The sequence below is a fragment of the Mesotoga sp. H07pep.5.4 genome (assembly GCF_003664935.1).
Classification (GTDB): Bacteria; Thermotogota; Thermotogae; order Petrotogales; family Kosmotogaceae; genus Mesotoga; species Mesotoga prima.
In genome coordinates this window covers 1-230,686 of sequence record NZ_JFHM01000031.1, presented here as the reverse complement: position 1 = coordinate 230,686, position 230,686 = coordinate 1, and the positions used below count along the sequence as shown (strand labels likewise).

The 230,686-nt window shown below is 44.7% G+C and carries 199 protein-coding genes, 8 tRNA genes and 4 pseudogenes (1 of these 211 cut by a window edge); 91 read left to right on the top strand and 120 right to left on the bottom strand.

Annotated features, from left to right (window positions below; genetic code table 11):
* The 7 genes from Y696_RS13595 to glpX all read right to left on the bottom strand — a co-directional run.
* On the bottom strand, positions 1-1,202 hold the 5' portion of the coding sequence (locus Y696_RS13595; RefSeq protein WP_121510777.1) for a metallopeptidase TldD-related protein. It extends 34 nt beyond the left edge of the window; 1,202 of the gene's 1,236 nt are visible here — the first part of the coding sequence; it begins with the start codon at positions 1,200-1,202; its stop codon lies off the left edge, out of view.
* A gap of 12 nt (positions 1,203-1,214) precedes the next feature.
* Complete coding sequence (locus Y696_RS13590; RefSeq protein WP_006487478.1) at positions 1,215-2,555, bottom strand: TldD/PmbA family protein; 1,341 nt, start codon at positions 2,553-2,555, stop codon at positions 1,215-1,217.
* Positions 2,556-2,788: 233 nt separating this feature from the next.
* Positions 2,789-3,850 (bottom strand): glutamate 5-kinase, encoded by a 1,062-nt coding sequence (proB, locus tag Y696_RS13585; RefSeq protein ID WP_006487477.1) that lies wholly within the window; start codon positions 3,848-3,850, stop codon positions 2,789-2,791.
* Positions 3,850-5,091, bottom strand: coding sequence for a glutamate-5-semialdehyde dehydrogenase (locus Y696_RS13580; protein WP_006487476.1), 1,242 nt, complete (start codon positions 5,089-5,091; stop codon positions 3,850-3,852). Before Y696_RS13580 ends, proB begins: the two co-directional genes overlap by 1 nt.
* Positions 5,075-5,905 carry a pyrroline-5-carboxylate reductase gene (proC, locus tag Y696_RS13575; protein ID WP_014729967.1) on the bottom strand — a complete coding sequence of 277 codons (831 nt, stop codon included), beginning with the start codon at positions 5,903-5,905 and terminating at the stop codon, positions 5,075-5,077. Before proC ends, Y696_RS13580 begins: the two co-directional genes overlap by 17 nt.
* A 14-nt stretch (positions 5,906-5,919) precedes the next feature.
* A complete protein-coding gene (locus Y696_RS13570) occupies positions 5,920-6,513 on the bottom strand; it encodes a type 1 glutamine amidotransferase (RefSeq protein WP_121510776.1) in 594 nt (197 codons plus the stop codon).
* Between the two features lie 462 nt (positions 6,514-6,975).
* Complete coding sequence (gene glpX, locus Y696_RS13565; protein ID WP_006487473.1) at positions 6,976-7,989, bottom strand: class II fructose-bisphosphatase; 1,014 nt, start codon at positions 7,987-7,989, stop codon at positions 6,976-6,978.
* Positions 7,990-8,284: 295 nt separating this feature from the next.
* On the opposite strand from glpX, the gene Y696_RS13560 reads away from it, so the two are divergent.
* The 4 genes from Y696_RS13560 (at position 8,285) to Y696_RS13545 (ending at position 11,276) form a co-directional block, all read left to right on the top strand.
* The gene (locus Y696_RS13560) at positions 8,285-8,986 is read left to right on the top strand and encodes a DUF3298 and DUF4163 domain-containing protein (RefSeq protein ID WP_006487472.1); all 702 of its coding nucleotides are present in this window, start codon (positions 8,285-8,287) and stop codon (positions 8,984-8,986) included.
* Positions 8,987-9,088: 102 nt separating this feature from the next.
* A tRNA-Leu gene (locus tag Y696_RS13555) sits at positions 9,089-9,178 on the top strand.
* 74 nt (positions 9,179-9,252) lie between these two features.
* Positions 9,253-9,993, top strand: coding sequence for a WecB/TagA/CpsF family glycosyltransferase (locus Y696_RS13550; RefSeq protein ID WP_006487470.1), 741 nt, complete (start codon positions 9,253-9,255; stop codon positions 9,991-9,993).
* Positions 9,990-11,276, top strand: coding sequence for a hypothetical protein (locus Y696_RS13545; protein ID WP_006487469.1), 1,287 nt, complete (start codon positions 9,990-9,992; stop codon positions 11,274-11,276). Before Y696_RS13550 ends, Y696_RS13545 begins: the two co-directional genes overlap by 4 nt.
* Here the strand turns inward: Y696_RS13545 and disA are convergent.
* From disA to Y696_RS13515, 6 genes are all read right to left on the bottom strand, one after another.
* On the bottom strand, positions 11,257-12,336 hold the full coding sequence (disA, locus tag Y696_RS13540) for a DNA integrity scanning diadenylate cyclase DisA (protein ID WP_006487468.1): 1,080 nt from the start codon (positions 12,334-12,336) through the stop codon (positions 11,257-11,259). The two genes, Y696_RS13545 and disA, sit on opposite strands and share 20 nt — an antisense overlap.
* Positions 12,323-13,648 carry a DNA repair protein RadA gene (radA, locus tag Y696_RS13535; protein WP_121510775.1) on the bottom strand — a complete coding sequence of 442 codons (1,326 nt, stop codon included), beginning with the start codon at positions 13,646-13,648 and terminating at the stop codon, positions 12,323-12,325. The genes disA and radA overlap by 14 nt, the downstream gene beginning before the upstream one ends.
* Positions 13,649-13,743: 95 nt before the next feature.
* On the bottom strand, positions 13,744-16,233 hold the full coding sequence (locus Y696_RS13530) for an ATP-dependent Clp protease ATP-binding subunit (RefSeq protein ID WP_014729962.1): 2,490 nt from the start codon (positions 16,231-16,233) through the stop codon (positions 13,744-13,746).
* A 5-nt stretch (positions 16,234-16,238) separates the two neighbouring features.
* Positions 16,239-16,868 carry a dTMP kinase gene (gene tmk / locus Y696_RS13525; protein ID WP_006487464.1) on the bottom strand — a complete coding sequence of 210 codons (630 nt, stop codon included), beginning with the start codon at positions 16,866-16,868 and terminating at the stop codon, positions 16,239-16,241.
* A gap of 4 nt (positions 16,869-16,872) precedes the next feature.
* Positions 16,873-17,550: a tRNA1(Val) (adenine(37)-N6)-methyltransferase gene (locus Y696_RS13520; protein ID WP_006487463.1), complete on the bottom strand. Its 678-nt coding sequence runs from the start codon at positions 17,548-17,550 to the stop codon at positions 16,873-16,875.
* 1 nt (position 17,551) lies between these two features.
* Positions 17,552-19,522 (bottom strand): hypothetical protein, encoded by a 1,971-nt coding sequence (locus Y696_RS13515; RefSeq protein ID WP_121510774.1) that lies wholly within the window; start codon positions 19,520-19,522, stop codon positions 17,552-17,554.
* Between the two features lie 82 nt (positions 19,523-19,604).
* On the opposite strand from Y696_RS13515, the gene Y696_RS13510 reads away from it, so the two are divergent.
* Positions 19,605-20,105, top strand: coding sequence for a dihydrofolate reductase family protein (locus Y696_RS13510; protein ID WP_121510773.1), 501 nt, complete (start codon positions 19,605-19,607; stop codon positions 20,103-20,105).
* Between the two features lies 1 nt (position 20,106).
* Here Y696_RS13510 and Y696_RS13505 read toward each other — a convergent pair.
* The 20 genes from Y696_RS13505 to Y696_RS13410 all read right to left on the bottom strand — a co-directional run bounded on the left by Y696_RS13505 (position 20,107) and on the right by Y696_RS13410 (position 42,163).
* A tRNA-Gly gene (locus Y696_RS13505) sits at positions 20,107-20,182 on the bottom strand.
* A gap of 88 nt (positions 20,183-20,270) precedes the next feature.
* Entirely contained in the window at positions 20,271-21,641 is a 1,371-nt protein-coding gene (locus Y696_RS13500) for a GlmL-related ornithine degradation protein (protein WP_006487460.1), read from the bottom strand.
* Positions 21,638-22,099, bottom strand: a complete 462-nt coding sequence (locus Y696_RS13495) for a GatB/YqeY domain-containing protein (protein WP_014729958.1) — start codon at positions 22,097-22,099, stop codon at positions 21,638-21,640. The genes Y696_RS13500 and Y696_RS13495 overlap by 4 nt, the downstream gene beginning before the upstream one ends.
* Before the next feature lie 10 nt (positions 22,100-22,109).
* Positions 22,110-23,615 (bottom strand): lysine--tRNA ligase, encoded by a 1,506-nt coding sequence (lysS, locus tag Y696_RS13490; protein ID WP_121510772.1) that lies wholly within the window; start codon positions 23,613-23,615, stop codon positions 22,110-22,112.
* A 12-nt stretch (positions 23,616-23,627) separates the two neighbouring features.
* Complete coding sequence (gene greA, locus Y696_RS13485; protein WP_014729956.1) at positions 23,628-24,101, bottom strand: transcription elongation factor GreA; 474 nt, start codon at positions 24,099-24,101, stop codon at positions 23,628-23,630.
* A 17-nt stretch (positions 24,102-24,118) separates the two neighbouring features.
* A complete protein-coding gene (gene nrdR, locus Y696_RS13480; RefSeq protein ID WP_014729955.1) occupies positions 24,119-24,580 on the bottom strand; it encodes a transcriptional regulator NrdR in 462 nt (153 codons plus the stop codon).
* Positions 24,581-25,507, bottom strand: a complete 927-nt coding sequence (whiA, locus tag Y696_RS13475; protein WP_006487455.1) for a DNA-binding protein WhiA — start codon at positions 25,505-25,507, stop codon at positions 24,581-24,583.
* Positions 25,504-26,466, bottom strand: a complete 963-nt coding sequence (gene yvcK, locus Y696_RS13470; RefSeq protein WP_121510771.1) for a gluconeogenesis factor YvcK family protein — start codon at positions 26,464-26,466, stop codon at positions 25,504-25,506. Before yvcK ends, whiA begins: the two co-directional genes overlap by 4 nt.
* Before the next feature lies 1 nt (position 26,467).
* Entirely contained in the window at positions 26,468-27,298 is an 831-nt protein-coding gene (murI, locus tag Y696_RS13465) for a glutamate racemase (protein WP_259459966.1), read from the bottom strand.
* A complete protein-coding gene (gene zapA / locus Y696_RS13460; RefSeq protein ID WP_006487448.1) occupies positions 27,279-27,560 on the bottom strand; it encodes a cell division protein ZapA in 282 nt (93 codons plus the stop codon). The genes murI and zapA overlap by 20 nt, the downstream gene beginning before the upstream one ends.
* Before the next feature lie 11 nt (positions 27,561-27,571).
* Positions 27,572-27,808 (bottom strand): hypothetical protein, encoded by a 237-nt coding sequence (locus tag Y696_RS13455; protein WP_006487445.1) that lies wholly within the window; start codon positions 27,806-27,808, stop codon positions 27,572-27,574.
* A gap of 91 nt (positions 27,809-27,899) precedes the next feature.
* Complete coding sequence (gene tpiA, locus Y696_RS13450; RefSeq protein WP_006487443.1) at positions 27,900-29,867, bottom strand: triose-phosphate isomerase; 1,968 nt, start codon at positions 29,865-29,867, stop codon at positions 27,900-27,902.
* A gap of 61 nt (positions 29,868-29,928) precedes the next feature.
* Positions 29,929-30,924: a type I glyceraldehyde-3-phosphate dehydrogenase gene (gene gap / locus Y696_RS13445; protein ID WP_121510770.1), complete on the bottom strand. Its 996-nt coding sequence runs from the start codon at positions 30,922-30,924 to the stop codon at positions 29,929-29,931.
* Positions 30,925-30,936: 12 nt separating this feature from the next.
* A complete protein-coding gene (locus tag Y696_RS13440; RefSeq protein ID WP_006487438.1) occupies positions 30,937-31,302 on the bottom strand; it encodes a YbaB/EbfC family nucleoid-associated protein in 366 nt (121 codons plus the stop codon).
* 2 nt (positions 31,303-31,304) lie between these two features.
* On the bottom strand, positions 31,305-32,762 hold the full coding sequence (gene dnaX / locus Y696_RS13435; RefSeq protein WP_121510769.1) for a DNA polymerase III subunit gamma/tau: 1,458 nt from the start codon (positions 32,760-32,762) through the stop codon (positions 31,305-31,307).
* A gap of 131 nt (positions 32,763-32,893) precedes the next feature.
* Positions 32,894-34,258, bottom strand: coding sequence for an MATE family efflux transporter (locus Y696_RS13430; protein WP_183084240.1), 1,365 nt, complete (start codon positions 34,256-34,258; stop codon positions 32,894-32,896).
* 87 nt (positions 34,259-34,345) lie between these two features.
* Positions 34,346-36,142, bottom strand: coding sequence for a M3 family oligoendopeptidase (locus tag Y696_RS13425; RefSeq protein WP_121510768.1), 1,797 nt, complete (start codon positions 36,140-36,142; stop codon positions 34,346-34,348).
* Positions 36,126-36,683: a hypothetical protein gene (locus tag Y696_RS13420; RefSeq protein WP_006487428.1), complete on the bottom strand. Its 558-nt coding sequence runs from the start codon at positions 36,681-36,683 to the stop codon at positions 36,126-36,128. The genes Y696_RS13425 and Y696_RS13420 overlap by 17 nt, the downstream gene beginning before the upstream one ends.
* Entirely contained in the window at positions 36,680-41,161 is a 4,482-nt protein-coding gene (locus Y696_RS13415; protein WP_121510767.1) for an MG2 domain-containing protein, read from the bottom strand. Before Y696_RS13415 ends, Y696_RS13420 begins: the two co-directional genes overlap by 4 nt.
* 15 nt (positions 41,162-41,176) lie before the next feature.
* Positions 41,177-42,163, bottom strand: coding sequence for a DUF1175 domain-containing protein (locus Y696_RS13410; RefSeq protein ID WP_006487423.1), 987 nt, complete (start codon positions 42,161-42,163; stop codon positions 41,177-41,179).
* Positions 42,164-42,351: 188 nt separating this feature from the next.
* On the opposite strand from Y696_RS13410, the gene Y696_RS13405 reads away from it, so the two are divergent.
* Positions 42,352-42,831, top strand: a complete 480-nt coding sequence (locus tag Y696_RS13405; RefSeq protein ID WP_006487421.1) for a hypothetical protein — start codon at positions 42,352-42,354, stop codon at positions 42,829-42,831.
* A 110-nt stretch (positions 42,832-42,941) separates the two neighbouring features.
* On the opposite strand, the pseudogene Y696_RS14550 reads toward Y696_RS13405, so the two are convergent.
* The 6 genes and pseudogenes from Y696_RS14550 to Y696_RS13375 form a co-directional block, all read right to left on the bottom strand.
* Positions 42,942-43,046, bottom strand: a pseudogene (locus tag Y696_RS14550) (FMN-binding protein); the annotation flags it as partial.
* A gap of 80 nt (positions 43,047-43,126) precedes the next feature.
* Entirely contained in the window at positions 43,127-43,324 is a 198-nt protein-coding gene (locus Y696_RS13395; protein WP_006487419.1) for a hypothetical protein, read from the bottom strand.
* Positions 43,325-43,477: 153 nt separating this feature from the next.
* Positions 43,478-44,821: a chromosomal replication initiator protein DnaA gene (gene dnaA, locus Y696_RS13390; RefSeq protein WP_006487417.1), complete on the bottom strand. Its 1,344-nt coding sequence runs from the start codon at positions 44,819-44,821 to the stop codon at positions 43,478-43,480.
* A gap of 193 nt (positions 44,822-45,014) precedes the next feature.
* Positions 45,015-45,194, bottom strand: coding sequence for a ferredoxin (locus Y696_RS13385; RefSeq protein ID WP_006487411.1), 180 nt, complete (start codon positions 45,192-45,194; stop codon positions 45,015-45,017).
* 32 nt (positions 45,195-45,226) lie between these two features.
* Positions 45,227-46,150, bottom strand: coding sequence for a hydroxyacid dehydrogenase (locus Y696_RS13380; protein ID WP_121510765.1), 924 nt, complete (start codon positions 46,148-46,150; stop codon positions 45,227-45,229).
* Positions 46,150-47,292, bottom strand: coding sequence for an alanine--glyoxylate aminotransferase family protein (locus Y696_RS13375; RefSeq protein WP_006487407.1), 1,143 nt, complete (start codon positions 47,290-47,292; stop codon positions 46,150-46,152). The genes Y696_RS13380 and Y696_RS13375 overlap by 1 nt, the downstream gene beginning before the upstream one ends.
* A gap of 346 nt (positions 47,293-47,638) precedes the next feature.
* Here Y696_RS13375 and Y696_RS13370 point away from each other — a divergent pair, with 346 nt between their 5' ends.
* Positions 47,639-48,562 (top strand): NHL repeat-containing protein, encoded by a 924-nt coding sequence (locus Y696_RS13370; RefSeq protein ID WP_006487403.1) that lies wholly within the window; start codon positions 47,639-47,641, stop codon positions 48,560-48,562.
* Positions 48,563-48,625: 63 nt separating this feature from the next.
* On the top strand, positions 48,626-49,612 hold the full coding sequence (locus tag Y696_RS13365; protein WP_121510764.1) for a hypothetical protein: 987 nt from the start codon (positions 48,626-48,628) through the stop codon (positions 49,610-49,612).
* 1,464 nt (positions 49,613-51,076) lie between these two features.
* Here the strand turns inward: Y696_RS13365 and Y696_RS13350 are convergent.
* From Y696_RS13350 to Y696_RS13330, 5 genes and pseudogenes are all read right to left on the bottom strand, one after another.
* A complete protein-coding gene (locus tag Y696_RS13350; protein ID WP_121510762.1) occupies positions 51,077-52,960 on the bottom strand; it encodes a beta-galactosidase in 1,884 nt (627 codons plus the stop codon).
* Complete coding sequence (locus tag Y696_RS13345; RefSeq protein ID WP_006487393.1) at positions 52,957-53,775, bottom strand: carbohydrate ABC transporter permease; 819 nt, start codon at positions 53,773-53,775, stop codon at positions 52,957-52,959. The genes Y696_RS13350 and Y696_RS13345 overlap by 4 nt, the downstream gene beginning before the upstream one ends.
* Positions 53,772-54,644, bottom strand: a complete 873-nt coding sequence (locus Y696_RS13340; protein WP_006487391.1) for a carbohydrate ABC transporter permease — start codon at positions 54,642-54,644, stop codon at positions 53,772-53,774. Before Y696_RS13340 ends, Y696_RS13345 begins: the two co-directional genes overlap by 4 nt.
* Before the next feature lie 53 nt (positions 54,645-54,697).
* A pseudogene (locus Y696_RS14545) lies at positions 54,698-55,916 on the bottom strand (ABC transporter substrate-binding protein).
* 16 nt (positions 55,917-55,932) lie between these two features.
* On the bottom strand, positions 55,933-56,883 hold the full coding sequence (locus Y696_RS13330; protein WP_121510761.1) for a LacI family DNA-binding transcriptional regulator: 951 nt from the start codon (positions 56,881-56,883) through the stop codon (positions 55,933-55,935).
* Positions 56,884-57,617: 734 nt separating this feature from the next.
* On the opposite strand from Y696_RS13330, the gene Y696_RS13325 reads away from it, so the two are divergent.
* From Y696_RS13325 to Y696_RS13305, 4 genes are all read left to right on the top strand, one after another.
* Positions 57,618-57,869, top strand: coding sequence for a hypothetical protein (locus tag Y696_RS13325; RefSeq protein WP_121510760.1), 252 nt, complete (start codon positions 57,618-57,620; stop codon positions 57,867-57,869).
* Positions 57,870-58,846: 977 nt separating this feature from the next.
* Positions 58,847-59,452 (top strand): DUF937 domain-containing protein, encoded by a 606-nt coding sequence (locus Y696_RS13315; protein WP_006487372.1) that lies wholly within the window; start codon positions 58,847-58,849, stop codon positions 59,450-59,452.
* Between the two features lie 79 nt (positions 59,453-59,531).
* Positions 59,532-59,936 carry a DUF4332 domain-containing protein gene (locus Y696_RS13310; protein ID WP_006487370.1) on the top strand — a complete coding sequence of 135 codons (405 nt, stop codon included), beginning with the start codon at positions 59,532-59,534 and terminating at the stop codon, positions 59,934-59,936.
* Between the two features lie 169 nt (positions 59,937-60,105).
* Positions 60,106-61,089, top strand: a complete 984-nt coding sequence (locus Y696_RS13305) for a GNAT family N-acetyltransferase (protein ID WP_006487368.1) — start codon at positions 60,106-60,108, stop codon at positions 61,087-61,089.
* Between the two features lie 342 nt (positions 61,090-61,431).
* On the opposite strand, the gene Y696_RS13300 is transcribed toward Y696_RS13305, so the two are convergent.
* Both Y696_RS13300 and Y696_RS13295 read right to left on the bottom strand, forming a co-directional pair.
* Positions 61,432-62,259 (bottom strand): alpha/beta fold hydrolase, encoded by an 828-nt coding sequence (locus Y696_RS13300; protein ID WP_006487366.1) that lies wholly within the window; start codon positions 62,257-62,259, stop codon positions 61,432-61,434.
* A gap of 68 nt (positions 62,260-62,327) precedes the next feature.
* Positions 62,328-62,951, bottom strand: a complete 624-nt coding sequence (locus Y696_RS13295) for a non-canonical purine NTP pyrophosphatase (RefSeq protein WP_006487364.1) — start codon at positions 62,949-62,951, stop codon at positions 62,328-62,330.
* A gap of 208 nt (positions 62,952-63,159) precedes the next feature.
* Between Y696_RS13295 and Y696_RS13290 the strand changes: the two genes are divergently transcribed.
* The gene (locus Y696_RS13290) at positions 63,160-63,753 is read left to right on the top strand and encodes a manganese efflux pump MntP family protein (RefSeq protein WP_006487363.1); all 594 of its coding nucleotides are present in this window, start codon (positions 63,160-63,162) and stop codon (positions 63,751-63,753) included.
* Here the strand turns inward: Y696_RS13290 and Y696_RS13285 are convergent.
* Genes Y696_RS13285 through Y696_RS13275 form a run of 3 tightly spaced genes read right to left on the bottom strand, consistent with a single transcriptional unit; the run spans position 63,750 to position 66,612 of the window.
* Positions 63,750-64,247: an NAD(P)H-dependent oxidoreductase gene (locus tag Y696_RS13285; protein ID WP_006487361.1), complete on the bottom strand. Its 498-nt coding sequence runs from the start codon at positions 64,245-64,247 to the stop codon at positions 63,750-63,752. The genes Y696_RS13290 and Y696_RS13285 overlap by 4 nt on opposite strands.
* Positions 64,248-64,263: 16 nt before the next feature.
* Positions 64,264-65,382, bottom strand: coding sequence for a beta-aspartyl-peptidase (iadA, locus tag Y696_RS13280; RefSeq protein ID WP_006487359.1), 1,119 nt, complete (start codon positions 65,380-65,382; stop codon positions 64,264-64,266).
* Positions 65,383-66,612 (bottom strand): S41 family peptidase, encoded by a 1,230-nt coding sequence (locus Y696_RS13275; RefSeq protein ID WP_006487357.1) that lies wholly within the window; start codon positions 66,610-66,612, stop codon positions 65,383-65,385.
* A gap of 207 nt (positions 66,613-66,819) precedes the next feature.
* Here Y696_RS13275 and Y696_RS13270 point away from each other — a divergent pair, with 207 nt between their 5' ends.
* The 4 genes from Y696_RS13270 (at position 66,820) to Y696_RS13255 (ending at position 70,480) form a co-directional block, all read left to right on the top strand.
* Positions 66,820-67,407 carry a glycerol-3-phosphate acyltransferase gene (locus tag Y696_RS13270; RefSeq protein WP_006487355.1) on the top strand — a complete coding sequence of 196 codons (588 nt, stop codon included), beginning with the start codon at positions 66,820-66,822 and terminating at the stop codon, positions 67,405-67,407.
* Between the two features lies 1 nt (position 67,408).
* A complete protein-coding gene (locus Y696_RS13265) occupies positions 67,409-68,566 on the top strand; it encodes a glycosyltransferase (protein WP_006487353.1) in 1,158 nt (385 codons plus the stop codon).
* Positions 68,567-68,640: 74 nt separating this feature from the next.
* Positions 68,641-69,408, top strand: a complete 768-nt coding sequence (locus Y696_RS13260; protein ID WP_259459963.1) for a metallophosphoesterase — start codon at positions 68,641-68,643, stop codon at positions 69,406-69,408.
* A 136-nt stretch (positions 69,409-69,544) separates the two neighbouring features.
* Positions 69,545-70,480 (top strand): inorganic phosphate transporter, encoded by a 936-nt coding sequence (locus tag Y696_RS13255; RefSeq protein WP_006487351.1) that lies wholly within the window; start codon positions 69,545-69,547, stop codon positions 70,478-70,480.
* Here the strand turns inward: Y696_RS13255 and Y696_RS13250 are convergent, their stop codons facing one another.
* Positions 70,481-71,122, bottom strand: a complete 642-nt coding sequence (locus Y696_RS13250) for a TIGR00153 family protein (protein ID WP_039882260.1) — start codon at positions 71,120-71,122, stop codon at positions 70,481-70,483.
* 267 nt (positions 71,123-71,389) lie between these two features.
* On the opposite strand from Y696_RS13250, the gene Y696_RS13245 reads away from it, so the two are divergent.
* From Y696_RS13245 to Y696_RS13225, 6 genes are all read left to right on the top strand, one after another.
* Complete coding sequence (locus Y696_RS13245) at positions 71,390-72,313, top strand: GNAT family N-acetyltransferase (RefSeq protein WP_006487349.1); 924 nt, start codon at positions 71,390-71,392, stop codon at positions 72,311-72,313.
* Positions 72,314-72,579: 266 nt separating this feature from the next.
* On the top strand, positions 72,580-72,780 hold the full coding sequence (locus Y696_RS13240) for a hypothetical protein (protein ID WP_147431790.1): 201 nt from the start codon (positions 72,580-72,582) through the stop codon (positions 72,778-72,780).
* Between the two features lie 32 nt (positions 72,781-72,812).
* Positions 72,813-72,959 carry a hypothetical protein gene (locus tag Y696_RS14130; protein WP_006487347.1) on the top strand — a complete coding sequence of 49 codons (147 nt, stop codon included), beginning with the start codon at positions 72,813-72,815 and terminating at the stop codon, positions 72,957-72,959.
* Between the two features lie 425 nt (positions 72,960-73,384).
* Positions 73,385-73,855: a GNAT family N-acetyltransferase gene (locus tag Y696_RS13235; protein WP_006487346.1), complete on the top strand. Its 471-nt coding sequence runs from the start codon at positions 73,385-73,387 to the stop codon at positions 73,853-73,855.
* 93 nt (positions 73,856-73,948) lie between these two features.
* Complete coding sequence (locus tag Y696_RS13230; protein ID WP_006487345.1) at positions 73,949-74,452, top strand: flavodoxin; 504 nt, start codon at positions 73,949-73,951, stop codon at positions 74,450-74,452.
* Positions 74,453-74,694: 242 nt separating this feature from the next.
* Positions 74,695-75,123, top strand: coding sequence for a hypothetical protein (locus Y696_RS13225; RefSeq protein ID WP_006487343.1), 429 nt, complete (start codon positions 74,695-74,697; stop codon positions 75,121-75,123).
* On the opposite strand, the pseudogene Y696_RS14540 reads toward Y696_RS13225, so the two are convergent.
* The 3 genes and pseudogenes from Y696_RS14540 to Y696_RS13200 form a co-directional block, all read right to left on the bottom strand.
* Positions 75,116-75,400 (bottom strand): annotated as a pseudogene (locus tag Y696_RS14540) (GGDEF domain-containing protein); the annotation flags it as partial. The gene Y696_RS13225 and the pseudogene Y696_RS14540 sit on opposite strands and share 8 nt — an antisense overlap.
* A 92-nt stretch (positions 75,401-75,492) precedes the next feature.
* Positions 75,493-75,918 carry a hypothetical protein gene (locus Y696_RS14125; protein ID WP_006487341.1) on the bottom strand — a complete coding sequence of 142 codons (426 nt, stop codon included), beginning with the start codon at positions 75,916-75,918 and terminating at the stop codon, positions 75,493-75,495.
* A gap of 185 nt (positions 75,919-76,103) precedes the next feature.
* The gene (locus Y696_RS13200; protein ID WP_259459690.1) at positions 76,104-76,391 is read right to left on the bottom strand and encodes a hypothetical protein; all 288 of its coding nucleotides are present in this window, start codon (positions 76,389-76,391) and stop codon (positions 76,104-76,106) included.
* 500 nt (positions 76,392-76,891) lie between these two features.
* Between Y696_RS13200 and Y696_RS13195 the strand changes: the two genes are divergently transcribed.
* Positions 76,892-78,730: an LTA synthase family protein gene (locus Y696_RS13195; RefSeq protein ID WP_121510755.1), complete on the top strand. Its 1,839-nt coding sequence runs from the start codon at positions 76,892-76,894 to the stop codon at positions 78,728-78,730.
* 155 nt (positions 78,731-78,885) lie between these two features.
* Here Y696_RS13195 and Y696_RS13190 read toward each other — a convergent pair whose 3' ends face one another.
* The 8 genes from Y696_RS13190 to Y696_RS13155 all read right to left on the bottom strand — a co-directional run bounded on the left by Y696_RS13190 (position 78,886) and on the right by Y696_RS13155 (position 89,999).
* Entirely contained in the window at positions 78,886-79,725 is an 840-nt protein-coding gene (locus tag Y696_RS13190) for a carbohydrate ABC transporter permease (RefSeq protein WP_006487334.1), read from the bottom strand.
* Positions 79,726-79,734: 9 nt separating this feature from the next.
* A complete protein-coding gene (locus tag Y696_RS13185) occupies positions 79,735-80,601 on the bottom strand; it encodes a carbohydrate ABC transporter permease (protein WP_006487333.1) in 867 nt (288 codons plus the stop codon).
* Positions 80,602-80,661: 60 nt separating this feature from the next.
* Positions 80,662-81,972, bottom strand: a complete 1,311-nt coding sequence (locus Y696_RS13180) for an ABC transporter substrate-binding protein (protein ID WP_121510754.1) — start codon at positions 81,970-81,972, stop codon at positions 80,662-80,664.
* A 167-nt stretch (positions 81,973-82,139) separates the two neighbouring features.
* Positions 82,140-83,525, bottom strand: a complete 1,386-nt coding sequence (locus Y696_RS13175) for a PLP-dependent cysteine synthase family protein (RefSeq protein WP_006487330.1) — start codon at positions 83,523-83,525, stop codon at positions 82,140-82,142.
* Between the two features lie 25 nt (positions 83,526-83,550).
* Positions 83,551-85,857, bottom strand: a complete 2,307-nt coding sequence (locus Y696_RS13170; RefSeq protein WP_121510753.1) for a xanthine dehydrogenase family protein molybdopterin-binding subunit — start codon at positions 85,855-85,857, stop codon at positions 83,551-83,553.
* Positions 85,850-87,598 (bottom strand): adenine deaminase, encoded by a 1,749-nt coding sequence (gene ade / locus Y696_RS13165; protein ID WP_039882259.1) that lies wholly within the window; start codon positions 87,596-87,598, stop codon positions 85,850-85,852. The genes Y696_RS13170 and ade overlap by 8 nt, the downstream gene beginning before the upstream one ends.
* A 63-nt stretch (positions 87,599-87,661) precedes the next feature.
* Positions 87,662-89,608, bottom strand: coding sequence for a threonine--tRNA ligase (gene thrS / locus Y696_RS13160; protein ID WP_006487327.1), 1,947 nt, complete (start codon positions 89,606-89,608; stop codon positions 87,662-87,664).
* Between the two features lie 13 nt (positions 89,609-89,621).
* Positions 89,622-89,999: a RidA family protein gene (locus Y696_RS13155; RefSeq protein ID WP_006487325.1), complete on the bottom strand. Its 378-nt coding sequence runs from the start codon at positions 89,997-89,999 to the stop codon at positions 89,622-89,624.
* Positions 90,000-90,113: 114 nt separating this feature from the next.
* On the opposite strand from Y696_RS13155, the gene Y696_RS13150 reads away from it, so the two are divergent.
* Positions 90,114-90,845 carry a radical SAM protein gene (locus Y696_RS13150; RefSeq protein WP_006487323.1) on the top strand — a complete coding sequence of 244 codons (732 nt, stop codon included), beginning with the start codon at positions 90,114-90,116 and terminating at the stop codon, positions 90,843-90,845.
* On the opposite strand, the gene Y696_RS13145 is transcribed toward Y696_RS13150, so the two are convergent.
* Positions 90,846-91,331 (bottom strand): hypothetical protein, encoded by a 486-nt coding sequence (locus Y696_RS13145; protein ID WP_006487321.1) that lies wholly within the window; start codon positions 91,329-91,331, stop codon positions 90,846-90,848. It abuts the gene before it with no gap.
* 411 nt (positions 91,332-91,742) lie between these two features.
* On the opposite strand from Y696_RS13145, the gene Y696_RS13140 reads away from it, so the two are divergent.
* The 15 genes from Y696_RS13140 (at position 91,743) to Y696_RS13070 (ending at position 105,965) form a co-directional block, all read left to right on the top strand.
* On the top strand, positions 91,743-92,861 hold the full coding sequence (locus Y696_RS13140; RefSeq protein ID WP_006487319.1) for an ABC transporter substrate-binding protein: 1,119 nt from the start codon (positions 91,743-91,745) through the stop codon (positions 92,859-92,861).
* Between the two features lie 64 nt (positions 92,862-92,925).
* Positions 92,926-93,816 (top strand): branched-chain amino acid ABC transporter permease, encoded by an 891-nt coding sequence (locus Y696_RS13135; RefSeq protein WP_006487317.1) that lies wholly within the window; start codon positions 92,926-92,928, stop codon positions 93,814-93,816.
* Between the two features lie 10 nt (positions 93,817-93,826).
* On the top strand, positions 93,827-94,789 hold the full coding sequence (locus Y696_RS13130) for a branched-chain amino acid ABC transporter permease (protein ID WP_006487315.1): 963 nt from the start codon (positions 93,827-93,829) through the stop codon (positions 94,787-94,789).
* A gap of 12 nt (positions 94,790-94,801) precedes the next feature.
* A complete protein-coding gene (locus tag Y696_RS13125; RefSeq protein WP_006487312.1) occupies positions 94,802-95,560 on the top strand; it encodes an ABC transporter ATP-binding protein in 759 nt (252 codons plus the stop codon).
* Between the two features lie 2 nt (positions 95,561-95,562).
* Positions 95,563-96,279, top strand: coding sequence for an ABC transporter ATP-binding protein (locus tag Y696_RS13120; RefSeq protein WP_039882258.1), 717 nt, complete (start codon positions 95,563-95,565; stop codon positions 96,277-96,279).
* Position 96,280: 1 nt separating this feature from the next.
* Complete coding sequence (locus Y696_RS13115) at positions 96,281-97,525, top strand: lactate racemase domain-containing protein (RefSeq protein WP_006487305.1); 1,245 nt, start codon at positions 96,281-96,283, stop codon at positions 97,523-97,525.
* A gap of 1 nt (position 97,526) precedes the next feature.
* On the top strand, positions 97,527-98,780 hold the full coding sequence (locus tag Y696_RS13110) for a LeuA family protein (protein WP_006487303.1): 1,254 nt from the start codon (positions 97,527-97,529) through the stop codon (positions 98,778-98,780).
* On the top strand, positions 98,777-99,817 hold the full coding sequence (buk, locus tag Y696_RS13105; RefSeq protein WP_006487301.1) for a butyrate kinase: 1,041 nt from the start codon (positions 98,777-98,779) through the stop codon (positions 99,815-99,817). Before Y696_RS13110 ends, buk begins: the two co-directional genes overlap by 4 nt.
* A gap of 10 nt (positions 99,818-99,827) precedes the next feature.
* Positions 99,828-100,730 carry a phosphate acyltransferase gene (locus Y696_RS13100; protein ID WP_039882257.1) on the top strand — a complete coding sequence of 301 codons (903 nt, stop codon included), beginning with the start codon at positions 99,828-99,830 and terminating at the stop codon, positions 100,728-100,730.
* Between the two features lie 10 nt (positions 100,731-100,740).
* The gene (locus Y696_RS13095) at positions 100,741-101,571 is read left to right on the top strand and encodes a sugar phosphate isomerase/epimerase family protein (protein WP_006487297.1); all 831 of its coding nucleotides are present in this window, start codon (positions 100,741-100,743) and stop codon (positions 101,569-101,571) included.
* Positions 101,568-102,293, top strand: a complete 726-nt coding sequence (locus Y696_RS13090) for a GntR family transcriptional regulator (RefSeq protein ID WP_006487295.1) — start codon at positions 101,568-101,570, stop codon at positions 102,291-102,293. The genes Y696_RS13095 and Y696_RS13090 overlap by 4 nt, the downstream gene beginning before the upstream one ends.
* A 2-nt stretch (positions 102,294-102,295) precedes the next feature.
* Positions 102,296-102,595, top strand: coding sequence for a UxaA family hydrolase (locus tag Y696_RS13085; protein WP_014731974.1), 300 nt, complete (start codon positions 102,296-102,298; stop codon positions 102,593-102,595).
* Between the two features lie 9 nt (positions 102,596-102,604).
* A complete protein-coding gene (locus tag Y696_RS13080) occupies positions 102,605-103,780 on the top strand; it encodes a UxaA family hydrolase (RefSeq protein WP_039882256.1) in 1,176 nt (391 codons plus the stop codon).
* Positions 103,777-104,880 carry a M20 family metallopeptidase gene (locus tag Y696_RS13075; protein ID WP_006487292.1) on the top strand — a complete coding sequence of 368 codons (1,104 nt, stop codon included), beginning with the start codon at positions 103,777-103,779 and terminating at the stop codon, positions 104,878-104,880. Before Y696_RS13080 ends, Y696_RS13075 begins: the two co-directional genes overlap by 4 nt.
* 2 nt (positions 104,881-104,882) lie before the next feature.
* Positions 104,883-105,965 carry an Ldh family oxidoreductase gene (locus Y696_RS13070; protein WP_121510752.1) on the top strand — a complete coding sequence of 361 codons (1,083 nt, stop codon included), beginning with the start codon at positions 104,883-104,885 and terminating at the stop codon, positions 105,963-105,965.
* 26 nt (positions 105,966-105,991) lie between these two features.
* On the opposite strand, the gene Y696_RS13065 is transcribed toward Y696_RS13070, so the two are convergent.
* The 9 genes from Y696_RS13065 to Y696_RS13025 all read right to left on the bottom strand — a co-directional run bounded on the left by Y696_RS13065 (position 105,992) and on the right by Y696_RS13025 (position 114,958).
* Entirely contained in the window at positions 105,992-106,294 is a 303-nt protein-coding gene (locus tag Y696_RS13065) for a hypothetical protein (RefSeq protein WP_014731970.1), read from the bottom strand.
* Positions 106,295-106,330: 36 nt separating this feature from the next.
* Complete coding sequence (locus Y696_RS13060) at positions 106,331-106,894, bottom strand: hypothetical protein (RefSeq protein ID WP_006487289.1); 564 nt, start codon at positions 106,892-106,894, stop codon at positions 106,331-106,333.
* Between the two features lie 145 nt (positions 106,895-107,039).
* Complete coding sequence (smpB, locus tag Y696_RS13055) at positions 107,040-107,483, bottom strand: SsrA-binding protein SmpB (protein ID WP_006487288.1); 444 nt, start codon at positions 107,481-107,483, stop codon at positions 107,040-107,042.
* A gap of 202 nt (positions 107,484-107,685) precedes the next feature.
* Positions 107,686-108,798, bottom strand: a complete 1,113-nt coding sequence (locus Y696_RS13050) for a Xaa-Pro peptidase family protein (protein WP_006487287.1) — start codon at positions 108,796-108,798, stop codon at positions 107,686-107,688.
* Between the two features lie 36 nt (positions 108,799-108,834).
* A complete protein-coding gene (locus Y696_RS14535) occupies positions 108,835-109,092 on the bottom strand; it encodes an antibiotic biosynthesis monooxygenase (RefSeq protein ID WP_213919006.1) in 258 nt (85 codons plus the stop codon).
* 53 nt (positions 109,093-109,145) lie between these two features.
* Positions 109,146-110,504, bottom strand: coding sequence for an 8-oxoguanine deaminase (locus tag Y696_RS13040; protein WP_006487284.1), 1,359 nt, complete (start codon positions 110,502-110,504; stop codon positions 109,146-109,148).
* Between the two features lie 32 nt (positions 110,505-110,536).
* Positions 110,537-113,359, bottom strand: a complete 2,823-nt coding sequence (locus tag Y696_RS13035; RefSeq protein WP_121510751.1) for an AAA family ATPase — start codon at positions 113,357-113,359, stop codon at positions 110,537-110,539.
* On the bottom strand, positions 113,356-114,573 hold the full coding sequence (locus Y696_RS13030) for an exonuclease SbcCD subunit D (protein WP_259459961.1): 1,218 nt from the start codon (positions 114,571-114,573) through the stop codon (positions 113,356-113,358). The genes Y696_RS13035 and Y696_RS13030 overlap by 4 nt, the downstream gene beginning before the upstream one ends.
* Positions 114,533-114,958: a PPC domain-containing DNA-binding protein gene (locus tag Y696_RS13025; protein WP_006487280.1), complete on the bottom strand. Its 426-nt coding sequence runs from the start codon at positions 114,956-114,958 to the stop codon at positions 114,533-114,535. Before Y696_RS13025 ends, Y696_RS13030 begins: the two co-directional genes overlap by 41 nt.
* A gap of 163 nt (positions 114,959-115,121) precedes the next feature.
* On the opposite strand from Y696_RS13025, the gene Y696_RS13020 reads away from it, so the two are divergent.
* From Y696_RS13020 to Y696_RS12970, 12 genes and pseudogenes are all read left to right on the top strand, one after another.
* On the top strand, positions 115,122-115,688 hold the full coding sequence (locus Y696_RS13020) for an isoprenylcysteine carboxylmethyltransferase family protein (RefSeq protein WP_006487279.1): 567 nt from the start codon (positions 115,122-115,124) through the stop codon (positions 115,686-115,688).
* Between the two features lie 21 nt (positions 115,689-115,709).
* Positions 115,710-116,126, top strand: coding sequence for a secondary thiamine-phosphate synthase enzyme YjbQ (locus tag Y696_RS13015; protein WP_006487278.1), 417 nt, complete (start codon positions 115,710-115,712; stop codon positions 116,124-116,126).
* 145 nt (positions 116,127-116,271) lie between these two features.
* Positions 116,272-116,646, top strand: a complete 375-nt coding sequence (locus Y696_RS13010) for a hypothetical protein (RefSeq protein WP_006487277.1) — start codon at positions 116,272-116,274, stop codon at positions 116,644-116,646.
* Between the two features lie 248 nt (positions 116,647-116,894).
* Positions 116,895-117,674, top strand: coding sequence for a MetQ/NlpA family ABC transporter substrate-binding protein (locus Y696_RS13005; protein WP_006487276.1), 780 nt, complete (start codon positions 116,895-116,897; stop codon positions 117,672-117,674).
* 11 nt (positions 117,675-117,685) lie between these two features.
* On the top strand, positions 117,686-118,675 hold the full coding sequence (locus tag Y696_RS13000) for a methionine ABC transporter ATP-binding protein (protein WP_006487275.1): 990 nt from the start codon (positions 117,686-117,688) through the stop codon (positions 118,673-118,675).
* Positions 118,675-119,307 (top strand): methionine ABC transporter permease, encoded by a 633-nt coding sequence (locus Y696_RS12995; protein WP_121510750.1) that lies wholly within the window; start codon positions 118,675-118,677, stop codon positions 119,305-119,307. Before Y696_RS13000 ends, Y696_RS12995 begins: the two co-directional genes overlap by 1 nt.
* Before the next feature lie 190 nt (positions 119,308-119,497).
* Positions 119,498-119,662 (top strand): hypothetical protein, encoded by a 165-nt coding sequence (locus tag Y696_RS14120; RefSeq protein ID WP_006487273.1) that lies wholly within the window; start codon positions 119,498-119,500, stop codon positions 119,660-119,662.
* 31 nt (positions 119,663-119,693) lie between these two features.
* A pseudogene (locus Y696_RS14530) lies at positions 119,694-120,092 on the top strand (UPF0158 family protein); the annotation flags it as partial.
* Entirely contained in the window at positions 120,058-121,680 is a 1,623-nt protein-coding gene (locus tag Y696_RS12985) for an OPT/YSL family transporter (RefSeq protein WP_121510748.1), read from the top strand. The pseudogene Y696_RS14530 and the gene Y696_RS12985, both read left to right, overlap by 35 nt.
* Before the next feature lie 30 nt (positions 121,681-121,710).
* Positions 121,711-122,814, top strand: coding sequence for a poly-gamma-glutamate system protein (gene pgsW, locus Y696_RS12980; RefSeq protein ID WP_121510747.1), 1,104 nt, complete (start codon positions 121,711-121,713; stop codon positions 122,812-122,814).
* A complete protein-coding gene (gene pgsB, locus Y696_RS12975) occupies positions 122,811-123,914 on the top strand; it encodes a poly-gamma-glutamate synthase PgsB (RefSeq protein ID WP_121510746.1) in 1,104 nt (367 codons plus the stop codon). Before pgsW ends, pgsB begins: the two co-directional genes overlap by 4 nt.
* Positions 123,914-124,357 carry a poly-gamma-glutamate biosynthesis protein PgsC/CapC gene (locus Y696_RS12970; RefSeq protein WP_006487263.1) on the top strand — a complete coding sequence of 148 codons (444 nt, stop codon included), beginning with the start codon at positions 123,914-123,916 and terminating at the stop codon, positions 124,355-124,357. Before pgsB ends, Y696_RS12970 begins: the two co-directional genes overlap by 1 nt.
* A 9-nt stretch (positions 124,358-124,366) precedes the next feature.
* On the opposite strand, the gene Y696_RS12965 is transcribed toward Y696_RS12970, so the two are convergent.
* Positions 124,367-125,656, bottom strand: a complete 1,290-nt coding sequence (locus Y696_RS12965) for an SLC13 family permease (protein ID WP_006487262.1) — start codon at positions 125,654-125,656, stop codon at positions 124,367-124,369.
* A 439-nt stretch (positions 125,657-126,095) separates the two neighbouring features.
* Between Y696_RS12965 and Y696_RS14115 the strand changes: the two genes are divergently transcribed.
* From Y696_RS14115 to Y696_RS12950, 3 genes are all read left to right on the top strand, one after another.
* Positions 126,096-126,251 carry a hypothetical protein gene (locus Y696_RS14115; protein ID WP_183084238.1) on the top strand — a complete coding sequence of 52 codons (156 nt, stop codon included), beginning with the start codon at positions 126,096-126,098 and terminating at the stop codon, positions 126,249-126,251.
* Complete coding sequence (locus tag Y696_RS12960) at positions 126,251-126,616, top strand: PQQ-binding-like beta-propeller repeat protein (protein WP_121510745.1); 366 nt, start codon at positions 126,251-126,253, stop codon at positions 126,614-126,616. The genes Y696_RS14115 and Y696_RS12960 overlap by 1 nt, the downstream gene beginning before the upstream one ends.
* Positions 126,617-127,142: 526 nt before the next feature.
* On the top strand, positions 127,143-128,237 hold the full coding sequence (locus tag Y696_RS12950) for a lysophospholipid acyltransferase family protein (RefSeq protein WP_121510743.1): 1,095 nt from the start codon (positions 127,143-127,145) through the stop codon (positions 128,235-128,237).
* A gap of 10 nt (positions 128,238-128,247) precedes the next feature.
* Here the strand turns inward: Y696_RS12950 and Y696_RS12945 are convergent, their stop codons facing one another.
* The 3 genes from Y696_RS12945 to Y696_RS12935 all read right to left on the bottom strand — a co-directional run bounded on the left by Y696_RS12945 (position 128,248) and on the right by Y696_RS12935 (position 132,394).
* Positions 128,248-129,747, bottom strand: coding sequence for a PLP-dependent aminotransferase family protein (locus Y696_RS12945; protein ID WP_121510742.1), 1,500 nt, complete (start codon positions 129,745-129,747; stop codon positions 128,248-128,250).
* A gap of 356 nt (positions 129,748-130,103) precedes the next feature.
* Positions 130,104-131,060 (bottom strand): phosphotransferase enzyme family protein, encoded by a 957-nt coding sequence (locus Y696_RS12940; RefSeq protein WP_259459960.1) that lies wholly within the window; start codon positions 131,058-131,060, stop codon positions 130,104-130,106.
* Between the two features lie 53 nt (positions 131,061-131,113).
* Positions 131,114-132,394, bottom strand: a complete 1,281-nt coding sequence (locus Y696_RS12935) for an MFS transporter (protein WP_259459959.1) — start codon at positions 132,392-132,394, stop codon at positions 131,114-131,116.
* 163 nt (positions 132,395-132,557) lie between these two features.
* On the opposite strand from Y696_RS12935, the gene Y696_RS12930 reads away from it, so the two are divergent.
* Together Y696_RS12930 and Y696_RS12925 are read left to right on the top strand one after the other, a co-directional pair.
* Complete coding sequence (locus Y696_RS12930; protein WP_006487251.1) at positions 132,558-133,751, top strand: hypothetical protein; 1,194 nt, start codon at positions 132,558-132,560, stop codon at positions 133,749-133,751.
* Positions 133,752-133,775: 24 nt separating this feature from the next.
* On the top strand, positions 133,776-134,321 hold the full coding sequence (locus Y696_RS12925; RefSeq protein ID WP_006487250.1) for a hypothetical protein: 546 nt from the start codon (positions 133,776-133,778) through the stop codon (positions 134,319-134,321).
* 421 nt (positions 134,322-134,742) lie between these two features.
* Here the strand turns inward: Y696_RS12925 and Y696_RS12920 are convergent, their stop codons facing one another.
* The 12 genes from Y696_RS12920 to Y696_RS12870 form a co-directional block, all read right to left on the bottom strand.
* Positions 134,743-136,467, bottom strand: a complete 1,725-nt coding sequence (locus Y696_RS12920) for an ABC transporter ATP-binding protein (protein ID WP_121510739.1) — start codon at positions 136,465-136,467, stop codon at positions 134,743-134,745.
* Positions 136,457-136,591: a hypothetical protein gene (locus tag Y696_RS14395; RefSeq protein ID WP_259459958.1), complete on the bottom strand. Its 135-nt coding sequence runs from the start codon at positions 136,589-136,591 to the stop codon at positions 136,457-136,459. Before Y696_RS14395 ends, Y696_RS12920 begins: the two co-directional genes overlap by 11 nt.
* Before the next feature lie 1,474 nt (positions 136,592-138,065).
* Positions 138,066-139,184 (bottom strand): aminotransferase class I/II-fold pyridoxal phosphate-dependent enzyme, encoded by a 1,119-nt coding sequence (locus tag Y696_RS12915; protein WP_121510738.1) that lies wholly within the window; start codon positions 139,182-139,184, stop codon positions 138,066-138,068.
* Between the two features lie 103 nt (positions 139,185-139,287).
* Positions 139,288-140,562, bottom strand: coding sequence for a histidine kinase dimerization/phospho-acceptor domain-containing protein (locus tag Y696_RS12910; RefSeq protein WP_006487242.1), 1,275 nt, complete (start codon positions 140,560-140,562; stop codon positions 139,288-139,290).
* Positions 140,552-141,238, bottom strand: a complete 687-nt coding sequence (locus tag Y696_RS12905; protein ID WP_006487241.1) for a response regulator transcription factor — start codon at positions 141,236-141,238, stop codon at positions 140,552-140,554. The genes Y696_RS12910 and Y696_RS12905 overlap by 11 nt, the downstream gene beginning before the upstream one ends.
* 6 nt (positions 141,239-141,244) lie before the next feature.
* Entirely contained in the window at positions 141,245-141,901 is a 657-nt protein-coding gene (locus tag Y696_RS12900) for a hypothetical protein (protein WP_006487240.1), read from the bottom strand.
* A 108-nt stretch (positions 141,902-142,009) separates the two neighbouring features.
* The gene (locus Y696_RS12895; RefSeq protein ID WP_006487239.1) at positions 142,010-142,873 is read right to left on the bottom strand and encodes a DUF4382 domain-containing protein; all 864 of its coding nucleotides are present in this window, start codon (positions 142,871-142,873) and stop codon (positions 142,010-142,012) included.
* A 608-nt stretch (positions 142,874-143,481) separates the two neighbouring features.
* Positions 143,482-144,675 carry an FprA family A-type flavoprotein gene (locus tag Y696_RS12890; protein WP_006487238.1) on the bottom strand — a complete coding sequence of 398 codons (1,194 nt, stop codon included), beginning with the start codon at positions 144,673-144,675 and terminating at the stop codon, positions 143,482-143,484.
* A gap of 86 nt (positions 144,676-144,761) precedes the next feature.
* On the bottom strand, positions 144,762-145,826 hold the full coding sequence (locus Y696_RS12885) for an ABC transporter permease (protein ID WP_006487237.1): 1,065 nt from the start codon (positions 145,824-145,826) through the stop codon (positions 144,762-144,764).
* On the bottom strand, positions 145,819-146,982 hold the full coding sequence (locus tag Y696_RS12880; RefSeq protein ID WP_006487236.1) for an ABC transporter permease: 1,164 nt from the start codon (positions 146,980-146,982) through the stop codon (positions 145,819-145,821). The genes Y696_RS12885 and Y696_RS12880 overlap by 8 nt, the downstream gene beginning before the upstream one ends.
* Positions 146,983-146,991: 9 nt before the next feature.
* Entirely contained in the window at positions 146,992-147,909 is a 918-nt protein-coding gene (locus Y696_RS12875) for an ABC transporter ATP-binding protein (RefSeq protein ID WP_006487234.1), read from the bottom strand.
* 66 nt (positions 147,910-147,975) lie between these two features.
* A complete protein-coding gene (locus tag Y696_RS12870; RefSeq protein WP_006487233.1) occupies positions 147,976-149,742 on the bottom strand; it encodes a hypothetical protein in 1,767 nt (588 codons plus the stop codon).
* Between the two features lie 528 nt (positions 149,743-150,270).
* On the opposite strand from Y696_RS12870, the gene Y696_RS12865 reads away from it, so the two are divergent.
* The 10 genes from Y696_RS12865 (at position 150,271) to Y696_RS12820 (ending at position 167,355) form a co-directional block, all read left to right on the top strand.
* A complete protein-coding gene (locus Y696_RS12865; protein WP_121510737.1) occupies positions 150,271-151,542 on the top strand; it encodes a fasciclin domain-containing protein in 1,272 nt (423 codons plus the stop codon).
* Between the two features lie 908 nt (positions 151,543-152,450).
* Positions 152,451-153,581 carry a succinylglutamate desuccinylase/aspartoacylase family protein gene (locus Y696_RS12860; protein WP_121510736.1) on the top strand — a complete coding sequence of 377 codons (1,131 nt, stop codon included), beginning with the start codon at positions 152,451-152,453 and terminating at the stop codon, positions 153,579-153,581.
* A 32-nt stretch (positions 153,582-153,613) separates the two neighbouring features.
* On the top strand, positions 153,614-155,353 hold the full coding sequence (gene ggt / locus Y696_RS12855) for a gamma-glutamyltransferase (protein WP_006487222.1): 1,740 nt from the start codon (positions 153,614-153,616) through the stop codon (positions 155,351-155,353).
* Between the two features lie 23 nt (positions 155,354-155,376).
* On the top strand, positions 155,377-155,943 hold the full coding sequence (locus Y696_RS12850; protein ID WP_006487221.1) for a DUF6305 family protein: 567 nt from the start codon (positions 155,377-155,379) through the stop codon (positions 155,941-155,943).
* A 56-nt stretch (positions 155,944-155,999) separates the two neighbouring features.
* Positions 156,000-157,067, top strand: coding sequence for a succinylglutamate desuccinylase/aspartoacylase family protein (locus Y696_RS12845; protein WP_006487220.1), 1,068 nt, complete (start codon positions 156,000-156,002; stop codon positions 157,065-157,067).
* A 10-nt stretch (positions 157,068-157,077) separates the two neighbouring features.
* On the top strand, positions 157,078-158,442 hold the full coding sequence (locus Y696_RS12840) for a TRAP transporter large permease subunit (protein ID WP_014731161.1): 1,365 nt from the start codon (positions 157,078-157,080) through the stop codon (positions 158,440-158,442).
* Positions 158,443-158,650: 208 nt separating this feature from the next.
* Complete coding sequence (locus tag Y696_RS12835; RefSeq protein WP_006487217.1) at positions 158,651-159,910, top strand: MFS transporter; 1,260 nt, start codon at positions 158,651-158,653, stop codon at positions 159,908-159,910.
* Between the two features lie 753 nt (positions 159,911-160,663).
* Complete coding sequence (locus Y696_RS12830; RefSeq protein ID WP_006487216.1) at positions 160,664-163,741, top strand: PD-(D/E)XK nuclease family protein; 3,078 nt, start codon at positions 160,664-160,666, stop codon at positions 163,739-163,741.
* Positions 163,734-166,643, top strand: a complete 2,910-nt coding sequence (locus Y696_RS12825; protein ID WP_121510735.1) for an exodeoxyribonuclease V subunit beta — start codon at positions 163,734-163,736, stop codon at positions 166,641-166,643. The genes Y696_RS12830 and Y696_RS12825 overlap by 8 nt, the downstream gene beginning before the upstream one ends.
* Positions 166,633-167,355: a PH domain-containing protein gene (locus tag Y696_RS12820; protein ID WP_099773002.1), complete on the top strand. Its 723-nt coding sequence runs from the start codon at positions 166,633-166,635 to the stop codon at positions 167,353-167,355. Before Y696_RS12825 ends, Y696_RS12820 begins: the two co-directional genes overlap by 11 nt.
* A gap of 11 nt (positions 167,356-167,366) precedes the next feature.
* Here Y696_RS12820 and Y696_RS12815 read toward each other — a convergent pair.
* Positions 167,367-167,443: transfer RNA gene (locus tag Y696_RS12815), tRNA-Arg, on the bottom strand.
* A gap of 15 nt (positions 167,444-167,458) precedes the next feature.
* A tRNA-Ser gene (locus Y696_RS12810) sits at positions 167,459-167,548 on the bottom strand.
* Between the two features lie 428 nt (positions 167,549-167,976).
* On the opposite strand from Y696_RS12810, the gene Y696_RS12805 reads away from it, so the two are divergent.
* From Y696_RS12805 to Y696_RS12790, 4 genes are all read left to right on the top strand, one after another.
* On the top strand, positions 167,977-168,435 hold the full coding sequence (locus Y696_RS12805; RefSeq protein WP_099773003.1) for a GNAT family N-acetyltransferase: 459 nt from the start codon (positions 167,977-167,979) through the stop codon (positions 168,433-168,435).
* 284 nt (positions 168,436-168,719) lie between these two features.
* Positions 168,720-168,959, top strand: coding sequence for a DUF2905 domain-containing protein (locus tag Y696_RS12800; RefSeq protein WP_006487207.1), 240 nt, complete (start codon positions 168,720-168,722; stop codon positions 168,957-168,959).
* 14 nt (positions 168,960-168,973) lie between these two features.
* The gene (locus Y696_RS12795; protein ID WP_006487187.1) at positions 168,974-170,011 is read left to right on the top strand and encodes an L-threonylcarbamoyladenylate synthase; all 1,038 of its coding nucleotides are present in this window, start codon (positions 168,974-168,976) and stop codon (positions 170,009-170,011) included.
* A 26-nt stretch (positions 170,012-170,037) separates the two neighbouring features.
* Entirely contained in the window at positions 170,038-170,394 is a 357-nt protein-coding gene (locus Y696_RS12790; RefSeq protein ID WP_006487186.1) for a hypothetical protein, read from the top strand.
* Between the two features lie 4 nt (positions 170,395-170,398).
* Here Y696_RS12790 and Y696_RS12785 read toward each other — a convergent pair whose 3' ends face one another.
* From Y696_RS12785 to Y696_RS12770, 4 genes are all read right to left on the bottom strand, one after another.
* Entirely contained in the window at positions 170,399-171,667 is a 1,269-nt protein-coding gene (locus tag Y696_RS12785; protein ID WP_259459956.1) for an HD domain-containing phosphohydrolase, read from the bottom strand.
* Positions 171,668-171,908: 241 nt separating this feature from the next.
* Entirely contained in the window at positions 171,909-172,853 is a 945-nt protein-coding gene (locus tag Y696_RS12780) for a P1 family peptidase (RefSeq protein WP_259459955.1), read from the bottom strand.
* Between the two features lie 59 nt (positions 172,854-172,912).
* Positions 172,913-175,087, bottom strand: a complete 2,175-nt coding sequence (locus Y696_RS12775) for an ABC transporter permease (protein ID WP_121510732.1) — start codon at positions 175,085-175,087, stop codon at positions 172,913-172,915.
* A complete protein-coding gene (locus Y696_RS12770) occupies positions 175,080-175,748 on the bottom strand; it encodes an ABC transporter ATP-binding protein (protein ID WP_099773007.1) in 669 nt (222 codons plus the stop codon). Before Y696_RS12770 ends, Y696_RS12775 begins: the two co-directional genes overlap by 8 nt.
* Before the next feature lie 204 nt (positions 175,749-175,952).
* On the opposite strand from Y696_RS12770, the gene Y696_RS12765 reads away from it, so the two are divergent.
* The 6 genes from Y696_RS12765 to Y696_RS12740 all read left to right on the top strand — a co-directional run bounded on the left by Y696_RS12765 (position 175,953) and on the right by Y696_RS12740 (position 184,151).
* Positions 175,953-176,522 carry a 5' nucleotidase, NT5C type gene (locus Y696_RS12765; protein WP_099773008.1) on the top strand — a complete coding sequence of 190 codons (570 nt, stop codon included), beginning with the start codon at positions 175,953-175,955 and terminating at the stop codon, positions 176,520-176,522.
* Positions 176,523-176,541: 19 nt separating this feature from the next.
* A complete protein-coding gene (locus Y696_RS12760; protein ID WP_121510731.1) occupies positions 176,542-179,052 on the top strand; it encodes an alpha-amylase family glycosyl hydrolase in 2,511 nt (836 codons plus the stop codon).
* A gap of 38 nt (positions 179,053-179,090) precedes the next feature.
* Entirely contained in the window at positions 179,091-179,426 is a 336-nt protein-coding gene (locus Y696_RS12755) for a DUF4258 domain-containing protein (protein WP_099773010.1), read from the top strand.
* Between the two features lie 100 nt (positions 179,427-179,526).
* Positions 179,527-181,107: a tetratricopeptide repeat-containing diguanylate cyclase gene (locus Y696_RS12750; protein WP_259459954.1), complete on the top strand. Its 1,581-nt coding sequence runs from the start codon at positions 179,527-179,529 to the stop codon at positions 181,105-181,107.
* A 14-nt stretch (positions 181,108-181,121) separates the two neighbouring features.
* On the top strand, positions 181,122-182,687 hold the full coding sequence (locus Y696_RS12745; protein WP_099773011.1) for a GGDEF domain-containing protein: 1,566 nt from the start codon (positions 181,122-181,124) through the stop codon (positions 182,685-182,687).
* A 627-nt stretch (positions 182,688-183,314) separates the two neighbouring features.
* Complete coding sequence (locus tag Y696_RS12740) at positions 183,315-184,151, top strand: MBL fold metallo-hydrolase (RefSeq protein WP_099773012.1); 837 nt, start codon at positions 183,315-183,317, stop codon at positions 184,149-184,151.
* Positions 184,152-184,697: 546 nt separating this feature from the next.
* Here Y696_RS12740 and Y696_RS12735 read toward each other — a convergent pair.
* Positions 184,698-185,894 carry a hypothetical protein gene (locus Y696_RS12735; RefSeq protein WP_259459953.1) on the bottom strand — a complete coding sequence of 399 codons (1,197 nt, stop codon included), beginning with the start codon at positions 185,892-185,894 and terminating at the stop codon, positions 184,698-184,700.
* 158 nt (positions 185,895-186,052) lie between these two features.
* On the opposite strand from Y696_RS12735, the gene Y696_RS12730 reads away from it, so the two are divergent.
* Positions 186,053-188,881, top strand: a complete 2,829-nt coding sequence (locus Y696_RS12730; protein WP_121510728.1) for an HD domain-containing phosphohydrolase — start codon at positions 186,053-186,055, stop codon at positions 188,879-188,881.
* Positions 188,882-189,122: 241 nt separating this feature from the next.
* Here the strand turns inward: Y696_RS12730 and Y696_RS12725 are convergent, their stop codons facing one another.
* From Y696_RS12725 to Y696_RS12700, 6 genes are all read right to left on the bottom strand, one after another.
* Positions 189,123-190,127, bottom strand: coding sequence for an alpha/beta hydrolase (locus Y696_RS12725; protein ID WP_099773015.1), 1,005 nt, complete (start codon positions 190,125-190,127; stop codon positions 189,123-189,125).
* Positions 190,118-191,464: an ATP-binding cassette domain-containing protein gene (locus Y696_RS12720; protein WP_121510727.1), complete on the bottom strand. Its 1,347-nt coding sequence runs from the start codon at positions 191,462-191,464 to the stop codon at positions 190,118-190,120. Before Y696_RS12720 ends, Y696_RS12725 begins: the two co-directional genes overlap by 10 nt.
* Positions 191,465-191,559: 95 nt before the next feature.
* Positions 191,560-192,606 carry a hypothetical protein gene (locus Y696_RS12715; RefSeq protein WP_121510726.1) on the bottom strand — a complete coding sequence of 349 codons (1,047 nt, stop codon included), beginning with the start codon at positions 192,604-192,606 and terminating at the stop codon, positions 191,560-191,562.
* Positions 192,607-192,614: 8 nt separating this feature from the next.
* Positions 192,615-196,853 (bottom strand): PolC-type DNA polymerase III, encoded by a 4,239-nt coding sequence (locus Y696_RS12710; protein WP_121510725.1) that lies wholly within the window; start codon positions 196,851-196,853, stop codon positions 192,615-192,617.
* Entirely contained in the window at positions 196,850-197,356 is a 507-nt protein-coding gene (gene ruvC / locus Y696_RS12705; RefSeq protein WP_006487163.1) for a crossover junction endodeoxyribonuclease RuvC, read from the bottom strand. The genes Y696_RS12710 and ruvC overlap by 4 nt, the downstream gene beginning before the upstream one ends.
* Positions 197,357-197,679: 323 nt before the next feature.
* Positions 197,680-197,757: transfer RNA gene (locus Y696_RS12700), tRNA-Asp, on the bottom strand.
* Between the two features lie 453 nt (positions 197,758-198,210).
* Here Y696_RS12700 and Y696_RS12695 point away from each other — a divergent pair.
* The 3 genes from Y696_RS12695 (at position 198,211) to Y696_RS12685 (ending at position 200,404) form a co-directional block, all read left to right on the top strand.
* Positions 198,211-198,627 (top strand): hypothetical protein, encoded by a 417-nt coding sequence (locus Y696_RS12695; protein ID WP_006487160.1) that lies wholly within the window; start codon positions 198,211-198,213, stop codon positions 198,625-198,627.
* 54 nt (positions 198,628-198,681) lie between these two features.
* Entirely contained in the window at positions 198,682-199,968 is a 1,287-nt protein-coding gene (locus Y696_RS12690; protein WP_006487158.1) for a hypothetical protein, read from the top strand.
* 359 nt (positions 199,969-200,327) lie between these two features.
* Positions 200,328-200,404 (top strand) — tRNA-Cys (locus Y696_RS12685).
* Here the strand turns inward: Y696_RS12685 and Y696_RS12680 are convergent.
* The gene (locus tag Y696_RS12680) at positions 200,383-200,901 is read right to left on the bottom strand and encodes a nucleoside-triphosphatase (protein ID WP_006487156.1); all 519 of its coding nucleotides are present in this window, start codon (positions 200,899-200,901) and stop codon (positions 200,383-200,385) included. The genes Y696_RS12685 and Y696_RS12680 overlap by 22 nt on opposite strands.
* Before the next feature lie 483 nt (positions 200,902-201,384).
* Between Y696_RS12680 and Y696_RS12675 the strand changes: the two genes are divergently transcribed.
* Positions 201,385-202,392 carry a glycosyltransferase gene (locus tag Y696_RS12675; RefSeq protein ID WP_006487154.1) on the top strand — a complete coding sequence of 336 codons (1,008 nt, stop codon included), beginning with the start codon at positions 201,385-201,387 and terminating at the stop codon, positions 202,390-202,392.
* Positions 202,389-203,399, top strand: a complete 1,011-nt coding sequence (locus tag Y696_RS12670) for a lysylphosphatidylglycerol synthase transmembrane domain-containing protein (RefSeq protein ID WP_006487152.1) — start codon at positions 202,389-202,391, stop codon at positions 203,397-203,399. The genes Y696_RS12675 and Y696_RS12670 overlap by 4 nt, the downstream gene beginning before the upstream one ends.
* Here Y696_RS12670 and Y696_RS12665 read toward each other — a convergent pair.
* Positions 203,383-204,540, bottom strand: coding sequence for a glycosyltransferase family 4 protein (locus Y696_RS12665; RefSeq protein ID WP_006487151.1), 1,158 nt, complete (start codon positions 204,538-204,540; stop codon positions 203,383-203,385). The genes Y696_RS12670 and Y696_RS12665 overlap by 17 nt on opposite strands.
* Positions 204,541-204,598: 58 nt before the next feature.
* On the opposite strand from Y696_RS12665, the gene Y696_RS12660 reads away from it, so the two are divergent.
* Positions 204,599-204,673: transfer RNA gene (locus Y696_RS12660), tRNA-Gln, on the top strand.
* Positions 204,674-204,688: 15 nt separating this feature from the next.
* Here the strand turns inward: Y696_RS12660 and Y696_RS12655 are convergent.
* The 7 genes from Y696_RS12655 to surE form a co-directional block, all read right to left on the bottom strand.
* Positions 204,689-205,318, bottom strand: coding sequence for a ComF family protein (locus Y696_RS12655; protein WP_006487150.1), 630 nt, complete (start codon positions 205,316-205,318; stop codon positions 204,689-204,691).
* Positions 205,318-207,870: an ATP-dependent DNA helicase gene (locus tag Y696_RS12650; RefSeq protein ID WP_121510724.1), complete on the bottom strand. Its 2,553-nt coding sequence runs from the start codon at positions 207,868-207,870 to the stop codon at positions 205,318-205,320. The genes Y696_RS12655 and Y696_RS12650 overlap by 1 nt, the downstream gene beginning before the upstream one ends.
* A 42-nt stretch (positions 207,871-207,912) precedes the next feature.
* Positions 207,913-208,001, bottom strand: a tRNA-Leu gene (locus Y696_RS12645).
* Positions 208,002-208,068: 67 nt separating this feature from the next.
* The gene (locus Y696_RS12640) at positions 208,069-208,284 is read right to left on the bottom strand and encodes a heavy-metal-associated domain-containing protein (protein WP_006487148.1); all 216 of its coding nucleotides are present in this window, start codon (positions 208,282-208,284) and stop codon (positions 208,069-208,071) included.
* A 2-nt stretch (positions 208,285-208,286) separates the two neighbouring features.
* Positions 208,287-209,219 carry a methionyl-tRNA formyltransferase gene (gene fmt / locus Y696_RS12635; protein WP_006487147.1) on the bottom strand — a complete coding sequence of 311 codons (933 nt, stop codon included), beginning with the start codon at positions 209,217-209,219 and terminating at the stop codon, positions 208,287-208,289.
* Positions 209,220-209,711, bottom strand: coding sequence for a peptide deformylase (gene def / locus Y696_RS12630; RefSeq protein ID WP_014731129.1), 492 nt, complete (start codon positions 209,709-209,711; stop codon positions 209,220-209,222).
* A gap of 2 nt (positions 209,712-209,713) precedes the next feature.
* The gene (gene surE, locus Y696_RS12625; protein WP_006487144.1) at positions 209,714-210,472 is read right to left on the bottom strand and encodes a 5'/3'-nucleotidase SurE; all 759 of its coding nucleotides are present in this window, start codon (positions 210,470-210,472) and stop codon (positions 209,714-209,716) included.
* A 96-nt stretch (positions 210,473-210,568) separates the two neighbouring features.
* Here surE and Y696_RS12620 point away from each other — a divergent pair, with 96 nt between their 5' ends.
* Positions 210,569-211,228, top strand: a complete 660-nt coding sequence (locus Y696_RS12620) for an HD domain-containing protein (protein ID WP_006487142.1) — start codon at positions 210,569-210,571, stop codon at positions 211,226-211,228.
* 6 nt (positions 211,229-211,234) lie between these two features.
* Here Y696_RS12620 and Y696_RS12615 read toward each other — a convergent pair whose 3' ends face one another.
* The 4 genes from Y696_RS12615 to Y696_RS12600 all read right to left on the bottom strand — a co-directional run bounded on the left by Y696_RS12615 (position 211,235) and on the right by Y696_RS12600 (position 212,883).
* Positions 211,235-211,501 carry an acylphosphatase gene (locus Y696_RS12615; protein ID WP_006487135.1) on the bottom strand — a complete coding sequence of 89 codons (267 nt, stop codon included), beginning with the start codon at positions 211,499-211,501 and terminating at the stop codon, positions 211,235-211,237.
* On the bottom strand, positions 211,498-212,139 hold the full coding sequence (locus tag Y696_RS12610; RefSeq protein WP_006487134.1) for a lactate utilization protein: 642 nt from the start codon (positions 212,137-212,139) through the stop codon (positions 211,498-211,500). Before Y696_RS12610 ends, Y696_RS12615 begins: the two co-directional genes overlap by 4 nt.
* Before the next feature lie 78 nt (positions 212,140-212,217).
* The gene (locus tag Y696_RS12605) at positions 212,218-212,568 is read right to left on the bottom strand and encodes a hypothetical protein (RefSeq protein WP_006487133.1); all 351 of its coding nucleotides are present in this window, start codon (positions 212,566-212,568) and stop codon (positions 212,218-212,220) included.
* On the bottom strand, positions 212,569-212,883 hold the full coding sequence (locus Y696_RS12600; RefSeq protein ID WP_006487132.1) for an SCP2 sterol-binding domain-containing protein: 315 nt from the start codon (positions 212,881-212,883) through the stop codon (positions 212,569-212,571). It lies immediately after the preceding gene.
* A 90-nt stretch (positions 212,884-212,973) separates the two neighbouring features.
* Here Y696_RS12600 and Y696_RS12595 point away from each other — a divergent pair, with 90 nt between their 5' ends.
* Complete coding sequence (locus Y696_RS12595) at positions 212,974-215,223, top strand: TIM-barrel domain-containing protein (RefSeq protein WP_006487131.1); 2,250 nt, start codon at positions 212,974-212,976, stop codon at positions 215,221-215,223.
* On the opposite strand, the gene Y696_RS12590 is transcribed toward Y696_RS12595, so the two are convergent.
* On the bottom strand, positions 215,212-217,680 hold the full coding sequence (locus tag Y696_RS12590; RefSeq protein ID WP_006487130.1) for a hypothetical protein: 2,469 nt from the start codon (positions 217,678-217,680) through the stop codon (positions 215,212-215,214). The genes Y696_RS12595 and Y696_RS12590 overlap by 12 nt on opposite strands.
* Before the next feature lie 121 nt (positions 217,681-217,801).
* Here Y696_RS12590 and Y696_RS12585 point away from each other — a divergent pair, with 121 nt between their 5' ends.
* Together Y696_RS12585 and Y696_RS12580 are read left to right on the top strand one after the other, a co-directional pair.
* A complete protein-coding gene (locus tag Y696_RS12585) occupies positions 217,802-218,731 on the top strand; it encodes a DMT family transporter (RefSeq protein WP_121510723.1) in 930 nt (309 codons plus the stop codon).
* On the top strand, positions 218,728-220,752 hold the full coding sequence (locus tag Y696_RS12580) for a glycoside hydrolase family 13 protein (protein WP_006487125.1): 2,025 nt from the start codon (positions 218,728-218,730) through the stop codon (positions 220,750-220,752). Before Y696_RS12585 ends, Y696_RS12580 begins: the two co-directional genes overlap by 4 nt.
* A 53-nt stretch (positions 220,753-220,805) precedes the next feature.
* On the opposite strand, the gene Y696_RS12575 is transcribed toward Y696_RS12580, so the two are convergent.
* From Y696_RS12575 to Y696_RS12550, 6 genes are all read right to left on the bottom strand, one after another.
* A complete protein-coding gene (locus Y696_RS12575) occupies positions 220,806-222,578 on the bottom strand; it encodes a glycoside hydrolase family 36 protein (protein WP_006487124.1) in 1,773 nt (590 codons plus the stop codon).
* A gap of 197 nt (positions 222,579-222,775) precedes the next feature.
* On the bottom strand, positions 222,776-223,918 hold the full coding sequence (locus Y696_RS12570; protein WP_006487122.1) for a PLP-dependent aspartate aminotransferase family protein: 1,143 nt from the start codon (positions 223,916-223,918) through the stop codon (positions 222,776-222,778).
* Positions 223,919-223,925: 7 nt separating this feature from the next.
* Entirely contained in the window at positions 223,926-224,927 is a 1,002-nt protein-coding gene (locus tag Y696_RS12565) for a Gfo/Idh/MocA family protein (RefSeq protein ID WP_006487120.1), read from the bottom strand.
* A 73-nt stretch (positions 224,928-225,000) separates the two neighbouring features.
* Complete coding sequence (galK, locus tag Y696_RS12560) at positions 225,001-226,104, bottom strand: galactokinase (protein WP_259459951.1); 1,104 nt, start codon at positions 226,102-226,104, stop codon at positions 225,001-225,003.
* Positions 226,105-226,215: 111 nt separating this feature from the next.
* Positions 226,216-226,455 carry a glutaredoxin family protein gene (locus Y696_RS12555; RefSeq protein ID WP_006487118.1) on the bottom strand — a complete coding sequence of 80 codons (240 nt, stop codon included), beginning with the start codon at positions 226,453-226,455 and terminating at the stop codon, positions 226,216-226,218.
* A gap of 117 nt (positions 226,456-226,572) precedes the next feature.
* A complete protein-coding gene (locus Y696_RS12550) occupies positions 226,573-228,174 on the bottom strand; it encodes a DUF2207 family protein (RefSeq protein ID WP_006487117.1) in 1,602 nt (533 codons plus the stop codon).
* Positions 228,175-228,235: 61 nt separating this feature from the next.
* Between Y696_RS12550 and Y696_RS12545 the strand changes: the two genes are divergently transcribed.
* From Y696_RS12545 to Y696_RS12535, 3 genes are read left to right on the top strand one after another with little or no spacing between them, the layout of a single operon-like run.
* A complete protein-coding gene (locus Y696_RS12545; protein WP_006487116.1) occupies positions 228,236-229,024 on the top strand; it encodes an HAD-IIA family hydrolase in 789 nt (262 codons plus the stop codon).
* Between the two features lie 24 nt (positions 229,025-229,048).
* On the top strand, positions 229,049-229,612 hold the full coding sequence (locus Y696_RS12540) for a LemA family protein (protein ID WP_006487112.1): 564 nt from the start codon (positions 229,049-229,051) through the stop codon (positions 229,610-229,612).
* 5 nt (positions 229,613-229,617) lie between these two features.
* Complete coding sequence (locus tag Y696_RS12535; protein WP_006487109.1) at positions 229,618-230,625, top strand: M48 family metalloprotease; 1,008 nt, start codon at positions 229,618-229,620, stop codon at positions 230,623-230,625.
* The last annotated feature ends 61 nt before the right edge of the window (positions 230,626-230,686 follow it).

Here is a 230,686-nt window from a genome sequence, read left to right as displayed (position 1 = left end):
AGTTTCGCGTTCTCAATTCCAAGAAAGTCTTCACTTGAAACGCCACGGAAGTCCTTGCCCAGCATGTCGAAGATGTGTGAACTTAAGCTCAGTTCCGGAAGCCTTCCAATGAATCTGTCTCCATCAAAGAGAAAGGCCAATTGTGCTGGGGTCGCGAATCGACCGTCCTGAGTGAAGTCACCTCCGCTCGCGATTAAAATGAATATGGCCTTCTGACCGTCAAGAAGTTGCTTTGCGGTTTTGTGCGATTCTGCGAATTTGAGCATCGGCATCCCTAACTCAGGCAGGCCATCGTACTCCCCTCCTGCAGAACCGGTATGGGTAAGATTGAAGGTGGCAGCAGTCTTTTTGTCCGTATATGGAGAGATTACTACTCCGTCCTCTATCAACGCAAATCTATCGGAGTCGTTCACGGTTCCTTCCTTGTCAAAAAAGGGTTCAAAGAAACCATCTTCCACATTGCGCGTCTGGAAAAGAGTGACTTTGTCGGAGAAGACTTTTTTGCCGATCTTCCCCGAAAGAAGGGATCCACCCGAGCCGAAAAGCATACCGTTTAGAGACTCGTAGAGTTTCTTGTAGTAAGTCATATCATCTGACCTGAAAACTACCGGATAAACTCCTTCTTCTATGTCAGGCAATTGGTTCATGTATGCATCACAAATCATATTAGTCAGCTCGATAAAGGAGTCTTTATGGAACTTCCTTCCTTCGTATCCCGTCATCGCATCGATGATGTTCGATGATTTCTTGTCCTTTATTACTAGTTCGAGACTTATGAATTCGCGAGATGATTTCAAGTCAAGACCGAGATCGTTCTGCATGGAAGACTCGACTCTCGCAGATTTGAACAAGTGGCTAAAACTAAAATGAGGTTGGTCTCTTCTCAGTTTCTGGAGAATCTCTTCTGTAGCTTCAAGCAATTCTTCTTCGCCCTGGAGATCTGACCGGTGGCGTTCTTCTCTCACGAGCTCTCTAGAAGCCTCGTAGGGATAAGGAATCGCAAGCTTCAACGATTCTTTTGCCTTTGCCACGAGTTCTTCTTCATTACACTCTCCAAGCGCACCGGCAACCCCCATTGACTTGCCATCGTATAGTCGAATCGACGTGCGAAGAATGTCTTTCTTCCTTACAGAACTGACCTGTGTTTGAACTATCTTTACTGCATTTTCTGTATAATGAACAACATATCTTTCCTTCGTCATATCCAGCACCTCCTAGTGAACACTCAGCGAGCGGACTCGGACATATGGTCCCCCGAATCCAACGGGAAGGGGATATTGCTCCATTTTCCCACACCCTCCAAGCGCAAACGATAGAAGCTTGAACTCCTCGGTCAGTCCCTCGATCTCGTTAAGGGTTTGGAAAACACTTCCCGTCACCACAGAGATCTTTACCGGTTCTGCAATCTTTCCGTTTCTGACCATGTATGCTCTACATGGAGCGAGCGTGAAGGTCGACATGCCGGAGCCGTGGTTTAGAGAATCAACGTAGACGCCTTCTTTTATACCGGAAAGAAGCTCATCAAAGGATAATTCACCAGGTGAAATAAAAGTGGTGGTCATTCTCACAATCGGTTCATACTCGAAATTCACAGCCCTGGCATTTCCCGTCAGTTCTTCGCCTAAAGCTGCCGCAGTTTCTGCACTGTGCAACCGTCCAGATAGAAGGCCCTCTCTCACCAAATAGGTTTCTTCTGCCTTTGTTCCCTCGTCATCAAAAATGACATTCCCGACACCTGGCTTATTCCCATCGTCGACAATAGACAAAATTTCGCTTCCCACTCTTCTGCCCATTTTCCATTCTTCCATCATTGTCCTGTCTCCGATCATGAAATCCGCCTCGCTCTTGTGTCCAAAACTCTCATGCGCAAAGACGCCGGCAGCTTCCGGAGAGAGAATAACCGGATAACTGCCCGAAACAACCGGTCTTGCATTTCTTATGAAATCTTCAGAGGTCTCAACAGTCTTTCTCACTTCTTCATGAAGTCCCTTTATAGAGTCAAGCTCGTTACCGGCAAGATCATATCTTTCCATGAACTGCTCTTCATCTTTGGCCATCTGGAAGAGCAGTCTGAAACCTACTCGTTGGTAATCGAATTCCAGATTCGCCCCCTTGCTCGAAAAGAACCTCTTGCCAACTCTCTGATCTATATACTGACCTCTCCAGAACTTCACTAGCTCGCTCTTTTCGACATGGGGAAAGTAACTTGAAAGAATATCGTATTTCTCATTGAGAGAGGTTTTAAAAACGTTTAAGTCTCCATCGAATCTCAAGTACGACCCTTTGTTTGCCTGGAGTTTCCGTACCACTCCATGCTCTTCAATGGAGCGATTCTTCTTTGCAAGAGAAGCCAGCCTGTCAAGTTCGTCCTGAATTGAATCAAGATCTGTCGTCGCGCTGAAGTACCATCTCTCTCCATCAAACACCCTGATGAAAGCCGCCGAGTACCTCTGCTCTTTCATATTGTCTGTTCTTCCAAGTGTCACCACAATATCGCTTTTCGAAACATCCTCGATTCTGACATCCGAGTACAAAAGGTCCGGGAAACTATACATATTTCACCTCCAACGTGTCCTCCTTCGAAAAGTATACTACGAGATCTTTAGACATCAGGGCGGAGATTACTGTGGTAGGCTTTAACTAAGGAAGACATATTTCAGATTTCGTTTGACCTGGTTCTTATCCATAGTCTCTGCTAAATTGTGGCTGCGTTCGCAATTCCACAAATTTCATGTAGTATTTATTTGACCATTCGACATCTTACGAAGCGAGGTCTTTTATTAACGTGTTAAATACGATAGGAATTATCGATGTGAACCACTACCTTTGCACAATCATGGCCCAGGACAGAGGAAATCCTATCGCTCCTCACTCCCTTGATTTTCTGGACTTCTGAAGCACTGAAATTAGAGATTCCCCTCGCGACTTCCTTTCCCTCGACTGAGCAAATACTTACTACATCACCTTCAGAGAACTCTCCAGAAACATCTTCTACGCCTACCGCCAAAAGACTTTTCCCTCGAGCAATAGCCCCTTCGGCTCCTCGATTTACTGTGATCTTTCCTCTCGGAGTTGAAAGAAAGCCAATCCACGTCTTGCGGGCGCCGGGAGATTCTATTGGGGAGAAGATTGTTCCGACATCCTTTCCCTGAACAAATTCCTCTATCTTTCGGAAATCCCTTCCATTACAAATACAACTTCTAATGCCACTTGCAGACGCGGCGCGTGCAGCCCTTATCTTTGTATCTATTCCGCCTGTACCCCAGGAATTATTCTCTATGTTCTTGAGTCTCTTCGATGGGTCAAATTCCCGAATCACTTTTCCTTCCTCATCGAGGATTCCATCTATAGTTGACATGAGTATCAACAGGTTAGCCTGCCATCCGATAGCAAACATTGAAGCGAGAATGTCGTTGTCCCCGAACATGATCTCTTCGGTGGAGGTTGTGTCGTTTTCGTTCACTATAGGAACAAGACCGAGTTCAAGAAGCCCTATAAGAGTATTTCTGAGATTGAGAAATCTCTTTCTGTCTCCAAAATCGTCTCTGTTAACTAGAATCTGTGCGATTCTCTCTCCAAAGAGATCGAAAACCGTCTCATACAGCTTCATCAGCTGGACCTGCCCTGCGGCGCAAAGGGCTTGCTTCATGTAAAGATCGCCATTCGACTTTTTTCCCTCCAGATAACCAAAGCCAGCCGCTCTGGCTCCTGAAGACACTAAGACAACCTGGCTGCCTGACGATTTCAGCAAAGAGATCTCTCTCGCAAGCTCAGTCACATATTTCTTATCGATTTCTCCGTTACTCTTTACAAGCAGGTTGGAACCAGCTTTCAGGACCACTCTAGACATCACTTTCTCACCTGATTATTCCCAAGTATCGTATACTTGTAACTTGTTAGCTCCTTAAGACCAAAAGGTCCTCTTGCGTGCAGCTTCTGTGTGCTTATGCCTATTTCACTGCCAAAGCCGAATTCTCCGCCATCGGTAAACCTTGTTGAAGCGTTAACGTAAACGGCTGCGGAATCCACGTCTTTCAAGAATTTTCTGGAATTAGCGTAGTCGTTGGTCAAGATTGCTTCGGAGTGCCCCGACGAGTATTTCTCAATATGCATAATCGCTTCATCCACGTCTTTAACTACCTTTATGGCAAGCACCAGATCAAGAAACTCAGTGGCGAAATCCTCATCGGTGGCGGAAATCATCTTCCAGTATTTGGTTGATTCATCACAGCCCCTCAGCTCCACTCCTTTTTTTGAGAGAACTTCGGAGACTATTGGAATGAACTCTGCAGCTATGTCCCTGTGAACAAGCAACGTTTCAACGGCGTTGCACGTTCCTGGTCTCTGTGTCTTCGCATTGTCAACTATTTCCACCGCTTTATTCAGATCTGCATTGTAGTCCACGAAGATGTGGCAGTTACCAGTTCCAGTCTCTATTACGGGTATTCTTGAATTGTTGACCACGAACTTTATCAGTCCCGCGCCGCCCCTGGGTATTATCAAAGATAGATACTGATTCATTTTCAGCATCTCTTGCACAGCTTCATGAGAAGTATCTTCAACGAGTTCCACCGAACTATCGGGAAGACCGGCCAAAGCTAGGGCAGTCTTAATTGCGGAAACTATTGCCTTGTTGGAGTTAATAGCATCGCTCCCTCCTTTTAGAAGGACCGAATTGCCGGATTTTATGGCGAGTATGGAAGCGTCGACGGTGACATTCGGCCTCGACTCATATATCATACCGATTGCCCCAATCGGAACTCTCTCTTTGGAAATAAGCAGCCCATCTTTCTGAACCCAAGCGCTTTCTATTTCGCCAACCGGATCAGGCAGAGAGGCAACATTCTCGCATGATTTAACCATCATAGCGATGCGTTCTTCGGAAAGAGCTAGTCTGTCAATTAGAGACTCTTTCATTCCCTTCTTTCTCGAGTTTTCAACGTCAATGGAATTGGCCCGGAGGATCTCTCCTTTCTGAGCTTCGAGTTCTCGGGAGATCAACATGATCGCTTCGTTCTTCTCATTGGTGCTCAGCAACCTGAGCTTTCTCGAAGCGGTCTTAACTCTCTCTCCCTTATTCAGAAGATCCATTATGTGTCACCTCCAGCTCGGAGTTGATCTCTTCAGCTCTCAAATAGGTGTCAAAGAGAGCCTTCATTATCGTGCCTCTCAATCCTTCTCTCTCCAAAGAATAGATTCCTTCGATCGTCGTGCCTCCGGGTGAGGTTACGAGATGACGGAACTCGCCAGGGTGATTTCCCTTCACCTTAAGCAACTCGACCGAACCCCCAAGAGTGCCGAGAATAAGCTCTCTGGCAACGTCATAAGAGAGACCCATTTTTAGGCCCACATCAATCAATGACTCAACAATCACAAACACGAATGCCGGGCCACTACCGCTTAGAGCGGTAACAGCGGAGAGGTCTTTCTCCCTGACTTCCACAATCTCACCCATTGTGCGAAGGATTCTCTCGACCTCTTTTTTCTCCCTTCCTGTAAGTGAACTCGAGCAAACGAATCCCGTGACGCCCCGTCCTATTGCGCTTGGAACGTTTGGCATAATTCGGGCAATCTTTTCCAAGCCCGTCTTCCTTGAAATCAAAGCTATCTCAATTCCAGTTATTGTGCTGATAATGATTGGAGAGGAGTTCTTACCGTTTATGACTTCCGCAAATAACTCCATACAGTCCTGAGGTTTCACCGAAATTATTACGTGGGTGCAATTCTCCAGGACTTCACCGGGAGTCTTCGCGATAACCACTCTCTCAGTTTCGCCAGAATAATTTGAAAGCCTTTCCTGATTTCTGTCCAGCAAGTACAGCTTCTCGAGACCCTCAAGCTCTCCGAGAAGCCTGTCGGCAAAGATTCCACCTATGTTTCCTACACCGATAATCCCTACTCTCATATTCCCCTCCTGAGTCATCGCTTGTGAAAGCTGACGATCCGGCAAAAATCGGCAAAGATTCTTTGCAGCTGCTCGTCAGAACCAAGCTCAATTTCCTCTGGATGAAACTGTATACCGAATCTCAACCCATCTGTAGAAGATATTCCCTGAATGAAAGTTTCATCCCCCCATGCAATCTGCCTGTAGCCATAAGGTACGTAAGGCAGACCATAATTGTGTCTCTGATAGGCGCTAACTTCACTTTCAATTCCCGAAAAAAGTTCATGTAAAGCGTCCAGTCTTATCTTTGTAACTCCCAGCTCTTTAGATACGACCAGTGACTCACCACCGATCCTGGCCAGAATCTGCATTCCCAGGCAAATACCCAGAATTGGCCCCCTAAAACTACGAACGAAGTTTCCTCCAGAAGATAGTGCTCTTCCTTCGAAGTAGTTGCTCATTGAGAAACCACCAGTTATTATCAATCCGTCACAGCTCAACTCGTCCTCAGGAAACCCGTCAAGAAAGGTTCTCCATGTCGAATACTCATACCCCGTGTTATCCAGGGCCTTTTCAACAGGGGAGATTTCTTTGTGAAAATCACTGTCGTTTTGCAGAATGCAGATCACAGAAATGCCTCCGTTGTTTTGCGCTTATTATAGCACCTGAAAAGCAGTAGACCTTATCGGAAGAGCAACAACATTTGTGGCAAAAGATCTTCAATTATGACTTTTGTTGGAAGCTCTAAAAGATCAGATTTTTTAAGATTGACTATTCAAATATATGGATAAAAACCTCTCGCTCACTTTTCGGGATCCAATATCCGCTCTTTGCAGTTTCCGGTAAGATTTTTGGGTGGAAACGTGCACGATTCAATTTCGAAACGCTGAAAGATACTTAATTGATGAAAAATCGGAACTCCATGCTTCTCCTGCCGCAGATTTTCTCAACCTGATAACGCCCCGGAATAGACGGCGTGGCTTTCTTAATCAGGCATTTCCAGTGACAGCAATGAATCTACAGCTTTCAAAGCGCTGTGGGATCTATTAGTCAAAAATCCCAAATCATCAAGGGTTTTATTTGTCAGACTTTCATGCTCTCTTCCCAAGCAGGCTGTTAAATATGGAGACCTCTCCCCCAGACTTCGTCGTTATGGTTTTGTAAGCTATCTCATGATAAGCCCTTATTCTTCTTACTGTTCTCGTGCTCGATCTCATTGCTATTGAATCAGTAATTGCTTGACTGTGAGTGAACCGGACTCCCTTAAGGAAAGAGCCATCAGTGATCCCTGTCGCACTGAAAACTACTTCTTCGCCATCTATGAGATCCTTTGTCCCGTAAACAGCGTGGAGTTCAAAAGAAGATTTTTCTACTTTTTCAATTTCGTCTTTGTCTCTTGGCCAGCACTTAACCTGAATTTCGCCTCCCATGCACTGAAGTGCGGCGGCTGCAAGAACTGCTTCAGGCGATCCTCCTATTCCCATGTAGATTTCTGTCCCTCCATCCGGAAGAGCGGTAGCGATTGCGGCAGCAATATCCCCGTCATTTATAAGCCTGATTCTGGCACCGACCGTTCTAACTGCTTCCACGAGCGGATGGTTTCTCTCTCGGTCTAGTATCGTTACTGTGAGCTCCGATACATTGACACCAAGAATGGCGGCTGCAATACGAAGGTTTTCCCGCGGGGTAGCTTCAATATCCAGATTCCCTGCAAGTTCTTTCCCGACGGCCAGTTTGTCTACGTAGTAAGTTGGGAGAGGAGCGATCTTTCCGTCTTCAGTCGCAGCAATAACGCTCAACGCGTTCGATCGGCCATTTGCAACTAGTCTGGTCCCGTCGACTGGATCGACAGCGATAAGAACCTCGGGATCATCTTCGTTCCACTTACCCACGTGCTCTCCCGCAGCCAACATCGGAGCCTGATCCTTTTCTCCCTCTCCGATAACGACTGTACCCTTCATGTCCAGCAGATCAAGAATTCCTCTCATGGCATCAACGGCTCTTTGATCCACAGCTTCTTTGTCACCTCGCCCCAGGAAGACACTCGAAAACAGGGCCGCCGCTTCGGTTACCCTAACCATATCCAGGGTTATCTCTGGAATCAAATCTATCACCCCCTTACAAATCATATCACCGCGATACCGTTTTTCTGCCTTACTTCTCCAAACAAGCCAGTCGCTCTGAAAATGGCGAACCTCTGAAATCAATGACAGAATCGCACAAGACCCATTTACTTGATTCATTTTGAGTAAAATGATGTGATTAGTATCAGAGAAAGAATTGCACAATCTTTTTTGGCTCACCCAGCGGTAGCTCGGTGGTATTATTCTTGTATGAAGATGCTTATTCTGTCCTTTGTAGCATTTACAATATGAATGATCGTTAAAAGGAGGGGTTTCTATGCGAAGATTGTTGATTGCAGTCTACTTGGTGTTCGCTCTTGCGGTTGCGTTTTCTTATACCGAGGATCTTCCTGAACAGATCTTTCTTTCCAATGGAAACATGATATCCGTTCTCGGGAAAAACATTGTCGAAGACTCTGAAGTGTGCGAAATAAATATTCAGATTCCTTCAATAAGCGGTTTGAAAGACAAGCCTTTTGAAGAGTATCTTAACGCAACTATTGAGTCTGAGATTACGGATTATAGAACTCAGATCGAAGAAATGGCCCAGGCCGCTTACGAAGAATCGAAAACTTCCGAATGGCCATTCCGAAAATTCAGCATATATGTTTTATATGAGGCTAATCTCAGCGATGGCATTCTTAGCATCGACATGATCTTCAGCGAGTACACAGGCGGGGCCCACCCCGGTGCTTCCAGAAGAACTTATAACATCTCTGTTGACAGATGCCGCCTTGTTGCCCTTCACAGTGTTTTGGACAGTGCGGCCGCTGAAGACAGACTGAATGAACTGATAACAGGAGAGATTGGAAAGCGAGAAGACCTGTGGCCGGAATATTTCAAGGGGGTCACAACCGACCAGGGTTTCTACCTGAAGGCAGGAAGACTGTGCGTATACTTCCAGCCATACGAGATAGGTCCCTGGGCAGCAGGAATGCCGGAGTTCTGCTTCTCGCTGGGCGAATTGCTGAAACAATAGGAAAGCGTTCTGGCTGCTGTAAAGCCGACCGTTCTGACTGGTGGCGTATCCGAAAGAAACTCGTTGACACTGATAACCTTTGATGGTAAAGTTTTATTGCTGGCCGAGGTGGTGGAACTGGCAGACGCGGCGGACTCAAAATCCGCTGGGGTTGAGAGCCCCGTGCGGGTTCGATTCCCGCCCTCGGCACCAGAGGAAGGCTAAGCCTTCCTCTTTTCGTTGAAAATGTGGCTCTTCGTGTTTTAATGAAATTTGGAGGTGTTCGTTTGAGATTCTTAGATTTCGAACTGGAAGAGAAGGATCTAGTTTCTGTAGCAAATGAACTCATTCAGCGAACACAATCGGGAGTTAGATCACACGTCCTTACTATAAACGCTTTGATTGCTTACGAATACATGCACAACGAGGAGTATTGCAGGGCTCTACACAAAGTGAATTACGTCGTTCCTGACGGAAGCGGTGTACTGAAAGCAATTAAGCTAATTTCCAAAAGGAACCTTGAAAGAGTTCCGGGCATCGATTTGATGCTTAAGCTCTGTGAACTCTCTGCTGAAAAGGGATTGAGCATATTTCTTCTGGGATCTAAAGAGACTGTTGTAACAAAGACAACCGAAAAACTAAAACAAAGATTTCCACTAATTGACATTGTCGGGCATCACAGTGGCTTCTTCACGCAAGAAGAAAATGATACAATCGTTTCGGAAATAAACGCTTCATCTGCAGATATTTTGTTTGTCGGGATGGGTGTCCCAAGACAGGAACTTTGGATTGCAGAGAATGCTGAGAAACTCCAGGCAAAGATATTGATGGGCGTAGGCGGATCTTTCGACGTCGTTTCTGGCAATCTTAAGAGGGCTCCTTTATGGATGCAACGAGCCGGCCTTGAATGGCTTTACAGAGTGGTTCGAGAACCTGGAAAGCGGCTCAAAATTATTCCCAAGCTCTTTAGTTTCGAGACTTACGTTATCAGATCTTATTTAGAATCAAGAAGAGGTGGTTCCAGATGATCGTAACTAACGTTTTGGCATTCACAAATGATCTAAAGAACCCTCTTGTGGATGATGCTTTGGTTAGATTTGAGGACGGGGAAATCACTTTCGTTGGTCCAAGAAGAGAATACAGCATCCAGGAAGATGAAGAGATAGTCGATGGCGAAAAAGGCATTCTGTTGCCCTCATTTTTCAATGCTCATTACAGCATCTATTCCAGCATTTCTCCATACCCAGTCAGAGTCCTGAAAGGCGAGAGAACTGAGATCGATTTTTTCGGTGGCTTGCTTAATTCGGGAAGGAAAGAGGTGAATTCCGAACTGGTTCGACTTTCGGCTGAGTTAGCCGTAATGAAGGCAATTAGAAGCGGTTCAGTCGCCATGAGCGGTCCGGTTGTTGATCATCCCGATGTGGATCCGGAGCTATATAGGGAGATTGCTGCGAAGTACGGTGTCTATCTTGCGGTCGGGCCGGTTCTGACTGAAGACACGCTGGACGAGATCGGTGGTCGTTGGGAAAACGTTACCAGAGACGCCTCGTTCTGTCCGATGCTTTATGTTAGCAATCTTGCAACCTTTGAAGAGGAAGCTATTCAAAAGCTACGAGGTCTTTATGAGAAGGGGATGAATCTGAATCTGCTCATCTTCGACATGAAGCGGGAGAATGAAGTGTGCCTCTTCAGGTGGGGAGAAAGCCTTGTAGAGAGGCTTATGAAGAATGGAATATTGATCCCCGAATGTGGTGTTGTCTACGGCGGGAACCTCAGTGAGACAGATATGGACATAATCTCTTCTCGAAGGATTTTCGTCACAAAGTCTTTGAGATCGGAAATGTATGCCGGGACCTTTCAGCCGAATATCTCAGATTTGCTAGGTCGAGGTATGCAGGTCTGCCTAGGCACGGGATTTCTCGGGGCGGACATCCTCGGGGAAGCAAAAGAGATAATTCTCACTGAACGTTGCCATAGAGGTTTTGACAATTCAATTATCGACTACGAGATAAGGAAGACGCTATTTGACAATAATTACAAACTCTTTCAGAGGTTTTTTGGGAAACATTCCGGAGTACTCAAAGAGGGTTACTCAGCAGATCTTGTTCTGGCGAAATCATCGCTTGATCTGGAGAAATTCGATATGAATTTGCCGATAACCCTTCAGCTGGTTCTCAAGTCCTCTTTCGATACATCGTTTGAGAAAGTCTGGAATTCCGGAGAGCTGATCTTTGACAAGGGAGTGCCTCAACGGATCTCGAAGAAGGAGCTTAGGGAAATATCGAAGCAGCTTAGAAGCCTGGAACTGTGATTTCTCCCGATTTTTTGTAGACATCTATAGCATGTCTTATTGCTGAGGCTCGTTTCTCACCGATTCCGTCGACATCTTTGAGCTCGTCTTCGCTGCTTTCAAGGAGATTCGAAAATGTGCCAAACTCCTTGCCCAAATTGATGGCGACCTGCAAAGGAATTCTGGGAATGTGTCTGGCAAAACGAATACCCCTCGACCGGATGAAGTATTCAACGGCTTGAGAAGCGGTATTTATATCGTAACCCAGATTTCTCAATATCACTCCGAAACTGCTTATCTCCTTCTCTCCGAGACTCCTCATCTTGTCGAAGACTTCCTCCAGGCTATCTTGATCCAGTAACTCTTCGTGGAAGTCCAGGATTAAACTCTCGATCTCCTCATTAACATTGACGAGGATCTCCGTAAGCTGCATTGAAGGAAATCTTCCGTGGTTGCCCAGCTCGGCTATCGTGAATTCCGCTTCCTCACAGATAAGAGCAACCATGAGTCCTTTCTGGATTGTCTTCACAACGTCGTAAAGAGTAAGAGACCCGGCCCGTTCCATGAACTCTATACCCTGTAAAGCCTCGATGAATGCCTCTTTGTACTTCTCTGCCGTTCTTATCGTCTGAGTGATCTTTGAAGTGAGAGTCTCCACATTGTTCAGAGTGTAGGCGAAGTCCCCTAGAAAGATCGTCATCGTATTTCTTCTCTTTGAAATTGCAACAAGCATCCTACCTGTTTCTTTGGCCATCCTCTCTGCAGCCCGGTGTCTCATCCCAGTCTGATTTGTAGGAATCGTGTGATCGGGTATCAACTGGACGTTTGCGCCGACGATTGTAGTAAGGTCGTCATCGACGACAATGGCCCCGTCCATCTTTGCCAGTTCATAGAGTTTGTTCGGATTGAACTGACAGTTTAGAAGGAATCCTATCTGCATTAAATGACTGTATTTCTTGTAGTCGTCAACAAAAAACAGCAATCCGCCGACGTTGGCATCTTGAATATCATCAAGAGCGTGACGGAGGGGCGTTCCCGGGGCAATTTTCTTGATTTTTTCTATCAGTTCACTCCTTTCCACTCTTCATACCTCCGATGAATTTTAAGAGTTGCTTTACATCTTTTATACCATTTCTTCCTTCCGGTGCAACTATCCTCATGAAGGATGATTTTTTCGCCCTCTCGATTCTTTTCTCCATAGAAGAAACTGAGCGCACGGTTCCGTCAAGACCTATCTCACCGAAGAAAGCTACACCTTCGGGTATTGAAGTATCTGTATAAGATGAAATCAGAGCCGCTGCGATCGCCAGATCGACGCCAGTATCTTCTATCTGCAGTCCTCCCGCAACGTTCATATAGAGATCTAGGCTGTCAAGAGGAATTCCCGCTCTTTTTGTCAGCACCGCGGTCACAAGAAGAAGCCTTTCAAGAGGTATCCCCGAGGCGAGTCTCCTTGGTGTACCATAAACGGGTTTTGAAACTAATGCCTGCACCTCTATCAACATAGCTCGAGAACCCTCATAGATTGCCGAAACGACATTTCCGGGGGCGCTAATGTAGTCCTCAACAAACAGACTGCTGATGTCGGGAACTTCTTTGAGACCCTCCGAAGTCATTTCGAAGACGGCAATTTCGTCTGAAGGCCCAAATCTGTTCTTAATGGTTCTCAAGAATCTGAAGCCGGTTTTACTAGATTCGAAGTACAAAACCGTATCTACAACATGCTCCACAAGTTTTGGGCCGGCGATTTGACCTCCCTTTGTAATGTGTGACACAATCAGGACGGGAATGTCAGAGGATTTTGCAAGAGAAACCAATATGTTAGCGCACTCCCTGACCTGCACTACAGAACCAGGCAAAGAAGGTACAGAAGACATCTTTATTGTCTGCAGCGAGTCGACGACGATCATGCCGTACTTTTCAATGGCCAAAGATCCCAGGAAGTCTATCTCGGTAGCCGATACTACTTCTATCTGCTCCTTCCTTTGGATTTTGAGCCTCTCCGCTCTCAATCTTAGCTGACGCGCAGATTCCTCTGCCGATATATACAGGACGGGCTTTTCTCCGGCGATCAGCGCCGAGAGCTGGAGCATGAGTGTCGATTTGCCTATACCAGGTTCTCCGCTGATCAGAACCGCGCTTCCCGGAACGACTCCACCTCCAAGTGATCTATTGAGCTCTTCAATTTTCGTGTCAATTCGAGATGATTCGGTCGTGTCAACTTGCGAAAGCGGTCTTACTTCTATATCTGCAACAGAAATGTTTTCGTCCTTGTCTCCTTCGCTAACAAACGATATGGCAGTGTTCCACTCATGGCATGAAGGGCAACGACCAAACCAAGCGGGCGATTCATAGCCGCACACATCGCAGACATAGCTTCTTTTCTTCTTCATCTAGAACGACTCCGTAATATACGGAGATACACCTCCGTTAGTATTTTAAAAAAGGGGGCCACTAGTGCCCCCCGAAACCTCGCCAATCAATGAATCTAGGTGATGGCCTTCACTTCAGTCTTCTCATCTTTTTTCTTCTTGAAGATCAGAACCCTATTGTCAACTTCGGCCGTAATCAGATCACCGTCCTGAAATCTCCCTCTAAGCAGTTCTTCGGAAAGAGGGTCTTCAACATACTTCTGTATGGCTCTTTTTAGAGGCCGGGCACCATACACGGGATTGAATCCTTCTTCAACGAGGAACTCCTGGGCGGCCTCTGAGAGTATCAGCTTCAGATGCTTCTCATTCAGTCTCTTTCTCATGTCGTTCATGAGAATATCGATGATCGTCTTTATTTGATCCTTCGTGAGCTGATGGAAAACCACAACTTCATCGAGCCTGTTCAGAAATTCCGGCCTGAAAGTACGTTTTACCTCCTCTAGAACGGAGGTTTTCATCGCTTCGTATTCTTTTTCTTCGTGACTCGACTCTACAAATCCGATTGATGACTTTGTCTTGTTTATGAACTCCCCGCCCAGGTTGCTTGTCATTATGACTATGGTGTTTCTGAAGTCTACCTGTCTCCCCTGGGAATCGGTGAGCCGTCCGTCGTCCATTATCTGAAGCAAAATATTGAAGATATCAGGATGAGCCTTTTCAATCTCATCGAACAGGATTACTGAAAACGGCCTCTTCCTGATTCTCTCAGTCAACGTACCGCCTTCATCATAACCGACATAACCTGGTGGAGCTCCAATTAGTCTGGAGACCGAGAATCTCTCCATGTATTCCGACATATCAAATCTCACGAGGGCCTTATCATCGCCAAAGAGATATTCCGCAAGGGCCTTCGCCAACTCGGTCTTTCCGACCCCCGTCGGTCCGAGGAACAAAAAGGTACCAATCGGTCTCCGGGGATCCTTTAGCCCGCTTCTTGCACGCCTTATCGACTTGGCAACTGCGGAGATGGCCTCATCTTGAGATACAATTCTCTCATGAAGAGCGTTCTCAAGAGTAAGCAGCTTTTCGCTGTCAGTTTCCTCGAGCTTCCTAAGCGGAATTCCGGTCCAGTTGGAAACTATTTCGGCAACTTCGTCATCATCGAGCGTGACGATCTCAGAGTCCACTCTGTTCCTCCAATCGTTGTACCCATCTCTATACTTTTGCTGTATTAAACGCTCCTTTTCTTTGAGTTGAGCGGCCTTTTCATACTCCTGATCGGCTGCAGCAGTTTCTCTCTTGATTTTGAGAGACTCAATATCACCCTGCATTTTCTTAAGCTCATCCGGTATAGTGAGCTTCTTCAACCGAGCTCTGGAGCCGGCCTCATCAATGATATCTATGGCCTTGTCCGGCAGGAATCTATCAGACACATATCTGTGCGATAGAGTCACTGCTGCCTCTAAGCCCTTTTCCGTATAGTGCACTTTGTGGTGGAGCTCATATTTATGTCTAATCCCTTTCAGAATCTCCACAGACTCTTCTGGAGTAGGTTCAGTCACATATATCTTTTGAAATCTTCTCTCCAGTGCGGCATCCTTTTCTATGTACTTTCTGTATTCATCGGGAGTGGTTGAACCTATGCACCTTATTTCTCCGCTCGCAAGAGCCGGTTTCAGAATATTAGCAGCATCTACCGCACCTTCTGCAGAGCCTGCTCCAACAATCGTGTGTACCTCATCGATAAAGAGAATTATGTTTCCATTTGTCTTGACCACGTGAATCAGTTTCTTCAGTCTCTTCTCAAATTCACCTCTATACTTAGTTCCGGCTATGAGAGAAGCAACGTCAAGAGCGAATATTACCTTATTCTTAAGCGTTTCAGGAACCTCTTCATCTACGATCATCTGCGCCAGGCCTTCAACAATAGCGGTCTTCCCAACTCCGGGCTCACCGATCAAGACAGGGTTGTTCTTCTTTCTCCTTGACAGAACCTCCATCAATCTCTGCCTTTCAATCTCCCTGCCAACTATCGGATCAAGTTTACCCGCCTTTGCCATGGCAGTGAGATCGATGCCAAAACCTTCAAGTTGCTTAATGGCGGGGCCCATTGTAGAGCTCGGTTGAACAAAAACATTCTCGGGCTGTTCTCCACCTTCTTCCCAGTCCCCTGTTATGTTCTCAATGATCTCCCTTCTCAGCTGAGATAAGTTGACTCCCATCTGTTTCAATATGTGGGCAGCTATGCCCTCTCCTTCGCGAACGATTCCGAGCATTATGTGTTCTACATCAATCTTGTCTTGCCCCAGCATCTTAGATTCATCATTTGCGAGCTCAATGACTCTACGTGCTCTGGGAGTCATTTGCGGGGCACCTACTACAGATTGATGAACGTTTGTCCCAACCATCGAAGTGACTTCTCTGGAGATTCTCTCGTATGTAATCGAGTAGTTTCTCAGAATCCTAGTTGTTAGCTCATTTTCTACTTTAATGATCGCCAGAAGGAGGTGTTCAGTTCCAACATAAGGGTGGCCGAGACTTCTCGCCTCGTCCTGGGCTGTCACGAAGACCTGCGCAGCACCTTCAGAAAACTTGTCGAAGTACATTTCAGTCACCTCCCATTTTGATTTTTCTTATGAAACAAAACCCGCAACGACTTCCTGATATCAGTTTGAACTTTCTCTTCAGATTGTTTTCCATCTATCCGAACAAACCTCTCACGATTCTCTACCATCAGTTTCTCATATCCTTCTCTCACTCTTTCGAAGAAATCAAAATTCTCCATCTCTATTTTATCATTTTTCTTTTCTTTTCTCATCCGAGAAATAGCTACATCGGTCGGTACATCAATGTAAAAGGTAATATCGGGAACGGTTCCCCCTACCGCAAATGCGTTCATAGCTTGAACTATCTCTCTGCCCAGTCGTCTACCCACTCCCTGATAGGCAACCGATGAATCCATGAATCTATCAGCAATCACAGTTTTGCCTTTCTCAAGCTCGGGCCTTATGACCTCCCTAACTATCTGTGCACGTGCCGCCATAAAGAGTAGAAGCTCAGACTCAGAGAACAAATGATACTCCTTATGGAGAAGTATGTCCCTTATCTCTTCACCGGCCTTTGTTCCTCCGGGTTCCCTGACAATTATGAATTCTACATCTAATTGACTCAAATACTCCGCTAAAAGTTTTATCTGAGTCGTCTTACCGCATCCATCAATTCCTTCTACACTGATGAACATAACTTCACCTCATCCTTATGGGTGGTTCTACAACGATTTCAGAAGATGAACTCTTTCTCCCACTCACTAATACCAACTGTGCCTGTCCTTCCATTGACCCATGTGCGAAACGCATTTTATGGATTCCAAGCTTAAAATCCTCAAGCAGGCGGACCCACTTCGTTAGATCCCTCGGATGGAGTAAAAAGAAAAAAGCTCCTCTATTTTTGAGCAACTTACTTGTTGCGGAAGCGAAGACCATAGCCAGTTCAGGGTCGATTCTCCTTGCCCTATTTCTTTTGCCATCGGGACTCTCTACGCCGGAATGAAGAAAATGAGGAGGATTCGAGACTACCATATCGAACACCTCTCCCCTGTTGTTTGCCGCATAATCGTCTATGTCGCAGTTCACAAATCTTGTGAGATTTTCAACTCCGTTCAGTGAAGCATTCTTTGTCGCAACAGCGTGCAATTCTCTATCAACTTCGACTCCCGTCACTTCAAGTCCGAAGTTTTTTGCCAAATATATGGAAATCACGCCACTGCCTGCACCCAGTTCAAGCGCTCTTCTCGAACCTTTGGGGGGTTCGACGAACCAGGATAGCAAAACCGTCCCATGGTTTATGCGCGCGTGTCTAGAAGAGAAATCGAATTCAAAAGCCTCTAGAACGTAAGGATCAAAATCGCGAAACTTCTTTCCCATTTCAAAATACCTTTATTGCCGACTTCTCATCCGAAACAATCTCGATCGATCCTTCGAAATCCTTCTGCAGACTCAGCCTTGAAAGGTCTCTGAGCTCTATCTTGACATCTCCGGTCAAATTGGGTTCTTCGATATGGATAGATGATGCACCGGAAACTGAGATTTCAGTTTCTATCAAGGCACCTCTTGTCTGCAACAGATGAGATGTCTTTCGAACAAACAAACCTTCAGCTTCGAAAAGCGATTCATACGCTTCAAGTCTCGAATCTACTATCTCGAGAGAATGGAATCGTAAAGAGCTTCTAGAAAGCAAAACCCTACCCAAACCACTCAGAACCAGACTGCTTCCCGAAAAATCGCTTTGATGAACCAGCAGCTCTCTAACGTTCTCGATCTCCATATCTCCGCTGAACTGGCTGTTGTATATTTGAACCGTTCTGGCTCCGCTAATCTTCAGGTCTCCTGACAGCGTGCAATCCTCAAACACCGCAACGGCAGCATTTTCAATCGATACAGTGGAATTATTGAAATCAACGCTCCTGGCAATAAGAACTCCGTTATTTGTTACCTCAATTGTTCCCGAGGAACCGCCGGGATTCACTTTTACTCTATCCTTCCAGCCTTCCAGATCAAGAACACCGCTAACTAGAAGAGTGTTTCCTCGGGGAATCGTCAGAGACGTGCCCGATTCAACTCTCATGACGGTGTTTTCTCGAACGACGATGTTTCCGTAAAATCTGTAGGAATTGCCGCCGACTAGCAGCGCATCCATTCCGAGAAAAGACGATATGAACTCCGTGCTAAATCTCCTAAACAGACTTTCCTTTGCAAAAACCGGAACTGAAGGCAGCAGTTTCTCATTATCAGAGTCCACAACAATTCGGTAAAGATCGCCTTTTTCAGAAATGCTGTCCTTTGCGATTATTGATGACTCCTCTTCCGAACTGTGGGTAGACAGAGTTATCCATTCGCCATCAATGTATCTCTGAAGTTCAACCATGCCCTTTGGCGTCGTCCATCTTGCGTTCCTAATAGTGCCTTCCTCGATGTACAGTTCAGGAATTTCAACCGAGGTCTTTCGGACTGTTTTCAGCTCCCTCTTTAACTCGGTCACGTTTCCCGATGAATCGGCGACCCGAACAACAAGTGTATTTATACCCTCGGGAAGGGGTATCTCAGGAATCAACCTGTTTCCATCAAAAAGCAGAAGAATGTTACTCTCCTCAAGGAAGGCCTTTATAGAAAGATCGTTTGTTCTATCCCAGTCATCGACGACAGTAATATCGACTGCGCCATTCGTAAAAGGAAGCACAGAAGTAAGCTCTACTTCGGGGGCAAAATCCTCCGAAAGCTTGAGATCAAGAATTGAGGGGTCGGATCTTAGATTGCCAGCCACCGAAAAGGCCTGAATAACATAGTGGGCATCCCGATCAACGGGAAATGAGAATGTTCCTTGGGTCGAGCTGTGCAAGACGTTGTTGACAAGAATGCGATAGTCAGTGACCGAATCGGAACTATCGCTTCGAAGAGACAGTTTGAGCTCACCTTGAGAAAGGCTCCAAGTGAGATCAGGTGCATCGGGAGGATTCAGATTTATAATTACTTCTTTGGAAACCGGGGTGCTTAAGAATCTCTTACCATCGACCAAAGTGACAAAAATCGTGTGGCTCCCCGCCTCCTTCAGATCTAAAGAAATCTCTGTTCCTTTGATTCTAATTCCATCACTTCCGTCGACTGGAGGGCGATCCAAAGTGATAAGGAATTCCGGAAGACTAAGCCCGTCTTCGGAAATCTCCAGCCTCAAATTACAGGTTGAACCTTCACAGTCAATCTGCTTTATCGAGACCGCGTAATTTGTGCTGTTACTACAAGAAATCAACATGAGAAGCATAGCGAAAATCAAGACTCTCCAGGCAATCCTCTTAATCTCTTTCACTCTCCCATCTAAAGAAGAATAACATATCTTGATCAAACTGACTCTCTGGCATTGTTCGGAGAGTCAAAAAAAGATAAAATGAAGATCATTGGACATCGTCAACTGGGAGGTGCTCAAAGTGAAAGTCATTGCGGTTTTTGCAAGTACGTTGAATGGAAAGATCTCATTATCAGAAGACGATAAGACAGAGTGGACATCGAGAGAAGACAAAAGGTACTTCAAATCCCTGACCTCAAGTATCGGCATAGTGATAATGGGGAGGAAGACCCACGAAGCTATCGGGAGGGCCCTTCCTGACAGGCTCAACATCGTATTGACGAGAAATCCAGACTATTATAGACCATCCGAAAACCTCATCTTCACATCCTCAACCCCAAAAGAACTTCTCGAAGATTTGGAGAAAAAGGGGCACGATGAGGTGTGCTTGATTGGCGGCGCCGAGACTTTCGATCACTTTGCGGATTTGGGCCTGGTCAATGAACTCCACATTACTTTTGAACCGATTATAAGAACGGGCATCGCCGGGTTGGGAGAAACTATGGAACGCGACCTAGATCTCAGCCTAAAGGAGTTTCGAAAACTCGGGGAAGCAATTCTAACCGTATACGAAGTCAAATAATTGGAGCGGGCGACGGGACTCGAACCCGCGACCCTCAGCTTGGGAAGCTGATGCTCTACCAACTGAGCTACACCCGCATTCATGGAGATTCTATCACCCCGAGGAAACGCTTGTCAATCGGAAACGCTTGTCAATCTGGACTTACGAATTAGCCGAGCACCGAATTCAAGTCGTGTTCAGCTCTTCAAGAGAGTTCTCAACCAGATCTCTAGCAGAAGGTAAATCGACGGTCGAAATCAGACCAACTGCGCCAAATATGTAATTTCTGTCCCGGAATAATCTTACACTGGATTTAGGCAACAACTCTTTTTCGTGTTTCGCGGAGAGAGTCCGTACGATCTTCATAATCTTCGAAGAGAATTTCGATCTACTAAGGATTCCTCCGGTGCCGATCACCGATTTCACGGCGGTCAGATCCTTCCCATAAGCAACTTCGGTTCTACCAGTCGGACCATAGAGCTGTTTTATGGTTCCAGCGTGTCTTCGGATAGAGGTCTCGAAACAGTATGCGGCCAACTTCAAGGAGAAAGCCTCATCACGATCATTCTTTGGATAAGGAGTTAGGTTTCGAAGGATGTTCTCAAGGTCGGGAAACTCTTTCCCCAGTTCATCTCTTCCGATTTGCTCTATTACATGACTGGCGTTTACATAGATTCCAAGATCACCTTCAACCGTTCTCTTTGATCTTGGCTCGGGAGCCAGCAAGATCGACGCTATTTCGGGATCTCCGTCTGTAACGGAATCGACATCGGTGGTTGCTCCCCCGATATCTACCACAATAACGTCGTCATTGACTTGGGAAAAGAGTTCCGTCGCCAGCATGACGGCCGCGGGAGTCGGTATTATCGGTTTGTCAATGACTGAATAGACCTTTTCCATCCCGGGGCCATTGACGATATTTTTGGAGAAGACTTCACGAATCACTTGTCTCGTTGGTTCGACGTTTAGCTCGTCTATTCGCGGATAAACATTGTCGACAATATGGACGTCTCTCCCGTTAGTCGAGATTATTTCTAGAACGTCATCGGCAGCAGCAACATTCCCAGCGAATATTATTGGAATATTCTGATCGAGATCTCTAAGAATCTCGGCGTTATGTACCACAGTCTCTTTTTCTCCGTAATCGACCCCACCTGCAAGAAGTATGAGCTTTGGATTGGCTGCCTCAATCTTCTTTAGATCTCTCTCACTCAATTTGCCGGCTGTTACCAGCTTTATCACTCCGCCAGCTCCCAGGGCAGCTTCTCTTGCCGCCTTTACGGTCATGTCGTACACCAGTCCATGAACCGTCATTCTCAAACCGCCGGCCGCGCTTGAAGAAGCCAGGAAGACACTCCATTCGAGGTTGTCGCAGCCCAGAGATCTCTTCAGGTTTCTCAAAGCATTGTCAATGCCGATTGTGACATCGTTCTCATTTACGGTCGTATAGGACTCACCCTGTCCCACAAATCTCATCGATCCAGAAGCGTCACATGAAAAAGCAGAGAGCACCGTAGTGGTGCTCCCGATTTCTGCAGTCAAGAACTCGACTTTCATCTACTCTCCAAAAGCTCCCTGACAATCTTGTTGACGAGTTTCCCATCCACTCTCCCCTTCAATCTAACCATCAGTTCTCTCATAACCTTTCCCAAATCGGAGGGGTTGTTTGCCTTCAAATCCTCGATTGTCTTTAGTGCTACTGCTCTTATTTCATCAGGACTCATTTCTTCGGGAAGATAACTCTTAAGTATTTCGAGCTCTTCGGATTCACTTTGTACTAAATCGTCTCTTTCAGCCTTTCTGTACGCTTCGATGGACTCTTCACGTTTTTTCGCCTCTTTTCTTACAAGGCCAATCACAATCTCATCCGTTAGCTCACCCGATCTAGCTTCTTCAGAAGATGCAAGATACATCTTTACCGACGAGATCACGCTTCTCAGTGTATTGGTCTTGAGAGAGTCTCTTGCCTTCATTGCTTCTTTCATATCCTGCTGAATGCGATCATAAAGAGTCATCAAATCACCTCTACTGTTCATCGCTTATCTCTAATGCTTCTTCTTCCTCAAAGGAGATAGGTCTTACAAGTGGAAAGGGGATTATATCCCTGATCGATGGGGAATCAGTAACCAGCATAATTATCCTGTCCCAACCTACTCCAAGCCCACCCGTAGGGGGCATACCGTATTCGAGGGCTCTGATAAAGTCATGATCCATCATTTGAGCTTCCTCATCACCTATATCCCTTAAACCCGCCTGATGGAGGAAACGGTTGTACTGCTCTATAGGATCATTCAACTCACTGAAAGCATTAGCCATTTCCATCGAGCTTATTATCAGTTCAAATCTCTCTGTAACTCTTGAGTCTTCTCTGTGCACCTTTGAAAGCGGAGAAATAATTACCGGGTGTTCGGTAACAAAGGTGGGATTCACAAGATTATGCTCAACCAAATCCCACAATTTTTCGATTAAATGGCCTCTCTCTTTAATCTCCGGTTCTGTGTTGTGTTTCTTAAGGACGGCCATCATTCTATCATCTGAGTCCTCCAGGATATCAACGCCTAGATTCTCCTTGATAAAATCTGCCATCTTCACTCTGCGCCAAGGCCTTGAAAAATCGATCTCTTTACCCTGGTATGAAATAATCTCCGAGCCAGTGATCTCACGGACCACGAAATTTATCATCTCTTCGGTGATGTTCATTATGTCGTTGTAGTCCGCGTAAGCCCAGTACAATTCCATCATCGTAAACTCAGGATGATGCTTGTATGAGACACCTTCGTTTCGGAAGTTCTTCCCGATTTCAAAGATTCTCTCAAATCCTCCGACCAGATACCTTTTGAGGAAGAGTTCTTCCGCTATCCTCAAGTACATATCCGACTCGAAGACGTTGATATGAGTCTTGAATGGCCTCGCTGACGCACCCCCGGTCAAATAATGGAGCATTGGAGTGTCCACTTCAACAAAATCCTTGGACTGAAGAAATTCTCTGACCAGCCGGAACAGCTCGGAACGAATCTTGAATCTCTTCAGCGCGTCGTCACTTGAAAGCATCTCTACGTATCTTTGCCTGTAGATTATCTCCTTGTCCTTGACGCCGTGCCACTTCTCCGGCATCATCCTGATAGACTTGGAGAGTATTTCGAACTCCTTAACAAAAACGGATATCTCTCCCGTGTGGGTCTTGAAGGGAAATCCCTTTACGCCGACAAAATCACCAATATTAACGTATTTCTTGAAAACCTCGAAGCTCTCCGCTCCCACTCCGTCAAGCCTGATGTATGCCTGGATTCTGTCAGAGTTATCCCTCAAGACAAAGAAGCTCGATTTTCCGTGATTTCTCACGGCAACAACTCTGCCGGCCGTACTAAGAACTGTATCTTCCTTCGTTTCCGAATTTTGAAGATAGGCGAACTCGCTCTTGATCTGAGCTGCCCAGTGCGTCTTATCAAAGCTATACGGGTAAGGTTCAATACCCTCCTGACGCATCTGATTTATCTCTTCGATTCTCTGTCTACGTGTTTCTTCACTCATTAGATATCCCCATCACTTTCCGATGGTAAGAATCTTGTATTTCGCCCAACCCGCAGGAGTTTTCACCCTTACCACCTCATTGACTTTGTGCGTCAACACTCCGCGCCCAATAGGAGAATCGGAAGAGATCTTCCCTTCAAATATGTTAGCTTCCTGAGCATTAACGATTCTGAATTGAGATTTTTCATTCGTATCTATATTCAGTAACTCCACAACATAACCCAACTTCACAGTGCTGAGGTCGCCGTCGTCCTCAATGATCTCGGCATTGTTGAGAATCTCTTCCAGCTGTTTTATTCTGCTGTCGATTCTTCCCTGCTCATTCTTGGCCTCATCGTATTCGCTGTTTTCGCTGAGATCGCCCAGTTCCCTGGCTTCCTTAATCCTTTCAGCAATATCGTACATTAGCTTTTTCCTGAGGCTTTCCAGTTCCTCTTTCATTCCGTTGAAGCCTTCTTGCGTAAGGTAGATCACTTTCTTCTTCACGACCTGGACCCCTCCATTCAACGATTTCTGTCGTCTCTGAGTTCCTCAATTATATCCATGAAATGGTCTAAATCTCTAAATTCCTTGTAAACAGATGCGAATCTAACATACGCAACCCTGTCCAGAGACTTGAGTTTAGTCATCACCATCTCACCAATCTCGCTTGAAACAACTTCATGTTTCCCGGACTTCACGACTTCGTTTTCAACGGAATCAACGATTTCATTAACTGTATCAACAGATATTGGTCTCTTCTCACAGGCTCTTAGCAGTCCATTCAAGAGTTTCTCCCTGCTGAACTTCTCTCTCCGTCCGTCTTTCTTCACCACCAAAAAGGGAAGTCTTTCATATCTCTCGTATGTCGTGAATCTAGCACCACATTTCTCACACTCTCTTCTTCTCCGAATCGAAGTGTTTTCATCGGTTGGTCTTGAATCCAGGACTCTCGTAGAATCTCCACCACAAAATGGACATTTCATTTATTTATCTCCTAGCTCTTCGGCCAACGCCATTAGTTTTTTCAACCTATTATATACTGCTGACTTGCTCATCGGTGGATTCATGATTTCGCCGAGCTCTCTCAAATTGAGATCCTCGTTCTCCAGACGTAGAATGGCAACCTGTTGAAGGTCCTCTTCCAGATTTTCTATTCCTAGCTTCCTGTCGACAATTCTGATGGCCTTGACGTGTTTTGCCATGGCCTGTCCGGACTTATTTGCATTTGCTGTCAAGAAGTTCAGGGTTCTACTAACATCACTCCTGATCTTTCTCACTTCTATAGCGCTGGAAAGCCTTGTGACGGTCTTCTTTCCACCCATCAGGGAAAGTAGCTCGATGATATCCATCGAGGACTTCACATATGCTTTGAATTTGTCCCTGACCTTCACCACACCGACTTTTATGTTGAAGTTCTCAGAAACATACTGTTTCACCGAATTCACAAATGCTTCGGTTGTATCGAGAGTAATCTCAAGATGATACTCCTTAGAAGGATCGACTACCGATCCACCGGCCAGATAAAGGCCTCTAAGAAAGGCTCCGAAATAGACCGGATCCTCCCTGACAGGTCGTGGAATCGAATCATCTCGGACAGATATTCCATTCCTTCGAAGAAATTCTTCAACTTCTCCATAGAGATAACTCAGTTCTCCGCCGCGTTTCCTATCTAATCTGACTTCTTCGATTACCTGGGTTTCAAAAATTGGAATAGAAAGTCTCTTTGAAACCTGAAACAGCCTCTTCAAACTTGTAATTGACGTGAGAGGAATCACCAAGAATGAGGTGTTCCCCCTTAATCTCAAAGTTCCCCTTGATTTAACGAAGCCAAGATACTCTGCTCTACATTCTGCCTGATCATCGAGCGGAAGATGACATAACTCTTCTTTGAGTTTGTCGGCATAGCTCAAATTCCTTCCTCTCCCAACAAGCCTAATTCATGAAGAATCGAAATTATTCCGGCTCGAGAGTGCCTAAGTACGGGGCGTCTTCTTCCATTATCTGTAAACTCGGTAGTCGCTCCGGTTATTACCTTAACCCTCCCATCCGAAATCATGTCATTTTCGACCGGACGTGAGCCTTTCTCTTCATAACTGCTCAAAACCGACGATGCAACGCCCCCGATCTCCGTCCAGAAAATAAGATCGAATTCTACCCCACAATAACTCTCTGCGATTTGTACGTGCTTTGCCAGTGAAAAATCATCCGTTTCACCCGGTTGAGTCATGATGTTACAGACATAGATCTTTCTCGCTTGAGATCTCTTCAGCGCCTCCTTTACACCGGAAACAAGGAAGTTAGGTACAACGCTTGTAAAGAGACTACCGGGACCGATAATTATCGTATCTGCCGAAACCAACGAGTCGCTCACCTCTGGAAGAGCTTCGCACGCTCTGTCAAGAGAGACTTTTTTAAGCCTCTTTCCAGCTGCCGATACTCGGGATTCTCCCTTGACAATTGTCCCATCGTCAAGCTCACCCACGAGACTAACGAGATCCTCCGCCACGGGCAGGACAATGCCTTTGATCTTAAGCATTCTGGAAGCAGTCAAAACTGCCTCGGAAAAACCTCCACACATCTCCATGAGACCAGCGATAATTATGTTTCCGAGCGAATGACCGTTCATCGCCGGGGCACTGAACCTGTGAGAAAACACCTTCGTCAACAGTTTTTCATCATCGGCTAGCGCGATAATATTGTTTCTTACATCACCGGGCGGAGGCATTCCTAAAGCCTCTCTCAATATTCCGGAACTTCCCCCGTCATCTGTTACAGCCACAATCAGAGTAAGAGAAGTAACGAAATCCTTTATCACTCGAGCGAAAGTCGAGAGCCCGGTCCCACCTCCGATAAGAACTATCTTGCTCATCCTAAACTCTTCCTCTCACATTTATCCCTGTAACGTTCAGATCGACACCCTTCACATTCTCGAATCTTCCGAGATATCTCTTTAGAATATCCTGGAAGATTCTGGTGTTGCCACTTACGTAATAATCAACCGTCGAAGGTTCAGGCGACAAAATCGTAGCCCAGTCAGCTACGTCCCTCACAATATACTCGGATGGATCGACAACCTTGGTTTTTGAAGGCAAAAACCTCTCAATCGAGTTTTTTATGAAAGGGTAGTGAGTGCATCCGAGAATCATGAAGTCTGGCTCAATCTCAGCAAAGTCATTCAAATAATACTTGACGATCGAGTCGACAATCTCACCTTCCCAGATACCCTCTTCGATCAACGGCACGAAGAGTGGGCAAGCTTTTTGAACTATCTTACTGAAGCTTTCATAGCGAAATAACTTTCTGAGGTAAAGAGACTTCTTTACCGTGTTTTCAGTTGCGATTATGGCCACCGTTGAATTATCGGGAGCCGACTCGCCGATTCTTCTAACTGTAGGATCAATTATGCTGAAGTATGGAACACCGAGCTCCGCTTTATCACTTTGCGTAAGTATCGAATCAGAAGTGTTACAGGCCGTCACTATTGCATCGACATTTAATTGAGCAAAGAGGTCGAATATTTCTCTTACATATCTTCTTAGCGTCTCTACTGGCTTTGAGCCGTAAGGAACTCTGGCAGTATCGGCAAAATAATGAAAACTCACTCCTTCGGGTAACGTCTCCACGAGCCTTTTAAGAACAGTGAGGCCACCTATTCCGGAATCAAAAACTCCAATTCTTAATCTACTTCTCAACCTCGTCACGTCCCTGGAAGTATTCTGAAAGAACCTCTTCGTATTTCGCCTTTAGCCTAAGCAGTTCATTCTGACTTCTCACAAGGTCGTGTGCAAGGTTGACAGAAATCCCGACCAGTATTTTTTCATAGCCGATTTCCTCTTCATTATTCTTCAGTGAATCATATAGCTCGCCTATCTTTGAAAAAACTTGATCCACGAGTTCTTGCGGATCACTAGTAAGAAAAGTGTACTTCCTTCCTCCGAGATCTAGAGAGACTGAACGCTTCATAGCTGGACTCCTTATACTTTTTTACTGTCTTCAACGAGGCTGCCTCTGACTCTTTTTATCAGTGAAGAGATTGTTCTTGATTCACTCTCAAGGCGGAGCTCAAGCTCCCGGATTCTTAACTCAGATTCTTCGACTTTTTTCTGTGACGTCTCGAGTTGATTCCAGAGCTGTTCGTTTTCCTTTCTAAGTCGGGTGAATTCCTCCACCATTTTGTCCACAACAAGTTCGAGCTCCTGATAACGTTCCAAGAACTACACCCCCTATTGTGAGATTATAACACCTTGAAGAAGAAGAAAAGTAGTAGCCGCCCACGAAGGGGCGGCCATCATTTCGTAGTTGTCAAGCGTGACTTTCAGCTATTGCAACCAGCTGTACAAAGCTTTCTTGAAGGCTTGCGCCCCCAACTAAACCACCGTCAATGTTCTCCATTGAAATGAGTGATTCGAAGTTTTCTGGCTTGATACTTCCACCATAGAGAATCCGAACACTCTCTGACAAATCAACGCCATAAAGAGACGCAATTAGATCTCTGATAAACTTCATCGCTTCATCGGCCTGCTCTGGCGAAGCAACCACGCCAGTTCCTATTGCCCAAACTGGCTCATAAGCGATTATTATGCGCTCTAGATCGCTCTTTCCAAGACCGGAAAAGCCCTTTCTAATCTGGGTTTCCAGTACCTCCTTCATTCTGCCGGCTTCTCTTTCTTCAAGAGTCTCACCAACACAGAAAATCGGTGTGAGGCCATGCTTCAAGACTGACTTGATCTTCTCACCAGTCAGCTCGCATGTTTCGCCGAAAATGTGCCTGCGCTCAGAGTGACCAACCAGAACATATTCAACAGCAAGATCTGACAGCATCGATGCAGAGATCTCTCCTGTGAAGGCTCCGCTGTCGGCTGGATAGATATTCTGTACTCCGAATTTGATCGAAGTGTCCTTTAGAATATCGGCCACCCCTGCAACCGAGAGACTTGTTGGAAAGACAACGACATCTACCGCATTTTCATTACCGATTGACGATGCGAGGAAGCCTGCAAACATTCGAGCTTCATTAGGCGACTTGTTCATCTTCCAGTTTCCCGCGACCATCAATCTACGTTTTTTTTTACCACCCTCAATCGAAAGGCTTTTTATCCCGGGCATTTCCTTACCTTCGAGCATCTCTAGCGATGCGCCGCCCCCCGTCGAAACATGGGAGACCTTTTCAGCAAGCCCAAACTTGTTTATAGCGGCCGCACTATCCCCGCCGCCAATTATCGTAACCGCATCATTGAGCGAGGCCAGCGTTCTCGCAATCGACTCCGTTCCCTTAGCGAAGTCGTCGATCTCGAAGACTCCCATGGGTCCATTCCAAACGACTGTTTTAGCATCGCTCAGTTTCTTATTAAAAAGATCTATTGTTGATGGACCTATGTCAAGCCCCTTCCAACCAGCAGGGACGCCTTCTTCAAGATCGACTACTTTCGATTCACTACCGGCTGCAATCTCCTTTGCGATCACCGTGTCGACGGGAAGGACAAATTCAACATTCTTTTGCCTTGCCTTCTGAAGAATCTCTCTTGCAAGATCGATTTTGTCTTCTTCTACGAGAGAGTCTCCAACACTCTTTCCCTGGGCCTTTAGGAACGTGAACATCATTGCGCCCCCGATTAGGATCCTATCTGCCTTCTCCAAAAGATTGGTGATCACTCCAATTTTGTCTGAGACTTTCGCTCCTCCAAGAATGACCACGTAGGGGTGTTCGGGATTCTCAATTGCCATCCCAAGCATTTCTATCTCTTTTTGCATGAGGAACCCGGGCACACTGGTCAAATAACGAGCAACTCCCACGTTTGAGGCGTGGCTTCTATGAGCAGTGCCGAAAGCATCGTTGACGTGAATATCTGCAATAGATGAGAGTCTCCTCGAAAAGTCCGGATCGTTCTTCTCTTCTTCAGAGTAGAATCTGACATTCTCCAGAAGAAGAATGTCACCATTGTTCATTTTTGAAACGGCCTTCTCAACCTCTTCTCCTATACAGTCCGGGACGAAAGTAACGGGTTTACCGATCAGTGACTGAAGCCTCTCGGCGACTTTTTCGAGAGAGTACTTCGGATCTCTCTTCCCTTTGGGTCTACCCAGATGAGAAACGAGAATCGCCTTGCCCCCTCTTTCGATAATCTCATTGATAGTAGGCAATGCCGCGACGATTCTGGTATCGTCACTCACCTCACCCGTCTCTTTATCTAGAGGTACGTTAAAATCAACTCTTACAAGAACCCTTTTCCCAGCCAGATCGATATCCTTAAGAGTCAATGTCTTAGACATTTCTTAAGCCTCCTCTCCTCAATAAAACGGGGCCTCGGGGCCCCGTCGACAAAACTCAGAGTTACATTTCCATCATTTTCTTCGCAAGATCAACAACTCTGCACGAGTAACCGTACTCGTTGTCATACCACGAACAAACCTTTACAAGGTTACCCATTACGGCCGTCAGTTTACTATCGAATATCGCGGAAACAGTCGTTCCAACTATGTCAGAAGAGACAAGCTCCTCTTCGGTGAATTCAACTATTCCTTTCAGTTCGTTTTCTGCAGCTTTCTTCACAAGTTCATTTACTTCTTCAGCTGTAGTGTCCTTTTTGAGAACGACCGTCAGATCGGTTATTGAACCATCGGTAACGGGAACTCTCATCGCTATTCCATCGAGTTTACCTTTTAATTCTGGGATAACCACCCCTACAGCCTTGGCTGCACCGGTTGATGTAGGAATTGTGTTGGCAGCGGCCGCCCTGGCTCTTCTTAAATCACTGTGAGGAAGATCTAGAATTCTCTGGTCATTGGTATATGCGTGTACAGTCGTAAGATAGCCCTTCTCAATTCCAAAATTGTCGTTCAGAATCTTTATTATCGGTGCTATTGAATTAGTTGTACAGGAAGCATTGGAAACAATCTTCATCTCTGGTTTAAGAACCTCATCATTGACACCGAGCACGATTGTGGCATCCACTTCGCCCTTTGCGGGGGCAGTAATCAAGACCTTCTTCGCTCCAGCATCAATATGAGGCATGGTCTTCTCTCTGCTTCTGAAAACCCCTGTTGCTTCTATGACGAGCTCGACGCCAAGATCCTTCCAGGGAAGATTTGCAGGATTCTTTTCGGCGAATACTTTCACTTCTTTTCCGTTAACTAATATGGCTCCTTCCTTAGCTTCTACTGAGCCCTTGAACCTTCCATGAACAGAGTCGTATTTAAGAAGATGAGCAAGAGTAGCGGCATCTGTCAAGTCGTTGATCGCAACAACGTCGAACTCCCCGCGCTTCACCATCTCTCTAAAGACAAGTCTTCCGATTCTTCCAAAACCATTGATCCCTACTTTGTGCATTCGTTACACCTCCTAAAGTATGTTGTCCGGTAGATTGAACTCACCTGTTATTTTCGCTGTTTCCTCTTCTCTCCTCTTTGTTACTTCAGCTAACGCCTCGTTTATCCCCGCGATTATCAAATCCTGAACGATTTCGAAATCCTCTTCTCTTATTTCCGGCTCTACCTCAATGGATTTGATGCGATAGTCGCACGTTGCAACTACGTTTATTGCACCGCCACCTGCAGAAGCGGTAACTTCAATCGACTTGAAACTATCTTCAAGATTTTCCATCTCTTCTTGTGCCTTCTGCGCCTGTTTAAGAAGGTCGCCCATATTGGAACCTTTCCTTGAACCTCCGTAGTTTCGTCCTCCGAGGCCCCTGAATTTCTTCGCCATAGTTATTCCTCCTCAAGCTCTATCTTTATTTTTCCAGTCTCTATATCACTCTTAAGCCCCAGGCCTGTAATTACCGATTCAAAATACTCTCTTGAATCTCTGTCGAGGCTTTCAAGGGCCTCTTGTCCAGCCGCTTTGTCAGAGAGAACGAATCGTTTGCCGATAATATCTTCAGCGATTTTGTTTATCGATTCCATTCTTTCCTTCAGAAGCTCACTTGAGAATTCGCTATCTGGTTCTATTATTAAGTCCTCGATTCGATTCCCCTTCCTGATTTCCGCCAGACTTATCAAAGTCCACCACAATATATAATCCTTCATTCTAAGATGTTCGATGAATAATGAGATCTCTTCACTTTCTTCGGTGACTGAAACCTCAAGCTTTTCAGGCTTCTCACTATTTTCGTCAACAGCGATCGGAGATACTTCGGATTTTTGCGTGTCTTCGCCGTTCTGTTTTCCGAAGCCGCCCTTAAGGAGGACCATAACTTCAAATGTTGTCTGTTTGTCTTCGGCATACTTTAATTCTTTATTTGTTTCCCAAAGAGCCGAAAGCAGCCTGAAACAATCGTCACTCGGTCGCTCAACAAGTCGTTCCTTGACCGCATCAATCGCCTGTTCAAGAAATACTTCGTGCGTGAAGCCTCCAGACTGGATTTTTTCGGAAATCTCAAGTACTGAAGATGGGTTTCCCGATGAAAACGCCTGGAGAAATTCCTCTATTACCTCTTCGGGCAGGATCCCAAGAGCGGTTCTAGCTGCCTCTTCCTTAACGTTACCAGAGTATGAGATTACCCTCTCCATAAGATTTACAGCGTCTCGCATTCCTCCGTGTGCCGCCTTGGAAATGTATCTCAAAGCCTTTTCGTCGTATTGAAGCTCTTCGGCTCTCGCAATTCTTTCAAGATAAGTTACTATGTCTTCTTCCCTCAAAGGTTTGAAGTAAAAGATTTGACAGCGGGAAAGAATCGTTTCAGGAACTTTCTCGAGATTAGTAGTTGCCAGGATGAAAACCACCCTATCGGGCGGTTCTTCAAGAGTCTTGAGAAGAGCGTTGAAAGCCTCTCTGGTAAGCATGTGAAATTCATCTATAATGTAGACTTTGAATTTTCCCATTACCGGTCTGTAAGAAACCGCATCTCGGATCTTTCGTATCTCATCTATGCCTCTATAAGAGGCGGCATCGAGCTCTACAACATCCATATGAGAAGAGGAGTCGATTGCTTTGCAAGAATCGCAAACTCCACAAGGTTTTTCCGATCCTTCCGAAAGACAGTTAAGCATCTTCGCAAGAATACGAGCGCTAGTCGTTTTTCCAGTACCTCTTGAGCCTGAGAATATATATGCGTGGGAAAGCTTGTTCTTCTCTATCGCCTTTCCCAGGATCTCTTTTACCTGATCCTGACCGACTAACTCATTGAAATTTCTTGGCCTATATTTCCTATACAAAACTTCAGACATCTTAATCACCCGTTCATCTGAATTATAGCAGATCGTCTGAAATTTGTTTGGGCACGAAATGAGAATACTGTGAAAAAGAAAGTGAAAAATTTAACTAACTTTTCTAGACAGAATGATTATTACATTCGCGACTAGGAGACTCTCCTTGTTTCCCATTTTCCCCTCAGATAGTAAAAAATCATTACAGTTGCCTCTGCGATATCGGAAAAAACATATGAAAGCCAGACCCAGACTATGCTAGCTTTCATGAACGCTACGAAAACTATCAGCATAGGAACCTGAATCAGCCATCTGGAGACAACGCTGCCCGCTACGAATGGAAAGTTGTAACCCGATCCCCCGAAAACTGAGGAGAGACCGAAGCCATAGGCCAGGACTGAAATTCCAAGAGAACCATATTTCAAAAAGCTCGCGCCATATGAAATGATCTCTGGATCATCATTGAAGATTCCAATAACTATCTCTCCACCAAAGAACGCAATCAGAGCGAAGAAGAACATAATGAAGAATCCAATTAATCCCGCCGTTTTTGCAGTCGCTCTCGCTCTGCCAACATCATCTGCTCCTAAATTCTGCCCGACCATCGCAGAACCCCCCATGTTAAGTCCCACAAGAGGCATGAATGCAAGTCCGAACAATCTTCCCGTTACTCCTACAGCAGCAACGGCAGTTGTGCCGTATAGTGCCACGAATTTCAGAACCACAACGGCGGCAAGATTTCTGAAGAAACCCTCCAGTCCCGTTGGAAGCCCAATAGTTAGAAGCTTCCTGTCAATGTGCCTATCGAGGCGGAAAAGCCTCGATAGCTTCGGTTTGACTCCCTCTTTGCCCGAGAAAAGAATAAAAAAGCCAAGTAGAAACGATGCGGTCTGTGCTATGACGGTTGCTACCGCTGCGCCGAAGACCCCTAGTCCAAAACCCGGAATCGACGTTCCGGGAATGTGACTAAACATCAGAATCGGATCGAGTACCACATTGAGGGCGCTAGCCATCATCATTATGTACATCGGACTCTTCGCGTCGCCTATGCATCTTAAAGCCGTATTAACGGAGTAAGATGAGAACATCATCGGCAGGAAGAACAACCGGATATAACCGTAATCTAGAGCTGCTGTTATTACTGTCGGATCGTTGCTGAAAAAACCTAGAGAAGGTTTTAGAAATGCAGCAACTAACAGTGCGGAAATCAACGCAACTATGAACTTGAAAGTAATGGTCTGTTCTATCGCCCTGTTCGTCCCTTCTAAATCCTTCTTTCCAAAGCTCTGTGAAATCAACGAAACAGAGCTCTGACCGATAATTGAATTAAGAATGTCTACAATCCAGAAGAGAGTGGTGAAGATGGTGACTCCCGCAATGGCTTCACCGGAGATTCGACCTATCCAGAAAATATCCACTATGTCGTAGACCATTTGTGCACTGAATCCAATCATTGTAGGAACAGACATCACGAGAAGATTTTTCAGAATGTTGCCCTGAGTAAGATCTCTTGCCATTTAAGCCCCCTATGTTACCCTTGAAAAGAGACGCAAAAAGGAAAATTCTATCCATCAGAACACAGAAATTATAACCTACATATACTATCAGGAATCGATTATGTCCCGCAATCTTTCCAGAAAATTCTCCTGGATGAAGTGAAGTCCATTTTCCCAAAAGTAAGGCTCGGAAATATCTATTCCAACTGATTTCAGCAGAATCTCCGGTGAGTCTGAACTACCGCTCTCCAGCAGTCGTATATACCTTCGCTTGAACACATCCCCGTCCTCAAGGTACATCCTGTAAAGTGAGATAACCAGCAACTGAGCGAAGTTGTAGGCATAACAATAAAAAGGTGTGTGAAAGATATGTGGTATGCGAGCCCATTCGAATTTACTTTCAGGAAAAAATACTATAGTGTCTGCAAACATCAGCTTTAGTTCTTCAAAGTACAGATCAGACAGCTCTTTGAACGAAAGAAACTCCCTAGAGATAATACTGTGGGCAGCCATCTCAAATCTTGTGAACATATTTTGTCTCGCCGTCGAGGCCAGTATCTCTTCCATTCTTTTTGAGATAAGCGAAAGTTTTTCCGCCTTTCCACTAATATTGTCCAGAAGAAAATCAGTCATAAGCATCTCCGAAAAAATCGAAGCGGTTTCAGCCATGGTGAGAGGCGTCTCGTAGTTAAGATGAGTCTGTTTTGAAGAAAGCACGCCATGCAAGCCGTGACCAAGCTCATGTGCCAACGTCAAAACATCGCTAGTTTTTCCACCAAAATTCACAAGGACATAGGGGTGGACTTCAGGTGAGGCGTAATAACAAAATGCGCCACTACGTTTTCCAGGAATTATCGATCCATGAATGTATTCACCATCGAAAAAACCGGAAATAATTCGTCCACTTTGGGAATCAAAATTCCCCATTACTTCAAGTATCATATTTTTCGCTTCCTGCCAGCTGAATATATCTCTCGAATCTGCGAGCGGTGCGTAGATGTCGCTGTGAAGAAGGATTTCCTTGTTCATGACACGGGCCTTCAAACGGTAGTAATCCTGCACGATAGAATAACCTTGCGTAGTCGCGTCTATAAGATTCTCAACGGACTCATCTGAAACCTCGTTTTCAATGTTCCTCATTGAAATTGGAGAGGAGAAGTGCCTTTTGCTTGCGTCAAGATCCCAGTCCTTGGCGAGGGAGTTGTAGATGTTCGTCAGAATAACACTATTTTCCTCTGTTTTTCTGAAGAGGCTTTCAAATGCCTTTTTCCTTATCCCTTCATCTCCATGGCTTCTTAGATTCTCGACTTCGCTTTCGGTAAGGACCTTCTCTTCTCCATCAATAAAGATTCTGTATTCGAAAGTCGAGGTAAACTCGTCAAAGAGATTCAGCATAGCCATTTTCCCCGTAATGTCTTTCCTTACTATTATGTCTTCCTCGGGTTCCGATAACTGATGGTCTCTCAACGCTCGAACAAGATCGAAGTAATGTCTGTAGTTCTTCAACTCATCACATTCATTCAACTCTGAAAAGAAGTCGTCTGAAACTCGCGCCAGTTCAAGCTTAATAAACATCAGTCCACTTTCAAGCGCTGCCTCTAGATCGTCTATTCTCCGAACTAGTTTTTGAGTCGCTGAATCTGCTGTTAAAACAGAATGATTTAGATAGGCGAACATCGACAGCTTGCCTGCACGATTCAGAAGAGACTCCGATTTCTCAAGCAACCCCCTCAGTTCATGAGCACTAATATTTTCACCTGAAATCCTTCCCCTGTAATCTCTAACGAGTTCATCCTTTTCTCTTAGGACGGTCTTGATGTCTTCAAAAATAGTCTCGTCATCAAGCAAAGCGTAAAGCCTTGTCAGATCCCATTCTATTATCTCCCGTTCATTCAACTTGCTCATCAACCCCTTCTCCAAGTGCAACAACCAGTTCTCCGAACGTTCTTTCTCTTAGAATTTTCGAGACTTCTACCCAGCAGCTGAAGCTGTAAGATCTGTAAGTCATGAAATCCATCCCTGAATAATCCAGGCTTTCCACCCGGTCGAGTATCAGCTCTTTTCGACCAATCCATTCCCCCGTTACGCAACACACTATTCCTTCTTCTAACCAGTAGGGCAATCGATACTGCCTGAGAAAGAGATGGCACATTTCGTGAGCCACCGTTTGCGTCAAATTCGGGACCAAACTCAGAGGCTGAACAAAGATCGTGCTATCTTCTGCAGCTGCAATGAACCAATAGCCTAGGCCGGAGAGTTCCATGAACTCTCCGGTCGATGAAGCGATTATTAAGCGGTAAGTTCCCGTGACGGGTTTGCCTACGAGCCTTTCAAGAAGACCTTTATATTCTTCAAGTTCCGGCATTTCCCATGAAACGAATGTGCTTGTGAAGCAAAAAACTGTCATTCCAAAAAATAGAAATGCCACCAATGCCAGAGATTTCATTCGATAACCAGCACTATAGATTCGGTATTTGCCCGGTAATCCGAATCGTACATTGCCCATGCCTGAACCGGTGGAATTATGAATTCACCACTGGTGAGTATCCTCCAGCTGTTTTTGGTAACAAACTCTCCTCCTTCCCTAAAGAAGAAGGCAATTCGGTCGTATCTTGCGTCTTTGAATGTGTAGCCCCACCAGTAGTAGTCGAAGTAATAGAACTTCGTGTACCCGAGCACGTCTGCTTCCAGATTCTCCTCAACGGATATTCCGGTTGCCGGCAGCATATCTTCGACAACCACGTACGGAACGTCTTCCGGAATCTTAATGTGAACCTCAGAGACTATTGTTTCACCAGCGGTAAGAGAACCTGGGGTACCGAGTCTAACTGAATAGATCTCGACTGTCGGTTCATCATAGTAGCTCTCTTCAAAGGCTCTGATAATTATCTCGCCGTTGCTGATTCCCAGAACATCGCCTTCATACACCTTAAGACCCAATCCGTATTCTCCAAGAAGCAGCTCTCCGTCTTTGATTGAAATCTGCATGTTTTCAACCGTCTTCGATACATTTATCTCGAGAGAACCAACTTCATCCGGTGATAGGGTCTTAATGGACGAAACAACGTATGGTGAATCAATCTGCGGTGTTGTAAGGACATGAGTGTCATCCATGGGAACGGCGAGCTTCCTTCTCAGAACTCTTTTGACGATCAAACCCGAGTTTTCAGGTTCTATCTCCTCAGCTGCCACTGCTTTCTCACCATTTACTGAGACAGCTACCATTTCTGAGCTTTCGACAATTACGTTCTCTTCGCAAAATGGGATTGTAATTGATTCAGAAAGCCCACCGCTGTAAAGAACTTCTCCGCCGATCAATGAAACTTCCACTTGGGCGTTTTCCGAAAGCGAGCTACTCACGGAAGACAGAGACAGAATTGCCAGCGCCGTTGACGATGTTCTATACCAGTAGCTTCCGTTACCCATCCTCAGAAGTCTCTTCGAAATCTCAAAGATGTCCTCCGAAGGCATCTCCAGATCTACCGAAGCCTTCAGAAGCAGAGACAAAGTAACTATATCGTCGAAGAAATAATCAAAACTGGTCCCGGAAATCACGTCGTCTGCATCCAGATCTACGTATTCCATCGCTTCTTCAATTAGATCTTCAGCCTTGTCGTCCATGTTCAACGCTTCGTAGGCCAGCGAAGTCAGAATTATCGAAGGAACGTCACCTTTGAAATCGACGACAGAACCTACGGGATCCCTCAGTTTTCTGCTGAAGAGAACTATCACGTATTGAAGGAAGGGATCTGGATCTTCTTTGTAGAGAGTTTTCATCTCAGAATAGCCCATAGATACCACATCTTTATTGATAACATAACCGTTCTCTGTAGCGAGATACAAACCCAACATCACATACGCGGTCATGAATGGCGTGGAGTTATCGTCCTTCCACCAGCCCCAGCCTCCATCGTAATGCTGGTACCCATATAACCTCTCAAGTCCTTCACTTACCACTCTTGAGACCTTGTTGATGAAAGCAGTATCCGCTTCTTCCAATAGCTGAGAAGCTGCTAGTGCGGGAAGCAGTCTGCTCATCGTTTGCTCGACACACCCGTAAGGGTAATCTACCAAATACCTGACCGCCTCCAGAAGAATAGGATCAATTGTGGAAGAAATCGTAATCGTTCCTGCAGAGTTTTCTGAGAATTCGAGAGTCTTGTTTCCTTCAAGGAAATCAAGGGAACCGAATCGAGAGTAAGAAAACCTGGGCTTTATGGGAATCTCGTATTCGACTCCGTCTGAGCCGTGGCTTCCCTTGACGACAAACTTCACTTTGAGCTTCTGATCTTTCTCAGAGGACAAGAGATCCTGTACATTGACCTCGTAGCTGAATGAACGGCTCTCAAATGCTTTTATTGAAGAACCCTTTTCCTCTATTACTTCTTCGCCGAGATAGAAGCCGGTGATTACAGGTAGGGTTGAATCAAGGTTATTCTTAACAGAGAAGACAAGGTTAACGGTGTCTCCAGCAATAAGAAACTCTGGAAGAAAACTGCTGACGGTCATTGGTTTCCATGTCTCGAAACTCGATTTACTGTAGCTAAAATCACCGTTCGCACTGGAAGATAAAGTCCTTACTGTCCAGGTATCTAGATCTTCAGGCACTACAAAAGACAGTTCAGCCTGACCGTTCTCATCTGTGAAAGTTCCGGTAGACCAGAAGGCGCTATCACTGAATAGCTTTCTTGCCCTTACATCAGAGGTAAGGCTCTTCTCATCTCCACCTAGATCGCCCATGCCGAGCGGAGCACCTCCCGTAACTTTGGACTCTGCGGCCGGCGGTTGTGATTCAAGCAAATCTCCGAGTTTTGCGATAGATGGGTAGGCGGAATAGTAGAGATCATTGATGCTGATTGTGTTAAACCCTCTGTTGAAAGGACTGCCTAACGATCCCTTCCACTGATCGTAGTCCCCTTCAAATATGGATAGCATTGCCTGGGATACAACGGAAACGGTAAGCCCAACTTCGGCTGGTTTGCCTTCGGAATCGGTAACCTGGATTTTCATATTCACTGTATCACCAGGACTGTACCTTTCCTGAGTGAGAGTCTCTATTGATAGCTCTCTTGAAGACGTTTGGACTTCGATCAGGCTTGATTGGATAATCTGATAATCCCTGTATCCGACGATGAATAACATGAAATTATCGTAGGCATACCCTTCCGGTACTTCTATATAGACCGTGTTTTTCCCTTCAGTCGAACTGAATGGGAATTGACTGAATTCGCCGGAAAAATCAGAAATGATCCACAGATCCATCGGTGACGGTGTGTAGAAGACCACTTCTGCACTAGACCCTGGCTCCGCAGATTTCACCGAATCGATTAATATCGACCCATAATAGTCATAGTAACCTCCGGTGTAAACTGAGTAGGTATTTACGATTTCAGGTTCCCCTGAAGGCGAACCATTTATCTCAAAGTACACTACCGTATCTGGAGGAACTTGCCTAAGATCAATCGATACCTCTGCCTTTCCGCCGCTATCGGTTGAGAGTTCACCCTTGAAGACGTTTATTTTTAGATTCTTTTCAACGTGTTCGCCTTTATCCATTAGAATTACTGATTCCTCGTACCAGGCCTTTATCTCGAATTCCTTAGAGACAGGAGTATCGTCATTCAACCTGGTTTCGATTCTTACAAGAGCTTCATTTTCGGTGAATCTATAATCCACTAGGAAATCGAAACTTCCCTGTACAATTTTGAAATCGACCACACTCCGTGACTGCATACCTGTGTCATCTGACACAGTCACTATCGCGTAGTAGGCTCCGCTTTCAAGCTCCCCTGTGTATCCTATTACGGTCTTTCCCGAACCGTCCAGTCTTGCAGAGCCATTGTCAATGTATTGAGTGCCTTTGTAGATCGTGTAGTCTACCTTTCCAAGAGAGACCGGATCTCCAAAGTAGTATTCCGACGAGACATCAATTGTGACAGGCTCTCCTTTTCTGAAGGCACTGGTTGTGGGTTCTGCCAGTGTAAAGAAAGTAGGCTTCTTATAATCTGCAATCTGGAAGTAGTAGTAATCCTCGTTTTCACCCCATCGAACGATTATTCTGTAAGATCCTCTGGTTATTTCGGAGTATGTTCGGAAACTACCGACAACTGATCCCAGATCGTCTGGCTCCAGAGTTTGAGCGTAAACTCCTCTGTTCAAAGGATCGACTATCTCGATTTCGACAAAATCTATTTCCGGTATCTTATAACCCGATGGAGTCACTTCTCTGATGAAGGATCTGAAGTTAACTACCTCTCCAGCTTTGTAAGCCGGTCTGTCTGTAAACGTCAAAGAGATGTGCCTGGAAGAGAAATAGTAATCATACTCCCCTGGCCTCCATAGAATCGATCCCTCGGAAGACTGAACAAGTATTGCCTCTTCGGTTTTAGGAAGGTAATCGAAGACGAAAACTCCCTCTTCAGATTGCCCCAGCAGCTCCCCATCACTGAGTCTGTAAAGCGAGAAGTGATCCAGGAAGCTCCCATCATCTTTCTTCCAGAGCCTCAACATCGCTCCGTCTTCATGAGCGAGCAACTGGGCTCCAACCATGCGAAAACTCGTCATTAGCTTTGCGGTACCGGACTGCGACGAAACAACTATTAATCTTAGACCCATGAGTTCTTCTCTTGGTAAGTAGATTCTCTGTTTCTCCTTAACTGTCTGCCTAAAAGCATATAGAGGATCTCCGGAAACTCTTACATCACCAATTGTTATCGCTCCAGTAAGGTCTTCCTCGTCTAGATCGTAGATCTTGATGTCGATGAAAGAATCCTTGTCATCGGTGTAGACACTTGGAAGATAATCAAGCGAATAGAACTCCACGAAAGAGGAGCTCAGCTCGTATCCATATTGCTGAATCTCAAACGCAATCGCTGTTAACCCTGCTAAAAGAAGAATTAGAAGAAGCACACATACCTTTCTCATCGCGTTCACCCTCCATCACTTCTGGGGCAGAAACTTGAAAGCGTATACCCCTAGATAGTTTTCGTTAGTATATATTGGTTGCCATTGGTAAGGCATAGTTCTTACGTAATCATCCATACTCCAGAGTTTCAAGACACCGGAATCGGTTTCGGAAAGGGGTCCAGTATGGTATATGAGGCCATCACCGGTGAAGATCATTGAATGAAAGGTTGACGGCGAAGGATGATGGAAGAAAATTATGTCGCCAGGTCTTGCTGCTCCCAGATCCCTACCCTTAAATACCATACTACTACGAACCAGGTTGTAAGCATCGGCAAAGTAAGTGAAGGCTCCGTCGTTGCTTATGAAGATTCTGTTTCTCAGTATCGGGATATCTGGGTAGTTATACTCTCTAACGTCCGGAATCTTTCGCAGATCAATTCCAGTCTTCTCACGCCACAGATCATAGTCTACGGCTGTCTCGGAAAACCACTCTTCGTCGTGCGTCTTAAGAGCTTCTCTGGCGGCGAATCTGATCAGCCCGCTACAATCTCTTTCTTCGGATTTCCAGTTATTTGAGAACTCAATAACCTGGTAGGCAGCAATGTTCACAAACCATGCTCTGAAGTTCTCGGCGTCTTCACAGTCAAGCACCAGTTTATCAGGGAAACCGTCGGAATTACTGTCAACGAAATCATTGAACTCCAAGGAAAGGGTTTTGCTGGCTCTGAACAGGCCCTTGAAATCAACAACAATGACCGCATTCTTGTCATCAGCGCAGAAAGAATATGTCACGAGATCAGAATCGCTGTAGAAACTTTCTAGTGTTGCACCCCTTACATATGAAAGAGTAGATCTTTCATAGGTGGATTTGGGGACTGAAATGGAAAAAGACTCACCCCTTCTTACATCTGACGTCTGCACTCTTATGTTCGAGTAGTCGTCTTTGAAGTTCAGAAAGGTTGCAGATAGAACAACAGTAGTCAAGATTACCAGGAAAAGATAAGCAATGTTCATTCTCATAGACTAATCTCCTCACAGAACCGCTAGACTAGCTTACCACCTGTAAGACTTCCGAGTGATGATTTTGTTCGACTCTCCACAAGTTCATCTTACAGATCTCTAATTCATACGATTCTCCAAGAACATAGGATAGTTAGGCCTGTCGATCTGCTATCATATGAGGAGAAGATTAACCTGGGGGTGAAGCTTTGTCGAGAAGAAATTTCATCTTTCTTTTGCTTTCGCTGATTTCATTATCTATCCTTACTTCCGGATGCATTAACTATGTGCTGGCCAGACCGGAGAGTGTCCTAACCAAACTGGAGCGCGAAATAAACAGAGCCAAGGAAGACAGAATTATTGAACTCTACTCAGAAGAGGTGTGGGTGGCTACTCCGGGTAATCCCTCCGGCAGAATTCTTCCGAAGCACAGCCTTGCCTCTTTCTACTCGGACTTTTTCGAGCTCTACGAAGACATAAGTATAGAACTGCACTCTGAAGAAACCCTTAGAGATTCTCTGGAAGCAACCATGACGGTCTCTTTTACACTCGAGTATTCTTACGAAGGAAAGAGGTATTACGACATCGGAGAGGGAAGTATTCTGTTATCGGGAATAGATAATCATTGGCAGATTTGTGGGGAAAGAAACAATCCGATACTGAGCCTTTTCGAACCTGCAGAGATGTAAGATTCAAACTTAAAGGAAGGCTCTCGGCAATTACGGTTCCACCGCTGAATCTCATTCTGTTCTGGGACTGTTAGTGGGATACATCGAGAACTGTAACGATAGATGCACCATTATTTGGGAAATGAAGAAGCCTCATCTAGTGCGTTTTTGACCGCCGCAACGATAGACTCGCTTGGGGTTGTAGCTCCAGTAACCAAATCAACATCGGGACTCTGTGCTTCAAGTACTCTATCCGCAGTTCCTTAAGCTCTTATGTCATATCTATCCGATTGATTCTTGAGTATTCGTATTTCGATTATTCTCTACTGGAATCTATCACCTCCAGACTTATACATCCTTCACTTACGGCAAAGACTCCATCAACCATGTTTGGAAATGCTCCTGACTTCTCATTCATCGATTCTCGAAGTCTGCTTGCCTGAGAGTCGGAAATTGTCCCGATGATCGTAGCTGCAGATACCAAGAATAGCAAGAAACTAACTGCATATTTCATTCTTACCTTCCAGACTAAGTAAATTTCACTGAATCTACTATCTGTTGGATAAAGAGTGGTGGAATTTCCACAAAGAAATATTCAGATTAAGGTTGTCCGGATTAGTTGGCTTGACAAGAAAAGTTGAAAGAGATCTGGCAGCATAACGAAATTTCATACTGCGGCCGAATTTGAAGTTATTATCCCGATGACATCGTCGTACAGGAGTTTTGTTGCTCCCTTGCCCATCATTACACTCTTGTCGATCTTCTTCAGTGAGTGTATCACCGTTGAGTGCTGTTTCCCGGTTTCACGCGCTATTTCAGTTACTTGCTTACCAAAATGATTCTTCAGAATGTACATAGTTAACTGCCTCGCAAGAACAATGTCCTTGCTCCTGCTCCCCGATTCGATTTCTTTCTTAGTAACCTTCATCGTCTTCTCAATAGCGGAGTAGATCTGGTCAATCGGTCTCTGGAATGCTGGAACGTTTATCGAGCCAGTGAAAGACTGGAGAATCTGGGTTGCCAGAGATAGATCTATCTGTGATCTAAAGACACTACTGTGTACAATCAGTTTTATAATTGCTCCACGCAATCTTCTGAGGTTACCATCGATGTTGTCCGCGAGAACTTTGGCAACATCATCCGGGAGAGATACGGATTCCCTTTGAGCAAGCTGCTTGGCAATATGAAACCTGGTAGATGGGCGGGGTTCTTGAATTGACATCAGCATTCCCATCTGGAACCTTGACTTAAGCCTGCTGTGGAATGTCTCTAACTCCTCGGGATTTCTGTCGGAGCAGATTATCAACTGTTTCCCCGAATCGTGAAGTTCATTGAAGGAATGGAAAAACTCATTCTGGACACCTTTCTTGCCTATTAGAAACTGAATATCGTCTATCAGAAGGATATCGGATTTCTTCCTGTAATGATCTCTGAACTTCTGAATGTTGTTCTCTTTTATCGACTGAATCATGTCGTTCATGAACTGTTCGCTTGTTATGTAGAGAACCTTCTTGTCAGGAAAGTTGCTCATGGTCTCCTGAGCTATTGCCTGCAGAAGATGAGTCTTTCCCAATCCCACTCCCCCATAGACAAAGAAGGGATTATACTTCCCCGGATTCTGGGTTACGTCCAGCGCCACTTCATAGAGGGCTTTGTTTTCACTTCCCACAACGAAGTTACTGAACGTATACTCTGGATTTAGATTTGAAATCATCAGAGGCTTTCTCTTCAACAGAGAACCGGATATCTGGTCGCTGGTCGAATCTACAGAGGGAGTCTCCTTGTTCTTGTACACAATTTCAAAAGAGACTCGCCTGCCGAGAATCTCGGCTATAGAATCGGAAATGACAGCTCCATATTTTGTCTGAAGCCAGTCCTTGATGAACAGGTTGGCGACCGAGAAAACGACCCTTTCATCTTCGACTGCCTTCAACTCAAATGTGGAGAACCAGTTGTCCCACGTTTTCTTTGAGACCTTCTTCTTCAAAGTGCTTATAATAGAATTAGACACAACGACCTCCACGGAATAATGCTATAACCCTGAAGCGAACCGCAAAATAGGAAATATTTACAATAAATCTTTCCGAAGCAATTACTACTATATCAGACTTAACACTCAGAAAAAATAGACAAATTTTGTGTTCCACTATAGAAAGGGGCAGATCATTTGTCTGCCCCTACATGTGAACGTTAAGAATTGGAAACTATTCTACTTTTATTGCCTGAACTGGACAGGAGTCTGCAGCATCCTGAGCACAAGCCGCTTCCGTCTCGGGAACAATAACCTCGGCCTTTCCATCATCATTCATTTTGAAAACCTCGGGACAGATTCCCTCGCAAACTCCACATCCAATACAAGTATCTTTGTCCACGTAAACCTTCAACGTTTACACCTCCACCAGAAAAATCATGTGAATTATATCATGCTCTTGCATTCTTCTACGATAATCTTGGCCATTTCAAGGCCAACCCTTTTCTGACCTTCAGTCGTGCTTGCTCCAACATGAGGAACACATATCACATTACCCAACCCGATCAATTTCCTTCTAAGTTCGTCAGAGGGGGGCTCTACTTCAAAAACATCCAGGGCAGCTCCGGAAACCTTTCCAGAAACTAACCCGTTATATAGGGCCTGCTCATCTATCGTTCCCCCTCGGCTTGTGTTAATGATGATAACGCCGTCTTTCATCGCTGAGATCTCTTTTTCACCAACAATGTGTTTCGTTTCGGCTGTTAAAGGAATGTGGAGCGAGATGACATCTGATTTATCGAATAGAGAATCCAGTGAAGAAACAAGTTCAATTTCCATCTCGGTTTCCTTCACAAATGGATCGTAAGCACAGACATTCATTCCAAAAGCAATAGCCCTCTTCGCGACTTCTCGGCCTATTGCCCCAAATCCTATAAGACCAATCGTCTTGCCGAATATCTCTGTACCTTTCAGTTCCTTCTTTTCCCACTTTCCTTCCTTGATGCCGTACGTACCTCTTGGAATGTGCCTTACAAGGCTGAGAAGCAAACCGAAAGTGAGTTCGGCCACCGAGATGGCGTTGGCTCCGGGTGTGTTTCTAACCATTATGTTGTGCCTTTTCGCAGCCTCAACGTCAACATTGTCCAGTCCAACTCCGGCCCTTGCAATCAACTTTAGCTTCTTTCCGGCATCGATCACCTCAGAGGTTACCTTCGTTGCACTTCTCACGACCAAGATCTCTATATCGGGCATCTTCTTAAGCATCTCATCTTTATCTAGATGCTCAGCAGTTATCTCGAACAGCTTGCTGTCCTCAAGGATCTTCATTGCATCCTTGTCGAGAGGATCGTTAGCGTGTAGTCTAAGCATCAAGCGCCCTCCTTCTCGAAAATCTCCATAGCAACTCTTGCTCCGGTTCCGTACTCCACCTTGAACCCTAGCCTTCTGAGGACTTTCTCGAGAGATGTCAGGGCAATAATGACATCGTAGTCCGACATATACCCGAGGTGGGCTATCCTGAAGATATTTCCTTTCATCGAACCCTGTCCACCGGCTATCGTTACTCCATATTCGTCTCTCATTATGGAGACTATTTTGCCTCCGTCGACACCTTCAGGCACCTTGACAGAAGTAAGCACATTTCCCGGCCTCTTGGAGAAAAGCTCCAACCCCATGGCTTTTATGGCTTCTCTCGTTGCCTTCCCCATTAGTTCGTGTCTCGCCCACACGTTTTCCATTCCTTCTTCGAGAAGCATTTTTACGGCAAGACTCTGCTGATAGATCAGGTTGACAGCTGGCGTCCATGGAATAGGATCCTTCAAGTATTTCTTCAGGTTGAAGTAAAAACTGGTAGAACTAACGTTCTTGGACTTTTCGATAGCCTCTTTACTGAACGATATGAAAGCCAGTCCAGGAGGTAGCATAAAACCCTTCTGAGAGCCAGATACAACTATATCAAGCCCCCAGTCATCGGTAAGCAAACGTTCGGCAACTAAACCACTAATGCCGTCTACTGCGATGAGTTTGCCCGCTTTCTTCACAACTTTACTTATGCCTTCGATATCCATTACTGTTCCAGTAGATGTTTCGCTAAGGGTTGTAAGAACAGCAACTGCATCGGGGTTTTCATCCAGGGCTCTTTCAACCATTTCCGGGGTGTAGAAGTCTCCATAATCTCTTTCAACCAAGACTATCTCCGCACCGAAAGTCTTCGCAAGTTCAACCCATCTCTCGCCAAACTTTCCAACGCTACAGACTATTAACTTCTCTCCGGGATTGACTATGTTTGCAACGGCCATTTCCATCGCTCCCGTACCGGAAGAAGCAAGGATAAAGAGATCGTTTTGTGTCCTGAAAACCTCCTTCGTCCCGTTTACCGCGTTTTCAAAAATCTTCTTGAACTGCGGAGTTCTGTGATGAATCGTATCCTTTGCACCCTCAAGCAGAACGTCGATAGGAACCGGCGTCGGGCCTGGAGCAAGTAAATAGTTCTTCTTGATCATCTTTGCCAATTGGGCCACCTCCAATCCAATCTGGTTTGTAATGGGTTTTTATACTCAACGCTACAACATAAAATTGACCACAAAAGATTGCTTATGAGGGGAACTGTGGCTCATCTATAGTTTAGAGCACTGCTGCCTCCCTGACAACGCCCTGTATTCTCAAATTAAGTCTTTAATTGCTCTTAAAAGCATTCCATCACTTTTTTGCTTGGTTTTGCTCCTCTATCAATCTTGTGATGCAATCTGCCACACTCCACGGACATTTCCTAAAACGACTGTATAAGAACGAGAAATTTCTGGCACTTCGAGTGTTAATATCAGACAAGCAAATAAAAAGCTTGAAGGGGTGAAGTCTTTGAAGAATTTTGTCCTTTTGCTTTTGGCACTTCTTGTTTCCGTTCCAACGTTTGGTTCTTCTGTAGTTTTCGAAAAGTCTTGGGGAGTTCAGGGAACTAAGAATGGTCAATTCAGCGATCCGCAAGGGATTTTCGTTGACGGAAAGGATTTAGTCTACGTTGCTGACACTTTGAACCACAGAATTCAGGTATTCGACAAAAACGGTAAACACAAAACCTCATTTGGTAGCTATGGCAGCGAAAACGGAGAGTTTCTCTTTCCCCACGATATAGTGGTGGATTCAAAGGGCTTCATCTACGTTGCAGATTCTCAGAATGGAAGAGTACAGAAGTTTTCAAGCAAGAACAAGTTTGTCAAATCGTGGGGAAGCAAAGGACCGGAACCAGGTCAGTTTGATGGACCGATGTATCTTGCAGTCGACAAATCTGACCGCATATATGTTGGTGATGCCTTCAATCAAAGAGTTCAGGTATTCGACAATGAAGGAACGCTTATACTTACTGTGGGAGCAAAAGTCGGGATGTTTGATGCAATGAATCCCGGGAATCTTGCAACAGTATCTGGTCTCAGTGTTGACAACAATGGATACATATACATCTCGGACGATATAGTGAGAAGAATTCAGAAGTATGATCCCGAGGGAAACTTTGTTGCTGAATGGGGCTCCGGTTATAGCGGAAAATGGGGGCAACCCGGAGGGTCAACAATCGATAGCTCTGGTAATCTTCACTACATAAATAAAATGAATAATATGGTTGTTGTTCTTGACCCGAAGGGCAGCTTCCTTTTCGAGTGGGGAGGTTCAGGAACGGCGAGCGGTTTGTTTACGAGACCGATTGACCTCTATTTCAGTGATGATGGCTCAGTGTTTGTGCTTGAGCAATCGGGCAACAGGATCCAGAGGTTCGGCATTTCTTACTGACACAAGATTGGATCGAAACAGATTCAAAGTGAAAAAAGGGAGAGATTAAAGGAGGTTGTTTTCATGAAAAAGTTGACTATTCTGTTGTTATTGGTATTGTCGGTTTCAAGTATTGCTCTTGCGCAACGGCTATTGCCTCAGGACAGTGCAAGGTTCATAAGCATTGTCACAGAGGGAACTTTCAATAACTTTCCAGACAATTTGATCGGTGAATCATTTGAAGCGTTCTTTGAAATGCCCAGGTGGAAATATTCTAAAGAGGGAACCGAAAACATTGTCGAGTTCAGCGGCAATTATCTTGATGAAAATGGTGAAGCGGCAACAGTGAAGATGCGCTTCTTAGTCAAGGAGGAAGATTCAACCTTCATAATGAATTACTGGGAGATCAACGGTGTTCCTCAGGACAACAGTAATCAGTTTGCGTTCCTGGAAAAGATCTTCCTGCCTGAGCGGGCAGACGTCGCAATCTCAGTAGTTAAGGAAGGCTATTTTTACGATTATCCCGACAAGATAATCGGCGAGTCTTTCAGCACCTATTTCTCAGATGGGAGCTGGGATTACTTCGTTACCGCCGACAATCAGGATGTCGTTGAGTACATTGGCTTTCTTTACGAGGAAGATGAAACTATAGAAACGGTTTTCCAATTCACTGTGAACTTGGATGAACGCACTTTCGAAATTGCGTATCTGGGAATAGACGATGTCTCCCAGGACGATGAAGCTATCGACACGCTGCTTGCTTCGATACTGGACTCCAAGATCACCGAAGTCAAAAACTCCTATTTCGATGTTTACTACAACTGGATGACCCTGGGCGAGGCATTCGATGGCTTCTTCTACGAACCACACTGGGACTTTTTCGTTTCAACTGACGATCTCAATATAGTTGAATTCTACGGAACATTTGATCTAGGAGGGATTCCCGCCGAAGTATATGCTCAATTTGAAGTTTATGAAGACGGTACCTTCGACCTTTACTACTGGGAGATAGACGAGCAATACGAAACTATAAACGCGTTTTATCTACTTCTAGAACTTATCTACTACTGATAAACAACCCAGAGGGCCCACGAGGGCCCTCTGTTTTTTTGTGTAAGTTTTGAGGTAAGGCAGTATCGATTGATCCAGGTTGTATGCGCTTTCCTTTGCAAACACCATTTCCTTCAATCTGCAGAACTTCCAAAAATCATGAAAACTTCCGAGAGGTTCAGGCGAGAATTTCGTTTACGGAAGCGATCTACGGATCCGTCAAGGTGAGAAGGAGGTTTATATGAGAAGGATAGATTTGTTCTTGCGTTGATACTGCTGGTGCTGTGATTTCCGGAATATCGTTTTTTGGGAGATCCACGGATATTTTTCGCAAAGATCTTGACCTTTCTACATTTTCTGAGATCAGCCCAATATTCATTTCTACAGCCCTATCGAGATTCAACGTCAAGTCAAACAATCCCGCTCATGTTGCAATTCGTGGTTCATTTTTCGATTTACAGCCGTTGAGGCTTTGGTCTACCGGCAACCACATGGCTCTTTATTCTTCGGTGCGGGCGTTTACTTGCGAGCTGAAAGTACTTCCCCACACAAGGAAAATAAGACGGCTGGCCTAGAATCGGCCGGACCACCCGTAGTAGCTCTCGATGAACTCCGGACTTATGATGGAAAAGAATAAAAAGAAAAGTTACGTTGCAGTAGATGGAAAGGTCTATGACTTTTCCCGACTAAACAGGCGGCAGAACGACTCTCGCCAGGCCGGGATGCATCTCGCTGGGAGGGAGCTGACATCCGAGTAATGCAAAGGCTCTCCGCGAAGTGTTCGCGAAATTCCGGGCGTTGAACCGATAGCAATAGTGGAACAATAGTTGACGAGCTTGAAGATAGAAAAGTCATGACGGCGAAAAAGCGTATGTTGCAGTAGAAGGGAAGGTTTACCACGTGATCGAGATTGCTCTTTGGAGAAACGGTTATCATCAGGGTCAACCCCATGGTGCAGGACGAGAACTGACTAGAGATATTCTCGCAGACTCTCCACATGGAACCGCCGAACTCGGGAAAATATTTGGTAGGCCTGCTTGTCTTCACTCGGGAGCAACTCTCAAGATTCAACGGCGTTGAAGAACCCAGGCGGCTGGCCTCTCACAACGGCGCAATATTCGATGTTACAGATCTAGAATCCTGAGGAATGGATTCCGGGGTAGAGATGTGATGGAAACTTCGCAGCTTCTGAAATAGAATTGCTAGAAACGCCGGTCAAAATTGGCTGCCCTGTCATTGATGAATAGGACCCATGAGAAGGGGTTCTATCTGAATCATCCTGTGTTTCGATCTTAAATGCTGGTTTGCTTTTCGCGCAATTGTCGGATGAAAGGCAAATACTGTGCTGATTTGGGTATACGCAGACCAAGAATTCGCGAGAAACAGTTCTTCAATAATAAGCTGGGTTCAGAAGTATCACTTCTTCCTGTAGTGGCCATGTCAGATTTGGGCCGCTCGAATTTACTTTCCAAAACATGAAGGAACTCATCCATTGTTCTTAGATAAGCCAGTTTGGAGTCTCCTGACCTCGTACTCATTAAGAGTGTAGTCCTTCCCACCGACTTCCATTGTTATGCTATGTGGAAAAGGATTTTGAAGAATCGTGTTAGATTCGTCCTTAATAACTCTTCCAGGCCCACTTGCTTTTCTTTCTATTCCGGCTTCAATAAGAAGAGTTTGGAAAGACCCGATTTCAGGAACTGTGCTCAAGTAATACATGTTCGCTCTCTTTACTAGAGCAGGATGATTAGTAAAAGGCCCATTTAGATAGACGGCAAGTACCTCACAATCTTCGCTCGGGAGAATTTTCTCTACAACAAAGGAGCCATTGAAAACATGGTCGGTAAAAGATATCTCTACTTTCGTCTCAATTCCTCCTGCATCAACGACTCTAAGACCCATTAGTTCAGTGATAAAACTTTCTTCGGTCTTCTTGATGAAATTGCGCCCATCTTTTTGATCCGTAAGAGCCGTGAAGAAAATATCCCCTTTAAACCTCCTCAGCTCTTCGACGAAGCATCGTTCAAGTTTGAAACTTGAAGGAACGAAAGCCAGTAAATACCCTTCCAATGAATCGCCGGGAAAAACGAAATCCACGTTGTAACCAAGACTTCTAACTGACTTATAGACCGGCAAAATTCCGTCTAGTAACAAATCGAATTTGTTGTTCAAATTGTCCGTATCATTTATCCAAAAATTCTCATAGTCAATGTAAATCGCCGCTTCTCTTTGTGGAAAAACAACACTCCAGTCTTTTAATTCTTCTATAGCTTTTGAAAAAGCTTGTGCACGTTCGGTGGGTTCACCATCATAGTCGATTAATCCAGTATGAAATTGCTCTGAACCAAAAGGCAGTTGCCTGAATCTGAAGATCAGCGATCCGAATGCACCGTGTGCAAAAGACTGCTTTACCCAAAATGACAGCTGACTGCTTTCGTATGAAGGATTCACAGTGCGCCAGTTAACCCTTCCTGGCTGTTGTTCCATGACGAGAAAGGGCTGTTTCTTGAGGGAGCGCATCAGATCATGGTTGAGAGCTTGAAGATCTGGATCGTAATCCCCTACAATGTAGTTGTCCCATGATACGAAGTCGATAGAGTCTGAAAGCTTTTTATAGTCTATTTCCGTAAAGTTTACCATAAGATTGTGGGTTATAGGTGCTTCGCTCTTTCTCATGATGATCTCCCTCTGCAGATTATGATAGTCTATCGCAGAATCAGAGGAAAATCTTTTATAATCTAGTACCAGGGAAGGGTTTGGCGAAGTAAGAGTCCTTCTTGGCGGTTCTATCTCTTCCCAGTCATTGAAAATCTGACTCCAAAAAACCGTTCCCCAAGCTTTGTTAAGCTTATCGATTGAACCATACTTTTTCTTCAGCCAAACTCTGAATGCAACCGCACAATCCTCGCAAAAGCAGACTGTAGAATTGTGACATCCAAATTCATTATCGATTTGCCATGCAACTATCCTCGGATCGTTGCCAAAGTGATCGGCAAAAGCTTCGACTATTCTTGATGTCTCCTCACGATAGATCTTCGAGTTGAAACAGTAATGCCTTCTACTGCCACTTGCTATGACGAGTCCGTTGACATCCTTCTGAAGTATCTCAGGGAACTCTTTCGTTAGCCAGGGTGGAGGCGTACAGGTAGGAGTTCCCATAATCACTTTTATTCCTTCTGAATCGAGAAGATCAACCGCTCCATCGAGAACGGAAAAATCAATTTCGCCTCGTTTTCTCTCGACTACGCTCCAGGAGAATTCTCCTATCCGTACTACGTTGATCCCGATTTCTCCCATTGTTCTTACGTCTTTTTTCCAACGCTCACGAGGCCAGTGCTCCGGATAATAAGCCGCTCCAAACCAATTCATCCCTTAACACTCCCAACTGTAAGTCCTTCTATGAAGTACCTCTGGAAAAGAAGAAATACTACCAGAGGGACGACTGCTGCAATTATAGACCCGGCAGCCATAACATTCCAGCTCGTAATCCACTGACCCTGAAGATTTACAAGACCTAAGGTAACAGGCTTGAATCTGTCGCTTTGTATCAGTATTAGAGACCAAAGATAGTCGTTCCATATCCATGTGAACTCGAGAATTCCCAAAGCTGCCATAGCAGGTACTACGAGAGGTAAAACAATTCTTCTGTATATCAAGAAGTGACCGGCTCCGTCAATCATCGCAGCGTCGAATATACTTGCAGGAATTGTCTTCATGAAGTTCCTCAAAAAGAAAGTGCAGAAACCAAGCTGAAATGCAATATGAAAGAGAATAACACCGATATAGCTATCGTAGATTCCGAAAGAGATCGACATACGATATACCGGTATCAACAGCATCTGAAACGGAATAAGCATGCCGCCCACAAAAATCATCAAAATAGTTTTGGAAAGTCTGAAATCGTACCATGCCAATGCGAATGCGCCCAGACTGGAAAGGAACAGCGCGCCAAGAACGGAAGGCACTGTAATTATAAATGTATTCATAAAGTATCTGCCCATATTGGCGTCCTGCCAGGCAGTTGCGTAATTCTCGAATCTCAGTTCTTTTGGTGGTTCCCACCATCTTCTTCCCATCATGAGTTCATCCATGCTCTTCACTGAAGTAAACATCGTTATGACAAAAGGCATTAGCCAGACTAGCACCAGGAGGGTGGCGAATATGTAGAAAAGGGTCTTCTTCATTCGTTTCCGACCTCCTTTTTCAACACATTCCGCATATATACAACAATGAATACCAGAGTAATCAAGAACTGAATTGTTGCAATTGATGATCCGTAGCCCATCCTGTAATTATTGAATGCCTTAATGTACATGTAGTTCGCCATCACAGATGATGAGTAGAAAGGTCCGCCGCGTGTCAGAACATAGACAATATCGAAAGCCCTGAGAGAATCGATAACGCTTACCGTAACGGCCACAACGGTCGCTGGCTTGAGCATCGGAAGCACGACGTTCCAGAATCTCTTCCAAGGACCAGCGCCATCAACCGTGGCAGCTTCAACTAGTTCCCTCGGAACACCCTTAAGCCCGGCAAGAAAAAGAACCATAGCGTAAGAAATCTGCCTCCAAGACGCTGCCATTATCAGAGAGTAGGTTACTACGGAGGGGTCGCTCAACCACGAAACGCCTTTGAATCCCAGCAACGCCAAAAAACTGTTCAAAACGCCGCTTCTTGGCTCGAGAATCCAGGACCAGATCTGTCCAATGACAACGAACGAAAGGGTCATAGGAAGATAGACAAGTGTCTTGTAAAGCTTGTTTCCCCGAAAGTTCTGGTCTAGAAGAAGAGCAATCCCCAGGCCCGCAGGTACGCATACCACCGCAAATCCAATCAGCCACTTAATATTGTTGATCAAGGAAACAATGAAATATGGGTCTCTGAACAATTCTCTGAAGTTGTCCAGGCCGATAATATCTTTGGACATCGAGACCCCGTCCCAGCTGGTGAAGCTGAGAAGAAGCGTACTGATCAATGGATATATGACCCATATAGAATACATCGTAAGAGGAAGGGCAAGGAAAGCCCATGGAACCCATCTCTTGCTTCTCATTATTTCCTCCAAATGAAGGGTGGGTCCTGCCGACCCACCCTGTACAGAAAGCCTTATTTGTAGATTCTGTTTCGTTCGGCTTCGAGATTCTTTAGAATCGTATCGAGTCTGGAAGGGAAGGTCATGAATTCCACAAAGCCGTTCATTCCCGCATTAGCCATTTCTGGATCGGTATCCCGATCGTAGAACTGCATCACTCCGTCAGATGAAAGTATCATTTCCAAACCTTTCTTGGCGTGGTCGTCCGGTGCGGGGACATGCTTATTGGCAGCCAATCTTCCAAGTTCCGTGGCAAAGTATTCTTGCGCTTCCTTCGAAGCGATGAATTTGAGGAACGTCTTGCCTGCCTCTTTGTTCTTGGCGTTTGCCGGCATCATGAAGCCGTCGATTGGTGTGTCTTCGTAAAGACCAAGATTACCATCAATAATAGGGAACCTGAAGAAGTCAAGATCATCCTTCACATCAGGTGGAGCAACATCCTTTATGAACTGCCCCATCAGGTACATGCCTGCTTCTCCTGTGAAGAGATAGGTGGCAGCTTCCTGCCATGTGTAGGACGTTGCATCCTCATTGAAATAACCGTTTTCTACAAGCTGTTTCCAGTACTCGAAAACCGCCTTCATCCCATCGTCAGTATATGGGATTTCTCCGTTTGTCAGCTTTAGAGCGTAGTCGATTCCGTTAACTCTCATGTTCAGGTAATCAAAGACCCCCGGTGGCAGTCCATAGATACTTTGTCCCAATGGTTATAGGGATCATGTCATTTGCCTTCAATGTCTCACAGACGTCCTGAAATTGCTTCCAAGTTAGGGGTACGGTGATCCCCAGTTCTTCGAAAACGGACTTTCTATAGTACACACCCCACCAGTACCATGATTGTGGCAGGAAATAAATACGATCTTCGTAACTAGAAGCGCTAACAAATGCCTTTGGGAAATCTGCTTCAAATCCATTCTCAAAGATATCATCAATTGGTTCGAGAAGATCCTTGCTGGCAAAATATCTCATTCTTTCACCAGCAAACCAGGTGACAACGTCAGGCGGATTTGATGAAGTAAGCCATGTTCTGAGAAGCACTTTGAAATCCTCATGTGCAAACGTGTTCACGGTTACCTCAAAGTCCGGGTACATTGATTCGAACTGTTGTACAAGTTCCTCAAAAACTCTCTTCGGTTCCGGGTCAGACATATAGGAATTCACAACCAGTTGTTGAATCCCCAAGCCTACCAGAGCCACCGAAACGAACAGAATGACCAACAAAACTCTTTTCACTTTCGCCACCTCCTGTTTACGCGCTCTTGCGTCGTATGAATTCCGGTGTAAAGACCATTTTTCTTACCTCGTCTCCCAATATTGTCTTGAAAGCTTCTTTCACCATGCTACGAATCGGAATTCTTAAAGTTGTTATGCCAGCAATTTCGGCCATATAAACATCGTCATAGCCAATAACCTTAACTTCACTTCCTAGTTCTATTCCCCTTTCTTCCAATGCCTTCATCACTCCCAGAGCCATCATGTCGTTGTAGCAAAAGAAAGCCTGAGGAAGCTTCTGCATTTCACTAACAGTTGCGCAAGATGCCTTCCAATCAACCTCACAATATATCACTCTGTCTTCAGGCACGTGTCCAAAACCTCTCATAAACCCTTCCATTCTTCCTCTTGTAGTAAACTTGCGAGGATTCCCCATCATCATTACAACATCTTTAATTCCAACACTCTTGAGATAAGCTCCTGCCTTCGCCGCACCTGTGATTTCATCGATGGAAACCTCCGAAATTTCGTCGTTTTCAAAATGAACGCCGAAGGAAACTATGTCTGTTCCCGAATTAATCACATCAATTAAGTGAGAGCTCTCATACCCCTCAGGAGCCACCAGAATTGCATCAACCTTTATGTCCAGAAGCGACTTTATAGCCTTTCTCTCCTGATTAAGCTTCTTGCTTGTGTCTGAAACAATAATGGCCATATTGTTCTCTTCAGCAAGGTCTTCGAGATCTCCAACCACCTGTGAATAGAATGGGTTCCTGATATCGGAGACCACTATCCCAATTCTGCCAGTCTTTCCACCCCTGAGAATTCTCGCGTCTTTGTGAGGCTCATAGCCCAGCTCACTTATTGCTCTTAGGACTCTATTTCTGGTTTCATCGCTTACCGAATCCTTGGAGTTGATCACTCTGGATACTGTCATCATGGATGTCCCGGCTTTTTTTGCTACTTCTCGCAAGGTGGCCCTTTTCACAAACGATCCTCCTCTGCTTGTTAACGTTAACAGTTAACGTTAACATTATACATCCGATTATTCGGTTGATTAAACCCGCATACTCCTGATCCGGATGAAAGAGGGGGAATCTGGATCGAATGAAGGCAATTTTCTTTCTTAGATGCAAGAAAACGACGTGAATGGTGGTTTTTCACTGGCGTTAGGAAGATATCTGGACTTTCGTGCTGAACTGATTTTTATGAATTAAGCAGGATTTCCGCAGTTTTAGCTTTCAGTGCTCCATGCCTTAATTTCTTGAGTTTCTTGCTTGTTCACCTTGAAAGCCTGGTGAGTCTGAGCGAAGGCAGTTGTCGATATGGCAAATTCCTAAGATAATCTCGAGAGACGATCTAGAAGATCGTTTGGATGCCTGAAGGCGAAATGATTATAAGACGAAGCTAACCCTCTGCACGGTCGGAGCAAGATAAAGGCGAATCGTTGCTGTCTTTGAACAAGAAAAAATCAGAGAAGTTGTTGGAAATCTTCCGCAAAGCTGCTGATCTACAAGAAGAGTTTGAATCCATGAGAGTTTCTTTCTCTTTGAGTCGACTCCTTACAAGCATCTGGATAGTTGAAGTTGCAGATTTCCTTTCTTAATGGCCATAGCTGGAGTCCAGGGGACCTCCAGAGTTTGGGTTGAAAGATAATTCACTATTTGAATAGGGGGGAGCACAGGGATAAAGAAAACTGTTCCACCCGAACTTGAGCTTCTCTTGGCATCGACTCTTACCTACGCCCGTAGGGCAGCAGTTCAGAGGAAAGAGAAACGGTCAGCCTATCTCTTAAAGAGTGCATCGGGTTTTGTTGATGAAGATGGAGACAGAGTGAATGAGTTGTTTCCAAACGAAGGGCAGACGCTTTGGCATGGTCTGAGAGACGGCAATCTCAAGAGGATGAATCGTCCGACAAAGACAAGGGTCATCAAAGAAACTTCGCCAATCGCTGAGGCTGGAGTTCAGTTTTGAGAAGGAGGGCGAAGCCCCTCTTTTTCTATATCAGGTAGCGCAAGTACTGATTGATATTCACGGGGAAGTGATTTCATGTTCTAGCCCAATGTAAATGATTTACATCAACTTGTTCCTCGGCGAAAAATGAATCAAAATCGCAAAATCAAATGCTACAAAGATCGTCCCCACTGGCAGGATGAAGATCATTAGATTGGTGTATGAACCAATCCTCGCATGGTATTCTGCAGATGGATTCAAGAACCAGTATGGATAGAAACCGCTTAATGAATTGCGACCGACGGGCACGGCTGCGTATCCAGAAGGTTGAAGAAGTTGCAACAGGGGGTAGAAAAACTTATTGGAGCATCTCTCCTAAATTAGCACCCAGTTTATGATTCTACCGAGTGGAGTAACGCAGCGAACGAGAGTGTTTGCATTTAGAGCCACTCCCTTCGGGTGATGTAACCGGATAGGAGGAGGTAAATACACATGTAACGGTTACCCAGAGAACGGAACCACCGTTTAGGATTCGCAATACTTCGCCGACTTTGTGTGATTTCCAGCCTTTCCAGTCAGATACAATATTCAGAAACGCAACTATCGAAACGATCAGGCCAGTCTGCAATGTGTGATAAGTGAACAAGCTAAAATCACCAAAAGACTTTCTGGAACGTAATAGCTCCAGAACGACCTGCAAAAAGGAATCGAATAATAAGGCACACCTGAAATTTGCTTTTTACACTCTTCTTCAATACAGGCCCACTATGTTCGGAGTGCGATTTTCTTCTACGGTTTTTCCTGATTTACATTATTCGAAGCCAGGTGGGCGTTCAGAATACGATCTCTTTCTTCCTGAACCACCGCTTCACAAATGATTGCAACTTTCGGATCGAAAAGATTTAAACGAAACAGCAAATGAAGATAGATATTTCGCTCATTAGATTGAGTCTCGCTTATGATCTTACTTTTTGAGATTAAGAAGTATAATGAAGTAGATGTTACAGAATGTTCAAAGGAGGAGACCAATAAATTTATTCGATCTGATCTCACAAAAACTCAATGATGAAGATACATCTTCAGAACTCGCGAAATCTGTTGGAACTACTCCAGATAAGGTACAGAAGGTAACTCAACTCGGACTGCCGACGCTTCTGCAAGGGCTAACGCGAAACGCCTCTACCCAAGAGGGAGCCGAATCGCTTAACAGAGCGCTTGATCAACATAAGGATGAGAATGTCGATGACGTAAAGTCATACCTTTCAAATGCTGATCGAAGCGGAGGTCAGAAGATTCTTAGCCACATTTTTCCAGAAAACGAAGAGAGAGTTGAGAAGAACCTTGCAACTCAAACCGGATTAAAGAAGAACCAGGTTTCAGGAATTCTTTCACAGATTGCACCTTTGCTATTGGCCGCACTTGGAAATGAGAAGACGAAAAGTAATGTTGATTCATCGGGAATTGCCGGGTTTCTCAGCAATATTGCATCCAGTAGCAGTAACAGCGGCATGATGGGAAAAGCGGCTGATTTGCTGGACAAGGATAGGGACGGCAGTTTTCTCGATGACGCCGGTAGTTTCTTTGGAAAGTTCTTTAAGAAATAGTTAGACTGTTACTTTTGGCTATCCCACAATTTGCAACAAGGAATTCAGAAAACACCACTAATAGAAGGGAGGAATTTGAATGGCAAAACTTACTATCGTTGAAGGAATCGGACCGGTCTACGAGAAAAAACTGAAGGAAGCTGGAATTACTTCAATCGAATCTTTGCTAAAGACCTGTGAGACAAAGAAAGCAAGGACCGAACTGGCGAAGAAGGCGGACATTAGTGAGGACAATATCCTTACCTGGGTAAACCACGCTGATCTTATGAGAATCAAAGGAATCGGGGGGGAATACTCCGAGCTTCTTGAGGCTGCAGGAGTTGATACAGTTCCCGAGCTTTCAAAGAGAAACGGTGACAACCTTTTCCAAAAGATCGTTGAAGTTAATGGTGAAAAGAAGCTTGTTCGAAAGCTTCCAACGAAAAAGCAGATACTCAATTGGATAGAACAGGCAAAGAAACTTCCAAGAGCAATTCAATATTGAGTCTTACTGAAAGCACATACTTGTGTTTTTCTTAAGAGGAGTGGCCGGGGATGAAGCCCGGTCACTTTCGTGTGGGCACATTATGAAAAGAAGACCAAGTGTGTCTAAACTCCTGATGATATAATTCCGTCATTATGTCTACTCTTTCTTAATTTAAGGAGGGATCACGTTGAGCAAGATTGTGACTCTCAGAAGGTACGTGCCGGAGAGAGACTATATGCAAATTAGAGAGTTGATCATCGAAACATTTCCTCTTCATGGGGGTCCGTTCAACTGGCTGATTGAGAGATGGAATTTTTGCAGATTTCATGTCCTACCTCTTCACAGATATTATTCTACGAGCTATTTCAGTGTCCCTACAAGACCTCACATAGATCATAGAGACGATCTTCCTCTTTGGCAGGATTCAATCGGAATATGGGAAAACGAAGAAGGCAGAATTGTTGCTGTTGCTCATTCAGAAAACGAGGAGCCCGGTGAAGCATGGATTCAGATACACCCCGCTTACAAATATCTTTATCCTGAAATCGTCGATTACATCGAAGAGAATCTTGCAGACAGAGCAAATGGAATTGGTTTTGTAAAGCTTTATGTAAATGACGGCGACGAGCTTGAAAAGATTGCGAAGAGCAGAGGATATGTAAGGCAGGAAAGATGTATTCCCCACTTGGTTTATGAGATCGGCGAGTCAATGGCAACCCCTTCCTTTCCCGAAGGGTTCAGAGTTCTCAGTGTCGCCGAGGAAGACGATCCAGTCAAGAGATCAAGAGCAAAGGCTATGGCCTTCTCGGGTTACTGCCCACCCTCGAGCTGGCCACCGGTCGATGCATTCAGAGAAATGCAGATGGCACCTGATTACAGAAAAGAACTCGACCTTTTCGTAGTTGCTCCGGACGGTGAATACGCATCATTCTGCACTATCTGGCTTGACTTGAAAAACGGCTACGGAAACTTCGAACCCGTAGGGACTCACATTTCATATAGAAAGCTTGGGTTGGCAACAGAGTTGCTTAAGGAGGGCTTCCGAAGAATGAAATCATTTGGAATAGATCGCTCCTTCATGAACTCCACCGTTGGTTTTTACAGGAGATTTGGGTTCAAAGAGACTTCTAGATATTGCAGACCTTGGATCAAGTATTTCAAAATCCAATAGGGCAATATGAACTAATTCTCGGCTTTTCGGAAGACCATATTGGACTTGTTCACAAAAAAAGGTAGCGACAAAAAATACTTGTAGTATCTTTGTCGCTATCCTTTTGATTCTACTGTAGTTTCAGAAGATGATCCTTGCTTCGAGATCCATGAAGAAGAGACGCATCCCAGAAACGGCTTTCAGCAACTCTGAAGCTGCCCGTATAAGCGAAAGATGCATTGCCGACAACTGGTGTGAAAGTAGTACCTGTTAATCTATATTGGCAACGAACAACAACAAACTCATTTCGTGACACTAATGATGTCAGGTCTAATGTAAGATCTACGAGCAAAATCCCGTGGCCTATTGTGCATATAGATCGGAACTCTTCATGACAAATCCGAGGAGCAGGCTGTTAAGCACATCAGGCTTTTCGAATATTGTCACATGACCACTATCAGGAATTATTGCAAACTCTGACTTCTGGATTCGATCTGCTATGATCTTTGAGAACTTTCTGGGCTTAAGTATATCCTCTTCCCCGCATACTACGAGTGTCCGACAGCTAATTCTTTCAAGAAGGTCGGTCATGTAAACGTCCCCTAAGAAAGTCTCGTATAGGGCAATCTGCCCTTCAAAGTAATCGGAACTGACTTTTTCAAGGGCCATAGCTCTCTCTTCAAGCATTTTAAGGTTCTTTCTAATGAAAGCATCACCATAGATAGTCGGTACCATGTCCCAGAAGAACTTCCTTGGATCTCCAGCTCTGGCTGCATCCTTCCAGCCTTGAATAAAAAGCTTGAGAACTTCGTCGAGCTCGCTTACCGAATCGATTATTGAAATCGATTTGACTGTGTCCGGAAAATCTATAGCAAATCTTAAGGCCACTTCTCCACCGTATGAAGTGCCTATCAAATGCACCTTTTCGATTCCCAGTTCCTTCATGAGAAGTCTTGCCTCTTCCGCATGTTCTTTGAATGTGTAGGGACCTTCCGGTTTCTCTGAAAGAAGCTGCCCCTTGAAATCGTGGAGAAGAACCTTGTAGCCAAATCTCTCAAACACACGTGCCTGAAGCGACCAGCTGTTTACTGAAGCCATGACTCCATTGAAAAAGGCGACGGCTTCTTCCCCTTCTTCATTGCCTCTGATCTCATAATAAAGCTTAACTCCGTTGATTGTTCTATAAGCCATTTTATCCTCCCCTAAATATTTCGTCGCCTAATGACATGCCATGAACTATGGGATTACGATATTTCCGATCAGAAATGCCGATCACTAAATGAACTGATTGCTTCACTAAAGAAATTCCTGAAGCCATCACGACAGTGATAAGCACTGGACCTTTCTTCGTCGGTAAGATCAACAAAGTACTTACCCGACCTAATATCTATAGAGAGTGAATCCAGAGGAAAACCTTCTACTCTTGACGGGTGAGGTCTACTTACAAGGTAAAACGTCTCTTCTATTCTGTCGTCCATCAGCCAGCATTTCTGATCATCGTCAAAGATAAGAAAGATTGCGTTTCTATAACGTGCCACTGCTTGCCCTCCAAGTCCTTCCAAAAGCTTTTTGTAGTAGTCGATCATTTCATCATCATTTAGAACCTTAGAACCTTTTCTCCTTACTTTTGCTCCAGGCTGAAGACCAGAATCTAGGCCTTCGATGTACAGACCAGAATCACATGCAAATACAGGGCTTGCGAAAAAACGATAGTAAGTTTCCGCCTTTGCTCGTGCATTGTCGAGCGGACTTGATCCGATCTCTTCGACAACCGGAAGATGCTCAAAAAAAGATAAATCCTTTAATTGCAGATCCAATCCGCAAAGCATCTTCTTCATGCTCATCACTTTGGCCAGATTTCGTGTGCCGTAGATTATCTCCAAAGATGCACCACCTTGATAGCCTCGCATTACTTCTTATGATAACACCCTCTCCCCCTCCCAGTTCCAACCTCCAGATTAGGCGTCGTCAAATCGCTCTCCACATCTTGAAAGTCTTTGGATGGGATTTTCTGTTTAAGAGATTACTGGAGCCCTCAAAAGATACGATCAGAGTCGACAAGTCACCTAATCCGCTTCACAGATTTTTCTGGTGACTATATGCTACTATCTAGTTAATCTTACTACAGGAGCTTTGGATGGAGAATCTGTTAGTTGCTACGGTCTTGCATTAGATGCATTCGCCGTTTCGATTTGTACAGGAATCTCTCTTCCTAACGTGACAGGAAGGCATGTTTTCAGGGTATCTTTCCATTTCGGGTTCTTCCAGTTTGGTATGCCGCTCATTGGAGTCTTCCTGGCAGCAGGCTTCAGAGACTTCATTGTGGATTTTGATCACTGGATAGCATTCATTCTGCTAGCAGCAATTGGAGGGGAAATGCTCTACGAGTCTTTTGAAAACCAGGGAGAGGAAACTTGCAAGGATCGAACCAAAGGGCTGACTCTGATTCTTCTCTCAGTCGCCACATCGATAGATGCATTAGCCGTAGGTAGTGCCTATGCATTCTTAGAAAAGCCAGTTATAGAGACTGCTATAATGACTGGAGTGATCACCGCTTCGCTTTCGGCAATCGGAGTAACAGGAGGTCAAAGGATCGGCCAGAAACTCGGTAGAGCTATGGAGGCAGCCGGGGGAACAGTGCTGATAGCGATCGGCGCCAAGATACTTCTGGAGCATCTGTTCTAGGTCTCTTTGAAAGCCTTCTCAATGGCGCCAACCAGCTGATTGCCACTCTCCAAAAGTTGCGGCTCTACCTCTTTTATATTCTGCTTAATTTGAAGTCCTTTTAGGTTCTTTGAACCCAAAACTTTAGCTCCGGCCCTTTCAACTTCTTTCTTGAACCTCTCTAGAGCTTTAACATTGCTCTCACCGGCTCCAACTCCGACAAGATAGACATGCTTACCTTTCAAATCTCCATTCCTTACGAATGTATTCATCTGAGGTGAAGGATGCCACGCAAAAATCGGAGTGAAAAGAACAACCAAGTCGAAACTTCTTACATCCGGAAGTGGCTCTTTCAAAGCGCTTCCTAAACCCAGAAGAGCGGAGAACCCCGAAACAGATTTCCTGGGTTTCAGATCCTCTAGTTTAAAGAGCTTTGCACCACAAGAACTTGCAAAGCTTTCTGCGATAGCTCTGGTGGAACCCGATCTACTGTAATACACTGCGGCAAATTCCATTCTGATGAGCCTCCTTCTACACTAACAACCGGCCGTTAGAAAGAACATGGTCGATGCTAAGATCTCTGTGAAGAAAAACAATACTGGCGATGCCGCCCTTCTTCAGTGTTCCTATCCCGTTTTCTTCAAGATGGAAGAACCTGGAAGGATTAATCGTGAAGGGTCTGAGAGCCTCATCAATTGGAAGTCCTTCTTCACTTATAAGCTTTATGAAGCTTTTCATAAGAGTGTCGACTGGTGCTGGTTTTATTCCCACGAGGTTCTTCTCGCTGTCGAACTTTGGAAGTGAACCAAGTCCGTCAGATGATACGCAAATTCTGTCGAATCTTATCTTTCTTCTGTAAATATCGCTTAGAACCAGGTGTGTGTTATCCTCATTTGCAGTTATGTCTATATAGCCACCCTTGTTGCTCACCCAGTCAATGCCCTGAGAAAGGAGCTCTTCAGTACGACAGATATGAGTTGGAATCAACTGAGTTGGACTGAGGGTACCATCTGAAGTAGCTTCATAAAGAGGCTTCAACTTCTCCTGACCGTCTCCAAGATGTAGAACAACAACTCCTGCCTTGCCTGAGAGCATGCCGGCAACTCGAGCATCCATTGCAAATCTCTGTAATTCTTTGGCGCTCAGATTACTGCTTCTGTGATCGGAGATCGCGACTTCGCCAACGCCAATGATTTCCGGTATCAGGACTATGTCCCTCATAATGTCTCCGGTAATCGTCTTTAACGGATACCTGTATGAACCGGTAAGCATGAACGCGTTCAGTCCATCGTTTTGAACGTCTCTGGCCTTTGCAAGGAGAGAAATGTGGTCTCTCGTAATACCGTCTGTACCTAATAGGCCGACTATGGTAGTAGTGCCGACTTCGAGAAACTGCTTCGAGCTACCTTCTGGAGTTCTGGTAGAAAAGCCTCCTTCTCCTCCTCCACCGATGAGATGGACGTGGCCATCAACAAATCCGGGAACTGCGTATCTATCGGAAAGATCGAGAACTCTTCCATTTAAGGAGACTACTGCAGATTCATCAATTCGCTCATCTATCTCTATGATCCTTTCACCCGAAACAAGAATATCCTTCTTTCCAAGAGGCTTCGGTGTGAATACTTCAACGTTCTTGAACAGCGTGATCATTTATTCCTCCTTTTCGGTTCTATAGGATTCAACTGCCTCCATTGCCAGATCTCGCATATAGTAGTAGTCCTCAAAAGATCTAATAGCAATGACATCTGGCATGAAAGCCGGTGATGTATCGGAAGTTGTTCTCCAGTAAGTGCTTGAACAACTTACAGATATTCCGGAGTTGGGTAAGACGAATCTCTTCACTTCACCATAATGCCTCGGACTGCCTCCCGTTGGTTCTCCCACAAAGATCGCATTTGTGCGCTTTTTCAGAGAAATGGCATTGAGAACTGCCGAAGAGAAGGTTCCACGATCGATTAGAACAAAAAACTTTCCCGTTCTGTTCAGCCTCCAATCTATCATCATTCTTAGAATGAAAGGTTCCAGAATGACTGAGCTACCTCCTCCGTTTCCTCTAAGATCAAGAACGAACTTGTCGACTGGGTTCGTCCAGGTAAATAGAAACATTCTGCAGTTGAATAGAATGAACGGGTTCCTTTCTTCCGAGCCACATGACGCGTAATGAAAGTGCAGTATTCTTGAATCAGGGTAGTACTGATACCAGTACTTTCTTCCAATATAAGTTCTGTCGATTTCTTCGATTCTCTTCTGAACCCATTGGAACCCGGCATTCTGAGGTTTAACGAGCACTTCACTGACAGCTCCGTTGTTTTCGATCTTAAGAACCAGATTCCCTTCTTTGTCGGCAAGTCCAAGACCCATCATGATCTCGGGTTTGTTCAAATAGTCAGAAAGAGAATTCATGAAACCCCATTCGTTGTCGTGAGACACAACTCTTCTAAGGGCTTTCAAAGCATCATCAACTTTCGTGCCGGATATTTCGAGGACTTTCGAATTAAGAAGTCTCTGTTCACTCTCCGATGTAGCAATTACGTAGAGACCGTCACTGAACCAGTAAGTATATATCGGATAGAGCGTGGAACTGCCTTGAGGATAGACAACCGTATGTCCATCTCCAATCGACGCAACGATTTCCGTCAGTCTTGTGTAAATTTCATACCATGACAACTCATCAAGACCTTGCTCAAGGGCTTTAATCGAAGCTTGAAAGACCTCCCGATCTATCCTGAAGAAGGGATTGGGATGAATGCTTATCAGCCTTTCTTCAAGGTACTCGATATCCTCTCTCCAGTCTTCGGAAGAGAGATCAGCGAGATTCTGTACTGAAAATGCGGTCGTCCACATGATCAAAATGATACCTATAAACTGGATTCGCTTCATCTTCACCATCCTTTCAAGTTTCGATGAGATTGTACCATCGACTGAAGTTCTGTCGGTACCACCAAAGATGAATTTTACTGTCGAATTATGGAGTGGAGATTCTGTATAATCCTAATATGAAGCTTCGGTACCGGTCAGCTTTGCATAATATCCAGTGAGGGCGAACGGAAAGGGGAGTCTTGCGTTTTTACATAGGAGGATTGGATCATGTTTCTTTTGTGGGCAGCTTTGGGCTTTCTTTCCGGATCGGTAATGTACTCAAAAATCCTCTATGAGAAAACTACCGGTAAGAGAATATCGGAAATCGCCGACGGCAATCCCGGTTCATCAAATGTAATTAGAGGCGCAGGCATTATTCTGGGGTTGATTGCGATGGCACTTGACTATTCTAAAGGGTATCTTCCTGTATTGCTAGCGCGTACTGTTGGGGATATTTCAGGCCTAGGACTTGTCCCTGTTGCGATTTCGCCCGTCTTGGGACACGCCTTTTCCCCTTTCCTGGGAATGAAAGGAGGAAAGGCAGTCGCAGTTTCTTTTGGTATTTGGTCAGGATTGACCTTGTGGGTCGGGCCGACGATAATCGGTGTGTTAATGTTGTTTTTTACGTTTATTCTGGTACCCAGTACAGATGGTTGGAAGGTCATTCTAAGCATGTTTGGCCTTCTTGCACTTCTACTTGTTCAAAGAGATTTGGTTCTTACCCTGACATGGATACTCAATACTTCTCTACTTGCCTTCAAGCACAGAGATCAGTTGGTCTTTCCAATAAAGCTGAAGTTTTTTGGAGGTAAGTGAGGTGGGCTTTCTTCAATCTCAGTCTATCTCGATTTCTGTCTTTCTCGGAATCATGCTAGTTATTACTCTTTCAAATCTTTTCGTGATTAAGAGAATGAGTCGCTTAAAGAAAGCTATTCCTGGACCAATGGTTTCCATATTGATCCCCGCCAGAAATGAGGAGAAGAATATCTTTGCATGTGTTACGTCTCTCCTTAACCAGGACTACAGCAATATCGAGGTAATAGTGCTTGAAGACTGCTCTTCCGACAGGACGATGGAAATCCTGCAATCACTGGCAAAGAATTCCGACAATTTAAGAATAATCAAAGGGAAGGCGTTGCCCAAGGGTTGGCTTGGTAAACACTGGGCATGCAATCAACTTTCAATGGAAGCAAAGGGGGAGATCTTATTTTTTACAGATGCGGATACTGTGCACTCGCCGTCGACTGTCTCCTTTGCAGTCAAAGCAATGCAGATAGAAGATCTAGATTTGCTTTCGGCGGTAGTCAAAGAAAGAACCGATACCTTGGGAGAATTGTTGACGGTGCCCTTCATGGTGCACAGCATATTGTCGATTTTCCCCTTGGCTTTAGCCTACAGAACCAAGTTTCGAGCACTTTCTGTCACCTGTGGGCAGTTCATGATGTTCAAGAAGGAGTCATATTGTTCTATTGGTGGACATGAGTCCGTTAGAGACCATGGAGTAGATGACCTTTCTCTTGGAAAGCTGATTAAGAAGGCAGGAATGAGATGGAGGCTTTACAATGCCTCAGACCTTGTTGAGTGCAAAATGTATGAGAGTTTCAAAGATGCCTGCGCGGGTTTTCTCAAAAACTACTTTGCCCTATTCGAATATCGCTTGATTCCGGCGATTTTTGTGTGGACATGGATACTTACGATAAACCTTTTCCCTTTGGTAATGTTAATTCTGTCCATTTCCGGTACGGTTACTTCACCTACAATTGCTATTTCCTCAACTGTTAGCGTGTTGTTTTCAATAATCTTCTGGTTTCTCGCAAGTGAGAAGTTCGGTCTTTCGCCTTTAGTTGTCGTTTTGTATCCGCTTATCGCAACGATCTCATCCATCATTGGCTATATGTCGATTATCTTTCACTTCTTTGGATGCACGAAATGGAAAGGTAGGGCACTTGTAAAGAAGAAATCACGATTTATTTAGTGAAACAGATCGGTACGGCCCAACAATAATGTAAAATGTTAACGCACGACAAAACTCTTTGGGGAAGGTTTCTCTTGAAGCATTGGAAATTCTGGTTGATTTTTGCTTGCGTTGTTGCCTATGTGTTTCTTATCGAGCCTAACATTTTGACGGTTGAGAGGCTTACTTTTTCCGATGAACCCTCGGCGAAAATAGTTTTTTTCGCCGATATTCATATATGGACGAAGAAGCCGCTGCATAATCGCCTTCTAGAGAAATTCACAGATGAAGGGGTCGATTTGATTCTTTTTGGCGGAGATGTTCTGGCTCCTTACACGGATATGGAATACATGGAGAGCTTTCTATCCAAACTGACTGCGATTGCGCCCGTATATGCAGTTTACGGCAACTGGGAAGAGTCGGAAACGACTACGATGCAGAAAATCTATGAGGAAGCAGGAATAAATGTTGTCCATGCAAACTCAACTGAAATTCAGATCTCAGATAAGAAACTGGGACTTACTGGAACTCCTTCACATCACTACTTCTCATGGACAAAGTTTCTTCCGGAAGATGACTACGATCTCAAGATACTGATGGTTCACGCTCCAAATCTTCTTGAAGAACACGAAAACGTATTGAAGGATTTTGACCTCGTTCTTGCAGGGCATACTCACGGCGGTCAGTTCTACATCCCCTGGTTAACTGAAGCCATTCTTAGGAGTACAAGGGGCTTCAGCGGAGATTTCTTCAGGGGTCTTTATCAGATCAATGGGACAAAGGTCTTCGTAACTAGGGGAGTCGGAGGCTGGTTTCCCGGCAGACTCGCAAGTCTACCGGAGATTGTCTTCATTGAGTTTTAGTGTTGCCAGCTCCAAAAAACTTCCATATCCGTATTTCTGCCGACTTTGATCTTTAATCAAGCCCCAAAAGTGGCTTCGAATCTAATAACGGCAGTGATATAATCAATCAAATTTCCATTCTCCAGTGGAGGCTATTATGCTTTTTGCGATAATACCTGCTGTTGTTTTCGGCTGGGCTTTGGGTGCGAATGACGCTGCAAATGTATATGGAACTGCGGTTACTTCAGGTCTCGTAAAATACCGCGTCGCGGTGGTGCTCTCTGCTGTCTTCATAGTTATTGGTGCGCTCCTGGAGGGTTCCAGGGGACTGGAAACAATCTCCAGTGTTAGCAGTCAGACACTTCTTACTGCTTCTGTAAGCACAATTGGAGCGGCTATTTCAATGACAATAATGACATATCTGGGAATCCCTTCCTCTTCCTCCCAAGCAATGATGGGAGCAATTCTGGGGATAGGGATCCTAAACTCGACAGTTGACTGGTCGGTTCTAATTAAAGTAGTAATCTGCTGGATAGCCACCCCTATAGGGGCAGCCATTGGTTCATTCTTTCTCTACAAGCTATCTGCGATTCTATTCAGAAGAATAAAGACAATACAAGCTCAAGATCTTTCACTTAAGATTGGAGCACTGATTATAGGTGCGTATGGCTCATATGCTCTTGGTGCAAACAACGTTGCTAACGTCACCGGCCCGCTTGCAGGCATAATTTCATACGATATCGCCGCGCTGGTCGGTGGACTAAGTATTGCCCTTGGCGTCCTGACATTCAGCAAGAGAGTAATGCTCACTGTCGGAAAGCAGATTACGCTGCTCGATCATTTCTCCGCTGTGATAGCCGTGCTTTCCCAGGCGATAACTGTGTGGGTTTTTGCAGTAATAGGAGTTCCAGTTTCAACTTCTCAGGCAATAGTTGGTGCAGTAATTGGTGCAGGCCTTGCAAGAGGTTCCAGCGACATCAACTTTAAGGTCCTACGGAATATAGCTCTAGGATGGTTACAAACTCCGTTGATCGCCGGATTCGTATCCCTTGGGCTTTATTTGGTTGTCAATGCCGTTAAGGGACTTTTCTGACTAAACTCTTCTTTTTAGGACGATGATTTCCATACGGTCGGAGCAATCCTCCGAATAATTAGCAATATCACCAATCGAAAGAACCAGTTCCCGCAGCTGTCTCTTCTCGGCAAGTGTGAGATCCATTTCAAAAATCCTTTTTATAAGTGCCCGCTCGTGGCTGTCCTCAATGTTCTCGAGACGTTCCGTTTCCTTTATCATCTCCTCGGCTACACTGAGCTCCTGAAAGAGGTTTAGAGCTGCCTCCTTCGATACTTCATAAGTTTTAATTGCCAGCTGAGCCTGTTTTAGCAGATCATTCCTGAGCTCTTGAGGTACCGAGAGATGTTGCAGTATTATCTGGTCAACAACATTTTCCGCTTCATTAGCTACCTTATCAAACGTTTCTGCAAGGCCGAGAAAATCTCCGCGAAAATTGGGAAGGAAGGCCCCTTGATACATGGCATTTTCCATCTCGCGCCTCTTTGCATCTGCAGCCGATTCCATTTTTCCTACCTCTTCCGCGTAAATCTCTATCGACATAGAATTCTCACTCTCAATGGCAAGAAAGACCTTTTCAAGGTTCTCCAGAGTCTTTGAGATGAAATCCAGGTGCTCGTGGAAAAGCTGAATAATCGCCACTTCTTTCTTACCAAAAAACATTAGTGGTCCACCTCCGAACTTCAAGATACTTGCAAATCCACTAGAGTCTCTGTTTTCCATAACTTCATCACGCCCTAAGAACTTGATTTTCCGTGCAACGCTTGACAAACTCTAGTAGATTCTATTATTTATATATTATGCCACTTTTATCTCAGAGTTATCCGGGGTAACTTGATAAGATGATGATATTTGATTAGTGATGATTGTTAATAAGTATGAAAGCTGGCACTTTATCCATTTTGAGATCATTCAAGCGGAGGTTCATAAGTGATAATTCAGGGCTATTCAAAGGATTTTAAGCAAAGAATTTTAGACATTCAGTTAGATTATGAAAGAGACCATCCGGACGCCGAGAAATTCACGGCTGACGATTTCAGAAATCCTTTGCTGAACGGAAGAAAGAATATTCTTCTGGCAGTCGATAATGGAAGGGTTCTGGGATTTTCAAGATTCTTCTCCCGGCAGAATTTCTCAAGAGAGTTCTTTCATCACATTTGGCTCGAAATAATACTTGAGCACTTCGCAGATCCGGATCTAATGTCTGCCCTTTACAAAGCTTCGATTCCTTTGATTATCGAATCCACGAGGGGCTTCTTTCCGTCCGCCGGGAGGCGAATATGTGTGAAAGTCGCCGACACCGAGAAGACTAAGAGTGATTTCTTTTCCTCAGCAGGATTCACTCACTGGATCGACTTTATTTACATGGAGAAGGATCTCAGTGAAGAGATCTCTTCTTATAGCCTTCCTGAGGGTTTAAATATCGCAGAGCTGAAACCCAGAAGAGAGCCGGAGATTTTGCAATATCTCAGGGTTGAGCAGATATGCTTTCCCGATTCCCCACTAGAATACAAGTATCTCAATTACTTCTTCAGTAGAGACGAATGGAGACGAGAAGGCGTAATAATTGCCGCCATCGATGCCGGAGGAAACATTGCAGGAAGTGTAATGGTTTATCCCGATGCTCAGAACAGCGCTAAGTGCTACACTGAGGAAATCTTTGTGGTACAGGAGTGGAGAGGAAAGGGCGTGGCAAGAGCCCTCTTGGCGACTTCTCTTACATACCTTAAGAAACTGGGCAAGACACGGGCAATTCTATCGGTGACGTCTGACAGAACCTCGGCAAAGAAGATCTATGAAAAAGCCGGATTCAAAGTTCGGCTGAAAAGAAGAGTTCTCGCACTGGAAATATGAACAACAGTTTTCAACTCCTGTTCACCTACCATTGTCTGAAGGCTTAAAGGCGTCGAGGTATTGTGATAAACGAGTGAACTGCATAGTTACTTATGATCAAACACATACCTCTCTTGTTTGCACTCTTCATCATTATCTATCATACATACTCTCAAGCGAGAGGTTAGTTCATTGAATCTTCCGAACTTTTCTTGGAAAGCAGCATTGAGGAATTGAAGGCCGCTTATAGAGTTCTAAACACAGACTATGTCTGTTTGACATGTGAAATGTCTTTTAAGAAGGGAGAGGTCTTTGGAAATCCCGATGAAGTTCTTATAGACGCCGAAATGGCAGCGAAAGAACACAGATCTAGAAACCGTGTTTCGCCCTTTCACTCTATTCTCATGCATGAAAGGAACTACACCGGACTCTCAGAACACCAGCAGACAATGATAGCGTATTCTTGCACATCACTGGGCAACAAATAAACTCAAAAAAACTGAACTTGAGTCAACGACACGTGAGAAATCATAGATCAGGACTGAGAGAGAAGGCTAGACAGGCAAAGACCTTTCTTCTTTTTCACGAGATGATGGAACCCAGCGTAATTAAGGAAGACAGAATAGTAGATGTACGTGGAAACGCAGCTACGGTAGATGAGCAGTAAGCTGTTACTGAGCGCGAACGAGCGTAGCGGCTCGCGAAAACTTCAGTGAGTCCGGTGAGTTGATCAGACTTAGGAATAGGCAGAAGGACAGGAATAGTGCCATGGGAGATCGCAGGTGTTTGTGAGCCAGTGCTGAGAAACAACAATGAAGAGGTAAACGAGAAGTTGAAGAGATTCTGCGATGATTAGTTCTTTTGGGAAGATATCTCATTGAATAGAGCTTGAGAGTGGGGAAGTCCGACGGTAGTTTGTACTGGCTTGTTTCTAATGAAGGCAAAGATTTTGTTAAGCCACCTCCCGTAATCCCTTTTCAGCCGAAATAGTTGAGATCGCTATAATAAGCTTTTACAGTTGTTAACAATTCACGATGGTATAATTATATTAGATATACAAACGAATATCTATTTCAAAACGGAGGTGTTTTTTTGAAGCTGCTAACCAAAAACGAGAAGATCACTATTGATCGATTTGAGAACATGGAAACTGCCGACAAGGAAATCGGAATCGACAGAATCGTCGACTTCCTTCATACTCACCTTGAAGAGTACGGTGACGATAGAAAAGCAATCTGGAGATCCATTGAATATGCCTTCTCGAACGAAGCGGGTAAAGGTGGCTTCGTTCTTATTGCAAGACATGGAGAGAGGATTCTTGGTGCTTCTGTAGTAAACGACACGGGGATGAAGGGGTATATACCAGAACACATACTCGTTTACATCGCGGTTGACAGAGAAGCCAGAGGCATAGGCATCGGTAAAAAACTGATCAAACAGATAAAGAGAATGTGCAACGGCGATATTGCCCTGCATGTTGAAGAGAATAACCCTGCAAGGTTTCTCTATAAAAAGATGGGATTCAAGACAAAGTACGCAGAAATGCGTTTTGCTCAAGATTAGTCGAAGACACCTTATAGTTCTATGAAAACAACGTCAAATGTGAGAGAATAAATATAGATAATAATAGTCGGATATTAATTGGAGGTCTGATTTATGTCTGTAGAAAATGGAAGGAACGTTCTAGTTGTTTATTACTCTCATGACGAAAGTACTAAATCAATTGCCGAATCAATTGCAGGCGAAACCAATGCCGATCTTCTCGAGCTAAAACCGGTGGAAAAAAGTGGCGGAAGAAAAGTGAAGTACATTTGGGAAGGGGAGAGTGTTAGTATGGACCCCGTGCCGGATCTTGAACCTTTTTTGCTTGACCCCGACAATTACGACCTAATTTTTATTGGTTCACCGGTTTGGGCAATGAGCTACGCACCGCCAATCGAAAGCTTCATTAGAAAAACCAAACTTTCCAATAAAAACATCGCTCTATTTTGTACCCATGAGGGCCTAATGGGAATAGTTTTCCAGGAGTTGATAAGCAAGCTTTCGGAAAACAAAATTGTCGGTGCCATAGATTTCTACGATCCAATAGGTTCCGGCGTAAAATATGCAGCCAACGCAAGTGCAAACTGGGCCAGACAGGTCCTGAAATCCCTGTCCTAGTATGAAATGAGACTTACTAAAGATGGCTCTTGTCTTTAAAGCGAGGCAAGAGCTTTCCTTTTCAAAACTGACGATTTGTCTTTATTGAGAGCGTAAAAATTAGATTAATCTAGCGGTGCGATTCCACGTTCTGTCGACCACTCTATTCGCTTTCCAATTGTTCACGGAAGTTCTGATATGCCGAAGAAATACGGTATAATCTGCGTGAGGTCTTTTTTCATGGTATATGGGAGTTGATTCTAATGGAAGATTACAGATGGATCTACCTGGCCATTCTTCTGCAAGCAGCCTTGCTCGGCACGGTGCTTTTCCTTGGGGACACTTTGTTTCATTCTTCTGTTGAAAGCGAGTTTGTTAAAGAGATTACTGCAAAGGAAATCGGTAGCTCCTTGCTAGGTGATTACTTGAAAGGCTTTGAAGATCGTTGGCTTCCAGAAGAGTCACGGCTTACCGGATATTTGATTGAGGACGTAATAGTTTTAGAGGAGACAGACAACTATACAGTTCTGCTTGCTTCCATCTCGGTTAAGCCAACCGATATCGATAGCTGCTTATGGAATTCTTTGGGTTCAAGAGAAGGTAGCTGGATAAAAGACATACGGCTCTCTGTCTATTTGGAAAGAGATCAGACGGGTAAATTTACAATTGTAAAAACCGTTCCTGCTATTTAGGAAAGATATCGACACAGTTTCTGCCGCTTTTCTTTGCCGCGCACAGCACACTGTCGGCTCGGTGTATCATTTCGTCGACACTATCGTCGTTTTCTGGCAAACGTGTTATTCCTATGCTCACCGCTGTTTACGGTTTTTCTTGGCAGATTTCTCTCGGCTGATCAAGTACTCTTTCCCCCACAGACCTGGCATCTTCGAGGGATACTCCGGTAAGAATAATTAAGAATTCAACGCCTCCCCACCTGACTATTCGTTCACCACTTCTAATGATCTTCTTAACAGATTCAGCAAGCTAAGAAAGCACAGAGTCACCATAGACACGACCGGAAGAGTCATTTAACTTCTTAAAACCGTCTACATCCATCATTATCAATTAAAATCTGAGAGGTTTCTTTTCGCTCTCTCGGTTTCTGCTCTCGAAAACTTCTTTAATCCATACCTGCCGAGTGCTCCCGTGAGAGGGTCGTTAAAGGTTGGCCTTGTCATCTCGAATATGTTTCTTATTCTGTTGATTGCCTCTGCAGCATGGACTATAAGAACTTCCGCCAGCTCAATGGCTTCACTACTAAATTCATCCGGCCCTGAAGATATCGTTTGGAAGACCCCCGTATCTTCCAACAGATTTGCTGAGAGCCGATCTGTATTCGCTACTTCTCGGTTTTTCCTCCCTGCCCTTCGAAGTATCTGGAAAGACTGGCGTCTTCCCTTCTCATAAAGTCCTGCCGCCTTCTCCCTACTCTTTTCTGTAACGGACTTCACCGTTGTCAGAAACTGGCTCGGTTTCTCTCTTAACAACAAGGCTTCCAAGCTCTACAATATCAAGACCGGGCATATCGAACTCCAGAATTTTCTTGGTCACCACGATCAGATCACAGACATGTTCTTCACTTGCAGCCTTTGAAAGATCAAGAGCGACTTATTGGAGTTTTCTAATCTTTTTCCTGCTCTCCTAAAGTTCTTTATTCGTTATCTTCAATCCGTTATTTCAACAAAGAATTTCGCACATCCAAACCTGAAACCTTCTCGTCGTAATCGATAACCATACTCCTGAAACATCTCTCGAAATTCTCAGACTTCACAAACTCAACAAAGCTCTCTCCCCCATGGTAAGAGACGGAATCGGAAACTCTCAACCCCGATTCCCTGGCTCCTCTATTGAGGAACACGGAACCCGAATAATTGTCTTCGAAGCAAAGGCCGACAGGTGAGTTTTCAGTAATTGCCATAACATTTGAAAGGAAGAAGTTGCGATGTCTATCTTTCGCCAAATGTCTTTCCAGATCCACTAAATACGATCTTAGCCGAAGAATCTCCGCTCCTTTCGGCATGACCCACGTAATTACGTTCTTTCTCAGAATTTTGCTGCCTTAAAGCGAAATTTACAAGCCTCTCCATCCCACGATCTATAGATGAGTTAAAACGATTCCCACGCCGAGGATCGACGAGAGTCGTTCAAGATCGAGATCCTATTCATCAAGACCATGGAACAAGCGGTTGAGTTCCTTAATTTCTTAAATTTCTTCTGCGTAATTTCTCCATTCCTCATTCGGAGAACAGGTTCTATCCTCTTGGTCTCTCTGGCTTCAGAAAAGGAATCACAGAGTCGACATATCAACATATAAGTCGCTCTAGTTATACATTTGCTCTTCCTTCTATCTAGTTCTGAGGAGTACAACGCTGTACCAAAAAGGGAAAACCTCTGGTTGAACGATACGTTTTGAGTTAGTATAATTTAGTTGCTCGTATAAATGTTTAGGATGAGATCATTGTGAAAAAGACCTATCAATGGACAACGAAAAGTATCACCATAATCGTCGTTTTGATTCTGCTAAAGTCTTTCGTATTTTACGGCTACGCCGCTGAGCTTGCAAGGCTGTCAGTGTTGCTTGGGACTGTTGCCTGGATGGCATTCCTGCTGCTCTTGTTCTGGATTGTATTCAAAGGCAAGTTTTTTCTCTTATATTGCATTATTTCATGCATACTCTTTGTAGATTTTTTATACTTTCAGTACTTCGGTTTTCTCCCATCGGTTAAGGAGCTTGTGCATGTCGGACACGTCGGTGCAATAAGTGAAAGCATAGTCTATGTTCTTTATCCAATAAGTTTTGTCTTTATCATCGATCTCATACCTGTTGGACTATACTTGAGAAAGAAGCAGTCTAGACAGGGCGAAACACCCATAAGGAAACCGACCTATTCGGACAGAATTATTACGTTTGTCTTACTTATTAGCCTTTTAATACCATTTTCTTCGGAAAGCCTCCAATCTTACTTTGTCTTCAACAGATATGGAGTCTTTGCCTACCATATGTTTGATCTTGTTAGGGCGATTCCGGGAGTCGATGGGGGGATAACTGTTGACGAAAAAGTCTCTTATAGTGGCTACGTGAATAAAATGGCTGAGCGGGGTAAATATTTTTCCGTTGCGAAAGATAGAAACATCATTGTCATTCAGCTCGAATCGTTTCAGGACTTTCTAGTCAACTTCGTTTACAACGACCAGGAGATAACACCTAATCTTAATCGGTTGGTTTCGAGTGATTCGATCTATTTCGATGAAATCTATCAACAGGTTGGAGCAGGAAACACCTCTGATTGCGAATTTGTAATTCTCAATTCAATGCATGCACTTGGTGATGTTTCAGTTTATCAGACTCGGGAAGAGAATAGCTTTTACGCTTTGCCGTCGCTTCTGAAATCCAAAGGTTATTTTCCGGTTGCCTTTCACGGCAATAATGGTTGGTTCTGGAATCGCGAGAAGATTTATCCTTCATTGGGATTTGATGATTTCATAAGTCTCGAGGATATGGAAAACGATGAGATTATTGGTTTTGGTTTGAGCGATTCTTCTCTTTTCAAACAGACACTGGGACACCTAAGAGGAATCGAAGAGCCTTTCTTCGCGTTCATTGTAACGCTTACAAGCCATAATCCCTATGAAATACCTGAGGAACTGAGAGCAATTGAACTCCTTCCAGAACATGAGGGCACTCTTTTCGGAAACTACATTCAATCGGTACACTATACCGATGCTGCATTGGGCGAATTCATTGAAGGACTAAAAGAGGCCGGCCTTTACGACAGCTCACTCATTGCTCTTTATGGAGACCACGCAGGGCTATATCCTTTCAACAAAGAAAACAAAGATATATTGAGTGAGCTTCTCGCTTGTGAGTACGATTTCGTACACGCTATGAACATTCCACTCTTATTTCATATTCCCAATTCTAATCTCGATGTCCTGAACTCCAAACCAGGCGGTCAGATTGATTTCTTTCCCACACTGCTTAATCTCATCGGGATCGTAGAAAAGAGCGGAATACTGTTCGGTCGAGATCTTCTTAATTCGTCGTCGGGATTTGCCGCATTCACTCATTATGTTCCCGAAGGCTCATTCATCGACAATAACAGGATTTTCATAATGTCCAGCGACGGAATTCTCGATAACAGTGAAGCAGTTGAGAGAAGAACGGGTAAAATGATCACCCCGTACAGCTGCCTGGACGGTTACAAAGATTCTATACAGCAGATACAGGCTTCGAAATATTTGATACTAAATGACTCTATTTCAAATCTAATGGGTGTTAGCAACGAAAGAGATAATTGATTCTGAAAGGTTAAACCCAAGTAATCTTTACATTCAGGTTATGTAGCCAGATATTCCAGCACTAGGTCAGCTTCAAAACAATTCTCATCAGAATTCAATATGCTCCGTGCAGGTTTTCTCTGGTCATTCTATCCTGGCTTTCCTTTCGAGTCTGACTATTCCTTGAGACCAGTTCCTACAAGGCTTTTCACAAAGAGATTCTGCAAAAGAAAGAAGACTACAAGGGTCGGAATCACCGCTACCATCGTACCGGCCATAATGATTCCCCAGTTGTTCGCCGACTCAGCATCGATAAGCATCTTGACTCCGATCTGCACTGTTTTCATCTTGTCTTCCATCGTAACTATCAGCGGCCAGAGATAAATGTTCCATGAATAAACAAAGTTTATGATCGCGGAGCCTGCAATGATCGATTTTGAAAGAGGCAAGAGAATTTTTAGAAAGTATTTAATTGGTCCGGCTCCATCAATTCTTGCCGCATCCTCAAGAGAAAGGGGGATAGTCATGAATTGCTGTCTCATTAAGAAAGTGTTTGTTGCACTCGCCATGAAAGGTATGGTGAGGGCCCAGTATGTATTCACCCATCCAAATTTATTCATTAAGGAGAACAAGGGAACGATCATTATCGTCTCCGCAGGCAAGAATAGAGTTGCAAAAAGAAACCCGAAGGCGAGCCCTCTTCCTGCAAATCTGAAGTTCGAAAAGGCATATCCCGCAAGTGTTCCAGTAACGAGTTTCCCAAGAGTAATCGCAAGCGATACAATTGCGCTGTTCAGAAGTAAACGCGCAAAGGGAACTGTCTTGAAAGCATCAAAGTAATTCTGGATGTGAAAGGCCGTAGGGAAAAACTTCGGTGGAAATGAAAAGACGCTTTGAGGCGGCTGAAGGCTCATAGTTATGGCCAAAATAACAGGCATAATGAATATGAAAGATACTGTGATCAATATTATCTCTATGATTATTGTATTAACTAACTTCCTAGTGGACTTCTTCATGACTACACCTCATTGATAGTGAACTCGTCTTTCTGCAACGGTGAAGTAGACTATTGTGACTACGACCATTATCATGAACATTATTACGCTTTGCGCTGAGGCGGGTCCTCTTTTCTGATAAGTGAATGCGTCAAGATAAAGCCTATATATCATATTTGTCGTGTAACCTCCGGGACCGCCCTTCGTCATTACATCGACTATTGCAAACGACGTGAACATCGTGCTGACAATGTTCATGATGACCAAATAGAATGTTATTGGTGAAACTAAAGGAAATATGATTCTCCAGGTCTTTTTCATGACCCCTGCTCCATCAAGAGTTGCTGCTTCAAGAAGGTCTCCCGAGACGTTCTGAATACTTGCAATATAGAAGATCATGTTGAAAGGCAAGATCTTCCACACTGTTGCAAAGATCAGCGCGTAGAACGCGTAAGGCTTTGAAGTTAACCATTCAACCTGAAGTCCAAATAGTTTCATGAATACATAGTTTACGTGGCCAACAACCGGGTTCAAAAGGAAGGTCCAAAGGGTGCCGGCTATCGCCGGGGAAATAGCATAAGGCGCGAAGAGAAAGGTCCTGTAAAGTTTCGTTCCTGGAACGTTCTGTGTGAGGAGCATAGCGATTATGAAACCAAGGAAAATAGATAATGTAACAGAAAGCCCGACATAGATGACAGTTAGTTTCACTGAGGAAAGATACTGCTCATTGTTGAAGAGGTTTATGTAATTCTGGATTCCCACAAATGTCGTTTTGTTACCAAAGGTAGACACTCTGTAGAGACTCATTCTAAATGCTTCTACTGCAGGATAATAAATGAATAAAACGATAATCAGAAAGGTAGGTACCAGCAGAAGGTATGGTAACCACTTTCGCATTCTACACCTCCAGCATCAAGCGGAGCGGGCTGATCGCCCGCTCCGGCCAATAAAAGAGCATTAGTAATTGGCTTCGTTATAGTCGCGAATTGCTTGAGTTGCTCCATCTTCGGCGTACTTCAGCGCCTCGGAAGGAGTCATTTCTTTGGCGATCATCTTTTCAATCGCGGTTGTTACCACGGTTCTTATCTCAGGGAATGCTCCAGTTATTGCTCCGTTAGTATTGTAACTCTGGACTGAAAGCAGAAGTTGTAAGAGCGCTGTCAGGTGATCCGGGTAATCACCGTAATACCCGCTGGCAACGAGTTTCTCAACGGAATCCTTTCTAACCGGGAAGTATCCAGTGGCTTTGTGCCATTCAATCTGCTGCTCGGTGCTAGCCATGAACTTGATAAACTCCCAGGCAGCCTTGGTTTCTTCGTCTGGATGGCCATCGATAAGCCAGAGACTTCCACCGCCTATGATCGCTCCTCCAGCTTTCGAATCAGAGGGTCTTGGCAAAAAGACACTACCAAGCTCAAAACCGTTCGTCTTGGCGGATTCCATCATCAGGGCGACATCCGAAGTGGAAGTCATCAACATTGCCGCTTTTTGCGAAATAAACAGGTTTCTTGCAGCGGTCCAGTCTTCAAACTTCGTGTTTATCATTGTACCTTCCTGCGACATGATATTCCACCACTCGAAGATCGCCAGACCTTCAGGAGTATTGAAGACTGCCTTCGTTGGTCTTCCGGTTCTGCCGTTGTTCTGATCAATTAGCGGGGCGTCCTGTGCCGCCAGTAGTTGCTCAAAGAACCATGAATTAAGAGATACGGTAAATCCTGCCTGCTCCACGTTTCCAGCAGAGTCCTTTATGGTAAGCTTCCTGGCCACTTCGATGAAATCTTCAAAAGTAGTCGGAGGATTATGCGGATCTAGACCGGCCTTTTCAAAGAGAGACTTGTTGTAGAAAACGATTGCGTTTGATGAATTGAACGGCATCGAATAGAGTTTGCCGTTTACCCGGTAATAGTTGAGAACCTGTGGCATGAACTTTCCGATATCGAAAGTTGGGTCGGCCTCCATCATCTCTTCAATGGGGATTGCAACTCCGCCGTCGATCATCATCTGAGTCCCGATTTCGAATACCTGAACCACGTGGGGAGCTGTTCCTGCCTGCACAGCTGCGATCATTTTGTTCAGAGTATCTCTGTAGCTTCCGGTGTACTGAACTTCGACTTCAATGTCGGGGTGCAACTCCATGAACGCATCTGCCTGCGACTGCAGGAAATCGATTCTCCACCCACCCATTGCATGCCAGAACTGGATAGTAGTTGCTGAGAGAATAAGTGAGAACATCAAAACGACCGAAACAAGAAGAAACTTTTTCAAAAGAATCACCTCCATAATTGGGATAGAATCTAGAGCTGAAGCAACTTCTCAGATACACAAAGAAAAAACCGCCCCCGAAAAAGGTAGGCAGTTTTCTCTTCGTCAGTACCACCGTGTTTTCATTGTACAATAAAGCTCACAAAAAACAAAACAAATAGTCATACTAATTATTCTTTGTTCCTTACGCGGTAATCGAGAAGGAGCTTGTCAATCTCTTCAATCTTTCCGCTTTCTGCCTTCCAGAAGTCCTGTGACATTGTCTTGTTCAGCTCTTCAACAGACCTTCCCTGTTGCTCAACCCAAGTATAGTACTTTAGATTGTGCCATCTCAATCTATTATCCATAGTCCCCTCGAATATCCAGTCTGTCTTTGCACCAAGAACATATGATTCAAATCTGTGTCTGGCTTCATCCCTGGTGAGTTGTCCATAAGTTTTGGACATGTTTTCCATCACAGAGTGGTAGCGGTCGATGTTGTCAGTCGCAATAGTCACGATGTTGTCTTTGTCGCTCATTCTGTAGTACTTCGCCATCTTTATCGCACCGACAATGTTCGCTACTCCTGAAATGCCAAAAATGTCGGCCATTGTATCGACATCGTCTGCTTTAAGAAACTCTTTCAAGAACTTCTTACCTTCTTCGTCGGTCATTACCTGAAGAAGTTTCTTACACTCGATATCGTCAAGCGCAACAACTGCATCGTTGTTCATTACATTGTGAATCCATGTGACGTGTTTATCCCCGATCCCCTGAATGTCGTGACCTCCATAACCGTTAAGTGATAGAGTCGGACATTGCACAGGTTCTCCAGCAACGATTTTAACTTCGGGATACACTTCCTTTATTCTGTCCCCACATGCAATAGTTCCTGCCGAGCCCACCGTTGCCACTACTGCCGAAACTCTTCCGTTGCCAAGCCTGAGTTCGTCCATCATTTCCAGAATCGTATTTCCAGTTACGTAGTAATGAAATCTATAATTACCGAGCTCATCGAACTGATTGAGCACCCGTACTTTTTCCGGATTGGCCGCTTTAAGTTCCTTCGCCTTATCGTAGATTTCTTTCACGTTTGACTCGCACCCTGGAGTTGCGAATACTCTAGCTCCATACTCTCTAATGATGTTGAATCTCTCCGCCGACATTTCTTCGGGAAGAATAACCACGGAGTCAAACTTCATTCTACAGCCGACCCATGCACCACCGATTCCGTAGTTGCCAGTAGATGGCCAAACCAGAGTATGGTAAGTAGGATCCACTTCTCCCCTCAACACTTTTTCCATCAAAATCGAATACGTTGCTCCTACCTTGTGGCTTCCAGTTGGGAAGTCTTTACCATACAGTACAACGATATTCGCATCTACTCCAGTGAACTCCTTTGGAAGAACAAAATAGTAGATCCTGTTATCGATATCTCTCCAGGAAATGTTGTAAAGGTTTATTGGATCCAGGGGATCTTCCTTTCTCATCTTCCATGCAATCTCTCTAGTTTTTCTATCGATCTTCTCTGGATGCAACATCTCCTCGAATGTTGGACCGAGTACGAACTTACCCATGCTAATCCTCCTTGTTTACGAACAACTATTCTTGTAAAGACGACCCATTTTCTAAGAGCTGAAGCACATATTCTGGGGTAACCGGAATCCTTCTAACACGCCTCCCTATTGCCATAGAAATTGCATTTGCAACTGCGGCAGGTACCGGCATCAGTGAAGGCTCCCCTATCCCCTTCGCTCCGTAAGGTCCCTCTGGAAAGGGATCCTCCACAACATCAATGACCAGTTCTTCGGGAAGTTCGTGGACAGTCGGAATGATGTAAGTGTTGAAATTGTCGGAAATGATCTTTCCGTCCTTTTGCTTCATGTCTTCGAATATTGCGTATCCCATCCCCTGCGCAAAACCGCCTTGAATTTGGCCAATCACTCCTTCAGGATTGACCGATCTACCGACGTCATGGGCTGTGAAAGCTTTGATAACTTTGCTGTAGCCTGTCGCCAGATCGACCTCGACCTGAACGACCTGGCTTGCATATGAGTAGGTGACGTATGCCTCCCCGATTCCGTTGTCCATATCGAATTTCAGTTTAGGCGTCTCATACCAGCCTGTTTCGAAAAGTTTCACATTTCTCTTGTAGGCATGTTCGACTACTTCATCGAATGACAACTTTTTCCCACTTTCGCCATAAACAAACCCTTCTTCAAATCTCACAGATGAGAGCGGGCTACCGGTGAGTTCACAGAACACAGGGGCCAATTTCTCCCGCAAAGAAGCGCAGGCGTTTTTCACCGCGTTCCCGGAGTAAATGGTGGTTCTCGATGCGACTGTGGGCCCGCTGTCTGGAACGAAGGCGGTATCCGGTTGATGAACAACAATCTTGTCTATGCTCTGCCCCAATTCTTCCGCCGCGATAATTGAGATCACCGTCTTAGCACCCTGACCCATTTCCGTTCCGCCAATCCTCACTTCGACAGAACCATCCCTGTCTATCAGCACGTGTGCGCCGGACTTGTCGAGAGCCTGACCTCCTGCACCGAGGCTGACCCCATAGAAGATGTGAGAGAGACCAACCCCTCTTTTTACTTCTTCACTAGACTTATTGAATTCCTCCGTCTCTTTCACAAGTTCCTTCCATTTCGAAGCCTTCTTAACTCTTGAAAGAGTCTCTGGAGCACCAACGCTGTTAACTAACAGATGATCGGTAGAGGTCCTGGAACCCGGTCTAAGAGTGTTAATTTCTCTGAACTCCATTGGGTCGAACCCCATCTGGACAGCAATATCATCCAGCATGCTCTCAACCGCAAAGAGAACTTGAGGAGAACCGAAACCTCTGAAGGCTCCCGGAGGAACTTTGTTAGTATAAACTGCATAAACATCGACGTCAACATTTTCTATTTCGTAAGCTCCGGCCGCATGAACAAGCGTTCTAAAGATAACTATCGGAGTAAGGGTTGCATACGCTCCCATATCCATGTATGCCTTTATCGTCATCGCTTTGATTTTCTTTCCTTCAAGGGCAACTTTATAGTGAGACTTTATGGGATGACGCTTCGAAGTTGTCTGGATGTCTATTTCTCTTGAATAAATTAGTTTCGCCGGCCTTCGAAGGTTATAGGCCACTATGGCTGCATATGAAGCGACATAAGAAGGAATGTCCTCTTTTCCTCCAAATGCACCGCCGGTTTCGGTTTGAATAACTCTTACTCGGCTCATAGGAATGCCCAAGACATTCGACACGGCCCCTTGCACATAGTAAGGACACTGCATTGTTCCGTAAACAGTGAACCCGTAGTCAATGTCGGGCACCACTATTACTCCCTGGGTCTCCATATAAGCCTGCTCCTGATAGTGGGCGTAGAACTCGCCTTCGAAAATGTGCTCTGAATTCTCAAAAAACTTCGAGGCATTTCCTTTACGAATTCTTCTCGAAACGCCTATATTGGACTTACCATGAATAACGATTTCATCCTTAATTGCCTCTTCTATTGTTAGAACCGGTTTGAGCTCTTCGATCTCAACATTTACCAGCTCGGCGGCTTCCTCGGCTATCTTCTTGCTGCTTGCAGCAACAACAGCTACTACATCACCGTAAAATCTTACTCTTTCGCCCTCCTTGACTAGACAAGGCATATCCTTTATCACATCGCCAAGCTGGTTTTCCCCGGGAACGTCTCTCCAGGTGAAAACACCCTCGACACCGGGAATCCTTTTTGCGGAAGAAGCATCAATACTCTTCAGAACTCCATGTGCTTTCTTTGCAATAACAAGAGCGCAGTTCACCTGTCTATCAAAAGACACATCTGCTGCGAACTTTGCTCTGCCGCTCACCTTCTCCCGGGCGTCGACTCTGTTGATTTTTTTGCCGACCACCTTCTCGTGTCTTTCAGGCATCTTCACCCTCCTTAACGAACAGCGCGACAAAATCATTTTTTTCAACGTCGACAAGGCCGAGATTCGTCAGCTTCAGCTTGGGGATAACTGAAAGCTGCACAAAAGAAAGCGTCATGAAGAGATCGGGTAAAGTGCTACCCATAATCTTTGTAGCTTCTTTCAGTTCTGTTAATCTTTCTGCGACTTCCCTACTGGTAAGATCCGACATCAGGCCAGCGATCTTCAAAGGAAGCTCGGATGTTATCTTACCGTCAACGACGGAAACCAACCCTCCACCCATTTCTATCACTCTGTTTGCCGCACAGACCATATCGGAATCATTCACTCCCAATACACCAAGATTGTGCGAATCATGTCCAACAGAAGTTGCCACTGCCCCCTTCTTTAGCCCGGAGCCCTTTGCAAACGCGACAGACATAGACTTACCTTCGCAATAGCGACAGACGGAGGCCAGTTTCAAGACGTCACTATCGACATCGCTGACAACACAGCCGTTCTCAATCTTTGCGTCAGTTATTAGGCCTCCGGTAAGCACCTCGCTTCCAAGAAGCTCTATTACTCTGATTTTTCTTCCCTCAGCCTTAACTCTTAAGTCATCCTCACAAATCTTCTGGCACTTGAATGTATTTGTCCTTTCCTGTGGAAAACTCTTTGAGATGACATCAATAACCAGTCTTCCATCTCTAGCTACGATTCTAGAATCTTTGAAAACGATTCTCGGATTGAACGACTCTAGATTGTCTACCACTACGAGGTCGGCCTTGTACCCGGGAGCAATAGCGCCCATCGAACGCAAATTGTAATGTCTGGCAGTGTTTATCGTCGCTGCTCTTATAGCGATTATTGGATCTATACCGTGCTCTATGGCCTTCCGAATATTGTAGTCTATATGGCCCTCTCTGATAATGTCGTCGGGATGCTTGTCGTCGGTACAAAATGATACAAAGGGATAAGTCTTCTCGTTTATTAGAGGGAGAAGAGCAACTAGATTTCGCTCCACACTTCCCTCTCTGATAAGTATCTGCATACCTCTGGAAAGTTTTTCTCTCGCTTCCTCGACGTAAGTGCACTCATGTTCCGACCTTACAAAAGCGCATATGTAGGCATTTAGAGGCTTACCCAAAACTCCAGGGATGTGACCGTCTATCTTCTTGTACTTGTGTCGAATCAACTCAATCTTCGCTATTGAATCCCGATCACCGTTTATGATATCCGGGAAGTTCATCACTTCGCCCAATCCGAGAACTCTGTTCTGGAATTTCTCCACAAAACCTATCATATCCATTACGCTGATCCTTGCCCCCGACGTTTCCAAGGCAGATGCGGGAACGGCGGAAGGGATCATGATGTAAAGATTCACAGGAACTCCCTCTGTGGACTTGATCATGTATTCTATCCCGGAAAGGCCCATTACATTGGCAATTTCATGGGGATCGGCTATCGCTGTGGTTGTGCCTTTTGCTAGGATTGTCTTCGAAAACTCGACCGGCGAAACCATGGATGATTCGATATGAAGGTGAGCATCGATAAGACCCGGCACCACATAAGAACCTTCAAGATCTATAACCTCTAGCCCATCTTCATAGTCGCCGATTCCGGCAATGCGTTTCTTGAAAAGAGCCAGGTTGGCCTCTTCTATCTCCCCGCTGAAAACGTTCACGATCTTGCAGTTCTTAAGAAGAACATCGGCTGGTCTGTCGCCACGTGCGACCGGTATTATGTCGATGATATTCGTTTTAATCGCCCCCCTTCAAGGACTTGTAAGCTACGAAAGCAAGACCCCCGAGGTGCAGGGGTCTTGTAATCATTCGAAAATGCTTGTTGCGCTTCTCATGTTGACTTCTTGCGAAAGCTTATCCATGAATTCCTGCAGAGCAATTGAACCCAGATCCTTCTCACTTCTCAGCCTTACCGATATGGTCCCGTCTTCTTTCTCTCTGTCTCCAACGATGATCATATAAGGTACTTTCATCAGCTGAGCCTCACGGATCTTGTAGTTAGTTGACTTCTGGCGATCATCGACTTCAACCCTGAAACCTCTGGACTTTAATTCGGCCGCAACCGATTCCGCATATTCTGCATGCCTGTCGGCTATCGGGATCACTGAAACCTGGGTAGGAGCAAGCCAAGCGGGGAAAGCTCCGGCGAAATGCTCAATCAAAATACCCATGAACCTCTCAACGGAGCCGAATATCGCTCTGTGAATCATGACGGGCTGATACTCTTCGTTATCGGGTCCAACATACTTGATCCCAAAACGCTCGGGCATCATGAAATCAAGCTGAATTGTAGCACACTGCCATTCCCTACCAAGCGAATCCTTTATATGATAATCGATCTTAGGACCATAGAAAGCTCCATCACCTTCATTTACCTTAAACTCCATTTTCTTTGCCACAAGTGAATCTTCTAATGCCTTTGTGGCGATATCCCACAGCTCAACTTCGCCCATGTAATCTTCGGGTCTCGTCGAAAGCTCTGCTCTATACTCGAAGTTGAATGGGGAGTATATTTTCTGAACGAAATCGATTACTCCCATTATCTCCTGTTGAATCTGCTCACGAGTACAGAATATGTGTGCATCATCCTGAACAAATCCTCTGACTCTGAACAGCCCGTGCAAGACACCAGATCTCTCATATCTATGAACCTTTCCAAATTCAAACAGTTTCATCGGAAGATCACGATAGCTTACCGATGATGACTTGTATATAATTATGTGGCCGGGGCAATTCATTGGTTTGACAGCGAACTGCTGATCTTCTTTCTCCGTGAAATACATGTTGTCCCTGTAATGATCCCAGTGACCAGATGTTCTCCAAAGCGCATCTGACATAATCTGAGGGGTGCTAACTTCCCTGTAACCATCTTCAACATGCTTCTCTCTCGAAAACTGAAGCAGTTGATTAAGCATCTCCGTCCCCTTAGGCAAAAAAACAGGCATACCCGGAGCATATTCGTAATTGATTGTGAAGAGACCAAGCGCCGGGCCAAGTTTCCTGTGATCTCTCTTCTTTGCCTCTTCTATCATCCTCAGATAGTCTTCGAGATCACTCTTTTTTGCGAAGGCAGTGCCGTAAACCCTCTGAAGCATCTTGTTGTTCTCGTCGCCCCTCCAGTACGCACCGGAAACGGATGTAAGCTTGAAATACTTTACCTTACCAGTCGAAGAAACGTGAGGACCCCTGCAGAGGTCAACAAATTCGCCCTGCTTGTAGAAAGTAACCTTTTCAGCACCCGTGTCCTTAACCAGATCCTCTATCAGCTGGACTTTATAAGGCTGATCTTCTCTCTTCATAAGTTCAATGGCTTCTGATACAGGCAGTTCGAATCTCTCAACCGGAAGATCTTCCTTAATTATCTTGTTCATCTCCGATTCAATCTTCGGTAAATCCTCTTCCGTGATTCTCGTCTCGCCAAGATCTATGTCGTAATAAAACCCATTTTCTATGGTTGGCCCGATTGCTAGCTTGACTTTCTCCTTGCCATACAATCTCATTATCGCCTGGGCTAGTATATGGGACATAGTGTGTCTGAAGAAACGAGATGACTCGGGATCTTTGTCCAGGACAAGCTTGACCGAAGCGTCTTTTTCGATGGGCCGTTCAAGATCCCAAAGTTCTTCGTCGACAATCGCTCCAAAAGCACGTCTTGCAAGTCCCTCGGAAATGTCCTTTGCAATCTCCGCCGGTGTTATACCTGATTCGTATTCCTTTATCGAACCATCGGGCAGTTTTATCGAAATTGCCATTCTATCCTCCTGATTACGGTATAATCGCCACAGCCTCGATTTCTACCGGCGCGTTTTTTGGCAGGTTGGAGACCTCTACTACGGCTCTGGCAGGTTTGTGACCCTTAAAGTAAGTAGCATAGATCTCATTTAGAATCGAAAACTTACCCATATCCCTTACGTAAACGTTGACCTTTACGATATTATCTGGGCTCGACCCGCCGGCGGCGACTACCGAGAATAAGTTGTCTAGTGACTGTTTACAAGCTTCTTCAAAATCCGTCACCATTTCGCCAGTCAACGGGTTGAGGGGAATCTGTCCAGAAACAAAGAGAAAACCTCCCGCCGCAACTGCCTGAGAATAAGGACCAACTGCTGCCGGCGCCTTGTCAGTATTGATAACCCTCAACACAGTAACACCTCCCATTTCCGTTAATTATATCACTTGAGAATGGATGAAGTCGCGCGATATGCACTTAACGGAAATCGTTTATCGAGAAGAAAAACATGTAGAATCTATTAGTATATGGTGGAAGAAATACTTGCAAAAAGGGCATTAACAAAGTCTAATATTCCATTAACAGATTTCACTATCAATCCTTACGTTGGATGCAGCATCGGATGCAAGTACTGTTTTGCTAGATTCATTGGCTCCTTCAAGAACTACGGAGGTGTATGGGGAAGGGATGTGAGAGTTAGAAAAAACCTCGCATCTCTTCTGAAAAGAGAAATTATCAGACATCCCAAGTGGCCAGTTTTTCTCAGAACAACCTGTGATCCTTATCAGCAACTCGAAAAGAGATACGAAATCACAAGAGCGATACTGAGAATTCTTGTCTCTCACAGGATTCCCGTCTACTTGATGACTAAATCCTCTTTGGTAAGGAGAGACCTGGACTTGCTCCAGGCTGCGGAAGGCGAAGCGAAAGTCTTAGTAACGATAACAACGGATAGAGAAGATGTGAGGAAGGTTCTTGAATCGGGTTCTTCTTCCTTTGAAGAGAGACTTGAGACGATTGATTTCTTAAGAGATAACGGAATTCAGACGGGAGCCTTTGTAGGACCTGTTCTTCCTATGGACGCGACAAGAGTTGCACTTGAGTTATCAAAAAGAGTCGAAGAAGTCCATCTGGATCCTCTGAACTACTCCTTTCAGGTAAAGAATATCTTCTTGAAATTCGGCTGGCAATCCTGGCTTGAGAAATATACATTTCAAGAGGTTGAAGAAGAATTCAGTAAACACCTTCGCCTGATCTAGCTAGAAAACAAATCCGGCCGCAATATAAGGACAGAAACTCAATGATTCGAGAGAAGGTGTGAAATCGAGATTTACTCCGCCTTCAAGAAAGAGGCCAGAATCCGATAGGCCTAAACCAGCTCTAACTCTCGCCGGGACATCCCATCCTTCGATACTTCCTCCGACTAGATCTATCAAACCTTTCAACTGAACTCCCAAACCGGCCTTTATGTAAAGAACGGTTATCGGAAGTTTTAGGTTCAAGCCTGCATAACTTAACATGGGATCGGCAAGCTCAAGTCTTCTTTCTGAAGGCCAAATCTGCGCAATCGGCAGATCGATAGATAGTGGGCCAACACTGGCTAGAAGAGAAAGTCGCGCACAACTTAGGCTCGTCTCATCTGACTGGGTTATATCAGCACTCACGCCCAGATCAATTTCCACGGCAACCAATAGAGAAAATGTGATGACAAAAAGGAAAAGACAAACCATTTGAACTGCTCTCACAAACAACACCCCCAGAAACCTTCAATGCAAAGCCCAATTTCGAAAACAATTATAACCCATGGATGCAAAGGCGAAGAAAGAAGTTGGTCTCTCCAATGACAATAACGTCAAGGATAATCGTCATCGAACACATGGGTTCACACATGACCCGTAAACAAAACAGTCTGTGCAAATAACGTTCCACACTTGTCCTGAAGAATGTCTTATTCTTGCGAGAAGTCAAAGTAGAGAAAGATAATCTAGAATAATTCAATTCATTTGATCCTTAAGGGCTATGATCGAGTTAAGATATCGACTCAAGGAATGCTATACTGTGCATAATGTATAACGCATCATGTTAATCGTTTATTAATCTTTCTTCTAAGAGAACGGGGCGGAATTAATACTGTCCCGCACATGGAGGTGTTTTGGATGAGGCTAAACAGGTTACTCGTAGTCTCGATTGTCTTGCTAATCGGGGTTGCGGCGCTGGGTTCAACGATTAAGGTTGCTCTTGTGGCGCCATTCACAGGACTGGGTTCGATTCTTGGCGACTACATCAAAATGGGTGCGCAGTTGGCACTAGAAGAGATCAATGCCGCTGGAGGAATCAATGGCGACATGCTCGAAATGGTTGTGTATGACGATGCGGCAAATCCAAGCACGGCAGCAAATGTTATCAGGAGAGCACTTTTCCAGGATAAGGTAGTGGCCGTCTTTGGACCGAACATGAGCAGTTCAGTCATTGGCGTTCATCAGCTAGCACAGCAGGCGAAGGTTCCAATGCTTGTCGGAGCGACTTCCCCTTCATTCAGATATTCGGTGATTCCCAACGACTTCCTCTTCAGACTCAGGGCGGATGACAAAGTCAAAGTCATTCAGCTCGTGAAATATGCAGTAGAGGAGTTGGGCATTGAGAAGCCCGGAGTTATCTATGGCTCGACCGATTACTGTCTTGCAGCTCTCGATGTTGCTAAAGAGGAGTTCCCGAAGTACGGAATCGAAATAGTCGCAATGGAGCAGATCAAGGAAGGCGACAAGGATGCAACTGGTCAGCTTCTGAAACTAAAGAACGCCGGGTTCGATGGATTGATAGGACTTACACACGAATCTGAGGCTGCTGTAACAGTAAATCAACTCAGACAGTTGCAGATCGATGTCCCCATAATTGGGTTCTCTGCATGGGGCGTTCCTGCGTTTACAGATCTAGCGCCGGAAGCGGCGATTGGCGTATACTCCGTTCAGGGATTCAATCCAATAGATCCCGATCCTGCAGTTCAGGCATTTGTTGAAGCCTATAAGGCCAGATGGGATGGCAAGGAACCAAGCGACCCTGGACAGGCTTACTATGACGGAATGTACCTTCTGGCAGATGCACTCAAGAATGTTGGAACTGACGGTACTAAGCTTGCTGAATACCTTGCGAATGAAGCGAACATCGTCGGTGTTCAGGGCGAACTCAAGTGCGACGAACACCACAACTTCACAAACGTCTGTCTAATCTCCCAGTTCGACGGAAAAGACTGGCAGATAATCACTAAGTTGTACTAAGCCTCTTTGCGGGAGGGGGCGTCCTGCCTACCTCCCGTTTACTTCCCTAGAAGGAGTGTGAACAATGCTTCAAGACATTCTCCAAAACATAGTTTCGGGGGCTTCGATCGGTGCCACATATGGACTCGTAGGACTCGGCGTAGTTTTCCTCTGGTTGACGATCTCAAGAATAAACTTTGCTAACATATCGTCGGCAATGTTGGCGGCTTATTTATTTTACAGTTTCTATACTCAACTAAATTTGGGGTTCTTCATATCATTTGTCTTGTCTGTAGCCATCATAGGGCTATATGGATTGGGGCTCAGAATATTCATCTATGAGCCAATCAGAAAGAGGGGCGGTGGGCGTCTCGAATTCGTCGTTGCCACACTTATGCTGTGCACTTTTTGGCTCAACTTTATAATTGTAACTTATGGGGCTCTACCAAAACCCTTCCCGCCGGTATTCGGAGGAAGCAACGACTTCATTTCACTCGGTGGCATAAGAATTCCCTCTCTCTACTTGAACATCTATCTTGTAATTGCAATTCTGATGGTTTTCATCTATTTTATACTTAACAAAACACTTATTGGAAAATCATTCCGTGCAGCTGCTCAAAATAGAGAAGCGGCAGCTCTCATGGGAATCGACGTGAAGGTAACGACCTCTCTATCCTTCATTCTGGCGACAGTCGTCGTGGGAATTGCCGGAATACTCCTTGCGCCTATTTACTTTGTCTCTCTTGAACTTGGAGGAGGTTCTATAGGGGTCAAAGGTTTTGCGTCGGCAGTACTGGGCGGATTGACAAACCCTTATGGAACGATACTCGGAGGAATATCTCTTGGTTTACTCGAAAACTTCTCGACCCTCTATATCTCTTCAACATATAGAGACGTAATTTCCTTCTCGGTTCTTGTAGCCGTTCTGATACTGAAACCTTCCGGGATATTCAACTGGAAGAGAAAGAAGATATAGGGGGCACAAGATGAAGAAGACGATTTTCGTAATAGGAGCAATTCTACTAATAATACTGTTCCCGCTTTTTGTGAAGAACTCGTACCATCTTTACCTTATGAACAGAGCGTTAATTCATGCGATTCTTGCCACTGGATTAGTTTTTCTCACAGGGTTCGCTGGTCAAATCTCACTAGGGCAGGCCGGTTTCTATGCCATTGGTGCCTACTCCTCCGCTTATTTCACGGTCAAGCTTGGGATGCCGATCGTTGTTGGCGTAATTGCCGGTATAGTGATTAGCGTTATTGCTGGATTCCTGTTAAGTATTCCATCATTCAAACTCAAGGCCTTTTTCTTATCTCTTGTAACCATTGCATTCGGCCAGATAGTCTGGATGCTGGTAATAAACTTAACGCCAATCACAGGTGGTCCTTACGGATTCTTTGGAATTCCATTCTATTCGTTTGGGGGCGAGATGCTATCCTTTGGGCAGGTCTTTTGGCTATTTGGAGGGTTATTGCTCCTTTCAGTTTTCATTATGTTCCGCATAAAACACTCGCACTTTGGTAGAGCTATGCTGGCTATGAATGATGATGACGTTGCTACCGAGACTTGTGGAATATCTACGAAAAAGCTCAAGATCGCAGCTTTTGGCTTTTCTGCAGGATTAGCGGGACTGGCGGGAGCACTGTATGCTCATCTAGCCGGTTTTCTCTCACCCGAACCATTCACCTTTTTTGAATCCTCAAATTTCGTCGCCATGGCCGTCGTGGGCGGTCTTAGGCACATGAGTGGTGGAGTTGTTGGCGGAATAGGTCTTACGCTTCTTCCCGAGTTTCTGAGATTTGGAGGCTGGGAAAATTACTATCTAATGGTCACTTCTCTAATAGTGATTGTCATCGTAATATTTATGCCTATGGGACTTGGCCCTATCCTAGAAAGCTTATTCAGAAAGGTTTTCAGGGTAAAGAGAAACAACACAAAGACGTTGTAAGGTGGGGTGAAAATGGACATTCTCAGAACTGAAAATATGACCAAGAGATTCGGAGGAGTTGTGGCTAACAATGATCTGTCAATAGGGATTCCCGAAGGCGAGATCACAGCCTTAATCGGTCCCAACGGCTCGGGCAAAACAACGTTCATTAATGTTGTAACGGGAGTACACCCTATCACAAGTGGAAAGGTATATTTCAAGGATCAGGACATAACGGGGATGGAAATAAACAGGATTAGCAGGTTGGGTATTGCAAGAACCTTCCAGAAGATTCGACTCTTCGAGAATCTCTCAGTGATTGAGAACGTACTTGTCGCCAGAAAGTCTTTCTATAAATCCGGCCCTTTGAGCGTAGTTCTAGGAACTCCGAGTTTCAGAAAGGAAGAAAAAGAGAACAGAGAAAAGGCCATGGAACTTTTGGAGCTCGTGGGTCTTGAGGATAATGCTTATGATTCCCCGAAGGGCATGGCATATGGATTACGGCGTTGTCTAGAGATTGCAAGAGCTTTAGCTCTGGAACCTCAGTTGATTTTCCTCGACGAGCCTGCCGCAGGAATGACTAGAGATGAGTTCAAAGTGATAATGAACCTGATGATGATTCTCAAAGAGAAAGGTATAACGACTCTGCTCGTGGAACATACTATGGACTTCATCAAGGCTGTGGCCGACTGGGTATATGTTCTGAACTTTGGCCAGATAATCGCCAAAGGTACCTTTGATGTAATAGAAAAAGATCCGCTTGTTCTCAAAGCCTATCTGGGGGAGGATTGATTATGACTTTGCTTGAAACGAGAGACCTATCTGTCTCCTACAATGAAGTTCCTGCTCTCAGAAGAGTATCTATTAAGGTGATGAAAGGAGAAGTTGTTTCCGTGCTAGGCCCAAACGGAGCGGGAAAGACAACTCTCTTGAAGAGCATCTCTGGACTGGTCGGTTCTGAACCCGGCAGCAAAATTCTACTGAACGGCGAGGAGATCCAGCATCTTGCTCCCCACAAGATTACTAGACTTGGAGTTATTCACGTTCCGGAAGGAAGACAGGTTTTCGCGGAGCTCTCCGTGCAAGAGAACCTAGAAGTCGCCGCCACCAGAGTCGGGCTTTCTAAGGCTCGCCCAAACATTGAGAGAGTTTACGAACTCTTTTCCGAGCTTAAATCTAGAAAGAACCAGATGGCAGGTACTCTTTCCGGAGGAGAGCAGCAAATGCTTGCTATAGGAAGAGCGATCGTGTCCGATCCGGTAATTATGATGATCGACGAACCATCGATGGGTCTCGCGCCGGTAATCGTCAAAAGAATATTCGAGACCCTGAAGAAATTTGTCAAGGATACTGGCCTTACGATGCTGATAGTCGAACAGAACGCAAAGCTTTCACTTCCAATGAGCGACAGAGTCTACATAGTTTCTCAAGGTCAAATAAAGCTTGAAGGCTCGGTTGACGAAGTGAAAAGCGACGAGCGAATCCGCGAAATGTACTTTGGTGGCAAGTAAGATGGAGTTTTCCTTAGATTACAGAGAAGGGAGAAGAGTCAAGTTGGAAGTGCCCGCGGGTCAAGTAATACTTCCCGCGATTTCCGCTGAGCCGGCTGAAGCCGGAAGCTCCTTAACCGAATCGATTTCAGTGCCGATCGGCACTGCACCACTTACTAGTCTCGCGGAGTCAGCAAAAAGTATCGTGTTTATTGTGGAAGACCACACGAGGCATTCACCCGTACTGGAAACTCTGGACCTTCTAAGAAAACTCTTCGAAAGTCGCGGAATTTCGTGGGACAAAGTTTCTCTCCTTATCGCTACCGGAACCCACAGGCAGATGAAACCCGAAGAGCTTCAAGAAAAGTTCGGAGTATTCTCTTCAGATACAAGAATCGTTCAGCATAAAGCCGAAGAGACTGCCAAGATGAAAGATTTCGGGGAGTTTCTTGAGGTACCGATTCAAGTAAATGAAGCTATAGAGGCCGACCTCACAGTTGGAATAGGTTCCATTGTTCCTCACAGATTCTCCGGTTGGTCGGGAGGGGCAAAGATAGTCCTTCCGGGAGTCGCCTCATATGAAAGTGTCTTCAAATCTCACAGAATGGCAATATTGAAAAGCAAGGCAGACGTGGGAGTATTTGAAAATGAATTCAGAGAGCTGATAGACGAAACCGGAAGTCGAGTAGGGCTTGATTTCATTATAAATTTCTACTACGATATTAACGGATCAACTGCCGGGACCGTTGCGGGGAACCACGTGCTAGCCCTCAGAAAAGGGGTAGAGCTCGCGAGAAAGCAGCTTCTTCGGCAGTATCGCGAAAGGACAGATGTTACGGTCATTTCTTCCTTTCCTTCTGTAACTGATTTCTGGCAATGCGGCAAGGCTCTGTACACGTCGGACTTGATTACCAAAGATGGTGGGGATATCGTTATGGTTTCTTCACTTGACGAGGGTTTTGGAGACCATCCACTTTTCGCTTCTCTCTTAAAACTTGAGGCAAATGAAATTCTAGAGAAACTCGATATGATAACCACCGAAGATCCCCTCGCTTATGTAGCGGCTTACGCCGTAAGAAAAGTACTGCAGAAGAAGAAGGTTCACATTGTCAGCGACACAAAGTTTGCTGAGAAATTTGATGAGCTAGGATTACGTGTCAATCCAGATATTCAATCTGTAGTTGACCGATTGATTTGTCCTGGCAAGAGTGTTTCTGTCCTTCAGAACTCACTCGTGTTGCCAGAGATAACTACTGAGGAGGTATAGCATGAAACCAAAAGACCTTGAGTACATGAAATTGAACGGAACGCCATACTTCGACGATTCCCGTTGGGTCTGCCCTCTAAACTACGAAAACAAAATAAGGGGAAAAGACGCAAAAGACAGTATCTACATACACGATGTCACTCTCAGAGACGGTGAACAGACCTGTGGCCTTACATGGAACGAGGATCAGAGGGTAAGAATAGGGGTTGCACTTAACGAACTAGGTGTCAAATCCATAGAGGTGGGAATGCCGATTGTATCGGATGAGAACAAGAGAGCAATAAGAAGGCTAGTCGATATGAAGCTCGACTCAGAGATCGTTCCCTTTGCAAGGTCTTTGAAAAAAGACATAGACGAGTCTCTTGATTGTGGTGCTACCCGGGTGGTTATTGAGCACGCAGTTAATCCTTATGACAATGAACTCGTGTATGGAGTCTCCCCCGAAAAGCTCGTGGACAGAGTAGTTTCGGCAATACTTTACGCAAAGGAACAGGGCATGAAGCCTACTTTCATGGGATGGGATGCGACAAGATCTTCATTCGACTACGTTCTTAAGATATTCACAGAAGTGGCTAAGCAGGCGAAGCCGGAAAGTATGGTCTTCGTAGACAGTTTTGGTGTCGCCTCGCCATTTGCAATCGAATTCATCTTCTCTGAACTTAGAAAGGCTATTCCCGACATTCCCTTTGAATTCCACGTACACAACGAATTTGGCCTTGCAATGGGATCTGTTTTCGCCGCAGTGAGGGCAGGCGTATCGGGCATTCATAGCTCAATAAACGGCCTTGGCGAAAGAACCGGAAACGTGGCCACCGAGGAAGTGGCTGCCGGTCTTAAGCTGCTAATGGGCATAGATACCGGTATTGATCTATCGAAAATCGGCTACACTTCAAGACTGGTTGAGGACATCTCGAAAATTCAGGTCGCAAACAACAAACCCGTCGTAGGCAAGCGCCTTTTCTGGGTTGAATCAGGCATTGTAGTCGATGCAATAGACAAGTTGAATAAAGCAGGAATAAACGCAGCAATGACTCCGTACCTCCCTTCGCTGGTCGGTATGGGAGAAATACAGGTCAAACTTGGTGCCTTCAGCGGCCAGGCAAGCATAAAATACTGGCTGAAGAGACTCGGAATAGAGGCTAATGAAGATCAAATTGAAGAGCTGACGGAAATCGTTCGAAAAGAAGGCCGCATTAGAAACACAGTTCTTGAGATCGATGAATTCAAGAGGATAGTGGGAGACTTCATGAAATGAGCCTGATTCTTGTAATAAATCCGGGATCCACATCAACAAAGGTTGCGGTCTTCAGGGATACTGAAGAAGTATTCAAAAAGACTATTCCACTTGATGACGACATGCTTGATCTTCCTCTCTTTCCCGATCAGTATACAATAAGGAAGCGACAGATTGTAAAGGAACTTGATTTAAACGGGGTGAGACCTTCCGATTTAGCCGCCGTCGCAGCACGGGGCGGTCGGCTGAAACCTCTCGAGTCAGGCGTATATAGGGTTAATAAAGAGATGGTTGATGATGCCAGGCGCGGACTCCAGGGAATGCACCCGGCAAACACAGCAGTAGTCATAGCATCAGAAATGGCCGAGGAGTTTGGAATCCAGGCGTTCACTGTCGACCCGATAAGTGTTGATGAACTGGCCGAGTGGGCGAGATACACGGGAATAAACGAAATAAGAAGAAATTCGCTTTCGCACGCGCTGAACATGAAGGCTGTCGCGAGAAAAGCAGCGACAAAACTGGGCAAGAATTATGAAGATGCCAAGCTTATAGTTGCTCATCTTGGAGGCGGATCCTCGGTGAGCGCTCATTCGAATGGGAGGATGGTAGATCTCTATAATAGCGATAAAGAGGGACCCTTTTCTGTGGAAAGAGCCGGCGCGTTGCCCTCCCATGAACTGGCGGAGTTTGCTCGAGAGCGGGACGACTATCTGGACTACCTAACTCACCGGGGAGGACTATTCTCTCACTATGGAATGCGCGACGTCGAAAGTATAGCAAGAAGGGTAATGAAAGAAGAAATCGACAGCGCCCCTCTCGAAGCATATATCTATAATATCGCCAAGTATTCTTACAGCCTTCTAGCAGTTTTTGATGGATTTCCAGATGCTCTTGCCTTGACAGGCGGCGTGGTGAAATGTGATTTCGTAAGGGAGAGGCTTCTTTCCAAACTCAAGGGGTTCAGAGTCCTTCTCTTCCCTGGCGAATATGAGATGGAAAGCCTTGCGGAAGGAGCCCACAGAGTTATTAGCGGATCTGAAGAGGCTCTGGATTACTGAGGTGAGAGAGATGATTAGTTCCCTTTCCGTTTTTACGCATAAAGTAAAAGACCTGGACAAAAAAATAAGGATACTCTGCGTTCAACCACATGATAAATCAACCGTTGAAGCAATAAGGTCGATCGCCGAATCGAACAGCAAGATCGAAGTGACTATGTACGGTAGTTTCGAAAAGATAAGCGAGATTACACCAGCAGAATTCTTGAAGGAGGTTCAAATAGTTGAAGGTGAGACGGAAGAGGAAAACGCATCACGAGCGGCAGGCTCGGTAAATGGGGAAACGCCAGCCGTCTTGATGAAGGGAAACATCAATACGGCGGTGTTTCTAAGAACTTTATTCAGGAGCGAAAATGTAAAGACTGCCGGTAGGTTGATAAGCCATATATCCTGTATGGAGATTCCGGAGCACCCAAAACTACTCTTCATAACGGATGGAACGGTAAACGTAGCTCCTGATCTGAGAGAAAAAGCTGAGATACTTCGAAACGCGGCAGGTTTTGCGAGATCGATAGGCCTGAAATGTCCTAAGATTGCAGTGATTGGTATCAACGAGAGAATATCGGTAACTAATAGAGATCTCATTGAAGCGGCCGTACTTTCGAAAATGGCCGAGAGGGGCGAGTTTGGAGAATGTCTTGTGGACGGACCAATGCCTCTCGATACGGCTCTGAAAAAGGAGGCGGCCCTGAATAAGGGGATCCAGTCGGAAGTGGGAGGGGATGCCGATATTCTAGTCTGTTCAAATCTCGAATCGGCGGCAAATCTTATAAAGGGACTTGTCCATCTGGGCAAGTCGAGAACTGCTGGTCTACTTATTGGAACGGGATTTCCAGTCGTTCTCACTTCGAGAAGCGACGACGAATTTGCGAAAATGGCGTCTCTTTCTATAGCAATTGTCAGCGCAGCGGGATGAGGTGAGCTTTATGGCAGTGAGTTTTATGGTAGCCAATGACGATATTCCGGCCGGCGCAAAGGTTACCGGCCTGACGGGGAGGCTTGAAGAAACGATTCCGGCGTTAGTCGAAGCCGGGTTCAGATTCTTTGAACTTATGATTGCCGATCCAGGCAAAGTAGAGATAGAGAAGGTCAAACGTCTGGAGAGGGAGCACTCCGCAAAATGTATATTTCTTTGCACCGGGGAAATGGCAGGAACGGCCGGTCTCTATCTGAATCATATCGATATCAGTGAGAGAAGAAGAGCTGTCAATTCATTCATGTCGGCGGCGAGAAAGGCTTATGAACTGGGCGTAGATCTAAATATCGGGAGACTGAGAGGTGTTATATGGTCGGATGGCCTTCAGAAGTCCCTCGACCGGCTGGCCGAGTCTCTTACAGAGATCGATACTTTCGTTAAGAATGAACTCGAAGGGCTTTCAGTTCTAATTGAACCTCTCCGGAAGGTGGTCTGCCCGATTCTGAACAACTGTCAAGAAGCCGCCGATTTCTTCGAGACGAGAGGGCTTAGCAGTTATGGTATTCTCGTCGATTCGGACCATTTTAATGAAGAGGTGGACTCTTCATTTGTGAGCTCTAATATTGGATTAGTGAAACACGTCCACCTTGCCGATTCCAATCACAAACCTCTTGGCCAAGGAACGATAGATTTTCACAAATTCCTCAACTTGTTGACACAGTCCGGATATAGAAGAAACTTCAGTGTAGAGGTCTTCTGTGATGAAGATCAGATCGAAACCCTGAATGACACCAGAATCTTTTTGAGAGAGTTGTCTCTTCTCAAGGAGGGATCGTTTTGAATAGATCGGCAGACACAAACCATTTTCATGGAATCCAATACCAACTTTACAGATCGATCAGAAACAGCATAGTAGAGCTGGAAATTCCCCCAGGTTCGAGGCTTACGATAGATCGGCTGAAGAGAATCTACGGGGTTTCTTCAACTCCAGTCAGGGGGGCTCTCCACAAACTAAAGGAAGACGGTTTGGTAGCACCTGGAATTGCAAAGAGTTTCTACGTTAAGGAGATTCTTGAAGAGGATGTGAGGAAGCTCTTCCCAATAAGACTTGTGCTGGAGAAGCTTGCGTTGAGTGAATCGATCTTTCGCATCGATAGGGAAACGATATCTAACCTAATAGTGAGAATGCGGAAGCATCTTGCGGAACCGGAAGAGACAAAGAATAACGTCCCATATGACATAGATTATAGGTTGCACAGAGAGATTTTGAGCAACTGCAACAATGAATACCTGATTGAAATGATGTCCAAAATCTCGATTCTCATTACGAGAATGCGTAACGTTATAAAGTACTATCTTCTTGAACAGCAGAAGGATTGGATCATCTGCGAAATGGAGGAACACTTCAAGATCGCTCAAGGAATTCTCGAGGGAGACCTGGAAAAGGCCTCGAACGCACTGGAAACTCATCTGATACATTCAATGGGTATGATTTGTTCTATTCTAGGATCAAACAACGTTGAATATACTGCTAGAGGAAGCTTTGTTGAATTGGAGGATTAACGATGAAACAGGCCATCATGCTATCCGTTAACGACAATGTCGCTACGGTGCTCGAGAAAGTCGCTAAAGGCGAAGAGATCGAGATGAAGGGCACCTCTCAAGTGGGAACGATAGTTGCAAAGGAGGAAATTCCTTTCGGGCACAAAATAGCCGTTAGAGACATCAGAAAGAAAGAGAGAATAATCAAATACGACAACAAAATAGGTGTAGCAACTGCAGATATAGCTACTGGTCAGCATGTTCACATCCAGAATGTTGCTAGTGAAAGAACCGAGATCAAAGAGGGAGGTGAACGGGCTTAAGCCGAAACCATGGAGACTTTCAAGGGGTACCTAAGAAGTGATGGAAGTGCAGGGGTCAGGAACCACGTTTTAGTTCTGCCAAGTGTTCTCTGCTCGGCAAATGTTGCAAGAAGAATTTCGTCCGCGGTTCCCGGATCGGTTGTGGCAAGCCATAACCAAGGCTGCGCACAACTTGGCGACGATTTCAAACAGACCAGAAGGACATTGATAAATACTGCTCTGAACCCGAACATAGCCGCCGTTCTCGTAGTCGGGCTAGGATGTGAGAGAGTCTCTCCTCACGAGCTTAGAGACATAATTCAAGATCATGGCAAACCTGCCGAGGTAATCATGATCCAGGACTATGGAACCGTTGAAGCAATAGAAAGAGGAATAGCGATTGTAAAGGATATGGTGAAGGAAGTTTCCAAAATCGAACGCAAAGAAGTTTCACTGTCATCGCTTGTATTGGGAATGGAATGCGGGGGTTCTGACTTCTCGTCAGGTCTTTCCGCCAATCCGGTAGTAGGTCAGGTAGCCGACTTTTTGGCGAAAAAGAAAGGAAGGGTAATACTATCTGAAACCACTGAACTGGTAGGCGCGGAGCACTTGCTCTTCGAAAGAATGTCTGATGAGTCCATGAAGCAGCGGTTCACCAAAATGCTCCAGAGAATGATTGACGAAAGTCTCAAGAACAGTCGCGATGTAGTTGACAAAGAGAACGTTCCTAACAACATCTCTCCCGGAAATGTCAGGGGAGGTTTGACTACTCTCGAAGAAAAGTCTCTCGGAGCCATGATAAAGGGAGGTAAAGTCCCCATTGTTGGTGTAAAAGAGTATGGTGAGGTAGTTGATGCTGAACCCGGTCTTTATCTTATGGATACTCCAGGATATGACGTTGAATCCGTTACTGGTATGGTGGCGGGCGGAGCAACAGTCGTGCTCTTCACAACAGGGCAGGGGACCCCTACCGGCCACGCGATAGCCCCGGTCATAAAGATTACTGGAAACCGTCAGACCGCAAAAAAGATGAGTGACAATATCGACTTCGACTGCAGCACGATCATCTATGGGGAAGAGACTCTGGAAGAGAGTGGAAGGAAGTTGTTCGATCTTGTATTAAGGATTGCAAACGGTGAACTGACAAAAGCAGAGGTTCTGGGGCAGGATGATTACTCGATCTGGAATGTGGGAATCAAATTATGAAATTGGGCGATAAGGAACTCGAAAAGCTTCTGCTAGAGCTTTGCAGCGCAAATACAACAAATCCTCCTGGAAACGAAGATCGAGCCGTTGAGATTCTTCAGAGAGTGCTTGTAGACAGGAACGTTCATATTGAGATACAGAAAGTCGCAGAGAATCGCTCAAATCTTGTCGCAAGACTTCAAAGAGACCAGGCCTTACCTTACCTTCTCCTGTCCGGTCACATGGACGTGGTACCGGCCGGATCAAACTGGGACTCGGATCCCTTCAAACCGGAACTTGTAGACGGCAAGTTGTTTGCGAGGGGTTCAGCAGACATGAAGGGCGGGTTAAGCGCGCTAACTGCAGCTCTAATAGATCTTTCGGAAGACAGCGATTTTTCTGGGAATGTTGCGCTCGTTGCGACCTGTGATGAAGAAGTCGGCTGCTCAGGGATACGCCATTTTCTCGAGCATCAAACCTTTGACGTTTCAGGCGTAATCATTGGCGAGCCTACCTCCTTGAGACTTGCGACAGGTGAAAAAGGGGCGATATGGCTTAAACTGAAATTCAGAGGCAAATCAGCGCACGGTTCGCAACCGCAAAACGGAATCAACGCAGTTACAAGGCTTTTCAGTGCCTACACTGAGCTTTCTCAGGTTCTCGGGAAAATAGAAGGGCTTACTGAGAGCCTGAACATCATTCGAGGTGGATCGAAAGAAAATACCGTTCCCGATGAGGCCGAATGTGTTATCGACATTCGTTTTGCAGAGAACACAGATTCTGCAGAAATCATCGCTCTGGTAGATTCCGTTCTATGCAAATACAATCAATCAGAGAAAATCATATTGCTCAGCAGGGAGTCTTTCTCCTCTTCCGGCAATCTCACCGAATCTGTTAAAGAAGTGCTTAAAGAGAAGGCTATGAACGCAGAAGAGCTCACGATGACCTATTTTACTGATGGCGCCTTTACTGCATCGCAAGGGATTGAGACGGTAGTACTAGGTCCCGGAAGTCCCTCAATGGCACACAGGTCGAACGAATATGTGGAACTTGAAGAAGTTCATGTGGCCCGTAGGCTGTATTCAAAAATAGCAAGGAACTACTTTGAAAGGACTAGATAATTATGGGTAAACCCGTAGCATATGAAAACCTCAGGAAGCTCTGCGAAGAGATTCTTCTTTCCGAGAATTTCGGCATAGAGGCCGCTCATGAAATAGTGGACGTTTTGTTGGAAGCTGATTTGCGTGGCATTCCTTCACACGGTGTCGCAAGACTTGGTAGATACATTAAGGAAAGAGATAGCGGAAATATTCTGCTAGATTCCGAGCCATCGATAGTACATGATACTCCGGTTTCGGCCACAGTTGACGGTAATGGCGGTCCAGGACAATGTGTTTCCAACTACGCGATGGATCTTGCAATAAGAAAAGCGAAAGAATCGATGATTGGTCTTGTTTCAGTTAGAAACTCGAATCACTATGGCATCTCAGCCTATTATTCCGAAAAAGCGCTTTCAGAAAAGATGATAGGAATAGCAATGACCAACAGCTACCCTCTCGTCGTTCCGACTTTCGGGAAGGAGGCCGTTCTTGGCACAAATCCCTTTTCAGTAGCAATTCCTGGGCTGAAAAAGAATCTTATACTGGATATGGCTACTAGCGTTGTGACCAGGGGAAAATTAGAGGTTTACGATAGGGTGGAAAGAGATATTCCAAATGGCTGGGCAGTGGATGAAACAGGTAGAAACACAACCTCTCCCAGAAGGGTTTTGAACAACTTCAACAGTCGAAACCCCGGAGGTATTCTTCCTTTGGGAGGATCCGAAGAGGATTTTGGTGGTCACAAGGGCTATGGTATGGCCCTTCTCGTCGATCTCTTGTCTGCCGGTCTCTCTTTGGGTAGATGGAGTGCCGAAACTTATTCCGGCTCTCAAGCAGGTGTCTCTCACTTCTTCGGATGCTTCAGCCTGGAGCTCTTCGGTGATCGATCTTCCCTTATAGAACATCTCGAACACATAGTGGATGGGGTCGTTTCAAGCAAGAAGGCCGACGGTCATAACAAAATCTACTACCACGGAGAGAAAGAGGCTATGGCAAGAGAGAGAGCTGTGACTTCGGGCATAGATTTAGACCAGAAGACAAAAGACTCACTTGTCTCACTTGCGAAAAAACACTCTCTATCTATTCCCGTTGAGTTACTGGACTAGAACGAAATTTCAGAGCTGCTTAAATTCTAGAACACCAATACGAATACTAGCAAGGGTCTGAACGGAAGACGCTTGGTGAGACTGTAAGCGGAGATTATTCCGGCGAAATCGGCTATCAGGTCTCCGTACTCCGCCGTACCTTTCCCGGAAAACCAATCCCAGATTTCCTTTCCCACCCCGAGAGAGGCGGAGAAAACAAAACCGCCTATGTCACCCAAGAAGTAACTTGAAAGGCCATAGGCGGAATAACTTACAGAATAATGAATAAATTTGTCGTAACCCGTTACCGCTAAAGAAACGATAGAAAAAAGTAGAACAAAGACGACCAAAATAAACTCTCTCAAATAAGTATCTTTAGCCCCTGATCAGAACTCGTATAGCACTCCAAGTCCTACTGAGAAGAACTCGGGAAGTGGCCAGTAATCTCCACCCGGGAAATCACCTTCCTGTCGGGTCTGGTAATCCTTCACTCTATAGCCCCTTGCAAATCCGTTTAGGATGACCTTATCCGAAATCGGTGTCATAACCTGGAATCCGCCACCGATTGCAAGATGCGGCGCTCCGAGATCGAGAATTCCGATCTCCCAACTCTGTTCTCCGAAGTTGGAATCCTGGACGGAACCCACACTTACAAGCAACCTCGCCTTGAGATTGAGTGTCTCGAAGATCTGGAAATAAATGTCGGCGTTGAAAAGCCCTATCTTATTGCTTGGATACCTGATTGCAGCCTGAGCACTCAGCATGGCCCCAATCTTATCAGTAAACGGAAGCTGAAGAGAGAGATCAAAGGCACCGGCACCCCATCTCTCGGGCTGATAAACTGGATTAGTTGCATTAATCCCAAAAGCACCACCTATAAGCGCTTTAGGCGTAGAGAAACCCAGTGAGACCGCAAAAAGGAGCAAAGCTACTAAAGCGACTTTCTTCATAAATACACCTCCCCTTAATTATTGCAAAGCTATTGGCGTTATTCGCAGTATAAGACAGATTGATTATACCACAACACTACTGAGGTTCAAAGCCATTATTACTGCTCTATTCGGAAGAAAAAAGACGTACAGAGACGTTCATCCATCACAGATCTGCCTGCTGCCTCATTCTTCTCTCGACATCTCTCTTTGCTATATCTTCTCTCTTATCGAATAGCCTCTTTCCCTTTGCAAGACAGATTTCGACCTTTGCCTTCCCTTTATCATTGAAGTATATTTTCAAAGGGATAATGGTAAGTCCCTTTTCCTTTGTCTTTTGGTCCAGCCTAAGAATTTCCTTTCTGTGCATCAGTAACCTTCTCTTTCTGCGCGGTTCATGATTCCAGACATTGCCGTGAGTGTATTGACTAATATTGCAGTCAACCAGAAATATCTCGCCGCTTTCGATCTTGCAGTACGCATCAATGAGAGATGCTCCACCTAGACGCAGCGATTTCACTTCGGTTCCTACGAGCTCAATTCCCGCCTCATACGAATCCATAAGGTGATACTGGAAACGCGCCTTCTTATTAGTAACAACCGTCTTCATAAGTACCCCTCCGTTCTTGCTGAACGGAATTTATTTTAGCATGAGGGCCCGACAATTTTAAAAAAGGGATCTTCAGAAGATCCCTTTATATGGTCCACTCTGTTTTTCAAGAGAAAACCATGCCCAAGAGATTCTAACCTCTTTTCTCGTTTCAAATTGAAAGACTTCAAGTCAATTGTGAAAACAGTTGTCACACTGGAAGTCAGACCTTGTCAACCAGGAGGATCGCCGGTCTTCTCACCGTCGAGCCGTCGAATTCGTACTTCAGTTCTGGCCAGGAACTGGTCTGGGGGAACGAAATATTGCTGTCTCCAAAATCTCCAATCAATACCGTGTCTTCGGACTTAGTTCCCCTTATTGTGGGATTCCATGCGACGGCATTTCCCCTCTTGAGAATAAAATCGCTCTTGAGATTGCCATGCACTTCTCTCGGCAGATAGCCAGCTACTCCACCCTGATGATGAAGCTTCCATTCCCCTCCCCTGCCAACGTGTTCGTAGGCCTCCACAAGCTTCTCAAAGACATTGGAAAGCCTCTCTCCCGGCTTTGAGGAATCGATTGCAACAGCATCCACAAAACAGTTCCGCTCGTGCTGAAGGCTGATCTCCTCCACAGGCTCGAACATGAACGATCTGCTGGACGAAACAATTAGCCCGCGCCTTCTGGCACAGATGCTTACAAATCCTCTCCTATCAAGTTTGACGTTTCGAGATAGGTTGTGCCTGTAACTTAGAGAACTGTCCTCGGAAAAGACAAGTGTCAGTATTGGTTCGATATCTCTCTTTGACATGGCTTCATAGAATAGACCTTGAACTTCGAGCTCGGTCATATGCCTCTTCAAACCCGGAATAATTGAAGAAAAGATATCATCACAATCTCTTCCGAGAGCTCTGTAGGTTTCTATCTCATAAACACTAAGGACTGTGCGCATTTCTGTTAGGTCAACGTATTCGCTGTCATACCTTCCGGTATCGGAGAGAAGCTTTCCTTTTAGCAGGTTGTCGATTAACCTCTTTTCACCATAAGTCTCAAACCAGTTGTACTCAAGAAATCCAAACTCACCCAGAAGCTCCTCGTGAAATTCGACTTCCTGTATCCTTTGCTTTTCAATATTGTTCGTGATAATGTAAACCCTGTCAAGTGTTACCAGAACCGATGCCTCGCCTTCCGTAGAATTTAGAGTAATATGACTCCTGGCTCCAAAAGTTACCCAAGAAAAATTGCAGCACTTGCTTATCAGAAAAGCACCGGCTCCTCTGGAAGATATCTCTTCCCTAAGACCATCAATTCTCCTTCTGAACTCTTCTATCAGCATTGAAACCTCCCTCCCGAACTCAGACTGCAACAGAGATCATTTCCAGTCTCTCAGCCTCTCAGGTTCTATTACTCTTGTTTGAGTTCCCCTGCGTGGTCTCTCCATGTACTCCTCAACTCTTTCCTTCCATTGCTTGTAATGATCTGTCCTCTTGTGATTTGCAGCTGCTTCCTCGGATTCATAGGCTTCATAGAGAAAAAAATGGGATGGATCTGCTTTATCCTGAAGGAAGTCGAATCTCAAATTACCCGGTTCACTTACAGACTTCTTGTGATTTTCACGAGTGGCTTCTATGAATTAATCTACAAACTCGCTCCTGACTTGAATATCAACTACTGTAACTATCATCAGTACTCCCCTCCGATCAGCTTCGAAGATATCTCGTTGTGTCTCTTTATCAAACCTGGAAGTTCACTATCGATTACCCTCCCGTTCTGGACACGGATCTTCCCGTTTACCATGACCATGTCACTTTTGTGCGGATCACAGAGAACGAGAGATGCAACAGGATCGGAGAGTCCCCCTGCCATAGACAGAGTATCAAGTCTAAAGGCAGCAAGGTCCGCCGATTTTCCAACCTCGACCGATCCTATGAAATCATCCATTCTCAATACCCGGGCCCCTCCAAGAGTCGCAAATTCAAGAACATCTCTGGGAGTGAGAGCATCGGCACCTTTCAAAACCCTTTGAAGCATCAGAGCATTTCTAATTTCGAGAAGCATGTTTCCCGTGTCGTTCGAGGAGCTGCCGTCGACGGCAAGACTTATTCTCATTCCAGCTTCCTTCATCTCTTTCACACGGGCAATTCCCGACCCGAGTCTCATATTGGATGAAGGACAGTGTGCCACTCCACAGTCGTTTTCAGAGAGTTTTCTAATGTCCTCATCGCTAAGCCATACTAGATGTGCGAACCAGCTGCGCCTGTTCAACCAGCCAACCTTATCCATGAATTCGACAGGTCTCAGCCCCTTTTTCTGTATGCAGAAGTCGTCTTCATCGCGAGTCTCCGCCAGATGCGTATGAAGAAGAACATCAAATTTCTCGGCCAGCTCTGCAGTTCTGATCATTGATTCCTCTGTAACTGAGAAAGGAGAACAGGGAGCCAGCGCTATCCGGAGCATAGCGTTTTTTCCTCTGTCGTGATACTTCTCTATAAGCCTAACTGAATCTTCAATTATCTCTCTTTCGCTCTGGACGACCGAGTCAGGGGGAAGCCCTCCATCTTTCTTTGAGAGAGACATCGAGCCTCTCGTGGGGTGAAACCTTACCCCAGTACTGCGCGCCGCCTCTATTTCGCTGTCGATGAACTCACTTCTTCCTTTCGGGTGAAGGTACAACATGTCGGTTGTTGTTGTAACCCCAGACATCATCAGTTCGTAAATTGCCACTTTGCTGCTCACGTATATCGCTTCATTATCGAGGTTCTTCCACCGCTCATAAAGGAAGACAAGCCAGTCAAACAATTTCGCCGATGCGACTTCCTTCACACTACGAAAGAGTGACTGATAAAAGTGATGATGAGTGTTGACGAAGCCCGGCAGAATGATTCTGCCGGAAAGGTCTATCTCTATATCCCCAGGAGAAGGGGTCCCAGTTCCCACATCTGTTATAACACCGTCCTGGACAACAACAAATGCATCTTCAAGTTCGTCTCTTTTTTCGTTCATGGTCACGAGATAGTCGATGTTTTTCAGTATTGTCTTCAAAGAACGCACCTCCGATTTACTGTGTCTCTAATTCATTCAGCGGGTTCGAGCCTTATAACTTTCTGTGCCATCTCAGAAAAGACATCGTCATGAGTAACTATTATAGATTGATCCAGCTCCCCGAATAATTCTCTTAGAGAGTGGGCAAGAAGCTCTTTCCTCTCTTTGTCAAGATTCGAAGTCGGCTCGTCGAAAACGGCAAATCTTGCTCCGCTCAGGATGCCAGTCATAGCTGCCCGCAAACAGAGTGAGACGAGAACCTGTTCACCCCCCGAGAGATTTGAAAAACTTCTTATGCTCCCACCTTCATATTCAGGTGCTTTGACAGATACCTCGTAGTCTTCGTTCCATCTTATTGTCTCTTCCATACCGGATATTCTCATGTAGTCCAAAGTAGCCTTCCTTTCGATCGCATCGCGAAAGCCGGCTGTGATTCTCTCTCCCGTAAGGTTGAGATTCTCCCTTATCTTTTCCGCAAGTTTGACCTTTTTGCCTATCTTCTCTATCGTTTTCTGCCTTGTTTTCTTCTGTTTTTCGATGTCGGCAAGGTTTTTAAGATCGGTTTTTGCCGACAGGAGATCTCGACCGATGGATACTGTCTCATCTCGTTTCAGATTGTATTTCTCTTCCACAGCCTTCTCTTCAATTCTAAGCTGCTCGAATCGTTCTGAATCGAAGGCCCTCTGGAGGGAGCTATACTCTTTTCTGATCTTAGAAATCGAAAGAGAAGTATTTCTGCACTTTTCAAGCGAGCTTTGACAAAGCGACGCGTACTCTTCAAGATAGCCTGCTAGGGTCGCAAACCTGTTGTAGTTCTCATAACCAGCCTTGTTCAAGGCCATTGTTCTTCTCGTTTCTTCGATTCGTGTGTTGAATTCCGGAAGTTTGTCGAGTTCCTTTGCATATTCTTCTAATGAGCTTCTCAAATTAGCTGTTTCCGTCCTTAGGGAGGCAATGGCTTTTTCGGTTTCCTTCTTCTCTTCATCCAGTATATTCCTGCCGATAATCAGTTCCTCGATCTGAGAGTCGATTCTCTTTATCTGATCGGCAAGCGAAGAGACCTGCTTATTTTGAAGTTCGAGTTCTGTCGAAGCTTCACGAATCTCCCTCTCGATTTCTTCACTCATTTGTTCGACTTCGGCAGGGACACCCGAAATCGATGAAAGCTCTAGAATGAGTTTTTTATGAGTTTTCATCAGTTTGCTCTTCTCTTCTTCAATCCTCGACTTCTCACTCTCTTTTTTCGCTCTTTCTTCAATCGCTTTTAGGGTCAGAGTCTTTTCCCCCAGGAGCTCGTTCAGCCTAGACGGAGTATCCTCAACTTTTTTTATCTCTTTCAAAAGCTCTCTTTCGCCTTCTTCAAGTCCTTTAATTAACTCCGCTATGTATCCTCCATAGTCTTCTCTGTTTTCGATGTTACGGCACCTCTCGTTCAACAACGGGCAGATACCTTTGGCAAGGGAACCCTCATACTCCTTCAGTGCCTTTTTTTGCGCAGATTTTGTCGTTTTTGCCTCGTTCAGCTTTTCCAGGATCCTGACTTCCTGATTTGTTTTCTCTATCTCTTCATCTATCTTCTGCAGAGTTAGGTTTAGCTCCTCAACGCTCTCCAAATTTTGGACGCTTGCCCATAAATCCTCAAGCGCATTGATGCGTCTCTCATTTTCTCTATATTGTTCATAGATCACTTTGAAAGCTTTCTTCTTCGAAACGCTGAGTTCGTAAGCCATTCTCTTCTTTCCCGACTCTAGCTCGGCGGCTTCTTTCTCTCCAATTAGCCCACTGCGTTCCATCTTCTGCGCTTCAAAACGCTCATCAATCTCTCTGAGTCTGTTGTTTTTGTTCGAAAGCGACTCCGTCAATCGGGTGATCTCGATCTCAAATTCTGAGATCTTCCTGCCGATTCTCGAAGATTCTTCAGCCAGACCTTCCAATCTCCTCTTTTCAGTATTGAGGATGTTCTCCTCCTTAAGAAGCTTTTCATACAGATCATGGGCCTCCCTTGATTCGTCGACGATTTCCTTCGCCCTCTTGGCTCTCTCTCTTTGTTTCAGATTGTTCTTTAGATTGCCCGAAGCGTCTTTCAGAGAGACAAGTTCTCTTTCAAGGCTGCTTTTTCGAGAGGCAAGTTCTCTGGAGACTTCTTCAAGACCGGTTTTCTCGCTTCTAATCTTTGTAAGAGTATCTCTTAGCGTATCCAATTCCTTCTTTGTAAGCGAAAGGTCCTTCAAGAGCTGTGCCATCCGTTCCTTGACTTCTTCTTTTCTTTCCAGTTGACTGTCAAGGATGGCAATCTCTCTTCGGAGAAACTCGTCTTCGTTTCTTAAATCGCTCACGTAGCTTCTCATGAAGTCCGTCGATATTTTTCTGTAGAGATCAACCTGGAAGACCCTGTTGAAGTAGTCCCTTCTGACTGCGGGGCTGCCGAGAAACTGGTCGGCTATCTTGTTCTGGAAAGCCACTATAACATTTTCGAAGGTCCTCGAAATGTCACCCTGAAGACCGCAGATGGTCCTTATCTTCTCTATGACGTTTTCCCTTCCTCGAGCTACCAGGAGCTCTCCCTGATAAAGCTCGTGGTTTGATGCATTACCAAAAACCTTTTCAACAACATATTCGAGTCCATCATCTGCAAGAAAGGCTACCTTGATCCTTGCCCTTCTTTCATTCCATCTAACGGCGTCCTCCTGCCTGTCGCGCAAACCTCCTCCGAAAAGCGCGAGTCCTATCGCTTCTATGATAGATGACTTACCGGAACCGTTTCTTCCAAGAATCAGGTTTATTCCCTTTTCGAAGGTCCCTGAATACCTGGAATGACTTCGGAAGTTCTCGAGATCGATCGAAGTTATTCTCAAGGCACATCACCGATAATTCTTTCCAGGAAGGAATCTACAGAGTCTTTGAAGAGATCGTATCTCCCTTCTTCTTGAAAGTGTTTCATTTTATCGATCGCGGCTACCAGTTCCTCTCCCTTAGCCCCAATCTCCTTCCACTCCTTTGAACTCATTATCACTTCTCTTTCGATGTCTCTCGCACTCATTGATCTGTAATCATCCAGAGTGATTTCACGATCAGTTCTCCTGACTTTCACGAATGCTTTAAGGGCGCCGCAAGACTCTATCTCTCTTTCAAGGCTCCCCTGATCAACATTGAAATCGCCGCGTCCCGAAACAGTCACCAAAACTATCGCACCTTGATGAATTTCATGGTTTTCTATGAAATCTGAAAGTCTTTCGTTTTCGTCCACTTGAACCGAGAACTCCTGCCTTTCCCTCCGATGTGAGTCGTGGAAATCGGCCGACTCTTTCTCCGTATCGAAAACGTAGAAGCCTTTTCTATCGTTTTCCCAGACATCCCAGTATTCAAGAGATCCGGGGACAAAGAAGAAGGGATCATCCGCAGGAAAAGCGAGCTGCGAATGAAGATGCCCTCCCCCTGCATAGATCACTTTCGATCGAAGGATATTCAGTGCTTCGGGCGTAACTAGCCCTGGAATAAAGCTATCGTTACCGGGCGCAGTGTGGACAAGCACTATGTTGTTTCTTCCACTCAAGATACTCGCGACTTTCGAAATCATTTCCTCTGCCAAAAAGCCCGGGTACCCAAGACCATAGACTTTGAACCCGCTGATCTCAACGTAGGGAAAGAGTATATCGTTATCCCCTTGAACTGGAGAAAGCAGTTCAAGGTACGCCGTTTCGTGAAGAAATCTGAGCCAGGATTCGTTAACGTTGAAGCTCTTGTCATGGTTTCCCTCTATCGCCAGAACCCTTATTTCACTCTCTTTAAGCCGGGAGAGAATATTTTGTGTCCGTGCAAGGGTATCTGGATTTATTTCTCTCTTGTCAAATAGATCACCGGTAATGAAAAAAGCATCGATGTTGTGAGCTACTGCCCAATCAACCACAAATTCAAAGGCATCGAAGTAGTCTTCGTATCTTGTATAAGAATAGGGGCTGTTGGGCGAGCCGATGGGTCTTCTCCCCAGATGAATGTCTGAACAGTGAAGGAATCTCAAATCAGCGAGCTCACTTTCTGAATTCCAGCTTTGATGTCTCGCTGCCGGCATCTCTGAAAAGCTTCAGTGTTCCGGTCGTGATTGCGAAGAGCTCAGTCGTGTTGCATACTGTCCCACCGAATAGGTGACCTCCAACTGTACTTCTTGAGGGACCGGAAAGCGTTACATGAAGATGTGGAAAGGGTTTACCTCCCTTGAGAGAGACATTACCCGATATGTGGAGAAGTTCATGAGGAACTGTGACAAGTTCCTTCTCGTATTGTTTAGAAACCGAGTTGAACCAACCGATCGTGAAGTCTCTCAACATACCGATTCCGCTAACGACTATAAGCGAATGGAGCCCATTATCGGAAAGCGTCCGAACGAATGTGTCTATGAAGTCCTCACCATCTTCGAATCGAAAGAGCAGTACACTCTCATCTCTTCCAAAAATCATCGAATCACCACCTATATTACGATTTTACTACATCTTTTTCATCTTACCGAACTCACAATCGATGAACCGCACATGGACTTCCCTCGGAGGTTTAAAAATGTCTCTCCTTCGTCACTCCCGATGATAGAATTGAAAAGTATTGTTTTCGCCTGGAGGTCCAATTATGTCTGGTCAGTTGCTTTTCTTCATCGTTCTCTTTTTCTGGGTTGGATTCGATATCTATCTCTTCTTCCTTCACAACAGGAAGATCAGCGAGAGACTCCAGGAGAAGCGATCGAAATACATCATGCTTGCCTTTGTTCTTTCGGGCATGTTCGGTGCGATTGCAGTCGATGGCCGTTCGAAGGAGGTCTTTCTCATGACTTTCCTTCCTCATAGATGGATAGGAGTGGGAATGATGATCTTCGCCGTCGTTATCCGTTTCTTCGTAGTGAGACAACTGGGCCCCGCCTTCGCAATTGATGTGGGCGCGCTTCCAGATCAGAAACTGAGAACCGACAGGTTCTACAAGGTCATTCGTCATCCGGCCTATGCAGCCGAGATCGTAGGTTTTCTGGGGCTTTCTCTGGTCTTCAACTATCCGTTGAGTTCAATCCTTGCTTTTGTCCTTCCAACAACCGGAATTCTTTACAGAATCTCTGTAGAGGAGAGGAATCTGAAAGTTATATTTGGAGAAGAATACAGAGAGTACTGCAAAAAGACCTGGCGTTTGATTCCCTATCTGTTCTGAACCAATCGGGAGGTGAAAGAATTGAAGTCTTACAGAAAGGAGCTTTTCTTCAACACAAAGATGAGACGAGAGATAATCAATATCACAGACGATGTGGAAGGCGCGCTTTTGGAAAGCGGGATCCGAGAGGGACTTGTGCTGGTAAATGCGATGCATATTACGGCAAGCGTGTTTATAAACGACAATGAGTCGGGACTCCATCAGGATTTCGAAAGGTGGCTCGAAAGACTCGCCCCGGAAAAACCATATTCTCAGTACGAGCACAACGGATTCGAGGATAATGCAGATGCTCATCTGAAGAGAACGGTAATGGGTAGAGAAGTTGTCATAGCAGTAACTGAAGGAAAGCTTGACTTTGGACCATGGGAGCAGGTTTTCTACTACGAACTTGATGGCAAAAGGCGAAAGAGAGTTCTGATAAAAATAATCGGTGAATAAGAGCTCAGGTTCAACGGTTTTTGGAGGCATTATCAGATAAACCGGCTTAAACATCTCCAGAGAGCTTCAAGTTCTTCTGTTTGGCTTTGCGAGTCTCCAACATGGATGTTATGTTAGTAATAACATTATTATGGAGGTGCTATCGATGAGCATCGGAGAGGCATCACTAGATTCTCGTTCTTTTAAGTTTTCGAACGAGGGTTCGGTAGATGTTACATCTTTTGCAAAGCAAGTGGGGATAAAGCTGCCCGTCGTGATTTCCAAGAACGTTTGGAATGAAATGGTGAAAACTGACGAAAACGCAAGAATGTATGGCCAGAACGAAGAGAAACGTCTGGAAAGTCTTCTTTCAACATTGAGGATGGAGTTGCTGAAGGGAAAAGCCAAGGATCTCTCATTCACTTTCTTTATATGCAAGGATCCGAAGACAACCAGTTGCAGGCTTTTGAAAGCCTGTTATAAGGATAAGGATAATGGGGAGCGCTACTTGAAGATTTGTACCTATGACGAGGCCAGTTGATTCAAGATAGATAATGAGCTATATTTTACATTAGCGACTTGCTTTGGAAAGAGTCATTAGGCTATAATGAGCTAAACAATTCACGAGGTTTGAATTATGAAGATGAATGTCAACAGAGGAAAAAACAGAATAGCTATGATGATGTACGGCAACGCCCTTGTTTCTCCGGGTGCTTAGCTGTACCTGAGAAAATAGAAGCGGGGCGTCTCAAGAGAGACGCCCTTTTTTTATATTCAGGAGGGATTTGAATGAAGAGACTGTTTGTGTTACTGGTTCTACTGGGAGTGGTGTTTGCGTTCGGTACGACGAAGATCAGGATAGGTGCTTCACCCGTCCCCCACGCGGAGATCCTTGAGGCTATAAAAGCCGACCTCGCTGAAAAAGGGTTCGATCTCGAGATAGTTGTGTTCAACGACTACGTGCTTCCGAACATTGCCCTTTCAACCGGCGAGCTTGATGCCAATTATTTCCAGCATCTTCCTTACCTTGTGTCCTTCGCTTCTCAGAGGGGAATAAAGGGACTGGTTTCTGCTAAGGCTATTCACGTCGAACCGATGGGGTTCTTCTTGAAGAAACCTCTTTCGGAGCTGGCTCCGGGCGACAAGATCGCCCTTCCAAATGATCCAACTAATGAAGGCCGCGCACTTATTCTTCTCCACAACAACGGACTTATACAGCTCAAAGATCCTACGAAACTGGAGTCGACAGTTCTAGACATAAAAGAGAATCCAAAGCAGCTAACTTTCGTAGAGATCGAGGCTGGATTCATTCCCAGAGTCTACACAGACGACAAAACGGTTGTCGGAGCCGTTATCAACACGAACTACGCCCTTACTATCAACCTCAACGCAATTACGGACGCGGAATTCATTGAAGGAGCCGAATCTCCTTATGCAAACATAATAGCCATTCGTGAAGTCGACAAAGACGAAGCGTGGCTGAAGGCACTAATTGACGCCCTGACAACGGAAAAGGTCAGAGTCTTCATTAATGAAAAGTACGATGGTGCCGTAGTACCGGTCTTTTGAGGCGCAGTGTTTTGATTCTAAGGGTCGAAAAGCTAAATCTATCTTTTGAAGACAAATCGGGAAAGAGAAAGATCCTCGATGATGTGAGTTTGTCGGTCGAAGAGGGAGAAATTGTGGGAATCGTAGGGTTGTCCGGAGCAGGGAAAACTTCTCTGCTCCGAACCCTCAACCTCCTGCAGCCTGTCGATAGCGGATCGATATTCTTCGACGGTCTTGACATCGTTGGACTGAAAGAGAGCGAAGTGCGAAATGTAAGAAAGAAGATTGGCGTAGTCTTTCAGAGCTTCAATCTGTATCGGTACAGGACTTTATATCAGAACATCGCCTTTCCTCTGAAGATTCAAGGTGTCTCAAAGAAAGAGGTAGAAGAGAGAGTAATGAATATAGCTACAGAGCTTGGCCTGGAACACAGGCTGAGAGCCTATCCTTCGCAGTTATCTGGGGGTGAACAGCAGAGAGCCGCAATCGCTCGCGCTCTCGTTATGGATCCAAAGATGATTCTTCTCGATGAGCCCACTTCGGCTCTCGATCCAAAGACGACTTGCAGACTGCTCGATCTCGTCGTAAGTCTCAATGAGAAACACGGCATCACTTTCGTCGTTGTTACTCATGATATGGATGTTATCAAAAGAACCTGCGACAGAGTTGCATACCTGCAGAATGGAAAGCTGGACTTCTTCGGACCAACCCATGAGTTCTTCGTCAAGATAGAAAACAATGAAGTGAGTGACTTCGGTAAGCCCCTGGAACTAGAGAAAGGTTTACTTTCGGCTAACAAGAAGATCCTTAGAGTTCTTTTCTGGGGTACACGGACCCACGAACCCGTTCTCTGGAAAATCGCAAAAGAGAACGATGTGATGATAAATATCCTCTATGGAAAGATAGAAGAATTCAAGAACGGTCCCTTTGGAACTCTAATTATCGGTGTCGAGGGCGAGAAACAGGATCTCTTCGTCGAAAAGCTAAGGGAATCCGTATTCTTCCTTGAGGAGGTATGCTGATGCTATCTCAGATTTTTGACGCAACTCTTGAAACTCTTTACATGCTACTTCTCTCGGGATTTCTCGCTACTTTTCTTGGCATTCCCCTCGGGGTGGGATTGTACCTGTGTTCGAGATCTCGCGGGCTTAAAGGGCTTTACGCTTTGTTAGATCTCTTGGTGAACATTTTTAGATCGATTCCGTTCATTATTCTTGTTCTGCTTTTGATTCCCGTTACTAAACGAGTCATGGGCACGATAATCGGGCCCAACGCAGCAATATTCAATTTGACGATTGCGGCTATCCCATTCATGGCAAGGCTTTCCGAGAATTCCTTCAACGGCGTTCCTTCTGGAATCATCGATTCATCAAACTCGATGGGACTGAATAGATGGCAGATGGTCACAAGGGTTTTGATTCCGGAAACGCTGCCCGATCAAATTGGAAACGTAACCGTACTACTGATCAATCTCGTCACCTACACGGCAATAGCGGGGGCCGTAGGCGCTGGTGGGCTGGGTCAGCTGGCAATCAACTATGGTTACTACAGGTTTCAATGGGACGTAGTTCTTTATGCCGTTATCGTTCTCGTGGCAATCAGCCAGCTTCTTCAGTTCACTGGAGGCAAGCTGGCAAAAAGATTACGAAAATAACTCCGGTTCACATGTTTCAGAAGATTTCTAGATTAGAACTGCACCTTTCGTGCTCAGGCCAGGATGTTGTAAACTGGTATCGGGCGAAGAAACTGCACAAAAACAGGAGTCTACTGAAAAGAGTGTACAACAATGAAGGGACTGCCGATCGACATCGATACGCAAGTTAATTTGATGGAGATAGACCGTCGTGAGTACGATGTTAGCGTATCACGATACAGGTACCGGAAAGGCAGTCTTCTATGAAGGAGACTTTTTCCCTGACAAGTTGGCAAACTGTGAAGCTGAAAGAGAAGAGATAATTGAAGACCTCTTGAAGTACGCGTGGATGCGAATCGAAGACCTTTATGTTTAATTACGACTAGTTTTGCGGCGATAAATCGGAGAGATTTGAGGCTATACAGTGGATAACTTCAAGAGAAAAATACAAACTCATCGAAGGATTCGTTTTCACTAGAGTAGAGGACAGCATCCGGGATGAAGCCAGTTACGAGATTTCCGGAGGAGATTTATTTTCGAAATTCCGCATATCTCTCGAACATCACAGCGATCACAAAAACGCTTGGCTTAAATTCCAGAGCGAAATCTTGAGAAGGATTGCATTTGAGTGGCTAAATTGCTTTGGAATAGATCCGACTGATCGTTCTGGACTGCAACCGCGGTTAGCCGTTATCTATATCGTAAAGAGACTTGATATGAACGGAAGACTTGACCGAGTGTTACTCATTCGATTTACAGGAGGGACAGAGCGTGAAAAACGGTGGAATGTCGCTGGAAAAGGGTAGTTCAAAACAGCTGACTATTAGAAGCCTTGTAATCGGAGGATTTGGTTCGGTAGTAATCACGACCAGTTCCATGTATGTCGCCTTGAGGATGGGTGCTCTTCCCTGGCCAACGATATTCGTTGCAGTAATGTCCCTCGCAATATTGAAGGCGCTTGGAAGAACCAATCTGAACGAGATAAACGTTACGCACACCGCAATGTCGTCGGGAGCAATGGTAGCTGGTGGTCTGGCTTTTACGATTCCCGGAATCTGGATCCTTGAGGAGACGTCGACAGTGGGGTTTCTTTCGTTGTTGATCGTCACCTTATCCGGCACTGTTTTGGGTGTCGTATTCACTTCGCTTATCCGACAGCATTTCGTGGAGAAAGAGAAGCTGCCTTTTCCCATGGGTGTGGCATCATATGAAACGGTCGTTGCCGGTGACGAGGGAGGAAGGAAAGCAAGGTATCTCTTCTCCACAATGGGAATTACTGCAGTCTTCGTCGCTATAAGAGACGGGTTGGGCTGGATCCCGGCTGCCTGGTCTTCTGCATGGCTCTATTCGAAAAACATCTTCTTCGGCACGTGGATCTCGCCCATGGCAGTTGGAATTGGTTATATAATCGGTCCCCTATTTACCGGTGTTTGGTTTCTCGGAGCGGTTCTTAGCTACTTCTTCGTTATCCCCGTAGGAGTCGCACTTGGCTGGTTTGAAGATGTCGCTAGTGCCGCTGCGTTCAAAGACAGCCTAGGAATAGGGCTAATGGTTGGAACTGGACTGGGAATTCTTATAAAGGGAATCCTCCCTCGAGCAAAGGAGATATATGGGAGATCGCAGAAGCGTGAAAAGGGAAGGTTAGGAAGGAAACTTATACTCGCTCCTATCTTTTTTGCCGTGGTTGCCGTATTTCTGACAACATTGACGGAAATGACGCTAATTCCATCTCTCCTTACGATTGTTGGAGTTTGGCTTACAACGGCAATGGCCGCTTCGATTACCGGGCAGTCTGGTATCAATCCGATGGAGGTCTTCGGAATAATAATTCTCTTAGGGGTAAAGGTAGTGTCAGATATCGGCACCATTGAGGCCTTCCTCGTCGCCGGAGTTGTCGCAGTGGCTTGCGGACTCGCGGGAGATGTACTCAACGATTTCAAGTCCGGCTACCTCTTGAAAACTGATCCCAAAGCTCAGATCATAGCCGAGACGGTCGGTGGAATAATCGGTGCAGTTGTGTCGGTTATTGTCCTGTTTATTATGTTCAGGGCCTATGGTACAATGGGTCCAGGAACGGAGCTTCCAGCACCACAAGCGTATGCCGTTTCTACAATGGTCGGTGGTCTTCCCAATACTCCGGCTTTCTTCTTCGGTCTTATGATTGGAATACTGATTTATCTGATTGGACTCCCCGGGATGACCCTGGGAATAGGAATGTATCTTCCCATGGAGATATCGTCTGCCGCTTTTCTGGGAGGCATGATAAGTCTTATCTCCGTAAAGCTCAATCCGAAGTCGAAAGAGAACGGTCTGGTCATATCGTCTGGTCTTCTTGGAGGAGAAGGGATTACAGGGGTGGTTCTTGCGATTATCAGAGTGCTTACAGGAAGTTGACATTTTCGTCGATATGTTTGAGGAGTTGTTTTGAAGAGTTCTCATGTTTTACTCACAGTCCCTTACAGCCGAGCCAACATTTCTTTGAAGTGGTTGCTGCTCGGCGCAATGATCGGGGTGTTCGGTTTTTTTCTGGTTGGTCAGTCAAGACAAAGGATAGAGTCCCCGTATTACGCGGATCAGGTTGCCGCGGCTCGCCTAATGGCTTCATCAATAGAAGAACTTTCCAGATTTCGTGAATCACTTGGTATAGAAATCGATCCCTCAGTCGACCCTAACTTGACAGGCCTTATAGGTCCTGAATTCACCGAAATTACAACTACTCTCGGCAATCTTCAGGCTAAGAGAACTTCAACGAACCCGGATTTTGCGGCCCTTATGGTTAAGTTCTTCAAACAACTGAATCTTGAGAAAGGTGATCCGGTAGCTATCGGTGCAAGCGGCTCCTTTCCGTCTCTTCTACTTGCGACGCTTTGCGCCTGTGAGACATTGGAGCTCCAACCGTTTGTGATTTACTCGATAGGTGCCTCTGAACACGGTGCAACTCACCCGGAGTTCACATTCGTCCATATGCTGAATCGCCTCGTAGAAGTCGGCCTGCTCAGAGATAGTCTCATTGCCGTTTCACTTGGAGGCAACTACGATACAGCAAGCGGGATGTTTTTTCCGGGCGCGCGCGAACTAATGACCAATATCGCTCTGTCTTCCGGCAAGACTTTCATCTACGAAGAATCTCTTCAAGAAAGCATAGACAAACGTCTGGAGATCTATATCCAGGAGGCCGATGGGCTTCCTTCTGTTTTCGTAAACGTGGGCGGTGCAGCGCCGAATTTCGGCAATTCACTTATTGCGACAAGTCTCGATAACGGTTTGCTTACGGCGTTCAGTTCGATACCTGATGGCGATGAAAGAGGACTGATCTTTGAGTTTGCCGAACTCGGAGTACCGGTGATCCATCTCCTAAATATCAGAGATCTTGCTCTGGATAACGGAATTCCGATTGATCCAGTCCCATTTCCCGAACCAGGAGAAAGCGGCGTCTTTTTTGTTGATAGTTTCTCTTTGCCTCTAATAATCGTCTTTCTGTGCCTGATGGTTCTCTGTATCGTTGTGGGACGGGTGATTCATAAATGATCAACATAATTCTTGCAGGAACTGCACTTTTGATTCTTCTTTCAGCCCTGTTGGCTGAAAACGTAATATCTAGAAAGCGCAGGTCGCGGCTCAAGGTCGTCGTTCAGGTAAACGGAACTAGAGGGAAGAGTGAAACCGTGCGGTTAATCCATGGCGCGTTAAAAGCCAACGGGTTTAGGGTTCTTGGAAAGACCACAGGGACTGTGCCTCTGTGGATTACTCCAGAGGGGAAACACGTAGAGATAATTCGCCATGGCCCCGCAAACATACAGGAGCAGTTTCTCGCGCTCAGAAAATCCCGGCGCGACAAATGTGACGCACTTGTTGTCGAATGCATGGCCATAAAACCCGAGATGCAACTGGCAAGCGGAAGAATACTCGATGCAGACATCACGGTAATAACTAACACGTTCCCAGATCACATCGAAGAGATAGGAAGCACTGAAGAAGAAACGGCTAGTGTTCTTTCCTTATCAATTGCGCCGGGAAAGGCCTGTATCGTAGGAAGTGTGTCGCCCGAAGCCTATGAAAAAGTTAGGAAGACCTGCGAGAAAATCGAAACAAAATTGATTGTTGGGGCTACATCAACAGAATACCTCTCCGGGTTCAAATTCAAACCCCATGACGAAAATCTGTCGATCACAATCAAAGCTGCAGAGCTTCTCGGGCTTGACAGATCGCTGGCTATCGAGGGAATGAAAGAGGTTCTGCCCGATGTGGGAACTTTCCGGTACTTGAAGCTCGGAGGTAAAATGGGAAATGCCGTTCTTGCAAACGCCTTTGCTGCAAACGATCTACACTCTACTTCTCTTCTTCTGGAAAAAGTGATGCGGGACTTTCCAGAGAAAGAGATTATCGGGTTCTTCAATTCCAGAGATGATAGGCCCGATAGGGCTGCAATTTTCGAAACGATGATCAGGAGTTTCGATAGAACAATAGTTAAAGGACCCCTTCCAAGAAGGATTTTAAACAGCAAGAACGTAGAGAAGCTAGATGATCCGAGTCAACTGGATTCGCTTTTAGACGGAAGCGAGCTTGTGTTTGGATTCGGTAATATTCGTGGCCTGGTAAACTGGCTGAACGGTCTGGAGGAGATTTAATGAGTCCTGCTTTGTTTTCGATTGGAATAGTTATAAGTACTGCATTCTGGTGGGTGACGGGATTGTCTGCAGGTGGACTTGTGACTCCAGTCTATCTTTTCATTTTTATGGAACAACCGTTGAGACTTCTCTACACCTGGGCGGTTGGCCTTGTTACATTTCTCATCCTGAATCTTCTCCAGAGATATCTGATTCTCTACGGCAGAAAGAGGATGGCTCTTGGCATTGTTCTAGGTGTTTTCGTCAAACTCTCTCTGGATACCTTTCTGATGCCCAATCTTCCAGTCGAGCTGTTTTCAACCGTAATAGGCACGATTGTTCCAGGGCTCATCGCTAATGACTTCTACAGGCAAGGAATTATAAAGACTTCTCTTTCACTGGCCTTCGTAACACTGCTCCTTTGGTTGATCGATACATTGATAAGGACAGTAATGGTTATCTAGCAGTCATAGTTATCCGAAGATAACGAGCCTAATAATCAGAAACAAACTCGAGATTGCCAGAGAGATAACGGAAGAGGGGAATCCGATCTTCATGAAATCGAGAAAACTGTGAGTATTTCCGTACTCTTTGTTGACCATCTCAAAGCACATCACATTTGCAAGATGGCCGGTTACCGTTCCATTCCCACCGAGGTTTGCTCCCAAAGCAAGTGCAATCCAGAGATCATATTGAAGCGGATAGTGAACAGAGAGTTCAGCAACAATCGGAATGAATATCGTGACGACGGGAATGGCACCAGTCACCATTGCGATCATTCCACTTACCCAGAGTATAAGCATAGAAAGAACTGCGGGGTTGCTGGAAAGACCTAACGCAAGATCGGAAAGTTCACTTGTTATTCCCGTGCTTTCAAGAGAATATGCAAGTGAAAAGAGCCCGATGAAGAAGAGAATGGCGTTCCAGTCGACTTCATTTGCCACCGATTCAAAGTCCTTTCCGGTATACAGAAGCAGAAATGCAGCTCCCAAAACCGCAAATAGTGACATTTCGATATCTACAATACTATGAACTGCAAATCCAATGACAACAACTATCAATGTGCCCAGACTGACATACATCAACTTTCTGTTGGTTATAACTCCGTCCAGCTTAAGTCCTTGAATCTCATCTTTCTTGTCCGAAATAGATGAGAGGCCCCTTAGAATTTTGAATCGCGAGATTAGCATTAGAACTATATATGTCAGTACAAGCGGAATAAACACAAGACTTGTGAAGGTCAAAAATGGAATCTTCGATGCGTTACCTATGATAATGTTTGGAGGATCGCCAACAAGAGTCATACACCCCCCGATATTTGAAGCGAGAATCATAACAGCCGTGAATCCAAAAGGATTGAATCCTGCAGTATCTGCGACAAAGAAAATGATGGGCATGAACATGATCATCGTAGTCACATTGTCCAAAACCATTGAAAAGGCCGCTATAAGAGCGGAAAATAACACCGATAGCAAAAGGATGTTACCTTTTGTCGCCTTCAAAGTCCTGACTGCCACATACTGAAAGAATCCCGTCGATTTAATTACAGCAACAATAACCATCATTCCAATTAGAAGAAATATGGCGTTGAAGTCCACAAACTGGGAAATCGTTTCGATTCTCATACTCTCGGAGACCTTGAGGGCCACAAGCATCATACCTGCGGTAAAGGCGATCAGTACCCTTCGTCTCTTTGAAAGTACAATAAGTATGAAAGTCAATATGAAATAAACAACAATGAAGATCCTGTCCATTAGTCCCATTGTATCTCAAAAAACTCAACAAATAAAGGGTGCAACCTTTGGTTAGGCCGACGATGAAGATTCGTGGCACTTTCCCCAGCTCTTGAAGAAAGTCCTTTCTCATATAGGTGACAAGGTTCACACAGCCTGGATTCAGATGTGTGGGTGATTACGACTGTTTTTGAGCGGAAAAATGATTCGATCGCCAACTTGAAGTTTGCACTGCGAAACTGGAATCTAGGAGGGACCCAAAAGAACCTTCGTTTCGAGAGATGAATGAGCTATGATTGATAGAAGACATTCGCAAAATGATGCTTACAAGCAATGAGGTGTTGTTTTGAAAGCAATTGCGATCTGCCCCATCATCTCGCTCTTCCTTGTTTTGGGCTGTTTTTAATCTGAAGTGGATAGGTCTTTTCGGTTCAGCAGCCCAGTAATCGGTAGAAATGGAGAGGTTTTTGTGAACACTACGGACACAATATTCTCCTTCACTTCAATTCATGACTCCTACAGGAAGGTCTTCTCTTTGGAGTCAAGCAGCGGGGAATGGTTCAGCAGTGACGCATCCATTAACAGTGAGGGTGACCTACATATTGGAACTACTTCGGGAAACTAATGAAACTTTCGAGTGAAGGTGTACTTCATGGGTCATTTGGAGGAACAGAGGAAGCCGGAGCCACCACAGTCAGGGGAAGCCCCTCTTTCGATGCCTTTGGCAACGTGTTCTTTGGAACAAATGGCGGTGTTCTCTACTGCATCTCTTCAGGGGGAAAGGAACTCTGGAACTTCGAAACCGGACGAGAGATCTGGTCGAAGTCTGTAGTCGGGATAGATGGAACAGTCTTTTCTTGCATAATGACAACCGGGGGGAGTGATTCAAACTACATCTTTGCACTTAAGGGTGGGGAGTTTCTCTGGAGATATGAGACTCAAACTATATATTCTGGTTTCTTTTCCAGTCCGGCAATAGGTGAAGACTGAACCGTTTACAGCACATACCATGATGGTCATTTTTATGCCTTTGATCCGGTAGACGGTTCCAAGAAGTGGAACCTTCAGATAGCAGAAAACCCCGTAGAGTCTGCGATTGCAACTAGCCCGCAGTTGGAGATAAGGGGTTGATCTTCGCCCGTGCGTTCGATGGAGAGTGCTCGGCAATATCCAGTGAAGGATCTTTGATATGGAGCACGGAGCTCGAAGATGAAATAGTGGCGACTCCTAATTTCTTCTTCCAATGGTAATATTTATGTGATCGTACGTGGCGAGGCAAAGATCTTCCAACTGAACTCTTTTGGGAAGATTGAGTCATCCGAATACATAGGAAAAGACAGCCTGGGTTCACCTGTAGCGAGTGAGGAAGGCGCACCGTATTATACCGTTACTTCGAACGATATTGGTGGTAGGAGTAGACTAGGCGCGCTGAAGACGGGCTCTTCCCCTTCGGGTTCTTGGCCGCAATACGGATACGATCAAAGCCGATCCGGAAGAAAAGTAGGTGTGTGATCCGATGAAGAGAAGACTTCCTGGAGACAAGCTAATCTGGAGAGCGCTGAGACCGATTCTCAGGGTTCCCTTCATTAAGAGATACAATCTCTATGGAATAGGCATGGAAAAGTTGCCCAGACCTCCGTTTATTCTGATTGGCAATCATGCTTACTTTATCGACGCTGTTTTGATCGAGGCCCTTACGAGCTTCCCAATAGTATGGGCCGTGGCCGCTGGAAATTTCGACAACCCTTTTTCGGGACCGATTTTGAGGGCAGCGGGAGCGATTCAGAAAAGGAAGGGTGTCCCCGATATTCCCGCCATGAGAAAGATGATTGAAGTCGTGAGCAACGGTGGAGTTCTTGGCCTGATGCCGGAGGGCTCTGTAACGTGGGATGGTGAGTTTGGCGAGGTTCCGCCCGGAACAGACAGGTTCCTGGAGAAGCTCAATGTACCGGTTGTCGCTGCTAGAATGAGTGGGGCATACCTTACAAAGCCAAGGTGGGCGGATCATCATAGATGGGGAAGGATAGAAGTGGAGTTTAAGGCCTTTAACGGGAAAGAAGCGCTAGATTTCCTTTCTGAAGCTTCTGACTGGAGATGGCAGGAAGAGAAGAAGGTTATGTTCAAGGGCAGGAACAAAGCAGAAGGGATAGAGAAGATCATCTGGTTCTGCGAAAAGTGTGGTGGATTTCAGACGATCAAAGCCTCAGGAGATTCAGCGATCTGTGATAAATGCGGAACATCCTTGACTGTAGACGATTATGGACTTGTCTCGGGAAGGACAGTTCCAGAGATCATCGGGATCCAGCGAGAAATTCTCGCTGAACATATCGCCCTAAACGGAGGAATCGAAGTGGGCGAGGGGACTGTTACTGAGATGGAAATTGGCAGTGGCGCCAAAACCAGTTATGCAGGAAAAGTCTCCATGAACAGCAGAGAATTGCGGATAGGAGAGAGAAGTTATCTTCTTCCCAAGATTAGAGGCCTCTCGAATTTCTTGAAAAGAATAACCGAATTCAATTACGAGCATTCCATCGTGAGACTGATGACCGGGAGCTCTTCGCTACTTCTCTTCTGGGCACACAGGTATTTCTCCCATCCACATGGTTCCTGAGTCTCGAACTCTAAACTACCACTGAAACCGTCCCTTCCTCACGATTGTCTCTCTTTGAAATAGACTCGATTGCTTTCGAAAGCCGGCTTATTCCCTCTTCGATTTGATCATGCGGAATCCCCAGAGGATTGAGGCGCACGAAACTCCTGCCACTCGAATCGAACGTGAAGAGACTCCCGGGAGCGACGGCAACACCCTGTTCAATTCCTTCTTCCGCAAGCTTCCAGCCGTCCATAAAACCCGGCAGTTCTAGCCAGAAAAAGTTGCCCCCCTGAGCTTCGTTCACTCTTATGTAACCAGGAAGATGTCTGTAACAAGCTCTTTTCGTAGTCTCCCTTTTCTTGAGGCACAATTGTAGATATCTTTTCAGGAAAGCGTCATACTCTCCTGTTGAAAGCATCTTGGCTGCAACCAGCTGGCTGAAATTCGGGACTCCAAGTGAGATCATCCTCACGGGCTCGATCAGCCTTTCGATCAATGCTTCATCGGCGATTATCCAGCCTATCCTGAGCCCTGGTGCGAAGGCCTTTGAAATGCCACCGATCTCGATAACACAGTTATGGGTGTCGTAGTACTTGAGTGATTTGGGTGCAGGAAGATCGTACTGGATTTCGGAAAACACAGTATCGTCGACTATGGGAACCGAATACTGCTCTGAGAGTTTGACGAGGGCTTCCTTTTTCCTTTCGGGCATGTTTGCCCCTGTCGGGTTGTGCGAGCAGCTCATAGTGTATATGAATTTTACCCGGCTTCTATTTAGCACGTTCTCCAGTGTAGAAAGATTCAAACCCTCCGAGTTCCTCTCTACAGGGATAACTCTGTGCTGAAACATTCTCGAGATGTTGATTACGTTAACGTAGGTCGGGTTTTCGATGACTATCGTCTCTCCCGGTCTTGCAAGAGCCGAGAATAACAAATAGATAGCTTCTTCTGTGCCCACAGTGATCAGCATGTTCCTCGAGTTTATGTGAAGTCCAGAGCTGTTCATTCTCAGGCAAAGATACTTGATGAGTTCCGGGTGGCCCCTTAGCGAAGGATAATTCAGTGTAGTGATCAGTTCCTCATCGGTTAAGTTTCCAAGTATCTCCTTCATGAGATCAACCTGATTGGCGCCTACGTGAGGCACACCTGTATCTAGACGTATGCAACTATCCGACAGTTTTTTGAGAAGGTTTACCCATCTTGCCGGACCGGCCGGAAGGGTAGCCCATGAGTTGAGTTGTTCTCCCCATGAAATCATGTCGAATTCCTTTTTTTGCGAATGGGCCGAAATTACGTATGTGCCACTGCCCGTTTTCGAAACCAGAAGTCCGTCCAGCTTCAGTTCATTGTAAGCCTTCACAACAACACTTCTGTTCAGTCTCAGCAGCTTCGAAAGCTCCCGTTCGGAAGGGAGTCGTGTCCCCTCAGGTATCTCTCTTCTTATTACTGCCGTTCTCAGTTGATCAACTAATTGCTTGAAAAAAGGGACTTCGGAGTTCCTGTCGATCACAATTTTCAACCCAATCATTTAGTCCGCCTCCTATAAACGGATTATATGCCATAACTTCGATAGCACCATGCCAGTTAAGAATAATTGGAGCGAACCAGAATGAATCCGTCAATGAATGCTTGTATTATTGGGAATCCTAGGGAGATCGCTTTCAAGACACTTGGAGTGAATGGATCGTTCCATTTCTTCTTATGCGGTTTCTCTTTAGGAGGAATTACGGCTATCGTCGATTTGATCGCAGATTCTTCGTTACAATCAACGAATTATCCGATAAGACAATGCAGAAGGGATGACATATATGGAGGCAATCGTTAAACGGGTAAGAGCAAGAGAGACAAGAAAACATGGAGGGGCTTTCACTATCCGATAAATCTTCAGACTGCTTTTTCGGAACGCGTTAGAACCAGTCCGGACTTTTCCTTTATTCGATGGTTGTTCAGGTAAATCCATCTGAAAACCGTCGATGCAAAATTCGCTTCGTCAGAAAGTCCGTTTGCCGAAAAATAGTGTATCTGAATTATTGAGATAGCAGCAAGAAGATAACCCAAGCTCTCCCGTTCGTTAAAAGAAAGAGTGTTCTCAAGGCAATAGCCTTCAAGCAAGTGAGGAAGCAGGTAGAGGAAGAGTGAAGGTGAACCCATTCTTGAAAACTCTGCAAAGACACTGTGAATAAGATAAGCGAGATCCAGCGCTTTCACTTCTCTGGTCGCGCAATCAAAGTCTATTATCCCAGAAACCTTTCCTTCGTGTACGATTATGTTGCCTGGATGATAGTCGCCATGGATTATCTGGACCGGAAGCTTGTAATAGAGCTTGTAGAAATCTGTGAAAAACTCTTCTATCATTTCCATATCCGATCTTGAAAAGAAAGATCCGGTCGAGTTGAAATACCTAATTGCAGAGGTCAGGGATTTCAGCAGATTAGTTCTTTCGAAGAAACTTCCTTCTGCTTCTTTAAGAACTTTGTGAAGCCTTCCGGTGAAGATTCCTAGCTCCTCCGCCATTTCGGGCGTGGCATTGGAAATGTTGGAATCGGCCTTTTCACCTTCTATGTATGGAAACAGCGAATATACATATTTCCCTATCTTCACCTCGAACTCACCACTTCCCGAGGGAATAGGCGCAGATACGGGAAGCCCACTCTGGACAAGGTATTTAAGAAGCTCAGTCTGGCAAGATCTAGAAGGAAGAGATGCGACCCTCCTCTTCAATACGTAAAAAATGCTTCCAGACCTCACAATGAAAGCTCTAGCGTTAGTCTTTTTTTCAAGTACGATTTTCCTCTTTAGCCCCCAGAACCTGGAAATCCGGGAGAAGGGAATACTCGACATGTTATCACCCCGGATATAAACATTGAGATTATACAACATTTCTTCTTGATTCTTCAGTCAGGATGTTCCTCCGGTTTCACCCTAAGTGATCTCTTTCTTATTTTGTGAGCGATAATCGTGGCCGCCACAAGAAAAAAAGTTATAACGCCGGCCCAGAAGAAAGCGCTGCCTCCACCGGCCTTGTCGGCAATCGAACCCACAAACATGTTCCCGATAGGTGTCGACCCTGCGAAGACGAGCGAATATACGCTCATAACTCTTCCCCTAAACTCATCGTCGGAATTTATTTGCATAAGACTGTTAGCAGTTGTTGTAAAGAAGATATTCGCAAATCCCATCATGCCAATCACCAAAGCCGAAAAGGCATAGGATCTGTTGAATGCCATAATCATAAAAAGCGATGATGTGATGAACGGAACGACAAAGAGTCGAACTCTGTTCGGCCCTCTTGAACTGCTGCTTGCAACAATTAGCGCACCAAGCATGGATCCTACTCCCAGAGCGGACATCAAAAGACCATATCCTTGCGCGTCAAGACCAAGCTGATTTCTCGCGAAAACAGGGATTAGAACGCTGTAATTCATGCCAAAGGTACTCACAATAGCCAGAATGAGGGTTGTCGTAGTCAGTATCGGCTTACTAAACAGGTAAACTAGCCCTTCCTTGATATCCGGTATTACGGTTCCCTTTGGTCGCTTCTTTATTACAGGTTCGACGTCTATCTTCAATAATCCAAAGATCACAGCCAGGAAAGTCACACCGTTAACCAGAAAACACCAGCCTGCTCCAACCAGAGCCATAACGACCCCGGCAACCGCAGGGCCCACTACTCTTCCCAGATTCATTACTGTTGAGTTCAACGCGACTGCGTTCAGCACAACATCACGTCCCACAAGCTCAATCATGAAAGACTGTCTTGCAGGAATATCAAGTGTCTTTACCATCCCTAGGCCAAGAGCGAGAAGAAATATATGCCAGTACTGAACCGAATCTGTGAATACAAGAATTGCAAGAATCAAGGCCAGAATCATGGAGATCGTCTGAGTCAGCAGGACGATACTTCTTTTGGGAAATCGGTCGACGAAGACTCCTGCAGGTAGCGAAAATAGAAGCACAGGAGTAAACTGAGCAACTCCGAGGAGTCCCAGCAAAAACGGCGAATCGGTAATTGTCAGAACAAGCCATGACTGAGCAGCTGTCTGCATCCATGTTCCCATAACAGATATGAGTTGACCGATCCAAAAATATCTGAAATTTCTAACTTTTAAGGCCGGAAAGGCTTTCCCCATTCTAGAGTGGAACAAGCATAGTAAACTGTTAGCCAAACGAATCATCTCCGTGACTATTGTACTACATTTTCTGGGGTTATAATTGAGTTGAAACGGTCGCAGCCAATGTGAACGAATGGATGTTCCAAGATTAGATCAAATGCATTCTAGACAGTAGAGCCCTAAGGTTCTTTCAAACCACCAGAAAGCATGGAAGGAGGCAGATTAGATGGATAATTTCAAGCCACGCGTTCTTCGAAGAGCTGAGATGGAAAAAGAACTCGAAAAGCTCCTGAATGTAGAGGCGGAAATAAGATCAGACTCTTACCTTCTCACATTCTACTTCCCTATGGAAAACATGACAAGAGCCGATGCCGAAAGACATGTCAAGTCATTCATCCTTGAGCATTTGAGAAAGGACGAGAAGTTATCGGGAATGGGAAAGATCAATCGAAGAATTGTTGAAGCCGTTCTTACTGGTTTGGGAAATACAAAAGAACTTCGAAGAGGATTGGCGATTTTCGTTGAATTCCGCATGGGAGAGGACGTAAAAGCCGATGAGGTGATAGAAGGCTTGAGCATCATCCCTCTTTCACAGGTACCGGAGAAAGAGATATACATAGGCAAGACTTTCGATCTTGATCAGTTGATCTGGCTTTCAAGTTCGGCCATAGACGCCCTGATCGTATCGTTGGAGAGAGAGAAGTCATCTTTCTACGCGATGGATGGCAACAAGCTTTCGTTAATAAAGAGTATTGAAAATGAATTCATTAGGAAAAAGGAACAGGAGTATATAGAGGAATACTCTCCCTCACCTTCCTCAGGAGCGATGTATCACGGCAACGCTTCGGAGAAAGTCGGCAGGGCAAAAGAAGAAGAGAACCGAAGATTTCTTCAGAAGATTGCCTCACTGATAAAGAACGACGAAGATCTTCCAAAAGATGTCAACTATCTAGTCATTTATTACTCTTCTTCCTTTAACGAGACTATGGAGAAGTTCAAAAACGAAGCCAGGCAATTAATACCCGATGCATATCCTGTCTTCGTCAAGAAAACCCTCAATCAAGAGAAGCAGCTACAGGACGATGCCTCGAAGCTTATAGAGAGCGAGAGCCGAAAGATCCGAAGGGAATTTCTTCACAATGCGAAAGAGAATTTCGAGAAGTACGTTGAAGGATGGACAGAAGTCTCTAAAGCGGCAAATGATAGAAGGATCGATACCCTTTTCATTAACCCAACTGAGAGAAAGAGGGGTTACGTGCTTGGGAGAGAGCTCGTATATACACATGCAGTCAAAGACAGCAGAGAGGTTAGAAACCTAGGTCCGTGGATCGTAAGGAGTGTCGTAAACAACGACGGCAAAGTAGTGGTGGTAGATAAGGAACTACTTGATTGCGAAATTGCCGCAAGGCTGAGATATTGATTTGAACCTACAGGAGGTGTGTAAGTGAAACGGCTCGTAGTATTTGTTCTGATTCTGGGAATGGCCTCGGCACTGGTTGCCACTCATTTCTCTGTTGGTATGGGGTTTGTTCTCAACCAAAACAGACAGACAAAGGAATTCGATCTTCAGTTCTTCGGGAGGGCTCAGGTAGGCTGGATGTTGTTTAGCAAACCCGTATTAGGCGTTATTGCAGATGTTCCGGTCTTCGGATTCGGCTTTGAGGAAATGGAATTTTATTCCCTGGACCCCATGCAGGCCCTCATTGGGCTTTATGCCGAACTGGGACTCGAAGATCTCGCGCCTTCTCTTCCGCCCGTTTTCTTCAAGGTAACGGCGATGACTGAACTGTCCAGCGTCCTTGCCGCTCGTGACATAAAGTATCTTCCGCTAGTCTCCCACATCGGAGCAGGCTTCGACATGAGCGACTTCAGTCTCGAGCTGGCAACTTCAATCATAAATGTGGGATTCAGTGTTGGAGATCAGCTGGCAAGACACTCGACGTTCTTTCCTCACTTTCATCTGGCAGGAAGATACAATTTTGATTTCTAGTGTAGACGGGCCAAATGGCCCGTCTTCGTTCTCTTCGAACTGGAAAATCGTGGGTCTGAAGCTGCAGTTAGCACGAAGAGCATTCTCGAAATATACTCAAGGGTGCGTCCTTGATAGATCAGATCGTAATGTGGAAAAACGTTGCCAGGATAGGTTGTTGGGGGCAAACGTGAAGCAAACTTTCTCCCTTGACTCTGTTCCGAGATTTTTCCTTGCCTTCATGGTGCCTTCGACGACTTCAGGAAGAAGAGTCCGGGGGTTAAAGTCATTATTTATGCCTTTCCCCTGCGGCATCATGAGCCAAGCACTACACCCGCATCCCGATCTAGTCTGATTTGAAACGCGCACCATGAAGCCTGCCTGATATCTTTCAGTCCGGGGCTTTCACAAAGCACCTAGCGGTGCTTGACCAATTATCCTTCTATTCATCTTTTATCAGCTGAAGCGAGTAAAGCTTTTTGTATTCGGAACTGGTCTTCAACAGCTCGCTGTGAGTTCCACTTGCAACAATAACCCCATTACTGATTAGCGCCACTCTGTCGCTCAGTAGGACCGTTGATAATCTATGAGCAACCATCAGCACGATTATGCCTTCAGATCTCAGACCCAAAAGAGTATTCTGAATTATTTCTTCAGTCTTTGAATCGATATTTGCCGTGATCTCATCAAGAATCAGCAGTCGTGGATTCGAGACCAGCGCCCTGGCCAGCGCGACCAACTGTCTCTCACCGCCAGAAAGCTGAATGTCTGCAACTAATGTGTCGAGTCCATTCTCGAATCTTCTCAGCAATACATCCAGGTTTGTTCTTTCGAAGATGTTTTCCAAACTGGCTTTAGAAATCGATCTACCCAGGGTAATGTTTTCCAGGAGAGTACATTTTTCAAATAAAGTTGGTGTCTGCTCCACAAAGCCGATATAGGGTCTGAGTAATGCAGAATTCGATACCGGATCGCCATTTATGTAAATGGTTCCCGACTGGGGTTTTTGAAGTCCCATAAGAATATTCAGAGTAGTGGTTTTGCCGGCGCCGCTCTCGCCTACCAGCGTCGTGATTTCCCCTTTTCTCAATTCAAGAGACAGGCCTTTTAGAATTTGCTTGTTGCCATAGCCAAACGCAATGTTCTCTAAAGAAATGCTCCGTACATCTTCTAATTTAGGACTACTGTTGCTCCTTTCTTCTTCAGGAGCTTCCAGCACCTCGATTGTTCTCAGGAGTCCTCCCCAGCTTTGCCTTAGAAGAATGTTCACCTGCATGAGCAGCTGAATAGGGTTGAACAATGATTGAACATAAGCCCAGAAAGTCATCAGAATTCCTACGGTAATCTCACCCATCATTACCAGGTAACCACCATAGGCAAGCAGTGAAAAGGAAATAAGTCCGTTTATCGACGTCTTGAGTGTACCGGCGATTTTTATTGCCTTTATGAACCTCTTGCCCGCAAAAATATGGTCTCCTTGAAAACGATCGAAGAAATTCATGACCCAGGCAAATGGCATAGCAATTCTGATCAGTTTCATATTATCGATTATGTTACTTGTGACTCCTGCCAGTTCGCCGAATTTTTCCCTCTCCACCTTGCTCCTTTTCTCCACCATAATATTGAAAAACATTATCACAAGAAAGGAAAACACGATGAAGCCTAGGGGCAAAAGAGTCAATTTCCAGTTAAAAGCAAACATGATTGCTAGAATTGCCGTTATTTGAACGACTCCCAATAACAGTATCGGGAACACCTGCGCTATAACAGTTCCTACAAGTTCCAGATCAGATATCAATCTCGATACGAGCTCGCCGGTCTTATTCTTGTGGAAAAAGTCGAAAGGAAGAACAAACATCTTTTCTAGCAATTGCTTTCGCAAATCCGATTTTGCCATGAGGGCCGTAGTTTCAAAAACCACCTCGCCAAAATAAGTAAATATCAAGCTTCCAAACCAGAGCCCGACGACAAGCAAAACGTACTTTACGAGAAGGTCCATGTCGCCAGAAGGGATAACTACATCTATTAGCAGCCTTATCAAGAGCGGAAAGACAACTGCAAGTGCAATCATCACGCCGACTAGAACTGCAGCCAGCAGTTCCCGTTTCCAGTAAACCTTGAACAACTTGAAAACAAACCTGCGAACTGTCTTTTTTTCATTCTCCATCTCTCTGCCCCCCGGGTTGTTGTCTCACAGACCATTCGAAAACATCGCCTTCTTTTCCACCTTTGCAAGTCTCGATCAAGTCAATTCCTCGAGTATGAAACAAAAAGCCTTCTTCTGAACTCATGCTCCCACCTCCTTGGTTTGACCTAACTGAAATGGACAATTGCGAAAATGGAAAAGGCACGTTACAATATTAACAGATTAGCGGGATACTCCGAAAATGACAATAGCATCTCGACAGAAGCTGCACGAAACTACTTCACGAAAATCACTTGACAGCATATGTTTGAGATAGGCCGAAAGAACATCGGTGGACACAAAGCTGGCGAAGATCACGCCAGGTCGCAGTGCCCACTGTGCGGGGGAACTAACGATCGGGCGAAAGATCGGGCTAAGAAGTGCGCGTTAATAGAAGCAGGTTTTTCTAGATAGAGAAAGAGGATCTCAAGAAGTGATGCTGGCGTTTACACGCCAGGAGGAAAAAACAAAGAGAGAAGTTTGGGAACGAAATCCTGTGCAGAACCTCTGAACAAGAGCACTTCAGGCAAGAATCAACGGGATGATTCCAGAGTATATGGCATTAATCCCTTATTACACTCAAGAGCGAACCGTTTCTTTTCACCAAACCCTAGACACCCATATCTTCCTCTAAGAGTCGCTGTGCGCTTGCTAGGAGACGCTGAACGCTGCAAAGAGCCGTCCTTTGTTGGCCGGCCAAGATCGTGGTCCCGTACTTCGTCAAAACCTCGGATCCGTACTTCGATAGGATCGAAACCATCCCGAAACAAGTTCGGGATGACAATGTTGAAACTTCTGAAAGGTCCTGACGGGAATGATAGCCTTGGTTATTCCGAAAAAAACGCCGCATCCCGTCATTCTGAACTTGATTCAGAATCTTGTGCTCTGAAAGCCGCTGTGCGCTTGCTAGGAGACTCTGAACGCTGTGAAAAACCGTCCTTCTCGCCCAAATCGCGGACCCGTTCTTCGTCAAAACCTCGGATCCGTACTTCGATAGGATCGAAACCCAGATCCCGAAACAAGTTCGGGATGACCCTGAACAAGATCCCCAGACAGAACCCCTGAACAGGGGACCCCAAACAGGAGCCCTAAATAAGAGATTTTCAGGGCAGGCTCATTGGGGTAGGCTCCGCAGAATCACAGTCCTACTCCCTTGACGTCATCCTGGTTTGCCTTTGGCCAGGATCTCGATCCATTACGCGAAAAGCGCGAACAGTTAAAAGTTTCAGATCCAAGTTACTAGAATTAAAAGAACTTTATCAGCTGTATCAACTGTCGGTTCCCCGTTTTCCGCGAAGCCTAGTGGATAGATTGAAAGAGCAAGAACGGCTGGATGGCTCTAAGAGGTCATCTCTCCGTTCGGCGATCAGAGTTTCATCTGGAATCATAGGGGAAAGAAAAAAGACGCTCCCAAAGCGTCTTTAATAATTATTTTACCACGAGAAATTGTTAAAGTCAACCTGTCTAGCTGTTGCCGGCAGATTAAGGAATCTCGCCCGAGAATCTGCAATCCCTTTGGCTTTGTCGAACTGATCTATTATTCACACGTAGACGACAGTGGCCGCTTAAATGAATAATCATTAATCAAATGATTCCAGAAACTCATCCAGCCGGTCCAACCCTTCAGCGAAGCTCTTTCGGCCGAATCCCATCCTGAAGTAGCTGCCTTCGTAATCATACATCGATCCAGGAAGAAGCAGAACTCCGGAATTGTCAAGGAGCTCGGAGCAGAAGCGATCAACGTCTCCTCGGAGAAACCCTACAAAGGCAATTGGCCCGGCCTTAGGTCTTGATACACTAAACAATGAAGAATACTTGCCGAAGAAGCGTTCCGCATATTCCCAGTTCTGACAGACAATCTCCCTATTTCTTTTAAGAAGTTTATCGCCAACTTGAAGGGCCTTCTTCGCGAGGTATTCAGACGGTGCGCTGTTGCAGATCGTAGTGTAGTGCTTGAATCTGGTCATTGATTCCAGGACACTTTTGTTGTGAGATACTACCCAGCCGATTCTCAAGCCAGCCAATCCGTAGGATTTTGACATCACGCCAAGTGCAAGGGAGTTGTCGGAGATATCTGCAAAGGACTTCTGTTTTTCTATAGATTGATCAAGCTCAAGCCCTCTGTAGACCTCGTCGGAGAAAACGAAAATCCCCCTTTCTTCTGTAAAGGAAGCGATCTTCGCCAGATCTCTGTTAGAAACAAGGTATCCGGTCGGGTTATTAGGATTGTTTATCACAACCAGTTTAGTTTCTGGGCGAACAAGATCCTTCAGTTCATCTACATCAAAACTCCATTCTTCCCCACTTCTTCTCAGTTCCCAGCGGGTCACTTCACATCCGATTGCGTTGGCAACTTCGTACAGTGACTGATAAACTGGAAACTGGCAGATCACATGGTCGCCTTTCTGAAGGAAAACATTCATGAAGTTGAAGATCGCCTCTTCCGCCCCGGAATGAACAAGAACATCCTCTTCTCCAACAGTCGAGTACAGGCGGGAGATCTCCTTTCTCAATATCGGATGGCCCGAAACTTCAGTGTATCCAAGCCATGTATCGAGAAACTCGGACGAGCTCTCCCCTGCCATTTGCAGCAATTCTTTAATTGTCATGGCTTCGCAGTCCGACTGTGCAAGAAGATAAGGCGCACTAAACTCATGCTTTCCAAAATAGACTTCCAGTTTGAAATCATTAAGCTTCATTCTCTACCTCCTACACCATTCGATGAGCATTTCTAAGAAATCCATATAGGCGACTACGGCGCGACAGAATGCTACAATCAAAATGTAAGTTTAGGCTAAATCTTCACTCTTCGAAGGGAAAATTAATCACGAAGATATTCTTTCCATCCAGATGAGTGTAATCAAGCTTCAAACCATGCGCCCTGAGGATTGACCTGACCACCCGAAGGCCCAGTCCGTACCCCTTAATTTGCTTGGCCTCCTCGAGTTCTTCGCTTCCAACGAAATCGATAGCTTTTCCCGTGTTCGAAATCGAGAGAAAGGAACCATGTTCATCGGAAATCAGTTTGACCTCTACTGATCCGTCGGTTGTGTATCTGCAGGCGTTGTCGAGCAGATTGATGATCACATGCTCCAGCATGTAGCCGGAAGCTCTAATCACTATATCTGGAGCAATATCGATTTCCAGATCTTTATCGGAATGAATCATTAAAATCTTTTCAACCGTCTGGAGCAAGAGCTGAGAGAGATCAATAAGATTTTTCTCGATCGGCAATGAACTCTCAGTGCGGGATAGAAGCAGATAATCTTCAGACAATCGGATGAGTTTATCAACTTCTCCCAAAGTCGATTTCAATGCTTCGCGCATTGTCTCTTCAGAAAAATCCTTGGTAAGAGAGAGTTGTAGATTTGTTTTCATTACTGCTAGCGGTGTACGCAACTCGTGGGCAATCTTAGATGACATCTGCTTCGCATCTTCTATCAACTGTTCGATTCTGATCAGTGATTTGTTGATCTCACGTTCAAGTTTTGAAACTTCTTCGCCGGTCTTCCTAAGCTCGACTCGAGAGTTCTTCAGACCACTCCTGCTGATTCGCTCTAGCTGATTTCCTGCCTCTTCAAAAGGGTTTATGAGTTTTCTGGTGAACACCATTCCGACTACGCTAACAATCAGAAGGGTCAGAAGAGAGAAGATTACGATCGTCACAAAAACAAATCTGAGATATTTCTGAGACTCATCCAAATCGTAGAAAGTCACGAACTTTTCTTCCTTTCCTTCAATTATCTCAAATGAAGATCTAAATCGGTAATCTCCTTTAGTTCCGCTTCCGGTTACTGCCTTAAAAAACTCCGGTTCGGCACGGAAACTGGCAATCGGAACTTCATCAGTGTAAATGGCAAACCCCAGATCTTCATCCCCGGCAAGAGTCAACAGTCTGTTCTCCTCGCCTGCGTATTTGTAAGTATTGACAATGTCATTGTGGAAGGAAATTAAGAGATTGTCTATTCTGCGCATCTCGAGATTTTTAAGAACGAAGAAAACGGTCAGTCCAAGCGAAACGACTATACTACCATAAGTAAAGAGGTACAGTAGAGTGATTTTCGACTTAACCGTCATCCCGCATTCTCCTCAACCCATACCCCTTTCCCGGTACCGTCTGTATAATATCTAGAATTCCTGCAGCCTCTAGCTTCCTTCTGATGTATCGAATGTAAACGTCGACAATATTGCTCCGAGACTCGAATCCAGTTTCCCAGATCTTGTCTGTAATTTCCTCTCTGCTAAAGACCGTTCCGGGATTCCTTAAAAAAAGCTCTAGGATCGAGGATTCTCTGGAAGTAAGCGACAGTTCCTTCTTCGAACAACTAAAAACACCGCTCCTTGAATCGTATGTCAACGGCCCATATCGAATTACAGGCTCACTTCTAAGTTGGTTCCGCCTGATAAGCGCTCTGACTCTTGCCTCAAGCTCTCTCAGGTCGAATGGTTTCGGCAAGTAATCATCCGCTCCTATCTTGAGACCCTTGATCCTACTGTCAATTTCCCCAAGGGCAGTGATGATGATTATTGGTACGTCGGAGCCGATCTCTTCTCTGAGGAAGCGGCAGAATTCATATCCGCCCATTCCGGGTAAGATCACATCAAGAATTATGCAATCATAGTTTCTCTCAAGTGCTAGATCCAGCCCATCTTCTGCATCCTGCGCAGTATCTACAAGGAATCCTTTGCGTTCGAGGAAAGCAGCCACATTCTCAAGAAGCTTTTTCTCATCTTCAACTACCAGTAACTTCATAGGACATCATTTCTTTCCGTTTTCTTTTCCCGGAGGTGTATTTGGCGGACCTGGATCATCAGGCTTTCCAGGATCTTCCGGTTTTCCGGGATCTTCTGGTTTACCCGGCTTTTCGGAAGGATGCTGATTTTCCCTTACCTCCTCAGATCTCTGCAACCCCTTGTTTATCTCTTCCAGTGCTTCCTCATTTGACTTTATACTAAGAGTAGAGGCAAAACTGCTTGCGAGCCTGAAGGTCCTAGTCCCGGTCACAACATGCCAGAAGTAAGAATTCTCTTCCTGCACCAGGAAGATGCCAAATACATTCTCTCTTGTCTGAACAGATACGAGAGAAAGCGCATCTATGATTCCAACTTTCAAAGTGGTACCCGATCCAGTGATCTCATAAATCTCATAAATCTCACCGGTTTCCGAAAGCGTGACAAAATGGGAATCGGTAATGACTCTTACCGACCCTTCGGGTAGAAGAAAAACCGCTTGAATCTCTCCTGGAACCTTTTCTTGGACACTCTGAATCAGAGAGATATCAACCGCCATATTCAGGGCCTTCCCCTCGACTAGATAATCCAGCAAAGATCTCTCGCCCTCAATTAATACGTTAGAAAGAATCTTGGAGGAGAAAAAGAGAGACATTATTATCAAGATCCAGACGATTTTCTTCATGTAACCTCCATGTGCTCATCTTTTTCGAGAAACTCTGCGCGTTGCACCTTGCCACGCTAGTGAAGAAGAAGGGCTTTTAGGTCATCTCAAGAGCAGCGTCGACAGAAATTATTTCTCCACAAGAACAATTGTACCAAGATCTACGTCTCTGTCCACAACTGTCACAAACAAAGGCTGATATCTGGATTCGCTCTCGTCAATCGAAAAACCTTCATCTGTGTAATTGTCGAAGAACTCTATCCTGTAATCTCCCGAAACGACTTTGCAGAATCTAAATTCTCCCTGATCCCAGATTGGATTGTCCTCATGGGTAAACGTTGTAAGTGCCTCGCCTCCACTCTCAGGAAAGAGCGCTACAAGAAGAGGGTAAATGCTTGAAGAGGCAACTCCGGTAACGTCAAAAAGGCTACCGTGGCGCACATGTAAGACAGGAGTCATATGGACCTTGTCTTTGCGAGAATTGAAACCTCCATTGTCCTCTTCAATCTTGAGATCTTCCCAACGTCCATTTATGATCAGGGACTTAGATAAGTCGAAATCAAGCACAATTGTTGTAGTTGCGTTCTCATCAATCGTCAAATAGAGATCGTTTATCTTTAGCGACCCTGAGTTGACAGTAACAGGGAAGATCTCACCATTGGCAGTCAAGGTCGCGGCTCCGACCTCCATTCTCAACTGGTTGTAGATGCCTGAGACGCTGATTGTATTGGGCAATTCGTACGTTGCTCCGACCAGAGTGACTATATCCACTTCGAAAGGTGTATCTGAAATAACGACCGGTTGATGTTCATCTCCGTAAAGCGAGATACTATCGATCCTCACCATCAAGGAATCGATGTCCTCTACGGGAATTACCGCATCGGTAAGAAAAACTCTTACTGTACCTCTGTCAGGTTCCTGTGAAGGGAACTCCATGCACCCGGCAAAGAAAAGTGTAATCAATAGTATGATGGACAATGAAAGCTTTTTCATAATTCGCAACCTCCCTCTACTTTATCGATCATCTTAGTCTAACCCGCATCCAATTAAAGAGAGATTAAACAGACAGCTAACTTCGTGGCTATCATTATTCATCTTTGAGTAGAAGCTCACAACGGGATAATTATCCGTAGTAGTTCTACTGCTGAATTCTTTCTATTAGGAAATTGCGAGTTCATTTGAGTCAGTAAGTAATACATCATCTGGAGATTTGAATGCCAAATGAGCCCGACCGGTATTGCCATTGTTTCCAGGGATAGAGATTAAAAGAAGATCCGAGAAATTCTCCTCAAAAGATTCGACTTCTTAAATCTAGATTTTCGACCGTCCGGCTTCAATTGTGATCTATAACCAAAGAACTTCAGAGCAATAAATGTGAAGATCGAAGGGAAAATATCTCGGTTTGGGTCAAAAACGCGACAAATGGCAGTAGCAGCTCAGAAGAAAAGAAAGAGCCTCTGCAATTCAGGAGGCTCCAAACTGAATGTTATCGTCGACTTCGATGAATATTCTTCACTAAAAAGGATCGTCTTGTGTAGCAAAATGAGATTGACCGTGAGATATTCTGAGCCGGTTAACTGATAATTGCAAATCCACTCGATCTATTTCTTTATTGCGGAAGCCATGTTCAAACCAAGTTCGACACAGTTCTCCAGATCCTCCTGTGTCGGACAGCTCTTCACCTCAATCACCGGGCCGACCTGATCGCATTTTGATTTGGAAGCGAACTCTTGAAGCTCCTTGAGAGCTCCTCCGCTCCATGTATAAGATCCAAATACGCCGATCTTTCTGTTCTTCATCATCCGGTTCTCTATCGCACTAACCAGTTGTTTCATCGGAGGGAAGAGCTCCATATTGTATGTGCAGCTTCCCAATACAAGACCTCTAAATCTCCAGATATCTCTAATTATGAAGGATATATGTGTGGTAGAGATATTGTGGACCCTGATCTTATCTACGCCCCCCTTGACCAATCCGGATGCTACCGCCTCCATCATCTTCTGGGTGTTTCCGTACATCGAACCGTAAACAAGAACTACTCCCTCCTCGGTTTCCTCTTTGCTCCAGCGATCGTAAAGCTCTATAATTCTTGAAGGATTCTTCCTCCAGACAGGTCCGTGAGTTGCGCAGACGACTTTTATATCTACATTTTTAAGCTTTTCGAATGCCTTCTGGACCATCGAACTGTATCTTCCAACGATGTTGGAAAAATATCTAAGAACCTCATCCTCAAAGTAGTCAATATCGACTTCATCATCGAAGATTCCTCCGTTGAGGGCTCCGAACCCCCCAAATGCATCTCCCGAGAAAAGCAGTCCAGTTGTCTTCTCAAAAGTCATCATTGTCTCGGGCCAGTGAACCATAGGAGTCATATGAAACTGGAGTGTCTTTGAACCTATCTCAAGCTCATCACCATCTTTCACGGTTACAACGTTGTCAGTCACTCCGTAAAAAGCATCCAACATTCCCTTCGTCTTTTCGTTCCCGATTATCTTTATCTCTGGAAAGGCTTCCCTCAGAACTTTTATCGATCCAGAGTGATCTGGCTCCATATGGTTGACAACAAGATAGTCAACCTTTCTTCCTTCGGGAAGAAGCGACCTGATCTTGTCGAGAAAATCGGAGAAGAACGGACCTTTAACCGTGTCGATAAGGACAACCTTGTCGTCTATCAGAATGTATGAGTTGTAAGATACTCCTCTTGGAAGCGGCCATAGCGCTTCGAAGAGGTTAGTCTCAAAATCGTTAACTCCTATCCAGTAGATCCCTTCAGCAATTCTTACTGTATCACTCACTCAAAAAGCCTCCCTTCTGTTACTCTAAATCAAGTATTCATCCCTATTTTCTTCCTACAGAAGACACAGATACTCGCTAGTCAAACCTAAGAAGCGCTAAGATAACGCTTCCCGGTGAAATACAACAGTACAACACCACTTAGAAAAAGCACAAGATTGGTAATAACGAAATATGAAGTTGACACAAATTCAATTCCAAGTGAATGCCTTATCAGCTCGGCCACATATTTTACTGGAAGGAACATGGATATTACTCTCAAATAGTCGGGCAAGAAAGAGAGTGGGAAATAGATTCCCGCAAGGAAAACCATGATCACCATCAATATACTCGCGGCGGTATCGGCAGTCTCTGGATTTCTGAACAACAATGTAAGAAACAGACCAAGTGCCATCATTCCAAGAGTCGAGGACAGAATCGATACTAGAAACGGAAGCCAGTCTATTTGAAAAGTAGTTCTGAACAACAGTCTGCTGACAACCAAGATGAGAACTATGGAAACCAGACTTACAAGAAATCTAGTAAGGGTGCTGCCAAGGACAAAAGTGAAGGGCCTAAGAGGAGTAATTTTGAATCTATCGAGGACTCCCCTCTTACGGTATCTCCCAAAAACACTAATCACAGAAAACATCCCTGCCGAAAGAAGTGAGATGGCTATTACTCCTGACATTGTATAATCTGCGTCTGTTGCGCGAATTCTACCGGCTGTTTCGGGAATATTCTCCACGACTATGAAAGACCTGGCGTTGTTGATTTTCTTCTCCACTGCGGCCGAAATGCTTGCTCGAGCCATTTCGATAGTGCTTTGCTGTTCTAGATTACCTTCCTGATGAAGATAGGTGATCTTCTCCCCGTTGAATATCATACCGAGAAGAATGTCTCCATTCTTGACAGCTTCCCCGATATCCGTTTCCCCGTCGTACAGACGCAGATTCCAGGCTCCGCTTTCCTCAATAACCGCGGAAATATCGTATGGTCCCGTCTGATACAGACCAACTGAAACCTTTTGATAACTCTCGGACCCCCCGAAGAAGAATCCGAACAGAAGGAGAAATATCATCGGGAAGAAGAGTGTAAAGAAGATTTCCAATCTGTTCCTGAAAGCTTCCTTTGCAAAGGCAATGAATACCGGTTTAAGACTGTTCCTACTCATAGCCCATCACCTTCTTAAAGTTGATTACGAAAATTACGGTCGAAAAGGCTGTCCAAATGATTGGCACTAAGATCAGCCAGAACAAAGAAACCGGTGCAAACTGATATCCCATTACCCTTCTGCTCAGTTCGACAAGATAGGTCGTTGGTAGAGCATACACCAACCAGCGAATTCCCCACGGGAGATGAAAGACGGGAAAGTAAAGACCACCAAGGAACATCATCAGCTGATATAAAGTCTGCCCAAGAACTGTCACAGTGGAGAGCTTCTTGGAGAAGGATGCGATCATCAGTCCGAAGGAAATCGTTACCACCATTGAGAAGAGAAGTGTAAGAATAAATCTGATATCCAGAATTGGACCTCGCACATTATATACAAAAATCGCAGTTAAATACAGTAAGGTCAAAGAGATCAGCATAGTGAAAATCAGCTTGGCGAAGTGACCCGCGAAATATTCGAGGGGTTTCAAAGGCGTTGTGTAGAGCTTCTTGTTGACACCCGATACCCTGTATTGGATCAGTCCTATTGGACTGTTGAAAAGAGCTACCGAGAGGATCATCATCAAAGCTACTCCCGGAAAGATGTATTCCCTGTAATCGAAAGGTTTTTCTTCTCTCGCCGAAACGGTTTTCGCCTCAGTAACAACGTCGACATACTCTCCGCCACTTTGACGCCTTATCTCCAGATTCACTTCGTCTATTATTTCAGAGAGGACATTAGAGGCAATGGAAGACGAGTCCTTTCCGCTGATATAATGAACCCGCAGAGCGACTTCTCCAGTCTGAAGAACAGCGGCGCTTGCGATTTTTGCGCTGGTCCCTTCTGGAATGACAAGAACGATATCCTGCTTACCTTCCTTGAGATCTATCAACGCCTCATCTACTGATCCATACTCCTTTTTGACAAAGGGCCCATTCTCAGAGGAAATATCTTCTATAACTTTGTCGAGGATCATTCCAAGACCTGAAAGGGATTCCTCCCTGACGATTCCTACTCTGAAGCTTATCCCCTGAGTATCATCTCCATAGAGAGAACCAAACACGGAAGTTAAAATGAAATAGAGAATCAGAGGAAATATGAAACTCCAAAACATAACCTGAAACTCTCTTATTTCACTTTTGAAAAGGCCTGAAGTGAAATTCCACATTCTGCTCATGGAATCATCTCAGTCTCTCAGTTTCTTGCCTGTGAGTGTAATGAATACATCTTCAAGATTGGGTTTTCTAATCGTTACATCATCCAGAAGCATGTCGAATTCCTTCGATATCTCAAAGAGCCTTCCAAGAGTTCTCTCCACATCCCTTGTCGTTACCGAATATTCACGGTTCTCCGTGTGTTGAAGACCTTCAACCTCCAGAAAGCCCTCTGGAATAGGGGTATCTCCCTGCACGCTAAACGTGACTATGTTCTCAACATCTATAGAATCTATTAGCTCCAATAGAGTTCCCCTGGCGATGATTTTGCCCTGATCCATTATCATAATCCTATCTGCCAGTCTCTCGGCCTCTTCCATATAGTGGGTAGTTAGAATTATCGTCTTTCCACCATTCTTGAGCGCCGAAATTGTCTCCCACAACATTCTTCTTGCCTGAGGATCGAGACCGGTCGTAGGTTCATCCAGAAACACCACTCTAGGATCGTTGACCAGTGCCACCGCAACTGCCAATCGCTGGAGCTGACCTCCAGAGAGATTCTTGGTGTACGTCTTCTCTTTGTCCTGCAAAGAGACTTCTCTTATCAAATCCTTGGAAGGAATGCTTTTGCTGTAAAGACCTCTGAAGAGATCTAGAGTCTCCTTCACGGAAAGATACTCAAAGAAGCTTGATGACTGGAGCTGAACTCCAATTTCCTCCTTCACTCTATCACTTGAAGGAGGAAGTCTTTCTTCGAAGTATTCTATGGTTCCATGATCTGGCTTTCTTAATCCTTCCAGCATCTCGACTGTTGTGGTTTTTCCTGCTCCGTTCGGTCCAAGAATGGCGAGTACTTCGCCTTCTCTCAGATCGAATTCGATTCCATCAACTGCTTTAGTTTCACCATAATACTTCTTCAAATCCTTCACTTCAACTACATTCCTGGGCAACTCTACCACCTCTCATTTGGTGACTCTCAATCACGAAAAAGTATTGTATTTCATGTTTTCACCAGTTCAGCTCTGTTCATCTATTGCTTTGAGTAGTGCCTTAGCAGCCATTAATGGCCCTTCCATTTCATATCCGGGGATCCCTAGCCTGGTACTAACTTCTCCGACCCTTACTCCTGAATCTATCATAGCTTTTAGATAACGATCTGCTATCACTTCATGTCTTTCTCTCCGTTGAATCGCGCCAAATGGGTTTGCAAAATAACTGTAAGTGAGTCCTTTCTCCGTGGTCGTCCCTTTAGCCATTCTTGCACCATTCGAAAATACCGCTGCCGCTTCTTCAGCGTCTTTAAAGATTCTTAGATCGCTATCTTTGTCTTCGTTGTAATTGTTTGCATACAGGAAGTAGTCAACTTTCGTGGGCTTGATGATGTCGGTGTAGTTTGAGTACGGAACGATTACCCGGGCATTGATCTCGTTGGGATTCATGAAGATACTACGGTCCATAGTGGAGTATGCATACCCGGGTTGAAGATCATCTAGGCGAACAAAGGCTCCCGTTTCTGTACCGTAGGCAATCACGGAACCCGAAGAGGTAATATCTAAAGACCCCATGTCGTCAATCAATATGTTGACTTCAGAAACTTCGGCATGAAGTCTATTCAGTGCGTCGAGAGTTTCTGATTTACCTGCTCCGCTATCTCCGATAAGCATTACGTTGGCCTTTTTCCCATTCCTAAGCTTTATGTGTGCAAGGGCCCCGTGAATTGGCAGTCTCCCTTCGTCGATAACAAGAAGATTATGAATAGTGAGGATCATCTTTTTCATATACCCGAAGTAGTCTATAGAAGGATCGTCTCCCACTATTCCAATGTAGGTGCCGTCGTCCTCCCTGTATATGACTCCGTTGAAGTCTTCTTTCTTTTCGAAGAATGAGTTATCTATCCCTAAAATATATATTCCATCTGGCTTCTTGTTTTTTACGATATCAAAACTTGCCAACTCGAAGAGATTTCCGAGCCCGGCCGCATGAGAAAGATACTCCTTATTCACAACAACGTCGATTAGTTTCGAACCTACGTGAATTGGAAAGAGGAACCAATCGTTTGAGGACGGGATATTCAATTTGCTTAGAATTGGTTTGTCACGGACTTCGAAAAGTCCATGCCTCTTATTGGACCTTGTGTAAAATATGACCGGGGGTTCGAAGACAATGCTCCAAACACAGGCCATTCCGTACAACCAGTCTGCTCCGGGGACCCTAGCTCTTTTATCTACCTCGGGGTTGTCTACGATGAAACCCACCTGGGCTCCGCCGGGCTCCTGCCTGAGAATCTTGAGCCTGATGTCCGATACATTTATCAGAATCTGCCTGTAGAGGCTCAGTACCAGGCTCTTAAGATCAGTGTTAGTTCTTACGAGGACCATCTGCTTGAAGATCCTGTCAAATCTGTTTGGCGTGTATTCGTCTCTCTTGACTATGAACCTGTGCTTGTTTCTCCACAGGGAAAACAGGCTTTCAACAAACCTCACAAGGAGCTCCCTTTTGTTGCTCATTTTGGGAAACGAATAGTAGGATGAGCCGTCGATTTTCTCAATAGGATCTATCGTCAACGCAAGAAGAAGCTCGACGATACCGTCGATATCGTATTTTCTTGAAGTCTCCATCGTGTCGGTATTTCTTAAGAAGGGTTCGAAAAGAGACAACAGCGAATTCTTCTTTTCTTCGGAGTCATTGATCAGCTCGGCAAGAATTTCCTTGAAGGTGACACTGTTAAATATCTGGGAGGGAGCATTGTAAGCCACCTCACCATTGATTAAAATACTTCTCATAAATGTTTACCTCCTCGATCCTACATAAACATATTATACTTGCAGGCAATGCAATTTCCTCCGTGACCGTGTAATCCGCACTAATCCCATGTTTAGTTGATCTAGCTTTTTTCGGAAGAATTTCCAAGGGATCAATCATCTATCACTCAGAAAAACGAGCAATACTTTAGTTATCTCATAAAGCATGCTCCAAAAAAACGAAGACAATTTTCGCTAGAATAGCTGTTAGAAGACTTGGCGCAACTAGCTGATAACGGTGCTAAAATTGACATAGTGCGGCCTCGAGCCGCCACAAAAAAGAGGTGTCCAGAATGGCGGACAAGAAGAAAGAAGCAAAGAAACAAGTAAAGAAAGAAAAGAAAGAAACACCAAAGAAGTAAAACCTGTCAGTCCTCTGGGGAGACGGGCTTTAGCTACCCGCCTCCCGTTTTTTGTTTAGATATCGATACTTGCTCGTGATAGGTCTTCACAAGTTTTAGAATTCTCTTGCGACTCTTGATATTCGTAATAGTAAAGCTGAGGTGAATAATGATGAGAAATCTCATTTTCGTGATTCTGATTTTGTCATCGGTGATTTCACTCGGACAAGAAGACATTCTCAAAACGATAAATGAGACTGAGGAGTTGAGCATAGTCGCTAGCTACATTCAATTATCCGGGTTAGATCAAACACTGTCAGGAAAGGGGCCGTTCACATTTTTTGCGCCAACCGACAGCGCATTCATGAAGCTACCTGAACTGACCAGAGCGGATTTGATTAAGGACGTGGTTCGTCTTCAGAGAGTCCTTAAATATCATATAATTCAAGGTAAATTCTCTTCAAGCATCATCGTCCAGAGACCCAATTTTGTTACACTGCTGGGTCAACCTCTTTCTGTTGACACAAAGGGAGGAATCAAGGTAGACGGTTCATCGATCTTGGTGAGAGATATCGAAGCCACGAACGGCGTTATTCACATCATAGATACTGTGATCTTTCCCCATGAAGAACCGGATATTGTTCAGGTCATGAGGAACACAGGTATTCTAGATACGGCCGTCTTTTCCCTTGAAGAAACTGGTGTTATAGACATTCTTAAAGGTGAAGGTCTATATACAGTATTCATGCCCAGCGACGTCGCATTCGCCAGATTGCCTCCTGAGACAATGGAGAACCTTTTCAGAGATCCGGCACGGCTGAGTGACATATTGCTTTTTCATATTGTGAAAGGTTCCTTCTCGGTTGAAGAACTCTTTGAGAGAGGCTCTATTAGATCGCTTCTTGGAGAAACTATTGTGTTAGGCACAACTCCTCCGCGAATTGGTCCCCAGAAAACAGTTGTAATTCTGAGCGACATCGAAGCCAGCAACGGAATGATCAATATCGTTGATCATGTTATGTTTCACGAAGATTCAAGGACCAAGCTTTCAACGATTGAAGAGACTCTGAAAGCAAAAGAGATAGATATTATGGCGGAACTGTTGAAGAAAACCGGTATCTGCAGTGAGTTGAGTGAAAATAAGCGTTTAACGGTTTTTGCTCCGACTAATGAAGCTTTTCTCGAGCTAAAAGAGAGCGATAAAGCCTTCCTCTACAGTGCAAATGAACTGAGAAAGGTACTCGAGTACCACATTCTTCCGAATGAGTACCTGCTGTCGGAATTGAAGATCTCTAACATGCTCCTCTCTCTAATCGGAAAGCCGTTGTACTTTGAGATGAAAGAAGACCTGTTAGTCAATTCCATTCCGATAGTTGAAAGCGATATTCTATGTAGCAATGGCGTAATTCACATAATTGAATCGCTTCTGGTCACGAAGTAGATTTTAGCGATTCAGATCTCCCGTCCGCAATCTTTCTGAAAAGGGATCTCAAAACTCTCGATGGAAACATGCTACCAAAGGCCAGAGTACGAACCTTTCCTCATGCACCTCCAAAGTGGTTAGAACTGAGAATAACATAATCCCTATTATCCGTCCGCTAAAAAGCTCCGATATTTCATCTTTCTGTTTATCACGTGGTGACATCCCTACAAATGATGCCGGCGTCACGACGGCCAAGAGGACAGCCGCATTCTCGGCTCCCAAGGCGGCAACAAGAGATCCAAGCTCATAATAGATGCTTACGAATTTGCAGAGAGTACACCTGCGCTCACTGACGTCACAGAGATCGGAAGCAAAGTGTGTGATGAAACATCGATCGTCTTCGGGGAAACTCCTTCACTGTTTCCCATAGAAACTTTGATAACAATTATTGCGAGAAACAGCGAAACCGTGAAGATTTCAAAATCAAGGGGCGAAGAAGCAGTCTGAACAAAAAAGTCATGAAAACCAGAATCGAGAATCCCAAGCTATCTAATTTGAAACACCTGTTAATTTGCGAGGGACCTACACTGTTTTCCTTTCGGCAAAAACTAATACTCCCATTATCTGGATGAATTCAATGTGTCGAACGAAGATCGAAGTGAACACGTCATAAGGGCTGTGAGACTTAGTTGTGCGAATGCCGAACGGTTCTCTGCACAAATTTGTTTGGTTGTATAGACTTTTTGATTCGTTGCATTTGAAACGGATTGACATTTCTCCAAGGCGAACTTTAGTACGATAAGGTAGTATAATTACTATGTGGTATTATCATATACAAGTCTCCTGGATCCCTGATCAAGTATCGAATACCTTACAATCACCATCGCTTGGATTGCTAATCAGGTTCTCTCTCGGAGTAGAAAGGATTGATGCGCTTGAAAAGACATTTCAAATTCTTGGCTTTTACCGCTTCAGTTGCAATTGTTGTAATACTTTCGGCCTTTTCGTTTACCGCCATGTGGGAAGATCCCCCGATTATTCCCGGCTCAGGCGTGACAGAAATCAAAATGCTCAGTGAATGGCTACCTTCAATTGAAGGAACTATGCTAGACACCGAAGTTTATTTAATCAGGGGCGCCGAGGAGGGCGGTAGGTTTTTGCTTCTTGGGGGAACTCACCCAAACGAGCCGGGCGGAACGCTCGCTGCAGTTGTTTTCGTCGAGAATGTATCAGCTCTTTCGGGAACAGTCTACGTGATTCCTAGATCAAATCACAGCGCATTTACTCACAACGATGCTATGGAAGGAGCCCCTCAGTTCTTTTCAATAGAATTACCGGACGGATCGGAAAGAGTCTTCAGATTCGGTTCTAGAAGAACTAATCCAATCGCCCAGTGGCCCGATCCGACAATATATCTACATCCAACTGGAGCCACTCTTGGAGGGGGAGAAGTCTCCAATTTGAACAGGACCTTTCCCGGAAGGGAGAATGGTTACTCTACAGAGAAAGTGGCCGCAGCGATCATGAATCTCGTTCTTGAAGAAGACATAGATCTCGTTTGCGATCTACATGAGTCCTCACCCGAGTATCCAGTGAACAATGCGATCGTCTTTCATCAGAAAGCGGCCGAACTGGCAATTATGACTCAGATGATGCTTGAAATCGAGGGCATAGACATTAGACTTGAGGAATCTCCAGTGAATCTGAGAGGTTTGACTCACAGAGAGATCGGAGACAATTCAGATGCATATGTCGTTCTTCTCGAAGTCTCAAACCCCTCTCAAGGTAGGTTGAGGGGAAAGACAACTGATGAACTCGTCACTGAGGGAATCGACAAGTACTATCTGCAGGCTTCAAAAGACGGCAAGCTCTTTGCTCCATATGATGAAAACGGTTATCCACTTGATCTGAGAGTTGCGAGACACGTTGCAACCATCAGAGTTCTTCTTGACTCCTGGAATATGATGTTCCCAGAGAGAACAATATTTCTTTCTGACGTTCCGCCCTATGAAGGGCTAGTTGACGGTCTGGGGACGTATCTTAATCCAGTTTCTTGAGAAACAGACATTTCTAGATTGGAGGGGAAAGAATGAAGAAACTAGTGCTGCTTGTAACACTTATTACGTTTGTTTTCACAGCGACATTCGCCACGGTCACGGCTCCGACGGTAGCGTCAAGCAACGGAATGGTTGCAGCTGTTGACAAGTATGCTGCCGAAGTCGGAGCGAGGATTCTCGAAATGGGGGGAAATGCCGTAGATGCAGCGATAGCTGTTAGTTTTGCACTTGGAGTAGTCGAACCTTACGCATCTGGTCTTGGCGGTGAAGGCTATGCTGTAATCACGATGGCCGATGGAAGCAAGTACGCTATCGATTTCAGGAGCACCGCTCCGATGGCTGCCTCTTACGAAGCTCTCTCTGAGCTCGGACTGACCCTAAGCAAAGCAAATTATACTCCAAAGGGAGCCTGTGTTCCCGGAGTTCTTGCCGGAATAAAAGAAGCCTGGCTGTTGGGAGCAACACTTCCTCTGGCGGATCTCATTCAGCCCGCAATTGATCTTGCAAGAAATGGGTTCATAGTCGATGAAACATTTGCTCAGACAACTTCCGACAAATACGAACTGGTACTCGAAAACGGCTTCGATTTCTTGAACGAGGGCTTTGTCTGGGAAGTTGGATCTACATTCACAAATCCTCAGCTGGCAGAGACTCTTGAAAGGATAAAAGAGGAAGGCATCGATACATTCTACACGGGAAGCCTCGCAGATGAGATAGAAGAGTTCATGATTGAGAACGGCGGTTTTATGAGGAAGTCGGATCTCGAGATGTACAGGGCTATCGTTAGAGAGCCGCTTCATGGGACTTACAGGGGATACGATTTCTATGTTCCGCACCCGCCCGTTTCCGGTCCGCAGATGATTGCGGTTCTCAACACTCTCGAAAACTACAATCTTCAAGCTATGACCTGGGACGATCCTCTGGCAGTCCATATTATTCAGCAGGCACTGGTCCTCGGAGATGTGGATAGAAGAGCTTACATAAGCGATCCGGAGTTCTACGATCTCCCTTACGAGGCCTTTATGAGCAAAGAATATGCCAAAACCAGATTCATGGCGATCGATCTGTCACAGGCCTTCGATCCAGCTTCTTACTACGACTATCAGGGAGACGCCTATCCATTTGCAGATGGATCAACTTATGAAGAGGTTCTTCTGGGTGCCTTAGAGTCGGTAGCAGCTAACGAAAGCGGAGTAGAAGAGTCTCCGTCAACGACTCACTTCTCGATCGTGGACAAGGACGGAAACGCCGTAGCCTGGACCCAGACGATCTCTAGCTTCTTTGGTACAAGTGTTTACTTCAAAGGGTTCTTCTTCAACAACGAAATGTACAACTTCGCTTCCTCATACAGAGAAGGGGACGTAATCAACCTTACAGGTGGAATGAGACCCAGGACGACTATCTGCCCGACTGTAATTCAGAAGGATGGAAAAGTTCGCTGGGTAATCGGCACCCCGGGCGGTGGAAGGATAATATCGACAATGGTTCAGCTCGCAGTTGATCTAATCGATTTCAACATGCCTGTGGACCAGGCAGTAAGAACACCCAAGTTCGTTGGATACACTACTTATAAGGATCTCAGAATTGAAGAAGGCTATCCGCAAACTACACTTGACTTCCTCGAGAAGGTTCTTGGACATAAGCTGAATGTATATTCATACCCCGATCTTTTCTTTGGCGGCCCAAATCTTATTTCTGTAGAAGAAAACGGTCTTATGATTGGAGCCGGCTCCATCAGAAGAGGCGGATCTGCATCGGCACCGGAATTTTGATTTTATTGAAAGGATGATGTGATTTGAAAAGGTTTCTAGTTTCTTTACTGCTTATTGCTTGCGTAGCGTTTGTCGGATTTGCGGCTGACGGAACTGAAGAGGGACTGATTCTCGGAGAACCGGTAGCGGTTACATCTGCAGGGCAGTCTCCCGGCGCACTTCAATTTACTGTCGTTGCAAAGATGATTAAACTCGAATACACTTTTGAGAAGCTTCTCAGCGTTGATTCTATCGACATTTCTCAGTTCAAGACCCTTGTGTTAGTTGTTGGAGCAAGCGGCAAGGGTCTCGGCGCAGCCAATATCGACATTGAGGCCGAGATTCTGAGAGTTAAGTCCCTTGCTGAAGCGGCTAAAGAAAACGGCCTCAAAGTAGTAATCTGTAATCTCGAAGGTGAATCTAGAAGGGGTCCGTCCTCCGACAGAATAGTCACCGAACTTGCACCTTTTGCAGACGCATACTTTGTAAAATCAGACGCTGACCAAGATGGTTTCTTCACGGCTCTAAGCGAAGAGGCCGGAGTTCCTATGGCCACTTTTGAGAAGACGGTTGATCTGAGAGACGTGTTGACAAAGTACTTCGGGAAATAACTCTATTTTGAAGGGGCGCTAGCCTGCGCCCCTTATTCTTAATCGGAGGAAGACTAATGAAAATCAAAGCAATTTTCTTCATCGTTCTCTTATCTACTTCTGCTGTATTTGGAGCTTTTTTGAGGCCCGACATCCGTCCAGGTTATGGGGTAACTGATATTGGCTGGTTGTCGGATTATTTTTCTCCCATAAGAAACACAAACATGGACACCCCGGTCTATTTCATGGACAGCGGAGTGGAGGGTCCTACGTTTGTTCTCATGGGTGGTACTCATGCCAGGGAAATTTCGGGAACAACTGCGGCAATAGTTTTCATAGAAAATGTGATCGTCACGAAGGGTAAGGTGATAGTGATCCCGTTTTCAAATTTGAGCGCTGCCTCCATAAAAGATGAGACAGGGCACGCACCCCATTTCATAGCCATAGAAGGTAAATCCGGTCCTCGATTTCTTGTGTACGGAGATAGAAGAACTGATCCTCTGGATCAGGGAATACCCGATCCAGAAATCTTCAAGCATGCACAATCCGATTTCACTCTTGAAGATGGAGCAGAGGCGAGAAATCTGAACAGGCAGTATCCGGGAGTAGCAGATGGCAATCCCACGCAGCAGCTTGCTTACGCAATTATCCAGCTGATAGACACTGAGAATGTAGACTTCAATCTAGATATGCATGAAAGCGGGACACCTGACAGTTATATAGACAGCGAGGGGAATGAACGATCCGGTAGCAGTTTGGCCTATACGCTGGTCTGTCATCCAGATGCTCTGGAAATAGGTGCAGTGGCGATCATGGAAATCGAGGCTTATTATGGAGTATCTATGAAACTCGAAGAATCGAACAGAGCCTTTAGAGGCCTAAGTCACCTTGAGATCCGTGACGCAACAGGTTCGCTTTCATTCCTTTCAGAGACTCCAAATCCCGGGCAGGATAACTGGAGAGACAAGTACGATGTTATTGATGATCCCGATTACCCATTGACTCACAGGGCCGGTCTTCAGCTTCAGATAATCAGATCCTTGTTCAGTGCATATGAAATGATGATTGGCGAGACGGTTGAGGTCGAAAACTTACCTACCTATGAAGAAGTAATGCAGAACGGAATATTCTCATTTTTGAACTGAATGACCGGGGGTGACAGCCATTTATACACCTGAAGTCTGGTATTTTTTGGTAATGCTTGCAACTTTCGTAGGTCTGGCAATAATAAAAATCCCAATATCAGTTTCATTGATGTTTTCAGCCCTTGCGGGTTCAATTGCTTTCGGCGAGTTCTTCCCTCTGAGGCATCTCGTTGAAGGAGGATTCGGTTACATCGACACGATACTTGTGATTGGTTCAGCAATGATTTTTATGGAATCAATCAAGGTATCGGGTCTTCTGGACACGATTGCAGGCAACATGACGATTGCCTTTCACAAGAAACCGACTTTTCTTCTCGTGCTAATGACTTTCTTCATAATGATAGCCGGTATGATTACTGGATCATCAACGGCTACGGTTCTTACAACGGGTGCTATCGCCTTCCCGGTTCTGAAGACCCTGGGGCTTAGCAAAAGGAGAGCGGGATCGATAATCGCAATGAGCGGTATATATGGAATGATCGCCCCGCCAATAAATCTACCCGCAATGATAATCGGTCAGGGTGTCGACATGCCATATATCGGTTTCACTAACCCTCTTCTGCTGATGACATTTCCGCTGGCAATTGTCACTTCTCTGATTATTGGAGTTAGACAGGTTAAACCGGTCGATCTCCAGGAGTTCGTGAGAACAAGAGAAAGGGAGCCAATAAAGGGCTTTGCGGTGTATCTTCCGTTAATAATAATGGTGATACTCATGGTGCTTGAAAACGTGAGTTGGGGCTTTTCGCTTGGTCTTCCCTTGATCTTCATGATATCGGCAATTGTTGCATCATTGACTGGAGCAAGGGGAAATCTTTTCAAGATCTCACTTTCAGCGGTTCAGAACTCTCTTGGTATACTCTCGATTCTCATTGGAGTCGGGATGTTTATTCAGATTATGACTCTGAACGGCGTGAGGGGTTTAATTGTGGGATTTCTCAACGGTCTTCCTCAAGGCGCGCTCTTGGTTGGTATTGCACTTGGCATCCCTGCTTTCGGTGCAGTGTCTTCCTATGGTTCTGCCTCAGTGCTGGGAGTTCCGTTCTTGCTTGCATTTCTCGGGAATAACGACATCGTTGTCTGTTCGGCGCTCTCCCTCCTCGCGGGGCTCGGTGACATGGTACCCCCAACTGCGCTTGCCGGGATATTTGCGGCCCATGTCGTCGGAGAGAAGAATTACTTCAAAATCTGGCTCAGTTCAATGCCTGCCTTTTTCATTACAATGATTTTCGCCACATTAACCATAATATTCTCAAACGAAATAGGTAGGTTCGCCAACAGCTGGCTCTTCTATCCCCTCTTCATTGCTGGACTTGTAGTCGTTTCTGTTGCTCTTCTCTTAGTAGACAAGAGAAAGGAGATGTCAGTAACTTGACCTACTTGTATATTGCGATAGCAGTCTATTTATCTTCTGTGCTTATTTATAACGCGTACAAGAGTGCAAAGAAGTGGGAGTGGGTCATGAGCGCAATGATACTGATCCCTCTAATCTTAAGAATTTTCCTGATAAAGTGAAATCACCGGACCCGGAGAGTTTTCTTAGAGTATAATTTCTCTATTGAACTCTTCGGGAGGGGTTTCAAATGGAAATAAAACGGGACGGGCAGTTCTATAGATTCGCAGCTTACGGGTTCCTTAAGAATCTTCGCTTTTTCGACCCTTTTCTTATCTTGTTCTTCAGAGAAATGGGACTTTCCTTCCTTCAGATCGGTACTCTTGTCTCCGTGCGAGAAGTAGCGACTAACTTCCTGGAACTCCCGACCGGCATATTCGCTGACCTGTTTGGAAGAAGATTGTCCATGGTTTTTTCGATGATCTCCTATCTTTCTTCTTTTTTAGTCTTTTACTTCTTTCCGAACTTCTACATATATATGGTTGCAATGATAGCTTTCGCCTTTGGGGAAGCCTTCCGTACCGGAACTCACAAAGCAATGATACTTGAGTACCTGAGAATTAATGATATGACCGATATTAAGGTTCACTACTATGGCGCAACGCGAGCCGCATCACAACTAGGTTCAGCAATAAACGCCTTGATAGCTGCCTTCCTTGTATTTTACACGGGTAGCTACAAGATAGTCTTTCTCGCCTCAGTATTGCCTTATGCCGTAAACCTCGTGAATTTGATGATGTACCCCAAGGAACTTGATGGTGAACTGAAATCCGGGGAGAAAAGAGAAACATTGAAAGCCTTCCTGGGGATTTTCAGAAGTGCCAATGCACTCAAAGGTGTTCTCAACTCGTCACTGTATGATGCTTTCTTCAAAGTCATCAAGGAGTATCTGCAGCCAATTCTAAAGGCTCTCGCCCTTGGTCTTCCGATAATGCTTGGCTTCAGCCCGGAGCAGAGAACCTCCGTAATCGTAGGAGTCGTATATTTCGTGATCTTCATCGCCACAAGCTATGCTTCTAAGAATGCCGGAAGGTTGAGCAAAAAACTGGGAAACGAGGCGAGATCGCTGAATTACTCTTATATATTCGGGGCGATATTAGTCATACTGAGCGGGTTATTTCAAATAGTATCTCTTCAAGTAATCGCAGTGATAGTATTCTTCCTGCTCTACATTCTGGAGAATTTCAGAAGACCAATCAATATAAGCTACATAAGCGATAACATAGACCACAAAACTATGGCATCAGGTCTATCTGTCGAATCTCAGTTGAAGACTCTGCTGGTGGCAATAATAGCGCCCATAGTTGGATTCCTTGCGGACAAGTTGGGAGTAGGTATGGCATTGACTGTTGCTGGAATGACGATGCTCGTACTCTTTTTTATCGTCAAACTGAATCCCCCAGAAAATACCAAAAACATCGAAGAGAAGAGTTCACGGACGGCTGATTGACTACTACAGATGTAATATTCATGGACTCCTCGCATTTGCACTATGTCTAGCAATACGTTCTTTTTCTCTGATTCGCGAGGGGAGAATCTAGAAGTGACAGAAGTGTTAAGAGTTGGCCGCATTGATTAGGAAAAGAAATCGGTATCTAAACACCTTCCTTAAGAGTTGATCTAGTATTCTAGGATGACTTATAACGAAAGACAATTGCTTCACTAAACAGAGATCTGTAAAAAGGAACTCTGATGAACGAGATCAAAGCAGTCTTTCGTTGATAATGATTAGGAACCGGTAAATCCCATACTCTTAATTGGAAGGATACCCAAAAAATCAAGTGATTGCGTACTATGAAAAAGCCAGAGTTGCGGGGGAGAGCGTCGTCTATATTCCATCTCTAGCGGCTATTTCAACCGCGGCGATTTTTGGATCTCGAAACCTCTTCCTACAGAGGTCAGTCAAGAGGTCTCTTCTTCCATTTGAGGCCTTTGGGGATTAAAAGAGGAGTTTGTTTTTCTGACGAACTTTGCCTTAATGACTTGTTCTACTTCGCCTTCGATGACAGTTTATTTGAGATTTGATTCAAAGAGGCTAAAAGATCTGCGCGCACTCTAAAAATCAACTATCTTTACAACGAAAGAATTCGTGGATTTCCTACGGGCTTCGTGGGTGCCTAGGTTTACGTGTTTCTATAGAAATCCTCAGCGATTTTCCACAACACTCAGCGGATGATAGAATCGAATTTGTGGGAGGAGTAAGATGAAGATTACGCTATTCATAGGTCCTTTAGCCTCAGCAAAGACTGAGCGGTTGCTTCGAGAACTCGAGACCGTCCATTGGAGAGATCCGTTCTCCTACTTCTTCGTGGGACCTTCCGGCGACCACGTAAGATACTTTAGAGAGAATTTCATATCGCGAGTGGGTACTATCCCGGCTTCGAGATTCCTCGCAATGGATCAATTTGCCGTAGAGGTTTTCCGTAGACTGAATCCGAATTCTATTCACGTTGGGAATCATTTGATGAGGTTGGAGATCGGTGACATTCTGGATCAAATGGGAAAGGGCGAACTCGCCGACTCGCCCGTATTCGTCGAATACCTTCTTGAAATGATTCACGATGTAAAAGAGAATAGAGGGTTCGACCGGATATTCTCTACGGAAGACGAGGCAGTCTCCGTTCTAGAGTCAATTTACAACGAGCTTGACAGTAGATTCTCCAGAAGAAACATCTTTGACACATTCGACGCATATACGAGGATTGAAGAGCACAAGGATGAGTTGATTAACGAGGAATTCGGGGACACTCTTTTCCTCGACGGGTTTCATGATTTCAGTCCGGCCCTGAAGATCTTTTTCAAGACCATCATTCCAACATACAGGGAAGTTTTCATTACCATTACTCAAGAACCTGACAAGGAAAGTCTCTTTTCAAACATAGATTCGATACTTGAGACGATCGATGAGATAGCCGAAAATAGCACAGATCTCGAAATCAAAAGGATATTCTTCGAGAAAAGTTCTTCTTCAAGCGGTCTGAACGGGTTCAAAGAAGCCCTGTTCTCTCCAGGTAAAGTAGAGCAGAACTGTGATTCGGTGAGTGTTGTGGTCTATCCTGACATCTTCGCCGAGGTCGAAGGTGTATCGAGATTTGTGAAGGAATCTATTATTTCCGCCTGCGAACCAGGTGACATTTCGATTGTCTCATCCGACTTCAATCTTTACAGCAAATTGCTTTCCGATAAGCTGAATGAATACGGTGTTCCACACAGAATAGAAGGCGACGAAGAGCTTCACTCATCTCTCTCGATAAGACGGTTAATCTTGCCACTTGAAACCGCGGTTCTGGGATTCCCACCGGAGAAGATAATCGCTATGGCTGACAGCGGCTACGGGGGAGAAGTTGATTCAAGTTTTATTGAATCCGCCGCTGCTATGTCAAGAATTATCTACGAGAGACCAAATATGTGGCTCTCCTTGGAAAAGAGACGGAGTTCCTGGGATGAGAGGCTTTCAAGACTCGTTGACCTCATGAAAGAAAGAAGAAATGCAATAATTTCCCTTGCCGACGATGAGCTCGAAATGAGCGCGGCTGAGGAGCTTGATGAGACGATCGAAAGAATTGACAGCGAAGTAGTTCCGGCTGTTCAAAGAATCTTCAGACTCCTCGACTCTTTTCGAAGTCTGCGTAAGCGAGATGTCGGTAATTATCGGAAAATGTTCATTACTTGGGAAAAAGAACTTTCTCTGATCCAAAGTCTAACCGGGTATGAGAGTGAAGTTAAAGACAGAGAGATGGATGCAATAGTGAGGTTTTTCGAACATACCCTACCTTACCTGGAGAGACTTCTGTATTTCATGGGGAAGTCCTCTGTTTCCCCAAGAGAATACTACAGATATCTAATGCTTCTACTTAAGCATGACAAGTTTCCTCTTTCGAGGAACAAGGCAAACAGGGTTGAGATACAGTCACTCATCAATTCGCGCTTCTCGAAGAAAAGAATGAAGATCTTCGTTGGGTTTGTTGACGGTGCTTATCCGCACGTAGAAATGAATCCTTTGTACAGTTTCACGCAGTTTGGAGATTCAAGACCCAGAGACCTTCTTCTTGATGAGGAAACACACGAAAGGCTCAACCTGTATCTGTCGATTTCTACTGCTGAAGAATCAGTGAGGTTCTCTCTGCCTGAATCGACGATCGACGGTGAACCAATTCTACCTTCTCCATACCTGAAGAATGTGGCGGAGAGTTCGGGATGTGAGACCACTAGAGAAGGAAGAAAGGTGGGAAGAAGATCTGGATACATTCCGGAACTCCGGGCATCTATGAGCCAATCCGAGTTGAAGATCTCCGCTGTGAAGTTCTTCTTGAATGAAAAATGGGATCTTCTGAAGAGCTTTCCCCCTCTGAGCAATTTAGATACCGTCCTCTCGAACTTCAGAAGAGATTTCAGTTGGTCAGTCCAGAACAGAAGGCGTTTAGAGGAAGTTGTCGGTAACGTCTTCTCCTTCTCAAGACTGAAGTCTTATCATGACTGTCCGTTTTCCTTCTTTCTTTCTTATGTTGTTGGTCTGGATGTTTCCCCTGAATACGTCTTTGAATTGACGCCTCTTGATGAGGGCAACATCTTTCATTCAGTGTTGAAGGACTTCTTTTCGGGCAAGAATAGAGACTGGCAGGATTCGCTTGCCGAGAACATCAAGAGGCACCTGATGCATGATAGCAATATCGTGTTCAGATTCGAATTTGAACGCCTGAGCGAAGTACTTCACGAGTACATAACAGTCAGGGAAGGAAAGAGACCGAATTTCATGGGAGACAATTTCATTCCATACGCCTTCGAGAAGGCCTTCGGAATAGGTGAAACTGAGCCAGTGAAGCTACTCGAAAACCTTTACTTGAGGGGAAAGATCGACAGAGTCGATATCGACAGATCCAGTTCCTCTGTCTATCTAATAGACTACAAGCGCGGTGATAGCGGCGATGAAAGACAGCTGCTCCTCTATTCGCTTGTTGCAGAAAAACTTCTCGAAGATGAAAGCCTTGATGTTGCGGGAGGAGTATTCAAGACTTTGACCGGAAAAACCGTGAACAAAGCTGCCTTCAGAACCATTTCTTCAGAAGGAGGCAAGGTCTGGGAATTCGCGGGTAAGAAAAAGGACAACAGGATTGTGAAGGAGTCTGATCTTCTCAAATGGTTAAAGGAAGTACACGAGGGAATCTATTCTGGCGAGTTCACTCCCTCATTCACAGTGTCTGCAAGTAAGTGCTACAGCTGCAGATTCTCCGAGATAAAGAGGTCCATAACCTGGAGAGAAGGCAGAAAAGAATATGAATAAAGACATTTTTGTCACCGCTTCTGCCGGCACTGGAAAGACGTTTTCACTGGTTAAGGAGTACGTCGGGGTCTTCGACAGGTCATTCAGAATCGGAGAACGGCTTGATGTTCATAATGTTGTAGCAATTACTTTTACTAATAAGGCGGCACGGGAAATGAAGGATCGAGTAATAACGGAAATCGATCATAGAATAGCCTCCGGGCATCCCGGAAGCTGGAAACCCTTAAGAAACAAAATGTCGTACGCGTGGATTTCCACCATCCATTCCTTCTGCGAAAGGATATTGAGGGAGTCTGCCCTTTTTGCTGGAATAGATCCGGGCTTCCAGATTCTAAGCGGAATGAGGAGAGCGACGCTTGAAGAAAAGGTTGTACGAACATATTTCGAAGATAACCTCGAAAGCCTGGAACCTTTGATTCAGCTTACGGGCTTAGACAAGGCTTTTAGAATTGTGAAAGAAGCCATATCAAATAAACGACATTCTTTGGCACTGAATCCATCTCCTGTCGGAAGTCTCTTAGGTGACTCAATCATAAGTGACGATGAAATCATCGAGGGTTCGAAGTCCTTTGCGGCAGCCTATAGCGAAATCCTTTCCGATTACAGAGACAGGACTGTAAGATCGGGGTTCCTTGATTTCGATCAGTTGCTCACAGAAACGAGGGATCTGCTTCTCAAGATGCCCGAAGTCCAGGAGAAATATAGAGACCGCTTCAAATTTATATTCGTAGATGAATTCCAGGACACCGATGAGCTTCAGAGCGAGATCATTCGACTCCTTCGGGAAGAGACTAAGAATAGAGTCTTTTTTGTTGGAGATTCGAAGCAGTCTATCTATCGTTTCCGCGGTGCGGACGTATCGGTATTCAACAAGACAATGAAAAGCTTTCAAAATAACGGGGGCGAATTAAGAAACCTACGAATCAACAGGCGTTCACATCCCGATCTTGTTACCTTTCAGAATAAGCTTTTTGGGAAGATAATGAAGAGGGATTTCGAAAACGAGTTTTTTCGTTCGATTTACGATGAAGACATAGAGTCTCTACCATATCAAAGAGATATTGAGTCTTCGAGAGTGAGGATAATTCGAACGGAATCATCTGACGATTCGAGAGAGGTCGCAAGATCCGTAAGGGCCCTAATTGAAGAGGAGCTTGTTTTCAAAACAAAGACCGGTGAATACGAGAAACGGCGAATAGTCCCCGGTGATATCGCCATTCTTCTTAGGACCTTTTCAAAGATCTCTAGCTACGAGAATGCACTGGAAAAATTGAATATTCCCTTCTACACCGTTGGAAGCAGAAACTTCTACGAACGGCCCGAGGTCTCCGGACCTCTGTCATGGCTCGATCTCCTAGTAGATCCCTTAGACAACAACAATCTTGTATCATTCTTGCTTTCGCCGGCTTTCGGGGCTTCTCTTGATGAAGTCCTATCACTAAGGTCGAAAAGAGATCTCAGACGTTTGCCACTGTACTTTGCCCTCATGGAAAGCAAAGAGGACAGATTTGCGCACTTAATAGATCTGCTCAAGAAATTCGGAAAACTTAAGTACATTCTGTCACCGAGCGAAATCCTCGAGAAGTTCGTTGAAGAAACAGATTACTTGCCTAAGCTGGCCACGCTGAAATCCGGAGAGAGAATGATCGCCAATGTCAAAAAGCTTCTTGAGCTTGCGAAGGATCTGGATAGAATGGGCAGCTCGCTTCGCGAGCTCTCCTCGAACATCAAGGCTTTTATAGATTCCAGCGATGAATCTGAAGCCGCTCTTGAAACAGAGGAATCAGACAGTGTGAAGATTCTCACCGTTCACAAATCAAAGGGACTGGAGTTTCCAATCGTGATTGTAGGTGACACTTTCTGGAAAAAGAAGAACTCTGACAGGCGACTTTTCTTCCATGATGGAGGCTTTCTGATAAGTAAAGGTAAACCTGACAGAGAAGAAGGCCTGATCGGAAGTTTGGCATCGCTAGAAGAGGAGAAGGAGTATGAAGAAGAAAAGCGCACTCTTTATGTCGCTCTTTCAAGAGCACGTGAGATGATAATTATCAGTCTAAATGGTAGGGGTGATTCCTCCCGACCATGGTCGAAGATGATATGCAGTTCTTTGCTCCAACCGGAAAGCGATAAGGTTGAAGCTTCCTTTGAAGGGATAGTAAAACACTTCTATCCAATCGATCTTCCATCCATTCAAGAGACTGTTTACATTGAAGAACCTTTGTTACCTGAAGTCACTTCGGTACTGCCTCTGACAGACTCTTCGTACATAAAATACCTCTCTCCAACTTCGATAACTGCAGACGACGAATTTGAACTGGAATCGCGATCATACGCTGGAAGCCCCGGTCTTGTAAAGAATGCCGCAGATATCGGCCTTCTTGCTCATTACTTGCTTGAACCGGTGGGAGTCATCAGTAAGCGCGGCTCAGTCACGACTCTCGAATCAATTCTTAGCGGGGGTAGGCCAGTCTCAGTTGACAGGATTAACTTCAACGAATATGATCTGTCTGAAGTGAAAAAAGTTCTTTCCACTCTGGTAGCTCATCCGCTGATAAAAGAAATAGAAGGGGCGGAAAGAGTCTTCAGCGAATTTCACTTCCAGCATGGATTCGGAAAGTACGTTTTAATGGGAATAGTTGATAAACTATATTTGAAGGATGGAAAATGGAGGATAGTAGATTTCAAGTTTGCCAGTCTGAACAAGAGATTCATGAATAAGTATCGTTTTCAAATGAACCTGTACCTGTATATTCTTAAAGATCTCTTGTCACCCACTGAAGCTACTCTTCTCTTTCTCAGAGATGGGAAAACCGAAAAGATAGTGCTGGAAGACTCTGACAGCTTCGAGAAAGAGCTCCTTCAAATGATCTCAAAAGCCGGAGGCGGTAAAAATGGATCTTAAACCAACGCGTCGCTCTTTCATGATCAGATACTTCATTTACCCTTACTACTTCGTACTGGGAATCGTTTTCTATCTCAATTTTGACCTCTCTGGAATTGATGGAAACAACTGGCTGTTCTTAATAGTGAGCTGGATTGCCTTGACCGTCATTCCAGGCATTTTGCTTGCGTTTTCGCGAAAAAAATTCGGTTGGTTCTTCTGGCCGGCAATCTTGAACGCTTCTGGATGGCTCGTTAGGTACTTATTCCCGGAAGAAACTTACAATGATTTGAAGCCCCTATTTGATAACGGTCCGGTTCTGCTCTTCATCGTAGCAGGGCTTCTTGGCATAGTATTTGTGGAGATCTATAGAACTACCTTCAAGTACAATCTCAGCGATGCGGGAGTAGAGGTAACTTATGGAATGTTCAGAGCGAATTCCCATATGATCGTAGCCAGACACATCACAAACGTGATGCTTAAAAGGAATTTCTTCGAACTTATGTTGGGAGTAGGTCATGTGATACCTGTAACATCGTCTGGAATGGGTTCGGGAGACAGGGGCGTATTGGGAGGCTTTAGTGCCGACACTGGTACTCAGAACGTTCGAGGTGGAGCGTTTATCGGAAGTGTGAGTACCGAAAAAGAATTCGTTGCTAACCCAAGGAACTGCATTTACGGCATTTCAAAGCCCAAGGAAATTATGGAGAGACTGAAAGAGATGGTTCTATAGCAAAGGATTAATGGCGTGCCCGGGGCGATTTGAACGCCCGGCCTCCAGATCCGCAGTCTAGCGCTCTATCCAGCTGAGCTACGGGCACCCATAATCAATATAATGGCGGAGAGAGAGGGATTCGAACCCTCGGAGGGTATAAACCCTCACGTGCTTAGCAGGCACGCGCCTTCGGCCTCTCGGCCATCTCTCCACCCTACAGAGTTCATTCTATCATGGTGCGCTGGTCGTGTCAATACAAGCTAGATGGCTCAAGCCTCTTCAAATAAGGCTGATTAAGCCTTTTACGATCATTTAGATTTGCTCTTACTTCTTAAAAGATCTCGACCCCGGATAAGAGTTAGTTCAGGTTTTTTGGCTTGAGAGAAGGCCCGATTAGTGGGCAGTGAAGAAAGGAGTATCCGTAAGAAATCTCTTTTTCAAGATATTTGATTCACAATCATCGGATAGAAGTTTGCTGGAAAAGAATCCCGGATTCTCCGTTCTTCAAGATCTGCACAGTGCTTGCTCTTGACTTTAGATGATGAAATGGATTCTCCACATAAGGATTAACTGAATGTTTGTGCAGTATCGTCTGTGGAATAATGGGCTTGACATGGAATGTGAAAGGGCGTGATCTGAATGATCATAAGAGAGATTAGAGAGAATGATGCTCCCGGTCTACACGAGGTATTAGTTGATATCGGATGGTTCAAAACCAAGAATGTTGAAGAAGAGATTTATCTGAAAAGTGTGAAGGAAATGATCAGATGGAGTGTTGAAAGAGATGATCACCTAATTCTCATTTCGGAAGAAGGCGGCGAGTTAACCGGGTACACGAGCGTCCATTTCTTGCCTTACCTTTTCATGGGTAAGCCGGAAGGGTACGTTGGCGAGCTTTTTGTGAAGACTGCCTGGCGAGGAAAGGGATTTGGCAGTGAACTTCTAAGAAGAGCCATAAATGAAGCGAGGGAAAGAGGTTGCTGTCGTATCAGACTGATAAACATTAGAGACAGAGAATCATATAGACGTGGCTTTTATGCGAAACAGGGGTGGCAAGAGAGAACCGATGCAGCCGACTTCATGATGAAACTTGATTGAGATAACCCGCAGATTCGAAATGAACGAAGCAGTGACAATATTCATTGTCAAGCAGGGAAACTTGAACCACCGAAGTTGAAAGGACGATAACGCTGACTCTACCAGAAAGAAAACGGGGGAAACCCGTGGGCGATGAAATCAAGTGGTGGACTTTCTCTGATTGTTTCTTGATCCCACCCCAACAATCAATCTATCCTGCGCTCTTCTCAAGAGCGATTCCTTCGGCAAAACCCTTTCATTTTGCCTCAAAGAAATAGTTTATAATTTATGAGGAAGGTGATCGTGTGATAAGTCCGGAGGCTTTTGAGAAACTCCTGGCGAAAGTGGGCTTGTTGTGCCTGGCGATTGCTTTGCTCCTATTCATTTTCCGGAAGGCAGGTCTCAGTCTGGGAAGGCTTCCGGGAGATATTCATGTAAGCCGAGATGGTTTTGAGTTCTGGTTTCCAATCACTTCGGGGTTTATTGTCAGTGTATGTATTACGGGAATGTTGTGGCTCTGGAAATTCATCAGCAAGTTCTTTTGAATCACGGAGGATGAATGAATACAGTTTATTTGAGAGTAAATTCAGAGGAACCGGATGAGTTCAGACTGAAAAAAGCAGCGAGATTTATCAGGGAAGGTGAGTTGGTTGTCTTCCCAACGGAGACGGTATACGGGTTGGGCGCCAACGCCCTAGATGAATCTGCAATTTCGAAAATCTACCATGCAAAGGGAAGACCGCAGGACAATCCGCTGATTGTTCATGTTTCCAGTCGTGAAATGGTCGCCGATCTTGTTTTGCAGAATCTCAGCGAGTACTCAGCTTTGATGGACACTGTTTGGCCAGGCCCAGTAACTCTCATTTTCAGGAAGAGAAAAAGAATCCCTGACTCGGTAACGGCTGGGCTTGACACGGTCGCCATCAGGTTTCCGTCTCATCCGGTAGCTTCTAAGCTTATCGAGCTTTCTTGTGTCCCAGTTGCTGCTCCCAGCGCCAACTTGTCGGGAAAGCCCAGTCCAACCAGGGAAGAACATGTAGTAGAAGACATGGATGGGAGAGTCAGCTGTATTATCCTTTCGGGGTCGACAGTCTTCGGTCTAGAATCGACTATCATAGATCTTTCGAGGGAAAGACCTGTTCTTTTGAGACCCGGGCCGATAGATCCAGATCAGCTCAAATGCGTACTTCCAGATCTACAAATACCGGGCTTTGCATCTGGCCGGGAGCAGTATCTCGGTGATCCTTTGTCTCCTGGCTTGAAGTATCGTCACTACTCACCTGACATTCCTTTGATACTTGTGGAAGGCGAGTTGGGTTTGGTAGTCAGCAAAGTGGGGATCATCGCCGGAAGGAAGAGCTCACTTGTGCTCTGTTCCGAAGAGCTCCGGGACTATTATCCCGTTCAAGTAAAGAAGGTGGTTCTCGGTTCGAGAAGTAACCTTCTTGAAGTCGCATCAAATCTCTTCAAAGAGCTCAGAAATAAGGAGAACATGAGCTTCTCTCAAATTATAGCGGAGCCTTTCCCGGAAACGGGAGTCGGTCTCGCAATAATGAATAGACTCAGGAAAGCAGCCTGGAAAATCGAAAGAGTTTAGACGTAGCAAGTTGGAGAGTGATTTGTTTGAAAGGAAGACTCAAAGATATTTCTGGAGAGATCTTTGTAGTACTCGGTACAATACTGGTGGCGCTTGCCTTCTTTATGGTCTTTACCTGGGGTGACAAAGCGGTAGTGATGACTGAGATTACCGTCATAAAAAAGATAGACAATTCAAGCGCGGGAAATTCCGACTACAGAATAATCTCCGAGTCAGGCGAGGAATTCACAGTGAGAAACGCAGAAAGCCAGGGCTTTTATGCTGCGTCTAAGGTCTTCAGGATGCTAGAAGTGGGAAGGACGTATCAGGTTCTTGTCACAGGAAGAAGGATTCCCCTGTTTTCTATAAAGAGAAACATCATAGAGGCGATCCCCTCCCAGTAATCTACTAGAAGGAAAAACCATTTTTCAGAAGATCAACACAAGTCCTTGTAACGGAAGGATCGTAAAGAGTTCCGGCTCCGGATGTGATTTCCTCTATTGCGACATTCAGTCCAAGAGCAGGTCTGTATGGTCTATGTGATGAAATTGCTTCCACAACATCTGAAACGGCAATTATTCTTGCCGGTAGAGATATTTCTTCACCTTTCAATCGGTTTGGATAACCGGAACCGTCCATTCTTTCGTGGTGTTGAATAACATATTCTGCAATCGGGAAACCGAACTCGATCTCCCCTAATACTTCACAACCAAGTCGTGGATGCTCCTTGATCATTTCCATTTCTATTTTATTGAGTCTACCTGGCTTACTTAGAATCTCTGAAGGGATCCAAAGCTTACCAATGTCATGGAGGAGCCCGCTTATTCTGATGTTTTCGCAAAGCTTTCTCTCAAGTCCCATTTTTCTAGATACTGCTTCAGCGAGGAGTCCAACTCTTCTTTGATGATCGGAGGTATAAGGATCTCTGATTTCAGTGATCTTCGAAAGAGCATTCACAGTACTCTTGAAAGTGTTTTCGAGTCTTTCTTTGCTTTCTTCGATCTCGATCTTTGCAGCCTTAAGATCCGTTATATCGGAGATGAAACCCTCTACGAACGACTGATCTTCAGCTGGGTTTTTGATTACTTTCCCCCTTTCCAGTACGTGTTTGACAATGCCTGACTTGGTCACTATTCTATACTCAATCTCATAATGATCGTCTCTGGTAAAAGACTCCTGTATACTTTTCCAGACTTTTTCTCTGTCTTCCGAAAAGATGAGATCCGCATATGACAGTTTTTTGTTTCCAATTATTTCTTCCGGTCTATAGCCTGCAAGATCAACCAATCCCCCACTGAGAACTTCCATAGTCCAGTCTTTGTCGTTCTTGCATCGGAAGGCAATCCCGGGAAGGTTTGAAAACAGCCTATCTAGATCTAATTTGCTCTTCTTCAGGTCCTTTCTCGCTTCAGATGATTCGTCAAAGTCATTGTAGACGATGGCGATAACATTTGAAGAAAGTCTGGAAATCGATACATCTCTCCAAATCTCGCTTCTTGTTTCTGGATTATGTTTCGATCCAATTTGAAGTGGAATGCCCGTTTCGTTTACTCTACGAACTCCGCCCATTACACTGAATTCCCGGGCCGGAGGAAACACGTGTTCAAGGTCCATTCCAATGGCAGCTTCTCTCGTAAGACCTTCAGTTTCAAGCGCAGCTGAATTTGCATCGATCACTTTGCAGCGTCCCTCGAATGTCAACTCACACAGAATAATTCCGTTCCTTAGAAGCGATAAGAAATCACGGTAGCCATCGATATTCATGAAACTAATCTTGTCGAACGCTTCTCCAGAACTTCTTTCGACTTTAGGTCTCGAGTTTTAAACATTCATTTTCATCTCCCGATAAATGAATATTCAATCTTAACATCAATAGGTTACCGTGCAGAGTGGTCGACACAGTTCAACTAGATTAATTTCAAGGTTTGCGAATCACTGCGCTCTTCAAAGATTTGACCGATCCTTTGAAGCCAGTCATACTGTCGGAAGAAAGCATCGAATCAACTATGGCCTCAACGCAGGCCCATGTGGAAGCCCTGAATATCTCGCTAATCGTATTCTCATTTTTCATCAATCGCTGATCGCTCAAAGAGTACTCCCTCGCAGTACTGAAAGCAAGAGAGATATCACCGCTTCCGTGATGTCCGGGAGCTCCAAGCAAGCCTATGGCAAGACTCATATGTCGCGAGACCCGCTTCAGCTGATGGGGCATCAAGGGAAGGTCGGTGCCAAGAATCATGATCAGGGATCCGGCACCTTGAGCTGAACTACCACTGTCGTTAGACAACTCTAGCGAAGGTATTCTAAGATCGGAAGATCTCCCGAAATTCGATAGGACAATCGCCCCCACGGTGTACTTCCTCCCATCGAATTCAATAATCCTGGATGAAGATCCTATTCCCCCCTTATACCCGAAACAGATCATTCCAGTTCCTGCTCCGCAACTACCAAGAGCAAAGTCTTTTCTTGCATCCATTACAGCTTTAGATACCATCTCTTCTCTGATAGATAGTGAGCGAATATCACTGAGGAACCCATCGTTGCACTCCATTACAACAACATTTAAGGATGCCATTTCAGGATTGTCTTCAAGTGCTAGTTTCGCTGCTCCCTGCTGGACAGCCCCTATCGACAGAGTATTTGTGAGAAAGATGTCACTCTCCACAGTCCCGAGCTCCTCTATCTGCACAAGGCCCATCGATTTCCCATAACCGTTGAAAACGCTGCACGCCGCTGGAATCGGAGATCTATATACCCCAGAAATCCTTACGACGCTTATGCCGGTACGCAAACATCTTGGCGCGTCTTCAATCAAAGTGAAATGTCCTACCTCTATTCCTTCAAGATCAGTAATCTTGTTCAACGGACCTGTCTCATAAGCATCGGGTGGGCTAACCAGTTCTCTAAACCTCATTTCTACACTTATCTTTCGATAATCGACAAAGGATCCTGCCTGGATATCAGATACCTTTCCATTGCAAGACCAGAAAACAAGACAATTAGTATCATTATAAAGATTCTAAGAAAAACCTTGGCTGCCACGAATGATGAAATGTACACTCCAGACAGGAAAAATGCCCCGAATATACTCCAGCTAATTGTTCCCAGGAGAAACCCGATTGTGGCTCCTGAAAATAGCACTAAAATCAACTCCCCGAAAAGCAGCAGAGCTATTTCACCCCTTCCCTGACCAATAATGTTCCTAATAGCGAGCTCTCTTCGTCTTCCCAGAACTATCCTTGTAACAGTGACGATAGCAATAATGACAACTACGAAGAATTGAAGATATATGATAATCGAGGTTATGAGATTCATGAACTGACTCTCCTTGAGAATCTTAGCTTCGAATGAGCGACGATCTACAACCTCAACTACACCGGCTTCAGAAGCAAATAACCTGATTTCCTCAACCAGATCATCCCCAGCGTGAAAAATCAATAGCCCCTCGGCAGCAACTTCTTCTTCCACAACGATACCGGAGAGACCGTAAAGGGACGGAAGCACAACCGGTGAAGAATTGCCATAGCCGTTAACCTCTCCGCTATTTATTAGATCGAACAGGCCCTTGCTGACATAGAATGCGTTTTCTGAAGTACCTCCCACAAGTGTCGGCACAAGCTCTGAATCCTTCGATGAAACAACGGGAATGAAGATCTCTGTGGTTCCAAAGATAAGCTTCACATCTAGGTTTAAAAGTGAAGCGGGAAGTACAGCCCTGGATCGGGAAACAATCTCTTCTGGCAGTTCAATATCACCACTTTCCGTAGTTTGGACATAAGAACAACTATCGAAGAACCGACCACTATCGCGGATAGTATCGGTAAGCGAGGAAAGCAATGATCCGAAAAGCGTAACGAGAAGGGCAAAAACTATTATGTTTACAAATAGGGATCTATAGCCGTCGCTTCTCAGCGGAAATCGAAGCCACGGCAAACTTATGTTCTTAAATCTATTCTTTAGTATCCCTTTCTTCTTTTCCCAGCTCTTTAGAAGTCCCACAAGATCTCGACTCAGGTGACTCCCGATCAAAACTTGAGTGAATACAACAGTTATTGCTGGAATAACTAGTGTCCATATCGTAGAGACAAAGATATCGCCGACAAACAGACCGTTGGGCTCGAAAAATCGAGTCTCTAGATATGAAACAAGAATCCTTCCCGCAAAGAGACCAATAATCCAACCGGCGGCACACTGGTATACGGATTCAAAGAAAAGTCTCGCACCGAGGCTCGCTGGTGAATGGCCAATTGCGGCCAGAATACCGTATTCCTTTTTTCTTTCACGAATGCTGACCGAGTTAAGCATTGTAAGTCCAATTATAAACACAAGAGCAACGCAGAGATTGCACAGGAGGACTCCCAGGTAGTAACCGGAATAACTTCTTTCTATATTCTCTCTTGAAGAGATGGGACCTTGAACCCCTACTTTGAGTTCTTCACCGGCTATTCTTGACCTCAACTCACTTTCGACCGCTATTGAAAAACCTCTTTCCGAAAGCACTATGAATCCATATGCCCCTTTTCCTCCTGAAATCCCGGACGGACCGATTCCAAAAACCGAAGGGCCTTTAAGTGCAGCAACAACATTATACAGCCCTGTGCTCGCCGTCTCGAAGATCTCCTCGTACACTAGTCCTATACCGACTCCGGAGGCCTTTAAGAACGAGTCGGAAACCATTATTTCATTTGTTTTAGGGGAGAAAATCCTTCCGTCTACTATGTAAGACTGGCTCAGCTGCAAAATCCGTGCAATGTCGGTTTGCTTTATTCCGTAAACAGGAAAATTCGCTCTCGCGCTTCCAAAAAGATTGTAACCAAGATAAGCGATATCTACCTGGATCACATCTGAAATGCCTGATACGTCTGCAAAAATCTCTTTGAGGCTGTCATCGATCTCTTCTTTTCTACCGGTATCGGAAAGGTACTGCACAGTAATCCAGTTTTCGTTGATCTTCGAGATCCTGCTTCTGGTCTCTCCAAAAGAGAGAAATATCGAGCTCAAAACGATACTTACAGCGACGCCTAAAGCAACAACAAATATGAAGACTAGAATTCTCCCGGGCCTTCTCCTGAAATAAAGCCAAATGTACTTAAGCATTCACAGTATCCTCGTATACCTGCCCGTTTTCAACTTTGATCCTTCTCTTAAAATCACCGATAATTTCCGCTGAGTGAGAGACCAAGACTAGAGTCGCTCCTGATTTCGAGCAGTAAGATCTCAACAGGTTGATTACTTTTCGACCGTTTTCATCATCGAGTGAAGCGGTCGGTTCATCGGCAAAAACGACCTTAGGATTTCCTATCAAAGCTCTCGCTACAGCTACCCTTTGGCTCTGCCCCACTGAGAGTTCATAAGGAAACCTCTTCAGCAAGTCATCAAGTCCAAGCGCAGTAGTAATCTCCTCGACTCTCCTTTTGATTCTTCGTTTATCTCTTATAGGGATCAGGATGTTTTCTCTCACAGTTAAATGATTAATCAAGAAGTGTTCCTGAAAGACAAAACCAAACTCCTTCCGCCTTAATTCCGCCTTTGCCGATGGAGTAAGAGCGGTGATTTCCTTACCTTCATATTTAACTTCGCCGCGACTTGGCTCTTTCAGAGTACTCATGATGAAGAGAAGGGAAGACTTTCCTGAACCGGAAGGGCCGAAAACTCCTACCTCTTCTCCTTGTTCTATAATTAGGTTTGTTGATTTTAGCGCTGCCAGAGCTTGTTTCTTTGTTTCATATATCAGTGCGACTTCCTTGAGTTCGAACATTCTTCTTCCTCCTTAAGAGAAGACCTTGTCTTGATTATCCCACAAACGTCATTTGATGACAAAGCTTGGTGAATACGGAATGAACGGAAACAAATCGAAACAAATTAACGGCAGGTATTGACGATTAAAGTTGCAAGAGTACTTTGGTGATTACTAGAAGAGGCACTTGTATGATATATACTTTTTCTAAGCGGAGGTGAAGCGATGAAAATTATGATAGACATAGATGATATTCTCACAAACTTCAATCTTGCATTTCTTAGAATTGCCCATGAAATGTATGATGAAGTACCGATCGAAGTCGAAGTCAAGATCTGGGATTTCTGGAAAAGCGTGCCCAACTTGACGCTTGAAATGGAAGAAAGGGTCTGGGAAAGGATTAGAAACACACCAAACTTTTACGAATCACTACCTTCATACGCAAGCGATGAAGATCTTAGGAGATTAGGAGAACTAATAGCCGAAGGTCAGCATGAGGTCTACTTCATTACTTCTCGCTTTCCCACCAAAGGGAGAAATGTTCAGACCCAATCTCAAAGATGGATTCAGGAAGAGATTGGTCAACCAGTTTCGGTAATAGTCAGTTCAAGAAAGGGCGAACTATGCGAAGTACTTGGCATTGAATTCGCGGTCGACGACGCCCCTCATCACATAGAGAACCTACTTGATCACGGGATCAATACATACATAATGGACTGGCCGTACAACAGACATATAGACCACAGACTCCGGGTCAAGAGCCTTGGCGAATTTCTCGATAGCGTTTTGATCTAATACTCAGGAGGTTAAGTGTATGAAGAAAGTATTCATCGCTCTTCTATTAATGCTTTTCGTAACACCAATCTGCCTTTCGTCAGCTGTCTGGGAGGATCAAGTAGTCTATTTTTTAATGATTGACCGGTTTTCAAATGGTGACCCATCCAACGACGACATGGGATTAGGAGAGGCTGGTAGTGACAACTCAAGATACAATGGTGGGGACTTGAAGGGAATAATCGATAAGCTAGATTATATCAAAGGACTCGGCGCGACTGCAATCTGGATTACGCCTCCCGTTGCCAACCAGTGGTGGAATCCTTGGGTCAACTACGGTGGCTACCACGGTTACTGGGCGAGAGATTTCAAAAGGATCGATGAACATTTCGGCGACATAGCTCTATATAAGGAGCTGGTAGAAAAAGCCCATGAGAAAGGTCTGCTAGTAATACAGGATATAGTTCCTAATCACGTGGGTGACTATTTTAGATTCGTGGACGGCGAATTCGAAATGAATTCAGGAAGCATTCCATCGGATTCTCCGGAGCAATACCCCTTCTCTCTGAACAATTTTGTGGAGCACAGAGACGAGAACATATATCACTGGACACCTGACATATCTGATTTCAACGACCAGGATCAGAAGTTCAACTATCAGATGTCGGGACTCGATGACTTGAACACGGAAAACCCTTCAGTAATCTCTGCGTTGAAGGATTCTTATACTTTCTGGATAGATGAGGCTGACATCGATGGATTCAGAATAGACACCGTGATCTACGTGCCCCACGAATTCTGGAGGGAATTCTTGAATGGAGAGTCAGGTGTTTACGAAATCGCCAGCAAGAACGGCAAATTGAACTTCCTGACATTTGGTGAAGCCTGGGTAAGAAGCGACCCATTTGAAGACACTGGAGAAAGAGTTATTGGGGAGTTCTTCGAATCTGGCATGAATGCAATGCTCGATTTTCCGCTGAATATTGAGCTCCGAAGTGTTTTCAAGGAGGGAAAACCTACTGCCAATTTGGGGTACAGACTCGAGACAAGGCAGAGTTATTTCAACCACACTAGACTCTTAACCTTCATAGATAATCATGATATGGAGAGGTTTCTTAAGGGAGCGGGATTAGCAAGCCTCAAGCAGGCGCTGGCCTTCATCTTCACTGTTCCTGGGATACCAGTTGTGTATTACGGTACGGAACAGGGCTTCGTTGAAACAAGAGCGGCAATGTTTGAAGACGGCTTCCAATCTGGCGGATTGAACCACTTTGAAACGCAATCTGAGTTATATAAGTACACGAGCGATTTGGCCAAACTCAGGCTTGAGCATCCTGCATTAAGATACGGAAGAGTTGAAGTCCTGAAATCCGATCCCAATGGGCCCGGGATCTTTGCTTACAGCCTGGAGCATGGCAACGAAAAAATCTACGTCATAATGAACACTGCAGGTGAGCGGCGGATTCTAGCAAACATGGAGTCAGGCTTGGCTGAGGGTCAGGTAATTCAGCCGGTTTACACCTTCAACTCGCTTTCGAAAAGCTATACGGTAGATAAGGACGGAAAACTCTTAATGACAATGAATCCCCGCTCAGTATATGTTGGCATGGCTTCAGAGGAATATCAATCGGTTGATTCCCCCGAAATCCAGTTCAATGCCAATCTAGAATATGCTCAGAAGATTGCTTCGACATATACGATCACAGGAACTGCCTCAGGAGCTTCTTCTGCAAGGATAATCTTTGATGCAAGGATTGAGGAGGCCGAAGATATAGAAATCGAAGATGGACAGTGGTCTTACGAGTGGGACATATCGAAGTTCGATCCTGGAATTCACTCGATTCTCTTTAAAGTTTACGGAAGAACGAAAAGGGAGTCAATTTACAGTGAGGACTATACAGTTGTTCTCGACATACCGGAACTGCTCTTGTCTTCGCTTTCCGATCCAGAAGGAGACGACAAAGGACCGGAGGGAAGATACGAGTATCCAACGGATATCTCTTTCAAGAATCAGATGGACCTGTTGGGAGTTGAATTGAGACAGATAGGAGCATCGCTTTCTCTTAACATGAGAATCAAGGATTTGACTGACACGTGGGGACCACAAAACGGATTCGATCATGTCACTTTCCAGATATTCATCGATGATCCCCACAAGACTGGTTCAACGGTCCTGCCTTTTTTGAATGCAACTATGCCGGCCGGACTTGACTGGGATTATTTCATCTTTGCAAACGGTTGGTCGATTGTTGCGTATTCTGCAGAAGGAAGCGGCCCCAAGTCATTCGGCACAGCAATATCTCCAACTCCTCTTGTACAGACAAACAAAATGAAGAGCGAGGTAGTACTAAGGATTCCCGGTGAAACCATCGGGAGACCAGAAAGCCTAAATGGATTCAAAGTATACATAACAACCTGGGATTTCGATGGTATCGAAGCCGTTTACCGGGACATCTATCCAGAACCTAAGAGCTACCATTTCGGAGGCGGTAGTAAGGAGGATCCGTATATAATGGATGACATACTGCTAAAGATAGGGGAAAGCGACTAGATTTAAAAATCGCAGAGCAGAACATCTTGGAGGCAGATATGTTCTTCACCTTAGTGGTGATTATTGCAGTTATAGTCGTTGCATTTCTCATAAAAGGTTTAAGCGAGAAAGATGAAGTAGCAAAGAGAGAAGAGGAACGGGAAATCTCTTTCAGTCAGCATGCCGTTCAAAGAATGGATGAAAGAGGAATCGAAACGGATAGGGTAATTAGAGTCCTTGAAGAAGGCATAAGGGTACAGATAGCAAACTACAACAGACTGAAAGTGTCGGACGATGAAATGACGGTTATACTGGAAAAGAGGCTTAATAATTTTGAAGTGATCACGGTATATTGGAATGATGATGATCACGAAGATACGGACTTTATTCCTTGATTAAGCTTCCACTTACCATATTCAGGGAGGCGCTTTAGCTCTATCTCGTGAATAATTAGAAGCACTTACATCCAGAGAAATACAAGAAATGGAGACAGTGATGGAAGACAATACGGAAATCAAAGATAGAGTTGTTGAGTTGCTGACGGAATACATGTCGGTTCCAGAAAGCGATCTTTCCCTAAAGATAACTTATCTGAATAAAGCTATCTCCAGCCTTAATCATCAGGGAAATACACTTGCCGCCCACGGAATCGTTGAAAGGGAGATAAGAAGATTCGATAATTGTGATTCTTTGGAAATGGCAGTGCTTTTGAACTCCATGATTAAACTGAGTGCGCTTGTAGGAGATTTCGCGGGCGCAGTCGAGTATTCCAGAAGGGCTCAGACAATCTGCAGAGAAAAAGAGGAAGAGGGATTGCTAACCAGAGTCTTGATTAACACCTCAGGGATCTACTTCAAAATGAAAGAGTATGATAAGGCTTTTTCGAATGCGAACAAAGCGCTGCAAATGGCCAGAAAAAATGGTGACGAGACTAATACAGCCTGTTGTTTGAACAATATTGCGGTGATTCTTGAGAACTCGGAAACTGGTAAATCTGGAATTCCGTATCTTGAAGAAGCGATTTTAATCAAAGAGAAGAACAACATGAAGGATGAATTGCCCAACAGCTATTTGAATCTGGCAGAGCTCTATTACGATTCGGGAAAGAAGAAAGAGGCCTCTGAATTACTCCAAAGAGCAACTACTATGGCAAGGGAAAACGGGGATGAGCGAGCTCTGACAGAGACAATGAAGTACAGGGCACGCTTTTTGAAGGCCGAAGGTGAGCTCTTCTCAGCACTGGAGCTGTTGACAGGAGTAAGCGAGTATCACCAAAAAAACGGAAACAATACGGAGCTGCTAGACGTACTGAATGAGATCTCTTCAATACATGAGTTAATGGGTAATGCGAATGAAGCTTTGCAAACATTCAAACTGATAACGGAACTGAATCGTACAATATTCAAAGAAGAACAAGCGCGTTCATTAGCACAACTCGAGTCATCTTTCGAAGCAAGAGAAAACCTCAGAGAAATGCGTTCTCTTCTTGAGCAGAACAGTGAACTCAGAAAAGTCAATGAAGAAATTTCAGAGAAGAACAACGAACTGCATGACATGAAACGCAGGCTTGAGAAAACCAATAAGCTTCTCGAAAGGCAGGCCGAAACCGATTCGCTAACCGGTTTGCTTAACCATAGAAAGATGCGGACTACAATGGAAAACGAAATCGCAAGAGCAGAGAGATACGGCACTCCTCTTACGATGATAATGATCGATCTGGACAACTTCAAATTCGTGAACGACTCATATGGTCATCTAAAGGGTGATGAGGTTCTTTCGGAAATTGGAAGAATCATCAAGTCTTCTATTAGAAAAAATGATTTTGCCTTCAGGTATGGAGGAGAAGAGTTCCTCGTTCTGCTGCCGTTAGCTGATCTAGACAAGGCAACCGAAGTCTATTCAAGGTTGAAGGAATCCTTTCGCCAAGAACTGGAGATAACGGTTTCATTCAGTGCAGGTGCAAGAGAGTGGAATGGCGAGTCGGCAGACAAATACATTGCCGTTGTGGATAAGCTACTCTATGAAGCCAAAACAAAGGGAAAGGACAGATTGGAAACAAGCCAGGCTACTTCTTGAAAAGGGTGGATGAGATGGATCATATAAAACAGGAAAAGAGTTTTGCAGACTTGTATGAAGAATATCTGTCCAAAGATGAATCGGAGTTTGATTCGAGAATTTCGCTTCTCAAAAGGATTCAGAGATCCCTCGTTGATTCTGGAGAAACCCAGATTGCGTTTGAAATTGTTGGCAGAGAGTTGGAAAAAATCGGGAATCAATGCAGTTCTGAACTTGGCTTTGTCTATAATTCAATGATAAGAATTAGCTGTCAATCAGGCGAGTTTTCGAAGGCTCTGGAGTATGCTGCCAGCGCGATATCTGTCTTTGATGAGCTTGGGGATGATTCACGATTGCCTATGATCTATAACAACATTGCCGGCGTATACCTCAAAATGGGAGAATTCGAGACTTCTCTCGAATATATTGATAAAGCTATCGATCTCTCTCAGAGAAATAATGACAATCACTCTCTCGCCAAATATCTCAACAACAAGGGAATCGCAGTTGAGAATATTAAAGGTGATGGTTCAGGAGCGGTATTTATCGAGAAGGCCATTGAGCTCAAAGAAGAGAACTCACTCAAAAGTGACCTACCCAACAGCTACATGAATCTTGCTGATATTTATACGTACACGGGCAAAGAGGATGAAGCACATTATCTTCTGAAAAGAGCTAGAGAGGTTGCCAACGAGATTGAAGATGAGTTTTCTCTTGCAGAAGTCTGCCGTTATGAGGCGAACTATTACAGAGCTATTGGTGAATTAGGTTCGGCCCTAGAGTCCCTGAACACTTCTCTCGAATATCACAAATCAAAAGGCAACAAATCGGAGATTCTTCAGAGACTTACAGTCATTTCAGAGATACAGGAGATTGTAGGTGACGTTGAAGGAGCTCTGGAAACCCATAGAGAAATATCTAAGCTGAACGCAGAGATTTTCAAAGAAGAGGAAGCGAGAATGGTCGCAAAGTTGCGATCATCCTTCTCCACGATGCAAAAACTCAAAGAAATCGAAAGTATGGCAAAGAGAAATCGACAACTCGATGAAGCGAACAGATTGATAGTCCAAAAGAACGAAGAACTATTAGAAATGCAAAGTCAGCTTTCATCGGCAAATCAGTTGTTGAAGGAAAGGGCTGAAACCGACTCGCTGACTGGGCTGATGAATCAAAAGAAGATGTTTGAAATAGTTGAGTACGAGATCAATAGAGCCAAGAGATATGGCAACAGGTTATCCGTAATCATGCTGGATATTGATGATTTTAAAGTCATCAATGATACTTTCGGTCATCAGAAGGGTGATGAAATTCTCGAATCTCTTTCCTCGCTTATTATATCCAGTATCAGGAAGATTGATTATGCCTTTCGGTATGGGGGAGAGGAATTCGTTATTTTGCTTCCTTCAACAGGAGTTGAGGGAGCTTTTTCCACTGCGCAGAGAATAAGTGAGTCACTGAAGAGAACTAACGAAATACCTGTGACCATTAGCATTGGAGTTGCCGAATGGAGTGACGAATCGGTTAATGATCTCTTGCTTGAAGTTGATACTTTGATGTATGAAGCAAAGAACACAGGAAAGAACAGGATCGTGTCCCGCTGAAGATCTGAAATGCACTTTGCTTTGCGAGATGTCAAGCGAAATCTGCTTATGAAATGTCATGATATAGGGCAGGAGGGACAGAAAGTTTCATCAAAATGAGTTTTGCGTTTCAACGACTTAGAAAGAAGTGCATGAATCTCCTAAAGTCTGAACTTGATTCTTTGAAAACCCCAGTTACCATGAAATCGGTTAGTCACTCTGCATAGACGAATCGAGGAGTCTCTTGGAGACGCTTCGCTCTGATTATTTGTTCAGCTGCCGACGGTTGGTCAGCGTTGGTTATATAGATACCATTTGAAAGGCAGAGAATCCATGAAGACAACGACCGACAGGAACTACAGTGCGTAATAAAGTAAGGCTCAAGCTATTCTTTGAAGCCGACCGATTTCGAAGGACCATGCTGGGCATTGAGAAGCCAGAAATACTGGGATCCTTTGGCGGGTCTTCTTTGCCCAGTTTTATGGAAAGAATCTCCCTTGATTCGAAGAAAAGTCAGATGATTCCATAAGAGTGTTTACATTGCAAGCTTTTTTGCCAGGGATAAGATTTTTCCCCAATCTGCATTGACTTTTTGTTACTTATCCACAATGATAATTTTCAACAATCATCCAATTTGGAGGAGAAAAAATGAGAGTCCTATTTCTTGGAACTGCAGCTTACGAAGGACATCCGAACGTATTCTGTGATTGCGACAATTGCAGAAAGGTCAGAGAGGCCGGTCCAGACAACTTCCGTTTGACCTCGGCCGTTCTTGTTAATGATGACCTGTTGATTGATTTTGGGCCAAACATTATGGCCGGCGCTCAAAAGACCGGGAGCACACTTTTCAATGTCAGAACTCTTCTGATAACTCATTCTCATTCAGACCATCTATATCTGCCTAACTTTGGTTACAGAATGGACAGATACAATGCTTCTTATGAAAGACTTTCTCCGATGAGTGTGCTAGCGAATTCGACTGTTCTGTCGTTGATTTCGGATTCAGTGTACTTTGATCCCGACAAAACTATTTTGTTAATTGCAGAAGCTTACAAAGAAACTGTGCTTAACGATTACAGCGTGATACCTATTCCCGCTGTCCACAAAGTGAAGGAAGGTGAACAGGCTCTGTTATTCTTGATTAAGAAGAAGGGTAAATCCTTCTTCTATGCCACAGATACAGGCCCTTTAGATGAATTTTCACTAAGACTGATAAAGAGTTTCTTGGACTCTCCTTTGGATCTAGTAGCGATAGATTCAACCCTTGGATTCATGAAAGAGGTCACATTCCCCTATCATCAAACTGCAGAACAGGTTGTCTCGACAGTGGAAACAATGAGAAGAAACGGAATAATGGACGACAGAACCAAGATTTACGCGCACCACTTCTCCCACTATCCTAATCCAACGCAGAGTGAACTCGAACAGTTCTACGTTCGCTTCGGAATTGCTGTCGCATATGATGGTCTTTCATTGGAAATATAGACTGTATGTCCCAAAGAATCACAGAAGATCTCTCGAATCATTCCGTTCTTTCAATTTAGATAATACTCAATCTGTTCAGCTAATACCAAACAAAAGGCCCTCTGGTAAAGACTTCGAGAGAAGTCAATCCAGGCCTTTTGCCAGCCTTCCCGAGACTTCTCCTAGCAGTATTTGTAACCTCCTGTCAGGGAGTGAATCTAAGAAAAGTGACGGTTGTCATCGACCCCGAGATCGTGTATCAAAGCTATGCGGAACATAATAGAAGAAGAACTACCTCATGACATTGCCCGAAGCTCTCCTTGCCTAATGCTTGACTCCTCAATTAACTACGCAAATGATCCAGGACAATATAAGTCTTATTGAAATAAATGCAAAATTACGTCCCACAATTCTTTTGAACACAGTTTACTCTTCGGCGGAATTTGGCTCTCAAATAACGTGCCGCTGAGACTTCTCTCCTTCTAAGCAGAATGCTCTCAACGGGCACGATAGTGAATACAGCAATCACTATTTCAGTCGTACCTTTGATGCTAAAAGAGGAAAACATTACCTAGGGATCTCATGGATCCCCTTGAATACTCTCACATCATCCCTTTGAAGAAGTCTCGACAGTAATTCACTTTCACTCAAATTGCCAAATGTATATTCGAGGAAGCTGTGAATAATGTCGTAGAGATAGTATTCGCCACCGCTCTTCATAAAACTACCAGTGAAGTCAAGAAAATGAGCTAACGGCGACAGATGATCTAGCATTGCAAAATCCGGATGCCTGGCTTCGGAGATCTTTATATGTAAGGGAGGAAAAACACTGTTTTCAATCAGATCCGATATCCTTCCCGATTCTTCTCGGAATTTCCACTCATCGGTTTCAATAATAAGTGAAGGTATTCCAATACCCTCTTCAATCTCATTGTCATTGAGCATGAAAAGCGCTGGATCGTATGAAAGCAAAGCCTTTATTCGACTGCCATCAAATGACGCAAAGTGTACAACTCCGCCACCTCCAGAGTGACCAAATGCAGCAACTCTGTCAAGATCAAATATACCCGCCAGCTGATGTTCACTTTCGTTCAATTTGGACAAACTGTCTATTACAAAAGACAGATCATCAGCCATCAACTCCATAGAAAGCCTGGCACCTTCTTCAAATGTCTCAGCTCCAGGAAGATCGAGCACTCTATCTCTACTGAAGTGAAACTGACTACCGTCGGAAAATTCCACGACTGATGCGGCATACGGATGCTCAATACCTACCACGACAAAACCTCTGCTAGCCAAATACTCCGCGAATGAAAAATACAAGGGAACTATAGCCGGCATCCCTGGAGATAAGATTACTACCGGTAGATTATTTGCATCGGCCGAAGGAGCCGCGCCAATAAATGAATTAGTTTTGACGGCTCTCAAATGCTGAAACAGTATGGGTGGAAGATTATAATTATCGGCGAGGCTGTTCACAAAAAGCGAATGGCTCCTGAACCATGGGCTTCTTCTCTTACCCGACGTATCATCCGAGGGATACCATATATCAATCACGAGCCTGCGGGTCATTTCTCCGCCGGAAAATGGGTCGATTCTGCTGTTATCATCCAGCTCAATAATCTCGACTCCGACTTCGTACTTACCACCTGGGCCGGGAATCGTCGAAGTGGGAAAGAGGTATGCAAGGCTACCAATCAACACAAGTGAGAATAATCCAATAATCAAACCAATATCTACACTTCCATGAGTTTTTCTCAACACAATCACCTCTTTTCAATTATTACACACTGGTGGCGCCAAAACAGACCCCAGTGTGATCGAACGTTTGTCGACAAATACTCTTGTCTCTCCACATAGATTTAGGCCGCATAATGTTATAGTAAATTTTGAGGAAGATAGCCTTCTTCTGGGAGTGTGTTATGAGAAAAGCATTTTCAATTGTTTTCTTCATGGTATTATCTCTGACTTTGTTTGGACAGATGAAATACATATTCAGTGGCGATATCGATTACCCGCCTTTCGAATATGAGAACGAAAGAGGAATACCCGTTGGCTTCAACGTTGATATTATTCGGGCAATATCAAAGGCCCTCGATTTCGAGATTGAAATAGAACTCAGAACATGGGCAGGCGCTAGATCTGCACTTGAATCCGGTCAAATTGACGGTTTGCTGGGGATGTACTACTCAGAAGGCAGAAGTTTTCTCGTAGATTTCTCCAATCCACACACAATCCTTCATGGTTCAATCTTTTACAACAAACAAACCGAGGGATTTTCTTCTTTAAGTGATCTTAGAGAGTCCAAGGTGTCAGTGCAAAAGGGCGATTTGATGGATGAGCTTGTAACCAGTGAGGGAGTGGGTAGCGAAGTTGTGAGGGTTGAATCTCCTGAAATTGCATTGCGAATGCTTGAGAACGGCGAGGTCGATGCTGTACTTATGAATACTCTTCAGGGATTATTTCTCATCGAAGAGCTCTCGCTGATGAACGTAATGGCTTCTGAACATCCAGTCACACGTCTTGAATACTGTTTTGCCGTGAAACAGGGTGACTCCGAGCTGCTCTCTTTGTTGAATGAAGGACTCTCAATAATCTCTTCGACGGGCGAATACAGGCAGATCTTCAACAAGTGGTTCGGCAATATTAATGCTGAAGGCAGTAGCGGTGATATGCTCTATTGGCTCTTCGTCGCAATTCCCGTGGCAAGCGTTGTTTTCCTGATGCTGATTTTAATGTACTTCTGGAACAGAACTCTGAGAAGACAGGTAAGGGAGAAGACGGCTTCTCTGAGTGCAAAGCTTGAAGAGGAAAGATCTGTAAAAGCCCAGCTATCACTTTCAATGGAAAGATACAGATCGATGTCGGAGACGATTTCCGATTACTACTACGAGACTGAGTTCCCGAGCGATGGAAAGGATCCTGAGATCTGGAGAAGTGAATCATATGAAAGGATTAGCGGATACAGCCTTGATTCCCCGGAACCTAGAGAATTCAACTGGGAGACTATAATTCATCCCGAAGACCTGGATTGTTACAAACAGCATTTGGAAGAAGTGGGGTCGGGCAAAGAAGAAAGAATAGAGTACCGAATTATTAGAAGAGACGGAGCTCTGAGATGGGTTAGCGAGTTTTCAAAGCCGAAGTACTGTGGCGGAGGATCGAAAATTAAAGGGATCTGTGGAGCAGTTAGAGACATTACGGATGAGAAACTGGCAAAGGAAGAACTTGAAAGAACAAAGGACAAAGTGTCAAAACTCCATTTTGTCGCCCTCAAAATGGAGAAGTCAAATGAAGAGGACACTATATATCACTCAATAATCGATGCATCGGTTAATATATTGGGCATGGAGAAGTTCAGCCTATATCTCCTATATGACCAGGAGTTAGTGACACTCGAAAGCCAAGGAGAGGTGGCGTCCGTCCAGGGATACCTTTTCAGGAGCGGGGTACTAAGAGACTGCGTTGAAACTGGCAAATCCGCCTTTATTGAAAGCTCATCTATAAGAAAAGTTGTTCCCGACTGTAAAGACTCGGTTTCAATTGTTCCGATGAAAAGCATTGGTGCCCTAGTGTCTTACCATGATTCTCCAATGAAACAGGAAGAAATCAAGATGGTTGAGACCTTGATGGCCCATGCGGTTGAAGCGATTTGGAGAATCAGATCCGACAGGGAGATTCATTATGTGACATTTCACGACCAGCTTACCGCGCTGTACAACAGATCATTCTTCGAGGAAGAGATAGACAGGCTAAACGTGAAGCGTCAGATGCCGATAAGTATCGTGATGGGCGATGTAAATGGACTGAAAATCGTCAACGATGCCTTCGGGCATCTCGAAGGCGACCGACTTTTGAAAGCGGTTGCCGACTGCCTTAAATCTTCTGTAAGATCCGACGACATCATTGCTCGATGGGGAGGAGATGAATTCATAATGCTCCTTCCTCAAACCGATGCTCAGTCAGCAGAGTCTCTGGTTAACAGGATTAAAAAGGCTTTGAATCAGGTAACTGGTTTCAGCCTTCCAATCAGTGTCTCCTTTGGTATAGGAACCAAGTCCGACATCGACCAGGACTTCAGCGAAACCCTTGTGTCGGCAGAAGAAAAGATGTACAGGGATAAGCTCTTGAACAACATATCGATGAGGAACAAGACAGTTGAGGTCCTTGAGAGGAGTCTTCTCAACAAGAGCTATGAAACGGAAGAACGCACTGAGAGAATTAAGACAATAAGCAGAGACTTTGGAAAGTCTATCGGTTTGAATGAAGCTGAACTTGACAACCTCTTGCTCCTCGGCGCTCTCCATGATATTGGGAAGATTGCAGTTCCCGAAGAGATCCTTACCAAAGCCGGAAGTTTAACGGCCGAGGAATGGAAGAAGATTAAATCTCATCCGGAGGCTGGATTTAGGATAGCTCTTTCCTCACCTGAACTTATCGGGATAGCGGATGAAATTCTTAGTCATCATGAGTGGTGGGACGGTTCAGGTTATCCCAGGGGTCTTAAGGGTGAATCAATTCCACTCCTCGCCAGAATAATCTCCATCATTGATGCTTACGATGTTATGTTAAGCGGAAGACCATATAAGCATCCCGTTTCCTCTGAAGAGGCCGTTGAAGAACTAAGAACGTGCGCAGGAAAGCAGTTCGATCCCAATCTTGTAGATTCTTTTGTAAGTTTCTTGGGCCTAAAGAAACAGATTTCGATTAGCTGTTCGAAAGGAATCTGTCATACTGAGAAACAAGACTGATTTTTCGTCTTCTCCAAGGCGAAAAAATGAGTGTGTAGGTTATCCGAATGGACTGAAAAAGAAGCAACAGATAGGTCATGTGCTACTGCCAGTCAGAAGGTTTACTCTTGAATCAGTTGAAGAGTTTAGGGAAAATACAGTTTAGTCGCACGCTGCTTGGCAAGAGTGGTTAATTAAAAGTATCGGCTTTGGTCAGCAAAAGTTGAGTAAGAAGAGAAATTGTTTTCCATTTGCCTGGCGACTACTCATTAGTTGGCTTAGTACTTTCCAAGAGCCTCAGGTTTCTTCTGGCCTCCTTTATTCCCAGTTCTTTGAGTATGAACTTACCAAGAGCATACTCAAAGGGAAACCAGGATACATGTCCTACAGGCACAATATACCTCTTTGGTCTTCCGAAGGCTTCCCAAAGCTGTTTTCTAGTTTCTATGGGGAGAGTTTTGTCGAAAAAAGCCTCGATCATCGTTACTTTCTTTCTGTCACTGAAACGGGCATAGGCGAGAGGATCTATCTTGAACAAAGGATGAAGATCGGACTCGATCAGTTCGTTTGCACTTTTCATAAGCTTCACTGCACGAGCATCCTCTTCGAATCTAGCATTTAACTTCGCTTCGTCGTTGAGATAGCCCTCCTTTCCCGAGCCGCTCCTAAGTGAATTACGAATTGATTTCAATACCGGTGACTGCCATATTATTTTCGCAATATTACCTCCAACGGTCATCAATATCATGTCGTTTATTCTTTGATCGATAGCGTTTACGATCGTAGAGATCATTCCACCTAGGCAGTAACCAAAAAGGCAGTTGTTATCCCACCAGAGTTTCTCTTGTTGAAGGAGATCGATGGTTGTCATTGTATCCACAACTGCCTGCTCCCAGAAAACAATCAACCTTCTGAGATCAGGAGAAAAGAAGTCTTTTCCACTGGTTGAACCGGTTGCCGTTCGTGTATAATTTCCCGGAAGGATCATCACAGAAGCCTGCAAACCGGCGCTTGCAAGATGGCTTCCCATCCAGAACAAAAATGGGATATTTACCGTTCCCAGTCCATGAAGAATGATTATCGAGCCTACAGCTCTTTCTTTTGGTGAGAAATTGTAAATTTCAACGTTTTCTGTTCCCCTGATCTTGTTCCTGTAGAGAGATGGATACTTGATAATCGAACATCTATAGTGTTTCCCTTTGAAAATGTACCCGCTGGAAAACTCAATCTTCTTCTTCTCGTAAGAGAAATCAGGGTTCATTTGCATTTGTTCATTATCCTTGTGCAAAGCCTGCCGCTCATGATTTCGTCGGAAATTACCACAGCGGCTTTGGAACGGTCAGCAATCTCCTGCAGAACCTCTGCGAGGGCTCTCGTCGAAACTGGGTCCAGTCCCATTAAAGGTCTAATAAAGATAAAGAGATCGCAAGCATCGAATCTCAAATGCGAAAGTTTTGTATCGTCTTCGCGCATTAGACCGGAGAAACCGGGAGCTCTTCCCAACCCAGCAAGAAAACTCTTCACGGAAACCAAGCTTTCTTTGTTTAAAATGAAACTCTTTTTCAGTGATCTATTTGAGGTGAATTTACGAGACTTTTTCAACATGATTTGCGAAACAAGACCGGTGTTCTTCAAATTTGAGGAGAAGTATTTTTCGGCCTCGCTAGAATGACCTCTGGAGGAGAATCTTTCAAAGAAGTTCTTCGCTTCTCGAAGCATTGCCACAGAGTTCTCGGAGAAAGGGTCCTGCCTTGTAAGCGCCCTTGTGAATTCTCTAACCGAAACTCCGTTGTCACAGGAAATACAGAGAACCTCTCCCCTTTTCAACCTCAGATCGAGCCCGGTATCTGCCAGGTTATCTATGTCGATTAACGGTTCACCTTCAACTGGTGCTACTGAGTACTCAGGTGAGACACCCAGCAGCTTCCATATATCACTTTCCTTAGTTTGCTGTGGAAGAGGTTTGATGCCAGAATAGTCCATAAAGAATAGACGATCGCCCAGTATCATCACTTCTGGATCGGACGTTGTGACTAGAACGGCCACTCCTCCTTTTTTAAATGAGTCAATCATTTCAAGGAGTTTCACCCGGGCTGCACCACGTACAAAAGAAAAGAGGTCATCCAAAATGAGAACCTTCGGCCTGGAAAACGCTGCAACTGCAAACTCGAGAAGAACCTGATCATCAGATGAAAAAGAAGAGACTTTCGACGAAGGATCGAACTCCAGGCCAAGCTGCTCAAGAAAACGCGAGACTTGATCGTTCATCTTTCTTCTGCTAATCGTGAACTTGTCACTCCCAAGTAAGATGTTTTCAGCGACCGTGAGATCCGGAACTAACATGTACTCCTGATAAATGGCACTTATGCCTAGACGTCTTGCCTCGGCGATCGATGTCAAATCCACTGGAGAGCCCTCAAATATTATCTTTCCAGAATCGGGCAGGATGTCACCGCTGATTGTCTTTACAAGAATAGATTTGCCGGAACCGTTAATCCCTCCAAGAACTGTAAGCAGCCCACTCTCAAGTTCTATGTCAGCGTTCCTAAAGACGTTGTTTTCACCAAAGTTTTTTCTAAGGCCTTTCGTTTCAAGAATCCCCATATTTTTCAACTCCGACTTTTGAAGTACCTTCTTGAATTTCGCTGAACATAAGTGAATCCAGTCATATCAATACTAACAGATGCGGATATCACATATCATCTAATAAGGGGCACCATAAGGTACATCTTGCTCTTCCTTCCCACCATAAGCAGATTCCCCTTTCGTGTTACCAGACGAATCTTAGAATCTTTTATCCTTGAAATAACAGACTGCAGCCTTCTCGGATCTACCTGCGCAACGAATTCATCACCAACTAAATCACACACCTCGCATTCATAACGGAGAGCACCGGCCTTCAGAAAGAACTTTAGCTTGCCCTTGTCGGAGATCATCAGAACCGAAAATCCATGCTTTGATAACCGTGTCATCTTTCTGAGAGCGGAAAGAAAGGCCTTTCTCTGTACGTCAATTCCATCATCGATGTCTCCGAAAAAGAAGGATGGTGGTTCGGAAAAATCTGCTTCATCAGTACATATTGAAAACAATAGAGGACCAATCTTCAGCCCCAGCTCGGAAATTCCTGTTCCAGCATAGAGTTCTTCCGATGTGAGCAACTCTAAGGCCTTCACCAGATGCCTAACGGTTACATATTGAAGAGAGTAACGGAACTCGGTTTTTGGCTCGTATTCAAGAACTGAAACCAATACCATTCTGTCCGCCGATGCGGCAAGAACAGTCTCGTTCTTCTTTGAGAAGATCTCGACAGTTTCTCCTTCAACAGACGCAGATGAAACGAAGTTCAAAGAACTATTGAATTCCTTCAGGGGAAAACGCGAGAAGAACTCAAACTTTCTTTCCATAGCCGGAAGAGTGCTGCTGCGGGCCTTTTGTAAAGTAAGCGTCTCTGAGGCCGTCCTCAGCTCGAGGTCTTCTTCACCCGCAGAAAAGCTAATTAATGAGGTTGGGTCAGAACTCTTCAAAGCTCGAGCGTAATCGATCGGTACCGTATAAACTCCATTGAAAGGCGAGGTAGCAACGCCGGAGGAAAACTCAAGCTTCATGCAACCATCAGAAGCAAAAAACTTCAGTCCTCTCTTGTAGTAGATCTGAAAGTATCTGTAGGAGGGTTCCAGAGTACCGGATACTCTTCCAAAAAGGTCGATCAGCTTTGCATAATCTGAAGCGCTTATTCTGAAATCCATTTTCGTCCTCAGAACAGTCTGATCTGTTCTTTCTCGGCCAAATTCTTCAAAGCTCCGTATTTTCTTAACATCTCAACACTTGTCTTGTTAAGAGCAGTTCTTCGGATCAAATCCTCAACCGATGAAAACGGCCTTTTCTCTCTCTCAACTTCAACTGATCTTGCCGCTTTGTCGCCCATGTTTTGAAGCCTATTAAAGGGAATTCTTAGTGAATTCCCCTCAATCAAGAACCTCGTAGGGTGGGACTCCATAAGATCCACATTGAGAAAAGAAAATCCTCTCAGTTTCATTTCCATAACAACTTCAAGAAGTGTCTCCTTCGCTCTGTCCTTGACATTTCTATCTTGATCGGATCTTAATCGAACTATCTCTTTCTTGATTGAATTTATGTCGGAAGTACAGATGTCTATATCAAATTCCCCGCCTTTGATCGAAAAGTAGGTGCTGTAGAAGGCAAGAGGAAAGTGCACCTTGAAGTAAGCGACTCTGTAACCCATGCTAACGTAAGCGGCGGCATGCGCCCGGGGAAAGAGGTACTTGATCTTCTTACACGAATTCATGAACCATTCAGGAGCACCGCAAGATCTTACCTCTATTTCATCTTCCTTGCTGAGGCCCTTACCCTTTCTGACCTTTTCCATAATCTTGAAGGCCTCTTTTGGCTCCATTCCCTTGCCAATTAGATAATTCATGATGTCATCCCTACAGGCAATAACCTGCGACAATGAAGCATGTCCCGAAGTGATGATATCCTTCGCGTTGTTAAGCCAAACATCAGTCCCATGAGACAGGCCCGATATCCTTACAAGCTCGCCAAAAGTAGAGGGTCTCGTATCTGAAAGCATGCTTCGAACAAAGGTAGTACCGAATTCAGGGATCCCAAGTGTCCCCACATCCGTTCCAAGCTCGTGAAATCGCAAGCCAAGAGGCTTCAGTGAGGAAAAAATTCCAAGGGTTTCCTCATCGTCCATCGGAATTTTCTCGGGATCCACTCCTGTGATGTCCTTCAGCATTTTTATGAAGGTGGGATCGTCGTGTCCCAGTGCATCTATTTTGACCAAATCGTCGTGGATGACTTCATATGCGAAATGTGTGGTTAGTATCGAGCTTTTTGTATCGTTTGCGGGATGTTGTACAGGGGTAAAGTTATGAACATCCATGTCTTTAGGAACGATCATCAATCCACCGGGATGCTGTCCGGTCGTCCTCTTTACTCCAACTATTCCACGGGCAATTCTCTCCTGCTCTGCTCTCCGTAGATTTTTGCCGCTCTTCTCCGAATAAGCCCTGACAAAACCGAAAGCCGTTCTCTCAGCAACTGTGGATATTGTACCGGCTCTGAAAACATGGTCTCTGCCAAACAATTCTTCAATGAATGAATGGGCCTTCTCTTGATACTCCCCGGAAAAGTTAAGATCGATATCGGGAACCTTGTCTCCTTCGAATCCGAGAAAGGTCTCGAATGGTATGCTCTGACCGTTCTTCAACATTTCATTTCCACATCCAGGACACTTCATAGCGGGTAGATCATAACCGGATTCCAGATCGGTTTCCGGGAATACTGATTTACCACACTCGGGGCATAGATAATGTGGTGGAAGAGGGTTAACCTCTGTAATACCGATAACATTAGCCACGAGCGAACTCCCCACCGACCCTCTAGAACCAACCACATAGCCATCCTCATTAGATTTCTTGACCATTTTCTGCGCGATGAGATACAGAACGGCATAGCCGTGACCAATTATCGCCTCAAGCTCCCGATTCAGCCTCTTTTCTACAATATCAGGTAAAGGCTTTCCATAAAGCCTTTCTGCATTTTCAATGGCCATCTTCCTTACTTCTTCATCGGCACCTTCGATTACGGGTGGGTGCAGCTTACCCTCAATCGGGACAACGTTTTCGATTTGCGAAGCGATTAATCTCGAATTATCGACAACGATTTCTTTAGCGATCCCCTCGTCTTCAAAGATTTCCAGAGCTTTGCCAATCATCTCTTCGGTAGTGTGGAGATAAAGAGAAGGTTGATTCTGAAAGTTGTCATAGTCCTGAGCCGCGTTTATTGCTGCTCTATAAATATCGTCATGTGGATTGACAAAATGTACGTCACCGGTCATCACAACTGGGATATTTAGTTTTTTCCCAACTTTATAAAACTCTCGATACATCTTTATCAGCGTCTCTTTAGACATACTAGTCTCGCCCTCTGATGTGTCAATATTATCGAGCGGCATGACTTCAATGTAATCATAGAACTTTGCGATTTCCTCGAGCTCATCTACACTCGCACCACCTATATATGCCTTGGAAAGCTCTCCTGAAATACACGCACTACCTATGAGAAGGCCTTCTCGGAAATCAGTAAGCAAGCTCTTTGGTATCCTTGGCTTCATGTAGAAGTACTTGGTGTGTGATGCAGTGACCAACTTGTAGAGATTTTCAAGACCCTTTCTGTTCTTTGAAAGAATACTTATGTGAACAGGCTTCAGCGAGTCGAGATTCTGGTTCTTTCTCAGCTTTTCCAACTCGTTAACCTTCTCGACTCCTCTCTTCTTTGCTTGCTGAAGGAATTTCTTAAGGACCTCTGCAGTAACCTTCGCATCCTCATAAGCTCTATGGTGATCGAAATGTCCCAGTTTAAGTCGCTTCACTACGTTGTCCAGAGAGTAACTCTTGGCTCTGTAAAGGCTCTTTGCAAGGGCAAGGGTGTCGATGCACGGCATTTCCCAGTCGCCTCCGAAGTATTTCTTTACTGAGTTGCGGATAAAACCATAATCAAAAGAGGCATTATGTGCAACTAGAATGCCTCCTTCAGCAAATTTCGTGAATTCAGGAAGAACTTGCTTGATTGTTCCTGCGCCTGAAAGCATATCTTCAGTTATCCCAGTCAGGCTTGTTATTAGAGACGAGAGTTCTTTCTGAGGTTTCACAAAAGAAGAAAATGTCTCGAGAATTTCGTTGCCTTTCATCTTGATTGCACCGATTTCAATTATCTCGTCTTCCTTAGGATTAAGACCTGTAGTTTCAAGATCAAAAACAATGAAGGTCGCACTTTCCAGAGGCGAGTCCTCTTTTTCCAGATTCATTGATATCTGTTCCGAGTCCTTTATCATGTAACCTTCCATACCAAAGATAGGTTTTATTCCTTTCTTTTTTGCCGCAAAGTAGAAGTCCGGTATAGACTGAACAACGCCGTGATCAGTCACTGCAGCGGCATCGTGGCCCCAATCTTTAAGAGTGTTTACCAAATCGTTTACATCTACTACAGAATCCAGAGAACTCATTTTGGTGTGAAGGTGCAGCTCGACGCGCTTTTCCATCGCATTGTCCATGCGTTTCGGCAGTTTAGTTCTAACGATATCCCTCGGGATCAGAATCTCTTCTTTCATCCAGCTATCAGTTTCCATCTTCCCCCTGATCGTTACTTCATCGCCTTCGCGTAACTTTTCGGAAAGAGAGCGCGCATTCTCACCGATAAGTTTGACTGTGAGGGAATCCGTATAGTCAGTCACGTTGAACGTTAGAATCGAAAGCTTTCCATTCCTGTACTCGAGTCCAAAGATCCTCCCGCTGACAACAAGATTGGTTTCATTGCCAAGAACTTCACTCATCTTCACAGAGACTGCCCTGATCGATCTACCCATCAAGACTGAATCCGATCTTTCTTCCAAATGCTCCGTTTCTCCATTATCTTCTCTATCGAAAGAGACTTCCTCAACTGGTGAGTCCTGATCCTCTGAAATGTCCAGTGTTATCTCAAAAGGAATACTTCTCTTGCAGACCTTATCTATTGCCTTTCGTAAGTCATGCTTCTTAGAACTGATTCGTTGAAATGAGAACTGGTCGTGAACTGAGATAGTTATTTTGTTGTCTTTGAACTCCATTTCCGAGGATCTAAGATAAGAAGATGCACCATTCGTAAGCTGGAGTATCTCTCTAAACTGAGACTCGGTAACTTCCATTGCGTCTTCGTCAGGTATTTCACCCTCGCTGGCTAAAGACTTAAACGAAAGAGTCACGGAAGACTCTAGAAGTCGAGAAGCCTTCTCACAAAAGACAGATTCAAGAAACTCCTTTATCTCGCTGCTAACGTCACATTGGAAAGCTAACTCGATCTCTTTAGATTTACAGTCCACAGATATATCGGAAATCTCTATTCCTTCACACTCGAAAGATGAGTCGATGCTCAAAGCCTTCGAAAGAAGCCTCGATAAAGGGAGTCCCACATTTCTCATGAATAGTTTCATGCCTTTCGAACACCTCCGGGGAATTTCCTTGAAGTCAAGTGACACCAGGCTACAGCTAGCGCATCGGCCGCATCATCGGGTCTGGGGTTAACTTCCATTCGGAAGAAAGTTTTCAAAGTCCTCTGAACCTGCCCCTTTTCGGCTCTTCCGTAGCCAGTAACGGCAAGTTTTACTTGATGGGGTGTATATTCAAATATCGGTACTTCGTGTCTCCTCATTGCAAGAAGTATAACCCCCCTCGCCTCGCTCACCTGAATCGCCGTCGTGACATTTCTGAAGAAGAAAAGCTCTTCGACGGCAGATTCATCGGGGCGAAACTCGAGTAGAAGTTCTTCAAGCCTATCATGAATCTTTAGAAGTCTGTCAGGTATAGGTTCTTGCGGCTCAGTTCTGATCGCTCCGTATGAAACGAGATCGATCCGCGACGATCTCATCTCGACTACACCATATCCAACCGCTCCAAAACCTGGATCGATACCTAGAACCCTAACACAGGCAGGCAACTATGAACACCTCCAGAACTCGGTAGAAACCAGTCTATTACAAAACACTCATCACCCTAAGTCCAGCTCAAAGAAGTCAAAAGTCTGAAAGGCTTCGATTCTTGACAGCAACGACAATGGTCAAAACGCCCCGACGGGAATTAATCTTTAAGTCACAAGGACACTGTATCGAATACATTCACTCTGAAGATATTGTAACCGTCCTCAACCTGAAAGAAGTTAAGTAGATATTGACCGGAAGAACTTGCTTGTCATCTTGAGTGTGAGAATTGTCTGAAGCTTCCAATATGCAAAAAAAATAGAGAGTCCCTCAGGACTCTCTCTGGCGGGGACGACGAGACTTGAACTCGCGGCCACCGGTGTGACAGACCGGCATGATAACCAAGCTTCACCACGTCCCCGAACAGATAAGATTCTACATTACTCGAATCTATCTGTCAATAGCCCGATATGCCGTGATGATATTGTTGTTCATATAGAATACCGTGTGATGACTACCGGCAAATGAAGTGATCCGTAGTAAATAGTCTAGAGCAAACCAGAATATGGAAGAACTTATCATCACCGGGAGCTACCACCAAATTCTGGAGAAAACTACATATGGCCTCATATGTCTTTTGATGATTCAATACGTACACACGTCACGCACACTACATTCTATCGTGTACTTCTCTTAATAATCACAGTAATATTACAATATTACTGTGACAATCTTCGATTTAGGTAACACAGGACAGCTGTTCACGAATATTTAGCGCTAAGCATATCTGATTTTGTTTATTACTATTTTTCTATATGACATATATGGTGATATTATTTCAGTACCTTAACTAACTAGAAAGGAGGGAACTCTGATGTTTAAAAGGTGTTTTTTGATTTTTTCTTTCGTATTCCTGTCGATTTTGACATTTGGACTGACTGGTGGCGTGATCACAAGAGTGGAGGACCCAGGTTGCTATTTGTATGAATGCAATTGTTTCTTGTATTCAGAATTTTCTTACAGCAAAGAGTTGATAATTAATACGAGATTTGTACCCTACGCAGTATATTGCTGTATTTCTACAGAAGCACGTCATTACGACGCAAACAACAACCCTTTGAGTGTATTTGCAAGCGCTTACGGAGAATGCAGATACTCGATTGACGCAAGTCCGTGGAGCTGGGAGTACGTGGATGTTGACTGCGAAGGATTTGGCGTAGCCAGCTGCAACAAATGCACAATAATGTTCTATTTCTTTCAAATCGAAGATGATTTTAAGCCGAAGCTGTGAGTGAAAGTTGTTTTTGCTCTGATCTTTGACATATGAATTGAGGAGGTGATTCGTATGGCTAAAAAGGTAGCGATATTGCTTGTCGTTTCGTTGATTTCGTCGGCGATGCTTTTTTCCGGTACTCTGTCCGGTTATCTTACGGAACGGATGGGCTGGACATACATCGCGAGCGGAAGCGATGTCGAAATGAGTATTTATCCACCGGAAGGAGTCAGCGCAATCGCAGATGAGCGTATTTTCTATGGACAGTTCACAATTGGAGATTCAACTGTCAACATAGCGATCATGAACGTCGAGCCTCCGATCCTCTGGATCGACAGCGATTACGACGGCTGTTTCCTAAACAACATTCCGATAAAGGGACAATATAGAGGGACCGTTATCAATGAAAGCCGTGCCTATAAATTCAGTCAACAGTTAAGGGTCGAATATCTTTCCAACGGGAATTCATCTTACATGACCCAGGATCTTGAAATTCACGCGATCCTTCCAAAAAAGGAAGGCGTCGAAGTCGACTACTTGCTCATGAGTAGAAGAGAAGGTTTGCTGGAAGTCGACGGAGAGCTTATCGAAATCGCCCTGTTTCCTACCGCGCCCGATGGCCTGGCCGATAAGATAGACGAAGTCTTCATCGGAATAGATCTAGACAGAGATGGAACTATAGACATGGTTCATAAGAATCACGAGCTTTTCGAAGCGACCAGCGTCATAAGAATCAACGACAAGAACTACAGAGTAAGCGAGATCAGCAGGGATGGCAGAAAAGTCACATTCGAGCAGGTCGATGAAGATGCCCAGAACAGGCCTCTGTTGAAAAAGGGTTCGATCGCACCTCTGTTCGAAGCCAGAGACGTACACGGAAAGAGCTTTTCTATGAGAGATTATCTCGGAAATCCCATCATTGTAGTCGTGACTTCAAAGACACCGCTTGAAGTTTTCAACGGCGGATTTCCATGCGCTACAGGTGATTGCGAAGATACCAGCAGAGAAGAGAAGAGGCTGAGAAGCCTTTTAAACGAGCTTGTCACATGGAACGAGTATTCCGCAAAACCAGAAATTGAGCTCTTATGGCTTTACTCCGGCGACGAAATCACTTCTGCAGACTCTCTTGAAGAATACTCCTGGTTACACCTGATTGCCGACAAATCGGCAGTGGAGCTTTACAGCACACCGTTGTCGAACGGCATGTTCCTGATCTCTAAGGACGGTAGGATCGAGTATCTTGACGATTATGTCCTTCAGGCGGGAGACGGTCCGATTCCCACATATCCAGTTTTCAGAATTCCCACTTTCGGGCTTACCAGTTATATTTGGTTCAGGGAACTCGTTTTTGACAAATGATTCATGCCTGTTTATTCAGCAGAGAATATTCGAAAGAACTCTGTCTTTCATGGTAATTTCCAGATATTACGGGTGCAAGAGAATAGAGCATACTTTCAAATTGGTGTTCATAGTGTAGATAAAGAGTGCTAAATCACTTTGCTCGTTTCAGGTCGGATAAATTCGAACTTGGTTCTGGGTAGATAACGATATATCATTGAGTTGCAAAGGATGTCCCCGCGTCCTGTTGCGAGTTGGTTCCAGACCCAAGGAACTAAGGGAGCCAACCTCCCTCCTGAAGAATTTTCCACCCCGAGGGCCGCCAATAGCGGCCCTTTTGTTGAAATGATCTCATTTACATGCTAGAATAATTCTCGTTGGGCGACGTAGCCAAGGGGTCAAAGGCGGAGGTCTGCAAAATCTCTACTCAAGGGTTCAAATCCCTTCGTCGCCTCCAGGAGAGGGTAGATAAGCCCTCTCTTTTTCTATCTCCCTGACGATTCTGCTATAGACTTCCTCTCTGTTTTCAGGAGTGATTTCGATGCTCCCGACACCCATCGAAGCCTTAAGGTGTCCAATAAACGAGAAGTTGCCCTTTCTGAGAACACAGAGACAATGCTTTGCACGTCTTAAAGAAGAGACAACCGCTTGCTGAAACTCCGGAGAATCTTCTTCAAGAAAGCCAATTTCGTCCATTATCAAGAGATTGTCGTTGGGTATGTCAAGCGAGCCCAGAAGCTTTGTGGCAAATAAAAACCCTTCTTCTACAATTCTTAGTCGTCCTCTTTCCCTTGTTCCTATAAGAAGTGAGTCCCCTTCGTAGAAATTCATGTATAAATTTTCCAGATCATTATCAAAACGTGTTTCGAAGCCTCTATACTTAACGACCGGTTTTATTCTTTCCACAAGATAACTCTTTCCGACATTCCTTTCTCCGGTAATGAAGAATTTCATTGTGACTCCCCCATATGAAAAATCAATCATTTAGTTGAGAAAACTCAGTTATCTTGGCAACTCGCTTTTGTGTTCCTTCACTCAGTATAATTTGATTGACCACGATAGTCAATTTCCTCAAAATGACTGAACACTTAATTGTTATTTTCCAGTATTTAGACTCTTGTAAGCTCTTTCAGTTTCCCTTAACTGAGCCTGAAGAAAAACAAAGGAGGGGACTTAGTTTCCCTGGATACTCTGATTAGTGTGTCAAACATTGATAGGAGGCAGTTCAAGTGATAAATATTCTTAGATAGGGTAGAATAGTCGTTGAAGAGAGTGAGAAGGCCACTCATGTCTGAACTGTTTTCTAACATAAGGAAAGAAGTAAGATTTTCTTTTTGACGTTTTTGTAGACAATCCTTTCTTGTTATAGATTTCAGCGGGCATTTTCTAGTCGAAATCGACTGCGAAGATCTACTAACAACTGTCCTGGAGGTAAAAATGAGAGTCCTTTTGTATTCCGAAGGAAAGAAGCTCTTCAGTAAGTCAGGCGTGGGAATCGCATTGAAGCACCAAATGTCGGCTCTTGAGAAAGTCGGTGTGGAGTATACAACAAATGAGGAAGACCGTTTTGACGTTGTCCACATAAACACGGTGGGGCCCGGAGCGGAGAGGATTCTTAAGAAAGCGAAGAAGTCCAACATTCCCGTTATCTATCATACACACACAACCTATGAGGACTTTAGAAACTCGTTCACTCTGTCAAACGCGATCGCACCCTGGCTGAAAAAAAGATTGATAAAGCTCTATTCATCAGCAGATTTTCTTATTTCACCTACGGAGTATGCCAAAAATCTCATCAAGAGTTATGGAATCGATCTCCCAATCAAAGCCGTTTCAAATGGCGTCGACAATACAAGATTTTCAAAAAACAAAGTACTGGCCGAGAAATTCCTTTTGGAAAACAACATTCGAAAGCCCCTGATTGTCTCAGTTGGACTCCCCTTCGAAAGGAAAGGAGTAATAGATTTCTGCGAAATAGCTGAGAAGAGGACTGATTTAGTTTTTTACTGGTTCGGAGCAAAAATCAGCAGTCTTCTGCCTTCCAAAATTCGAAGGCTTTTGAAAAATCCTCCAGACAATGTGAAATTTCCCGGGTTCATTCCGCAAGAGATGATTATCGGCCCTTATTCGGCTTGTGATGTCTTTCTTTTCCCGAGCTATGAAGAGACTGAAGGCATTGTTGTCCTGGAAGCCCTGGCTACAGAAGCCCCGATCGTTTTGAGAGATATACCTGTATACAGTGGTTGGATGAAACATGAAGAGAACTGTCTGAAGGCAAAAAACAACAAGGAGTTCATGGAGAACATAGATAGATTACTTCACAATGAAAGTCTGAGAAAGAAACTATCGGCATGTGGAAAGGGAACTGCGCTGGAAAAGGATCTGTCGATTATTGGTCAGGAACTTAAGAAAATCTACCTAGAGGTACTTGACAGGAAAAAATGAAAAAATCAACCAGAAACTTTATGATCGCGATTTCTCTCGGTTTGCTGATTATTCTGATAGTTCTTTTTGCGACCGACTTCAGCAAATCGATTTCTTACCTTTCTGCAGCCAATCCCGGATGGATATTTCTGATATTCTGTCTAACGTTCGGTACTTGGTTATTCGAAGCAATCACCCTTAAACTGTTCGCAGCCATGCGGAATCTGGCGATTCCCTTCTTATTTCTTTTTAAGATTACGGTTATTGGAACATTTTTCAATGGTATAACGCCTTTCTCTTCGGGAGGACAGCCGGCGCAGATAGTCTTTATGCAGAGAAGAGGTATCTCGATAGGTGAATCAACTGCGATGCTCGTTTCAAGATTTCTGATTTATCAAACCGTAATCACATTGCTTGGAGCTGTAGCCGTTTTCAAGGCCTACCCGCTTGTTTCACAGAAGATTTCTAATCTCGCCGTGCTCTCTATTTTCGGATTTGCGCTGAACAGTGTAGTTCTGATAGGACTTGTTCTATTTTCGCTCAGTCCTAAGCTAACTGATAAGCTCATCCACTTTGTGATCAGCTTTCTTCACAAGATCAGAATAGTAAAAGAGAAAGAATCGTTAATAGAGAAGGCAATGAGAGAGCTACGCTTCTTCCATTCTTCAATGAAGGAATTGGTCAGGAGACCCTTTGTCCTTACTAGTGCGTCTTTGAGTACTCTTGCACAGCTGATTTGCATGATATCCATCCCGTATTTTGTTGCCCTTTCAATTGGAACGCCTGTAAACTATCTCGAAATCACGGCCGTTCAGCTGATTTTGTTCCTTGTAGTCTCTCTTATTCCAACACCAGGAGCGAGTGGAGTGTCTGAGGGTGGGTATGTGCTATTTTTTAAGTCTTTTTTTGGCGAAGGAATTGGAGCTGCGCTTCTGATCTGGAGATTCTTCAGCTACTACGCAAACATCATTTTCGGAGGATTACTTTCAGCTCATGAAATAGGATTCAAATCTAGATCTCGTTCTTGACAACTCTTTCATAAAGATTCACTGTTCTCTCTACATTAGCTTCAGCGGAGAAGTCCTCCGAGATCTCAACTGAGCGTTTTGCCATTCTTTCTCTTAGGCTATGATCACTCAGCATTTGAATAGCCGCATTGGATAACTCATCTTTCGAGGAGCACATGAAGCCATTTTCTCCATCCAGTACCATATTTACTATGCTATCGTCCTTATATGCCACGACCGGCAATCCCGAGGCCATCGCTTCAAGGGTAACAAGGCCGAAAGTCTCAGTGTGAGAAGCGATCATGAATGCATCGCTGCTTTTGTAGGCTAACGATATCTCGTCGGGCCATCTCAAGAATCCCGTGAAGTGGACCTTCTCACCGACCCTCAGACTTCTGGCTAATTCCTGCAGCTTACCCTTCAGAGGACCATCTCCAACTAGCAGCAAATGGGAGTCTGGTAAAGCTTCGGAGACTCTTGCGAAATTCTCTATAAGTTTGTCTATGCTCTTCTCTTCTCCAAGCCTTCCAACAAAGATGAGCACTTTATCGTCCTCTTTTATCTTGTACTTCTTCCTGAATGCTCTTTTCTCTTCTCTGCTGAAGCTTCTCTTAAATGGAGTAAGATCGACCCCGTTGGGAATTACCTCTATATGTGAAGAAACTCCATAAGAAAGAAGCAGCTTCTTGATTTTTATCGAAGGAGCAATTACAGCCCTGTGCTTATCACAAAATCTTCTGTCCTGAGCTCTGATGTAAACTCTCAGAATGGGTTCCATGAATGGGATGTAGTGAACGTACTCTTCCATCATTGTGTGATAAGTCGTTACTCCTGGAATGTGCAAATTCGTTAGAACATAACTCGCCAGATACCCAACGATTAGTGACGTGTGCGAGTGAATAATGTCTATCTCGAGATTCTTCACGATCTTTATTAGTTCCTTGAAGTTTGTGGGCAAACCTATTCGGTGTTGCTTTTCCCATGGAAATTTAAGAGATGGTATACGATAAACATTCTCCTGGATGCCTGCTTCGGGGTGGTCAACCGTAAATATATATACGTTATGGCCTCTCTTCTGAAGATTCTCTTCAAGCATCTTGATCATGGTCACCACCCCGTTGACCTGAGGTGAATATGTGTCACTGAACATCGCTATGTTCATCCTATGCCTCCAAACGGCTTGACACCTCTTACCTTCTGCTTTATAATCTTTACTGTCTTGGGAGATCGTCCAATTGGTAGGACAGCGGACTCTGGATCCGCCGATGGAGGTTCGAGTCCTCCTCTCCCAGCCAGGGGCCGCAAGGCCCTTATTTTTTCCCCCCGGCAATCGCCAGCAAAGTGATTTCCTTAACGCCGCCTTCCTTAAGAACTCTAGCACACTGGCTTGCAGTTGCGCCAGTAGTAACGACATCATCGAAAAGAATTACTGACGTACTCCTAGGACTTCTCTTCAGATAGAACTTATCCTTTACATTCTGGAATCTATCTTCCATCTTAAGCCTTGACTGAGGAATAGACTTACCTGCTATTGTCAACACATTGTCTATTCTTATGTCAATAGTCTTAGAAAGCCTTCTCAGAATTCTGAGATTTGTGTCGAAGCCTCTCTTGACAAATGCTTGAATGGAAGTGGGAACAGGAACTATCACATCGGCGGACGGAGAAAACGTATTAATCATTTCGAAGAGCATCTCTGAAAGGAGAGAGGCTATTCCGGGTCTGTCTTCAAACTTATAGGCACGTATGAGTTCCTTTAATGGGCTTTCATATTTCCAGTACGAAAAGGCCGAATCAACAAATTTAAGCTCAAATGGAGTCATGATTGGCCCCTTGATTGATCCAAGACAGTCTGCACACAAATACTGGGCTGGATCTATCTCCTTTTCACACACTAGACAGTGGTTTGGGAAAAAATGAGAGATCAGCTTCTTCATCATCACAGCCATCTCTCTTTCTTCAGTCTTCTAAGCTCTCGAAGTATCTGCTTGCTGTTTATCGCTTGAATATTCGTTCCAGGAGGGAGAGATGCAATCAACTTCTTAGAATATACCCTTGCCGGATCGATGATTCTCCTGTCAAGTACGATTACAACCCCTCGATCGTTCCTGGTTCTTATAAGTCTACCAAGCCCCTGCCGGAAGGCAGTTATCATTTTTGGATAGTAATACTTGTTCATTCCTTCGGCAAAGCTCCGCTTTCCATAGTGCTTGATTCTTGCTTCAATTAGTGGTTCGTCCGGCCTTTCAAAAGGCAGTTTGTAGACAATCAACAGCTTCAGCTGTTCTCCGGGGAGATCGATTCCCTCCCAAAATGCTCGGGCACCAAATATTACGGATTTCTCTGAATTCCTGTGCTCAGAAAGAATTGTTGTTAAGCTATCGTCTCTTTCCTGGATTCTTAGAGACAAGTTGTGAAGTTCACCTCGAATCTTCGAAAGAGTCCATTTCATGTCTTCGTAAGAGGTGAAGAGAACCATGGACCCTCCCCCGACTATCTTCAAAACGTCTTTTGTCAGTTTCGATGCACTTTGCATGTATGGAAGGGAATTTGGCAGATAGTCGGGAATGTCTGTGGGAACGAAAAATCTCAGCTGCTGAGTATAATCGAATGAGGTTCCAAGCCTTACGGCATCGGTCTCTTCGCCGGCTCCGAGTATTCTTCTCGCATAGTTGAAACCATCGCTACCTCTGCTGTAGACCCACAGTGTTGCAGATATGAAGATCTTTACGCCCACATCCGGGAAAATCGAGGACATCAGAGTGTCGTTTTCGACTGGAGAAGAGACTATACTCAAGCTTTCAATGCATTGTTCGTTCCTGCTCACAAAAACTACCCTAGAATCTCTAGAAGCGGCAATTCCCGCGATCTGCTTAAGCCATTCTTTTATTTCAGCCAGAACCCTAGCAACTTCAAATTCTAAGCCGTCAATCTTCAAGTCCCTTTCTTCAACATCATCCAGCATTTGTACTGTTTGTCCGCCCACATAGATATGCGTCTGAAGAATATCTGAGATTACGGTTAGTGCTGAGACAAGCGTTTCAAGTCCTTTTCCAGAATACGTAGTTTTCTCCCCATTACGTTCCCTATCCAGATCCACCACGAGCTGTCTTATTTTCCTGTCAAGAGTAGTTGTAGCTTCTTTAAGCTTAATCCACAACTTCCTTAAAAAATCCTCGCTGAAATGCCTCTTGAGAAATCCAAAGCAGTCTCTAACCAGCTTTATCAGTTTCTTAACGGTATTAGCTAGCTGATATGGTTCAAACCGGTAACTCATTGCCTGAGTCAATGAAGACTCAAGCTCGTGAGCTTCATCCACAACAAGGTATTTAAATGCCGGTAGAAGTGTTCCAATACTTTCGCCGTCTTCCGGTTCTCCATCGGAAAGCCGAATATTCGCTTCACTGAACAGGAATGAATGATTCGTGATAACTATATCGGAATTCTTTGCATTTTCCCTTTGAACATAGTAAGGACAAACCTCGAAGAATGGGCAGAGTCTTCTGGTGCAATCGAACCTGTTGCCCGAGAGCATCCTTCTAAACTCATCACCCAACGGTAAGTAATCAAGATCTCCCTCTCTCGTGAACATTGACCATAGAATCACACCGGCAAGTTCTTTCGACGAACTTTCATCGAGCATCTTATTGAGAGCCATGTTCAGAACTTCAAATAGCTTTCTGACACATAGATATCTTTCCCTCCCCTTAATTACAGACACTCTGAGATTATCGAGGTTCGGTAAGGTCTTTAGAACCTCCACATCCTTTTTGAACAGTTGATCCTGGAGGATTCTCGTTCTAGTCGAGATCACCGCTTGATGCATCTTGGAAACACAAGCATATGCTACTGGAGCAAGATATGCTATGCTTTTTCCAGTCCCCGTTCCAACCTCAATCATGAGATTGCCACCTTTTTCTACAGATTCAGCAATTTCGAGAGCGGTCATGAACTGCTCCTGCCTGAATTCATACCCTTCCATTGAATCCTGTAAAAGCCCCCCCTCACTAAAGACAAGCCTGACTGCCTTCTTAATGTCAATTCTGGAATTCCCGCTTTCTCTTCTTTCACTCCTGGTAAGCCCCGAGAGTAAGAAGTCTTCCCAAGGATCGACATTCTCACTCTGCTTTAACACAAAAAGGAGAAAGTTTCTAAGTCCTCTGTCAGGAACGATTTTCTCGATTAATGATGAGAGTCCAATCGGCAACTTCTTAATGACTCTTATATAGTTATCTATACGGCTTTCAAGATCTATGGATTCTGGTTGGTAGACGAAACTATTCAAAAACCTTTCATCTACGGCAATCTCACTTAGATACACCTCCTCTACAGAAGCATCTATGAAGAGGCAGTCTTCGTCTCTTTCCGAAAAAAAGGAAGGAAGATCCTTTATATTAATGGAAACAAATGAAGCGCTCTCAAAGAGACGCCTCAAGCCTATCTTAATTTCATTGTTCCTTTTGAAAACCTTACCAAGTAGAATTTCTCCCAAGCAGCACCTCGAAAGAAAAAACCGGGCTAAAACCCGGTTTTGTGGTGCCGAGGGCGGGACTTGAACCCGCATAGGCTAAACTGCCCACATGGACCTCAACCATGCGTGTCTGCCAATTCCACCACCTCGGCAACGTCACACGTCAGAAATTATAACTTGACCGGATTCCTTTGTCAAGAAGCAAATCGCGAGAATGGTTTATATAAGCATATCAAAACCGAGCTTGGACAGCTCTTCCTGAATAATGTATCTGTCGATGATCGCGTTCTCATATTCCACCTCAACGACACTGCTTGCAACATCAACCTGGGCCTTTGTTATGCCGTCGAGGGACTTCAGTCTCGAAACAATTCGTTCGGCATCGGAATCCGTAATCTCGTTCCTAATTTGAAATAGCCTGATCACCCTGGGCATTTCTATCCCCCCAAAATCATCCCTTCACGAATCAGCCGGCCACTTACCGCATCTTTAGGGCTCATCGGCCTCTTTCCGGGTAACTGTACTAACGATATAATAACATTTCCGGTGCCACAGCTTAAAACCATACCGTGGTCTTCCACTTTCACAATTTCTCCATCCCTGCTCTTTCCATAACTTCGATCTGAAAAAACTGCCCCAAACAGTTTTACCATCTTCCCGTCAAGGGATGTTCTTGCCCCAGGTTGAGGATCATAAGCTCTCACTTTGTTCAAAACATAAACTGCATCCGAAAAATCCGAAATGACCAGGTCCGACGCCTGGACCTTTGGCGCGTAAGAAGGTGCTCCCTCCTGTTTACAAAGCTCGATTCTCCCGGCCTCAGCTATCTTCAAGAAATCAAGCAAAGCTTCCCTTCCGAGTCTCTCAAGCTTTTCATAGAGCGAACCAAAATTGTCTGAAATCTCTATCTCGATCTCCCTCCTCAAAGCTATTTCGCCGGTATCCATTCCTTCGTCGATCTTGAATATGGTTATACCGGTCCTCGTTTCCCCGTTTTCGATTGCTCTTTGAATCGGAGCGGCTCCTCTGTATTTCGGCAAGAGTGAGGCGTGGACATTGAAACAGCCTAAAGTTGGAAGGTCAATAACACTTGATTTGAGAAGCTTTCCGTACGCAACAACCACTATTAGATCTGGAGAAAGTTCTTTGAGTTTTTCCAATCCTTCTCCAGAATTGACTTTTTCGGGTTGAAAGACTGGCAATCCGTAGACTTCTGCAACTGACTTCACAGGAGTAGGATAGACTCTTCGTCCCCTTCCTTTAGGTCTGTCGGGTTGCGAAAAGACACCTATTACCTTAACACCTGACTCAACAAGCGCTTTCAAATGTGATGCAGCAAACTCCGGCGTACCCATGAAGACAATATTCATCTATCCAACGCTTTCCTTAATTATCTGATCAAGTTTGGGTTTCAAGATTGCCCTTTTTGCTGACGAGAGATAGTCGACGAAGAGTATCCCGTCCAGATGATCGGTTTCGTGTTGTACTATCCTTGCGGGATAATCAGTGAGGTCGTCTTCATGGTAATGACCATACTCGTCCTGATAACGAATTCGAACGGAGGCCGGTCTGACTACATCTGCGTAAATTCCGGGTATGCTTAGGCAACCTTCTTCTATCTTGACCTTCTCATCGCTTCTAAAAAGGATCTCGGGATTTACTACAACCCTTAGTCCGTCGCCGGGGTCGTAGACGAAGAGCCTTCGCGATATCGCTACTTGCGGTGCTGCAAGACCAACTCCGTCTTCTACATACATCGTCTTACTCAGTTCATTCACGAACTGTCTGAGTTCATCATCGAATACCTCTACCTTCTCCGAAACATCTCTCAATATAGGATTTCCTATGTAAATCACTTTCACTCTTACCACCCTCTTGAAATCTCTTTCAGTTTCTCAAAGTAATCATTATCTGTCATTATTGCGTGGAGAGGGGTTATCGATACGAATCCAGACTTTACGGCATTATAATCGCAATCGGTTGAGCACTCATCTTCAACTACCTCTCCGAATATCCAGTAGTAGTTATTTCCGTATGGATCTTTTCTCTTTTCGAAATAGTCCTTGTATCTCCGTCTGCTCTGCCTCGTCACCTTCCAACCCTTGAGCTCCTCAGATTTGACAGAAGGGACATTTATATTGAGGGCCGTGAAGTCTGGCATCATCTTAACATCAAAGACTCTGAGAAAACTTACCATAAACGCTGCGGCAGTCTCGAATTCCGGATTACTCCAGTCACTACTTGAAACTGCAATCGATGGAGTATCCATTACGGCGCCTTCTAGAGCACCTGAAACCGTTCCCGAATAAAGGACATCTATACCCATGTTCTGACCCTTGTTTACACCACTGATGACCAAATCGATCTTCTTTTCGGAAATTGCCAGAAGTCCAAGTTTAACACAGTCGGCAGGCGTACCGTTTATGGCATATCCGATGTTTTTGTTGCCAACTTTTACTTGCTTGGCCCAAAGCGGGGTTCTGATTGTTATTGCATGCCCAGTTGCACTTCTTTCAACGTCTGGAGCAACAACTAGGACATCATGTTCTTCCGAAAGCGCTTCCGCGAGTTTTATAATTCCGGGCGACATTATTCCATCGTCATTTGTAACCAGGATATTCAATATTTGTACCTCCTCTTAACTGTTCGAACTAATCATCTTGTATACTTATTCTACAATATTGAGCGCAACTTTTCTTTTTGACTCAGGGGGCATCCTGTGGACTTTGACCGACTCATCAACTGCATACCGCACATAAAAGAAATTTTGGGCGTTGTCGAGAAGGCTTTTGAGAATTACGACGACCCGGCTCATGACATCTCTCATGTTCTACGAGTAACTGAAAGTGCGAGTGAAATAGCCATCCGTGAAGGGGCAAACCTCGAAATTGCGGTCATTGCTGCACTTCTTCACGATATTAAGCGACCCGAAGAGGATTTCACTGGAATAGATCATGCGGAGAGCGGAGCGAAATATGCGTTTCAGCTTTTGAATGAGATGGGTTTCGAATCTCAATTCACTTTCGAAGTCTCTGAAGCAATTAAGGTGCACCGATATTCTTCTGGATTAAACCCTTCCAGCATGTCGGCAAGAATACTGCAAGATGCCGATAGGCTCGATGCAATAGGTGCTATTGCTGTCGCAAGGGTTTTTTCATTTTCGGGAAAAACGGGAACTCCTCTTCATTCACCAAAGCTCAAGCCAGGTGATTCATACAAAGGGTACTCAAGTACTGCCATTAATCATTTCTTTGAGAAGATATTGAAGATAACTCCGGAGAGTTTCTGGACGAAGACCGCAAAGGAAATCGCAGAAAACCGCTACAGATTTGTCGTGCAATTCGTGAAACAGTTTCTTTCAGAATGGGGTGGGATCTGAACTTCATTATCTGATTTCAAAATACTCGAATCTCATGAAGGGTAGCTCTTCAATTTCCGTCTTGGTTACATTTGCATACGTAGGGCCCCGATCAATGCTTTCAATAAAAGCCTCAATATCGGGATCTCTCCCAGAGCCAACTATCTCGACGCTCCCATCGGGTTCGTTCCTGACATAGCCAGTTATGCCCAGAGACCTGGCGGTGTACAGAGCGTAATATCTAAACCCCACTCCCTGTACGCGTCCGTAGACTCTAATCCTTACCGTCCTCATAAGCCCAGTTCTTCACCGACCAGAATAACTGTGTATCTCCAGGGTCTTCTTCTTGAATCAACAATTATCGAGTATATTTCACAAATCCTTTCATCGCTGTCGCAGTCGGTACAGAGACCGCTTTCAGCACAGGGAGTATGCAGATTCAATCTTTTAGCGTTCATCGGTGCTATTGATCTAATCCTCTTGATTCCAGCGTCTAAATCGCTGACAACCTTGTTAACTCCAGCAATTAGAATCACTTTGTCGGGCCCGAAGGTAACTGCGGCAGCCCTGTTACCGTTGCCATCAAGCAAAAGTATCTCGCCACTTTCAGTTATGGCATTTGCACTGCAGAAATAATAATCGGCCTCAAACGCACTGATCATTATCCTCTTCTTTTCCTCATTACCAGAAACAGAATCTCTATCAAGAAAGTTGTACTTTCCAGACTTCAGAAGGTCGGATACCCCAGTTTCCTGAAGAGTAAGGGAACCTCCCGCACTCACAGTTGCTTCGTCAGGAACGAGCTTTGAAACCGCATCTACGACCATCTCTTTATCGGGGAAGTACATGAATTTTATCGCCTTACTCTCGAAAACTTTCGCAAGTCTTTCAGAGAGTTTCTCGTTCTTCCAACGCCTTAGACTGTTTCTCATAAAGGACTCCTTTTCTAAGAAAGAAATATTCTGATCTACTCTACTTCGTGGTGTCACGGGCAAGCTGCGTTCAATAGACTAAAAGGTAATTATCTCCGCTCCCCTCTCTACATAAGGAGCCAAAGGCACATGGTTCTTCATACTTCCATTTAAGGGAAGACCTTCCTTCTCCACTATCTCAAGCACACCCATCAACTTGGAACAACCATAACAAACGGCCTTGATCAAACCTTTCCTCTTTGCCTCGCTGTAAAGCCCATGTAGAGCATCCGTTTCGTTTACAATTTCCTTCAAGAGACTGGGTGATTCTCCCTCCATCACGATAGACACTTCGATTCCCTTTTCAGACATGTCCAGTGCATTTAGGAGCGCGTGTAAAAAACAAGCTTTCTTGCCTTCAAAGGCAAGTATAATCACTTCAGCCGACATCTATTCACCTCCAAGTAGCTTGTTCAATTTCATTGCGAAAGTCAGATCTCCGGAAATTTTGAGTTTTCCGCTCATAAAAGCAGCAAAAGGATTGACAGCTCCTCCGACAATTCCTTCGAAGGTTTCAAGATCAGTACTTATGGAACAATCCGAAGGTTTGTCTTCCTCGTACACTTCAAGTCTTCCATCCAAGATTTCGACAGCGAATTTTGATGGTTCCCCACCCGCGATGAAAAACATATATGTGCCGCTGATTTCTGAAAGCCTTTCGGCTCTCAGGCTCTTTATCTTACAGACTGCCTCCCTTACGGTCATCGATCTACCTCCTGCTTTTCAAAATACATACAAAGTCTACCATCTTGCTGTACAATGAGAACGATATTTCTAAGAACCGGGGGTGACGAATTGAAGAAACGCTTCTTTCGTTATTTGAATTCTGTTGTTAAGGTCAGTGTTGTGAGAGAGGGAAAGACAAAGCTGAAGAGCGGCGCGGTGATAATTGAACCCGAAGAGGAACTTGACGAGCTGGGTGCATGTCAACTTCTAGGCGTATTAGATCTTGGACAGGCTAGAACATTTGTTTCAAGAGCCGGTAATGAGATGAGTGTCGCTGAGAATGACGCCGGTTATGTTGTGAACATCACGCTCCAGAAGAACCAGGCTGTCCTAGGGCTAGGAGAGACAATGGGACCTTTGAACAAAAGAGGCAGTATCTATGAGATGTACAATACCGACGAACCTGATCACTCGCCATCAAAGAGGAGACTGTATTCATCTCTTCCCGTTTTCCACATTGTTTCCCCCGAAGAGCAGTTCGCTCTTTTTCTTGACCATCCAGGTTATTCGAGTTTTGACATTGGATTTGAAAATAGAGACACAATCAAAATAGGCATTGAGGGGGACGGTTTCGATCTTTTCATTTTCGTTGGGAGTCCTTCTGATACAATTAGACGCATCTTCAAGCTCACAGGGAATCCATTGTTGTTTCCTGCCTGGTCCTTAGGTTACCATCAGTCTAGATGGTCATATGCAAACGAAGAAGCGGTTTTAGAGATTGCTGAAAATTTCAGGAGACGCCGCATTCCGTGCGATGCAATTCATTTGGATATTGATTACATGGATGATTTCAAGGTCTTCACGTGGGACAAAAATCGCTTCCCAAATCCTTCTTCCTTGATGGCTAAGCTGTCAAGCATGGGGATCAAGACTGTTGCAATAATCGATCCAGGGGTCAAAGCTCAGGACGGATTTGATATTTACGAAGAAGGGCAGAAGAAAGACTTGTTCTGTTTGAGAAAGGACGGTAGCCCATTTAGAGCTGCTGTCTGGCCTGGAGAATCGAGGCTCCCAGATTTTCTAAACTCTGCCGCAAGGGAGTGGTGGGGTCAACACTATGATCGTCTTATAAAGAATGGAGTCTCAGGATTCTGGAACGACATGAACGAACCTGCTATCTTCTATACACCGGAATCTCTTTTAGAACTTAAGCTTATGGCCGAAGAGCTTCATGATTCTGGAATCGAAACTGAATTCCTTTTTGGAAAGATTATTTCGAAGAAGAAGTATTACGATCACGGAGTAGATTTCGTTCAAAAGGATGACGATGGGAACACTCATTCTCATAGAGAGGTAAGAAATATCTATGGCTTCAATATGGCTCGTTCCGCATACGAAGGAATCAGGAAGAGCAAGTCTGATCTGAGACCGTTCAATATAACCAGGTCTTCGTATCCTGGAATACAACGTTATGCAGTCCTGTGGACTGGTGACAATGCAAGTCAATGGGAGCAGCTTCTGAATGAGATTAGGCTGATTCAGTCTATCTCCTTAGCAGGAGTTAGTTTCACCGGATGCGATGTCGGAGGGTTCGGTGACGATTGCTCCGGAGAATTGCTAGTTCGTTGGACACAGTTTGGGGCTTTCCTCCCTTTCTTCAGAAATCATAGCGCCATAGGGACAAGGAATCAGGAACCCTGGGCCTTCGACAAGGAAGTTGAGGAACTTGTAAGGGAAGCGATTGAGCTACGCTATTCTCTTCTTCCATACCTGTATTCGGTACATAAACAATCTGCAAACGGGGAGATGACTATGGTTAGACCGCTCGCTCTGATTTGGCCCGGCGATAGCGAAACGTATTATGCCGACGACCAGTTCATGATCGGTCCTTCGATAATGGTAGCTCCCGTTTATCAAAGAAATTCCGAAGGAAGGCATGTTTATCTTCCAGGCGAAGAGTGGCTTGATCTCAACACCAGAAAAGTGGTCAACAGCGGTCATTCATGGGCAAAAGCACCTCTCAACATCATTCCTTACTTTTTGAAGAAAGACTCGCTCGTTGCCATGACGGACGGTCTGCAATTTGTGAAAAGCGGCTCCTGGAAAACTCTGAAGTTCTTGGGCTTTGTTAAGGATAGGGCCGAATTCTACCTATATGAGGATGATGGTCTCACAGAGGCATATAAGAAAGGCGAGTATTCATCAAAAACAATCATAGTTGATAATACTTCAAACGGGCTGAAGGTTGAAGTCAAACCCCAAGAAGGTAGCTTCAAGTGTGATGAAAGAAGGATAGAGTTCGAAATACACGATGGAAGAAAGCTTTATAAAAGATCGATTATAGATTCCCCGGATGGTTGTGAGTTTCTAATATATTAGCTCAAAATCCAGATAAGGGAGCAGTCTAGTGTTTTCAAGCATGATTCCTGCTTTTATGTGCATGGGATAGGCTGCGTACAGGAAGGCTGTTTCAAACTTGTAGATAGCTATTCTCCAGGAAAACCGACTACCGATCAAAAAGTCGATCTTTCCCCCAATACCTTCCTCTGAGAAATGGACGAGATTCATCACATTGAGACCCCTTCTCGAAATGACATAATCCGAGTCCAGGGAAAAGCCGACAACAATGTTAGTGTCGTCTCTAAAGCCCCAAAGTTCCACCGGGACTATGGAAGGCTCTTCCCCGAAAGTAACTCTGGAGTAAATTGTCGAATCTATAGTAAATCCGTGCTTATTCCAATCGAAGTCTACGTTTATTCCAACATCTACGAGATTAGAAGTCGCCGTCTGTGTGTCTCGAACATTTATCAGTGTATTGAGCGAGGCCTGACCTCCGTACAGTGCTGAGGAATCCTCAAGAGCCGCGTCGAGGGAACCGGCAATTCTCAAAGGATACTCAAGCGAAGCTTTCCAACCGAAAGAAAGCTTGGGATCAATCCTGTAGCGCCTGTAAACGTTTAACAGAGCTTTCGGCTCAAGATTGGCATATTCGAGCGACAGAGAGAAATCCACCGGCAAATAGTCTTCGCTGAAGAGTTGAACATTGATTCCAGGCAACATCGTCTCGAAGTCGAACGACACCCCTCCAAGAAGCTTGTTGCGAAAAGTTAGGTCGGAAAAGAGCACCGAAATCCCCTTAAAGGGAAGTAGCGAAACGAATCTCCAGTCTGAAAAGCCGTTGTAAGCGACTCCCTCTATTTCTTGAGGAGGACTCAAAATGATTTCTTTGCTCTCCAAACTATAATCGGTTGGTTTTGTGTTGGAGGAGAAGAGCAGCTTCCTTCCCTGAAGCTGGCCTACGGCAATCACGCCGTCTGCAATCATTACTGGTTCCCTAACATATCTTGAGAAGGAGCTCTTTCCGATCATCTCACCTTCAGATGTGACAACATAAACATCGCTGCCGAACTCGTTCTTAACAGAAATTAAAAATCCCTCGGAAACCCAACCACCAATCGAGAAATCATTCGTAACGTCAAAAAATCCAAACTTTTCGGTGCTTGAGTTATAAATCGCCAGTGACTTGTCGCCTTTATTGTTAATTCTGAATGCAATTAAACTGCCGTCACAAGATACTCTTATATTGTCAATTTGAGTCGAAGGATCAAGTGGCGTGAAGATCCTGGTTACCCTTTCCGTTCTCAAAGAAAGGATTTCTATCGAAGAAATGCCGAGATTGTTTCTCACAACAAGAAGCCTATCCTTGCCCAAATAATCGATTTCACGAAGATGAGCCGTTTTTGTTCTCTCTAACTTGCCTTCCCTAAAGAAATACAATCTGGTTTCGGATTGCTCCTCTTCAAAGAGGATAAGCGCTATTTCGCTTTCAAAGACTGCGAAATCCACAATCTCCATTGTAGAATTAAATATCTCAACGCCTTCGATGTTGAGAGAATAACATTTCATCTGCCTATCAAGAGAAAGATAGTAAAGTTTCCCGTCATAAATCTTTGGTCTGAAATGATTGACGAATTCGCCAACGCCACGTGAGAATTCGTAAACGAAGGGTACTTCCGCAGCTTCCCATTTCTTGATTTGATATTCTATGAACTCCTCTTTAAGCTCTTCATAGCTTTTTCCATATACCTTCTTTATCGCAAGCTCTATCCCTGTGAGACCAAGAAGTCCCCTCTTCACTTTCACAAGTTCCAGTAAGCTTTCGATTCCGTAAGTCTCGGAAAGATAAGAAAGAAAAGCATAGCCGTAATTGTAGTAAGACTCTCCGCCTATTCCGCTGAACCCTGTTACTACAGTCTCCTCCGAAAATGGCTCATTTTCCATTAATTGATCTAGCAGAAAAGGCAATCGCCTGTAGTCGTACTCGTAAAGATCTCCGATTAGTTCACTTCCCAATTGAGCAAAGCCTTCAGTAAGCCACATAGGCTGAAGTGCATTGGGCAAATAGGCTTTGGAGACATAGTTTCTCAGTATGTTTCCAAATTCAGTGACCGAAGTGATCTGAAACAGGTGAGTCAGTTCGTGAGTGATCACCTCTTCCAGCCAAAAACCGTCGTTTCTATATGGGTAGTCCATTCCAACTGTCATTATATAAATCGATTCAAGAACTGGATTTGCCAGCCCATTAGAACGATCTTCATAGCCACCGATGATCACAGTTATCTTCTCTTTAAACGGATTGCCAAACAACTCACTTAGAGTATCAAAGGCATCTTCCGCCAACGCCTCAACCTGAAAAATAGAGGAAGCCACTTCCTTATGGTACAAGTATACAAAGTGATCGGACTCATGCTTCAACCAGTCGAGATCCCTAAATGAATACCCGGAAAGAAATGCCGACAATAAGAGAAATGTTATCAAGAAATATCTTCTGAACAAAAAAAGCCACCGCCCTCTGAAAACGAAGCACAACTACTATTATTATAGACTATGTGTAGCAGACAACGTTCTCGGGTTGCCGGTTTGTTTTTCCCGGTGATATTATTGATTGAGGTGTTTTATGGCAGAGAAAGAAAGGGACAGACTTCTGGCCTATTTTGCTGGCATTGGTTCTTCGGTGATATTTGGTCTTTCCTTCTTGTTTACGAAAAACGCTCTTGAATATACAAATCCGATGTACTTTCTTTCGTACCGGTTTTCAGTCGCTTTCGTGACGATTTCTCTCCTGAGAGCGTTGGGTGTAATCAAAGTAAGGCCATACAAGTCTATTTTCAAGGATTTGCTTTTGCTCAGTCTTGTTCAACCGGTCATGTACTTCATCTTCGAGAACGTTGGAGTCTCACTGTCGACATCGTCCGAAGCTGGTATCCTGCTTTCGACAATTCCGATATTCGTTCTTATATTCGCCAGAGTCTTTCTTAAGGAAAGACTTGCCGCTCCTCAAGTGTTCTCAGTCTTGACCGCGCTACTGGGAATAGTTCTGATAACAGCCGGGAAGGGTCTTTCGGCGGGCGGCAGTGTCCTTGGACCCATCATTCTTTTAGGTAGCACAGTTTCAGCTGCCTTTTACAATATTTTGTCAAGAAAGGCTTCTGTCAGGTTTAAAGCATGGGAAATAACATATCATATGATGACTATGGGTTTCATCTCTTTCACTTTGATCGCTGTGGTAACATCTTTGATAAAAGGAGAGTTCTCTTTCTACATTTTAGGCTTGGGTACACCTCAGGTTGCCATAGCAGCGCTTTATCTGGGCACTTTGTCATCGGTCGGAGCCTTTTTCCTCATCAATTTCATGCTTTCTAAGCTTGAAGCGTCGCGATCAACGGTATTCGTTTATCTGTCGACTGTCGTATCTCTTTTAGCCGGAGTTGTCTTCAGAGGCGAGAGATTCGGTCCACTTCAGGTAATTGGGATATCTCTAATTCTTCTGGGAGTTTGGGGTGCCAATGCCTTGGCGAGAAGAAAAACAAGGGAGGAGTCAAAATGATGTTAGTAAAGAAAATGATGATCATCCTTTTCTTAACGGTTATGACATTAGGATGCGGAGTATCTTTCTTGACCACATCGGAGAGCACACCTTCAGTAGTAGTTATGGAAAAATCAATGACACTCGAAATGATGAGACTGGAAAACGATTGGTGGACAGCAGAGGTTTCTCTTGAACCTGGTAGATACCGTTACTATTTCACCACAGAGGAATCGAGTTTCCCAGATGAAAGGAACGATGAAAAATCTTACGAGAATGAAAGAGAAATGTCTGTGATGATTGTCGAGGATTTCGAGGTCCTACATGATTCTGTCAGACACAGCGTTGGAGACAGGGATTATTTAAACCCGATAAACCATGATGAATACTATTTTGCAGTCTCGGCTCCGACCGATGTCCCTTTTGAAGCCAAAATCGTAATTGATGGGGAACGCTACCCGCTTGAATATCTACGGGACTTTGGAAATCAGAGCTTCTACCGCACAGAAAGATTAAGCGTCGAAGAACTTGAATACTACTTCGAAATACAGACCGATTCTGGACTTGTCTTTCTCGACTCTCTTGGACTCTGCAGAAAACCCCGAATTCCCTACTGTTTTTCGAAAGAGAGCCTTCCGATTTCCTACTTCGACCTCCCTGATTGGTCAAAGGGAGCAACATACTATCAGATATTCCCGGAGAGATTTGCCAATGGAGACCCGAGAAATGATCCGCCAAACGTTCAGGAATGGAATGCCGATCCCGATTACGCAAATCTTGGAGGAGACGGTTTCTTTGGTGGCGATCTCAAAGGGATTTTGGATCATTTCGATCACTTACTTGAACTGGGGGTAGATGCAATATACCTCAATCCCATTTTCGAGAGCCCCTCAAGCCATAAATATGACACCGAAGACTATCTGAAAATCGATGACAATTTCGGAGACGACCAGCTCTTCGAGGAACTTCTAACCGCTGCCAATGACAGCGACGTAAAGATCATTCTCGACGGAGTGTTTAATCACACTGGATACGACTTTTTCGCCTTCAAGGATCTAAGAGAAAGGGGAGAAGAATCTCCCTACGTTGACTGGTATTTTGTGAAACGCTTTCCGATAAGAAAAGTTCAGGACAGGGCAATGACATATGTTGGGTGGAACGGCTACGCATATATGCCGAAAATAAACGCTCTTAACAAAGATTGGCAATCATACGTTGAGAGACTGGTAAGGAAATACGATTGCGACGGAATTGGCGGTTGGCGTTTAGACGTCGCAACAGAAGTAGACCCACTATTCTGGACCGACTTTTTCAGACCGCTTTTGAAAAGCTTAGACGATGAGATGATACTTGTCGCTGAGTTTTGGGGTGACGCTAGATCTCTGCTAAGAGGTAAGAGTTTCGATTCTGTCATGAATTATCCTTTCAAGGATGCTGTTGTAGAATACGTGTTCAGAGCCGGAAATTCCGCAGCTAAGTTTGCTGCTATGACAAATCTGTACCTGAATGCTTATCCACCCCAGACTCTTCATTCTCTATGGAATATTCTCGACAGTCACGACACCGAAAGAATCCTTACTCTTGCTTTCAATCAGATCGACCTTATGAAGATCGCTGTGGCTCTCCAGATGACGTTCATTGGCAGTCCAGTGATCTACTATGGAGATGAGATAGGAATGAAAGGAGGTCGTGACCCTGAAAACAGAGCGCCAATGATCTGGGATGAAGAGCGCTGGAATCATGATGTTCACGATTTCTATAAGGCTTTGTTAGATCTTAGAAGATCGCACGAATCGATCCGCACTGGCGAGTATGAGGTCATTGCCGCTGAAGGACCGGTTTTCTCTTTTAGAAGATGGAAGGCCACTGACGAAGTAATAGTAATAACCAATCCCTCACGAGAGGCTGCATTCTTCAGCCCTTCGATGGAAGGTGAATTCACAGAATACTTGACTGGAGAGACTATTTCATTTTTTGGTGGGGAGATCAAAGTTCCTCCCCTAACGGTGTGGATTCTTACTCCAAGAGACAGCGTTAACTGATTTCATTTGAAGTTCGCGGTATCTTCCCGTTGTTACTTTATATAATTTTCGTACTAGATATCACATGAATCACTTTTTGCTATCCATATGCTTTTTGGTGGAAGCTCGACTTCCTTAACCGGAGGCTTAACTCCTGACCAATTTTCATACATCTCTTTGAGCTTTATGGAGTGTCTAGGCGTGTCAGTAAGATTGACAAATGAAGTCACATTGCAGTAATTGGCCTTTCTAGTGCAAGTGGCAAAAACACTATTCATTCCGTCAAGGAAGACACGAGGTTCTCCTCCTTTTAGCATTATCGCTTCTTTTAGAAGTGAGATTCCCTGTGAATCAACCAGTTCCATATCGTCGCTGTTTATCATCATTCCATCAAGCAGTCCCACGGACAAGGCGAAGATCCTCTTCTCTTCTTCAGTCATTTCGCACTTTCTCAATATGACCGTGTCGGGATCATTAAGCCAAAGTCTTCTATGCATAAATGCTCTTGTATAAGCATTTCTTAGTGAAAACCTTGCACTGGGAATACCGATATCCATAGCTTCACCGTTCCATTGTGGAGAGGTATCAGATCCAATCCTCATACCATCCACAAATCCTACCGAAGGGAGAAGCGGCGCGCCGCAACCAAGAATGAAGCAATCTTTTCCGGCGGCATCTCTTATAGCCTTCATGCCTATTCTATAAGCCTCGATCGGACCGCAGTCCTCTCTGTATCTCCTTCCGGGAATGGCACCGGCGAAAAGAAAGTCGATCTTCAGATAATCAAAACCAGATCTCCTTATCGAGACAATCAAATCTCTCAGGTGTTCAAGCACCTTGGGATTCGTAGTATCCAGGGAAAATATCTTCTTTCCCCAGTTCCTGTAGGCAATTCTCGGTGAGCCGTCTTCGTTTCTCACGAACCAATCCTGATGTTCCCTGAAGACTTTCGAAGTTTCAGACGCAGAAAACGGTGCAATCCAGAGACCCGCCGAAAATTTCCTCTTTCTTATTTCGGAAGCGATTTCCTTCAATTCAGGAAATTTGGAGTTTGTTTCGAGCCAATCACCAATATCCTCCTGGTATCCGTCGTCAAGCTGAACCAGTCTATAATCGATTTTCTCTCGATCTCTAATTTCCGCGAGCAGCCGAATATTCTTTGACAGTTGTTCAAAGGTGATGTCTGAGAAGTATTGATACCAACTACACCACCCGACACCGCTGAAATCGTTGAACTCGACCTTGTTGCTTTTCTTGATAAGACTTGCATAATTCTCTAACATACTCCACAAACTGTCTTTGCCAAAAATCACCATCTTCTCGAGCTGAACTGATTCACCTGGCGCCAGTTCAGCCCCAAAGAGATCTGCCGAGCCGCGTATATTGCACTGATCGTCGTTCCAGAGAAAGTATTGATGCGAGAATCTGCTGGATAGAAATCCAACAACCAACTCATCAGTGGCAATGAAGTAATCGCTTGGTCTTCTTCCCTCCCTCAAGATTTCGGGAATAGGTGTTGCTGAGAAGAGACTTATCTCATGTGAATCGGCGTACTGAACGAAAGGATCCACAATCGGTTGTTCCCAGTAAGCCTTGAATGGTAGCCATGATTGCCAACCATTGTAATATACGGGTTCGCTAACGTCCTCTATTTCAAGAAGATCTATCTTTCCGACTTTCTTCGGAGCATCAGATCTATTCACTACTGAAATCTGGAGGAGAATCCCCGGCGAATCGGTAAGTCTCTCGAAGTCGTATATATAAACAAAATTGCCTGCCTCCATTTTGAATTCCTTTCTGTCCGCCAGAAGGAACTCCTCGATACTAGAGACCCTTATTTTCAGCACTTCATATCACCTCACAGCTTGTTGACAATTATAGACGGGTGAAGAAGTAAGTTGAATTGCAGTCTAACCAACAGCTTCATAAGGAAAGCCGTTTATATTCTTATTCCTGCATTTCGGTTTTCTTTGCTTCTTCTCACGCTCAGTTCCTTTATTTCTCAGCTTCCGTTCTTTCCGGCAAAGAGCTGCGACGAGGCCAACTAAATTCCCTTCATAGCGAAATCTAGGTCGGACAGAAGATCCTCTAGATCCTCAATGCCGACAGAGAGTCTTACACCTCCTTCTGAAAGACCTGCATCGCGTAACTGCTCGGAAGACAAAGAAGCATGACTTGTCAAGACGGGAATGGTTGCAAGAGACTCAACACCGGCAAGACTAGTAGCTTCAAGAAACAGCTCGCTCCTTCTTATGAACGATTTAGCTGCACTCAAACTTTCCAGTTCGAGATAAACTACGCCTCCAAATCCCCTGCATTCAGAGAAACAGGCCGGTACGCTTGCCTTCAACGAAGGATAAGAAACCCGAAGTACTTCTGGATTTTTCGAGAGAAATTCTGCCACTTCTCTTGCATTTCTGTTGTGCAATTCCATCCTAGGGCCAAGAGTCTTCGCCCCGCGGCCAACCAGAAAAGCGTCGAAGGGCGCCCCATTTGTACCCAATTTGATCATTACCTTTCTTACCCTTTTTTCCAGACCACTGTCTTTGAAGGCGGCAAACCCTGCAATGACATCTGAATGCCCGTTCACATACTTGGACAGACTCTGAATGTCTACGTCTGCCCCGTATTCGAGCGGCCTGAAATTATACGGAGATAAAAACGTATTGTCTACTACGAGAACAGCTTCTTTTTCTCTAGTAATTCGAGCAATCCCTTCAATGTCTGAAAGAATCAAATCGGGATTCGACATCGACTCGACATACACAATGCCCGTCTTATCGTCAATAAGAGTTTCCAGTTCATCAATTCGTGACTGATCGAATCTCCTTATCTCAACTCCCATTCCCGGCAGATCGGAGATAAGGCTTTGCGTTCCTCCATAGATATTTCTCGAGATCACCAGGTTCATTCCGGATTTGAGAATGGACAGAAAAACAGTAGTTATGGCACCCATTCCAGATGAGAAGAAGACGCCGCCAGTTCCGCCGAACAGATCCGATAGCTTTCTTTCTACCACTCCAATAGAGGGATTTCCAACCCTTGTGTAAAGAACTTCCGAGCTTTCGTCCATGTACTTCACGTCATCTGCCAAGAAGTTAGATGTTTGAAAGATGGGTGTGCTAACCGCATCGTTTATCTTTTTCTCTTCACCAGCGTGAATTGCTCTTGTGTTGAATCCCCGCATATATATCTCAGCTTTCGTTTAGCAAAGAGTCAACTCTTACAACTCTCTTCTCTTTTGCGGAAATGAGTCCCGCTTCTATGGTGGCAAGATCCATAACTGCCTCTTCAACTGATCCCAGAGAGTTAATCTGACCCTCTAACACCCTGTGAAAATCAGTAAACTCTTCGGCAAAACCATCTGTTTTATTAAGAAAGAGTTTCTCCCTGTCGCTGGAATATATCTCAAGAGTAGCTTCGTCTTTGTCAACTTGGACTATTCCTTCTGTGCAGACTATTTCAAATCTATTTAGAGAAGCGGGGGCGCCATAGACGACGGAATAGTTACCAATCACATTGGAACCCAGAGTCATATTGAAGACCGCGGAGTTTTCAGCACCAAGATAGTCGAAATTCTTCTCCGAAAAGCCGCTTACTTCCTCAACGTTACCAAGAATCTTGCGAAGCGCGGCCACATCATGTACCCCTCCATCAGAGATGAATCCACCGATGTGCTGAGGCGTCTGCCTCCACTTAGTCTGAACGTATTTGTTGTCCTGCCCGAAATCTACCCACTTCAACCAGCTGAATGCCAGAGGCTTGCCAAGTCTTCCCTCCTTGATAAGTATTTCGGCCTTTCTGTAAACCTCGATATGCCTGTAATTCTCCGCTATATAAATGGGAGTATTACCTGGAAGATGCAACAATCGGATGGCTTCCTTAGTAGTGGCCGCTACTGGCTTCTCACAGATAACCGGCTTGTTTGCCTTTCTTGCCGCCTCAATCATTTGTGGATTCAAGGCAATTGGAACTGCAAGCACAACAGCGTCCACAACATCAGAATTCAGCATTTCTTCATACGAATCAAAGACCTCAACATCGCCACCAGCTATTTTGGCAAATTCCTCAGCCTTTCTTCTAGTCCTGCTGTTCACGGCCGTAATCTTGAATAACTCGGTCAGTCTTCTCAACGCGGGCAGATGGAGCTCCCTAGATGCTATTCCGGCACCCACAATACCCAAATTGACTTTCATGCAACTCCTCCTTAGAAAGAACTACAAAGAGACGGATGGAATAGTACTCTCTGCTCGACTGTCCAAACACATATTAAAGCGGGAAGGTGGCATCCACTTCTCTCGCTCCATCTGACGGTCTTACTTCATAAGAGTCGAGATCAATTCCAAATCTCTCTTTGTATCTGATTTTCATGACTTCAACTATTTTTTTCACCTCAATCTTTTCACATAAAGCGAGTACCGAACCGCCGAATCCTGCTCCTATCATTCTTGCACCGGAGACACCTCCAATTTCTCGTAGAGTGTCAACGATAAAATCAGTCTCTTCGCAAGTTACTTCATAATCAAGAGCCAGTGATTCGTGGGACTGAATCAATATTCGGCCGAGATTCTCGAAATTCGAGTTCGACATCATCTTCATGGCCTCTAGAACCCTCATATTCTCAGAAACAACATGTAGCGCTCTTCTGTAGTATAGATCACCAAGTTTACCTCTGTTAGGGAAGAGATCAATCATGGAGACCTCTCGATAACTGTTCTTCCCGAGTATTTCGAGAGCCTTATTTGCTTCGGCCCTTCGAGTATTGTAGTTACCACTGGAGAGAGAATGATGAACCTTGGAGTCGAATACGACAAATGTGTATTCACCAAGCTCTAACGGTACATATTCGTGGCGCATCTCGAGAGTGTCTAGGAAGATTGCCGTGTCCTTTTTTCCCATCACGGCTGCAAACTGATCCATAATTCCACACTGGACACCGACAAACTCATTTTCGGCCTGCTGAGCAAAACTATAAAGTTCTTTGTCCCCCAGCTTAAGTCCATACACCGAATTCAACGCTAAGATAAGAGCAACTTCAAGAGCAGCTGAGCTTGAGAGGCCGGCACCTTCAGGGATGCTAGAGCTGATTTTGATCTTCATCCCTCCAAAGTCAACGCCAAGGTTATCCTTCAAAACCCAGAAAACTCCTTTTAGATAGTCACTCCAATCGCCGGTCTTTTCTATGCTTTCCTCCCGAAATGAGACTGGCTCCCTTCCAGCAGAACTCAAAGCAATGACGCTCTCGTCTGTCCGCTCAATCGACAGTAATACATATTTGTCAATCGCGACAGGCATAACGAATCCCTGGTTATAGTCGGTGTGTTCACCAATGACATTAACTCTACCGGGCGCAACAAAATACCTCTTCAACACTACACCTCCAACATCGCACATATGTCTTTTTGCCCTATATTGAGAGAATAGCACTACCCCGGTAAAAAAACAAAGCGGGCCTAAGCCCGCAGATGGTCTGATGATTTAACCTTAGTGGATTCCCAGCAAATTATCTATCCTATTCTTATCGAACCCGACTATTACCTGACTACCAATAGTTATGACTGGAACACCCATCTGTCCGCTCTTCTTTACCATCTCTTCTGCTTTAGCTCTATCTTTGCTCACATCGTAGTCCTTGAAAGGAATCCCATTGGTTCTGAAATAGTCCTTTGCTCTCTTACACCAAGGACAAGACGGTGTGGAATACACAATTACCTTTGCGTTCATTTGATTCTTCACCTCCATTACCCCCGAGGGGTATCATAAACTAATTATAAAGGATTAGAATTTCAGTTGTCAACCCTGTTCACTTTCGGGTTAATCAGCTCAAATTCAATGTAGGAATCAAGGTCTCACCTTGTTAAAAATCATCTCGAGTCTTTGTAGCTGGCGCAGCAAAGTGAGCTGTTGATCAGATACTCTCTTCCTGTTGGAAATAAGGTCCTGTAGGTGACCAAGAGCAACTAGCTTTGCAATGTCATCATTAGTCCATGACTGTTTTGAAAGAAGCTCCTTCTCGGTTTTTTTCCATTCCATGTAGAACAACCTTCCAGAAGGCGTCCACCGAGCAAAGATATTCTTTGGAAGAACGAGAAGTAGCCAGCCGAGACACCAATCGACGTAAAGGACTATTGAAATCGCCAGCGATTCATCGGGGAAGGAGAGATAAACTTGCCAGTTCCCAAAGACGAATTTCAATATCAGTGACCATATTATTAGATACAATATAGAAAACACAGACATTACAGTTGAACCCAGATACTCATAGAATCGCCCCGACTTTACAACACGCATAGCATGCTTCCGCCAGAAACCGTATTGTTCTTTGAACTCGTCAAAAGAAAAAGCGTCGCTCTCTGCATCAGGGATCTCTATCGATCCATCCTCATTTCTTCTAAGAGATTTCAGCGTCTGCAAAGCCCATTTTTGCTGTGTCGGAATTCCTTTTTCACTTGTTTCGAAAGAAATTGTGTTCTCACCAATCTGTATCTCCCCACTGTTATGCATCTCCATAATCGTAGATAGAAACCCGTTATGGTCAATTTCCTGAAAGGGATTCTTGATTACAGCATTGAGAAGGTAACCCGGTACATCGTAGAGTCTGTAGCCTATTTCAGACTTCACCTGTGGTTCGATCCCGAAAAGTATGAATGTGAAGAAGATCACGAAGAAAGGAACTGCTATTTGGAAGCCAATCAAACCAGAAAGAAAGGCTTGCTGGAACATAGCGGATTCATGTTCCTTACGCAATGCACTTTTACTTATAGTTGTATTGACCACATTTGGCATCGTATTAGCAATGCTCTTCGGAAATGAGATCTTGATTTCGCCAGAAGCATTTGAAAGAACCGACTTCATTTGCAGTTTGACAAGGTTTCCTTCAATTTCAAAACTCGCTTCCTTAAATGGTCTAACAGAAATATCATCCTCTGTAAGTCTCGAAATTATCGTTTCTGGAAGCTCCATAGCGAGAGAAATATCCCTTGTCATAGCGTCGGAATTCGGTTCCCAGAATCTATAGCTTAACACAGCTATATCCGAACCCACCTCAACGACTCCCGAAATAACGTATTCGGTATTCATGACAAACTCACTCACTTCCTGTTCAAGGAAGATCCTGGCGTCAAAACCTCCCGGAGAAGAGGAGATCTCTTTCACAAATCCAGCATCATTAGGAATTTCAACCGAATAAGACTTCAGAACCGAAGGGTAAGATAAGTGTAGTTTTTTGGATGCCGTGCGATTATTACGGGAAAGTATGTAAACAGAAAGCTCTTCAACATGAAGATCACCTTGTTCGTCGAGCTTTGCATTTATCTCGACTGAATCTATCTTGTAAGGGGCAGATTCTCTCCAGAATCCGTTACCCAGGGCAATGAATATGAAGAAGCCGCTTACTATCATGAATATTATAAAGAAGTACTTTCTTTCGAATTTCCTTTTCATTTCATCTCACCCTTTGTATTATACTCTGCTTATGAAAACAACCTGAAAAACGGAGGAAGAGATGCTGACAAATAAACGGCTCTTCGTTTCGGATATGGACGGAACATTCTACCTTGGCGACGGACTTCTTAAGGGCAGTCTTGAATTCGCCAATGCGGTTCATCGTCTCGGTTCCAAACTCGTGTTTCTAACAAATAATTCATCACGCACACCTGAAGAATATATCAGAAAACTTACCAAAATGGGAGTTGATAGGACTCTTTTCGAAGTCTATACCTCCGGCGAAGCTACCATAAGCTTCTTGAAGCGAGATTTTCCAAATAAGAGAGTATTTTTGCTCTCGACGCCGTCGGTAAGGGAAATGTTCAGAAGAAGTGGAGTGAACTTAGACGGTAATTCCCCGGAATTATTAGTTCTTGCATACGATACGACAATAAACTATGAGAGGATCCGGAAAGCTGCTCTCTTCATAAGGCAAGGCATTCCTTTCATAGCGACTCACCCAGACGTCAACTGTCCCACGGAGGATGGACCGGTACCTGATGTTGGAAGTTTCTTGAGTCTTTTCGAAGCTTCCACGGGTCGTCGGCCCGATAACATTATAGGCAAGCCAGATCCGACTATACTGAAAATGGTGATGGATGACTTTGGCTACGGTCCGGAGGAAACAGTGATGATAGGAGATAGAATTTACACGGACATCGAGTGCGGTCTTAGAGCCGGCGTAGACACATATCTCGTTTTGTCTGGAGAAACAACAGCGGACATGGTACCTGATTCACATAGTTACGAAGTTGTCAATAACATTGGAGCGATCATAGAGATAATTGAAAGAGGCAATACTGTATAATAGCCATACGTTGGAGGTGGTTGAATGGTCATTCTTTTCATTGTAATTGGAATCATCGTTGTCTTGGCTCTTTGGCTCATCGGGGTTTACAACAATTTAGTTACCCTGAAGAAGAGAGTAGAGAATGCTTGGTCGCAGATCGATGTTCAGCTCAAGAGAAGACATGATCTGATTCCGAACCTTGTCAACTCAGTGAAGGGCTACATGAAATTCGAGCAGGAAACCCTGGACAAAGTAATTCAAGCAAGAGCAAAGGCCGTGTCCGCTCAAGGAGTTGGAGATAGGATCAAGGCCGAGCAGGAACTCGGCGGTGTGCTTGGTAGACTTCTTGCCATAGCCGAAAACTACCCTGATCTTAAGGCGAATGCTAATGTCTCACAACTGATGGAAGAACTAACTGCTACGGAGAACAAAATCTCTTACGCAAGGCAGTTCTTCAATGATTCTGCTACAAAGTTCAATACAAAAATCGAGATCTTCCCTAACAATCTCATCGTAGGCTTCTTTGGAGGAAAGTTTGAGCAGTTCCCGTTATTTGAAGTTACTGAAGCCGAACGAGAAACACCCAACGTAGATATTAACTTCTGAGAGTTATGTCTTTCACCGTAGATTTCTACGAAGAAAGCAGGAAAAATGTCAGGAAGACCATCGTCCTTGTGATGGTCTTCCTTGCTATGATGATTGCCTTCGGTTTGATCATCGATCTGATATTTGGGATATTGCCTGTCTTCACTTTTGTTTTTCTTGCCATTGCTCTCGTGCAGACTTTGATCTCCCTCTCTTCTGGAAAGGATATTGTTCTTAAATCGGTGAAGGCTCGTGAAGCAAGAACAGACGATCCCGAAGAGCGGCAGTTAAGAAATATTGTTGACGAACTTTCCCTGGCGGCGGGAATGGCAAAGCCACCCGAAATCTACGTGATAGACGACGACTCAGTGATCAACGCTTTTGCCACTGGTAGGAAGCAGGAAAACTCGGTAGTGTGTGTGACTACAGGTCTCTTGAAGAGTCTTGATCGTGAGGAGACTTCCGGTGTAATTGGCCATGAGTTGAGTCACATAGTAAATAGAGATATTTTACTCATGACTCTAATTTCCGCGCTTCTTGGCGCAGTGGTTATAGTTCAATCGCTAGCCTTTCGGGCTTTGATTGCTCATCTTAGATTTGGAGCGATCAGTGCTACGTCAAGGACAAAACGTTCCTCAAAGAAAAATGACAATTCGGCGCTTGCGATAATCGCCTTTCTTGCCGCGGTCGCAGGATTAGGAGCGTTATTCTCGTTCATAGGAAGGCTTTCTCTCCTCGCGGTATCTAGAACGAGGGAGTACTTTGCAGATGCGCGGGCCGTTGAGCTGACCAGAAATCCCTTGGGACTTTCCAGAGCTTTGAGAAAGATCGTTACCAATTCTGCGAAGCTTCAAACCGCCAATGTAGCAACAGCTCATCTGTTTATCTCCGATCCTTTGAAGAGAAGGATAAACAACAAGAGTTCCTTTTTTGCGTCTTTGTGGAGTACACATCCGCCTATCGCAATGAGAATTTCAATCCTTGAAAACAGATCTTTGAAAGAGATAGAGGATGAACTCTCCGACTACATCTGACCGTACATGACTCTCCAATGAATTCACTCAAGCGATGAGTTAGAGGAAACGAACCTGTAAC

Coding starts and splice junctions, on each gene's coding strand:
- Y696_RS13250 (WP_039882260.1), bottom strand. CDS start 71,122: ATGTTTTTTGGTAAGAAAGAAGTGGCGATTATTCAGCTTTTCCACGAG.
- Y696_RS12610 (WP_006487134.1), bottom strand. CDS start 212,139: ATGAGAAACAGTCTAAGGCGTTGGAAGAACGAGAAACTCTCTGAAAGA.
- tpiA (WP_006487443.1), bottom strand. CDS start 29,867: ATGTCTAAGACATTGACTCTTAAGGATATCGATCTGGCTGGGAAAAGG.
- Y696_RS12545 (WP_006487116.1), top strand. CDS start 228,236: ATGCTGACAAATAAACGGCTCTTCGTTTCGGATATGGACGGAACATTC.
- Y696_RS12950 (WP_121510743.1), top strand. CDS start 127,143: ATGAAGAGAAGACTTCCTGGAGACAAGCTAATCTGGAGAGCGCTGAGA.
- Y696_RS12965 (WP_006487262.1), bottom strand. CDS start 125,656: ATGGGACTAATGGACAGGATCTTCATTGTTGTTTATTTCATATTGACT.
- lysS (WP_121510772.1), bottom strand. CDS start 23,615: ATGAGTGAAGAAACACGTAGACAGAGAATCGAAGAGATAAATCAGATG.
- Y696_RS13020 (WP_006487279.1), top strand. CDS start 115,122: ATGTCTGGTCAGTTGCTTTTCTTCATCGTTCTCTTTTTCTGGGTTGGA.
- Y696_RS12585 (WP_121510723.1), top strand. CDS start 217,802: ATGGCAGAGAAAGAAAGGGACAGACTTCTGGCCTATTTTGCTGGCATT.
- thrS (WP_006487327.1), bottom strand. CDS start 89,608: ATGGCAATTTCGATAAAACTGCCCGATGGTTCGATAAAGGAATACGAA.
- Y696_RS13225 (WP_006487343.1), top strand. CDS start 74,695: ATGGAAGATTACAGATGGATCTACCTGGCCATTCTTCTGCAAGCAGCC.
- Y696_RS13530 (WP_014729962.1), bottom strand. CDS start 16,233: ATGTACTTCGACAAGTTTTCTGAAGGTGCTGCGCAGGTCTTCGTGACA.
- Y696_RS12935 (WP_259459959.1), bottom strand. CDS start 132,394: ATGATTCGTTTGGCTAACAGTTTACTATGCTTGTTCCACTCTAGAATG.
- proB (WP_006487477.1), bottom strand. CDS start 3,850: ATGTCTAGAGTGGTCCTGAAAGCTGGTTCCAACCTGCTTGTAAAGAGT.
- Y696_RS12755 (WP_099773010.1), top strand. CDS start 179,091: ATGTTCTTCACCTTAGTGGTGATTATTGCAGTTATAGTCGTTGCATTT.
- Y696_RS12885 (WP_006487237.1), bottom strand. CDS start 145,826: ATGAGTAGGAACAGTCTTAAACCGGTATTCATTGCCTTTGCAAAGGAA.
- Y696_RS12710 (WP_121510725.1), bottom strand. CDS start 196,853: ATGAAACTATTCATGAGAAATGTGGGACTCCCTTTATCGAGGCTTCTT.
- Y696_RS12550 (WP_006487117.1), bottom strand. CDS start 228,174: ATGAAAAGGAAATTCGAAAGAAAGTACTTCTTTATAATATTCATGATA.
- Y696_RS13085 (WP_014731974.1), top strand. CDS start 102,296: ATGAAACAGGCCATCATGCTATCCGTTAACGACAATGTCGCTACGGTG.
- Y696_RS12940 (WP_259459960.1), bottom strand. CDS start 131,060: ATGTCGAGTATTCCCTTCTCCCGGATTTCCAGGTTCTGGGGGCTAAAG.
- Y696_RS13350 (WP_121510762.1), bottom strand. CDS start 52,960: ATGAATTGGTTTGGAGCGGCTTATTATCCGGAGCACTGGCCTCGTGAG.
- Y696_RS13410 (WP_006487423.1), bottom strand. CDS start 42,163: ATGAGAATGAACATTGCTTATCTTTTCCTGGTAATCTTGACTACTGTT.
- Y696_RS12655 (WP_006487150.1), bottom strand. CDS start 205,318: ATGATGAAGAAGCTGATCTCTCATTTTTTCCCAAACCACTGTCTAGTG.
- Y696_RS13340 (WP_006487391.1), bottom strand. CDS start 54,644: ATGAGAAGCAAGAGATGGGTTCCATGGGCTTTCCTTGCCCTTCCTCTT.
- Y696_RS13440 (WP_006487438.1), bottom strand. CDS start 31,302: ATGGCGAAGAAATTCAGGGGCCTCGGAGGACGAAACTACGGAGGTTCA.
- Y696_RS12880 (WP_006487236.1), bottom strand. CDS start 146,982: ATGAGCAGAATGTGGAATTTCACTTCAGGCCTTTTCAAAAGTGAAATA.
- Y696_RS13135 (WP_006487317.1), top strand. CDS start 92,926: ATGCTTCAAGACATTCTCCAAAACATAGTTTCGGGGGCTTCGATCGGT.
- Y696_RS13255 (WP_006487351.1), top strand. CDS start 69,545: ATGCTTTTTGCGATAATACCTGCTGTTGTTTTCGGCTGGGCTTTGGGT.
- Y696_RS13590 (WP_006487478.1), bottom strand. CDS start 2,555: ATGTATAGTTTCCCGGACCTTTTGTACTCGGATGTCAGAATCGAGGAT.
- Y696_RS12915 (WP_121510738.1), bottom strand. CDS start 139,184: ATGAAGCTTAATGATTTCAAACTGGAAGTCTATTTTGGAAAGCATGAG.
- Y696_RS12775 (WP_121510732.1), bottom strand. CDS start 175,087: ATGCTTAAGTACATTTGGCTTTATTTCAGGAGAAGGCCCGGGAGAATT.
- Y696_RS12740 (WP_099773012.1), top strand. CDS start 183,315: ATGAGAGTCCTATTTCTTGGAACTGCAGCTTACGAAGGACATCCGAAC.
- Y696_RS13395 (WP_006487419.1), bottom strand. CDS start 43,324: ATGAAATATGCAGTTAGTTTCTTGCTATTCTTGGTATCTGCAGCTACG.
- Y696_RS13240 (WP_147431790.1), top strand. CDS start 72,580: ATGTCTTTTAAGAAGGGAGAGGTCTTTGGAAATCCCGATGAAGTTCTT.
- ggt (WP_006487222.1), top strand. CDS start 153,614: ATGAAGAAACTAGTGCTGCTTGTAACACTTATTACGTTTGTTTTCACA.
- Y696_RS12795 (WP_006487187.1), top strand. CDS start 168,974: ATGAATACAGTTTATTTGAGAGTAAATTCAGAGGAACCGGATGAGTTC.
- Y696_RS12900 (WP_006487240.1), bottom strand. CDS start 141,901: ATGAAGAAAATCGTCTGGATCTTGATAATAATGTCTCTCTTTTTCTCC.
- Y696_RS13095 (WP_006487297.1), top strand. CDS start 100,741: ATGGCAGTGAGTTTTATGGTAGCCAATGACGATATTCCGGCCGGCGCA.
- Y696_RS12920 (WP_121510739.1), bottom strand. CDS start 136,467: ATGGAGAATGAAAAAAAGACAGTTCGCAGGTTTGTTTTCAAGTTGTTC.
- Y696_RS12995 (WP_121510750.1), top strand. CDS start 118,675: ATGCTATCTCAGATTTTTGACGCAACTCTTGAAACTCTTTACATGCTA.
- Y696_RS12745 (WP_099773011.1), top strand. CDS start 181,122: ATGGATCATATAAAACAGGAAAAGAGTTTTGCAGACTTGTATGAAGAA.
- gap (WP_121510770.1), bottom strand. CDS start 30,924: ATGCACAAAGTAGGGATCAATGGTTTTGGAAGAATCGGAAGACTTGTC.
- Y696_RS13285 (WP_006487361.1), bottom strand. CDS start 64,247: ATGGAATTTGCCGCAGTGTATTACAGTAGATCGGGTTCCACCAGAGCT.
- Y696_RS13315 (WP_006487372.1), top strand. CDS start 58,847: ATGTTACAGAATGTTCAAAGGAGGAGACCAATAAATTTATTCGATCTG.
- Y696_RS12760 (WP_121510731.1), top strand. CDS start 176,542: ATGAAGAAAGTATTCATCGCTCTTCTATTAATGCTTTTCGTAACACCA.
- Y696_RS12605 (WP_006487133.1), bottom strand. CDS start 212,568: ATGTCGGCTGAAGTGATTATACTTGCCTTTGAAGGCAAGAAAGCTTGT.
- radA (WP_121510775.1), bottom strand. CDS start 13,648: ATGAAGAAGAAAAGAAGCTATGTCTGCGATGTGTGCGGCTATGAATCG.
- Y696_RS13030 (WP_259459961.1), bottom strand. CDS start 114,573: ATGCCGGCAGCGAGACATCAAAGCTGGAATTCAGAAAGTGAGCTCGCT.
- Y696_RS13190 (WP_006487334.1), bottom strand. CDS start 79,725: ATGAAGAAGTCCACTAGGAAGTTAGTTAATACAATAATCATAGAGATA.
- Y696_RS13430 (WP_183084240.1), bottom strand. CDS start 34,258: ATGGCAAGAGATCTTACTCAGGGCAACATTCTGAAAAATCTTCTCGTG.
- Y696_RS13560 (WP_006487472.1), top strand. CDS start 8,285: ATGCGAAGATTGTTGATTGCAGTCTACTTGGTGTTCGCTCTTGCGGTT.
- Y696_RS12535 (WP_006487109.1), top strand. CDS start 229,618: ATGTCTTTCACCGTAGATTTCTACGAAGAAAGCAGGAAAAATGTCAGG.
- Y696_RS13130 (WP_006487315.1), top strand. CDS start 93,827: ATGAAGAAGACGATTTTCGTAATAGGAGCAATTCTACTAATAATACTG.
- Y696_RS12970 (WP_006487263.1), top strand. CDS start 123,914: ATGAGTCCTGCTTTGTTTTCGATTGGAATAGTTATAAGTACTGCATTC.
- Y696_RS12805 (WP_099773003.1), top strand. CDS start 167,977: ATGATCATAAGAGAGATTAGAGAGAATGATGCTCCCGGTCTACACGAG.
- Y696_RS12750 (WP_259459954.1), top strand. CDS start 179,527: ATGGAAGACAATACGGAAATCAAAGATAGAGTTGTTGAGTTGCTGACG.
- Y696_RS12960 (WP_121510745.1), top strand. CDS start 126,251: ATGAAACTTTCGAGTGAAGGTGTACTTCATGGGTCATTTGGAGGAACA.
- Y696_RS13420 (WP_006487428.1), bottom strand. CDS start 36,683: ATGAAATCTCTGGCATTGGTGGCATTTCTATTTTTTGGAATGACAGTT.
- Y696_RS12570 (WP_006487122.1), bottom strand. CDS start 223,918: ATGCGGGGATTCAACACAAGAGCAATTCACGCTGGTGAAGAGAAAAAG.
- Y696_RS13140 (WP_006487319.1), top strand. CDS start 91,743: ATGAGGCTAAACAGGTTACTCGTAGTCTCGATTGTCTTGCTAATCGGG.
- Y696_RS13275 (WP_006487357.1), bottom strand. CDS start 66,612: ATGAAGCGAATCCAGTTTATAGGTATCATTTTGATCATGTGGACGACC.
- Y696_RS12945 (WP_121510742.1), bottom strand. CDS start 129,747: ATGATTGGGTTGAAAATTGTGATCGACAGGAACTCCGAAGTCCCTTTT.
- Y696_RS13115 (WP_006487305.1), top strand. CDS start 96,281: ATGGAGTTTTCCTTAGATTACAGAGAAGGGAGAAGAGTCAAGTTGGAA.
- dnaX (WP_121510769.1), bottom strand. CDS start 32,762: ATGTCTGAAGTTTTGTATAGGAAATATAGGCCAAGAAATTTCAATGAG.
- Y696_RS12835 (WP_006487217.1), top strand. CDS start 158,651: ATGGAAATAAAACGGGACGGGCAGTTCTATAGATTCGCAGCTTACGGG.
- Y696_RS13150 (WP_006487323.1), top strand. CDS start 90,114: ATGGTGGAAGAAATACTTGCAAAAAGGGCATTAACAAAGTCTAATATT.
- Y696_RS13380 (WP_121510765.1), bottom strand. CDS start 46,150: ATGCTTAGACTACACGCTAACGATCCTCTCGACAAGGATGCAATGAAG.
- Y696_RS13230 (WP_006487345.1), top strand. CDS start 73,949: ATGTCTGTAGAAAATGGAAGGAACGTTCTAGTTGTTTATTACTCTCAT.
- Y696_RS13415 (WP_121510767.1), bottom strand. CDS start 41,161: ATGAGAAAGGTATGTGTGCTTCTTCTAATTCTTCTTTTAGCAGGGTTA.
- Y696_RS13365 (WP_121510764.1), top strand. CDS start 48,626: ATGAAAAAGTTGACTATTCTGTTGTTATTGGTATTGTCGGTTTCAAGT.
- Y696_RS13120 (WP_039882258.1), top strand. CDS start 95,563: ATGACTTTGCTTGAAACGAGAGACCTATCTGTCTCCTACAATGAAGTT.
- Y696_RS12895 (WP_006487239.1), bottom strand. CDS start 142,873: ATGAAAAAGCTTTCATTGTCCATCATACTATTGATTACACTTTTCTTT.
- Y696_RS13545 (WP_006487469.1), top strand. CDS start 9,990: ATGATCGTAACTAACGTTTTGGCATTCACAAATGATCTAAAGAACCCT.
- Y696_RS13345 (WP_006487393.1), bottom strand. CDS start 53,775: ATGAAGAAGACCCTTTTCTACATATTCGCCACCCTCCTGGTGCTAGTC.
- iadA (WP_006487359.1), bottom strand. CDS start 65,382: ATGATCACGCTGTTCAAGAACGTTGAAGTATTCACACCGAAGCCTCTT.
- Y696_RS12845 (WP_006487220.1), top strand. CDS start 156,000: ATGAAAATCAAAGCAATTTTCTTCATCGTTCTCTTATCTACTTCTGCT.
- Y696_RS13005 (WP_006487276.1), top strand. CDS start 116,895: ATGAAGAGACTGTTTGTGTTACTGGTTCTACTGGGAGTGGTGTTTGCG.
- Y696_RS14395 (WP_259459958.1), bottom strand. CDS start 136,591: ATGAGTTCAGAAGAAGGCTTTTTGTTTCATACTCGAGGAATTGACTTG.
- Y696_RS13080 (WP_039882256.1), top strand. CDS start 102,605: ATGGAGACTTTCAAGGGGTACCTAAGAAGTGATGGAAGTGCAGGGGTC.
- Y696_RS13175 (WP_006487330.1), bottom strand. CDS start 83,525: ATGGGTAAGTTCGTACTCGGTCCAACATTCGAGGAGATGTTGCATCCA.
- Y696_RS13110 (WP_006487303.1), top strand. CDS start 97,527: ATGAAACCAAAAGACCTTGAGTACATGAAATTGAACGGAACGCCATAC.
- yvcK (WP_121510771.1), bottom strand. CDS start 26,466: ATGAGCAAGATAGTTCTTATCGGAGGTGGGACCGGGCTCTCGACTTTC.
- Y696_RS12580 (WP_006487125.1), top strand. CDS start 218,728: ATGATGTTAGTAAAGAAAATGATGATCATCCTTTTCTTAACGGTTATG.
- Y696_RS12765 (WP_099773008.1), top strand. CDS start 175,953: ATGAAAATTATGATAGACATAGATGATATTCTCACAAACTTCAATCTT.
- Y696_RS12565 (WP_006487120.1), bottom strand. CDS start 224,927: ATGAAAGTCAATTTGGGTATTGTGGGTGCCGGAATAGCATCTAGGGAG.
- Y696_RS13125 (WP_006487312.1), top strand. CDS start 94,802: ATGGACATTCTCAGAACTGAAAATATGACCAAGAGATTCGGAGGAGTT.
- Y696_RS13070 (WP_121510752.1), top strand. CDS start 104,883: ATGGGTAAACCCGTAGCATATGAAAACCTCAGGAAGCTCTGCGAAGAG.
- Y696_RS12770 (WP_099773007.1), bottom strand. CDS start 175,748: ATGTTCGAACTCAAGGAAGTCGCACTGATATATGAAACAAAGAAACAA.
- Y696_RS12555 (WP_006487118.1), bottom strand. CDS start 226,455: ATGAACGCAAAGGTAATTGTGTATTCCACACCGTCTTGTCCTTGGTGT.
- Y696_RS13025 (WP_006487280.1), bottom strand. CDS start 114,958: ATGATTTTTGGAAGAGATGAGAGTGTACTGCTCTTTCGATTCGAAGAT.
- Y696_RS13170 (WP_121510753.1), bottom strand. CDS start 85,857: ATGCCTGAAAGACACGAGAAGGTGGTCGGCAAAAAAATCAACAGAGTC.
- Y696_RS12830 (WP_006487216.1), top strand. CDS start 160,664: ATGAAGATTACGCTATTCATAGGTCCTTTAGCCTCAGCAAAGACTGAG.
- pgsB (WP_121510746.1), top strand. CDS start 122,811: ATGATCAACATAATTCTTGCAGGAACTGCACTTTTGATTCTTCTTTCA.
- Y696_RS13060 (WP_006487289.1), bottom strand. CDS start 106,894: ATGAAGAAAGTCGCTTTAGTAGCTTTGCTCCTTTTTGCGGTCTCACTG.
- fmt (WP_006487147.1), bottom strand. CDS start 209,219: ATGAATATTGTCTTCATGGGTACGCCGGAGTTTGCTGCATCACATTTG.
- Y696_RS12680 (WP_006487156.1), bottom strand. CDS start 200,901: ATGAAATTCTTCATTACCGGAGAAAGGAATGTCGGAAAGAGTTATCTT.
- Y696_RS12930 (WP_006487251.1), top strand. CDS start 132,558: ATGGATAATTTCAAGCCACGCGTTCTTCGAAGAGCTGAGATGGAAAAA.
- Y696_RS12820 (WP_099773002.1), top strand. CDS start 166,633: ATGGATCTTAAACCAACGCGTCGCTCTTTCATGATCAGATACTTCATT.
- smpB (WP_006487288.1), bottom strand. CDS start 107,483: ATGAAGACGGTTGTTACTAATAAGAAGGCGCGTTTCCAGTATCACCTT.
- Y696_RS13050 (WP_006487287.1), bottom strand. CDS start 108,798: ATGCTGATAGAAGAGTTCAGAAGGAGAATTGATGGTCTTAGGGAAGAG.
- Y696_RS13425 (WP_121510768.1), bottom strand. CDS start 36,142: ATGAGCAAGTTGAATGAACGGGAGATAATAGAATGGGATCTGACAAGG.
- Y696_RS12870 (WP_006487233.1), bottom strand. CDS start 149,742: ATGAGAAGTATTTTAATCAATGGTGAGGTGGCTTACAATGCTCCCTCC.
- nrdR (WP_014729955.1), bottom strand. CDS start 24,580: ATGAAATGTCCATTTTGTGGTGGAGATTCTACGAGAGTCCTGGATTCA.
- Y696_RS12905 (WP_006487241.1), bottom strand. CDS start 141,238: ATGAAGTTACTGGTAGTTGAAGATGAGAAAAAGCTTCTTGAGAATGTG.
- tmk (WP_006487464.1), bottom strand. CDS start 16,868: ATGTTCATCAGTGTAGAAGGAATTGATGGATGCGGTAAGACGACTCAG.
- zapA (WP_006487448.1), bottom strand. CDS start 27,560: ATGAAGCGTTCAGTCTCTCTAGATCTCGGAGGAAGGAAGTACACTTTT.
- Y696_RS12720 (WP_121510727.1), bottom strand. CDS start 191,464: ATGGGGATTCTTGAAACGAAAGGCCTTAGAAAAAACTTTGGTGAAAAC.
- Y696_RS13010 (WP_006487277.1), top strand. CDS start 116,272: ATGAGCATCGGAGAGGCATCACTAGATTCTCGTTCTTTTAAGTTTTCG.
- Y696_RS12640 (WP_006487148.1), bottom strand. CDS start 208,284: ATGCCCAGGGTGATCAGGCTATTTCAAATTAGGAACGAGATTACGGAT.
- Y696_RS13310 (WP_006487370.1), top strand. CDS start 59,532: ATGGCAAAACTTACTATCGTTGAAGGAATCGGACCGGTCTACGAGAAA.
- Y696_RS12615 (WP_006487135.1), bottom strand. CDS start 211,501: ATGAGGACGGTAAGGATTAGAGTCTACGGACGCGTACAGGGAGTGGGG.
- Y696_RS12665 (WP_006487151.1), bottom strand. CDS start 204,540: ATGAACATAGCGATGTTCAGTGACACATATTCACCTCAGGTCAACGGG.
- Y696_RS12600 (WP_006487132.1), bottom strand. CDS start 212,883: ATGACCGTAAGGGAGGCAGTCTGTAAGATAAAGAGCCTGAGAGCCGAA.
- Y696_RS13270 (WP_006487355.1), top strand. CDS start 66,820: ATGTTTCTTTTGTGGGCAGCTTTGGGCTTTCTTTCCGGATCGGTAATG.
- Y696_RS12730 (WP_121510728.1), top strand. CDS start 186,053: ATGAGAAAAGCATTTTCAATTGTTTTCTTCATGGTATTATCTCTGACT.
- proC (WP_014729967.1), bottom strand. CDS start 5,905: ATGAGAGTAGGGATTATCGGTGTAGGAAACATAGGTGGAATCTTTGCC.
- Y696_RS12695 (WP_006487160.1), top strand. CDS start 198,211: ATGTTTAAAAGGTGTTTTTTGATTTTTTCTTTCGTATTCCTGTCGATT.
- Y696_RS13500 (WP_006487460.1), bottom strand. CDS start 21,641: ATGAAAGTCGAGTTCTTGACTGCAGAAATCGGGAGCACCACTACGGTG.
- Y696_RS12910 (WP_006487242.1), bottom strand. CDS start 140,562: ATGACGGTTAAGTCGAAAATCACTCTACTGTACCTCTTTACTTATGGT.
- buk (WP_006487301.1), top strand. CDS start 98,777: ATGAGCCTGATTCTTGTAATAAATCCGGGATCCACATCAACAAAGGTT.
- Y696_RS12715 (WP_121510726.1), bottom strand. CDS start 192,606: ATGGATTTCAGAATAAGCGCTTCAGATTATGCAAAGCTGATCGACCTT.
- Y696_RS12725 (WP_099773015.1), bottom strand. CDS start 190,127: ATGCAAATGAACCCTGATTTCTCTTACGAGAAGAAGAAGATTGAGTTT.
- Y696_RS12865 (WP_121510737.1), top strand. CDS start 150,271: ATGATGAGAAATCTCATTTTCGTGATTCTGATTTTGTCATCGGTGATT.
- Y696_RS13580 (WP_006487476.1), bottom strand. CDS start 5,091: ATGGATCTTCTGAATAAGGGAGAGAGAGTTAAGACCGCTTCGAGAAAG.
- Y696_RS13495 (WP_014729958.1), bottom strand. CDS start 22,099: ATGACTCTTTATGATCGCATTCAGCAGGATATGAAAGAAGCAATGAAG.
- Y696_RS13075 (WP_006487292.1), top strand. CDS start 103,777: ATGAAATTGGGCGATAAGGAACTCGAAAAGCTTCTGCTAGAGCTTTGC.
- Y696_RS13300 (WP_006487366.1), bottom strand. CDS start 62,259: ATGGCTTATAGAACAATCAACGGAGTTAAGCTTTATTATGAGATCAGA.
- Y696_RS12690 (WP_006487158.1), top strand. CDS start 198,682: ATGGCTAAAAAGGTAGCGATATTGCTTGTCGTTTCGTTGATTTCGTCG.
- Y696_RS12670 (WP_006487152.1), top strand. CDS start 202,389: ATGAAAAAATCAACCAGAAACTTTATGATCGCGATTTCTCTCGGTTTG.
- Y696_RS13100 (WP_039882257.1), top strand. CDS start 99,828: ATGATTAGTTCCCTTTCCGTTTTTACGCATAAAGTAAAAGACCTGGAC.
- Y696_RS12825 (WP_121510735.1), top strand. CDS start 163,734: ATGAATAAAGACATTTTTGTCACCGCTTCTGCCGGCACTGGAAAGACG.
- Y696_RS12540 (WP_006487112.1), top strand. CDS start 229,049: ATGGTCATTCTTTTCATTGTAATTGGAATCATCGTTGTCTTGGCTCTT.
- Y696_RS13520 (WP_006487463.1), bottom strand. CDS start 17,550: ATGGGAAAGAAGTTTCGCGATTTTGATCCTTACGTTCTAGAGGCTTTT.
- Y696_RS12675 (WP_006487154.1), top strand. CDS start 201,385: ATGAGAGTCCTTTTGTATTCCGAAGGAAAGAAGCTCTTCAGTAAGTCA.
- Y696_RS13185 (WP_006487333.1), bottom strand. CDS start 80,601: ATGCGAAAGTGGTTACCATACCTTCTGCTGGTACCTACCTTTCTGATT.